This is a genomic window from Methylosinus sp. LW3 (genome assembly GCF_000527115.1).
In the GTDB taxonomy this organism is placed as follows: Bacteria; Pseudomonadota; Alphaproteobacteria; order Rhizobiales; family Beijerinckiaceae; genus Methylosinus.
Window position 1 is genome coordinate 2986448 of record NZ_AZUO01000001.1, and the last position, 225885, is coordinate 3212332.

Consider the following 225885-nt stretch of genomic DNA (forward strand, 5'->3'; position numbering starts at 1 on the left):
CAGCTTCTTGTCCTGCAGCGATTCGGGCACGTCGCCATTGACGATGCGCAGCGCCAGCCCCTCGATGATCGCCGTCTTGCCGACGCCGGGCTCGCCGATCAGCACGGGATTATTCTTGGTGCGGCGCGACAGCACCTGAATCGTGCGGCGAATTTCTTCGTCACGGCCGATCACCGGATCGAGCTTGCCTTCCCGCGCGGCCTCGGTGAGATCGCGCGCATATTTCTTCAGCGAATCATAAGCGCTCTCGGCCGAGGCGGAATCGGCGGTGCGGCCCTTGCGCAAATCTTCGATCGCCGAATTGAGCGTCTGCGGCGTCACGCCGGCCTCGCTCAAAATGCGCGCTGCGTCGGTTCCCTTCTCGAGCGCGATGGCGAGCAGCAATCGCTCGACGGTGACGTAGGAATCGCTGGCCTTTTGCGCGAGCTTCTCCGCATTGTCGAAGAGCCGCGCGGTGGCCTGATTGAGCGAGGGCTGTCCGGCGCCGCCGCCGGAGACTTTCGGCAGCTTGGCGAGCGCGGCTTCCGTCTTGGCGAGCGCCTCTCGCGAGCGACCGCCCGCGCGATCGATGAGTCCGGCGGACAGGCCCTGCTCATCGTCGAGCAGCACTTTCAAAACATGCTCGGGCGTGAGCTGCGGATTGCCCTCACGCGTGGCGAGCGACAGCGCGGCCTGCACGAAGCCCTGCGCGCGCGTCGTGTATTTGTCGAAATTCATGGAAACCCTCCGGTCTCGAGACGCCACGCAAAGCGGCGCGCCTCGTCCCTATATGGCGTGAAAACGGCCCCTTGCGGCGACCTTCACGGCCGATATGGGAAAGACCCTCGCGCTCGAAAAGAGGGTGCGACGACTGGAGCGCGAGGATTCCCGCTCGAACAGCGAGGGCGAAGCGGCGTTTTTGCGCTCACGCGATCGTTGCCGACCCGAAAGGGGGGACTCGCGGGACGGCGACGGCGCGGCTATGCTCGCATCTATGCCTTACTTGGAAATTGCCGTCGTCATCGCCTTGACCATGGTCAATGGCGCGCTCGCGATGGCGGAGCTCGCCGTCGTATCGGCGCGCCCTGCGCGCCTCAGAGCGTCGGCGGAGCGCGGGGTTCCCGGCGCGCGCGCCGCCCTCGACCTGGCTTCCGATCCTGGAAAATTTCTCTCCGCCGTTCAAATCGGCATCACGCTGATCGGCGTGCTGTCCGGCGCCTTCTCCGGCGCGACTCTCGGCGCGCGGCTCTCCGAATGGATCGCGTCACAAGGCCTGTCTCCGGCCATGTCGGAGACGCTCGGCGTCGGTGTCGTCGTCGCGGCGATCACCTATGTGTCGCTGATCGTCGGGGAGCTCGTGCCCAAGCAGATCGCCCTGCGCGACCCCGAACGGATCGCCGCAGCCGTCGCTCCGGTCATGAGCGTGCTGGCTCGGCTCGCCGCGCCGCTCGTCTTCCTTCTCGATCTCTCTGGACGCGCGCTTCTGCGCGCGCTCGGCCATGGCGCGGCGGGCGCGCATCTCGTTTCGGACGAGGAGATCAGGGCGCTCGTCGCCGAGGCCGAGACGGCCGGCGTTCTGGAGCCGGGCGAGCGCGCGATGATCGCCGGCGTCATGCGTCTCGGCGATCGTCCGGTTCGCGGCGTGATGACGCCGCGCGGCGAGGTCGACATGATCGATCTCGACGATTCGCCGGAGACGATCCGTGCGGCGATCATCGCCAGCGTCCATTCACGGTTGCCAGCCTATCGCGGCAAGACCGAGAACATGCTCGGCGTCCTACAGGCGAAGGACCTGCTCGACGCCTATCTGCGCGGCGAGAGCCCGCAGCCGAGCGAATTCGTGCGCCAGGCTCCGATCGTCCCGGCCTCCGCCGACGCGCTGGACGTGGTCGAGATGATCAAGCGCGCCTCCGTCCATGTCGCGCTGATCTTCGACGAATATGGCCATTTCCAGGGGATCGTGACCGACGCCGACATTCTGGAGGCGATCGCCGGCGGATTCGGGACGGCGGACGGCCCGCCCGAGCCTCACGCCGTGCAGCGCGACGACGGCTCATGGCTCATCTCCGGCGGCATGCCCGCCGATGAAATGCTGGAGCTTCTCTCTATGCCCGCGTCCGAGGACCGGAGCTATCAGACGGCCGCCGGCTTCGTTCTGGCGCATGCCGGCCATCTGCCGGAGATCGGCGAGAGCTTCGACGCGCATGGCTGGCGCTTCGAAGTTCTCGACAAGGACGGCCGGCGGATCGACAAAATTCTCGCCCAGCGAGCGCTGCGCGGGCAAAGACGCGCGGCGCTCTGACGAAGCGCCGCGGCGTCACGCTCAATCGGCGAGCGGCAGTTCGCCCGTCCGCGGCGTCTCGTCGGCGACATTGCCATTCGCCTCCTCGCCCTGCGCGCGAGTGCGGCGGCGGCGGCGCTGGTTCAGATGAAAGCCGGCGGCGGCTTCCTCATGCTCGCGAACGACAGCGCGCTCGGAACGTGCGAAAGCCTCGCCCTCCTCCGGGCCGGCGGCGCGAATCGGCGCGGTGATAAAGGACGGCAGAGCGGCGGCGGGCGCCTCCTCCTGCGCGGCGGGCTGCACGCGCGGCGGGAAGCGACGCTCGCGATTGCGGTCGAAATTCTGGCGATGCGGACGCTCGCCGCCGCCTTCGGCGCTCTGTTCGCCGCCATTGTTGCGGTCGCGACGATCGCGAAAGCCGCCGCGATCTTGCCCACCACGATCCTGCCCCCCGCGATCTTGACGCGGCTGGCGCTCATAGCGCGGCTCGTTGACCGGACGCTCGCCGATCGGACGCTCCTCATAGGGTTGCGGCTGCGGCTGCAACTGCGGCTGCGGCGCGAATTGCGGCTGCGCCACGGGCTGCGGCGCATAGGGCGCGGAAGCATAAGGCTGCGGCGGCGGCTGATAGCCGGCGGTCTGGGGCAAGCGCTCGGAGAGAGGCGCGAAACGATCCGAGATTCCGCTGAAATCATCATCGTCGTCGATGTCGGATTCGGTCGCCTCATAGGTGCGGCCATAGCCGCCCTGCGCCTGCTGCTGCGCCGTCTGAGCCGCGGCGATCAGGCGGAAATAATGCTCGGCGTGCTGGAGCAGGCTCTCGGCCATGATGGTGTCGCCGGAGGATTGCGCGTCTCGGGCGAGCTGAAGATATTTCTCGGCGACATGCTGAGCAGTGCCGCGGATTTTGACGTCGGGACCGTTCGACTCGTAGGAACGCGTGAGGGGATTGGGTCCTTTACGGCCGCCATTACGGCCGCGGATGCGTTTATTCTGTCCTGGTCTCATCGAATATCCCCAAGAAGGTCCTAACGCTTTGCCGGCTCGGCGTGTCGTGCTTCGGCAGAACACGCCGAAAGGGACGAACGCTCGAAACTGCGTCAGAGGCGGAAGCCGGGCGCGGCCATTGCCGCAAGAGCCCGATCCAACGGAGCGGCTCCGCTCGACCTCGAGCGGCGCATCTGTCCGTTCTGTCGCTTGCGCGATCCCGGCATGGATCGCGCGCCCGGCGCGGCGTTCTGGTGGAACGGCCTGCGCCGAATTCTCTATTTCACCCGAGCGCACTTCACCCGAGCGCCTCGCTCCGAGCCGATCCCGCATCACGCGGCCTCGAGAGGCGGCGTCGAAGCCGTTCGGCTCGCGGCGAGCGAGTTGCGTGTCTCACGCCGTCTTCGCGGTCATAGCCAGATCACGAAACCGTCGCTCACGCTCGATTGCTCGAACACATTAGTGTCGCGCCGAACACCCGACCATGCAGTCTTCTCGCATCGTCTTGTCTGGTTCGAACGGCGGCGCCGGACTCCGGCCTCTGCGGCGCGGGATGCGCGCCATCGGCTAAATTTCGGGGACCGGCCGTATTCCCCCTCATCCGCGCTCGGCGTCGCTCACGACGTTCAGCGTCTTTTCGCGAGCGACTATAGTCCACCGGGGAAGCCTCGCCAAGGGCGCGAACGTTCCATCGCTCACATAAATAGGGGGTGTAGCCAATTTGTCACGACTTGCGGATGCGTCAGCTGCGGCGACGCGCCGCGACGGCGCGCTCGCGTCCGCCAGCGTCCCTGCGAATTCCGGCGGCCTCGAGGCCTTTCTCCGCCATCAGCGCGGCGACGCTACGCGCCTGCCCGTCTCCCGCCTCGAGCACCGCGGCGCCCTGCGCCGCCAGCAGGCGCGGCAGATCGTCGATGATCTCGCGATAGCAGGCGAGGCCGTCGGCGCCGCCGTCGAGCGCGAGGCGCGGATCATAAAGACGCACCTCCGGCTCGAGCGCATCCAATTCGCCGCTTTCAATATAGGGCGGGTTGGAGACGATGAGATCGAAACGCGCGCCGAGCGCATCCGCCCAGCGGCCGCGCAGCAATGAGGCGCGATAAGCAAAGCCGCAGCGCGAGAGATTGAGCGCTGCGGCTTTGCAAGCCTCCGCGGAAAGATCGACGCCTATCGCCCGCGCTGCGGGAAATTCGGCGAGCAAAGCGCAGAGAATCGCGCCCGAGCCGACGCCGAGCTCGAGAATCAGCAATGGCTCGCGGCGCCGCTCGCGCATGAGCTCGAGCGAAAGCTCGATCAGCGTTTCCGTGTCCGGGCGCGGATCGAGCACATGCGGCGCGACGACGAGATCCTGCGTCCAAAAGCCGCGCATGCCCAGAATGCGCGACACGGGCTCGCGCGCCGCTCGGCGCCGCGCATGATCGCGCAAGGTCGCGAGCGCCGCTTCGCCCATCTTCGCCGTCGGCTCGAGCAGCAGTTCCGCCGCGCCGAAGCCGCCTGCGGCGAACAGCAGCGCGCGCGCATCGCGTCGCGCATCCTCGATTCCGCTGCGCTCGAGAAAGGCCGCGACCTCCTCGAGCGCTGCGGCGCGGCTCGCATCCTCGAGCGCGGGAGCGATCATGCGGCCGCGTCAGCCTTTCGCGAGCAGAGCGGCGACGCGCTTGGCGAAAGCGGCGGCGTCGATCGGCGCCTCGCCATCGGCGATGCGCGCCGTGTCGAGCAGCAGCCAGAGGCCATCCTCGGCGCCGACGCGATCGGCCTTGGCCTTTTGCGCCAGAGCCAGCACCGCCTCATGGCTGGGATTGATCTCGAGCACCGGCTTGCCGAAGGCGCCCTTATTGCCGCTCTCCTGCAGCATGCGCGCGAGTTGCAGATCGAAGCCGTGATCGGCGGCGATGAGACAGGCGGGACTTTCGCGCAGGCGCGTCGAGACTCGCACATCGTCGATATGCTCGGCGAGCGTCTCCTTCAGCACGGCGGTGAGCAGCGCGACATCGGCGCTCGCCTCGGCGGGCGGCGTCTCGGAGCCTTCCGGCGCCGGCACGGCGTCTATGTCGGCGGCGCCCTGCGTCACCGATTTGAAGGGCTTGCCATCATAGCCGACGGCGCTCGTCACCCAGAAGGCGTCGACCGGTTCGTCCAGCAGCAGAACGTCTATGCCCTTGGCGCGATAGCCCTCGAGCTGCGGGCTGGAGGCGAGCCGCTTTTTGTCGTCGCCGGTGATGTAATAGATCGCGGTCTGATTGGGCCGCAGATTTTCGACATAATCCTTCAGGCTGCGCGCGCCGTCCTGATGCTGCGACGTCGAAAATCGCGCAATGGCGAAAATCTCGTCGCGGCGCACCGGGTCGTCGTGCAGGCCCTCCTTGAGCACGGCTCCGAAATTCTTCCACACGGCGGCGAATTTCTCCGCGTCATTGGCGGCGAGATCGGCGAGCTCCTTGAGCACGCGCGTGCCGATCGCCTTGCGGATGGCGCCGATGATCGGATTGTTCTGCACCATCTCGCGCGAGACGTTGAGCGGCAGATCGGCGCTGTCGACGACAATGCGCATGAAACGCAGCCAGGACGGCAGAATATCGGCCTCGCGCGAGATCAGCACGCGGCGCACATAGAGCTTGGAGCGGCTCTTGCGCTGCGGATCGAAGAGATCATAGGGCCGCGAGCCGGGCGCGAAAGCGAGCACCGTATATTCGGTGCGTCCTTCCGCGCGCCAATGAATGGTGAGCGCCGGCTCGTCGAACTGGCCGGAGATCTGCTGATAGAAATCCTTATAGTCCTGCTCGCTGATTTCCGATTTCGGCCGCGTCCACAGCGCAACGCCGTCGGTGAGGCGACGCGGCTCCTTGCCCTTCTCCTCCACGAGATCGATCGGTATGGCGATGGCGCCCGAATGCTCGCGCAAAATCTGCTCGATGCGATAGGGCTCGAGGAACTCGTCCGATTCCGCATTGAGATGCAGCGTGACGCGCGTGCCGACGGCGGGCGCGTCCTCCGCGGCCAGCGGCGCGATCTGGAACGAGCCCTTGCCTTCCGACGTCCACAAAAATGCTTCCGCAGCGCCCGCGCGCCGCGTCGCCACTTCTATGCGATCGGCGACCATGAAGGCCGAATAGAAGCCGATGCCGAAGCGCCCGATCAGCGAGCCGCCTTTGTCGGCGACGCCCTTGGCCTCGAGATCGTCGAGAAAGGCGCGGGTGCCGGAGCTGGCGATGGTGCCGAGCGCGGCGACGAGATCCTCGCGCGACATGCCGACGCCATTGTCCGAGACGCTGAGCGTGCGCTCCTCCTTATCGAGCGCGATAGTGACGAGCGGCGCGCCGGCCTGCGCCGCCAGCCCCTCGTTCGCCACAGCCTCGAAGCGCAGCTTCTCGATCGCATCGGCCGAATTGGACACGAGCTCGCGCAAGAAAATGTCACGCTCCGAATAGACGGAATGCGTCATGAGCTCCAAGAGCCGCGCGACATCGGCCTGGAAGCCGTAGTCGCTGCGCTCGGCGGCGTCGATCGTCTGTGTTTCGGCGTGGTCGGTCACGGGCTCGTCTCCGCTTTTTTTGTCGGCTCCGCCGCGCGCGCCGCTTTCCGCAAATGGAAGCATGGCCGACGGCGCGCTGGCTCTGGCCGGGATATAGAGATCGTCATTGATCGGCAATGGCGTCCGTCGAGCCGCCTCGAGCGGAACGCGAGAGTGATATCGGAGATCGTCCACGAAGTTGCAAGACGGCCGCCATGGGTCGCGCGACTCGATCGCGCGAGATTTGCGAGAGCGTGGAGAGAAGAGGCGCGTGGGGGAGAAGCCCGAAACAAGACGGGCCGCCCGAGCGTCGCCCGGCCGGCCCGTCCATCGCCACGAACTCATGTGCTCGAAAAGCGCCCTTCCGGGGGGCTGGGGGGCTGACGAAATCCGGAAAAACGGCTTCCCGAGCGTGTCGAGGCAATGGGCTAGATATTGGTCGGCTCCTTTGGCGGACAAGGGGCTCGATATTGGCGAAAATGTGAAATCTCGGCTCGGCGCGCGCGGGCCATCGTCGTCTCATTGTCATCTTTGTCTTGCCCTCGCGCATTTGCCGCGCGATCATGCCCATGAAATGAGGAAAGCGGCATGAGCGAGACGGAGACGACCGATCCCAGCCGGCGGCGCGGCCTGCTCTCTGTGGTGGCAGGCCGCGCGACGAATGAAGCGGACCGGGCCAGGGCCGCGCCCGAGCGCAGCGCTCCGCTCGTGTCCTTCGATCGGCGTGAGCTGCGACTGCTGCTCGATCTCTATGGCGCCAAGGTCGCCGCCGGCGAATGGCGCGATTACGCCATCGATTTCTCGCCCGCCAAGGCGGTGTTCTCGGTCTTCCGCCGCGCCAGCGAGGCGCCCCTCTACCGCATCGAGAAAAATCCCGAGCTCGCGCGCCGTCAGGGCGCCTATTGCGTCGTCGCCGCGGGCGGCCTCGTCATGCGCCGCGGCCATGATCTCTCGCGCGTCGTCGCAGTGCTGCAAAAGAAGCTGGAATTGGTGCGCGACTGAGCGAATTGGCGCGCGCCCGGCAAAAGAAAAGGCCCCGCCGGAGCGGGGCCTTCCTTTATCCCGGATCGGATCGATCGTCCGATCAGTCGTTGCGCTCGCCGAAGAGATAGAGCAGCGACTGGAACATGTTGATGAAGTCGAGATAGAGCGACAGAGCGCCGAAGATGCTCTGCTTCTGCACCATCTCCTGGCCATAGCCGGCGTTCTGATAATAGCCGTCCTTGATCGACTGCGTGTCCCAGGCGGTGAGGCCCGCGAAGATGAACACCGACAGGATCGACAAGGCGAACTGCATCGCGCTGCTCTGGAAGAACAGATTGACGAGGCTCGCGAGCACGAGGCCCCACAGGCCCATCACCAGGAAGGAGCCGAAGGCAGAGAGATCGCGCTTCGTCATATAGCCATAGAGGCTGAGGCCGCCGAAGGCCGCCGCGGTGATGAAGAACACCTTGGCGATCGACGCGCCGGTGAAGACGATCATGATCGACGACAATGACAAGCCCATCACCGCCGAGAAGGCGAGAAACAGGTTGCGAGCCGTCGCCGCGGAGACGCGGTCGGCGCGATAGCCCAGGAAGAACACGAAGGCCAGCGGCGCCAGCATCACCACCCATTTCAGCGGGCTGGTGTAGAGCATCTGACCGAAAGGCGTGAGCGCGATCTGCCGCCCGCCTTCCTTGGCCACGGCGAGCATATGCGTGCCGAGCGCGACGACGCCGGTGACGCCGAGACCCAGGACCATATAATTATAGACGCCGAGCATATAGGCGCGCAGGCCCTGGTCGATCTCGGCCGTGCCGGCTCTGGAGACCCCGCCCCGGTAGCCGAAGCTCGTGTTGCGGTCGAAATTGGACATAGCATCCTCTCGAAAAAGGCCGCGCGGCCCGGTCTATCCGGCCAATCGGCGCGGTCCTCGCCGTCGAATATGGCGTGCGGCCCGCGGAAAAACAAGAGTCCGCGGGCGCAATGCGGCAAAGTTCACGCCATGCCGAGCAAAACGCAAGCAAAAGGCGCAGTATAGGACTCGCGACGGGCCGCAATTCTATGCCGGGAGGCGGACAAAAGCCGAGCCCGTTCACGCTCTTGCCGCTCCGTGAGAATGCGCTAACATGCCGCATTGTCGCAGGCGGCGAGCGACCGGGTCGGCCGAACCGGCTCTCGCTTCGTCGTCGGAGCGAAGGCGCCCACGGAACGAGGCCCGCAACACATGATCCATGGGGGAATCATCATGTCCGACAGCGGTCTTGCCCCGTTCTGGCGGTCGATCGATGGGTTTCTGCGTCCTGCGACTCGTTCCGCGCCGCCCGTTCTTCTCGTCCTTCTGCTGACGCTTCTCGGCGCCGCGGCCCCCGCCTCGGCCCATGGCCGGCTCGGCTCCGCGGAGGGGCGGTGCCGGCTGTTCATCGGGCCGGACATTATGAACTTCACCGGCTATCTGCCGGACGCCTCCAAGAATGAGTTCTGCGAGGATATTCCCGCGACCGGCCACACGATCATCGCGCTCGACGCCGAGCAGGACGAGCTGCGCGACATGGCGGTGGAGATCAGAATCGTCAGGGATATCGGCAGCGAGGAGAAAGAGAACGCCGACCTAGACGCTGTGACCGTCGCCTATCGCGGTCCGCGAACCTATCCGACCGGCACGATCAATTTCGAGCACGACTTTCCCGACGCGGGCTATTTCGTCGGCATAGTGACCGTGACCGGCGACCATGGCGAGCGCTGGGTGTCGCGCTTCCCCTTCTCCGTGGGCAAGAGCTTCATGCGCACCCTGCCCCTCTATCTGCTCATGGGCGTCGGCGTCATCGCCATGTTCTTCATCTATCTACGGCACCGGCCGATCCATTCGCTGAAGACGGCCGACGCCGAGCCGGCGGAGTAAGCCCTCCGCAGACCATGCCGAAAAGCGGCCGCCTCATCGCGGAGCATCTATTCCCGATGATCGCGGAGCGTCTATTCCTGATGAGCGCGTGTCGCTCGCGCCTTTGATCTTATCGGCGAGCAGGGCGATGGTCTTGGAATAGACTTTCGCCTTGTTCCACTCGAGCAGCGCCGGAAAATTCGGCTCGCCCTCGTCCCAGCCCGCGCCCGGCTTCCAGCCGTAGCCATGTAGAAAATTGGCGGTGGAGGCGAGCACATCCGCCGTGTTGTGAACGAGATCGCGCTTGCCGTCGCCGTCGAAATCCACTGCGAATTTCAGATAGGACGACGGCATGAACTGCGTCTGGCCGATCTCGCCCGCCCAGGCCCCGCGCATTTGCGCGGGATCGAGATCGCCGCGCTCCACGATGCGCAGCGCATCCAGCAGCTCGGCGCGGAACTTGTCGGCGCGGCGGCAATCATAGGCGAGCGTCGCCAGCGCGCGAATCGTCGAAAAGTCGCCGAGATAAGAGCCGAAATCCGTCTCCAGCCCCCAGATGGCGACAATGACCGGCCCCGGCACGCCATATTTCTGCTCGATGCGCTTGAACAGCGCCGCATGCTTCTGCAGCAGCGCGCGTCCCTTGCTCACGCGGAAGGAATTGGCCATGCGCGCCGAGAATTGCTCGAATGTCTGGCGGAACACTTTCTGCCCGCGATCATGCGAGATCACCGAGCGGTCGTAATAGACGTCGCGGAGCGACGAATCGATCGCCGCCTTGGAAATTCCGGCCGCGGCGGCTTCCTTCTCGAAGCTGCTGAGCCAGGCCTCGAATCCCTCGCCATTGCGTCCGCATTCGGCCGCTTGCGCCTTCGGCGCGCCGAAGCCGATCGCCAGCGCCAAAGCCGCGGCGCCGAGCGCCCTCGTCATCCGTTTGTTCTGAGACATATCGCCGACCCCATCTCTCGGGCGAAGCCCTTTGCGCTCTCGAGGGCGATATCCCCCGGCGCGAATTTCTGATCGATCGAACGGCCCCGTCCGATCGGAAAGCGCTCTTAGCTCACGAGAGCGCGGCCGCACGATGGCGACGCTTCCGCGAGAGCTGAAATTGCCGATCCTCAAAACCGGCCTCAGACTAGCTCTCGCCGGTTAGCGGCCGGTTGCCGAAGCATGGCCAATTTTCGTTCTCATATTGTTCTTGCGGAGGCGAAATCGCGCGTCTACTATGGCGGCGTTTGCGTCAGAGCGATATCGGGGTCTCGGAGCTTTCGTCATGGTGGTCAGAGTCGCGACGGTCGCCTTCGAGGGCATAGAGGCCAAGCCCGTCGACGTTCAGGTGCAGATCGCCAGCGGCAATGTCGTGTTCACCCTCGTCGGCCTCGCCGACAAGGCGGTCGCCGAATCGCGGGAGCGGGTGCGGGCGGCGCTCGTCGCCTCCGGCCTCGCCCTGCCGGCCAAGCGCATCACCGTCAATCTCGCGCCGGCCGACATGCCCAAGGAGGGCAGCCATTATGATCTGCCGATCGCGCTCGGCGTGATGGCGGCGATCGGCGCCATCCCCTCGGATGCGCTGGACGGCTTCACCGTGCTCGGCGAATTGGGGCTCGACGGGGCCATCGCGCCGGTCGCCGGCGTTCTGCCCGCGGCGGTCGCCGCCAACACGCGCGGCCATGGGCTCATCTGCCCGCGCCAATGCGGGCCGGAGGCGGCCTGGGCGTCGAGCGACATGGAGGTGATCGCGCCGCGCTCGCTGATCCAGCTCGTCAATCATCTCAAAGGCGTTCAGGCGCTCTCGCGGCCCGAGCCGGCCGTGCGCGCGGCGGCGACGGCGCTGCCGGACCTCTCCGACATAAAGGGCCAGGAGAGCGCCAAGCGGGCGCTGGAGATCGCGGCGGCCGGCGGCCATAATCTCCTGATGAACGGCCCGCCCGGCGCCGGCAAATCCATGCTGGCGGCGCGCCTTCCCTCCATTCTGCCGCCATTGTCGCCGCGCGAGCTTCTGGAAGTCTCGATGATCCATTCCGTCGCGGGCGAGATCGCCGGCGGCGAGCTCACCGATCGGCGCCCGTTTCGCGCGCCGCATCATTCCGCCTCCATGCCGGCGCTGGTCGGCGGCGGCTCCCATGCGCGTCCGGGCGAGATCTCGCTCGCCCATAATGGCGTGCTGTTCCTCGACGAGCTGCCGGAGTTCCAGGCGCAGGCGCTCGATGGCCTGCGCCAGCCACTGGAGACCGGCGAGGTCGCCGTGTCCCGCGCCAATCATCGCGCCGTCTATCCGGCCCGCTTCCAGCTCGTCGCGGCGATGAACCCCTGCCGCTGCGGCCATGCGCTGGAGCCGGGCTTCGCCTGCCGCCGCCAGCCCAATGAGCGCTGCATCGCCCAATATCAGGCGCGGCTCTCTGGCCCGCTGATCGACCGTTTCGACCTCAGGATCGAGGTTCCGGCGGTCTCGGCGGCCGATCTCGTGCTGCCGCCGCCGGCCGAAGGCTCGGCCGAGGTGGCGGCGCGCGTCGCCGCGGCGCGCGAACGCCAAAGCCGACGCTATGCGGCTCTCGGCCTTCCCGGCTCCACCACCAACGCCAGCGCGCCGGCCAGCGCGATCGAAAAAGCCGCCGCGCTCGACGCCTCCGGAACGGCGCTGATTCGCGAGGCGGCCGAGCGCCTCGGCCTCTCGGCGCGCGGCTTCCATCGCGCGCTGAAGCTCGCTCGCACCATCGCCGATCTCGACGGCTCGGACGCCATAGCGCGCCGCCATCTCGCCGAAGCTCTCGCCTATCGCGGCGGCTCCGCCGGAGCCCGCGTCGCCGCCTGAGCCCAATTCATACTTTTCTGTGGATTGCCGTGAAATAATTGCATCTTCGTCGAATGGCTCTGGACCATCCCGCATGCCCGCTGTTCCTCCTTGCGTTTTTGTCGTTCTCGCTTTTTTCGCCGCTCTCGCGCCGGGCGTCTGGCTATGGCTCGTGCGCGCGCGCCGGGCGCGCCGCCGCCGCGCGGTCGAGACAGAGCTAGAAGGATTGCGCGACGAAATCTGGGAGCTGCGCGCCGCCGCCGCCGCGCGCGACCGCGCCGAGGCGGCAAGCCAGGCCAAATCGCGCTTTCTCGCCACGGTGAGCCATGAGATTCGCACGCCGCTCAATGGCGTGCTCGGCCTCGCGCAATTGCTCGCGGCGACGCGGCTCGACGCCGAGCAGGCGAGCTATGTCGAGGCGATCGCCGCCTCCGGCCGCTCGCTCGCCCAGCTCATCGACGATATTCTGGACTTCTCGAAGATCGAGGCCGGCAAGATCGAGCTTTCGGTCGAGCCCTTCGCGCTTGCGCCGCTCGTCGAGGGCGTCGTCGAGCTGCTGGCGCCGCGCGCCCAGGCCAAGCATCTCGAGATCGCGAGCTATATCGCGCCGGACGCGCCGGAGATCGTCGCCGGCGACGCCGCGCGCGTGCGCCAGGTGCTGGTCAATCTCGCCGGCAATGCGGTGAACTTCACCGCGAGCGGCGGCGTCGGCCTGCGCGTCGAGCGCGACGCCAAAGGCGCGCTGCTGTTTCGCGTCGCCGACACGGGGCCGGGCGTCGCGCCGGCGGCCCGCGAGATCATCTTCGAGGAGTTCGAGCAAGGCGACGGCTCGTCGACGCGGCGCCATGGCGGCACCGGCCTCGGCCTCGCCATCTCGCGCCATCTCGCCGCGCTGATGGGCGGCCGGCTGGAGATAGAGGAGGCGGCGGGCGCCGGCGCGATCTTCGCCTTCACCCTGCCGCGCGGGCCGCATGCCCTCTTCGACGACCGCACGCGTGAGCGCAAGCGGCCGCTCGCCGGCTCGAGCGTTCTGATCGTCTCGCCGACGATCTTCGAAGGGCCGTTCATGGCCGAGATCCTGCGCGGGGCCGGCGCGCAGACCGAGATCGCGCGGGAGGAGACGCATGGCGCGCGCCGTCTGGACGGCGAGCCGGATGGCCGTTTCGACGCCGTCATCGTCGATTGCGCCTTCGGCGAGGAGGCGACCGAGCGTCTCGCCGACGAGGCGCGCCGCGCCGGCGCCGGCCGCGTGTTCCTGATGTTCTCGCCCATGGAGCGACGCGCCTTCGGCGAGGCGGCGCTGCGCCATTTCGACGGCTGGCTGGTGAAGCCGGTGCGCGCCGCCTCGCTGGTCGAGCGCCTGTCCGCCGCCCCGCCGCCGACGCGCAACGACGAGGATTTCGTCGCGCCCGAGCGCACGCTCGCCGGCCGGCGCGTGCTCGTCGTCGAGGACAATGACGTCAATGCGCTGATCGTCTGCCGCCATCTCGAGAAGCTCGGCGCGCTGGTGACGCGCGTCGAGGATGGCGCGCGCGCCGTCGAGCTGGCGCGCTCCTCCATCGGCGGGCGGCTGCGGCCCTTCGACGCCATTTTGATGGACGTCTTCATGCCCGAGCTCGACGGCCTCGAGGCGACGCGCCTCATTCGGGCGGAGGAGGCGCGCATGGGCGCGCGGCGGCTGCCGATCATCGCGCTGACCGCCAGCGCGCTCGAGGAGGACGAGCGCGCCGCGCGCGGAGCCGGGGTCGATTTCCTGCTGACCAAGCCCGTCGAGTTCGACGCCTTGTCGAGGACGATCCTCGAGGCGATCGACGCCGCGCGCCGCCGCGCGAATGGCGATCGCGAGGCGATCTGACGGCGCGCGCCGCCATAGCCACAAAAAAGAAAAAATTTCGCCCCGCGCGCAGGTCACAACGGCAGCGCGGGGATTGCGATGGCTCACGCCCTTGTCGGGAGAACACAATGTCGAGACGAAAAAATTTGCTGCTCGCGGGGCTGATGACGCCGTCGCTGGCGCTCGGCCCGCAAGCCGGAATTGCGCCGGCCGCGGCCAGCGAAGCCCTATTGCTGGCGCAGGCCGCGCCGCAAGGCTTTGATCCAAATCACGAAAAGCGCCCCCCGGCGCAGCGGCCGGCCCAACCGGCGCCAGCTCCCCACCCAGCCCCGGCGGCCCCGCCCGCGGCGCCTTTCCATCCGGCGCCCATTCAGCATGCGCCCTCCGCGCCGCCGCCCTCCCCCTATCCCGGAGCCGGCGCCCCGCCGTTTCCGCGCCCGCAGCTGCGCGCGGCGCCGCCGGCCCCGCCCGCCCCCGCCATAATCCATCCGCCGCAGCAGGCCGCGCCGATTCGGCAAGCTCCGCCGCCGCATCCTACGGCGGCGCCTGCGGCCATCCCCATTCCCCATCCGATCGCGCCCGCCAATCCGGCCGCCGCCCAGAGCCCCTCGCCGTCCATCCCGCATGAGAATCGCGCTCCCGCGGCCGGCCGGCCCCCTGTTCCCGCCCCGAGCGGCGACCATGGCCCCGGCGCCGGCGCGCCCGCCGCCCGCATCGCGCCGGCCGCTCCGATCGTCACGCCCGCTATTGGACAGCAGCCTCCCGCCTCGCCCGCCGTCCCCGCCCCGCCGGCGCATTCCGCGACCCCGCCAGCCGGCGGCGGCCAAAACCTTCCGCCCAATGGCTCGAATGGAGCGCCGGCGCATCTCGGCGGACCGCATCCCACACCAGCGGCCGGCGGCGCGCCCGAGGCGCCGGCGCCGCATGGACAGCCGCCCGCCGGGACGCCGGCGCAGGGCGGAAACTTCCTGCCGTCCACGGCCCAGCCCGGCGCCGCGCCGCGTCCCAATGGCCCGCCGCCCGGCGCTGCTCCGGCCGGAGATCATGCGGGCGCGCCGCCGGCCGCAGGTCCTGGGGGACGCTTTCTGCCGCCTGGACAGCAAGGCGCGATCCCGCCCGGCGCGCCTCCCGGCGCCGGCTCCGTCCCGCCCCATGTTCCACCGCAAGCCGGAGGCGCCGCCTATGGCGTCCCGCCGGCAGGTGGGCCGCCCCCCTCTGGAGCCGCCTATGGCGCCCCGCCGGCTCCGCCGCATGGCGCGCCACCGGCGGGCGGCGGACCGCGCGTGTCGCCGGCCGCAGCGGCGGCGATCGGCGCGGCGGCCGGCCTCGTCGGCGGCTTCGTGCTGAGCCAGCCGGGCGCGCATCGGCTCGACGATGTCCACGCACGTCGCCAGCAATTCGAGCGCGACGGCGTGACGGTCGTGCAGGAGCCCGGCCGCACCATCGTGCGCGAGAGCGGCGGCGCCTTCATCCGTCACGACGAGAACGAGCGCTTCCGCGAGCTCGGCGGCAATCTGCGCAGCGAGCGTCGCGGCGAGGAATATGTGAGCGTCTACGCCCGCCGCGACGGCGGCGAGGTGCTCACCTACACCGACGCCAATGGCGTGCTGCTGCGTCGCTTGCGCCGCTTCCCCGACGGCCGAGAGATCATTCTCATCGACAATGGCTTCCGCGGTCCGCCGCGCGGCTTTGCGGAGGAGGTGGTGGTGCTGCCGCCGCCGCCGATCGAGATCGCTCCGGAGGCTTATGTCGTCGATTACGGCGCCGCGGATGAGCGTCTGATCTATGAGACGCTGACGGCGCCGCCGCTCGCGCCCATGCAGCGCCGCTACACTCTGGACGAGATTCGCTACAGCCCGTCCGTGCGCGCCTATACGCGCAGCGTCGATATCGACACGATCAATTTCGACACGGGCTCCTGGGCGATCACGCCGGATCAAGCGCAACGTCTCGTAACGGTCGCAGAGGCGCTCAACGAAGCGATCAAGCGCAATCCCGCCGAAGTGTTCCTCATCGAAGGCCACACGGATGCGGTGGGCTCGGACGTCGACAATCTGTCGCTCTCCGATCGGCGCGCGCAGTCGGTGGCGACGATATTGTCGCGCGACTTCGGCGTGCCGCCGGAAAATCTGACGACGCAAGGCTATGGCGAGCAATATCTCAAAGTGCAGACGCAAGGTCCCTCGCGCGAGAATCGCCGCGTGACCGTGCGTCGAATAACGCCGCTGCTGAGCGGCCCACAGGCCGAGACGCATCGGCGCTGAGGAAAGACAAACGAGACGGCGCGCATCTTCGCGCGCCGTCTCCATGAGCTATTTGCGCACGATGCGAGCCTGAAGGCTCGCGATCCGGAACGCCGCAGGTCGTCACAAAAGCTTCGCCCGCCCGTGATCTAACGCTTCGATCGCAAGCGCTCGAAAAGCGCGAGCGCGACACGAGCGGAGACGATACGCGACATGTGGGCGATCCACGCCGACGCCGGCCGCAAGATCATCGCAGGCGCCTTTCCCCTGCTGAAGCCGCAAAATCTCCTGAAGCCGAAAAAGAAGAAGCATGGCGGGCTCGAAGGCCCGCTCGCGCTGCTCGGCTCGCTCGAGGTGCGGCTCGCCTGCAGCAAGAAGGAAATCCGCAAGGCGCAGCGGCTGCGCTTCAAGGTTTTTTTCCGCAAGGGCGGCGCAATTCCCGACGCCAAGGCCGCGATCACGCGGCGCGACGCCGATCGCTTCGACAAATTCTGCGATCATCTCATCGTAATCGATCATGCGGCGCGCAATCGCTTCGGCAAGATCAAGCCCAAGGTCGTCGGCGCCTATCGCCTGCTACGCCGCGATGTCGCGGAGAAGAAGGGCGGATTCTATTCGGCCGGAGAATATGACATTGCCCCGCTGCTCGCCCGTCACGATGGAACGCGCTTTCTCGAGCTCGGCCGCTCCTGCGTGCTCGAGCAATATCGCGGCAAGCGCACGATCGAGCTTTTGTGGCGCGGCATACTCGCTTATGTCCGGCATCATCGCATCGATGCAATGATCGGCTGCGCGAGTCTCGAGGGCGCCAATCCGCTCGCCCATGCGGCGGCGCTGAGCTTCCTCGCGCATCATGCGCGCGCCGACGAAGATTGGCGCGTGAGCGCACGGCGCGAAATGCATGTGCCGATGGAGATGCTGGCGAAAGAGGCCGTCGATCCGCGCAAGGCGATGAGCGCGCTGCCGCCGCTGATAAAGGGCTATCTGCGCTGCGGCGCCAAATTCGGCGACGGCGCCGTGGTCGATCGCAAGTTCAACACGACGGATGTGTTCGTCGTCTTGCGCGTCGCCGAAATCGATGCGCGCTATCTCGATTATTTCGGCCCCGCGGAAGCGCGCGACGCGGCCTGAGCGGTCGAGTTTCTTTGGTCACTCTCGACGCGCGCATTGCGCGCGATCGGGAGTCGGTCCACGCGCTCAGCCGAAGGCGAAGCCGGAGATCGCCTTGCCCACGGCCGCATCGTGAAAGACGCGGCGTCCCACATCCGCTCCAGCCGCGCCGGCGACCACCATCAACGGCAGAAGATGCTCCTCGCGCGGATGGCAAGCGCGCGCGAACGGCGCCTCGCTCCACTGCGCGAGCAGCGCATTGCGTTCCTCGGGGTTCGGCTTCGTCGCGGCATCTGTCAGCCAAGCGTCGAAACCGGCGGCGGCCTTCGCCTCGCCGTTGAAGAATGTGCGCAGATTATGGAAACTGTTGCCGCTGCCGAGGATGAGAACGCCGTCATCGCGCAGAGGCGCGAGCGCCGCGCCGACGCCGATGTGAAAGGCGGGATCGAGATCGTCACGCAAAGACAGAGTGAGAATCGGAATCGTCGCGCCGGGCTCGACGATCAGCATGGGCACGAAGACGCCGTGATCGAAGCCGCGCGCGGCGTCCAGCGCCGTCTCGACGCCGGTCGCAGCCAGCAGCGCGCGCGCCTGCTCGGCGAGATGCGGCGCACCGGGCGCGGGATAGCTCAGGCGATAGGTGTGCTCGGGGAAGCCGTAATAATCGAAGATCATGCCGGGCGCTTTCGCCGCGCCGAGAGTGACCCGCTTCTCCTCCCAATGCGCCGAGACGATGAGAATGGCGCGCGGACGTTCCGGCAGAGACGCGAGCAGGCCGCAGAGATAGGCCTTCAGCCCGTCGAAGGCGCGGGCCATCGGGCCATCCACCCAAAAGCAGGGGCCGCCGCCGTGAGAGATGAAAATCGCCGGCTGCCGCATCCAAGCCTCCGCTGCGTGTGATCTGCAGATAGGCCGAGCGGGGCGCGGCCGCAATGCGGCGCGCCCTTTTCCCCGCCGCGCGCGCTTTTATATGAGCGCACCGAGGATTTCTGGAGGACGAAACGATGGACTCCCAAATCACCGGATTGAAAGTGGCGGCGGTTATTTTCGGCCTTATGGCGCTCGGACAGGCGGGGCGGCTGGCGACGCAGCCGGACATTCAGGTCGGCGGCGCCTCCATGCCGCTATGGCCGAGCGCGGTGGCGCTGATCGTTCTGCTCGGCTTGTGCCTGTGGCTGTGGCGGCTGGCCAAGCCGCAGTGAAGGCGCGGATTCGGACGAAGGCCGGGTCGCGTCGCAACTTAGCAATACGAGGTCATCGCCCGGCGGCCTCGGCGGCCCACGCCTACGCCTTGGTGGCGAGACATGTTTCCATCGCCCGCGACGCATAGGCGCCGCGGCGGGTGGCCCGGCCATCACGACGGTCGCGCCAGAAGCACATTGCCGCCGGGATTCGGCTATTGACGGCGTCGGATATTCGAATCGACGATGCCGCCGATACGAAGTTGGACAAGAAATGAAAGAAACGCAGCACTTTTTAACGAGCGTCCATCTCGCGAACGAGCGCGCGATATGGGTGCGAGAGCCGGGGAATAAGGCCTCGAACGTGACGGTGTTTTTGGATGCGGAGCTCTACCGGGACCGTGTAGGGGCGACCTCGATCATCGACGCCCTCGAGTCCCAGGGCGACATCGATAGCTCACTTTTCGTCTTTGTCTCTGTGGAGAGCGCCGCATCCCGGTGGGTGGAATGCCCCTGCTATTCTCCTTTCGCTCGCTTCATCGAAGAAGAGCTGTTCCCATGGCTGGAGAGAGCCTATCCGAGCGCGCTCGAAGCCCAGGAGCGCGTGATCGCCGGTCTCAGCTATACTGGTCTGACCGCGGCTTATGTCTCTATGATGTGCCCGTCCCGATTCACCAAGGTGATCGCCCAGTCCGGCTCGTTCTGGTCGAACGACTGCTGGATTATCGATTACTTCGAGACGCTGGATCGCAAACCAAAAACAGAATTCTACCTGGATGTCGGCCTTAGAGAAACGCAGGAAAACGTTCTGCACAAAGAGGATGTTTTTCAGGCGGTCTCCCAGATCGAAGGGGTGAAGAGATTTCGAGACGCATTGCTACGACACGGCTACCAACCTCATTATGTCGAATTCGATGGAGGTCACGACTTCGCAGCCTGGAGCCTTACGCTGCCAGATGCGCTGCGATGGGCGCTGCCTTCTACGAGGACCGAGCCCGACCCCGCGAATGCGGCAGAGCCGCATCGCTGACCGCCGCGTCCGCCGGGCTTTGTCGCACGGGCTTGCCAACCTCCTGTCTTTCCGCTTATAAGCCGCGCTTCCGAACCGCCCGGCCAGTGATGGGCTGCCGTGGCGGTTCTTTTCGCTCGCGCGAATAAAGCGCCGGGAAACCGGCGCGCAGAACAGGGCCTTGCGCCCAGGAGAGCAAAATGCCCAAGCTGAAGACCAAATCGGGCGCCAAAAAGCGCTTCAAGATCACCGGCACCGGCAAGGTGGTCTATGCCCAGAAGGGCAAGCGCCACGGCATGATCAAGCGCACCAACAAGCAGATCCGAAATCTGCGCGGGACGTCCGTCCTGTTCAAGACGGACGGCGACAACGTCAAGAAGTATTTCCTGCCCAACGGCTGAGCTTCTCCCCTTCCCCCGATTTCGGATTTCCTGAAAGGATCATGTCATGGCTCGCGTCAAACGCGGCGTCACCTCGCACGCCAAGCACAAGAAGACCCTGGATGCCGCCAAAGGCTTCTACGGCCGTCGCAAGAACACCATCCGCGCCGCCAAGGCCGCGGTCGATCGCTCGATGCAATATGCGACGCGCGACCGCAAGGCCAAGAAGCGCGTCTTCCGCGCCCTGTGGATTCAGCGCCTCAACGCCGCCGTGCGTGAGCTGGGCCTGACCTACAGCCGCTTCATCGACGGCCTCGCCAAGGCCGGCGTCACGGTGGACCGCAAGGTTCTGTCCGAGCTCGCCATCACCCAGCCGGAGGCCTTCAAGGCCATCGTCGAGAAGGCCAAGGCCGCGCTGCCGCAGACGGCCTGATCCATCGGCGCCGACGCTTCGACGCGGGAATCCTTTCGGATGAAATGGTATTCCTGCCTGAATGCGTCGGCTCTCGACCGCTACGCCGAGCATTTGCGCGTCGCCGTCCGCACGGCGATCGACCTAGCGGGGCTCGAGCCGCATCTCGTCTTCGACGGCGAGGCGGACCGGCTCCGCGCCATTCTCGGCCATGACGCGCCCGTCCATATCCACAGCCGGCGCTCCGGCCTCATCGAGGCCATAGAGGCGACGCCGGAGACGCCGGACTGGAGCCGCTCCATCGCCGCCGGCGCCTTTCTGCGGCTCGAAATTCCCCTCATCGAGACGAAGGACGATTTCGTCCTCTACACTGATTGCGACGTGCTGTTCGCCCGGCGGGTCGAGCTTTCGCCGCTGCGGCCGCGCTATTTCGCCGCCGCGCCCCAGCACGAGCCGCATGAGTGGTCGCAATTCTGCTCGGGCGTGCTGCTCCTCAACGTCCCGGCCATGCGCGCCGAATATGAGCCGCTGATACGGAGCGCGCGCGCCGCGCTCGGCCTGCCGCATCATTACGATCAAGAGGCGCTCAACGCGCATTTCGCAGGGCGCTGGGACCATCTGCCGCTCGCCATGCATTGGAAGCCCTATTGGGGCGTCGAATGGGGCGCTTCCATCGTGCATTTCCATGGCCCCAAGGCCGAGGATGCGCGCCGCCTCGCGGCCGCGCCGGCGGGGACCGATCTGCTCTCGCAGCTCTACGCCCGCGATCCGCGGGGCTATGCGCATTTTCTGCGCTTCTACGACATCGCCGCCGAGGCCGATCGGCGCGGCGCGCGCATCGGCGCGGCGGAGCTGGCGCCGATGCGGCTGGAGGCGGCGGCGGAGTCCGGCGGCCGCGCCTTGCGCCGCGCCCTCGCCTTTTTGCGCGAGCTGCGCCCGCTGACCCCGCGCGAGGCTGCGCCTTCGCCCATTTTGCCGCCGGAGGCGAGCTTCGCGCAAATCGCGACGCTCGAGAATTTCGACGAGCGCGCCTATCTCTACGCCAATCCCGATGTCGCCGATAAGGTGCGCAGCGGGAGCATTCTCTCCGGCCGCGCGCATTTCGCGCGCTATGGCCGCTACGAGGGGCGCGTGCAGATGATCCCGCGCGACCGGCCCGCCACGCCGGAGGATTTCGACGCCGAGGCCTATGTCGCGCGCAATCCCGACGTCGCCTTTCTGATCGCGCGCGGCCGCTATCCTTCCGCCCGCGCGCATTTCGAGCGGCGCGGGCGCGCGGAACTGCGCCGGCAGCTGACGCGGCCCTGACGCCCCGCGCCTATGGCGCCCGGCGCGCGCATCGGCCACATATGAGAGCGCAGCGGCTCGAAGGGAATCATTCGAGCGGCGCCGGCGGTCGCGAGGGTTCCATGGCCAATTCTTATGATCTCATCGTCATCGGCGGCGGGCCGGGCGGCTATGTCGCCGCCATCCGCGCCGCGCAGCTCGGGCTGAAGACGGCCATTGTCGAGCGCGAGCATTTGGGCGGCATTTGCCTCAATTGGGGCTGCATTCCCACCAAGGCCCTGCTGCGCTCGGCCGATGTCTTTCGTCTCGCAAAACATGCGAAGGATTTCGGCCTGCGCATAGAGGGCGAGGTCTCCTTCGACGCCGAAGCGCTGGTGAAGCGCTCGCGCGCTGTCGCCGGGCGGCTCAACGCCGGCGTCGAGTTCCTGTGCAAGAAGAACAAGATCGATGTGATCTGGGGCGAGGCCGCGCTCACCGCGCCGGGCGAGATTCGCGTCGCCGCGCCCAAGGGTTTCGGCGCGCGGCCGCAACTCCCCAAGCCGAAGAACATCCTCGGCGAAGGCGTCTATTCGGCCAAGCACATCATCGTCGCGACCGGGGCGCGGCCGCGCGCTCTGCCGGGCCTCGAGCCGGACGGCGAGCGCGTCTGGACCTATTTCGAGGCGCTGCTGCCGCCTTCCATGCCGAAATCACTACTCGTCGTCGGCGGCGGCGCGATCGGCGTCGAATTCGCGTCCTTCTACTCGACCTTCGGGGCGCAGGTGACTCTGGTGGAGGCGCTGCCGCAAATCCTGCCGGCGGAAGACGCCGAGATCGCCGCGCTGGCGCGCAAATCCTTCGAGAAGCAAGGGATAAAAATCATCACCAGCGCCAAGCTCGCGAAGCTCGACAAGAGCGACAATGGCGTCGTCGCGACGATCGCGACCGAGAGCGGCGAGCAGAGCATAGAGGCCGAGCGCGTCATCTCCGCCGTCGGAGTCGTTCCCAATAGCGAGGGGCTGGGGCTGGAGGCTCTGGGCGTGAATACCGATCGCGGCGTCATTCTCACCGACGGCCTCGGCCGCACCAATGTCTCAGGTATTTATGCGATCGGCGATGTCGCCGGCCCGCCAATGCTCGCCCATAAGGCGGAGCATGAGGGTGTCGTCTGCGTCGAGGCGATCGCCGGCCTGTCGCCGCATCCGATCGAGCGCACGCGCATTCCCGCCTGCACCTATTGCCATCCGCAGATCGCCTCGGTCGGCCTCACGGAAGCGGCGGCGAAAGCGGCGGGACATGAGCTGAAGATCGGGCGCTTTCCCTATATCGCCAATGGCAAGGCCATCGCCATGGGCGAGACGGAGGGCCTGGTGAAGACCGTTTTCGACGCGAAGAGCGGACGCCTGCTCGGCGCGCATCTCATCGGCGCCGAGGTGACGGAGCTGATTCAAGGCTTCGTGATCGCGATGAATCTGGAGACGACCGAGGCGGAGCTGATGGAGACCATCTTCCCGCATCCGACGCTCTCCGAGACCATGCATGAGAGCGCGCTCGACGCCTTCGGGCGGGCGATTCATATTTGACGGAGGACGCCGAGCGAGCCTGACGGCTAGCGGCGTTTAGCCCGCTAGCCGTCAGGCTCGCATCAAATCAATGGCGCCCCTCCAGCGCCGCGCCTTCCCAATAGGGCGCCGCGCCGTAATGCTGGTGGATGCGCGTCTCCCAGTCGCGATCGGTCCAGCTCGCCTCGCTATATTCCGGCGCCTTCTCCAGCATCTGCTCCGTCACAGAAGTCGTATAACGACGCCTGTCCTGGTCGTAGCAGAGCGCCTTCCACGGCACGGCGTGATGGCCCTTGCGCAGGCACATGAAGCCGCAGAAATCGACGATGGCGTAGCGCGCCTGGCCGGTGATGGGATCGATCATCAGATGATCGATCTCGCCGATTTCCTTGCCGCTCTGATCGAAGATTTTCGCGCCGACGATATGCTCGCTCGAGATCATTTGGAGTTCAGGGATAGCGGTCGCCATTTCGACCTCCCGTGTGAGCCCCCGGCCCTCGGATGGATGGAAACGCCCGGCGCGGCGAAAAGTTGCCGAAGGTCACAGCCGCCATGCGCCGTAGGCGATGGTGATCAGCGTGAGCGGCGCGCCCACTTTGAAATAGGCCCAGAAGCCGATGGAGACGCCCGCGGCGCGAGCGCGCTCGGCGACGATGAGATTGGCGACGGAGCCGATGAGCGTCAGATTGCCGGCGAGCGTCGAGGCCATGGCGACGACGAGCCAGGCGCGCTGCGGATCGGCCGCGCCGGCGATGAAGGGCTTCAACGCCAGCACCGCCGGCACATTGCTGACGACATTGGAGAGCACCGCGGAAACCGCCGACAGAACGCCCGCATCGGACAGATCGAAATTGCCGATGGAGGCGACGGCCTGCGGCGTCAGCACCGTCGTCTCGAGCCCTTCGACGACGATGAACAGGCCGACGAACATCAAGAGAAGCGGCCAATCGATCTCGCGATAGACCTTCTCCGCCTTCACATGGCGGGTGACGAGCAGCAGCGCGCCGCCGACGATGGCCACTTTCGCGACCGGCTGGCCGGCGAAGAAAAGCGCCATCATGGCGAGCGTCACCAGCACCGATTTGACGACGAGAAATCCGCGCGCCCGCGCCGGCGCCGGCGCCGCCTCGGGCAGTCTCTCGCGCGTGAGAAACTCGCCGCGGTAGAACAGCGCCACCAGCACGAAAGTGGCGAGAAGGCCAAAGGCGGCGACCGGCCAAAGCGCCGCGGCGAAGGCGCCATAGGGAATATGCGACAGGCCGCCGATAATCATGTTCTGCGGATTGCCGGTGATCGTCGCCACGCTGCCGACATTGGAGGCCATGGGCACGGCGAGCAGATAGGGCAGAGGATCGCGCTTCAGGCGTCTGGTCAGCTCGAGGGTGAGCGGCGTCATCACGAGGCAGATGGCGTCATTGACGAGAAAGGCGGAAAAAGCGCCCGTCACCAGCACGATTGCGGCGAGCAGAGCGAGCGGCGTCTTCGCACGCGCGACGACGAAATTGCTCGCCAGCCGAAAAAAGCCGGAGAGACGCAAATTGGCGACGACGATCATCATGCCGAGCAGAAGAGTGATCGTATCGAAATCGATGGCGCGATAGGCCGCGTCCAGCGGCAGCACGCCGAGCCCGACCATAAGGCTGGCGCCGAGCAGCGCCGCGCCGGCGCGATCGAGCCGCAAGCCCGGCGCCTCGCCGAGCGCGATGACGACATAGGTCCCGGCGAAGACGATGATGGCGATAGCGTGCGTCCAGGCCGGCGACGCGCCGCCCGCGAGCAGCGCCGGAAGCGAGGCGAGAAGCGTCGCGCCGGCCCCAGCTGCGAGCGCGCCGACGAAGACGAGCGCGACCGCCAGCAGCGCCGCGACAAAGGGCGAGCGTTCTTTTTCAGCCATTCGGACTCACGCGTTCAAGCGGCGGATCGCTCTGGCTTAGCGCTTTCCGGCATGCCGAGCCAGAGCAGCAGAAAAGCGAGCGCCGCGACGGCGGAGAGAAACAGAAAAGCGGCATTGAAACCGGCGGTGTCGACGAGCGCGCCGGCGACGACATTGCTGAGCGCGGCGCCCGCGCCCCAGCAGGCGCCGGAGGCGCCGAGCGCGAGGCTGTAATGGCCCGTCCCCTCGGTGAGATCGTCGATCACGATGAAGAACAGAGCGCCGAAGAGGCCCGCGCCGACGCCATCGAGCAATTGGATGGAGACGAGATAGAGCGGATCGTCGAACAGCGTGTAGAGCAGCCCACGAATCGGCAGCACGGCGAAGCCGGCGAGCAGCAGCGGCTTGCGGCCCCAGCGATCGGCCTTGGCGCCGACGAGGGCCGCCATGGGGATCATGACCGCCTGCGCGGCGATGACGCAGGCGGCCATGAACAGCGAGCCGGTCTGATCGCGCCCCTCGCTCAGCCTTTCGCCAACCAGCGGCAGCATTGCGGCATTGGCGAAGTGAAATAGCGTGATCGCTGCGGTGAAGATCAGCAGAGGACGCGATTCGAAGATCACGCGCAGCCCGCTCGGGCGCTCGCCATCGGCGGGATCGTCGTCGCCATCTGAAAGACCGCGCGCGGCGCGATGGTCGATCTCGCGCGCGTCGATCATCACCAGCGCGAGGGCGCTGGCGCAGGCGAGCAGCACGACGAGCCACAACACGGCGACCGGCGCGATCAGCCAACCGGCGAGCCCCGCCGCGATCGCCGTCACCACATTGCCGGCATGGTTGAAGGCCTCATTGCGGCCGATGCGCTCGGCGAAAAGCGCGCGGCCGACGACGCCGAGGCTGATCGCCGCTATGGCCGGCGGAAACACCGCGTCGCAGGCGCCGATGATGGTCTGCGCCGCCGCCGCGGGCCAGAAAAACGGAAAAAGACCGAGCGCCGCAGAGCCCGCCGCGACGAGCAGCGCGCCCGCGGCGATGAGCCCGCGCTTGCCGCGCGTCCAATCGACCAGCGCGCCGGCGGGAGCGCGCGCGGCCACTGTCGCCGCGCCCGCGATGGTCATGATGACGCCGATATGGGTGGCGTCCCAATGCTGGCTCGACCACAGATAAATGGCCAGAAACGGCCCGACGCCGCTCTGCACATCGGCGAGCAGAAAGCTCACCCAGTCGAGCCCTCTCTCGCTACGCATGGCTCGCGGCGCGCTTCACCGCTCCGGGCGTCGCGCGAAAGGAGATGGCGATGCGATTATAGGCGTTCATCAGGCCGATCGCGATCGTCAGATCGGCGAGCTCCTTCTCGGAAAACTGCGTCGAGACCGCGGCGAACTCCTCATCGGGAACGCCGGTCTCGGCGACGCGCGTCACCGTCTCCGCCCAGGCGAGAGCGGCGCGCTCGCGCTCGCTGAACAGCGCCTCCGCCTCGCGCCACACGGAGACCAGCGCGAGCTTCTCCACGGTGAAGCCTTCACTGATGAGCGCGCGCGTGTGCAGATCGAGGCAATAGGCGCAGCCGTTGATCTGCGACACGCGCAAATAGGCGAGCTCGATGAGCGCTTTGCCGAGTCCGCTGGCGGCGACATAGGAATGCGCGACGCCGAGCGCTTTCATACCTTCGGGCGCGGCGTGAGCGTAATCGAGACGGCTGGTCATTCTCTCTCTCCTGCTGGGACGTCGGGAAGCGTCAGAAATGTCTCGCTCGAATCGTCGACGAATATAGTGAGCAAACGCGCCCGCTCTGTGTCGCCGGCGCTCTCGCTCACCGGATGGAGCGCGCCCGGCGGCTCGAACCAACTCTGCCCGGCGCGGAAAAGTTCCTTCGCCGATGCGCGGTCACGGCGTGGTCGCGACACAAACGAAACTCGACGATGCGCGCGGCACGAAGTCGAGCTCACGCGGTTTTTCGGCGCGAATTCTCGCGACGATCGCCCTCACGAATTCGATTTCGGCGTCGCCGATCGCGGCGCCGGCCAACGCCTCCCTTACCCAGTCGCGGCCCATTTCTTCTTCCAGAAAATCGATGTCGTAGGTCTCGATCGGATCGAGACGCACGCGATCATTCGACCATATGCGAATATTCTCGAGCCCCGCCCGCGCCAGCAGGGTCGGCAGACGCAGACCGATATCCTGGTCGCCTCTGCGGATTTTGACGAAATCAACGAACCTGACCCAGACGCCATAGAAGGCGGCGCGTTCAGACGGCGTCAGAAAATGCGTCAATTCGAACGTCTGCGCCCAATTCAAATGATTGACCGGCTCGACGCAGACGATCGTTCCGCCGCGCTTCGCCACGCGACGCATTTCCGCGACGATTTTTTCCGGCGCGAGGCTGTGCATCAGCAAAGTCTGCGCGGTGACGATGTCGAAAGAGCCGCCGGGCAGGCCGGTGTCGCTCACATCCGATTCGACAGCGCGATAGGCGATATGCGGCGCGCGCTCAGCATATTTTTTTGCGGAGCGCTCGCACCATTCGCGCTCCCGATCGACGCCCGTCACTTCCCGCAGATCGACGAAGGCGTCGAGAAGGCCGAGGCTCCAATGCCCTTCGCCGACGCCGAAATCGGCGAGGCTCGTCACGATCTCGTCGCCTATGGCGCGCGACTTCAGCAGGCGGAGAAAATCGCGGCTCCACCAATCGAAGCGATCGTCGTGAATGTAATCCGCCGAATGCGGCGCCTCCGACATGATCGCTCCTCCGCAATGACATGAGGCCCGCGCCAATCGAAGCGGCGCGGCTCTGCAATGAATTGGACGCGCCGTCGCGGCTCGCTCACAGCTTGCGCAGCGCGACTTCCTCTATGCGATGGTCCGCGCCTTTGGTCAGCACCAGGCTGGCGCGCGGACGCGTCGGCGAGATGTTGCGGCGCAGATTTTCGAGATTGATGCGCGTCCAAATATCTTTGGCGACGCGCATGGTCTCCGCATCGTCGAGATCGGCGTATTTCTTGAAATAGGAGAGCGGATCGCGGAAGGCCGTCTCGCGCAGGCGCTGGAAGCGCTCCACATACCATTGCTCGAGCACATTCTCCTCGGCGTGCAGATAGACCGAGAAGTCGAAGAAATCCGAGACGAAGGGAATCTCGCGCCCATCGCCGCGCGGACGGCTGGCGAGCAATACGTTCACGCCTTCTACGATGAGAATATCCGGCCGATCGACATAGAAGAACTCGTCCGGCACCACATCATAGATGAGATGCGAATAGACCGGCGCGGCGACATTGCGCTGGCCGGCCTTCACATCGGAGAGAAAGCGCAGCAGCGCGCGATTGTCGTAGCTCTCGGGAAAGCCCTTCTTGTCCATCAGCCCGTCGCGCTCGAGCACGGCGTTGGGATAGAGAAAGCCGTCGGTGGTGACGAGCTCGACCTTCGGCGTGTTGGGCCAGCGCGACAGCAGCGCCTTGAGAATGCGCGCCGTCGTGGACTTGCCCACGGCGACCGAGCCGGCGACGCCGATGATATAGGGCATCTTGCCGTCCTCGGCGCCCAGAAATCGCTGCGTCGCCTTGAACAGGCCTTGCGTCGCCGCGACATAGAGCGCGAGCAGGCGCGAGAGCGGCAGATAAATCTCGATGACCTCTTCCAGCGAGATCGGATCGTCGAGCGATTTGAGCCGCGTCAAATCGTCGATCGTGAGCGTGAGCGGCGTGTCGGCGCGCAGGCTCGCCCATTCGGCGCGGGTGAAGCGCCGATAGGGCGACAGCGCGACGCCGGCTCCCAGATAAGCCTCGGCGTTCATTTCCGCTCTCCGCGCGACGCTTTTTCCGCATGGCCGGATTGGACGGTGCGCGTCTCCAGCTCAGCGAGAACTTCCGCGAGCGAGACGCCGCCCGCCTCCAGCAGCACGAGCAGATGATAGAGCGTGTCTGCGGCCTCGCTCGTCAGATTCTTGCGGTCGCCCTCCATGGCGGCGATGACGGTCTCCACCGCCTCCTCGCCGAATTTCTTGGCGATGCGGGGCGTTCCGGCCTCGAACAAGCTCTTGGTGTAGGATTGCGCGGCGTCTGCGCCCCGCTTCGATGCGATGATCTTCGCGAGATCGGCGAGGGTGAAATCGCTCATGAGGACTCCAGGCCGTCGAGACGCATCGGAATGCCCGCTTTCGCCATATATCGCTTCGCCTGCGGGATGGTGAACTCGCCGAAGTGGAAAATAGACGCCGCGAGAACGGCGGAAGCATGGCCTTCGCGCACGCCTTCGACGAGATGATCCAGCGTTCCGACTCCGCCCGAGGCGATGACCGGCACATCGACCGCATCCGCAACGGCGCGCGTCAGCTCTATGTCGAAGCCGATTTTCGCGCCGTCACGGTCCATGGAGGTGAGCAATATTTCCCCCGCGCCGAGGCTCGTGACCTCCTTGGCGTATTCGACCGCATCTATGCCCGTCGGGCGGCGGCCGCCGTGGGTGAAGATTTCCCAGTGATCACCGACGCGCTTGGCGTCTATGGCGACGACGATGCATTGCGAGCCGAATTTCTCCGCCGCCTCGCGCACGAATTGCCGATCCGCCACGGCGGCGGAATTGATCGAGGCCTTGTCGGCGCCGGCGAGCAGGAGATTGCGAATATCATCCTCGACGCGCACGCCGCCGCCGACGGTGAGCGGCATGAAGCAGGCCTCCGCCGTGCGCCGCACGACGTCGAGCATGATGCCGCGATTCTCGTGGCTCGCGGTGATGTCGAGAAAGCAGAGCTCGTCGGCGCCGGCGGCGTCATAGGCGATGGCGCATTCGACCGGATCTCCGGCGTCGCGCAGATCGACGAAATTGACGCCTTTGACGACGCGGCCCTCTTTCACGTCGAGGCAGGGGATAACGCGGGATTTGAGCATCAGGCGGCCGAGGATTCCGGAGACTGCGGGCGATTGATGAAGTCCCAGATAATTCTCGGGAGCCAGCCGCCCTTCTTCTTCGTCTCGATTTCCGTAACGATGAATCGAACGTCAGGGATCACCTCTTCCCTGATCTGCGCTGCGAGCCACCGCGCGTCGCGCTCGGACGAGATGCAGAAAGTATTGTCGAAGACGGCGTACCAGTTCGTGATCTCCGCAATCTTGTCCAGGCGCCGGGACACGAGGTCGCGCGACGTCCTCGAACTATCGTAAACCAGGAGAAAAGCGTTCACGGTTGCTCTCCTTCGCTCGGATCCACCTCGATCACATTGGGAAGCTCCAAGCCTTCTCCTTCGATTTTCTGCGGAAGACCGCTCTTGCTTCGGGACTCGATCCAAAGCTCGTGCTGCCGCACCACAAACTCTTCGGACTGAAGGCGATCTGGGCTTTTCAACATAAAGTAGAAATGCGTGATGACAAAGACGACGCTCGGAACGGCGGCAAAGAAGACGAATACATACTTCAACACCGGGTCGGCTTGGAATTCGTAGGCCGCCGTCAGAAAGGCGAGCGTCCCCACCGTCATGAACCACAAGACATGGTTCATGACGTTTCTCACGCGCACCACCCCGGCGCGGGACGTCAAGCGGGCGATGACGTCTTCCGGCCTCATGCCGCCTCCGTCGCCGCCCGGATCAGCGCCAGCGCTTCCGCCGGATCGAGCCGTCCGTCATAGAGCGCGCGGCCGGTGATCGCGCCCGCGAGCTTCTTGCAGTCGGGCTGCAGCAGCCGCTCTATGTCGGCAAGCGAGGCGAGGCCGCCCGAGGCGATGACCGGAATGCTCAGCGCGTCAGCGAGCGCCAGCGTCGCCTCTATGTTGAGCCCCTTCAGCACGCCGTCGCGCGAAATATCAGTGTAGACGATGGCGGCGACGCCGGCGTCCTCGAAGCTGCGGCCGAGATCCTGCGCCGAGACATGGGTGCGGCGCGCCCAGCCCTCGACGGCGACAAAGCCGTCCTTGGCGTCTATGCCCACCGCTATGCGGCCTGGATAGAGCCGCGCCGCCTCGCGCACTAGCGTCGGATCCCGCACCGCCGCCGTGCCGATGATGACGCGCGAAATCCCCTTGTCGAGCCAGCGCGAGATGGTGCGCATCTCGCGAATGCCGCCGCCGAGCTGCACGGGGATTTTGATATTGGCGAGAATGCCCTCCACGGCGAGCGCATTCATCGGCGCGCCGGCGAAGGCGCCGTCGAGATCGACGACATGCAGATATTCGAAACCTTGGGCGGCGAAGGCCTGCGCCTGCGCGGTCGGATCGTCGTTGAACACGGTCGCCGAGGACATTTCGCCCTCGACGAGGCGCACGCATTGACCCTCTTTGAGATCGATCGCAGGAAACAGGATCACGGACGCCACCTCAGAAAATTCGCGATGAGAGCGAGGCCGAGCCTCTGGCTCTTCTCGGGATGGAATTGCGTGCCGACGAGATTGTCGCGCGCCACAGCCGCGGTCAGCGGGGCGCCGTAATCGGTCGTCGCCACGATATGGTCGGGCGAAGCGGGCAGGAATTGGTAGGAGTGCACGAAATAGGCGTGCAGCCCGTCCTTTCCGGTGGGGATGCCGGAAAAGAGCGCATGCGGGCGCGTCAGCTCCAGCGTGTTCCAGCCCATATGGGGGATTTTCAGGTTCTTGTCCGCGGGCTCGATGACCGCGACATCGCCGGCGATCCAGCCGAGGCCGGCCGCCTCGCCATGCTCGAGGCCGCGCGTCGCCATCAGCTGCATGCCGACGCATATGCCGAGGAACGGCCGGCCGCGCTCGATCACCGCCTCGCGCAGCGCCTCGTCCAGCCCGGCGAGCGCCGAAAGGCCGCTGCGGCAATCGCGAAAGGCGCCGACGCCCGGCAGGCAGATGCGCTCCGCACGGCGCACCACTTCGGGATCATTGGTGACGGTGATCTGCGCCCCCTCGCCTTCCCGCGCGGCGCGCTCGAAGGCCTTGGCGGCGGAGTGAAGATTGCCCGATCCGTAATCGATGATCGCCGTGGTCACGCGCGCGGCTCCTCGAACAGGCCGCCGATGACGGAGCGCATCGCCGCCCGGCCGCCGCGCGGCGCCTTCGCTGTCGTCGGGAGGACGCCGGAGGGGCGCCAATTGGCGAAAAACACGTCCTCGGCCTCATCGATCCTAGCCGCGACCATTACGGCGCTCTCCGTGTAACCCTTGCGCTCGAGCGACCAGGCGACGAGCCGCGGCCCCTCGAGGCCGAGCAGCAGGCCGAGCGCAAGCTGCAAGACCGAGGCCGCCGCGGGATTGATCCCGAGAGCCGCGCCGCCGCCGAGGATCAGCGCGAGCGCGGCTGTCCATAGGACGGCCGGCAGCCACGCACGCCGCCACAGCAGCCACAAAGGCCCGAAGAGAAAGGCCGGCGTCGAGAAGCCGTCGCGCAGAAAGACGATTCGCTCCGGCGGCGGAGCCTCGCCCGGCGCGGCCTTGGGTATAAGGACGGTGTAGACGGCCATAGGCCCGCCTCCCTTTCAGCCGGTGAGCGTGCCTTTGGTGGAGGGCACCACGCCGCCGCGGCGCGGATCGGGCGCTGTCGCCTTGCCCAAGGCGCGGGCGAAGCCCTTGAAGCAGCACTCCGCGATATGATGCGAATTGACGCCGCGCAGCGCCTCCACATGCAGGCCGATGCGCGCATTGGTGGCGAAAGCCTGGAAGAACTCGCGCACCAGCTCGGTGTCGAACTCGCCGATCTTGGCCGCGGGAAAGGCGACGTCGAAGACGAGGAAAGGCCGGCCGGAGACGTCCACCACGACGCGGGAGAGCGCCTCGTCCAGTGGCACATGGGCGTCGCCATAGCGGGCGATGCCCTTGCGGTCGCCGAGCGCCTGATCCACCGCCTTGCCGAGCGCAATGCCCACATCCTCGACCGTATGATGGCCGTCTATGTGCAGATCGCCCTTGGCCGCGACGGTGAGGTCGAGCGGCGCGTGGCGCGCGATCTGGTCGAGCATATGGTCGAAAAAGCCGATCCCGGTCGAAATGTCGGATGTGCCCTCGCCGTCGAGATCGACGGCGACGGCGATACGGGTCTCTTTCGTGTCGCGCTCGTATTTGGCGCTGCGCATGGCTCGACTGGCTCGCGGTGAATCTCGAGGGGCTGGAACGGAATATAGACCGCTCCCTGCGCGGCTTGTAGCAATTCGACGGGCGCATGGCCAGAAGCGTGGGCGATCGGCGTGAACCACCCTCTACTGCGGCCCGTCCAATTGTCCCAGCCCCCACAGCCCGGCGAGCCGGGAAACGCGCGCCGTCAGGCGGGGCGGGTCCAGCGCCTCGCACTCCCACAGGATCGCGACGCGAAACCCGAGCGCCCTCAGAGCCTTGGCCTTGCGGGCGTCGCGAGCGCGATTGGCGGCGAATTTCTCCAGCCAGAAGGCGTTGTTCTGTTTGGGGATCGTGCCGCGGCGGCAATTCTTATGGTGGTGCCAGTAGCAGCCATTGACGAAGAGCGCCCAGCGCCGGCTGCGATTGACGAAATCCGGCGCGCCGGGCAGGCCCTTGGCGTTGCGCCGGTAATGGAGCCCGGCAAGCCGCAGCGCCGCGGCGACCGCCTCCTCCGCCCCGGTGCGGGACTGCCGCACCCGCTTCATCAGCGCTGCGCGCGCCGGATCGCTGGCCGGCGGCGTCCTCATTGGGCGGCGGCGAGGCCGGGGCCGGCGCGCATCGCCTCGAGATGAGCGGCCACCGCCTCCCGAAATCCGGGCTCGAATCGCAGCTTCGCCCGCATGGTGCGGGCGAGAAACCCAGCGCTCGCGCGCTCGGACAGCGGCTTGCCCTTATGCTGCAGAAAAACATGCAGCGGCTCGCGCTCGCGCCAGACGGGAAAGGCCGAAATCTCGACGCCGAGGCGCCGCTCGCCGTCATAGCGCGCGGCGCGGGGCCAGCGGGCGCCCTCCTCCAGAACCGGGCCGTCGCGGGCCGGATCATAGCGCCCCGGCGCCTCGAGCCGGCCGCCGACCCATTCGGCCACCGGCGCGCTCACCGCATTGCCGACCAGCGACCAGCGCCAGCCGGGACGGCCCAGCGCCTCGGCCGGCGCGGTCCAGTCCGCAGGAAAACCCTGCAGCCGCTCGGCGTCACGAATATCGGGCGTCACCACCTCTCCTGAAGGCAGCAGAATCGCCGGCGGCGAGGCGATGCCGAGCGTCGAGCCGTTCTTCAATGTCGGCACGCAATCTTGCCCCCAGCCGAGGCCGCGCACGCCCTCCGTCCAATAAAAGCCATGGGCGTGCGTCGCCAGCGCCGTGGCGCGCGGGCGCGGCGTCGCCTCGTCCACGAGCAGAATATCGGCCGGATCGGCGAGGCGCGAGGCCAGAAACAGCACGCGCTCGCGCCGCTGCGGCAGAAAGGCCAGAGTGTTGACGACGCGATAGGCCCAGAGATAGCCGCGCTCCTCGAAAGCCGAGACGAGCCGCGCCATGGCGCGTCCGCGATCGAGGCTCAGCATGAAGGAGACATTCTCGAGCAACGCATGCGGCGAGCGCGTCTCGTCGAGCAGGCGGAACACATGCTCGACCAGAGAGGATTTGCGCCCGCCAATGCCCTGCGTGCGGCCGGCCTGGCTCAAATCCTGGCAAGGAAAGCCGGCCGTGACCAGTTCCGTCTCGCCCGGCAGCGCGCGCAGCGCAGCGACATCGCCCACATTGGGCGTCTGCGGAAAATGCGTCGCCAGCACCTTTGCGGCCAGCGGCCAGTTTTCGGAGAACATGAGACAATCATGTCCGGCGCGAGCGAGCCCGAGCTCGAGCCCGCCTATGCCGGCGAAGAGGCCGACGACTTTCATGGATACGGCCTCGCGGCCGAGGGCCGTCGTGCGATTCGTCTGCGCATGAGCGGAGTTGATCGCCACGGACGAAGGAGTGTCAAGCCGCGGCGCGAACGCGCATCGCCCGCCAAGACATGCTCGCATGTCGCGACGATGACGAAAGGCGCGAATTCCTTTGCCGAGAAAGCCGTCGCGCGGCTGGACTCGTCGGCCCGCTCTGCCTAGTCTCGCGACGCTTTTTTCCGCGTGTGAAACGCCCAGCCCTACGAGTCCGATGCGCGCCATTCTTCCGCTCAAAGCCTCGACCCTTTCGAAACGCCGCGCGCTTCGCTCCGCGCGCGCCGGCTACACGCTCGTCGAGATGCTGGTCGTGCTCGCGATCATCGGCTCGATCGTCGGCCTCGTCGGCCCGCGCGTGCTGAACTATCTCTCCGAGTCGAAGGTGAAGACCGCGCAGATTCAGATGGAGAATATTTCGAGCGCGCTCGATCTTTTCTATCTCGACGTCGGCCGCTATCCCGCGACGGAAGAAGGCCTCTCCGCGCTCGCGCGGCGGCCCGCCGGCGCCTCTGTGTGGAACGGCCCCTATCTGAAATCCGCCAATGTGCCGAAGGATCCTTGGGGACATGATTATCTCTATCGCGCTCCCGGACAGAACGGGCCTTATGACATAGGCTCGCTCGGCCCCGACGGCCGCGAGGGCGGCCCCGGATCGCTCACGCGCAGCCGCGACACGGCGGCGCGCTGACCATATTCGTCGCTCGCATGATGCATGGCCGAAAGATCGCCGAGAGAAAAGGCTTCGCGCTTCTCATCGTGATCTTCGGCCTCGGGGTCATAATTCTGCTGATGACCTCCTTCATGGCGACGGCGCGCTTGCGCCTGCGCAGCGCCGTCGATAATTCCGCATCGATCAAGACGCGGCTCATCGCCGAAGGCGCCGTCAATCTCGCGATTTTCGGATTGATCGCCGAGCAGCGGCCATCCAATGCGCAGCAGGCCGAGCCACCCGTTCACGATGGCGCGCCGCGCCTCTGCTCACTCGCCGGCGCCGCTGTCGCAATCTCGATCGAGGATGAGAGCGGCAAGCTCGATCTCAACGCCGCATCTCCCCAGCTTCTCGAAGCGGCGCTGCGCGGATTCGGCGCGGCCGACCCCAACGCCTTGTCCCGCGCGATCATCGCTTTTCGCGAGGCGCAAACTTCCGAATTCGCGCGGCTCGCAGCGCCGCCGCCCTCCTCCGACCGGCCATTCGCGCCAAAGCATGCGCCCTTCCAAACCGCGCTCGAGCTGGATCAGGTCGAGGGCATGGAGCCGCAGCTGCTGCGCGCGCTGCTGCCGGTCGTCACCATTCATTCGCATAGCGTCGGAGTCGATGCGCGCACGGCGCCGCCGGCATTGTTCGCAGCGCTGGCGCGCTATTCGGCGGCGGATGTTCTCGCTTTTTCCGCCAAGCCTTTTCCCAATGGCCTCGATCGCCGCGATCCGCGCTTTCCGCCGGAATATCGCCAGAACGGCGTCTTTAGCGGCGGAACCTATTCGATTCACGCGGAGGCCGCTCTGCTCAATGGCGCGATCGGCGTCGTGGAAATGGTCGTGACGCTGCGGCCGAACGAGCGTCTCCCCTTCACCGTGCTGGAGACGCGCCGCGCGCCGGCGCGCAATCAGAACCTGCTCGGCGCCGGCGGCGCAGCGGCGCCCTGCTGACGAAATTCATTTCTACTCGTCCAGCAGAATGCGCCGCGCCGTGCCTTCGATATTATGCGGACGCACCTTCGCGCGCGTCGATATATTCAGCAGCTTGCGCTTATATTCGTCGGTAATGTCGCGCGCCTCGCCGAGCGTGCGCACCACATGCGGCGTTATCATGATGAGCAGCTCGGTCTTGCCCGAGGAATCGGTCTTGTCCTTGAAGGCGTTGCCGATCAAAGGCACGTCGCCGAGCAGGGGCACCTGCGACGAGCCGCGTGTGCGCGAATCCTGAATGAGGCCGCCGAGCATCAGCGATTCCGCGTCATTGACGACGACCTGCGTCTTCACGCGGCGCTGCTGGATCGTCGGCGTCGTCGTCGTCGAGCTCGCGCCGGAGGCGACATTGGAAACCTCTTGCTCGAGCTCCAGCATCACGCGGCCGCTCTCGTTGATATGCGGCGTGATGGCGAGAATGACGCCGGTGTCGCGATAATTCACCGAATTGAATGTGGTGATGCCGCCTTGCGCCGTCGCGCCGGAGAGCGTCGTCACCGGCACCTGATCGCCGACCTGCAGAACCGCCTGACGATTGTCGAGCACGGTGAGCGAGGGCGTCGAGACGATGTTGACGTTGGTGATCTGATTGAGCGCGTTGAGCGTAACTTGCGCATTGGTGGCGCGCAATGCGTAGGCGAAGCCGGGCGACGCCGCGCCGACCGCAGTGCCGAGCAGATTATTGCCGAGCGTGTCATTGGCCGCCGGCGTGCCGGCGTCGCCGTTGGAAAAGCCGGAGAGCGAGGATTTTTTCTGCAAGAACCAGCGCACGCCGAAATGCAGATCGTCGTTGAGCGAAACTTCTGCGATCGTCGCCTCGATGAACACCTGATTGGGCAGCACGTCGAGCTTCTCGATGACGCGCAGCAGACGCTTGTAGTCCTCCGGAGTCGCCATCACCACAATGGCGTTCTTGGCCTCGTCCACGGCGATCTTGAAACGGCTGTCCTCGCCGAGCGCGGAAGCCGTCGATGACGACTGATCCTGCGCGCTATTGGAATTGGCGGCGCTATTCGCCGCGCCGCCGCCGAAGGCAGAGCCGCCGCCCGAGCCGCCCGAATTCAATGGCGCGATCGAGCCGAGCTGTCCCGAGGAGGAGCCGTTCGACGAGCCGAGACCGCCAGAAGAGCCGAGACCGCCTGAGGTTCCGAGGCTTGAAGAGCCGAAGCCGCCGCCGCCCGCGCCCGACGACAGGCCGCTCGAGGAAGTGGAGAGCGCCGAGGAGCCGAAACGCGGCGAGACCTCATTGCTCTTGGAGACGCCGGCGTCGCGCCCGAACATAGACGCGACGACCTGCACCATCTCCTTGGCCGGGCGATTCTGCACGCGATAGCTGAAGAACTGCTTCTGAACGCCTTCCGCCCGCGCGTCGAGACGCTCGATCCAGGCTCGCGCCCGCGCGAGATAGCCGGGCTGCGGCGTGATCGCCAATATGGCCGACAAATGCTTGTTGCCGATGAACTGGATCATGCCGTTCATCGGCCCTTCGCGCTCCGAGCCGAAAACCTTGCGCAAATTCTCGGCGAGCGCGTCTGGATCGGCGCTCGTCACCGGCACGACGGCGAAGGACATGCCGCGCATCGTGTCGACGTCGAAGAGCGCGATGGCGTCCTCCATCGCCGCGATCTCTTGCGCGCTGCCTGTCAAAGTCAACGTGCGGCGCTGATCGTCGGCGCGCACGACGGCGCCCTGGCGCGTGATCGGCTCCAGCACGCGCTTGAGCTCCGACGCCGAGACATAGCGCAGACGCACGATGCGCGCGCCGCTGCCGAGACGCTCCGACTCGAGCGGCTGCGGCGCGACGGAGAGCGTGGAGCCGGCCGCCGCCTGATCCAGCGGCACGATCTTGTAGATGCCGTCATTCTCGACAATGGCGGCGCCGGAGACGCGCAAGGCCGATTGGAACAAGTCGATCGCGACGGACTTCTTGACGGGCCGCGCCGTATGCACGGTCACTCTGCCGTCGATGCGCGGATCGACGACATAATCGACGCCGACGATATCGCCCAGCACCACTTTCGCCGCTTGCGCGATGGGCAGATTGGCGAGATTGAGGCTGACGCCTTCCTTCTCGTCGCGGGCGTCGTCCTTGCGGCGCGCCACGCTCTCGCCGACGAAACGCCCGCTGCCGACGATCGCCTCCGCGGGAAGGCGTCCGCGCGCGGCGGGGACGCCGCTTTTCGTCCCGCCCTTGGAAGCGGCGGCGACGTCGAGCGATTCTCGGCTCCATTCGGCGATGGGAGGGTCGCTCGCACTCTGACAACCAGAGACTGCGACGAGGGCGATCAGGCTCGAATGGAATAAAGGCAGACGCACATTCGCCTCTGGGACGCTACCGAATAGATAAGCTCACGCCACGTAACATGATTGTCGGTCACACGCCACACGCCTCCTCGCGCAAAGTGACGGAGAATCATTGCGATTGCTCTGGATAAAGTTGCAGGCGCGCCGATTGCGCGCCATTGACGAGCTTCAATTCCAGCTCGCCGACCTCGGCGACCGTCCAGCCCTGCACGGTTTCGCCGGGGATGAGCCAGCGGCCTTCGGGATCGTCGCTGGACACGACGAAAGCGCGCACAGACGCGCCGGAGCGCACGATCGCCGAGACCGCGAGGCCGGCGGGCGCGGTGGGAATTCCGGCAAAGCCGTCACGATCGGATTTGGCGACCGCCGGGCGCGGACGCCGCGATTTCCAGAAGATCGGGCGCGACAATGTCTGCGCGTCCTCGCGCGCGAGCGGCGCCGGCCCGGAGGCGGACGAGAGCACGCTGGGCGGGCGCCAATCCGATGTCGCCGGCGGCGCCGATTCGTCCAGGCCGATCCATGCGAGAAGCGCGAAAGCGAGAGCGGCGACGTCCAACGCCGCCAACGACGCGAGCAGCATCGCGGCGAGCGGCGACAAACGCAGCTCACGCATGAGCGTGCGAATGCGCGCGGCGAGCGCGCGCGTCATGAGCGCTCCTTCGGCGAGGCGCCGCCGAAGACGTCGAATTGCGCGGCGAGCATGCCGTCATTGGTGGATTGCGCGCCCCAGATCGGCATTTGACGACGCAGCGACGCCGTCAGCACCAGCAGCAGCGGCGTCTCATTCTCGAGCGAGCGGAGCAGCGCATGCAGCGATTCGATCGAGCCGCTCACATCGAGCCGCGCGCCGACCAGCGACGCGCCATTCACCGTCTTGGCGGGCAGCATGCGAATAGAGTTCACCGTGGCGCCGGACCGATCCGCCGCGGCCTTCAGCAGCGCTTGCAGATTGGCGTCGACGACGCCTTCCGTCGCGCCGGAGAGCAATTCACCCTGCGCATTGCTCTCCGCCACCTGCTGCGCATAGAGCCGCACCGCCTTCTCCTGCGTGGCGACGGCCGCATAGCGCGCGAGCGTGGCGCGCCGATCGACGATTCCCTCGGCGCGCTCGGCGAGCAAGGCGCGCAGCGGCTCGACGACGATGAAATAGATCAGCAGCGCCGCCAGCGCATTGGCGCCGAAGAACAACGCGCGCCGCGACCATTGCGGATGCGAGAGAGATGTCGGGCTCAGCGCCATCGGCGTGACCGGCTCATGGATTGCGTCTCACTTTGGCCTGCAGCGAGAATGTCTCGCGCTTCTCGATCGGATCGGGCGTGATCGGCGCCGTCAGCTTAGCGTCCACGAACAAAGCCGAGCGATCGAACAGCGCGGGAAGGCTGGCGGCGGAATCGGCGAGGCCGACGATCTCGATGGAACGCTCGCCCTCGCGCGCCTCGACGAGGCGCATGTCGGAAACGAAGGCGCCGTCCGGCAGAAGGCGCGAGACCTCCTCCCAGAGATCGGCGAAGGCCGGATATTTCGCGCGCTCCCCACGCAGCGTGGCGAGGAGGCGGCTCTCGGAGGCGGCCTGCTCGGCGATCTTGCGCGCATCTGCGGCGCGGCGCGACACTTCGGCGATCTCGACATCGAGCGCCGCGGCGTCGACGTCCTGCCGCCACAGCGTGACGCCGACGCCGAAGAGAAGAAAGGCGATGGCGACGACAGACAGGATCAGCGCCGCCGCGCGCTCCCGATGCGGCGCCTCCACCGCGCGGCCGAGCGCGAGAGCGGGAATGAGCGCAGCGCCCTCGAGCGCCGGCTGCACAATGTCGAGATCGTCGATGGACAGGCCGGAGCCGTCGAGAAGAGCCGGCAGCAGATCGCGGCGTAAAATCCATTGCTCGACGACGAGCTTGCTCGGCGATTGCGGATGCGGCTGGGCGATATGGCCATGCACGATATCGGCGAGCAGGAAGGGTGTCTTGCGCTCCACTTCCGCCGCGAGAAGACGCGGCAGATCGGACTGCGCGGCGAGCGGCGCGTCGAAGCGTCGAACGAAAAACGCCTCGCGCGGAATTTCCGCGACGATCTTCGTCGCAGCGCGCGTCGCGCCGCGACGCTCCAGCGCTTCGTCGATCGAGGAGCGCGACAGCTCATCCGCCGAAACGGGCTCGGCGAGCGCCTGTCCATCCGCGGACAGCAATTGCAGCGGCTCGCGCCCGCGCCCGACGCGAAGCAGCAGACGCCGCTCGCCGCGATCGAGCAGCCATGCGAGCGTCGCTGGAGAAAAGAGCGCGAAGAACTCGGCGCGATACCAGTTCCACGCGCGGCTGGCGGAACTCGCGAGCGAGCCTTCGAAGAGTTCTCTACGCCAGATGGACGATGACGACGACATCGAGGCTCCGACGCGCATGAACTCATCTACATGGAACGGGGAGCGGCGTCGCGCTCCCCGTCGAATTTCGTCAGCCAGCGTTCATTGGACCGCGGGCAGCGTGCTCAGAACCGGCGTTCCATTGCCCACGCCGACGCAGTTGGGATGCCCCCAGCCGCTGGCGCTGGCGCCGCCCGAAATGTCGAAGATGATGTTGTCGGGCCGCGTCGCGTCCGTGGCGTTCACGCCGCCGACGCCCGACAAATAATCCAGATTGAGGCTGTGGCGCGCTCGCCAGGCGACCATGTGATCGGTGCAAGATGTGTCGCCGCTCACTCCGATGCCGCCGATCTTGACGCCATTCGGCCCATAGAGAGCGAGGCCGCCGCCGAAGACGTTGACGCCGCCGATCGCATCGCCGACCATCGGATCGTTCGGCTGGCCGAAGGTCGCAGCATCTGCCGGTCGGCCGTTCCTCTGCTCATAAGCGGCGTCCGGATCGACTGGATTGCTGAACTGCAGGCCGAACAGGCTGCCGCCCGGCTGAACCGCCGAATAAAGGTTGGCGGTCGACAGCGCGAGACCGTTCGTTCCCACGGCGCTGCCGCTCGGCGTGACGCCCTTGCTCAGGCTGAGGCCGTTGGCGGCATTGGCTTTCTGCGCCGAGATGACGCGGCTCGCGAGCCATTGGCTGCGGTAGTCGGAGCCGGTGAAGGCGACGGCGCAGACGGTTCCGTCATTGGCGACGATCGTCGCCCACATGTGCAAGCCGAGGCCGTTGTTGCCGGCCACGCCGCGCGCTCCGATCAGCGCCGAACGCAATTGGGACCAGCTCGGCAGGTTCGAGCAAGAATTCTGTCGGCCATGGGCCGAAGCCGTCGCCGACGACAGCGCAATAAAAGCTCCGGCGAGCATCAGTTTCTTAGCGATTTTCATCTTGGCGATTTTCATGGCGTCTCCCCAAACAGTTCATTTTCAAGTGCAGAATGATATACGCCGCGGTCTTAGCACAGTCGCGCTCTAGTCGCCAATCCCAGCGACGCTCCGCTCGCCGGACGACAAAGTCAGTCGATGAAAGGCGCCGCGCGCAGGCGTTGGCGACGCGCCGCGGAAGATTCGCGCCGCGCCGGGCCGACATCGTCGCGCGGCGGCGACGCGTCGATATCGACCACCTCTTCGTCGATGTTCTGCGAGGCCTCCTCCGCCGCGCCCTTCGCTTTCGCATGAAAGCGTCCGGCTGGCAGAATGGGCGTGAAACCTACGGCGAAATGCGGCATGGGCTCGATCGCACGGGAGATCGGCTGCGCCGTGAATGTGCGCGGCGGCGTCTCGACGGCGAGGATCGGCGTGACCTTCGGCTCGCCGCCGGTCACGATCTCGACTCCGAGCAATGTCGGCCGATAGGCCTCCTCGGCGCCGGCGTCTTTTTCGCATAGACGATACTTCGCTTCGCATTTCCACCGCGCCTGGAAACGCGCGATGCGCTCGCGCAATTCGATCAGCGAATTGCCGAATGCATGCGCGCACCCCTGTCGCGAGAATCGCCCGGAAGCGATGCAGGCCTCCGCCGTAGCGAATAAATATGACGTTCCCGCCACAGCGCCCGGCGCAACGAGACAAACGGACGCGATCGCCGCGAAAAATAACAAAATATGAGACGCGCGCCGGCCCCTTCCGAGGGGGCGGCGCCTCGGCTCCACCGACGCCGACGACATTGACGCTCGCTCGTTCGCTGCTCGGCGCGATTGCGCCTGGAACGCTGCGAGGCTACCATCCGATCCCGCATAGCGCCAGAGCCTCGACAGCAGAGGGCGGCGGGGATATTCCGAGCTTTTCCCAACGAGTGGTCGCGATGATGGACGGCGCATATTCGCAAGGAACGTCTTCGCAAGCGACGTCGCCGCGGCCGAACGCGCAGAGCGGCGCGCTGCTGGAGGAATTCGGCGCCTATCTGCTGAGCGAGAAGGTCGTCGACGAGCTGGCGCTGCAACGCTCGCAGCGCGCCGCGCGGCAGAGCGGCGAGCGTTTCGACCATGTGCTGACCAAGCTTGGACTCGTGTCCGAGAATGATCTCTGCATTCATCTCGGCAGATTTCTGCGCATTCCCGTGATGTCGGCGGAGGAGACGCCCGGCGAGCCGGTGCTCGAGGCAAAAATCCCCAAGAAGTTCATTCGCGCCAATGGCATTCTCCCGCTCGCCGCGACGCATGAGCGGCTGACGCTCGCCGTCACCGATCCGCTGGAGAACGGCCCGATGGAGGCGCTCGCCTATTCCACGGGCCTCGCGCTCGAATTGCGCATCGCGACGCCGGCGCTGTTCGAGAAAGCCTGGGCCAGCCTCTATGGCGAGCGCTCCGAGGGATCGGCGCTCGTCGAGACCGATATACGTGCGGAAGACGCCAGCGATTTCGATCTGCAGCGCCTGCGCGACATCGCCAATGAGGCGCCGGTCATTCGGCGCGTCAATCAGATCGTCGGCGGCGCGATCGAGGCGCGCGCCTCGGATATTCACATCGAGCCCGGGCTCGACGCGGTGCAGGTGCGCTATCGCATCGACGGCGCGCTGCGCACGGTCGACACATTGCCGCCGGGACTCAAAGCGGCCATCACCTCGCGCATAAAAATCATGGCGCGGCTCGATATCGCCGAGCGGCGATTGCCGCAGGACGGGCGCATAAAGCTCGCCGTGCGCGGCGTCGATATCGATTTTCGCGTCTCCACCATTCCGACCGCGCATGGCGAGAGCATCGTGCTGCGCATTCTCGACCGCAGCCAAGTGGCGCTCGATTTCGAGGCTCTCGGCTTCGATCCCGGCGTCATCGCCTCGCTGCGCAAGGTGATGCGCAGCCCCAATGGAATCGCGCTCGTCACCGGCCCGACCGGCAGCGGCAAGACGACGACGCTGTACACGGCGCTCAAGGAGCTGGCCAATCCGGAAGTGAAGGTGTTCACCGTCGAGGACCCGATCGAATATCAGCTCGCCGGCGTCAATCAGGTGCAGGTGCAGCCGGCCATCGGCCTCGATTTTCCGAGCAGCCTGCGCGCCATGCTGCGCCAGGATCCGGATATCATCATGATCGGCGAGATACGCGACGCCGAGACGGCGAAGATCGCCATACAATCGTCATTGACCGGCCATCTCGTCTTCTCGACCCTGCACACCAATAGCGCGGTGGGCTCGATCACGCGCCTCATCGACATGGGCGTCGAGCCCTATCTCATCGCCTCGACAGTGAAGGCGATCATGGCGCAACGTCTGGTGCGGCGTCTCTGCCCATCCTGCAGCACCCCACTGCCGGAGCGCGCGAGCTGGCGCAGCCGCCTCGCCGGCGAAGGCTTCACGCGCGAGCCGGAGCGGCTCAGGCAGCCGGTCGGCTGTCCCGCCTGCCGCCACACGGGCTATGCCGGCCGCTCGACCATCGCGGAAATGCTCATCATGACCGAGCCCATGCGACGGCTCGTCTGCGAGGCGGCGCCCGAGGCGACGATGGCGGCGGCGGCGCGCGAAGCCGGCATGACGACGATGTATCAATGCGGCATGGGCAAGGCCTGGCGCGGCGAGACCAGCGTCGACGAAGTGCTGCGCGTGACGCAGGTCGATTGACATGTCCAATTTTCGCTATCGCGCCTATTCGTCGATCGGCGATCTGATCGAGGGCGACATAGAAGCGCGCTCGAGCGAGGACGCCGAGGACGCATTGTGGCGACGCGGGCTCACGCCGCTCTCGCTGCGCGAGACGCGCGCCGGCGCCAAGGGCTCGCTGCTGTCTCTGCAACTCGGCGCGCGCAAGCCCTCGCCCGCCGACATCGCCTCCTTCACGCGCGAGTTCGCGACGCTGGAGCAGGCCGATGTGCCGCTCGACCACAGCCTGCGCCTGCTGGCGACGCAGAGCGCGACGTCGGCCTTGCGGGCGCTGGCGGATGAGATATTGCGGCGCGTCGTCGATGGCGCGTCTCTCTCCGACGCTCTGGCGACGCGCGCCGATCTCTTCGGCCCCGATTACATCAACATCGTGCGCGCCGGCGAGACCATGGGCGCCGCCGCGCAGGCGCTCGGCGATATGGCCGATATATTGGAGCGCCGCCTCGAGATGCGCGCGCGCATTCAGAGCGGGCTCGTCTATCCGGCGCTGCTGATCGTGCTTGCCATCGTCTCCACGGCTGTGGTGCTGAGCGCGCTCGTCCCCAATATCGCGCCGATCTTCGTCGACAGCGGCCAGCCCATGCCGGCGGGCCTGCAATTCGTCATCGATGTCGCGGCGCATTGGCGATGGGCCGTCGGCGCGCTCGCGCTCCTCATCGCGCTCATCGTCTCGCTGCGCCGATATGCGGCGGCGAGCCCGGAGTTCGGCGTGCGTTTCGATCGCGCGCTGCTCGCTCTGCCCTATGCCGGGCCGCTGAGCGCCAAATTGCAGATGGCGCGCTTCGCCTACACGCTCGGCTCCTCGCTGAAGGCCGGCGTGCCGCTGCTGCAAGGCCTCGAAAGCGCGCGCGCCGTGCTGTCGGATCGCTATTTCTCGGCGGAGCTGGCCAAGGTGATCGAGGCGGTGCGCGGCGGCGGCGCGCTGAGCACCGCGCTGGAGCGGGTCGAGCGCCTGCCGCCGACGACGGCGACAATGGCGCGCATCGGCGAGGAGGCGGGGCGGCTCGACGACATGCTGCTGCGGCTCGCGGCGATGTTCGAGCGGCAGACGCAGCGCAGCCTGGAGCGCGCCGTCGGCCTCATCACGCCGACCCTCACCATCTTCATCGCCGCCGTCGTCGGCGGGCTGGTGATGACCGTGATGGACGCCGTTCTCGGCATCAATGATCTCGCTCTGCGATGAGGCCGCCTGTGACGCGCAGCGCGCGGCGCCGGCGCGGCTTCTCCTTGCTGGAGACGCTCGCCATTCTGCTAATCGTCGCGCTGCTCGCCGGAATGGCGGGCCAATTCGCGCGCCGGCCGTCGCCGCGTCTACGCGTCGAAAGCGCGACGCGCGCGCTCTGCGCCGGGCTGCGCGCGACGCGCATGCGCGCCATCTCCACCGCCAGCGAGCAGGCGTTGACGATCGATCTGCGGCGCAAAGCCTTCTTCTCCCCCGCCGTCGCCGAGACGGCGCTGCCGGAGGACGCCGCCATAGAGCTGGCCGTTTCGGCGCGGGAGCGGACGGAGCCCTCGCGCGGGGCCATCGCCTTTTTCCCCGATGGCGGCTCCTCGGGCGGCGGGCTGACGATCGGCGTCGCCGGCGCGCGCGCGGAGATCGACGTCAATTGGCTCACCGGAGCGACGCGATGCGCCTTCCATTAGCACGGCGCGGCTTCGCGCTGATCGAGGCGCTGGCAGCCTTTCTGATCCTCGCGCTGGTGCTGGGCGGTCTGCTGCAGGGCGTCGGCTTCGGCGCCCGCAATGAGAGCCGCGGCGATTTCCTGCTGCGCGCGACGCGGCAGGGACGCTCGCAGCTGGAGGCGCTGGGCGTCGCGGCGCCGCTCACCATGGGCGAAAGCGCCGGGCGCTATGCGGACGGACTCGTCTGGAGCCTTTCGGTCGGCCCGTGCCGCTCGTCCGCCGACCCCGGCGGTCTCGGCGAGATCGTCGCCTGCCCCGTGGCGCTCGCCATACGCCGACCGGGCGACGCCGCCCCCGGCGACGCGCTGACGCTGCGCACGGTCAAAATCGACGCAAATCGGCCGGCGCGATGAGAATTCCGCGCCGCGCCCGCGGCTTCACCCTGATCGAGGCGCTGCTCTCCATCGCGCTGATGTCGCTGATCGTCGGGACCATCGCCGGCGGCTTTCGGCTCGGCAAGCGCGTCTGGGAGACCGGCCGTGATTATGAAGGCGTGCAGGAGGTGGAGGAGGCCGCCGGCGCGCTGGAGGCGATCTTGTCCCGCGCCTTTCCCGTTCAGCTGGACAGGCGGGACGGCCGACCGACGGTCGCCTTCGAAGGCCGCGCGAACCGCATTCGCCTGGTGACGACGAGCGATGGCGGCGCGGATTGGGGCGGCCTGGCGCTGACCGAGATTTCCGCCTCCGGCGACGATCTGGACGTGCGCTCCGGGGTGCTGCGGCAGGAGGCCTGGTTCGGCGGCGGCGGCCGGTCGCGCTCCGCCACCGCGCTGCGCGGCCTCGCCACCTTCGAGCTTTCCTATTTCGGCGCGCCGGAGCCCAATGCTCCACCCGTCTGGACCCATGAGTGGGTGGGTCGCGACACGCCGCCGAAGCTCATCGCAGTGCGGCTGGCGGGAACACGCCGCGGCAAGCGCATCGACGCCTCCTTCACCGTGCGCATTCGTCAAAACCCGCTCTGAGCGGCCTCCAGCGGCCCGAGGCTCCAGCAGAGCCAAAAGCCGAGCGCGAGATGCGGACCGAAGGGGATGGGCTGCGCCATATGGCCGAGCGCGCCGTCACGCGCCGCAATCAGCGCCGAGAGGAAGGCCGAGACCACCGCTATGAGCAGGCAGCCGGGCAGAGCCGCCGGCCCCAGCCACAGGCCCGCGAGGCCCAGCAGATGCGCGTCCGCGAGGCCGAGCCCGGCGCGCCCCCGCAGCAGCCGATAGGACATATCGATCGCCCGCAGAGTCGCATAGCCGCCCGCCGCGCCCGCGAGACGCAGCGCCGCCTCTTCGCCATCGGACGGCAGCAGTGCGAGGCCGAGCAGCAGCAGGACGATCAGCGGCCCATCGGGAATGATGAGGAAGCGCGCGTCGAAGACAGAGGCGAAAGCCAGCGCGGCGAATAGAACCAGCGTCGGCGCCGCCCAATATCCGAGCTGCGCGAGATCGAGAAAGGCGAAGGCGAGAGCGGCGAGCGCGATCCAGACGACATGCGCCAGCGCGCGCCCCTCCCCGCGCGCAGTCGCCGCCCGGATGGCCGTCTCGACGAGCGCAGCGCGGCGGCGCGCCGGAACGTTCAAATATCGACGTAGATCTCGCAGCCGAAGGCCGAGACGGGAAGACGCGCTTCGTCGAGAATCTTGGTCCAGCATCGTCCAACGCCGCTGATCATTCGAAACAGATAGACGCCGGTCTCGTCCTCGAGACGCCGCTCCAGGACATGACGATGGCCGAGATAGTTGAAATAGGAGATGGCGACGTCGCCGTGACAGCGATAGAGGATCTGGCGCGACAGGACATAGACGAAGCTGCGGTCCTTCGCCTCGTTGACGCAATAGGAATAATGCGCGAGCGCCTCCGGCTCCACGCTGACGCCGGACGGCGCCGCAAAGCAGGGCGCGCCGAGCGTAAGGGCGCAGATCGATATGACGCTCGCGGCTCCGCGCATCGAAACGCCCCATTCCGCAAAGAGACCGCCAATGCGAAACGCGCTGACGTCCGGCAATTCTATTAGGTGAAAGCCGCCGGCGGATCAAGAAGCTCCGCGTTTCGCGGCGCCGGCCCGGCCAATCTTGCCGCGGCCCGAGGATTGCGATATCGAATCGATCTGCTGGAACGCCGGGCTCGATCGCGCTTCCGCGCCGCACGGGCGCCATATTCGAAACCTATTCGAGGCGATATCCTTCGCCCCTGATCCGCGCGCTCCGGCCGGGAGATCGCCAAACCCGAGTGGAGGCAGCCCATGTACGCCACGCAGAGCGCGACATCGGAGTTTCGGGACGCGTTTCGGCGCCAGCGCCTCGTGCTGTTCGCCTTGATGCTGCGCAATATTCGCACGCGCTTCTTCGGTCATGGCCTCGGCTATCTGGTCGCGATCGCTTGGCCGCTCGTGCATACGCTGGTTATCATCCTGCTCTTTGTTTTCAATTCCCGCATGGCTCCCGTTGGAGAGAGCACCCTGCTTTTCGTGGCGACCGGCGCTGTGCCTTTTCAAGTACAGGCCTATCTCTCCACCTTCATGATGATGTCAGTCCTTCAGAGCCGACCTCTCTTCGCCTTTCCAGAAGTCAAGGTGATGGACGCGCTGATCTCCAGCATTCTGCTCGAAATCCTCTCCTCCTGCACCGTCGTGCTGATCTTGCTCATCCTCGGATCGGCGTTCGGCGAGAATTTGGCGCCGCGCGACATAGAGCAGGCGGCGCTCGCCTATGCCGCCGCGATCATATTGGGCGTCGGCATTGGATTCTTCAACGGCACGCTGGCTCTCGCCATGCCGATGTGGGCGCTGATGTTCTCGCTGCTCCGCATTTTGCTCTGGTTCGCTTCGGGCACCGTTTTTCTGCCGGACAATCTGCCGGAGCCCTATCGCACGATGCAATCCTATAATCCGATCGCGCAATCGATCGAATGGATGCGCTACGCGTACTACGACGGCGTGGGCGCCGGGTTCCTGGACCGCGCCTATGTGCTCGAGTTCGGCGTCGGCATGATTTTCGTGAGCCTGCTGATCGAGCGCATGACCCGCGGCCATCTGCTGTCGCTACGCTGATCGTCATCAAACCGTATCGAAGCCGCGATAGGCGGGAAGTTTCGCGGCTTCACGGATGATGAGACGATGCGGACTTATATCGATCCGGCGCGCCGGGCGCGGATCGAGCTCACGGCGCTGATCGCGATCACCGTCGCATCAGGCTTCGCCGGTCTCGGCTATGAGATCGTCTGGACTCGCATGGCGAGCCTCGTCGTCGGCTCCGAGATGATGGCCGTGCTCGGCGTGATCGCCGGATTTTTCGCCGGCCTCGCCCTCGGCGCCTTCCTCCTCGACGGGTTCATCCGCAACACGCCTTCGCCCTTTCTCGCCTATGCGCTGCTGGAAGCGGCCATAGGACTCTGGGGCGCGGCGAGCGTCCTCGTCCTCGAGCAGGCGGCGCACCTAGCGCCAGCGCTGCTCGGCGTCGACCCCTCCCCCGCCGCGCTATGGGCCTTCGGCTTCGCCCTGCCGGCCTTGCTGCTGCTTCCCGCGACGACAGCGATGGGCGGAACGCTGACCGCGCTCGCGCGCATGACCAAGGCGCTGTCGGGCGATGCGCGCGTCTCCGCCGGCGTCTATGGCGCCAATACGGCGGGCGCGGTGCTCGGCGCGCTTGCTTCGGCCTTCGCGCTGATGCCGCAGCTCGGCCTGTCACGAACATTGCTCGTTCTCGCCTGCGTGAACGCCGCCTGCGCGATCGGCGCCGTCGCGCTGCAGAGAAGGGTGGAGCCGAGCCCCTCCCCCCGCATGCCGCGCGCGACCGCCACGCGCCTGCTCTGCGCTCTTTTCGCGACCGGCTTTCTCGGCATCGCCTTCGAGATGACGATCGTGCGACTCGCCGCGCAAGTCCTCGAGGACACCGTCTACACATTCGCCAGCCTGCTCGCCGCCTATCTTCTCGGCTCCGCCGTCGGCGGCTTGGCGTGGCAGAAATTCGGACGGCGCTTCGGCGACGCCAGCATAGGCTGGCTGCTCGCCGCCACAGCCGCCGCCTGCCTTTCGACGACGGCGCTCGCGCCGAGCGTGCTGCACGCCGCCGAAAGCGCCAGCGGATTCGGCGCCGCCGGCGAGCTCCTCGCCGCCTTCGCGCTTTTCGCCTTGCCCTCCATCGCCATGGGCGCGCTATTCGGCCATTTGGCGCAGAAGGCGCAGGATTTGCGCGGCTCTCTCGGTTTCGCGGTCGGCGTCAACAGTCTCGGCGCCGCGCTCGCGCCCTTTGTGACGGCGCAATTTCTCATACCGACATTCGGCGCATGGCGCGCGACCATACCGATCGCGCTCGGCTATCTGCTACTGCTGCGTCCCCGACTCACATCGCTCGCGCCCATGGCGGCGCCGATGCTCGCCGGCGCTCTGCTGTTCGCCCTCGCCGCGCCCAACTTCATCCGCGCGCCGCAAGGCGGACGCGTTCTGGCGACGCTCGACGGACCGACTGTCACCGCCAGCGTCGTCGTCGACGCCGCCAGCGTGCGCTATCTCGACGTCAACGGCCATTTTCGCATGGGCGGCACCAGTTCGGTGCGCTCCGACTTTCGGCAGGCCATGCTGCCGCTGCTGCTGCATCCGGAGCCGCGCAAAGCGCTCTTCCTCGGCGTCGGGACCGGAGCCACTCTCATCGGCGGCGCCATGACGCCCGGCGTCGAGGCGCAGGGCGTCGAGCTGTCGCCGGAGGTCGTGGCGCTCCTGCCATGGTTCGCCGATGAAACGCGCTCGCTAGAGCCGAAAGTGCATGTCGCCGACGCCCGCCGCTACATTCTCGCCGATCGCGCGAAATATGACGTGATCGTCGCCGATCTGTTTCATCCGGCGCTGGATGGAAGCGGCGCGCTCTACACGGTGGAGCATTTCGCGGCGACGCGCGAGCGGCTCGCGCCCGGCGGTCTCTTCTGCCAATGGCTGCCGCTCTATCAGCTCGATCTGCCGTCCCTGCGCGCGATCATTCGCAGCTTTCGCGCCGTCTATCCCGGCGCCTCCGCCTGGCTCAATCATTACAGCGTGCGCACGCCCATGCTCGCGCTCGTCGGACGCAGCGACGATGCGCCTCTCGACATAGACGCTCTTGCCGCGCGACTGAACGAGCCTGCGATGGCCGCAGTCGTGAGGCCGCTCGGCTTCGCCGCGCCGATCGATCTGCTCGGCCAATACGCCGGCGGCCCGCATGCGCTCGCGGCTTTCGCCGGCTCTGGACCGCTCAATGTCGATGATGCGCCTTTCGTGACCTTCGACGCGCGCCGCAATGTTCGCGCGCTGACGGCGCCGCCCTGGACAACTCTGCTCGCCGTCATGCGCGAGATGACGCCCGACGCCGCAGAGCTCGCGCGCGAGGACGACGCTCTCGCGCAGCGCCTCGCCGCCTATTGGCGCGCACGAAACCACTTCCTCGAGGTCGGCGCCGCTCTGCCCGGCGATCCGCGCGGCCGCGCGCTCGTCGACGCCGCCGCGCCGGGATTGCTGGAGACGCTTCGTATCAGCCCGGAATTCGATCCCGCCTATGCGCCGCTGATCTCCATGGCGCGATCGCTCGTGGCGTCGAGCGGCGAAGAGGCGGCGCGTCTACTGCAGGCGATCGACGAGGCCGCGCCGCAAAGACGCAAGGCGCGCGAAACAATGACGCGCGAGAACGGCGGCGAATGAACGCGCGCCATTCTCACGGAGCGAATTTGATCTGATAGCCCCAGCAGTCGAGACGATCGGGGATCGCGTTGAAGGCGACCGTCACGCGCACGCCGCCCTGATTCCGCGGCACCTCGTGATAGAGATAGCTCGGAAAGAGAATGAGATCGCCCGGCTCCGCCTCGGGAACCACATATTTTCCGGCATTGAACGGCCCCATCGCCGCAGAGCGCGTGTGATGCCGAAAATTGAACTCGAATCCGCCGGGCGGCCGCACGAAAGCGGTGCGGCTGCCGGGATGCGAGGGCGTGAGATAGAAGACGCCCGAGGCGAAGCTGTTGGCGTGCGAATGCAGCGCCTGACTGCCGCCGGGCTCGAGAACATTGGTCCACATTTCCTTGACCATCCATTCCAGCCGCTCTCCGAAGAGGAGCCCGCCGAAATCGACGAGCTTGGGAATGGCGAGATCCGACATGCGACGGAACAGCTCGTCGCTGCGTGGGTCGGCGATCTCCGTATGAAACAGCTGCTCCGAGCGAAGGTTTTTCTCTATGCGCGCATTGCCGATCGCTTCGACGGCGGCCTCGACGAGCGCCGCGTCCAAAAGGCCGGGACAGCGCATGAGCGGAATGGGAAAAAGCGGCTCGATCTGATCCATCTTCCATCCTCGGCCTATTTTCGCGCTTTGTCGCGCATGGGCTTCTTCTCCGCGCTCGGAACGGGCGCCGGCGCGGCGGGCGTCTCGTCCGGTCGCAGCACGCCGAGCGTTTCCCCCGGCTGCAGCTGATGCCGCAGCTCGCGCACCTCATCGAACGCCGCCGCCGCCCAATAGAGGCAGTCGTCGAACTCGCCATTGCCGGCCTCGGCCATCGACTGATGCAGATGGCGCTCCGCAAAGTAGCGCGAGGGATGCTCCTTCGGCAGAGCATTGGCGAGCGCCTGCGCCTTATCCACTGCGGCGACGCAATCCTCTCGGGTCGGCTCGGCGTCCTCCGACGCTGTCGTCTCGATGGCCGCAGCGGCGGGCGCGGCGGGCGCGCTCGGCGTCGCGGGCGGCTCCCGCCGCGCTGCGAGCAGCAAGGCCGCGCAAACGAAAATGTTCGCCATGAAAACAAGCAGAAGCCGCATCGTCGAACAACCCGCAAAACGAGAAAGCCGGCGACGATAAATCGCCGCCGGCGTTTAAGCTACGCTAAAAAAGCGCGATCAATGGCGCTCGGCGTGTTCCCGCTCGGCGTGCTCCTCACGCCAGCGATCGAAACCGTGCTGGAAAGCGAGACGCCGCGCGAGCTCGGCGTTCTGCTCGACGAGCAGCTTCGGCGAGCCGACGGGACGCAGGAAAATCGGGTTCCCATAGAACCAGAGATTCGACCAAGCCTGCACGTCATGGGTCACTTTCTTGACGCCATTGACGGATTCGAGATGCGCCGGGCAGGAGCTGTCCGTGCAGCTGACCGCCGCATTATTGGCGTCGAGCAGCGGATTGCCGGCGCTATCCGTCACATTGGGGGTCGCGACCGGAATATTGGTGCCGCGCGCGCGAATATAGCCCGGCTCCGATCCCATGGTGAATGTGGTCTCGAAGGAGAGGCGCGTCGAGCCGTCGCGCTGCTTCTTGACCTTCATGTTCCGCCAATTGATCTGCTTGGCGATCGCCGCGGTGGGATTATAGACGATCGACGCGCCGGCGACGCCAGCGGCGTTGGCCACGGCGTAATTGGGCGCGCTCGGCGACACGACGCCGGTGATCTTGCCGGTGATGAGATCGATGTGATCGATCGACGGCTTGTTCAGCGGCTGATGCTGGCCGATCTGCGCCAGCAGAGGATTGTCGAAGCTATAAGGGCTGTTGTTCGTCGCCGGAACGGTCAGCTCGACTTCGAGCACGATCTTCTCGCCGGGATGCGCGACGATCGTCTCGCCCATTGTCTTCCACTGGCCATGCGCGCTGGCGCGGAACTCGAAGTCCGGTCCGATGACATCGCCATTCACCGAATAGCTGTTGCCGGAGCGCATGCCGTCGATGATCGACTGATTGCGGAAGCCGCCCGTATGCGGGACATAGAGCTTCGTATATTCGCCCGGAATGAAGTCCGCCGTGGTGTAGCGATCACGCGCGCCGAAAGCGCCGCGGCTATGCCAGTCCGAGCTGATGAACATGAAGAAGTTGCGGCCTTCCGCGAGCAGGCCGTCCCAGAGTCCGCCGACCTTCGCCGTATAGACGCCGACCATGCCGTAAGTGCCGCCGCCGACCGCGCCGGAGCCATAGGAGCCCGAGCCGCCGGTCAAGCCGCCTTCCGCCATATGGCCGGGAGACTCGATGCCGAAAGCGACCGTCGGGGCCGCATTGTTGAAGTCGCGGAAATGCTCGATATTGTAACCTTTGCTGGCCGTCGCTGAGAACGGCCCCTGGCGCTCCGTATGCGTCGGGATGGCGTAGGACTGCAGCGGGTAGTTCGCCTGCAGCCATTTGACGCCTTCCAGCGCCTTTCCATGGCCGGCGGTTCCTGCATTGTTGACATTGTCCTTGCCGGGCCACAGCGGATTATTGCTGACGTCGACCGGGCCGATGCTGTCGGTGTCGGCGCGGTCGAAGCGAAACTCGAACTCCGCCATCTTGTCGGCGTCGCCGCCATGACGCGGATGCTGGCCGGCGATCACCGCCACATCCGTATGCTCATGGCCCGGAACGATCCATTCGAGACCTTCGACGAGCACCTTGTCATATTGCGCGGAACGATTGACGATGATCGGATATTCGACCTCGCCGATCGACTGCCAGCGCCACATGTTCGAGCCATTCGCCGAGCCTTTCAGGCCGGTGATGGTGATGCCCTGAATCGTCTGGCCGAGGGTTTGCGACCAAGTGGTGGTCGTCTCGCCCGGAATATTGGCGCTGGTGTCGGCGAAGCGGCAATCGCGATTGCCCGAGCCGCCATGATTGCCGAGCGTGAACCAATCGAGATCGAAATTGGTTCCGCCGGCGGCGGCCTGACCGGTTCCGACCGCGCGATCGATCGTGTAGCCCGCAGCGACAGACCCGTCGGTGCAGGTGTTGTGGTTGTGCATGTCGCCTGCGACATATGGATTATGCTTGCGCGACTCCTCGCCGAATCCCCCGGCGGACGCCGATTGACCCAAAGCGAGCGAGACAGACGCAGCAGTCAACAAAACGGCAGATTTCGAACGGTGCATGCCAATCCCCCGCAAAAACCTAGACGAGCCCCCCGGCGTCGAGCGACGCATCGGCGCGCGGAATATGGAAGAACGACAACGACAGTCTTGTGACTGTTTCATTACAAGGACGCGCTTTTATTCTTGCTGAAACACGCTTTTTTCATCATGGCGCAGATGACAAAAGGCATGCGCCGATGCATAAGGCTGCCCTTGTGACGCACTCGAAAAGCATATGGGCTCGATGGTGAAGTCCCTCTCCTTCGCTCTCCTTCGGAGTCGGCTCGGCGATGCGGCGTCGGCGGGCCGCGCTTCGGCGCAGCGCCTTCGAAGCGAGCCTCTCCTGCATTTTCTGGCGATCGGCGCGCTCGTCTTCGCCGCCGACGCCGCGCTGCATCCCCCGCCCAAGGACGAGCGCGTCATCACGGTGAGCAAGGCGCTGCGCCAATCCTTCATCGATAATTTCGACGAGGACAAAGCGCGCGCCCCCTCGGACGCGCAGCTGCAGACGATGATCGACAGCTGGGTGGCGAGCGAGATTCTCTATCGCGAAGGCAAGTCGCTCGGCGTCGATCGCGGCGACGACATGATCCGCGACCGCATCGCCTATAAGCTGCAACTGCTCATCTTCGATCAGATCAAGCTGCCGCAGCCGAGCGAGGAGCGATTGCGCGCCTGGTTCGAGCAAAATCACGAACGCTTCGACGAGCCGGAGCGTGTGGGATTCTATCTCACGCCCGCCGCCGATTCCGCCGAGGCCACACATTGGCTCGAGGACATCTCGGCCGGCCATGAATCGGAGGAGCTTCGCGAGCGCACGCGCGCCATTCTCGCGCGCCCCGTCACCAGCCTCGCGCCCGCCTTCGGCGAGAAATTTCGCGACGATCTGCTCGCGCTGCCGCAAGGAACTTGGGCCAAGCTCCAATCGAAAGAAGGCTGGCACATCGTCCGCCTCGACTCGCGCCGTCCCAGCGATCCCGCGCATTTCGAGGATGTACGGGACGAGGTCTTGCGGCAATGGCGCGTCGATGAGACGCGTTCGCGCGCATGGGAAGCGGTCAACCGGCTGAAGGCCTCCTACACCGTGCGGATGGAGCCGTGAGACGAGCGATGCGACTGCTCGCGGCATGGATCGTCGCGGCGACGCTGCTCGCGCCCGCCGCGCTGCTGGCGCATGAATCATCGCTCGGCGTTCTGGAATTGCGCGAGGTGCGGCAGGGCGCCTATGTCGGCCGCTGGACAATGGAGCCGACGATCGGCGCCGCGCGCGTCGATCTGCGCGCGCCGCCGCATTGCTTTCTGAGCATGCCGCAGCTCGAATGCGGCGCAAAGGGCCTCGTCGGCGCGATGACGATCGGCAATCTCGGCTCGCGCATGTCTGCAGCGCTGATCAAGATCATCCCGCTGCAAGGCGAGACGCGCAGCTACACCATCACATCCGCCAATCCGACCGTGTCGATTCTCGGCCCCGAGGCGCCGACGCTCGAGAGCTGGATAACGCTCGGCGCGACCTATCTGAATTACGGCGTCGACCATATATTGCTCGGCGCCGATCATCTTCTCTTCGTTTTCGGACTGATCTGGATCGTCGGCGTCGGCCGGCGGCTCGTTACGACGATCACCGCTTTCACCATCGGGCACAGCATATCGCTCGCGGCGGCGGCCTTCGGCGTGATCGGCGTGCCGGAGCGGCCGCTCAACGCCTGCATCGCGCTCAGCATCGTCTTTGTCGGCGTCGAGATCGTGAAGCAGCGGCGCGGCGAAGCGGGATTGACGGCCCGCTATCCTTGGGCGGTCGCGGGCGGCTTCGGCCTCGTTCACGGAATCGGCTTCGCGAGCGCGCTCGCCGGGCTCGGCATCGAAAAGCGATTGCTGCCGGCGGCGCTCGCTTTCTTCAATATCGGCGTCGAGATCGGACAGCTCGCCTTCGTGCTTCTCACTCTCGCGCTCATCTGGGCGCATCGCCGCCTCGGCGCCGTTCTCCCCGGCTCGCGCGATCTTCTTCCCGGCTATGCGATCGGCTCGGTCGCGGCCTTCTGGTTCATCGGTCGCCTTCTTCGCGTGCTTGCGATCGATTGAGGAGCGCTCTGCCCATGTCGTCTCGCCTCCGCCTCTTCGTTACCGCTGTTCTCGCCAGCGTCGCGCTCGCTTCGCCCGCTCTCGCGCATGACGGCGAAGGCGTGGCGGGCGGCCTCGCCAGCGGATTTCTGCATCCGTTGACGGGCGCAGATCATCTCGTCGCAATGATCGCCGTGGGTCTTTGGGGCGCGCAGCTCGGCGCGCCGGCGATCTTTCTGCTGCCCATCGCCTTTCCTCTCGTCTTGGCTTTGGGCGGCGTGCTCGGCGTTCTGCACATTGCCTTGCCGGCGCCTGAAATGATGATCGCGCTCTCGGCGCTTCTTCTCGGCGCCGCCGTCGCGATGCGCATCCGGCCGCCTGTCGTCGTCGCCGCGCTCATCGTCGCGCTCTTCGCAATATTCCACGGCCATGCGCATGGCGCCGAGCTGCCCGGCGCCGCCGACCCAATGGCCTATGGCGTCGGCTTCGTCACCGCCACAGGGCTCTTGCACGGATTTGGAATCCTCATCGGCGCCCTATCGCGATGGCCCCTCGGCGCACGCGTCATCCAGGGCCTCGGCGCGACGATCGCGATGCTCGGCGGCTATTTTCTGTTCATCGGCGCGGGCGTCGCAGGATGATCGGCCGCTCGCGACAGGCCGGCGTCGGCGCGCTCTTTCTGCTGCTCTCGGCGACGAGCGCGAAGGCGCATATCATCGGCGCGCGGCTCGGCGATTTCTATGCCGGCGCGGCGCATCCTCTCACCGATCTGAAGGATGTGACGCTTTGGGTCGCATTGGGCATGCTCGCCGGATCGCTCGGCGCATCGAAAGCGCGGCCGCTGCTGCTGCTTTTCCCCTTCGGCCTCGCCGCCGGAGTGACGAGCGCAATGACGCTGAATGCGACATCGGAGGGCGTGCTGATCGCCGCCGGCGCTCTGGTGCTGCTCGGCGCGCTGCTGGCGTCGGAACTGCGCATTCCCGCCGCCGCGCTGGGCGGGCTCGCATTGGTTCTCGCGGCGATGCGCGGCGCGGCCAACGCCGCCGCTATCGGGCCGGAGACCAATCGGCTGCTATTCGTCGCCGGCCTTTCCATCGCCGGCTATGTGGTCGTCACGCTGGTGTCGGCGGCGACGCTCGCATTTCGTGGCGAGCGCGCCGATGCGCGAGCTTGGCGCTCTATCGCCATTCGCGCGCTCGGCAGCTGGCTAGCCGCGCTCGGACTGATGATGGGCGGACTGGCCTTGGCGTCCTGACGCCTCATCGGCGACGATATTTTTCTATGAGATCCGCGGCGAGCAGGCGGTTTCCCTCGCCGTTGAAATGCACATCGGCCCAGAAATACAGATCGCGCACAAAATCTGCATTCCCGCCCTTATATTGGAAGAAGGCGGGAAAATGATCGAAGTAGCGCTTGCATTTTCCGGCGCACCAATCGCGCCAGATTTGCGCCTGACGCGAATTCTCGACATCGTAGAGAAGCTGATGCGGCCAGGGATAGACGCCGACCGAGAGCGCTATTCCGCGCGCCGCCAGCAGCTCGTGAACACGATCCATCTGCTGCAGCGCCTTGCGCACGCCGCCGGCCACGCCTGCATCGCCATAGCAGCTCGCCGCATCGTCGAAGGTCCAGGAGGCGCGGCTCCAATCGCGGCTATAGACGCGCCCCGGCCACATCAGCTCCGACAGGCTGGCGCTGGCGTTCGCCGCATTGGCTTTCTTGACGAATAGAAGATTGGAAACGAATTCGGCGACGAAGGATCGTTTCTCCAGCCACCCTGGCGGCGAGCGCGGCAGCAGCTGATAGGCGCTCGGCAGACATTTTTCTGGATTTGGCGTGAAGACGCCGAGCTCCAAGACGCCGTTATCGTCATAGCGATAGGAGATGGCCTCGTCTTGAATGTCGGAAATATCGATGTAGACGATCGCCTCGTCGAATTTCAGTCCCTTGTCGAGATAAAATTTCAGCTTCTCGTAATAGGCGGAGGGCGCATAGCTCGAGACGCCGGCGTTCAGCACGTCGATCTCGGGAAAAGCCTGCGCGAAGCGGCCGACGAAAGTCTGCTCATAAGGCAGACCGACTCCCTCGGTGAAGGAATCGCCGATGAAGACGATCCGCTGACGATCGGAGCTCGCGGGAACGCTGCGCGCCGCCGCATCCTTGAAGCCGAGCGAATTGGTGAATATGCGCGGCGTGTGCGGCCCCCACACGTCATAGCCGTCGAAATTGGGGCGCAGCGTATGGGTGAAGACGGGATCGCGCGACCGCAGCGCATTCTCGCCGTGATCGAGGAAAGGATTGGTCCAATTATAGACGCGATGGAGAATGAATTCCGTCGCCGCGAGCAGGCCGATCGCCAACGCCACATTGACGAGAACGACGCCTGAGAGACGCAATGCGCGCGCCCTTGTGGTCGAGACCGCCATCGCCTCCTCCGCTCGTCGCGGACGTCTTTCGACGTCGATGCGAGGAGGCTTAGGCGACGAGAGAGGCGCGCGTCAATTCGCGATGATTACGTGATGCGAGCGGCCGATCGCCGCCGCTCGCGTCGTCTCGTGCCTCACGCCGCGGCGTCGGCGATCGCCTCGCGCGCCGAGGCGCTCGCGGAAATCTCTATATCGATCTCGAGCAGCGACATGTCGTCGCCCTCACGCAGCTTGACCTCTACCTTGTCCGGGTCGATCTCTATGTGCTTGGAGACGGCGGCGAGCACCTCTCTGTGCAAGAGAGCGACGAGATTGGAGTTGGACACGGACGCGCGCTCATGCGCGAGGAGAATCTGCAGACGCTCGCGCGCGACCGGCGCAGATGCGCGGCGATTGAAAAAGTTGAACAGCTTCATGCCGCCCTCCGACCAAACAATCTGACGAGAAGTCCCTTTTTGTCGGACGGTATGTCCATCGGCACCTCGGCGCCGCAGAGGCGCCGCGCCGCATCGGCGTAGGCGCGCGACGGCGCGCTCGTGCCGCTGTGGAGCGTGACCGGAGACCCGACATTGGAGGCGCGCAGGACATCCTCGCTCTCGGGAATGATTCCGAGCAGCGGGATCGACAGAATTTCCAGCACGTCGTCGACATTCAGCATCTCGCCGCGCGCGGCGCGGCCGGCGTCGTAGCGCGTCAGCAGCAGATGCTTCTCCATGCGGCCGCCCTTTTCGGCGATCTCGGTCTTGGCGTCGAGCAGACCGATGATGCGATCCGAATCGCGCACCGAGGAGACTTCCGGATTGGCGACGACGACGGCCACATCGGCGAAGCGCATGGCGAGCGTCGCCCCGCGCTCTATGCCCGCCGGGCTGTCGCAGACGATCCAGTCGAAGCGCTCGCGCAATTCGTCGATGACGCGGCGCACGCCCTCCTCGGTGAGCGCGTCCTTGTCGCGGGTCTGGGAGGCCGGAAGCAGATAGAGATTGTCGAGCCGCTTGTCGCGAATGAGCGCCTGATGCAGCTTGGCGTCGCCCTGCGCGACATTGATGAGGTCATAGACGACCCGCCGCTCCGCGCCCATGACGAGATCGAGATTGCGCAGGCCGACGTCGAAATCGACGACCGCGACCTTCTGATTCGACTGAGCCAGCGCCGCGCCGAGCGCGGCGGTCGACGTCGTTTTGCCGACGCCCCCTTTGCCGGAAGTGACGACCAATATCTTGGGCATTTTTTACCGTCCCTCTCAGTCGAGCTTTGTGATCTTGATCGTTTCGTCCTCGAGCCTTGCGTGAACCGCGCGTCCACGCACATCGTCTCGAATTTCGTCGGCCGTCATATAGAAGCCCCCGACAGCGAGAAGCTCCGCCTCGAGGCGGCGGCAGAAAATGCGCGCGCGCGAATCGCCATAGGCGCCGGCCATGATTCGGCCGCGCACCGTTCCATAGACATGGACCGAGCCGCCCGCGACGATATCGGCGCCGGAGGAGACCGAGCCGATGACGATCACATCGCCATCGGGATGGAAGATCGACTGACCCGAGCGCACCGCCGTGTCGACGATGAGCGGCGCGGCGCTGCGCTCGGGCTCGTGCGTCTGCTCCTCGGCGCCGCCGGCGAGCGCCTGGGCGATCTCGTCGAAGGCGGCGCGCTCGCTCGGCGTCAGGCTCGGCGCATCCTCGCCACCCTCGGCGGGCGCCTCCTCGGCGACGATAGAGCGGCCATTGGTGAGAATCGGCGGCAGGTCGTCGCACGCCCAAGAGGGATCGACGCCGGTCAGCCCCATGATGCGGACGCCGCGGCCGGAAAGCTGCTCCACCAGCTCCCCGACGGTCTCGCGATCGAGTCCGAGCTTGGTGACGTCGATGACGATCGCCTTGCGGGAGAAGAAGGCAGGCGAATGCTCGAGGCAGGCGTCGAGCCGCTCGAACCATCCGGCGATCGGCGCATCCGGCTCCAGGGCCAGGACGGGAAAGGATCGGCCACGAAAACGAATGTGAGTCGAAGGTTGGGTCAACGGCGGACTCGGCTCCAGCTGCGCCGTCATCTCACGCCGTCATGGTTAACAATAGGTTAAATTACCTAAAGGTAAATTCGTGAGCCGTGTGGATCGGCCGAGCCAGCGCGCGTCGTCGACCAGATCGAATGGTCCGAAGCGTGCATGTCGCAAGGCGCGAGATCGACCATCGGCGCCCCCGCTGGTTGGTTATGACCTCGCCTCCGCGTAGTCCATCACGTCGTCGAGTCGAATTTCGGCGATCGGCTGCCTCGCGCATGGGCGCGCCGCAAACAAAGCGAGCGCCGCTCGCCCGTTCGCTAGGCGCCGTCGTCCTCGTCAGCGACACGAAATGTCGTCGTCGCTCGATTCGCGAGCCTCGATCTGCATCGGCGCACGTGGCGTGGAGGACATGTCATGTGCTTCGATAACAATGGAGGCTCATTGACATATCCACTGCTCACTTTATACATCTTGCACTGTGAGCTGGCAAAAATGGAAGGCTCTTATGAATAAAGTGATATCGGTGACGGAGAAGCGACGCCTTTCGGAATTCGCGCATGCGCTCGTCACTCGCGCGAGATCGCAACCACAGAGCGAAACATCGAGCGAGCTACCGCCTCTCACATTCACGAGCGGCGTTTCGACAATGGATTCTCTGCTGCTTCATTTGACCGAACAACGAAACTACCTTCTCAAATTCTCGGCGCAGATTTCCGCGCAGATCCTGACCCTCTCCTCCACCATCGATCGCCTGTCCACGGAAGTCGCCAAGGTCGCCGGCGAGGTGGATGGCTTGAGACGCGAGCGAGAGACGCTGCAGCAGGCTCTCGAGGACGCCAAGCAGGAGATGAACGACGTCGCCGAAGCCGTCGTCGCCGGCGTCACGCAGCAATTGGAGCAGCAGATGGAGGTGTTTGGACCTCTCGCGCGCGCTCCGTCGTCGACGGAGACGGAAGCCTCGGGGCTTTGATGCGTCGCTTCTCCGGAACGATGGAGAGCGGCTCGATCGCACGGACGGTATTTTCGAGCGGGCCGCTTCGCTCCCTGTCACGGGGGCTCGATTTCAAAACATCTGTCTGGTGAGGATGAATGTCACGTGTTGTTCAATATCATCCCTCGGTAATTAGCGCCGACGCGATCGGCGCCTCGATTTCCTCGCTGCATCAGATCCTACGGGAACGAGGCGTGGCGTCCTATGTGGCGTGCTCGGATTCCAATATCGCTATCAGCGATTATGCGACGCTGTCGGTCTCCATGCTGAAGCGCATGGCTTGGAGCGATACGGATCTGCTGCTGCTGCATTATTCGTTCTTCAACGAAGATCTCGAAGCTCTGCTGGACCTGCCCGTCCGCAAGATACTCATCTATCACAATGTCACGCCGGGCCATTTTTTCCGCGGCCAGGGCTCGATGAGCTGGCTCGGAGACATGTGCGATCATTCGCGCGCGCAGATGCGGCGCTTCGCCGGCGCATTCGAGAAAGGCGTCGGCGATTCGGACTTTAACACCGCCGAGCTGAGAGAGTTCGGCTTTCGGGATCCCGTGACGATCCCCGTGTTCTTCAACGACGCCTTTTTCTCGTCGCGCGAGCTCGACAATCAGCTCTACTTCGACATAAAGGCGGCCTCCGAGGTCAATATCGTCTTCGTCGGGCGCTTCGTTCCCAATAAGCGGCACGATCTTCTGATCGACACTCTGGCCGCCTATAAGAGGCTCTTCGGCCGTTCGGCCTCGCTGCATCTCGGCGGCAAGATTTGGGGCGACGAATATTTCCATGCGCTGCTCGGCCGGGCGGTGCAGGGCGGCGTCCTCGCCGACATCAAAATCTATCAGAATGCGACCGGCCTCGCGATCAAGACGCTGTTCGCCGCCGCCGACGCCTATATTTCCATGAGCGAGCACGAGGGCTTCATGGTGCCCGTGCTGGAGGCCTTCACGGTCGGCTGTCCGGTGCTGGCCTATGCCGGAACCGCAGTGGGCGAGACGATGGGGCCGGCCGGCATCAAATTCGACACGCTCGATCCATCGATTCCTGCAGGCTATCTGGAGCTCCTGCGCCGCGATAAGACGCTGCGCAACAATATCGTTCGCGAGCAGGCGGACCGTGCGACCGACTTCTACTCCGAAGCGACCGCGAGACGGTGGCTCTCATTCTTGGAGGGATTCGTCGACATCTCCGCGGGGTTGCACTCATGATCATCGCATATGACGCCGGCGCCTTTCAGCAATCGATCAGCGGTGGAATTTTCAATGTATCCGTCGGATTTCTGAACGCCGCCGCCAGGGTCGCCCCCGACACCGAATTCGTTTTCGTCGCCGACCCGTTTTTCGGCGAGGTGCGGCCCGACGCCATGGCGGCCCTGACCTTCACGCCGCGGGTGATCTATCGCAGCGTGCTGAAATCATCCGGCTCCTTCTCTCTGCGCACAAATCGGGAGCGCGCGCGCTTCGAGGTCGACGGCCGGATCATGCCGACGACGCAGACCGCGACGCCGGACGGCATGTGGTATTATTATGAAGGCGCGACGCCCCGGCATGCGATGTTTCTGCGCAGCCGAGCGGCCCGTCCTTGCGACACGATGAACTCGCCGGACAGACGCAGCCTCGGCGTCGCCGTCAGCAAGATCGTCATCGAATCGGAGAAGGGCTCGCAGGAATTCTCCTTCGACGACGCCCGCCTCACCAATGGCTATCACGATCCGGAGAGCGCTTGGCGCTGGACGAACGGCGCCGCCGAAATCCCGCTCGAATTTTTCCCGCGCGTCGAAAGAGCGCGCATCGGAGTGCACATCAGGCACAAGGTCGTCTATAGCCTCGCGGACGGCCGTTTCGATCGTCGCTACAATGGGGTCGTGCAAGCTGCGATCGAGCAGCGGCGCGCCTTCAATTTGCAGGAGCTGGGCCGTGAGCTGCGTGAAATGGGCGCGACCGTCTATTTCGCGAATCATTTCATTCCGATCGCCATCCCCGGCCTCGCTCTCGCGAGCTGGGCGCATGACGTGATCCCGATCCTGTTTCCGAACTTCTTCGGCAAGGACGCGATCGAAAATTTCGCCAATGTCATCGATGTGTTCAAGCGCGCCGATCATATTTTCTGCAACTCCGAGACGACCCGCAAGGACATTATCGAAAATGTCGGCGTCTCTCCCGAGCGTCTGACGACCTCATGGATCGGACCCGGCGCGATCGGGCCGCGCCCTGCTCCCGTGGTCGACGCCGCGATCGCCAAATTCGGCCTTCGTCGAGACTATATTCTCAACGTCGGGACGCTGGAGCCGCGTAAAAACCATGTTCGTCTGGTTCAGGCCTATGATGAATTTCGCCGCGGCGTCGAGCATCCGCCGCAGCTGGCCATCGTCGGCTCCCATGGGTGGGGATATGACGAATTGGTGAGGCTGATCGCCAACAGCGGACTCTCCGAGCATGTGAAAGTGCTGAGCGGCGTCGACAATGAGGATTTGTCGGCGCTCTACTCGGGCGCGATGTTCGTCGCCTATCCCAGCGTCTATGAAGGATTCGGCATGCCGGTGCTGGAGGCCATGGCCTGCGGCGTCCCGGTCTTGACCTCACAGGAAACCAGCATGCAGGACATAGCGAAGAACGCCGCCGTTCTCGTGGATCCTTTGTCGGTGAGCTCGATCGCTCAAGGGCTGAGCGAGCTCTCGCTCAATTCCGAGCTGCGCTCGCGCCTCGCCTCCAAGGCGAAGGAAGCCGCGTCGCGCTTCGACTGGGACCGCGTGGCCGCAACCATCGTCGATGTCTTGAAGGGAACGCGCCGATGAAGATCGTTGTCCTTTCCACATTCGACATCACCCCGGTCCGCGACGGTGGGCAGACGCGTTACGTCTCGGTCTACAAGAACATCGCGAAAGAGCATGACGTCACGCTCATCGCCTATGATTTCAAGCAGACCGATCACATCAGGCGCTATAAGCTCGCCGATCGTTTCGACGTGATCGTCTTCCCCGCGGCGCCCGGCGACCAGCATCACGTCTGGCACATAATGGAAAAGACGCGGCGCCTCGCGCATGATGTTCTCTGCATCAGAGAATATCATTTCTCGGACGAGTTGGTGCGCGATGCGCGGCAGATCATCGGCGTGGCGGATGTCGTCGTCGCCTCGCATCCCTATCTCGCGCTTCTGGGCTTCGGCTTCGCCAAGCGGAACGCCATCAAGATATATGAGGCGCACAATGTCGAATATGACATAAAGGAGCAGCATTTCCGCGGCGGCCTGGGCGCAGCGCAGCTCGATTCCTTCGTGGATACTGTGTACCACGGCGAGAGAATGGCCTGTCGCGAGGCGAATTTCGTGACGACAGTGAGCGCCCATGACGCCGACCGCATGGCGCAATTATACGACGTGCCGAGAAGCAACATCACTGTCGCGCCCAATGGCGTCGATTGCTCGCAATATCCGATCTGGGACAAGGCGAGCCGCGACGAGCTTCGCAGCAAGCTGCAGATCGGCGACAAGACGCTGGCCGTCTTTTTGGGCAGCGGCTATGGGCCGAATGTCGAATCCTATTTCAAGGCGCGGCAGCTGCTGGCGGAGGCCGGGTTCGACGGCGCCGTCGCCTTGATCGGCTCGATCGCGCAGGCCGACCGCACCGGCTGGCCCGATGTCCCCTTCGACGAGCTCTGGTTCGATTACGTCGAGGACGATCTCAAGATCGCGCTCTTGAGCTCGGCGGACATCGCTCTGCAGCTGCTGTTTTCCGGCGGCGGGACCAATTTGAAGCTCTTCGACTATATGGCCGCCGGATGTCTGGTCGTCGCCAATGACTTCGGCGCGCGCGGAGTCTCCGCGGACGGATGGCATGTAGCGGCTCAGAATGCGAGCGAGCTGCAGACCTTGCTGCGGGAGCGCGTTTGGGAAACTGAACGCGGCGAGGCGATCCGCGCCAAGGCGCGCGCCATCGCCAAGGAGCAATTCGACTGGTCGATCATCGCCAAGAAGATCACCTCGCTCTTCAGCCCGCGTCTCGACATGGCTGCCGCCGAAATTGCTGCCGCCGACATGGCTGCTCCCGCCATCATCGACGAGTCCGAGCAGACGCCGAATAGAGAGGCCCTATCGGCATAGACGGCGAGCGCCGCAAATGCGGGAAACATCGCCCGACCGCCAGCGGCGAGCGAGCGATGTTTTCCGAGCTCCGCCAAAAATTCGTCCCCGAATTCACGATCAGCGTGAAGGGCCGAACACAACGTCGATCGCCACATTCATCTCCCGCGGCGGAGGTCCGAAGGGCATGCTCGACCGCACCGTCTTCAACGCGCTGACGTCGAGACGCTCCTGACCGCTCGTCGCAACGATCTTGAGCGTTTCTTCGCGGATTTGTCCGCTCGCGAGAATGCCGAAGGAGACTTTTGCGACGCCTCGCAGCCCAGCGCGACGCCCCTCCTCCGGATAGACGAGCCGCGTGTGAATGCGCTTCGACAATTGCCGTATATAGACGCGAATGCGGTCCTCCTCGGTTTCCGCGCGGCGAGAGATGGTGCGCGCGACCTGCTGCTCCTGCGCGCCGGCCACATTGGCGGAACCGGCCGGATCGGGCTTCGACTGCGAAGGGGCCGCCGCGGCGACAGCGGCTGCATTGGCCTCGCCTTCATCCGCCTGCTCGCGCTGCTCGACAGGCTTCGCCACGGTCGCCTGCGTCGCGGTCTGGTGTGTCTCGCCGGCATTATCCTGCTGCAGCTTCTCATCGGTCTGCTCATCATCGACGAGACCATCGAGCTCGAAGACGAGAACCGAAGCCTCCTCTTCCGTCGTGTAGAGACGATGCAGGACGTAAGGCGCGCATAGCAGGGCGTGCAGCGCCAAGGAGAGCGCGAGACCGTGATAGAGCGAGAAGCGGCTCGCCGGTCTCGCAATTTTCGTGGGCGCGGACGCCGCCAGGAAAGCCATTTCGACGCCTCTCACTTCGGACTGTTCTTGGTCTGCACGGCGACTTTGGTGAAGCTCATGCGCTTGAGCAGCTCGGCGACGTCGATGAAGCTCTGCAAGGCCACAGCGCGATCGGCGCGAATGAGGAAGCCCGTTTCCGGCGGCAACCCTGTGAGCCGGCTCCGCAACTCATCCTTGGTTGCGACATGGCCGTCGAAATAGACGCTTCCATCGGCGGCGATCTCGATCGTCTTGTCCTTCTGGCGGTCGACCTGCGTCTGCGCAGCTTGCGGCAAGGCGACCGGTATGCGGCCTGTCGCGATGAAATTCGCCGTCGTCAGCACCATTGTGAGAAGCACCAGCATGACATCGACGAGAGGAATGACGTTGAGCGTCTCGAAAGGCTTCTCATCCATTGGCGATCTCCCACTTCAGCAGCAGCACCTTCGTCTTACGCAAAAGGACGTTGTAGGAGACCACCGACAATAGCGCGACGACGAGCCCGACCGCCGTCGCCTTGAGGGCGAGCGCGAGGCCGGCCATGATCTTGCTGGCGTCCGCCGAAGCGTCGAGACCCAAATTATAGAAGGTCAGCATGATGCCGAGCACGGTGCCGAGCAGGCCGATATAAGGCGCATTGGAGGCGACGGATGCGATGACGATGAGCCGCTTGCTCAGCTCGAGTTCCAGCGCCTTGATGCTGGTAAAAGTCGTAATGTCGATCGCCCGGTAGAAGAAATGCCGTTCCAGCGCCACAGCGACGACGATGACGCTGAGCGCGGCCAGCAGCCCGATGACGCCGAAATCGATCGCCGTCGACAACCATTCCATTTGCATTGCGCAATTCTCCAGCAGCGGCGATCGACGACGAATGTCGAGAGCCCGATGCGCGTCGCTCTCGACATTCGCCAGCCCATGATGAGCCCGCCTCGTCGCCGCGATATCTATATTCAATACATTGCGAATCCGCCGAGATCGCGTCAACGGGAAAATTCGGGCGCAGACAAAGACGCCGGAGACAGGCGCCTGATTTTCAGCCAGCCACTATAACGTGTCTCTGCGCTGGGCGACCGACGTAAGTCTAAAGTAATGAGGAAATAATCGCCGCGACGACAGAATGCAAAGCTCGATCGAAACGGCCGGCCGCGGCGATATTGTCAGTTTCTCGCACAGGTTGCATCTTTTTTGGTAATTTGCGGAAATTTCTTGCAATAGCCGATTGCGCCTTTCGGCGACCCGCTCCGAGCAGCGAAAGCCGAGTGAGACGGCTCAGGCCCGAACGCAAAAGAGAGAGCCGACGCGAAGGCCGGCCTTCTCCCAATGCTCGCGAATCGCCTGCTCGGGCGTCGCAAGGCCTCTATTCGAAATGATAGTTGACGCCGGCGCGCACGATATGGCCCGCGAGGCGCGTCGAGGAAATCACCGCCGACGCATAGAGCCCGGGATTGCCGGCCGCGGTGAGGTTGTAGCCCGCCATATCGCCGTAAGCGCCCTGATTGCCGAGGTCATAGCGGAGATATTCCAGCTTGGCGCTCCAATTCTGACGGAACATCCATTCGCCGCCCGCGCCCGCGCTCCACCCGATGCGGATCGACGAGGAGCCGATGGTTCCGCTATTCGGCGCGAAGGACGCCGAGGTGGAGACCTGCGTCAAGGAGGTCGAGAAACCGCCTTCGCCATAGGCGAGACCGGCGGTGAGATAGGGCAGCAGCGTCGGCGTCACGAGATAGCCGATGCGTCCGCGCGCCGTGCCGAGATAGGAGAGGCTCTTCGTCGCCTTGGTCGCCGTCACGACATTCGCGCCCGTGACCGGCTCGGTCGCCGAGCGCAACGCCGAGCCCGACGCGCTCGCCCCCGCCACTCCCTGCAGATCCGCCTCGAAGCCGCCGATCACATCGGGACGCAAGCGCCAATTATAGCCGAGCTGCGCGCCGCCGATTCCGCCGCCGATTCCCATCGGGATCGTGCTCGCCGCGCTCGAGGCGCTCGCGCGGCCGAAGAAGGTCGCCGGGCGACCGACCGCGCCCTTGTCGTCGCCGCCGTCGCCGAGAATGGTGGAGGTGCCGGGAACCGTGTTGACCCCATGGCCGTCGCCGAAGACGCCGCCGGCGTTGAGACCGGCGTAGAGCCCGCTCCAGGGCGACGGCGAGTCGTCGGCCGTCGCCAGCCACGCCATGCCCGGAAGCGGCGCGGGCGAGGAATGCTCGCCCCAGGAGAGCTTGAGCTCCGAGCCCCAGACGGCGCCCCAGGCCTTGTAGGTGTAGATCGTCTCATAGCGCTTATTGGTGATGTTGCGGCCGTAGAAGGTGAGCCGCGCGTCCCAATCCATGAGCTGGAAATTATAGGCGATGTTCGCGTCGAGCGTCGTGTAGTTGCCGACCTGGTGATAGGCGTTGTCGACGGCGAAGCCATTGGACCAGTACATGGAGACATGATTGAGCGCGACCGTGCCGGTGAACCTATCCCAGGCATGGGTGAGCGCGAAGTTGATCTGCGTCCTCGGCGTCTGGAAGCGATAGGGGTTCAGCCAGTCATAGGTTCCCAGCGAATTGCTGTAGACCTCGGTCAGCCGCGTGTAGCTGCCGCGATAGGTCGTCTTGCCGAGCAGTTCGTCCTGCAGCACGCCGGTCGCGACAGCCTCTATTCCCTTGCGCGACGTGTTGCCCTGAGTCCAGTAAGTGACGTTGTTGTTGTTCACCGTGACGGTGCGCGAGGGCTGCTTATTGTTCTGAATCTCGGTGTCGAAATAGGTCACTTCCGGCGTGAACCAGCGGAAGACCGGGATTTTGACTCCCGCCTCGTATTTGTCCTGCTTCTCCGGCAGCAGAGTGACGTTGGCGTCCGCGATGACGCCGGACATGTCGCTCTGCTCAGTGTGCGAATAGCGGCCGCTGAAGGCCACATTCGCGAGGCCCGCGAGCGGATTGAAATCGCCGAGGGAGGCGCCCAACTCGCCGATCCCCCATCCTTGCAGGGGCTTCACCGTGGCGCCACCCGCATAATTCACTGCGAGCGGGAAGCCGCGATTGTAGAAATATTTCGTCGTTCCGGCCGTATCGACTCCGATGTAATCGAAGTGATTGTCCAGGCGGAAGCTCGCGTCGAAGATCAGGCGATCGGAGAGCAGCTTCTGCTCGAAATTGCCATAGCCACTGAGCGTATCCTCCTTGCGCGCATAATTGGCGTAATTGGTCTGTCCGCTGGGGCTCGCCCAATTCACATATTGCAGGCCGAGCTGCGCCAATGTGCCGTCATAGGTGAAGCTGTGCCGCGCATTGATCTGGCCGGTGTAGCCCTGCTCATTGGCCACCGTCAGATTCGGACTATTGAAGGAGGCGAGGACGTTGTTGTCCTCCGTCCGCGTATAGGCGAGCGTGAGCAGGCTGACATTGTGCTCGTCCCAGCGGAACGTCGAATTCCAGGAGAGGAATGTCGATTCGATCGGCGAATAGCCCCACTTCTGCGCGAGCGTGCTCGCCGTTTGCTCCCCGAAGGTTCCCTGCTGAAAGCCGTAGCGCGTGCTCGACTGAAACAGGGTGAAGCTGGTGTCGAGCGGACCGACGGTGAATCCGCCTTTGAGCAGACCGGCGACCGTGTCGTTCCAATTGGAGCCGTTCGCCGGCCCGTCGTCGGAGCTCTTCTTAATGAAACCCGAGATAAAGGCCGGAATCTCGCCCGGCTTCTTCCCGAAGACATAGCCGCCATAGGCGCTGCCGAGCACGCCGCCATAGCTCTGCGCCGCTGTGCGCAGCTCCATTTCATTCTCTTGCGGCGTATGCGTGCGCACGACGACGAAGCCGCTGTTCAACGCGCCGGAGGAGGAGCCGAAGTCGACGAGCGGGCCGAGCGTCAGCGCCGAAGCGTCGCGCACGACATCGACCTGATCGAGCGCTGAAACGGGCAGCGACTGCATCATCAGGCCCGCGGTCTGCGCGCTCACATAGGCGCCGTCGACGATGAAGCCGAAATTGCCGTCGCCGCGGAATTTCAGATTGTTCGGGAATTTGCGACCCTGATAGGTGACGAGGATGCTGGTCGCATTGCGCAGCAGGCCGAACACGTCCTGCGGGTTCAGCTCCTGTATGTCCTGCCGCGTGAATGTCTGCGTATGGGAGCGGCTGCTGGTGGCGACGCGCGCGGCATTGGCGACATTGTCGGGCTGGAGATCCGGCCGGGCGAGTTGCGGCGCCAGCGGAGCTCCCGAGGCGGCGGCGTTGGAGCCGGCCGATGTCCCGCCGATCTCGATCGCCGGCAAAGCCTCCTGAGCCGATGCGGCGACAGTCAGGACGACCGACAGAGCGAGCGCGGAACTGGTGGAGTAAACCGCATCACGTGAATGCCGCGTCGCAGCGCTGCTCATTGTCATTGCACCCCTTGCTTGTGTTCCGCACAAAACGGTTGCGCCACGACGAGCAGAAGCAGCCCCGCCGAGCACGCGATATATTTGCAATATACGTAGTGACAGCAGACGCGCTTCCGCAAGCCGATAATCGAGGCAATTCGCCTAAATCGTGGACTTATCGAGGCTTTTTCGGGAATGACGAAGGCGTGGGTTCGGTATTCCATCTGACTGCCGAAGGCGACGATCGAGCCATCCAGCGATGATCGTTTCACGATGAGAAACTAACCTACATTATAGCCTATCAAAACTGGACGCTGCTCGAAACGCCATAGACGAGCATGTTACCTTTCGATGCTCAATTCTGTGCTCGAAATCGCGATTGCTGGAACGCCGCCGATCGAACGGCAGCGCCCGATTGCCATGAATGATGACGACTCGCGGCTTATTTCTCTCGCGCCTTGTGCGCGCGATACTGCGCGACCTTGTCACGATTTCCGCAGATCGCCATCGTGCACCAGCGGCGAATATTGTTCCGCCCGCGATCGTAGAACACCATCGAGCAGGCGGGATTGGCGCAACGCTTCATTCGAGCGGGCTCCGCCTCGCAAACGAATTGCGCGAAATCGCGCGCGACCGTCGTCGCCACCACATCCTTCTCGATACGCGCTTCCTCGGCGAGCGCCACATGACCGTCGCGTAGAATCAATCGCTCGCGAATCGCGACCGAGCCGAGCAGACGATCGATCGGCTCGAGGCGCCGGGCGGAGATCGCCTCTCCTGCGGAGATCTTGTCGAAGAGCTCGCGGAGCGCCGCGCGCGTTTCCCACGCCGACTTAAGCTCCACTTTCGTGGCTTGCTCGAACCATCGATCCCCGCCGCGCGCGCCCATTTCGCCAGCCCCTCGGCGTTAGAGAGAAAATCGATCGCCTCGCCGTTCATCACCGGCGTCGTGTTGAGAAAGTCGATCCACAGCGCGCCTCCGAAGGAGGGCATGCCATCTCGCCACTCGCTCGCCTCGATCGTTGTCGCCTCGCCCTCTCCCCATGCGCAACCGGCAAGCCTGCATAACCGTTATATGCACATTACATCGGTTACAGGAGATCCCATGTTCCTCGCCTCCAATCCCCTCCTCACGCTCGCGGCCGTGTCGGCGGCCACTATCGCGACCGCCATGCCCCTCCCGTCCATGCGAAGCAGCGGCTCGGTGGTTTTCATGTCGGAGAGTTCGGCGTTGACGCCGAAGGCGTCGCTCGCCGCAGTGGGAACGATTTCGCCGAGCGCGGCGTCGGGGATGGCGTGCAGGTGAACGCCGTGCTGCCCGGCCCGGTGATGACCGACCGCCGTCGCGCCATGCTCGCGCGCTACGGCGAGGCGAAAGGCCTATCGCTCGACGCTGCGATCGACGCCTTTGCTGCGGAGACCAGGATCGCGCGCTACGGAACGCCGGAAGACATCGCCGAGCTGATCGCCGTCGCCGTGTCGCCGGCGGCGCGTTGGATGACGGGCGTGACCCTGCGGATGGATGGCGGCGAGATCAAATCGCTATGACGGCGCCCTGCCCTGCGCTCGCGCGCAGCTCCTGCACTTGCGCTTCGAGCGCGGCGATGCGCGCGTCTCGCTCCGCGAGCGCAGCGGCGACATCGGACGCCTCGAAGCGTTGCGGAATGTGGCTGGGGCAATTCACGTCCAAGGCGAGGACAGAAAAAAGGATCGCGCGTTCGACACGCGCCGCATAATCCGCCGGCGTGAGCCGCGCGATCAGCTCGGCGTCGTCTTCCATCACGCGCGCCGTTCCCCAGATCTTCACGCGACGGCGGCGCGAATAGTCGATCAGAAAGAGATAGGCTTTCGGATTGTCGGCGAGATTGCCGATCGTCACATATTGGCGATTTCCCGAGAAATCAGCGAAGCCGATGGTCGTCTCATCGAGCGTCTTCAGAAAACCGGCGGGGCCGCCGCGGTGCTGAATATAGGGCTGCATCTCCCTATTCGCCGTCGCGAGAAAGACGCTCGTCTGCTGTGCGATGAACGCCACTATATCCGGCGTCAGGCTCGTTCGCCACGAATGTTCCTCCTCCATGCGCGCATAGGCGCGGCGCGAGCCCTCACGCGTCTGGATAGATTTGATAGTGGGCGTGAAGGCGATGTCGCTGGAATAGGTCATGTCGATTTCCTCCCGAGGCGCGAGAAGAGGATCATCGCCACGCGAGCGCAATGAACGCGCTCGCGTGGCGCCGATCAAAGACCGAGGTCGGTCAGACCCGGATGCTCGTCCGGTCGCCGGCCGAGCGGCCAATGGAACTTGCGATCTGCCTCGGCGATCGCGAGATCGTTGATCGAGGCGATGCGCAAGCGCATGAGGCCATGCTCGTCGAACTCCCAATTCTCATTGCCATAGGAACGGAACCAGGCGCCGCTGTCGTCGCGCCATTCATAAGCGAAACGCACGGCGATGCGGTTCTCGCGGAAGGCCCACAGCTCCTTGATGAGGCGATAGTCCAGTTCGCGCGACCATTTGCGCCCGAGAAAGGCTTCGATCTGGTCGCGGCCGACGATGAATTCGGCGCGATTGCGCCAGCGGCTCTCCGGCGTATAGGCCAGCGCGACCTTCTGCGGATCGCGGCTGTTCCAGCCGTCCTCGGCGAGGCGCACCTTTTGCGTCGCGGTTTCGAGCGTGAAGGGGGGAAGCGGCGGTCTCGACATGGCTCAGTCCTCAGATGAAAGCCGCGCCCGGATCGGCTCCGAGCGCGCAGCCCATTTACGCCACACGGCGCGTTTCGAGCACGGGAAAATCAACGAGCGTATCGGCGACTTCGTTGATGTAATTCGTCAGCGTGTTGAGCCCGACATGGAAGATGATTTCGATGATCTCGCCCTCGCCGAATCTGGCTGTTGATTTCCACTGAGAGCTGACCCAGGCAGCACGAGTTTTTCCACCGAGAACTGACCCCTGTTCGAACCTTTCCCCCTCGAGCGTCGCGGGGGACCTTGGAGTGATCGACATGGAGTTATTGAGCGTCATCCGACGCTGGCGATATCGGCAGGAGTTCTCGATCCGGGAGATTGCGCGACGCACGGGGCTGTCGCGCAATACGGTGCGCAAATACCTGCGTTCGGACAGCGTCGAGCCGCGGTTCGCCACGCCCGATCGACCGAGCCGGCTCGACCCGTTCGCCGATAAGCTGGCGCACATGCTGCGTCAGGAGGCCGCAAAATCGCGCAAGCAGAAGCGGACGGTCAAGCAGTTGCANGCGGATCTGGTCGCCCTCGGCTACGACGGTTCCTACAATCGCGTGGCGGCCTTCGCGCGCGAGTGGAAGGCGGCGCGGCATCGGGAGCAGCAGACCTGCGTGCGCGGCGCGTTCGTGCCGCTGACGTTTCTGCCCGGCGAGGCGTTCCAGTTCGACTGGTCGGAGGATTGGGCGATCATCGCGGGCGAACGGACGAAGTTGCAGGTCGCCCAGTTCAAGCTCTCCTACAGCCGCGCATTCTTCCTCCGCGCCTACCCGCAACAGACGCATGAGATGCTGTTCGACGCCCACAATCACGCCTTCCGCGTGCTGGGCAGCGCGCCCCGGCGAGGCGTCTACGACAACATGCGCACCGCGATCGACAAGGTCGGGCGCGGCAAAGAACGCCAGGTCAACGCCCGCTTCGCCGCCATGGTCGGCCATTTTCTGTTCGAGGCCGCATTCTGCAATCCGGCCTCTGGCTGGGAAAAGGGGCAAATCGAGAAGAACGTTCAGGATGCTCGTCATCGCCTCTGGCAGCCGATCCCGAGCTTTCCGTCGCTGGCGGCGCTCAACGACTGGCTGGAGGCGCGATGCCGCGAGCTGTGGACCGAGATTGGGCACAGCGCGCAGCCGGGGACGATCGCGGAGGCCAAATCCCGCGGAGGCTTGGCGCGAGGAGGTTCCGCAACTGATGCAGCCTCCGCGGCCATTCGACGGCTTCGTCGAACACACCAAGCGGGTCACGCCGACGTGCCTGATCCATCTGGACCGCAATCGCTACAGCGTGCCGGCCTCCTTCGCCAATCGCCCCGTCAGCGTGCGGGTCTACCCTGAGCGCGTCGTCGTCGCCGCCGAGGGGCAGATCGTGTGCGAGCACTCCCGCGTCTTCGCCCGGTCGCATAACGACAAGAGCGTGACGGTCTACGACTGGCGGCATTATCTCTCCGTCATCCAGCGCAAGCCGGGCGCGCTGCGCAACGGCGCGCCCTTCGCCGAACTGCCGGTCGCCTTTCGGACGCTGCAACAGCGCATGCTCGAGAAGCCGGGCGGCGACCGTGAGATGGTCGAGATTTTGGCTCTGGTCCTACAGCACGACGAGCAGGCCGTGCTGACCGCCGTCCAATTGGCGCTGGAGGCCGGCGCGCCGACCAAGACGCACATCTTGAACCTGTTGCATCGCTTGGTGGACGGCAAGCCGGTCGACGCGCCGCCCGTGAAGCCGCCCAACGCGCTGACGCTCCCCACCGAGCCGCAGGCCAATGTCGAGCGTTACGACGCGCTGCGCAAAGGTCGGGAGGCGCGCCATGCGTCATAATCCCGCCGCCGGCGCCATCGTCATCATGCTGCGCAGTCTCAAAATGCACGGCATGGCGCAAGCCGTCAGCGAGCTGACCGAGCAAGGCTCCCCGGCCTTCGAGGCCGCGCTGCCGATCCTGTCGCAACTCTTGAAGGCGGAGACCGCCGACCGGGAGGTGAGATCGATCGCCTACCAGCTCGAGGCCGCGCGGTTCCCGAACTATCGCGATCTCGCCGGCTTCGACTTCGCCAGCAGTGAGGTCAATGAGGCGCTCGCGCGCCAGCTTCATCGCTGCGAGTTCCTCGAGGATGCGCATAACGCCGTCCTGGTCGGGGGACCTGGTACGGGCAAGACGCATCTGGCGACAGCGATCGGCATCCAGGCGATCCAGCATCACAGAAAGCGCGTGCGGTTCTTCTCCACCGTCGAGCTCGTCAACGCGCTCGAAACCGAAAAGCACCAGGGCAAGTCGGGCCAAGTCGCGGCGCGGCTCGTTCATTCCGATCTCGTCATCCTCGATGAGCTCGGCTACCTGCCGTTCAGCGGCTCCGGCGGGGCGCTGCTGTTCCATCTGCTGAGCAAGCTCTACGAGCGGACCAGCGTCATCATCACGACAAATCTCAGCTTCGGCGAATGGGCCGCCGTCTTCGGGGACGCCAAGATGACGACGGCTCTGCTCGATCGCCTCACTCACCGCTGCCACATCCTCGAAACCGGGAACGACAGCTTCCGGTTCAAGGACAGCTCCGCGAAGGCGGACAAACCTGCAAAGGAGAAGACCAAAACTTGACGACTGACTGACCCGCAAGCCATCTTCAACCCGGGTCGGTTCTCAACGGAAATCCTGGGTCAAATCTCGACGGAAATCGACACGCTGGCCTATGAGTGGCGCCGCGCCAGGGCCGCCATCGCCCGACATGAGAGCAACCTCGGCCTCCCGCTGCGCTCTTGCCCTGCCGACGCGCCCGCCTTCCGCCCGCGCGTTCGTCCCGAGCCGGCGCAAACCCGCGTCCAGCACTTTGGCTCGCTTCATCTCTTTGCCGGCCCCGGCGCTCACGCCGCCGCGGTCGACGACGCCGCGAACCGCGTCGCCGGCAATTTCCAGCGCTCCCGCAACGGCGGGCGCCACGCCGCCCACGTCGCCTAAACGAAGAAAGGAAGCCCACATGACGACGCACATCGAATACGACATCTTCGAGCCGACCAAGATCCTACGGATGATAGAGTTTCCCGAAGGAGTCATCCCGTTCGTGCCGAACATCTTCGCGACACCCGCGCGCGCGTTGCGACGCGCCAAGCCGGCCATAATAATCCCCTTCCCCGCGCATCATGAACGAGAGGCGAGACATGCCGCGAAAGCCGAGAAGTGGACCGACACAAGCAGAGATCCTGCGCGCTATCAAGGCGGTTCAGGCCTGTGGCTTGACGGTGACGGGCGTCAAAATTGAAGGTTCGGAGCTTTCGATATTGACAGCCGCGCCAGAGCCGCCAAAGCCGAAAAGTGCGCTTCGAGAATGGCTAGCGAAGCAGGACGCAGCTACCAGGGCTGAACTTGGGGGAGACTGATTGGCGCAGCCGCCTACGTCGTCTTGCCTGTTTGCGCGGGCGAGAGGCGTTTTGCGCACTCGCCGATTAGAGGCACGAATTGAAGGGCGGCCTTGTCCGGCCCCCACATCGAAGAGGCGACATTGATTTCCACGCGTGTCGTTTTTTCCGTCGCCCGAGTGAAGCGGACTTCCCACCCTTTCAGATCGCTGAAGTACCACGCAAGTCAAGACTGCCCCCGGTCCGGGAGGTCGGCTTTCTGAATGTTGCCCGCGTGCTTCACGTCGCCTTCGAGGAAATCGGATTCGATCGCAGTGAAACTGCATGCGGCCAGGGGTGAAGTAAGCATTCGCCGTAGGCCGCAGGACGACGTATTCGACGCTGACGGCGGAGCGGCCAGCGCGGGCCATTTACGCTGCATTGGCGGCGGTATAAAATGCGCCTTCCCTGCTCCAGGACAGAAGTTCGTTAATGCGTTTTGCGGCAACTTCGCAAGGACGTCGCAAGCAAAGCTTCCCGGGGCGACAGTTCTCCAAGTCGTAAGTTAGCAGACTCGAACGGTTTTGAAGGGGTCAGCGCTCTTGAGCACGCTCGAGGAGATGAAGCGAGACGGTCGCTCAACGGCAGAGTTGATAGCGGCTTCATTGGCGCAGATCGATGATGAGGACGGGAAGAGTGCTACTTGTAATCCCTTAGCAGTGTTGGAAGCTCGGGGGACAAGAGAGGTCGTCGACGCCGCGATCGCACTGTCTGGCGCGCGGGATCCGAAGTCACGAAGGCTCGGGGTTACCATTCTAGGCCAGTTGGGCTCACCCGCGCGCACCTTTCCAGAGGAATGCTGCGACGCCCTCCTCGAGATTATTCACCGCGAACAGGACAGAGATGTCTTGATAGCGACTGTGTTCGCCTTTGGCCATCTCGGAAACCGTCGTTGCGAGGGTGCTCTGATCGGGCTGCGCAACCATTCTGACGACGACGTCCGCCACGGCGTGGCGTTCTCCCTCTGTGGTGCGACTTCGGATGCGGCGGTAGGCGCTCTGCTGGAGTTGATGGACGATCCATATGAAAGGGCGCGAGATTGGGCCGCCACAAGTATCGGCCAGACCGTTTCGATTGACGGCCCCGAGATTCGGGATGCGCTGCTGCGACGGGTAAATGACGCTGACGTCTTCGTAAGAGCCGAGGCGCTCCATGGCTTGGCTCGCAGGCGCGACGACCGCGTCGTGCCTTACTTGGTCGCCGAAATCTCGGCGGCGGGCGAGCACGAAGGACTCTTCGTGGACGCCGCCAAATCATATCTCGGCTTCAGCGTCGATCCCGACATGGATTCCGAGGCGCTCGCGAGATTGCTGCAATTGCCGAACAGGCAATCGTAAAGCAAGCGCTCATCGTGGACGCAGGATCCTCGCGTCAGCGCTCTCGGTGCGACTTCATCTCTTTGTGGATTTTGATGAGCTCGACGAGGTTCTCGACACCGAAGTCGGTGAAGGCCAGGATCTCGAGGTCGCCGAGGCCATAGACCCAGATCACGCCATCCTCGGGCTCCATTTCATTGGCGACGTCATGGAGGAAGTCGACACTTTCGCCGAGCTGCGCAGCGATGCGATCGATGGTCGTGACGTGAGAGACCTTGTTGACGTGCATGGTCAGGCCGCCAGCGCCGGCGCGGCTTTATCCTTCTGGCTCCAGTTCCACGGCAGCAATTCATCGAGCCGATGCGCCGGATGCGCGGCGATGCGCGCGAGGACGTCGGCGAGCCAGGCCTGCGGATCGAGGCCGTTCATCTTCGCTGTGACGATGAGCCCATACATGGCGGCGGCGCGCTCGCCTCCGCGATCAGACCCGCAGAACAGCCATGATTTTCGTCCCAGAGCAATTCCGCGCAGTCCACGCTCGGCGGCATTGTTCGACACGCAAACGCGCCCGTCGTCGAGGAACAGCGTGAAGGCCGGCCATCGCTTCAGCATATATTGCATCGCTTTGGCGAGGTCATGTCCACGCGAGAGCTTGGCGAGCTGTTCGCGCATATAGCTTTCCAGCGCGTCGACGAGAGGTCGGCTCGACGCCCGGCGAACGGCGAGGCGTTCTTGCGCGCTCTTGCTGTTGATCGACCTCTCGATCTCGAACAGCGCGTCGATGCGGCGCACGATCTCCATGGCGATCGGCGACAGTGGAATCTCCTTTTTTCCCGCCGCCTTACGACGAACGTTCGCATCGATATCGGCCATGACGAAGAACGGGCGCCGCGCGTGCGCCCAACACGCCGCTTCGAGAATCGGACCAGGCTTGCGCTCCGCTGCATACAGCTTGTTGTAGCCGTCATAGGCGTCCGCTTGCAGAATGCCGAAGTAGTTCGCCAAATGGGTCTGCGGATGTTCGCCTTTGCGATCACGCGAGTAATAGAAAATCGCAGCGGGCGGTCCGGCGCCGCCGAAGGGCGCATCGTCGCGCACATAGACCCAGCAGCGGCCGGTGTCGGTTTTGCCCTTCGCCAGCACGGGCACGATCGTATCGTCGCCATGCAGGCGCTCGGCAGAGAGAACATGCTCTTCTATGAGAAGGCGCAGAGGCTCGAGCGCGGCGCAAATGGAGCCGATCGCATCAGCCATGGTCGACAAAGCGATCGGCGCACCTTCGAGCGCATAACGCTCCGCCTGACGGTTCAAAGGCTGATGCTGGCCGAACTTCTCGAAAGCGATCATCGCCAAAAGGCTCGGCCCCGCCCAGCCGCGCGGAACGACATGGAATGGCGCGGGCGGCTGCGTGATCTTCTCGCAGTCCCGGCAGGAGAACTTCTCCCGCACGGTCTCGATCACTTTCCACTGACACGGCGTCGTTTCCAATGTCTGCGTCACGTCTTCGCCGAGCTTGCGCAGGCGCTGGCCGCCACAGCAGGCGCAGCTCGTCGGCGTCTCGATCATGACGCGCTCGCGCGGTAGATGTTCCGGGAATGTATTGCGATCCGGCCGTTTGCGCGTGAAGCCGGCGACCGCCGTCGTTTTCGCGACCGCCTGTTCCGCGGCGATCTCGTCTTCCGTCGCGCTCGCTTCCAGCTCTTCGAACATGAGCGCCAATTGCTCGAGAAGACGCGCCGACCGCTCCGATTTCTGCCCGTATATCTGGCGCTCCAGCTTGGCGATCTGAAGCTTTTGCGCGGCGATCAGCGCCATGTCTTCCGACGCCTTCGCGCGCGCGACGGCGAGCTCGGCTCTCAGTGCGGCGTTTTCGTCCAACAGGGCTTTGCCGACGGCGTCCATATAGCGAGTGAATCACAAATCTTTCGATTTGTGGCGCCCCAAAATGCGTCCGACCCCAGCTTTTTCGCTCATCCCGCGCTTGCTGGACGCCATGTCGATTGCGGATTTCGCCAATCAATTCCCTCGAGCATATAGGCCATCTGGGCGGCCGAAATCGACACGGCGCCCGCGCTCGCCGAGGGCCAGATGAACTTTCCGCGGTCGAGCCGCTTGGCGTAGAGCGACAGGCCGATCCCGTCATGCCAAAGGATTTTCGCGAGATCGCCTCGGCGTCCTCGGAAGATGTAGAGGTCGCCGGCGTGAGGGTCCCGTTGCAACTGCTCTTGAACCTGAAGCGCCAAGCCCTGCATGCCGCGTCGCATATCCGTATGGCCGGTCGCGATCCAGACCCGGCAACCAGCTGGCAATGGAATCATGAGCGTAGCGCCTTCAAAGTCGCGGCGATCACGGAAGACGGCGCCGTGGCGCTGATCTTCACACGCACGTCCTTCAGCTCGACCTCGACGACGCCGGCCGCGGCGTCTTGCGGCGGGTGTTCCTGTGACGCCGCCACTCGCGGCGCGGGCTCGATGATCACCGGCGAAAATCCGCATAAAGCGGCGCTTTGCTCCCGCTGCGCTGCGCGCCGCCATTTGTAGACGAGGCTCGTGCAAACGTCCTCACGGCGCGCCACATCGGCGACCACCGCGCCCGGCTCGGCGATCGCCGCCAATATCCGCGTCCGGTCCTCGTCTCTCCATCGGCGCCGCCGCTCGCGGCCCGTGATCAATGTCATCCGACCCATGCTGTGCAGCTTGCCTCGCTCATAAAGCCGACTTAGCTGCGCAGCTTCGCTCTATTCCCTCGATTTTGAAAAGGCGGCCCACGGCGTAGGGATACGGGGTGAATAGGCCGCATCGATGATCGCGACATAGACCGGCTCCAAACCGCCCGTCTCTCGCCCGCCCGTGTGACAGGCGACGAGGAAGCAAGCCGGCGCGGCAAACGCTGCAGCGCGGATGATTGCACAGATCGACATGCGCCCTCTCTGAAACACAACCATTAATCAACCTAAATGCTACAGTTACAGCTTATACGACGTCAATGAGGCCACAAGCGGTCATTCACGGCCGAGGTCACTCCATTTCGGCCTAGGAAGTGAGAGGCCTTCGTTTCACAGGCTGCTTTTCTTGAAGGATCGGAATCATGTGGAAGAGGATTGGAAAAGCCGCGCTATGGGCGGTACTTTTCGCTACGGCTTGGCACGCAGGTCATCGCCATGGCGTGCAGTGGGAGCGCGAGGTCTATGAGCAGGTCGAGCAGGACATGTTCCCGATGAACGTCAGGATAGCGGCGGGGCGCGCCTACCGCTGCGGCTATGACCAGGCCGAGTCCGATCGGGCGCGGATGCTGACCGGGAAAGGGACTTGGGTCGACTCTTGGTGCAGCGAGCTGAAGGGGCCGTAGCTAACCGAGAAACCTCGAGCACCTGAGCGAACACCGGCGAGAAGGCGCTTCGCTGGAAGCTGAAATATATCGAGGCGTTCAACCGCATAGAGACCGAGTTAGGTGCCGGAGCCGGCATGGCGTTGACGTCGAGAAGCCTTGTCCGCCTCCCCGACGCCGGATGCAGCGCCTGCGAGAAGTGGAAAAGAATTACATTTTGGTAGGATTCAGCTGTTCGGCGGAAGGCGCTAAGAGAACTCGCAGCGCTCCAGCCTTGACCAATCTTTCATTATGAACAATGCGAACTTTGATGTTTCCTTCCGCTCGTATTTCAAGTGGAGATAGAATGAAGTTACGCGTTACGAATGCAAGCCTCAACACATCTGGATCACTGTCGGGAACAAACGGCTCAAACGCATCCACTCCATCAGGAGGCAATGCAATATTCTCCGCTATGGACGGCTTGTCATCCGGATCCAAAGGCAAAAAGACTTTAATCTCGAACTGCCTTAGTTTTTCCATAGCTGAAATACAGGTAATTGAGAGACCGAATTTTGGAATTATTATTGGAAAATGACCACTAACCAGCATGACCCCACTATAGCAGCCAATTAACGAAATTTTTCCGCCCACTTCCGACCGAATGTCGTCACAAAAAATGGTATAACCAGTTGGTTCCATTTCTGACTTCCTAAAGCGCCGACTCTACAACACTCGTCGGTCCGGTTGACTGCACGTGAGTTACGGTGGTACGCGGCCAGTGAATTCCGACATGGCGCTTTTCGACAACGGGCTGCTCCGCACCGTGGTTCTGGCCTGGGACCGACTCAGGCTTTTCGAGTCGGAAGACAATTTCCCGGTCCAGAGCCCACGCCAGATCAGAGATCGTTCTCAGAGTCAGGTTTTCTTCGCCTTTTAAAATGCGATTCACTTGTGAGCGATGGATCCCGAGAGCCTGCGCAACTTGCTCTTGAGTCAAACCACGCGCTTGCTTTTCGCTCGTGAAAGCCTTGATTATTTCGTCTCGCACCCTGCCGATGAAGCGGCCAGCCTTCCGTTGGCGCGGGTCGAGCTTAAGAAGAAAGGACATCGAAAATCCCCCCGCTCAGAAACTTGGGCACATCGAGATCTAAGAGGTCCCTTCGTCGTCGAACCTGATCCCGGTAACCGTCGTAAAGGCCGCGTTCCTTGCAGAAAACAGCCGTGACCACGTCCGCCGCAATGAAGTTGTCCACTGCAGGAAACCAGCCGAAAAACCTTATATCCGCTGTCTTGATTTCGAAGACTCCGCATTCGCTAGGCACCATAATGTGAGCACGCTTATAATGGCAAAGGTCGGCTCCTCTGATGAAATCGTAGAGGAGGAAGTCGACCTGCTCAGCTGGGCTTTGCCTGCCTTCGTCTAGGACAGATTCAAGCGTCGGAAGCATTTTTTCGAGCCACTCGATGACATGCGGAAAGGCATAGAAGGCCCGGACGGGAATCTCCCGTCGACCGAGGTCGACGGTTACCTTCTGCAGCGCTCCTCGAAGGCATAAGGTAGGGATCGTTGCCATATAAGTCAACAAATGAGAGAGGCTTAGCCCGATGTGGTCACTTCGTATCGTAAGCGACCAATAAACACGTGCCAACCAGCGAACAAAGCCTCCGTTCCAAACGATGGACGCCGAATTCGCCCCGTAGGAAAAGTGAGGGTAGGTGGAAGCTCGACCAGCAGGTCCGCTACGGGTCCGGTATAATTTTCATCAACCACCTTCCGTCACACAAGTTATTGATTTAATTGGTGCGGTTGCAGGAGCCGAATTACGCCAATAAAGTGCTGATTTAATGCGTTATTTCTGAGAACGAAAAATATTTGTTCCAACAAATATACCAACTAAATTCTCGGCAGGGCCAAAGGCGCGCTCGCTGATTTGCCCCCTAAGCCGAAAAAATCTCCGCGTGCCACTTCCCCCGGCTATCGGCTCGCCGCTTCCGCGAGAGATTTACCCGCCCCCTGTCCCGCTCGACGTCCCGATTGACGCAGCCGGCGACTCCGCGTCTATCTTGGCCCCTGCTGCAAATCCAAAGGGTCCCGACCTTGAGTCAGCTTCTCATTAACCAATTCCTCGCCGAGCTGGACCGTCTCCGCGCCATTTCCGGCTCCAAACGCGAAAGCGTCGTGCGCGAGGCCTTCAAGGATTTGCTCAAGGCCTGGGCCAAGCAATATGATCTCGTCTTCATCCCCGAGTTCGAGTTCGAGACGCCCGCGAGGGAACGCCGATACGTCGATGGCGCCCTGCTCTACTCCCTTCGCGTGCCGTTCGGCTATTGGGAAGCCAAGGACGAAGACGACGACCTCGACAAGGAAATCGACAAGAAGAAGCGCAAGGGCTATCCGCAGGACAATATCATTTTCGAGGATTCGCGTCGCGCGGTCCTGATTCAGAACAAGCAGGAAGTCGCGCGCGTCGCCTATGACGACCCGCGTGGGCTCGAACGCCTGCTCGATCTGTTCTTCAGCTATGAGCGGCCGGAAGTCGCGGAGTTCCGCAAGGCGGTCGAGCAATTCAAGACCGACCTGCCCGCCGTGCTGACGGCGCTGCGCGAGAAAATCGAGCAGGCGAGCAAAAGCAACAAGGCCTTCGCCAAAGCGGAAAAGAAATTCCTCGACCACGCCCGCGACACGATCAATCCTATCGTCACGCCCGATGACGTGCGCGAGATGCTGATTCAGCACATTCTGACGGAAGACATTTTCGCGCGCGTTTTCGACGACGGCGATTTCCATCGCCAGAATAACATCGCCAAGGAGCTGTATGCGCTGGAGGAAAAATTCTTCACCGGCAGCGCGAAGAAGAACGCCTTGAAGCAGCTCGAGCCCTATTACGCCGCCATTCGCACGGCGGCGTCGCAGATTCCGAGCCATGCGGAGAAGCAGACCTTCCTGAAGGTCATCTATGAAAATTTCTACAAGGTCTACAATCCCAAAGCCGCCGATCGGCTTGGCGTGATTTATACGCCCAATGAAATCGTGCGCTTCATGATCGAAAGCGCCGACTGGCTATGCGAGAAGCATTTCGGCAAGAGCCTCGTCGACAAGGGCGTCGAGATTCTCGATCCGGCGACGGGAACCGGCACTTTCATCTGCGAATTGCTGGAGCATTTTCGCGGTCAGAAGCAAAAGCTCGCGCATAAATACAAGGAGGAATTGCACGCCAATGAGGTGGCGATCCTGCCCTATTACGTCGCCAATCTGAACATCGAGGCGACCTATGCGGCGATCACCGGCCAATATGCGGAGTTCCCCAATCTCTGCTTCGTCGACACGCTGGACAATGTCGCCGGGCTCGACAAATTTTCCGGCCATCAGGAAGAGCTTTTCGGCGCGATGAGCGAGGAGAATGTCGAGCGCATCAAGCGGCAGAACCAGCGTAAAATTTCCGTCATCATCGGCAATCCGCCCTATAACGCCAATCAGCAAAACGAAAACGACAACAACAAGAACCGCGCCTATCCGCGCATCGATCTACGCATCAAGGACACCTACATCAAGGAAAGCACAGCGCAGAAGACGAAGCTCTACGACATGTATGCGCGTTTTTTTCGCTGGGCGTCGGATCGGCTAAAGGACGAAGGAATTATTGCTTTCGTTACGAACAGAAGTTTCCTCGACGCGCGCACCTTTGACGGCTTTCGCAAGATCGTCGCGCGGGATTTTAGCGAGATTTGGGTTATTGATCTCGGCGGCGACGTGCGCGCCAATCCGAAATTGTCGGGAACGAAAAATAATGTTTTCGGAATTCAGACCGGGGTTGCGATATCGTTTTTGGTTAAGCGTAAACAAGCAGCGGAGCGCGCGAGACTTTCGTATGCCCGCCGGCCAGAGTTGGAGACGCGCGACGACAAGCTCAGCTTTCTGGCGACGACGAAACTCTCATCGCTCGAAATGACGGACATAAAGCCCGACGCCAAACAGACTTGGCTCAATCAGGCCGATAATGATTTCGACAATTTTACTCCAATCGCGTCGAAAGCGACGAAAGCGGCAAAGACGGAAAAAGATGAGCGCGCAATTTTCAAGATTTACTCCCTTGGGGTGGCCACCAATCGAGACGATTGGGTCTACGACTTTGATAGCCGCTCCTTGACTACAAAAATCCACTTCCTTATTGACACATACAATAGAGATTTATTTCACTTTAATACGCTTAAAACAACAGACAAGAATGCCGCATTAAAATATGTTGACAACTCAATAAAATGGACCCGCTCTGTGAAAAGAAATCTTATTGCAGGAATTAAGTATGAATTTTCAGAAAATAATATTGTCGTTGCAAATTATCGCCCTTTTATTTCAAAATTTATGTATAGAGAAAATCACCTCAATGAGATGCCAAATCTCACAGAACGGATTTTCGCTGATGGAAAAATTCATAATCAATGCATTACGATAATGGGCGATTCGTCGGGAAAACCATATTTCAGTTTCGCGATCGACCTCATCCCTGATTTGAATTTTGTCAGTCCAGCGTCCGGCGGTAGCCAAACATTCGCGATTAAACGGATCGGCTCTGACGGTGCCCGCCTCGACAATATCACCGACTGGGCGCTGGCCCAATTCACAACGCGTTACAAGAAGCTCAAACGCCCCATCACCAAGGACGCGATCTTCCATTACGTGTACGCCGTGTTGCATGACCCGGTCTATCGGGAAAAATATGCGCTCAATCTGACGCGCGAATTTCCGCGCATTCCCTTTTACGCGGATTTCTGGCGTTGGGCGGAATGGGGAGAAAAGCTCGTGGCTCTGCATATCCGCTATGAGAGCATCGAGCCTTGGCCACTGCAACGCATCGACGCCAAAGACGAGAAAGCCGCCCGCGCCCGCGTCGCGCCCATATGCGTGCTGCGCGCCGACAAGGAGCATGGGATCATCACTCTCGATAGCGAGACGCAACTCGGCGGCGTGCCCGTGAGCGCCTGGGATTACAGGCTCGGCAATCGCAGCGGGCTCGAATGGATTCTCGACCAATACAAAGAGAAGACGCCCAAAGACCCGACCATCCGCGAAAAGTTCAACACCTATCGTTTCGCGGACTACAAGGAGAAGGTCGTCGACCTTCTCCAGCGCGTGACGCGCGTGTCCGTCGAGACGATGGAAATCATCGACGCGATGAAGGCGCTGAAGCGCGATTGACGCGCCGCGTTCAGCGAGTTGCTGCTCGATGCTCCATTTGATCCGCGAGACGACGCAGCGCGTCCGCCGTGATCGCGTCGCCCTTCCGTACGCCGCCGCGCGCCAAGCCGCGAATAATCTCCGCCTGCCGATGCGGCGGAAGCGTCCCGTAGCTGCAAAAGGTCGTGAGGCAAGACTCATGTCCGAGGTTCTGCGACCATGCTTTGTACTCCTCGGCATTGAGCCCCAAATCATAGGCCATTTGGGCGAGCGTGTTGCGGAACAGGTGCGGGTGGAAATAGGGCAGTCCGGCCCGTGGGAAGGCGTCCTTCAAGATCGCCCGCACAGGGTCCGCATTGGCCCAATGGGCGCGGTCGAGTTCCCGCGCGCCGAATTCATGCTCCGCGCCCGGCGCGAGGCGTGTCTTCGGAAAGAGTGGGTCTTCCGGCCCAAAGCCTTTTTCGGTTCGCAGAAAGCCCACCCAATCGACGACGATTTGCCGAATGTCGTCGCCGACGGGGAAGAACCAGGTGGTGAAGGTCTTGGCGCGCTTGGTGCGCACGTCGCGCGCATCCTGCGCGAGCAAATCGTGCTCTATGTCTATGTGCTTCAACTTGAAGGAGACGATGGCGCGGTCGCGCGCGCCGGTCAGAATGGCGAAGGCGACGAGCGAGCGGTCGCGGCGTTCAGCCTCGGTCTCCGTCGGCATTGCGTCCAGAACGGCGCGAATTTGCGCCAGCGTCGGGCATGGCTTGTGCCGATGCGCCGTCGCGATGCGCGCCAGATTGTCGGGCGGGTTGAAATAATCCGCATCGGCAGATTTGAGTCGCGATCGATATTCCGGCTCGCCGGCGAGCCATTTGAAGAAGCCTTTGAGCGCCGCGAGCGTCGAGCAGACGGTCGAGGCCGACAAGGGCGCGCCGGTTCGCGCGTTGCGCTGCTCGGCGAGTTGCGCCTTGAATCCGCGCGCCTGCTCTATGTGGAATTTCTTGAAATCGCGCCGGCGATTATACTCGTCGAAGCGCTCGATGGCCTTGGCGACCGCATCGAGCGAAGCCTCGTCGCGGCCCCTGGTGTCCTTCAGAAAATGCAGATAGGCGCGCTTCACGCGCTCATTGGCGGGCGTTCGTTTGGGGGTCATTTTTCGTCCTTCGGAAAGTGAACATTCGAGAGGGCGGAGCGGCTGTCGCCTAGGCGTTGTTGCGGTGGCTGGCGCGTGACGTCCAAATTGCCGCTCGCGGCGGCGAGCGACGCCTGTCTCGTCACGCGATGCATGAGCGCATTGCACACCGGGCAAATGCCGCGGAGCAGGCCGCTCGTCGCTGATTTGGGGATATAATCGGCCATGTCGCCGGCCGGGCGCCGAGGCGTCCGGCAAGCTACGCAATAGATTTCGCCGGGACGGCATGGTTGCGGGGCTGGCCGGCTCGCCTTCAAGAAAGCGCGCAAGTCGCCTCCTTGAATGAGATACGGCCGCTTCTGCTCAATGAGGGGAAGACCGCGGGCTATCCATCGGTTGACCGTGAGCTTATGCACGCCCAGAAGCGTCGCCGCCTCTGAGATTGTGTAGCTCCGATGGATTTTGACGCGGCGGACGTCGTGCCGCCTCGCCATGCGTCACCGCGGATTGTCTATGAGGGCGTTTACGTCTTCTGCTCGCCACACGGTGATACGCGGGCCGAGCTTTACGGGCTTGGGAAAGCGTCCGTCCTTGACCCCCGCCCACCAAGTGGAGCGGCTGACGGGAATGGGTCCCGTCGGCGCGAGGATCGAAGAGAGACGGAGAAAGCCCGTTTGGGGGAATGAGGGGTTGGTCTTTTGGCGATTATCGCCCGAGAGGCTATGTTCGGTCATCCTATCCTTTTCACCGATTATACGGCGAACCGGAGGATCGAAGGCTTTACTGCCGTCGGCCCTCCGGGGTAGGCTCGGACCCGCTCCAAGCAGAGCGCGGGTTCAAACCCACCGAGCCGCATTGACCCTTGCAGGGGTTGGTGCGGCTTTTTGGTCTCGCCTTCGTCGGAACGCGACCCGCGCCACGCGATTCATCATCCGACAATGCACAATAGCATCCCATGCAATCGCGCTAAGACGCGACGCCCAGTTGTCCACAACCATCGGAAGTTTACGAATTGAATTTCTTTCTTCTACGTTGTTTCACGTAGCGTCCGATTCGGTATTCGCTCAGCCTCTCAAAGCAACAACGACGCCTCCGCGTCGCAGTTCTTCACATCGCTCCGCCCACCAATCCATCATGCGCACGCGCTCTTCCCAATAGTCGGCGCGCGCATAGGCGCGGCGGACAGCGTCCGTATCGACATGCGCCAATTGCCGTTCGATCGCGTCGACGTTCCACAGGCCGCTTTCATTCAACATAGAAGACGCCGCGGCGCGAAAGCCGTGGCCGCACATTTCCTCCTTTTCGAAGCCGAGCCGGCGCAACGCTGCATTGACCGTATTCTCGCTCATGCAACGGTCGGCCGAGCGGACCGAGGGGAAAAGGAAGCGGCCGTGTCCGGTAAGGGCTTTCAAATCGCGCAAGATCGCGACGGCGCGCGGCGAGAGCGGAACGCGATGCGGCCGGCGCATCTTCATCTTTTCGCCCGGTATCGCCCAAACCGCCTTGTCGAGGTCGAATTCCGCCCATTCGGCCGAGCGCAGCTCGCCCGGGCGGACGAAGGTCAAGGTCATGAGTTCGAGCGCGACGCAAGTCTCGGGCGCGCCCTCATAGCTCGCAATGGCGCGGAGAAGCCCGCCGAAAGCTTTGGGCTCTATGATGGCGGCGCGGTGCTGGACGATCGGCGTCGCGATGGCCCCTTTGAGCGCTCCCGTGGGGTCGCCCTCGGCGCGGCCCGTCGCGACGGCGAAGCGGAAGACTTCGCCGATCGTCCCGCGAAGGCGCGCCGCGGTTTCGAGCCGGCCCCGCGACTCGACCTTGCGCAAGACGGCGAGAATTTCCGGCGCAGTGATTTCGGCGATCGGCCGCGCGCCGATCATCGGGCGAGCGAGGCCGAGCAGCCATTCCAGCTTGGAGAGAGTTCGCTCGGCTTTCGCCTCACGGCGCTTCTTGTCGAGCAGCTCGCCCGCGAGCGCGTCGAAAGTATTGGCCGAGGCGGAGGCCTTCGCAGCCTTCGCCATCTTCTTGACGAGCGACGGGTCGCGTCCCTCGGCGAGCGAGCGCTTGGCCTGCTCCCGCGCCTCGCGCGCCTCTTTGAGGCCGACCGCGGGGTATACGCCGATCGCCAGCGCCTTTTGGGCTCCGGCGAAGCGATAGGCCATGCGCCAGCGCTTCGCGCCATCGGGGTAGACCCACAATTGCAGGCCGCCGCCATCGGACAGCTTGAACAGTGAGTCGCGGGGCTTGGCGGCGCGGAGTTCGAGGTCGGTGAGAGGCATGTTGGTATCCGCCGGAACGGGGTTTCGCAGAGACCAACAAAAATACCAACCTTTGCGAAGGATACCAACACGCCCCGCGAGACGTCCTCGGACGCCATTTCGCCGATAATTGCTTGTTTTTCAGGGTTTTTTGGACGTCATCGGACGATCTTGGACGGGGAGATGGTGCCGGTTGCAGGATTCGAACCCGCGACCTACTGATTACAAATCAGTTGCTCTACCAGCTGAGCTAAACCGGCCCCTCGACCGAACGGTTTGCGTTGCGGCGTCGGGCCTCTCTATACGCTGCCGTGTCGTTTCGGAAAAGAGCGCAGCCGCTGGCTCAGGCGGGCTTTCCGTTTCGAGTGAAATGCTCGAGCGCTCAAATTCACTCCGGGCGCCGGCGGCGTCTCACGGCCGTCGCGAGGGGGAAGCGGCGGCGTTGCGCGGCGCGGGTCGAGGTGCTATCTGAAACCGCAGCGCCGCCACGAATCGCAATTCGAGAACACGCTGTTTTTCGGGGCTATGCAGGGCGCTCGCATGGAAAGCCGCAGAATTCTCGTCACCGGTGGCGCTGGTTTTCTCGGGTCGCATCTTTGTGAGCGGCTGCTCGCCGCGGGACACGAGGTCCTCTGCGTCGATAATTTCTTCACCGGCCAGCGCAGAAACGTTCATCACCTGCTCGATCACAACAATTTCGAGCTGCTGCGCCACGATATAACCTTTCCGCTCTTCGTCGAGGTCGACGAGATCTATAATCTCGCCTGCCCCGCCTCGCCGATCCATTACCAATTCGATCCGGTGCAGACGACCAAGACCAGCGTGATCGGCGCGATCAACATGCTGGGCCTCGCCAAACGGCTGAAGGTCAAGGTGTTTCAGGCGTCCACATCGGAGGTCTACGGCGACCCTTCCGTGCATCCGCAGCCGGAATCCTATTGGGGCAATGTCAATCCGCTGGGACCGCGCGCTTGCTATGACGAAGGAAAGCGCTGCGCCGAGACCTTGTTCTTCGACTATCATCGGCAGCATAGGCTGAAGATCAAGGTCGTGCGCATCTTCAATACCTATGGGCCGCGCATGCACGCCCGCGACGGGCGCGTCGTCTCCAATTTCATCGTGCAGGCGCTCAAGGGCGAGCCCATCACCATCTATGGCGAAGGCCAGCAGACGCGCTCCTTCTGCTATGTCGACGATCTCATCGGCGGCTTCACCGCGCTCATGGATTCGCCCGACGATATCGTCGGCCCCATCAACATCGGCAATCCGAATGAATTCACCATTCGGCAGCTCGCCGAGCAGGTGATCGACCTCACCGGCTCCTCCTCCAAGCTCGTCTTCGAGCCGCTGCCGGCGGACGATCCCAAGCAGCGCCGGCCGGATATTTCTGCGGCGGAGCGCCTGCTCGGCTGGGGACCGACAATTCAATTGCGCGAGGGGCTGCTGCGCACCATTGCTTATTTCGACGAGCTGCTGGGCGAGGCCTGAGCCGCGTTCTGACGGCGAGGCCGGGCGAGTAGCGACGATTTTCGGCGCGCGCGCCGGCGTTATGAGAATGCGCGCGAGACCGTCTCATATTCAAAGCTGCGCGGCGGATATATTGCATCCATCGGTCGTTTCCGCCGCGGATTTTACCCATGCACAGATCAGCGCCGCCGCAATTCGAACGCCTGGCCGATCGCATTTACGAGGCCGCTGTCGTTCCAGAGCTGTGGCCGGAGGTGCTGGACGCCATCTCGACTCTCAGCGGCGCTTTCGGCGGTATTCTGTTCGCGGCCAATTCGCAATTCTCCGGCTGGACCGCCTCGCCGCGCATTGCGCCCATGTTCGCGGAATTCATCGAGCAGGGATGGGCGGCGCGCAATCCGCGACCGGCGCGCGGGCTCTCCTTCGGCGCCGCGGGCTTCCTCAGCGACCCTGAGATGTTCTCGCCCGAGGAAATGGACGCCGATCCGACCTACGCCTATCTGCGGAGCCTCGGGCTCGGCTGGTGCGCCGGCCGGATCGCCGCCCCGCCCTCGGGCGACATGCTGATCTTCAGCTGGGAAAAGCGCTTCGTCGACGGCCCCTTCGATCGCGCCATGCTCGATGCGCTGGACACGATCGGCGGCCATCTCGCCCGCGCCGCGCTGATCGCCGCCCGGCTCGGCCTCGAGCGCGCGCGCGCCGCTGCGGAGACGATGCGCGCGCTCGGCCTGCCGGCGGCCGTGCTGTCGCGCGCGCATCGGCTGCTGCTCGCTAATGATCTCTTCGCGCGCTTCGTGCCGTCGCTGGTGCAGGATCGGCGCGAGCGCGCCGTGATCGCCGATCCGCGCGCCGATGCGCTGTTCGCGCAGGCGCTCGCCCGGCTGCGCGTCGTCGGCGCGCCTGCCGGGGTGCAATCCCTGCCTGTGCCTGCTCGCGAGGGCGGGCCGCCGCTGGTCCTGCATCTCGCGCCGATCCGTGGCGCCGCTCAGGATGTGTTCGCGGCCGGCGAGCTGCTGCTGATCGTCACCGAGCTGACCATCTGCGCCCCGCCCAGCGCCGGCCTGCTGCAAGGGCTGTTCGACCTCACCCCCGCGGAGGCGCGCGTCGCCCGCGCCATTGCGGCAGGCCGCGCCGCATCCGAGATCGCGCGGGAGCACGGCGTCTCGGGCGAGACCATTCGCTCGCAGTTGCGCGCCATCTTCGCCAAGACCGGCGTGTCGCGTCAGGTGGAGCTGGTGCGCCTGCTGTCGGGCGCGACGCTGCCCTGATCGCTTCTCCTCCATTCGGGGGATACGCCGAAAGCGCGACCGCTATAGGAGAGAATGCAGCATTCTCGCAGAAAGCGCGCGCGACGCGCTTCAGCGCACGAGACGGCGTGCGGAGACCCTTGTGATCGACGGCCGACTGGACGATGGCGAATGGGCGCTCTGCGCGGGCTTCGTTATCGAAACGGGGACTAAGCGCGGGCGGCCGCCGCGCGACCACCGCCGCGTCATGGACGGCGTGCTGTGGATCGCGCGGACGGGAAGCGCCTGGCGCGATCTGCCGCCGCACTATGGCAATTGGAGCACGGTCTACCGGCAGTTTCTGCGCTGGTCGGACGCCGGCCAGTGGAGTCTGCTGCGCGAAGCTGCGAAAGCCGCCGGCAGCGCGGAGCTGGAGACCGCGCTCGCCGCCGTTTACGTTCTGCCCGGCCGCCGCAAGGCGCGCTGATCAGAAGCTCGGGTCTATGCCGCCCGTCGCCAGAAAATGCTCGAGCCAGTGGATGTCATAGACGCCATTCTGCACATCGGCGTTGCGCACCAGCGTGCGGAACAGCGGCAGCGTCGTATCCACGCCGTCGATGATGAACTCGTCCAGCGAGCGCCGCAGCCGCATCAGCGCCTCGGTGCGGTTGCGGCCGTGGACGATGAGCTTGCCGATCAGCGAATCATAATTGGGCGGGATCGTATAGCCCTGATAGGCGGAGGAATCGACGCGCACGCCGACGCCGCCCGGCGGATGGTAATAGGCGATGCGCCCGGGCGAGGGCCGAAAGCTCGACGGATGCTCGGCGTTCACGCGGCATTCGATCGCATGGCCCCAGAACCAGATATCCTCCTGCCGCAGCGACAAGGGCGAGCCGGCGGCGACGCGGATCTGCTCGCTGACGAGATCGACGCCGGTCACGGCCTCCGTCACCGGATGCTCGACCTGGATCCGCGTGTTCATCTCGATGAAATAGAAGGAGCCATTCTCGTAGAGGAACTCGACCGTGCCGGCGCCGGCGTATTGCATCTCGCGCATCGCCTTGGCGCAGATCTCGCCGATCTCGCCGCGCTGCTCGTCATTGAGCGCGGGCGAAGGGCTCTCCTCCCACACCTTTTGGTGCCGGCGCTGCAGCGAGCAATCGCGCTCGCCGAGATGGATCGCCTGCCCCTTGCCGTCGCCGAAAATCTGAATCTCGATATGGCGCGGCTTGTCGAGATATTTCTCGAGATAGACGGTGTCGTCGCCGAAGGCGGCCTTGGCCTCGGCGCGCGCGGTGGCGATGGCGGAATGCAGCTCGGCCTCGCTGCGGGCGACCTTCATGCCGCGGCCGCCGCCGCCGGAGGCCGCCTTCACCAGCACCGGATAGCCGATCTTCGCGGCGACCTTGGCGCCCTCTTTCCCATCGGTGATGGGGCCGTCGGAGCCCGGCACGCAGGGAATGCCGAGACGCCTCGCGGTCGCCTTGGCCTCGATCTTGTCGCCCATCAGGCGAATATGCTCGGCCTTGGGACCGATGAAGGTGAGGCCGTGCTCGGAAACGATCTCGGCGAAACGGGCGTTCTCCGAGAGAAAGCCATAGCCCGGATGCACCGCGTCGGCGCCGGTGATCTCGCAGGCGGAGAGCAGCGCCGGAATGTTGAGATAGGATTCGCGCGCCGCCGGCGGCCCGATGCAGACCGATTCGTCGGCGAGCTTCACATGCATGGCGTCGGCGTCCGCCGTCGAATGCACGGCCACTGTGGCGATGCCGAGCTCCTTGGCGGCGCGCAGAATGCGAAGCGCGATCTCGCCGCGATTGGCGATGAGGATTTTGTCGAACATGGGCACCCTACTCGATCACGAGGAGCGGTTCGCCATATTCGACCGGCTGTCCGTCTTCGACCAATATGGCCGTCACCACGCCGCCCTTGGGCGCGACAATGTCGTTGAAGGTCTTCATCGCCTCGATGAGCAGCAGCTTGTCGCCGGCGGTGACGCGGGCGCCCACCTCGATGAAAGGCTTGGCGTCCGGGCTCGGCCGCAGATAGGCGGTGCCGACCATGGGCGATTTCAGCGCATCGGCGTGCTCGGCCGGCGCGGGCGCAGCGGGCCGGGCTGCGGGCGCCGGAGCGGCGATCGGCGCCGGCGCATAGGCTGCGGCCGGCAGAGCGATGGTCGCATGGGCGGGCGCGGCCGGCGTGCGCGCGGCGCGAATGCGCAGATCGCCCTTCTCGACCTCGATCTCGGTCAGATCGCTCTCGGCGAGCAGGCGCGCGATCTCACGCAGCAGCTCGGTGTCGACGCCGGCGGCTCCGGCGGCGGCTTTGGGTTTTGCGGCAGGGGTGGAGGGGCGACGAGTTTGAACTTTGCGCGCCATGATTGCTCAGGTCTTTCTTTCTTCTCGATCGAACAATGCGTTCAACGCCAACACATAGGAATCGGCTCCGAAACCGGCGATGACGCCGCGAGCCACAGGCGCGATGTAGGAGTGCCGCCGAAAGCTCTCCCGTGCATGCACATTGGAGAGATGCACCTCGACGACGGTCGCTCCCGAGCCCTTTATGGCGTCGTGGAGCGCGATCGACGTATGGGTGAAGGCTCCGGCGTTCAGAATGACCGGCGCGCCGGCCTTGCCCGCCTCTTGTATCCAATCCACGAGGTCGCCCTCATGGTTGGACTGCCGGAACAAAAGCTCGATCCCGCGGGCGGCGCAAATCTCGGCCAGCCGCGTTTTTATATCGTCGAGCGTCGCGCGGCCGTAGACGTCGGGCTCGCGCGTCCCGAGCAGATTGAGATTTGGACCGTTTAGAACGTGGACGGCGGGCATAAAGGGTCCTGACGAAGGGCGCGCGCCGCGCCGGCGCGCCCCTTCTAGCGTCATTGCCGCCGCGAAGGAAGCCCCGCCTCCGTCAGCAGACGGTCTTGCCGCATTTGCGAGTATTTTCGATCTTGGCTTTGAGCGGCTGGAAGCCGACCGCGCCAATGATCACTTCCTTGCCCAGAACCCAGGAGGGCGTGCCGGTCAGATTGAGGCTGTCGGCCAGCTCCATCACCTCTTTGATCGAGGCCTTGACCTCGGGGCTCTTGGAATCTTTCTCGAGCTTGGCGGTGTCGACGCCCAGCTCCTTGGCGACGGCGATCGCCTGCGCCTTGCCGACGGCGCCGCGCGTATTGAGCAGCTTGCGGTGGAATTCGTAGAATTTCTCCGGCTTGAGCTGCAGGCGCGCCGCGGTCGCGATCTCCGCCGCCTCGACCGAGCCGGCGCCGAGCACCGGGAAATCCTTCAGCACGACGCGCAGCTTGGGGTCGCCCTCGATGAGCTTGGCGACATCGTCCAGCGCGCGTTTGCAATAGCCGCAGTTATAGTCGAAGAATTCGACCAGGGTGACGTCGCCGGACGGATTGCCGATCACCGCCTGGCTGGCGGAGTTGAACAATTTGTCCGCGCCTTGAGCCACCGCCTTCTGCCGCGAATCGGCTTCCGCGACCTTCTGGCGGCGGTCGAGCTCGTCTATGGCGTCCCGAATCACCTCCGGATTGGCGAGGAGATAGTCGTGGACGATCTTCTCGATCTCGGCCTTTTGCGGAACGGCGGTCTCGGCGCGCAGCGGCGCGGCGATGGCGGCGAGGCCGATGACCGCGGCGGCCGCGGCGCGGGCCAGAGCGCTCTGGTCGAAGATTTTGGCGAGCCGCAGCGGCATGGGAAATCTCCTCGAAGGGTTCGGAACGTCGTCACGACGTTCGCTCGTCAGGGCTGAGTGCGCACGCCGTCATTGAGCTGGAGCGAGCCGAGCCCGTAGTTGAACTTGGCGTCGCCCAGCGTGCGCAATTGCAGCGACACCATGATCGTCTGGTTCCGCGAGAGTCCGCTCGAGGTGTTCCCTTGGAAAACCGACGAATAATTGATGGAGAAGGTGGTGCACTCGTCCTTGTAGCCGCCCCCCAGGCCTAGCGCGGCGACCGAGAACAGCGGAGCCGATCCCGTGATGGTGCTGCCCGTCAGCGTGATATTCGTCGCCGGCGAGACGGTCAAGGAATTGTAGAGATAGCGGCTCATGTCGAAAGTGGCGGAGCCGGTGAGAAAATAATTCTTGGTGATATCGTAGCGGCCGTTCACCGACATGCCCTGCCGGCGCTGGTCGAAGCCGATGACCGCCTGCGACGCGTAATTGGCGTATTGCAGATTGACCGTGAGCGGATCGAGCTTGAACGAGGCGACGACATCTATGCGCCGGCCGCGCAATCCGTCCGGATCGAAGCGCCCTTTGCCGACGATGCTGAAGAATGAGGTGGGCGCGATGGCGAGGCGGCCGACCCAGTCCGATGTGCGCGTGTCGAGGCCGGAGGCGAGGCCCACATTGGCCGCATCCGCGGTGGAATAGCCGTTCTTGCCGGCGAGCTGCCGCGACTGGCCGGCGAGCGCGTTGACGAAGCCGCCATTGGCGAAAGTCATGGTCGCCTGGCCGCCGTAATTGATGCGCGTGCCGGTCTCGAAACGGTCGTAGCCGGAATATTTGCTCCATTCGAACAGGTTGGAATCGTCGAAGACGAGGCTCTGCGCGTCCATGTTGACGAGCGAGGGGATCGACGACTGATTCGGCCGCGCCACCACCTGGGCGATCGGCTCGACGACGAGATCGCCGAGACTGCTGCGCGCGAGAATGGGATAGCGCCATTCGACGCCGCCGCCCGGCGTCGCCTGACCGCGAAACACGCTGTCCGAGCCATTGACGAACAGCGACTGCGCCGAATTGGGAATCGGCTGCCAATAGCTGTTGTAGGCGGCGTAGGAATTACTGGTGTCGTAGTTGAGATAGGAGCCCGTCACGCGCGTGAAGGCGAAAGGCGTCCAGGAGCCGCCGAGCGGATCGATGATTCGGCGCTGCCAGGAGGCCATCGCCGTGGCGTGCTCGTAATTGCCGCCAACGCCGCGCAGCAGACAGCCACTCTTATAGGGGTCGGCCGAGGGCGAGTAGAGCTGGCAGACATTGTAGAGGCCATAGGCCGAATCGAGCGTGCGCGGCTGAATCGACTCGTAATTGGCGATGCTGGCCGAGGTGCTGGTGAAATTGGCGTCCAGCGTGATCTGCCCGCCAATGCCGAATGTCTTGGCCGGATCGACGTCGAAAGCGCGATTATAGTCGAGCAGCGGATGCACGACCGGCTGCTGCGCCTGCACGTCGGTCGCGGACAGTCCCTGGAAGTAATAGCCGCGCAGGTCGAAATAGCTGCGCGGCCCCTGCCCCGTCAGATAGACGGTGGAGGACGCCTCGCGGAAGAAGTAGTTCTGCAGGAAGCTGTTGTACTGCTTGTAGTCCTGCAGGAAATAGCGATCGCTGAGCGCGGTGACGTCCCAGCCGAAGCGCCAATTGTCATTGAGCGCGAATTCGCCATTCGAATAGATCGAGCCGCGCCAACGTTCGTTGCGCGCGCCATAGGGCGCGATGGTGAAGGCGCTGGGGTCGCTGACATGCGTGCCCTCGGCGCGGATAATATAGGAGCCGTTCTCCAGCCGCTGGCGGAACTCGGCCGAGAGGAAGGCCCCCTGCCGGGTGAAGCCGGTCGGCGTGATGGTGAGGTCGTAATCGGGCGCGATCGCCCAATAATAGGGCACGCCGACGCCGAAGCCGAGCTGCTGGCGATAGGTCAGCTGCGGGTTGAGAAAGCCGGACTTGCGCTTGACCGAGGGATCGGCCGACCAGAAATAGGGGAGATAGGCGATCGGCGTCCCGAACAATTCGAGCGAGGCGTCCTCGTAATAGATCACCTTCTCGTCATTGTCGTGGATGATGCGCTTAGCGTGCACCGTCCACAGCCGCGGCTTGGTCGGATCGTCCTGACAGGCGTCGCAGGCCGTGTAGGCGCCCTGGTCGAAGGTCGTGACATCGCCCGTGCGCTCGGCGTGGGGCGCGGTGAAATGGGTGCTTTCGGCGCTCTCGACCTGCAGGCTTTCGATGAAGCCGTTCTTGAAGTCGTCGGTGAAGTCGAAGCGCTCGGCATAGGCGACCGTTCCGTCCTTCTCCGTCAGCTTGGCGTGGCCCTCGGCGAAGACGCGCTGCGTATTGCGGTCATAGATGACGCGATCCGCCTCCAGCACCCGGCCCTTGTAGTAGATCTGCACGGAGCCGCGCGCGGTGACGACATTGCGGCGCTCGTCATAGGCGAGCTCCTTGGCCTCCACCACCATGCGCTGCGCGCTCTGCGGCGGCGGCGCGGCCAAAGGCTGCGCGCGCGCGGCGATGGGCGCGGCGGCGAGGAGCGCGGCCAGGGCCGGCAAAAGAATGGGGATGATGTTTGAGACGCGACGCGACGAGGCTTGCGCGGAGCGGATGCGCTCCGCGCTCGGCCTATGTTCGCGAGTGCGGCGACGACGGCGAAGGCCCATCAGCCGTCCTCCGAATGCAAGAGAGCGAGCGCACCCAACATGCTTCCGACGAGAGCAGGCGACCAAGCAGCGACGAGCGGGCTTATGACGCCTGCGCCACCCAGATCGGAAAAGATTTTCGTGCCGATATAAAGCACGAAGCCCGACGCGACGCCACCCGAAATGGTCCGCGCGATTCCGCCGAATCGAAAGAATCTTAATGAAAAGGAAGCGGCCACGAGAACCATGGCGACGAGCAGCAGCGGTCGCGCGAGAAGTGTCTGAAACTGCAGCGCATAGCCGGTCGGATCGAGACCGGCGTCGCGGCTGCTGTCGCCGAGTCGCGGCAGATCCCAGAAGGGCGCCCCCTGCGGCGGCGTGGCGGCGGAGGCGAGCTGCTCGGGCGTCAGATCGGTGGCCAGCAGATAGGAGCCGACGGCGCGCGATTCCTCCCCCGGCGCGCTGACGCGGGCGTCCTCGAGCACGAAGACCCCGGCCTGCAGCCGCGCCCGATGCGCCTCGACGCGCTCCAGGAAGACTCCGTCCTTCTGATAGACATTGACGCTGACGCCATCGAGCGCGAGCCCCCCTGCCCGCACATCGACCGCATGCATGATCGCCTGGCCGTCGACGCCATTGAGGCGGAACCATTTGCCGTGATCGATGCGCACGCTGCCCTCGACGCCGAAAAGATCCAGCTCCATCTGGTCGGAGCGCATCTTCATCATGGCGGAGACAGGATTATAGAGTGTGACCGAGACGATCCCGATCGTCGCCGCCACCAGCGCCGGCGGCAGCAGGAACTGCCAGACCGACATGCCGGAGGCGCGGGCCACCACCAGCTCGAGCTTGCGGGTGAGGTCGACGAAGGTCGCCATGGAGCCGAACAGGACAGCGAAGGGGAGAATCATCTCCGCCGTGGCCGGGACGCGCAGCAGCGTCATCAGCGCCACCGTGCCGGCTCCCGCCTGCGGAACGTCGCCGGCGCGCCGCAGCAGCTCCACGAAATAGACGACGAACATCAGGCAGAACATGGTGACGAAGATCGCCATGATCGTCTTGGTGAAGCGCGCGGCGAGATAGCGCGTGATGGTGACGCCGATCATGCGGCCCTCGCGCGGCGCGACGGCGCCGGCACATGTCGCGCAGAATCGATCGCCATCGCCTGTCGCCGCCCTCCCCCGATGCGCCCCGCCGTCGGCGCGCCTGTTCCGAGCCGCTTGGCTAGACGCTCCGCCGTCGCGGCGCAAGCCGAGGCCGGCGCCAGGGTCGATCGGCAGCCAAGGCAAGCTGCCCCCCGCTCGAGGCTTTTCCTGGGCAAAGCGCCCGCCCGCCGCCGCTACCCTCAGGAATATCGCCGCGCCCCTCCCCATCGCTTCGGCCGGATGTCGGCCTCCCCGGCTCGATGAGCTGTTCGGCGCCCTCCTGCCGCGTCGATTCCGCTTGCGGACGCCAATATCTCTCCGCATGCGAGCATGCCGCCGGTCAGCTCGACAATGACGAGAAATCCCGCCATCGCCGAGCCCACCCAGCGATGCGCCCGCGCCCGGAGGGCGCGAGAGACCGTCAGAACTCCATGCGGATGGAGCCCTTGAATGTTCGCGGCGTTCCGACGCCAATCTGGAACTGACCTCGGTTGCCGGTGGGGTAATAGCGCGTGTCGGCCAGATTTTCGACATTGAGCTGCGCGGTCAGCTTGGTCCCGTAGAGGTTCCAGCTATAGGACGCGAGCAGATTGAAGATGGCGTAGCCGGGAACATGATAGCTGTTCAGGCTATCGCCATAGGATTTGCTGCGGGCGTTGACGCCGCCGCCGAATTTCAGGCCCTTCCAATCGCCGTCCTGCAATTCGTAGGTCGTGAACAGATTGCCCATGTGGCGGGACACATCCGCCGGGATGAAGCCGGTGAAGCCCTTGAAGCTGACCGTATTGCCGAGCGGATCGCTGACGACGCCCTCGTCCTTGGCGACGATCGAGTCGATATAGGAATAGCCGCCGATCACCTTCCAACCGGGCAGAATCTCGCCTGCGACATCTAGCTCCACGCCTCTGTTGCGAATCTCGCCCGTCGCGACGCGGTAGCCGAGAGCGGCTCTGGTCGGATCGGGGTCCGACACGCCGACATGCTGCTTGATGAGATTGTAATAGGCCAAAGTCGCGGTGAGGCGCTTGTCGAACAGCTCGGTTTTGACGCCGACCTCCCATTGCTGGGCAGTCTCCGAAGGCAGAATTTGCTGTGTCGGCCCGGCGGGGCCGGAGACGCCGCCGGCGGAGCCGAAGTTTTCGAGATAGCTGCCATAGAGGCTCACTTCCTCGATCGGCCGCCACAGCAGGCCGAAGCGCGGCGTGACACGCTGAGAATTATTGCCGAGCTGCTCGCCGTTTCCGTCATAGGCGTTCGAATGCGTGATGGCGCGGTCGTAGCGAGCCCCGGCCAACACGAACAGATTATAGGGAAGCTTGAGCTGATCCTGAACATAGAATCCGTACCAGTCTTCTCGGTTGATCGAGGTCGAGCCGGGAAGGAAGCTATTGTATTGGCCGAGAGTGGTCGGCGTGACGCTATGGATCGGAAACAGATAGTCGATGTTCGACTGCCGAATTTTCGATGCGCCGAAAAACGGATTGAACGCCCGATTGGAGAGGTAATCGCCGCCGACCAGCACCGAATGCTCGACGCCATAGGTTTCGAATCTTCCCGTGAGATCGAGATTTAAATTCACGCTGTCTCGCACGCCGCTATTGGCGATCGCGACGCGGCTCAGTTGCGTCGGCGAATTGGCGGCGAATCCGACCGGAACCACCAAGTAATTATCCGAGTGATAGACAATGCCTTCGAAGCGATTGGTCAGCGTCCAATCCTCCGAGAATTTATGCGAGAAATTATAACCGTATTTCACGGTCTCGACATTCATCGAGGAGTTCGGATCGTTGAATGCGCGCTCGCGCGGCAGAAAGGCCGCCGGACCCACGCCGAACACCAATGAGAGCGGATCGTATTTGGTGAATCCGAACGTGCCGACATCGAAGGGAATGGCTTGACGGCCATATTGCAGATTGAATGTTATTTGTGTCGCGGCGTCGATATTCCACCGCACGACCGGCGAGACGAAGTAATTTCGTGAATAGTTCGTCTCGTGAAAGGAATGCTCGAGATCCGCCTCCGCCGTCAGCCGATAGAGCAGCGTATCGTCTTTCGTCAGAGGACCGGTGGCGTCCAGCGTCGTTCGGTAGGAATCATACGAACCGATTTGCTGCTGGATGACGTAATGCGGAACCGCCTCGGGCTGCTTGGTGACGACGTTGACGATGCCGCCCGGGTCCGCGCGGCCATAGAGGATGGAGGCCGGCCCCTTGAGAACCTCGACCTTCTCGACATTGATCAGTGACGACGTTCCGGGCAGGCCGCTCTGCAACCGCAGCCCATCGGTATAGACATAGGGGGTCGTGAAGCCGCGGATCTGAAATTGATCATTGCCGCCGATATAGCCGGAATCGAATGAGCGAACGCCGCTGACATTGTCCACCGCGCGCGCCAGCGTCGTCGCCTGTTGATCCAGCAGCACCTGCTGCGGCACGACTTGCACCGAGACCGGCGTCTCCATGATGGACGTATTGGTCTTGAGCGCCGTTGTTGCGCTTTTGGGGTGGTAGCTGGTCTTTTCCGCCTCGGCGCGCGCAGACTGCGCTGTGGGCCGCACTGGCCCCGCCGCAGCGCCAATGTCGATCGCCGGCAACGACTCCTGCGCCAGAGCGGGATGGATCGAGGACAAGGCCATGAGCGCGCCGGCGGATGCGCCGCGCAACAGGATGGAACGAAGCATAGAATATCTCCTTGCGCGGCGATCGACGCCCGCATGAACGGTGACGAGATGGTTGGACCCGAGGGTCTTCGTTCAGCCGGTCAGGAGAAAATCGGCGGCGCCTGTGACGACCAGGAGCTGGCCCAACCCGTGGGCGGGCGAACCCTTGTCTCACGCTGCCGAACCGCAGCGACGACGAGCGCCGGCCGAGGCGCGAACGCCTCGCTCTTCTGCGTCGCGCCAGCGAGCGTCGCGCCGTCGAAATCGCGCGCGCCGCAGAGGACGCAGCACTGGGAATGATCGCCAGTTTTTGCGGGAGGCGCATCACTCCTATGCCGGTCGGCCAGGCAAGGAGCGCCGCGAAAGGAGATGGCGAAACCGCCATCGCCGACCCGCGCGAGAGACGGGATCGAAGACGGCCCCGCGGCGAGGCTGAGGAATACGAAGGACAGAGCCAAAATGCCGAAGAGGAACGCAGAAAACGCCGGTCGTCGGCGCCTTTCCGCTTGCTGGCCCTCTCGCGCGATCATCATGACTGCCCATGTCTCAAAAGACCCGTTCGGCCAATGCCATAGCATGTTTGCCTCCGGCTTTGGCCAGGGCGACGCCTCGGGTCGTGAGCTCGAGCATTAAGAGCGAAGTGTCTCGGGAACCTCGCGGCCCTAAAAATACATCAAAAAGGCGGAAGCTGTGGCGCCGGCGCCACAGTCTCGAGGCCGACGTGTATGAGACTCGCTCCATAACGCATCTCGCCGAGCGCTTTTCCCGGCGGCTCTCCTTCGATATGAAAACGGAGGATGCGTATTTCGGACGCTCGTCGCTCGAGCCGCGCATCGATGACAGCTGGGAGCGGCGCCCATGCGAATTCTTTTGGTGGAAGATCATGCGGCCTTGGCGTCCGAAGTGACGGCCAGGATCGAGCGCGCCGGCTATGGCGTCGATCGAGTCGGCACGAAAGAGGATGCCGCCATCGCGCTCGAGGATCATGCTTATTCGCTCGCCTTGCTGGATAGGCGACTACCCGACGGAGACGGCATCTCTCTGATCGCCCTGCTGCGAAAGAAGCAGCCGGCGATCCGCATTCTGATGCTGACCGCGCTCGATGCGATCGACGATAAAATCGACGGACTGGAGGCCGGAGCCGACGATTATCTCACCAAGCCGTTCAACCTCGACGAAATGATCGCCCGCATTCGCGCGCATCTTCGAAGGCGCAGGGATCAGCCGAGTCCGCCGATCGAGCTCGGGACGCTGTCCCTCGATTTGGACGAGCGCACAGTGTCGATCGCCGGTCGACCCGCTCTGTTCCCACGCAGCGAGCTGATCCTATTGGAGACTTTGCTGCGTCGCGCCAATTGCGTCGTTTCGCGAGAAGCGCTCAACGCCCAGCTCTACGGAAACGAGATCGAGGCGCAGGACCACGCGCTGACGTCGCAGGTGTCGCGCCTGCGCGTTCGCCTGACCCAATTGAAAGCCGGCGTCGAAATTCATTCGGCTCGCTCCCTCGGCTACATCATTCGGGAATCGAAATCGAATGAGGACGAGGCGTGACCAACGCCCCGTCGCTCGCATTGCGCGTTACCGTTCTGCTGACGGCCGCGCAAATTCCCGCATTCGTGTTCGCCTGGATCGTGATGTTCGTTCTAGGACTGGCCAATGTCGGCGGGTTCAATGCGTCATTCGATGAAATGGCGTCTGTTCGCGTAACCGCTCTCGTGGACAACTCATTAGCGCGCGGAGAGGACGGCCTCGGAAAAATCGAGCCGACGCGCGGCCTGCAACTCGAAATGCAGCGCGTTCCCGGCCTGCTCTTCGCCGTGTTCGATCCGGTGCGGATGCGGCCTTTGGCGGGCTCGTCCCCGAAGCTCGTCTCCAAATTGGCGAGCTTGGCCGAGATCCGCGCCGATCATCTCCATTTCACCATGGGCGACGACCAATGGCCGGGCAGCTCCGGTCATATGATGTTTCGCAAGACGCCCATAGGCCTGATGCAAGTTGCGCTCTATGGACAAAAATTTCGGCCCGAAGACATATTTTTCTCCCTTAAGAACGATCTCGCCTGGGTCAGCGCCTATCTGATCGTCGGCATGCTGACGACAGTCGGAGTCGCTTGGATCGTCGTGCGGCGCGGCCTGACGCCCTTGCGAGCGATCGTCGGCGAAGTCGCGCGAATCGACATGAACTCATTGCGCCAGCGATTGCCGACGAGCGGAGTTCCCGTCGAAATCGCGCCTTTGGTGGAGGGAATGAACGAGGCGCTGATGCGCCTCGATGCGGGGGTGGAGCGACAGCGGCGCTTCACCGCCAATGCGGCGCATGAATTGCGCACGCCGCTCGCCATAATGCGCGCGCGCTTGGAGAATGCGAAAGCGTCCACGCTCAAGAGCGAATTGCTGGGCGAGGCGAGCCAGCTTCGGTCGATCGTCGAACAAATGCTGGTCGCCGCGCGGCTGACGGAAGGCCAGACGACGCTCGATCAAAGCATCGATCTCGAGCGATCGGTTCGGCAAATAGTGTCCAACTTTCTGCCGCTCGCGATGGATTGCAATCGATTCATCGATTTCGAGAGCAGCGGGGCGTCGATGCTCGTGCGTGGAAATCAGCGTGCGATCGACTGCGTCGTGACGAATCTCATCGACAATGCGCTTCGCGCCGAGCCGAAAGACGGAACGATTGTGGTTCGAGTCGATGATGACGGAATCGTCGCGATCATCGATCATGGAGAAGGCGTCGCGCCCGCCCTTCGCGAAATGGTCTTCGAAGCCTTCTGGCGAAAAACCGAAACGACGTCCGGCACGGGCCTCGGCCTCGCGATCGCCAAAGAAATTATGGACGCTCATGGCGGCCGCATCTGGGTCGAAGACACTCCCGGCGGCGGCGCGACGTTCAAAATCGCGCTGACGCTATCGCAGTGACAGAAATTCTGATCGGCTCAGCGCCATCTGACGAATGATGGGGAATAGCGCGATCGCGGCAGGCCGCGGGCGTGGCGGCACAGACGCCGAATCTGGACGCCGGTCCACGGACGCGCCACGGCCTCGGGCGCGAGACTAAATTCCAACCGCTTGATTTTATTGGCGCTCCCTACCGGACTCGAACCGGTGTTTTCGCCGTGAGAGGGCGACGTCCTGGGCCACTAGACGAAGGGAGCGGACGAGGGGGTCTATAGACTGCTCCGGTCGGTCGAGCAAGAGGTTATCCGAACCAAATTGCTCGTCATTCACCGCCCCGCCGAAGCCCGGCGGGGCGGCCGGTCTCGTCAGGCCTCGTAATAATCCTTCACCAAGCGGTCCAGCAGCCGCACGCCCCAGCCAGAAGCCCAGCTCTGGTTGATGTCGGAGGCCGGGGAGCCCATGCCCGTGCCGGCGATGTCGAGATGCGCCCAAGGGGTCTTGTCGACGAAGCGCTCCAGAAATTGCGCCGCCGTGATCGAGCCGGCGTGGCGGCCGCCCGTGTTTTTCATATCGGCGAATTTCGAATCGACGAGCTTGTCATAGGCCGGCCCCATCGGCAGCCGCCAGAGCTTCTCGCCGGTCGCCTTCCCCGCGTCGAGGATGCGGCCGGCGAGCTCGTCATTGTTGGAGAAGAGGCCGGCGTGCTCCTGGCCCAGCGCCACCAGAATGGCGCCCGTCAGCGTCGCCAGATCGATGATGAAGGCGGGCTTGTATTTGTCCTTCACGTGCCAGAGCGCGTCGGCGAGCACGAGGCGGCCTTCCGCATCGGTGTTGATGATCTCGATCGTCTGGCCGGAGAGCGAGGTGACGATGTCGCCCGGCCGCTGCGCCTCGCCCGAGGGCATGTTCTCGACGAGGCCGAGCACGCCGATGACATTGGCCTTGGCCTTGCGCGTGGCGAGCGCGTGGAGAAGGCCGGTCACGGCCGCGGCGCCGGCCATGTCGCCCTTCATATCCTCCATGCTGGCGGCGGGCTTGATGGAGATGCCGCCGGTGTCGAAGCAGACGCCCTTGCCGACGAAGGCGATGGGCTGCGCGCCGGGGGCGCCGCCGTTCCAGCGCAGCACCACCACGCGGCTCGGATGGACGGAGCCCTGGCCGACGCCCAGCAGCGCGCGGAAGCCCAGCGCCTGCAGCGCCGGAACGTCCAGAATCTCCACCTCGACGCCGAGAGCGGCGAGCTTGGCGGCGCGGCGCGCGAACTCTTCCGGGAAGAGGACGTTGGCCGGCTCATTGACGAGATCGCGGGCGATGACGACGCCCTCGGCGAGGCCGAGCGATTGCCCGACCGCGGCGCGCGCGGCGTCAGGATCGGCGATGGCGAGCGCTATGTCGCTCGCGCCGTCGCGCTCCGTATCGTCTTTCTTCTTCTTGGTGCGGTAGAGGTCGAACTTATAGGCGCGCAGCTCCGCGCCGAGCGCGAATTGGCCGGCCGCCGCGGCGGGATCGGCCGGGGCCTCCGGCGGATCGAAGACGACGAGCGCATTCTGGCCCTGGCCGAGCTTGGCGGCCAGCTGGCCGCCGAGGCCGAGGAAATCGTCGAAAACCTCGGCCTTGTCGGCCGAATCGCCCTCAGTGGCGGCGCCGACCCCGATGACGAGCAGACGGCCGACAGAGGGAAGCCCCTGCGGCGCGTAGAGATCGAGCGAGGTTCCGCGCTTGCCGGTGAATTTCGCCGCGGCGGCGGCGCGGCTCAGCTGCGGAAGCGCCTCTTTGAGAATGGTCTCGGATTCCGAGCCGAAGCGAAGCTTGGCGCCGGCGAGAGCGACGAGGACGAGAGGTTTGCCGCCGTCCTCCGGAGCCGCCGCAAGGCGTCGCTCCACCTCGCCGAAAGACACAGTCTCGATTTTCACATAGGCGGACATCTTCTAACCTCTCATAGGGAAAACAGGCGCTTGCCGCGGTTACGCGGAGTCGTTGCCGCACTATCGTCCCGACGGCGCCGAGGGTCAACGCTCGTCAGAATTCGACCGCGGTCTCCGCCGGCGACGCCCTCGTCCAGAGCGGGGCCGTAAATAAGTCGAAGGCGGCCGTCGCCGGCCGCCTTCGCGTCGAGGGGAAATCGTCTCGGTTCAGCGCGCCGCCGTCTTGGTCTTGGCCGCCTTGACCTCGGCATAGAGCCATTTGACGAAGCGCTCGGATGTCTGCTCCGCATTGGGAACCTTGGAGTCGAACTCGGCCGTCGGCTTTGCCACGATGGTCTCCTCGAGCGTCTTGCCCTGATCGATGAGCGCGGCGACCTTGTCGCGAACGGCGATGATGAGATCGCGCTGGGCGATGAGCGCATCGCGACCGACGATCGCGCCATGGCCCGGCACGACCTTGGTGTTGGGACCGGCGCGGCCGATGGTGGCGCCGAGCCCGTCTATGATGCCGGCGAGCGTGCCGCCATTGTTGAGATCGACGACCGGATAGCCCGTGCTGCGGAAATAATCGCCGACGGCGAGAATGTCGTGCTCGGGGAAGAAGACCAGCGTGTCGCCATCCGTATGCGCGTTGCGGATGGGAATGAGCCGCACATGCTCGCCGTCGATATGAATCGTGACCTGATTGTCATAGGTGACAACCGGCAGCGCCTCGGCGACCGCGGGCTTGCCGGGCGTTCCATCCGGCGCCGGATTGGGGTTCTGGAGGCGAGCGCGCAGCTGATCGCGCGCGAAGATCACCGCGCCGAGCTTGGCCAGATTCTCATTGCCGCCCACATGATCGCCATGCACATGCGTGTTGACGAGGAAGCGGATCGGCTTGTCGGAGATCTTCTTGATCGCCTCGACGATCTTGTCGGTCAGCGGCGCGAATTGCGAGTCGACGAGCAGCACGCCCTCGGGACCGCTCAAAACGCTGATCGCGCCGCCCTGCCCTTCCAGAACGTGGAAATTCGGCGCGAGCTGCGTCGTCTTGATTTCGACCTTGCTGAAGTCGGGGCGCTGCTGCGCCACGGCCGCGAGAGCGAAAACGCTCGCGGCGAGAACGAGGGAGGCGCGGGCGATCTTATGCATCGTCTGGAGGCTCCATTAGCTGACTAATATACTAGGAAATAGACATATGCGATCCACGCCGACAAGCGATTTTTTGGCGAGGCCGTTTATTCTCGCCGACAAAAGCAGGAGAGAATAATCGAGCGACGACGCGCGCGCGGCGCGGCGATTTTCCTCCCCTCGGCGACGACGCGCGCGTCTTCGGGTGGACGACGAAGGCTTTGCCTTTTATGAATCGCCGCCTCGGACGGCGTGCAGCCCCGAGTCGGAATTCCCTCCGTTCAGCCGCGTCCTCGCGCGCTCAGAGGGAGAAAGGCGTCACCCTTGAGCAGATCCGTCGCCGATCGGCCGGAGGCCGGCGCGCCCGCATTTCCCGTGCTGGGCGCGATCAGCTTCTCCCATTTTCTGAACGATATGATGCAATCGCTGCTGCCGGCGATCTATCCGCTGCTGAAAGGCGGGTTCGATCTCGACTTCGGACAGATCGGCCTGCTCAGCCTCGCCTATCAGATCACCGCCTCGCTGCTGCAGCCGCTGGTCGGCCTCTACACCGATCGCCGCCCGCAGCCTTTTTCGCTTGTCGTCGGCATGGGCTCGACCCTGTGCGGCCTGCTCGGCCTCGCCTTCGCGCCGAGCTATCCGGCGCTGCTCGCAGCGGCGATGCTGCTCGGCGTCGGCTCCTCCATCTTCCATCCCGAATCCTCGCGCATCGCCCGCATCGCCTCGGGCGGCGCGCATGGCCTCGCGCAATCGCTGTTTCAGGTCGGCGGCAATTTCGGCTCCTCGCTCGGACCATTGCTCGCGGCTTTCTTCATTCTGCCGCGCGGACAGAGCAGCCTCGCCTGGTTCGCGCTCGTCGCGCTCGGCGGCATTTGCGTGGTGACGCCGCTCGGACATTGGATTCGCAACAATGGCCATGCGCGCAACCGGTCCGGCGCGGCGACGCGCGCCAGCGTGGGGCTCTCACCGGCGCAGCGCCGCCGCACGCTCGCTGTTCTCATCGCGCTGATGTTCTCGAAATTCGTCTATCTCGCCGGGCTCAGCAATTATTATGTCTTCTATCTGATGAGCCGCTTCGACACGTCGCCGCAGGACTCGCAAATCTATCTGTTCGTCTTTCTCGCCACATCGGCGGGAGGCACGGTCATCGGCGGCGCCATGGGCGATCGGCTCGGCCGCAAGCGCGTGATCTGGGGCTCCATTCTCGGCGTCCTGCCCTTCACTCTCGCCCTGCCCTATGTCGGCCTGCCGGCGACGGTCGGCCTCAGCGCGGTGATCGGCTTCATGCTGTCCTCGGCGTTTCCGGCGATTCTCGTCTATGCGCAGGAGCTGACGCCCAATCGCATCGGCGCGGTCTCGGGCCTCTTCTTCGGCTTCGCATTCGGCATGAGCGGCCTCGGCGCAGCGGCGCTCGGCGCGCTCGCGGATCGGACGAGCATAGAATTCGTCTATCAGATCTGCTCCTTCCTGCCGCTGATCGGACTGCTCGCGATCTTCCTTCCGGCAGGCGACGCAAAGCCGCGCAATGATCGAGCGTGATCGCTCGCGCTCTCCTCGGCCTCTCGATCAGCCGATGGTTTCGATCGAGGCGCGTCGAATCTTGTCCGCTATGGCGCCGATATCGATGAAATCATCCGCCTGGCGTCGCAATTCCTCGGCGATGATCGGCGGATGCGTCTTGATCGTGGAAGCGACGGAGACTCGCACGCCCTTGCGCTGGACCGCGCCGATGAGCGATCGGTAGGCGCCATTGCCCGACACCAATGTCATCGCATCGACATGCTCGGCCATCGCCATGGCGGCGACGGCGAGATCGACGTCTATGCTGCCTTTGAATCGACGGCGGCCGAAGCCATCGACCGTTTCCGCGATCGGCTTCGCGACGACGATATATCCATTATAGGCGAGCCAGTCCGTCAGCCGATTTATGGCTCCATTGGATTGCGAGTCGCTCAACGCCACATAATAGAAAGCCTGGGCGGAGGACGCCTTTCCGCGAAGCGCGCGCAGAAGCCGGGCGTAGTCGAGATCTATGCCGAGACAGCTGACCGTCAGATGAAGATTCGCGCCGTCGATGAATATTGCGCTTCGATCGAAATATCGCATTTTCTGTCTCGTATTCGCATGCGCCGCTCGGACGGCGACGTCAAAAAAGCTCAAAGACGAGAGCTCCGAGAATCAGCAGAAAGCCGGCGAGATCGACGACGACGAGCCCATTGGCCAAGAGCTGGAGAATGCCGTCGGCTTTCTCGACCAGCGGCTGGATCATCATGATGATCGATAGATTCATGCAAGCTCCTCTTGCAGGATGTTTCAAAAAGCGCTCGGCTCATCGGCCATGCGCGGCGAAGCCGGGCGCGCTCGCCGCGCCGACGATTCGCGCCTGATAGGCGTCTCTCGTCACCAGCTCCAGCAGCGCGTCCGCGGCGTCGTCCCATGTGAGGTAAGAGGCTTCGCCGCGCATCGGCGCCTCGCGCGAGAGGCGCAGAATTTCGTGGGCGAGATCGACCGGATCGAGAAGATCGAAGTAGCGGACATCGGGTCCGGCGATTTCATGAAAGACCGGAATATCCGAGGCGATGACGGGAATACCACGCCGGCCGGCCTCGACGAGCGGCAGGCCGAATCCTTCGACCATGGACGGAAAGATCAAGCCGCGGGCATGCTCATAGCAATGTCGAAGATCGGCGTCGCTCGCATCGTTCAGCCAGAAGAGACGGCGGCCGAGCTCGGGATGATCTTTTATGTCGCGCTGAAGCGCCTCGCTCTGCCAGCCGGGACGGCCGATGATGACATAGCGCGCGTCGAGGACATTGGAGCGCCAAAGAATATCGAAGGCCTCGAGCGCGATCGGATAGGCTTTTCTGGGCTCGAGCGTGCCGACGCTCAAGAAGATGGGCGTGTCGTCCGCTGTTATCTCACGCGCCTCGGCGGAGACGGATTTTTCGGCCTGCTCGTCGAAATCCGCGCCGAGCCGCCACCAGCCGACGCGCAGATCCGGCTTCGTCCGCGCGCCCTCACGCGAGATATAGGCGACGACGTCATCGGCCACGCTTCGCGATATGCAGAGGATGCGATCGCTCTTCAGCACGATGGATTCGAACCATGTCTTGAATTGATCCGTCATCGGCGCGGCGACGCTGAGCGGCTGCGTCAGCGGGATGAGATCATAGACCAAAGTGACGAGCTGTCCGCCGGCGGCCGTCAGCTTTTCGATGATCGGAACATATTCGTCCGTCACCAGCCAGCTCGCGTCCAAGATCAGGAATTTGTCGCCCTTGCGAAACTCTATCGGCGGCAGCGGCGCGCGGCGCTCGAAATAAGGCGCGAGCCGTCCATTCTGGATCACCACGGGAAGCGCGCCTTCGCCGCGCATCGAACGCTTGGCGATCTCGCGAACGACGCGCTGAATCCCCTGATTGCCGCCATGTCGATAGGTCGGCGTCACATCGATGAAGAGCCGTGGCGATGTGGAGTCGAGAATGGCGCAAGTCGGATCGTCGCCGCCGAGCGGATTGCGCGGATGCGACGGAGCGGGAATGCGCTTGCGCGTGCCGTCATGCAGATGCGCCAAGCCGAGGAGGCGCGTCGCGGTCCAGATGAATTCCTTGATCTTCAGATAGCAATGCGCGGTGACGGGATCGATGGCGCCGGCGACGCGCTGGCGATGAAGCTCGAGATGCTCCTTCTGGATCTGCGCAGCGAGATAGAGCGCGATCCGCGTCGCATCGTCCTGCTGGCGCGCGATGTCGTCGGAGAGCCCCGCAGAGCCTGCGTTTTTCAGAAAATCCGGCATTGCATGCATGTTCATGGCTCGAAGTTTCCCGAATGCTCCGACGATCGCCGTCGTCTCGCGCCTCTCGACCCGAGCCATCGTCGGCAGTTCGTCGGGAACGCGCGTTTCAAGCGTGACATTCGCCCGCTTCGCCGGCCCTTCGCGCAGCGTGGGAAAATATCCCACGCACTCTGCGAACAAAAATCCACCCTGTCAAGAGCACGTGGGATTGTATCCCACGCGCCGCCGGGTTACCTTCGATCATGGCCGATAGCGAGGACAATGGGCTTACCGACGCCGCGCGTCTGCAACAGCCGATCGCCCGGCTGCTGCGTCCGCTCGTGCGGCTGCTCATTCGCTACGGCGCGACATTTCCCGCGCTCTGCGATCTGCTGCGCGAGCTCTATGTGAATGTCGCGGTTCACGACTTCGCTCTGCCGGACAAAGAGCAGACCGACAGCCGCATCAGCCTGCTCACCGGCATTCACCGCAAGGAGGTCCGGCGCCTCAGAGAGGCCGGCGCGCCGGTGCGGACCGTTCCCGCCAGCGTCTCGCGCACGTCGCAGATCGTCGCGCTATGGCTCGGCGATCGGCGCTTCACCGATAGGAAGGGCGCCCCGGCGCCGCTGCGGCGCGCGGGATCGCAAGGGCGCGGTCCGACCTTCGAATCGCTGGTCGAGGAAGTGACGCGCGACGTGCGCCCGCGCGCCGTGCTCGACGAATGGCTCGATCGCAAAATCGCATCGCTCGATGCGGATGGACGCGTCGTGCTCGGCGAGGCGGCGATCGCGCCCAACAAGGGCGACGAGCGTCAGCTCTACTATTTCGGCCGCAATCTCCACGATCACATAGCGGCGGCGGCCGCCAATATCATTCAGGAGCCGGCGCCCTTCATGGAGCGCGCCGTTCATTATGAAGGCCTCTCGGAGGATGGCGCACGGCGCCTCGAGGCGCTGTCGCGCGAGCTGGCGATGGAAGGGCTGATCGCGGCAAATCGCGAAGCGCAGACGCTCCAGCGCAGCGGCGAGGAGGGACGCTGGCGCTGGACCTTCGGCGTCTATGTGTATCGCGAGGATGAGCGGCCTTCGGGCGAGTCGGCGAGCGGAAAGAAGGGCGCGCGCTCGTGAGCCCGTTCCGCCATCCGACCCGACGGCAGTTGGCGACGCTGCTCGTCTCGCTTCTCTCTTCCGCCGTGACGCGCGTGCAGGCGGCCGGAGACAAGCCCAAGGACAATGGCATTGGCGGAACCGGCTATATCTCCGTCATACCCGACCGCGACAATGGCATTGGCGGAACCGGCGTCGTCGGAACCATTCGCGCTTTCGGCAGCATCATCGTCAACGGGCTTCGCGTCTCCTATCCTGCGGACGCCGAGGTGCGCATCGACGGCCGCGCGGCGAGCGTCGGCGATCTGCGCATCGGCCATGTCGTCTCGCTGGTGGCCTTCAACGACGGCGGACGATCGACCACGAATAAAATTCAGATTCTGCGCGAGGTCGTCGGGCCGGTGGAGCAAGTCTTCGACCATGGCTTGCGCGTTCTCGGGCAAAGAATCGAATTCGGACGTGGCGCCAGAATCGAGAAGCCGAGCGCCTTCGCCATCGGCCAGCAAGTGGCGGTGAGCGGTCTTCGCCTGCCGGATCAGACGATCGTCGCGAGCCTCGTGGAAAGAGTGGAGCCCGGCGCCGCCCAGCTCGTGGGCGTCGTCGCGCGCGCGTCGGATCGCCGGCTCGCGATCGGCGCGCAGACCTTGTCCGGCGTCGCGGAGGCCATGCTCGGCCAGCGCATATTGGTGCGCGGCGCGGCTGCGGATGGAACTCTGGATGTGACCTCGACATCCGCCGACGCCTGGCTCCCGCGCGGGCCGAGCAATTTTCTGGTGGAGACCTATCTCGAGCGGCGCGGCGCGACAGTGAAGACCGCGAGCGGCCTGACGCTCGGCGGCGGCCATGATCTTTCCTTCCAGGGCGTGGCGCGCGCGGTCGTCGACATAGATGCGACAGCGGCGGGCGGCTGGTCGATTCGCTCGCTCAGAACGAGCGAGACGCTCGGCAAGCGCGGCGCCGCCAAGGAGCAGCGCGAGAACCTCGAGCCGCCGAGCCCGACGCGCCGGCCCGCGGACGCATCCCCTGGCGTCGGCGTCCAATTTCCATCCGGCCTAGACTCTCCGGGCGCGCCGGGCGGCTACGGGACTCCTGCAATTCCGACGGGTCCGGTCGGTCACGGCTTTCCGTCTGGGCCGGGCGGCTTCGGCGGCGGCGGCGCGCCGAGCCCCGGCGTCGGACGGCCGGGGCGGTGATTTGCGCGTGTAAAATCGGAGGCGGCGGCGGAGGGTCGCGACGCAGCTAGAGCGCGTTGCGAGCGACTGACAAATTCACGCGCGGAGAGACAGCGCCGAACGGCGAGATTCGAGACCGCGCCAGCCACGTCACGGCTGCGCCCGCGGAAGCCAAGAGCCTCTATTTTTCAGCAGCTTGAATGGTACCGCCACCCCGACTTGAACGGGGGACCCCCAGATCCACAATCTGGTGCTCTAACCAACTGAGCTATGGCGGCACGTCGGCGGGGCGGAAACTAGAAGCATCGTCGCGCCAATGCAATGCAGAAATGCAGGAAGGGAAGCGAAAATTTCCGCGTTTCGCGATCGCCGCGCCGGTCTAGAATGTCGCCTCCCATGGCGGCGGCGCCGCCCCCTCCAGCCCGTGAGACGTGAAGCGATGAAAGTCACCCTGGTCCAGATGAATTCGGTCAGCGACAAAGCCGCCAATCTCGCCGCCGCCCGGGCGCTCATCGACCAGGCCGTTCGCGAGGAGCGGCCGGACTGGATCTGTCTGCCGGAGGTTTTCGACTTCATCGGCGGCAATCGCGCCGACAAGGCCGCCGCCGCCGAGGAGCTGCCCGGCGGCCCCGCCTATTCGCTCTGCAGCGCCCTCGCCCGCGAATATGGCGTCTTCATCCACGCCGGCTCCATTCTCGAGAAGGTCCCCGGCGAGGAGCGCCTCCACAACACCACGGTCGCCTTCGACCGCAGCGGCAAGGAAGTGGCCCGCTACCGCAAGATTCACATGTTCGACATCACCGCCCCGGACGGCGCGCAATATCGCGAGAGCGCCGCCTTCAAGCCCGGCGATGCGGTCGTCACCTATGATTGCGAGGGCCTCACCATCGGCTGCGCCATTTGCTACGATCTGCGCTTTCCCTATCTTTTCCAGGCGCTCGCCGACAAGGGCGCCGATATCGTCGCCCTCCCTTCCGCCTTCACCCTCGTCACCGGCAAGGATCATTGGGAGGTGCTGGCCCGCGCCCGGGCGATCGAGATCCAGGCCTATTTCTGCGCCCCGAATCAGACCGGCGCGCATAAGGCGGGACACGAGACCCGCGCGAGCTATGGCAATTCGTTGATCGCCGACCCCTGGGGCCATGTCGTCGCCCGCGCTTCGGAAGGCGTCGGCCTCGTCTCGACGCGAATCGACCGTGACCGCATCCGTAAGGTCCGCGCCATGATTCCCGTCGCGAGCCATAGGGTGAGCCTGCCCGTTTGAACGGGCGGGGGCGCTGCGTTTACGATCTAACCAGCGGAGCCTTCAGGGGAAATCCCAGGCGCTCTTGCGCGATTCGGCAAAGTGTGGCTACATTATTGTTTAGACTGCCGACAATCCGCAAAACAGGATCGGCGCGCCGCAAAAAAGGCGCCGGCAGAGGGGGGAGCAAAAAATAATGGCCTCGCGAACCAAAAGCCGCGAAGCGGGCAGGCTTGCGCCCGCATCCGTAGCATGACGAAGAAAATCGAGCCAGGGCGCACTTTGACGCGGGCGTCCCTGCGCGAGGCCGTGTACAGCTGTTGTCCAACGCTGTCGCGCGCCGAAGCCCGCCAGATCCTCGACGCCACCTTCGAGGAGATCAGCGAAGCCCTCGTGCGAGGGGAATCGGTCAAGCTGCGATCCTTCGGCAGCTTCAACGTTCGCGCCAAGCGCGAGCGTGTCGGCCGCAATCCCAAGACCGGCGTGGAGGCGCCGATCTGCTCGCGCAAGGTGTTGACCTTCAAGGCCTCGCCCGTGCTCATCGCGCAGGTGAACGGGCTGCCGATCGAGCATTTGGAAGAGGCGGACTGACCGCCGCTTCCACTCGATCGATCGGGGAGGAACGCAAATATGCGAGTGGGGCCGGTCGGCCCCCTCGCCTCTCAGCCCGACAGCTTGGCGACCAGAGCGTCCGACACCTCGAAATTGGCGTAGACGTTCTGCACGTCGTCATTGTCCTCGAGGGCGCCGATCAGCTTGAGGATTTTCTCGCCCGCCTCATCATCGACGGCGACGGAATTCTGCGGCCGCCAAACCAGCGCGGCCTTTTTCGGCTCGCCGAATTTGGCCTCCAGCGCCTTGGCGACGTCGCGCAGGCCCTCGACCGAGGTGATGATGTCATGCGTCTCCTCGCCGACGGCCACATCCTCGGCCCCGGCCTCGATCGCCGCCTCCATCATCGCGTCCTCGGAGGCCGCCTTGCGCGGAAACTCGATGAGGCCGACGCGATCGAACATGAAGGAGACGGCGCCGGTCTCCGCCAGCGCGCCGCCCGCCTTGGTGAAATAGGAGCGAATCTCGCCAGCGGTGCGATTGCGATTGTCGGTCAGCGCCTCGATGATGACGGCGACGCCGCCCGGCGCATAGCCCTCATAGCGCACCTCGTCGTAATTCTCGGCGTCGGCGCCCGAGGCCTTTTTGATGGCGCGCTCGATATTGTCCTTGGGCATATTCTCGGCGCGGGCCGCGAGCACGGCGGCGCGCAGGCGGGCGTTCATATTGGGGTCGGGCAGGCCCATTTTGGCGGCGACGGTGATTTCGCGGGCGAGCTTGGAGAAGAGCTTGGAGCGGATCGCGTCCTGCTTGCCCTTCTTATGCATTATGTTCTTGAACTGACTATGTCCCGCCATCGTCCCGGCCCTTGAAATTCCGCTTTCCTGCCCCGCAGGGCGTCGCCGCGTCATATACGCCGGCGCCGCGCGGAAATAAAGGAAGGCGAAGCAGCGTGAAAACGCGGCCTCGAGCTTTCGCCGTCACAGGCACCGCTCACGAGAGCAGCGGCGTCTCCCTTTCGAAAGTGGAGGAGCCGATCTGATAGAGCCAGAAGCCTTTCGACTCGCCCTCCGCGATGATCGCATGCGCCTCGGCGATATCGACCTTGTCTGGAATATCGACGCTCAGCAGCAGCTTGCGCCCGACGTTGAGGTCGATATGCATGCTCTCATAGGAGCAGCCCATCGCCTTGAGCAGCCGCCAGTCGGAGCCGGCCAGAACCTCCTCGCCGTCGATCAGCAGCATATAGGTCGAATGGCCGCCGCTCCGCACCAAGCCCTTGAAGTCGAAGACATGGCCGTCGGCCCTGGGGACGGCGATCACAATGTCGCGGAACGACACTCCGGTCACGAAATAAGGGGAGTTCAACAGCCGGAACCGCGTCCAGCCGCTTCCTTCCACCGGCTCGGCCCAGAGCGTTTCCGACGCATGGCCGTGCCAGTCCTCGGGGTCCAGCGGAAACAAGACTTTCGGCTTGCTTTCCACCCTCGCCCCTTCCCTGAAATGCAAGTCTCGGAAGATAAGGAGAAACCCTAGCCGAGCCGGGGGCTCGACGTCAATTCGTCGCCTGCCGCCGCGCCATTTTCGGCTCACAGGCTCCGCCCCAAGTCAGATCGACGTCTCGCGTCAACGGTCACGTCAAGGGCAATGCACTTTGACGGAGAATCCGCCTTTCTCAAGCAGTGCAGAGAAAACCCAGCTTCTCCCTAACTGCGAGTTTTCGCTAAATTCAGCACAGCTTCGCGAACCTCGCGCGCTTCGGTATCGTTCACCTCTGGTTGCAATAAAGCATAGGGCTCAGCGATTCTGTAGAAACTGGACACAGGTCCACGTGCCGATCGCGAAAAATTTGTCAACCGATTAGCATTTTCAAGAACTTCCTTGATCAAAGGCCATTTACTATCGGCCAGCAAACGCCCTCCCTGATCATTGGAGCCCTCTCGAATAAAATGGTTCATTGCAAAATATAGCATCAATTTATCGAAATACTTTATAATATCGTTGTTTTGCTCATTTTCCTCTTGTAAATTAATCGACACACGAGACAACCAATCTGATATTTTTTGTGGATCGCGCTCCACATGTAAAACATTTTCTGCTTTTTGGCGATGCAGCGCCATAACAGTTGGATATGTAACCCCAAATCTAGTGTAATCATCGACAACGAGAGCTACCGCATTAGTTTCCTCGAATATCACTGAACGCAGGTCACAAGACCTCACATCCAGCTGAGCTATGTCGCACCGTATTAGCTTGCGGGCAGGAATAACTCCTCCCCATCGAACATTATCCGCCTGAATATCTTCATAAACACTCGCCGAATCGCTCTCGATCGCAAAACTCCGCTGGGCTGACGCCAAAGCCAGCGTTCCGATATTTAACCCCAAGCGGGTTGAACTAGCCTCTCTTCTAAATATATTACGGATATTTAAGACAATTTTATTTGAGTCCACCTCGGAGCAATCATTCAATACTTTAGAAAAAGCCTCAAGCATATCGAGCCCTAAATGAATGCGTCTCAAAAACGGCGGCACACGTTCTTCGAGAATTCCCCTTAATATCGCCCGAGCGAGAAAATGATTGAATATCGCTTCATTAGGAAACGCCCGCGAGCCAGCTTCTTCATTGCCGTCGCTGGGGATGGACGGCGGCTCAAGAAGCGCTATCGAATCCAACCGATGTTGCAGCGCCCTAAGTTGTTCCGGTGGAGCAACATCTTCAAAAGCCACCTCGCAATAGAACGATAGCACATCAATACCAATACTATTACGCTCCCGCTCGGCCATATCTGCCGCAGCTTCAGAATAGAGTACATCTAGGCGCCTCTCAACCAAGTCTCGATCGACTGCCAATGCAGGCGCAATGATGTCCGCCTCTCGCTTCACAAAATTTTTGGCGATAAACAACCAGGGATCTTTGCCAACTTCGATCAGAGGATCGAAGCTTTTAAGAGGCGCTAGACTCTTCAAAAAAAATGGGCGGAGCAAAATTGACCCCTCCGCCAAGTAAGAACGCACTTCACTATTTCCAGAAATAGTCAACGACCATCCCTGATTGTTAAGCCACTCAACAGCTTGCGCTTGCGATGTCGACGAAAGCCGAACGGTCTCTATCTCTGGACGAGACCCGAACCGTTCTAGCGACGTTCGGAATTTCTGCGCATCAAAGAATGTGTCGCGTCCGGCGAGAATCAATGCTCCTGAATCGCCTATTTGCTCTAGGAACACGGACAAAGCATACCATGCGTTTTTGTAACCATCCGGATCGGCGAATTCATCAAATCCATCAATCGCAAGCTGGAGAAGCCCATGCCTGACCAATATCGGAACCTGTGCGTATCCGAAAGAAAAAATATTTAGCTTCTGGATCGATACAGCTATTGCATCGTCTATGGATACAAGCCGACGTCCACGAGATGTTACGTGCAAAATTGGCACTCGTGGCCCGCGGCCTGCAGCTCGATCAGCCACAAGCCGGCTGATCAGTGAGGTCTTACCGACTCCCGCCGGACCATCGACCATTACAAGTCGTTGACGGCACCCCTCGGACGGCTCTATGCGGGTCCGCAAATCGATGTAAGCAAGTCGACGGGGGATCGCTCCGCTAGTTTCTGCTATTAGGTAACCTTCTGGTTCGATATAATCATCAAAGCTATTTGCTGGATATACCCGCGCTTGCGTTACCAAAAGACGCTCGATATCAGCAAACTCGTCGGAGCCAAAGAGCGCTGCGACTGAGTTGAAAGTCCTATCATTTGCATGTCTTGCCGTGATTCTTCCAGATATCGGATCAATAAAATATATCCGCTGACCATTACGCTCCATTCTAACCTGAATAGCCTTGATATTCGGCGAATGAATCACCTCGACATTTGTCCCAATGTCAGCAAACCTAGAGAAGTCGACTCGTAGCCGGTCGGTGTCCAGCATTTCATTGTCCTCAGATCAAGACGAGTTCAGGAGTCGGATAGGGAGTAACCTCCGATAGCGACTTCACTTCCGATCGGAGCAATATGACATCGTGGCCAGCAGCTGTAGCCGTGAATACGGGCGGGAGTAAATCATCATCCCCGCCTATTATGACAGCAAGATCATAAATAGATGCATTTAGGCCGTAAAGTAAATCGCAGGCTATAGCAGTATCTACCATTTTCTGCCGATCCCCTCTGAATGTATACCAGAGCGGCTTGTGAGGCGTGTTACAAATCAATTCATCTCCAAATTCAATTTCATCCTGAAAAGAGACAGACCCAATTCGTCTTCCTATGCCCCTAAGATACTCTCGTCCATAAAACGCCCCTCTAAGGGGAACGGTTTCTTGTGTACTAAACAGCTTCCTCCATCCATGATATAACCTCAAGCGCACGATATACCGCACTGCTAAATTCAATTTTTGAATTTCTTTTGCTACTATTTCTTGAATTGCAAAAACCAATCCGGGTATCGCTTTTCGTTGAGCAGTCCCATATAAATCCACTTTGAACATTTTTGCAGCACTTTCCAAGTCGACCAATACGGCGCATCGGACGACTTTCTTTGCTTGCTCATGACGCATAGCACGAACTTTCTAACCAGCGTTACCAAGTTGAAACGCGACTGCTACATCTTGCAACCTTACCAATGGCCCGCGGATGACGCAATGATTAACAAGGTCAATTTGTCGTAGCGGAGCACTCATGCGGGCGTAACCGATCGGGACCGCAATGCTAGGACCATCGCGCGACATATTCAGTCACATGGTCGCGCCGCATCGACGCGGCAGCGCCGCGCCCTAAGTGAGCAGCGTCGCTATGGCCCCTCGGGATCATGGCGCCCCAGCTTCTGCCAAGGAGGATGAAAAATGGGTCTGCTGGACGGAATCATCGGCGGCGCGATCGGCGTCGAGCTCGCCACTCTGATCAACGGCTATATCGAGAAGCGCGGCGGCTTGCAGAACGTGCTCCAAGACTTCGAGAAGAGCGGCTATGGCGAGAAGGTCAAGTCCTGGGTCGGCACCGGCCCGAACATGCCCATCTCCGCCGAGCAGGTGCAGCAGACGCTGGGCTCCGATCGGGTGAAGGAGCTCGGCAATAAATTCGGCATTCCGCTGGACAAGGTCTCGGCGGCGCTGGCCGAGTATCTGCCCAAGGTCGTCGACAAGGCGACGCCGGAAGGCAAGCTGCCGCCCCAGCAGCACTAGAGTGTTTTCGAGCGAAGTGGGAACCGGTTCGCGTGAAGAAAACACGACAGAACAAGGAGATCGAAAGTGATTCCGGTTCAATATGAACCGGAATCACTCTGAAGGCTCGGAAGAACGCCGGGCGGGGCTAAAGCTCCGCTCGTGCTCGCTTCAGGCCCGCTTCGACTGGGCCGCTTCGCCGGGATCGGCGGCCGTGGCGGCGGCGATCTCCGCCATTCTGGCGCCGAGATCGACGATCGCCTGCCGCAGAACCAGCACCTCGCGGTCGCCGCCCGTCGCCGCCGCCTCGGCGGGCGCTGCGGCCGGGGCCGCCGCCATCGTCTCGCGCAGGCTCGCATGCTCCTTGCGCAGCGCGTCCATCGTCCCTTGCAGCAGCGCATTGTCGGAACGCGCCGTCTCCAACCGATCGGCGTGGTCGCGCTCCTCCGCGCGGGCGACGCGCAGAGCCGCCTCGAGATGCGCGATCTCGGCCGCGGAGCTGTGCTCCGACGCCGCCAACCGCGCGCGGGTCTCGTCGAGATCCTTCTTCAGATCGGCCGTCTCCAGCACGGCGGCGTCGAGCTCGCGCGTCGTGCGCGCCAGCACGCCATCGACGGCGGACAGACGCTCCGCCACGGCGGAGGCGGTTGCGAATTCCATCTGCAGCGCGTCCAGCCGCTGGCGCAGCTCGGCGTTCTGCACATGCAGGCTGGCGATGCTCGACTCATGGGTCACGACCTCGGCCCGGCTCTCCTCGCTGAGGCGGGCGAGCTGCTCCTTGTCCATCTCCACATTGCGCAGATTGTAGATCAACGTCTCGACGCGATCGGTCATGTCGTGCAGCGCGGTTTCCGTCGATTGCAGCAACGCTGTGCGCTCCTCGAGGAAGCCGCTGGTCTCGTTGAACTTGCGCTCGAACTCATCGCCGCGCGCGAGAGCCTGCGTCAGCTCGCCGTCGAGCTGCGCGACGCGCGCGGCGTTGCGGCCGATCTCGACCATATCCTGCGCCTTGGTCGATCGGACCGTCGCCATCTGCTGCTCGAGCCGGCGATAGCGCACGGCCAGCTCGCCGCGCAGCAGATCGCGCTCCGCCACCATTTTCTCGATCGAGAGGGGCGTCAGCATATTCAGCCGGCGCAGCGACAGACGCATGGCCCGCCGCCAGAAGGCGGGCAGGAACATCAATGTGAACAGCCCGGCCGCGAGGAACCCGAGCGCGAAAAACATCGCTTGTTCGATCAAGACGCGGCGTTCCTTCGCTCTGGCTCGGGCGCTGTCATTTCCCTTCGGGGCGCCGAATGTCGCGCCGCGACAATGCCACGTCGCCGACTTGAAATCAAAGCGCTCGGCCGCGCCCGGACTTAAGGGTTTTTCCGCGTCCCGCGCCGATCAGCCGCGGCCGAACAGCTTTTCTATGTCGGCGAGCTTCAACTCCACATAGGTCGGCCGGCCGTGATTGCACTGGCCGGCGCCCGGCGTTTTCTCCATCTCGCGCAGCAGCGCATTCATCTCCTCGGCCGTAAGCCGGCGGCCGGCGCGCACCGAATGGTGACAGGCGACGCGCGCCAAAAGCGCATCGAGCCGCCGCGTCAACCCACGCGCGTCGCCCTCCTCGGCGAGGAGATCGGCGATATCCTCGATGAGCCTTCCGACATCTATGTCGCCGAGCGCCGCCGGCGTCTCCCGCACCAGCGCGGCGCCCGGCCCGAAAGGCTCCAGCGCCAGGCCGAGGGCGGAAAGCTCCTCCTGCGCCGACAGCAGCGCGTCGAGCCGCGTCGCATCCAGCTCGACGACGCGCGGAACCAGCAGCAGCTGGCGGGCGACGCCCTCCGCCTCGCGCTGCGCCTTCAATTTCTCATAGACGAGCCGCTCATGGGCGGCGTGCTGATCGACGATGACGAGCCCGTCCTTGGTCTGCGCGACGATATAGGTCTCGTGCAGCTGCGCCCGCGCCGCGCCGAGCGGGTTCTCCACAGCGGCGGCCGCGGGCGGCGCGGCGGCGGGCCGCGCGTCGGCCGAAGGCGGCCCCACATCGAAAGCCGCTTGCGGCGGCTCCGCAAAGCCGGCCGGGGCGCTGGGCGAGCTGCGCAAATTCCAGTCGAGCGGCTGGCGGCGCGGCGGCCCGCCGAAGGAAGAGAAGCCCGCGCCGGAAGCGGCCGACCATTCCCGCCCGGGCGCCGTTCTGGCCCGCTCGGCCAGCACATCCAGCGCGGCGCGGGCCGGCGTGTCGGCGCTGCGATGGAGCGCCGAGGCCAGCGCCTCCTTCAGCGCGCCCACCACCAGGCCGCGCGCGCGGCCGGGATCGGAAAAGCGCACCTCCGCCTTGGCTGGATGGACGTTCACATCGACGACGCGCGGATCGCATTCGAGGAACAGCGCCAGCGCCGGATGGCGGTCATGCGAGAGAAAATCGAGATAGGCGGCCCGAATCGCGCCCGAGAACAGCTTGTCGCGCACCGGGCGGCCGTTCACATAGACATATTGCATCAGCGCATTGGCGCGATGAAAGGTCGGCAGGCCGGCGAGCCCCTCGAGGCGAAACGCCTCGCGCTCCGCATGCAGCGCGATCGCATTATCGGCGAATTCCGTCCCCAGCGCCTGGGCGATGCGCCGCGCCCGCCCCTCCTCGGAGGCACCGCAGGCGGGATAATCGAAGGAGGCGCCCATATCCGCCGCGAAGGAGAAGCGCACGGCCGGATTGGCCATGGCCAGCCGTTTGACCACATCGGCGACGGCCGCCGTCTCCGCCCGCTCGGTTTTCAAAAATTTGAGCCGCGCCGGCGTCGCCGCGAAGAGATCGCGCGCCTCCACCCGCGCGCCCTTGGGCCAATTGCTGGGTTTGAGCCCGCGCTTCTCGCCCGCCTCCACCCTTATCTGCGCGCCGACCTCGGCGCCGGCGGCGCGCGCGTCGATCGTCAGATCGGCGACGGCGGCGATGGAGGGCAGCGCCTCGCCGCGAAAGCCGAGCGTCGCTATGGCGGTCAGATCGCCATCGGGGATTTTCGAGGTGGCGTGACGCTCGACGGCGAGCGCCAAATCCTCGGCGCTCATGCCGCATCCATCGTCGATGACGCGAATGAGCCGCCGCCCGCCCGCCTCTATGGCGACGTCGATGCGCGCGGCGCCGGCGTCGAGCGCATTCTCGACCAGCTCCTTGACGGCGGAAGCCGGCCGCTCGATCACCTCGCCGGCGGCGATGCGATCGACGAGAATGGGATCGAGACGGCGAACGCGCATGAAGGGAGCCGGCGGTGAATGGAGCGCGGCAATCTATAGGAGGGGAGCGATTCGGTGAAATGGGGGCGGGACGCCGGCCTATCGTCGCCGTCTCTGCTCTCGGGCGATGGCCTGGTCCAAGGCCTGAAGGAACTGCGACCGGGCGGCCGAAGAAAACGGCGGCGGCCCGCCAGTGGCCTCGCCCGTCGAGCGTATATGCTCCATGAGCGAGCGCTGCGCGAGCGCCAGACCGATCGAATCCTTGGTGAAGGCGCGGCCATAGGGCGCGATGGCGTGCGCGTCCTTCGCCAATACACGTGCGGCCAAAGGAATATCGGCGGTGACGACCACATCTCCGGCGGCGACCTGCTCGGCGATCCAATTATCGGCCGCGTCGGCTCCGGCCTCGACGATGATCCGCGAGATCATCGGCGATCGCGGGATTTGCATGAAGCTGTTGGAGACGACGAAAGTCTGCAGCCCATAGCGAGAGGCGACCTTATACGTCTCATCCTTCACAGGGCATGCGTCGCCGTCGATGTAGATTTTGATCGTCATGACGCTTTCTAGCCGATCGGGCGGCGGTCGTCGCCCGATCGGGAGCGAGGTCCCGTTCATTCATTGCCGTACACGCCCGGCGATGTCGCGCCAATTTCGGTCATTGAAAGACGACTGCCGCGGAACTTCTGCTGAGCCGCGGCAGTTGAGCATTTTACGCCAAGTCTTGCAGTTGGGCCTCCCCACTATGCAAGAAACAAGCTTTTGTGAATAGCCCTAACTCAACCAGATTGGGCAGGCGGATGTCCCGGATATCCGGTAGTCGTTTACTCTCTGGATTAAACGAACGGTCAATCTGGGATATGAAACCCAGGACAACACCCGACTCTCTGGCGAAATTTCGAAGAGCAAGAACTTGCTCAGAAAGCACTGGCTTGCTACGCTGCTGATCTAATATTTGCAGATAGTCGATGACGGCAACCGTTCCGCGCTTCGATCCCGACAAATGGCGGATAATGTAATCCGCGCTGATTTCATCCGACGTGACAATCTCCAACCTGCCTCCAACGAGAGGCTCCTTTTCCAGAGACTGGATGTGTTTCCTCACCTGCTCCTCCGTGGACTCTAATGTGAAGAACACAGCCTTCCGGTTGTCGCTGGCGGAATTAAGCAATAGCTGAAGACCAAGGGTAGTTTTGCCGTGACCAGGACGACCGGCCAACAACAGCAAATCACCATCATCTAGCCGAGATAAAATCGTTTTCGACAGAGTTGCCGCTCCGACTTGCGACGAAAGCAGGCTCCAGCGCGCAAAACCCTCCTCATGCGCAACTTGATCCAAAGCTTTGTGCAAAGGGACATTGTTAGTCCGAGCCATCAACTTGGCTCGACGCTTCAATTGGAATATCGGGGCAGAAAGTTTCATCAAGACCCTCCATTCCGAGCTGAATGCGCAACCCCTCCTCATGCGACGCTCGAACGGATGGTTCGATGATGGTATTGCCCTGTATGTGCGATACTTCCCCAAAAGGAGGGGGGAGGCGCGGGTCGAGCCTGTGGACGTGAGATTAACGAGGCCCGTGATTCGCTGCAAGGATCGACCTCAGCTTCCTCGATCATGATCGGCAAAGTCGCGCCATAAGGAGACGTTCGTCGCGGACGGCCAGAGGGTCCGCTTTGCCTGGATTTCGCGGACGTTCGCCGCGCAGGATTGGTAGGTAATAGGCAAGTGTGTCCCGGCTGAAGTTCTCGGGATAGGCGGAGACGGCGCCGTACAAGATTCGGAAATTCCACGAATTTCGCTCTTGAACGGACGGGATTCGCTTCGCATCGCCGGCGATATGGTTCGTATCCAGCTCTTCGGATCGCGCTTCTTCTATCTTCGCGTTCGGCTCGAACATCTGCGGCAGAGTGATCGCGAATGTCGCTCCGCCTCCGTGATCGAAATCCACCGTGGTGCTCGACGATCTCCCTGCTGATCGCGAGCCCGAGGCCGGCTCCTGGCGATGCATTGCTCTTTCGCCAGAACGGCTAGAAAATCCCCTCGCGATCGTCGGCGGCGACGCACTCGCCATGGCCGACGATTTGTAAGCGTCGTTTTCAGGCCACGGCCTGTTCGGGCGCGTTCTTGATGTAGGCGAAGGGCAGGAGCTCGTCGATGCGGCTCATGGGATGGCGAGCGACGATCTTCGAGAGGACGTCGGTGAGATAGGCCTGCGGATCGATTTCATTTCTTTTGCACGTCTCGACGAGTGAAGCGAGAATGGCCCAATGCTCGGCTCCGCCGTCGGAGCCGGCAAAAAGATGATTTTTACGCGCATGGCGCGTTCGACGGCGTTGGAGTCGATGTCGACGCGGCCGTCGTCGAGGAAGCGAACGAGCCCGTCCCATCGCGACAAGGCATAGCGAATGGCGACGGCGAGCGTGGATTTGCCTGAGATCGTTGTGAGCTTGGCCTCCAGCCACGGCTTCATCGCCTCGACGATCGGCTTGGCGCGGGCCTGGCGGGCGCTCTTGCGAGTTTCGGCGCTCTTGCCGTGAATGTCGCGCTCGATATCATAGAGCGCGCCGATGCGTGTGAGCATCTCTGCGGCGATCGGCGCGGGCGTCGCCGCCTGGATCTCGAAGAAACGGCGGCGCACATGCGCCCAACAAAAGGCGAGCATGACATCGCCGCCTCTCGCCAAAGCCTCATAGGCGCCATAGCCGTCGACCTGCAACAGGCCTTCGAAGCCGGCGAGATGAGCGGCGGGCCGTTCGTGCTTGCGGTCCGGCGCATAGATGTAGGCGACGCCGGGCGGCTCGGGACCATTCCAAGGGCGATCGTCGCGGGCATAGGCCCAGAATTGGCCGATCTTGGTTCGTCCTCGACCAGGTTCGAGCACCGGCGCCGGCGTTTCGTCGGCGAAAAGCCGCGTCGAGCTCTTCAGTGTTTCGAGCAGGCGCTCATGAACGGGCCGTAGCTCATAGGCGGTGCGGCCGACCCAATCGGCGAGCGTCGAGCGATCGAGATCGACGCCCTGTCGCGCGTAAATCTGCGCCTGTCGATAGAGGGGCAGATGATCGGCGTATTTGGAGACGACGACATGCGCGACGAGCGCCTCGGTCGGAACGCCGCCCTCGATCAGCCGCTCTTGCGCCGGCGCCTGCGCGACCTCGCCCTCGCAGCTCCGGCAAGCGTATTTTGGACGGCGTGTGACGATGACCTTGAACCGCGCCGGCGTCACATCGAGCCGCTCGGACACGTCCTCGCCGATCACATGCCGCAATCCCTTGCAGCAGGGACAGCTCTTGTCGTCGATGTCGACGACGATCTCCTCACGGGGCAGATGGGCGGGAAGCGCGCCACGATTGATGCGGCGCTTGCGTCGCGCTTCCTTCTGCTCGCCGGTCAGCTTCTTCTCGGATTCCGCGGTCGCCGCAGCCAGAGTCTGCTCTGCGTCCTCGAGCATCAAGGCGAGCTGATCGGCGTCGATCTTCTCCGACCGAGCGCCGAAGCGATGGCGCTGCAACTCCTTGATGATGGTGGTCAGGCGCGCGATGTTCTGATCCGCCGCCGCGAGCTCCTCGGCATGCTTTTCCCGCTCCGCGAGAAGCAGAGCGCGCAAAGCGTCAGGATCTGTCGGAAGAGGATCGGCGAAGCTCACGAAGCGCATGGAAGCACATTCGCAAAAGCTTGTCGCGCGCGATCATTCGACATGCCGCGCATGAGTCGTTTTGTCGCGTTCACAGCACGGCTTTCGGAGCCGCCACGCGAACGGCGCGCACGCGCGTCCAATCGAGACCTTCGAGCAACGCCGAGAGCTGCCCCGGCGACAAACGCATCACGGCGTCCGAAATCGAGGGCCATCGAAAGGAGCAATGCTCCAAGCGCTTCGTGACAAGCACGAGACCCGTTCCGTCCCAATACAGCAGCTTCAATCTGTCGGCCCGCTTCGACCGAAACACATAGATCACGCCGCCGTGAGGATCGTGCGAAAGCGTTTCCTTCACGATCGCCGAAAGCCCGTCCATCCCCTTTCGGAAGTCAACGGGCTTCGTCGCGATCAAGACTTTCACATTGCTCGCTGGGACGATCATGACACGGCCTTCAAGATGCGCAAGGCCATCTTCAAGGTCGCGGCGTCCGCATTCGGCGGAACACGAACCAGCGCCGCGCCTATGACGATCTCGATCATCGCATGATCCGTCGCCGCGGCGCTCGTGTTCGCCGCATCGACGACGACGCGCACGAACGAGGAACCTTCAGGCACATCGGCGCCTGCTTGCTGCCGCGCTTCCCGCCGCCAGCCGAATAGCTGCTGCGGCGTCACTCCATGCCGGCGAGCGATATGCGAAACAATCGCGTCCGGCGCCAGCGTCTCTTCGACAATGCGCGCCTTCTCCTCGCGCGACCATGCTCGCCGCCGCCCGGTCCCCGTGATCAACTCGAGCCGCCGGACCGCTTTCGGTTCGAGCTTATCATCATGCGTATGCACAAGCCGATCTCCGTATCAGAGACCAAAGCCTCGCAAATCACGCGAAAAATTGGAATGTGGGATCAAAGCTACGCTTACGACGATTTCGATCGTCGCGCCAGAACGGACGCGAACGACCACGGTCCCTCCTTCGGGTTCTGCTCGACATGCGTTCTCGATGAGATTCACGACCACTCGCTCGATGGCGTGACGGTCGCAAGGCAGGATGATCGGCGTGGAGGGTCGATCGAGCTCGATGTCTTGCTCGTGTCGGCTTACCCGCCCGTTAATGTGACAACGCCCTTACGACGGCGGCATTTGGCGCAAGGTCGCGATCGTCTCCAGATCGAGCACCGCACGATATTCTACGGGCGTGCCGCAATGAATGATTTCGAATTTCTCTATGGGAGCGAAACGGATATCGTAACCTTCGGCGATCAGACAATTGTACAGTGGCGCAACATATCGCTCTCCGCCCTGCAACTCGGCGGGGTCGCGCGTTTCGATGCATCCGTACGCGCGTAGGAACAATTCGGTCGCCCGAAAATGGTATAGACCTGAGGAACAATAAGGCGATATGCGGCGCTTTTCGGCCACTTCGGCCACACGGCGCTCTGGATCTCCGTCCGCCAGAGGTTTCACAAACGACCAATGGTCTCCAAGCCCGACGAACGTTTCGAGATAACCGTCGATACGAGAGAGATCTAGATCATTAGGATAAGAAAACCCAGGTCGAAAAGTGTCGATATTGAAGATGGTGAGCGGCTCTTCCGCGCGAATGCCTCCGTGCAAAAGTCCAAGCATCACAGTTTCGGCTTGTCCGGTCGTCGTCGCATCGAGCTCGACAATCCGGACACGCTTTGGCGGTATCCCTATACGCTTACTTCGTGACCGGATAAATTCCCCAGCATCGTAGCAGCGTAATGTCACGAAGAGAAAGTCTTCGGTGCCGAAATATTTCGAGAAGCCGACGACCGAGTGCTCGAACATCGAAGCGCCATGCGCCTCAAGCGAAAATTTTGGCTTGTCGTACCCGGCGATACGAAACCGGTTGCTGAGACCAGCCATGGCGAAGAGAAACATATTCAACTCCGCTTTCGTGTCGGACGGGGCTTTAGGATGTCAGCTCACGATGAATGAGCAAACCATTGGAAAAAAACTTGTTCTGACGCAGAGGCGCTTCCGCGTGCATCGGCAACATTGAAAGGAACAGCAGTCCCTCGATCGCGCGAATCTCTGGACCGAGACAAGACAAGCCGCCCATGCTAAGAGCGCCAAAGTCCTCGCTCAGGGCTTTCAGGTCGTCTCGATCGCTGCGGCTGAATTCATATTCCATAGGCCCGAACTCTCTGAATTTTGTAGATCCCAAAAGGATATGGTCATATTGACCGTGCACTGAATGCGCTAACTTGGCGAGATCATATCTCCAATCGCCCCACAGCGTGGGCTTACCCGTATCGATATGGCCGCGGGGATCGACGACGCGCACGCGTTTGGCGCGGAAGTCATAAAACATATTACCGAAAAAGAGGTCCCCGTGCATGAGCGAGTAGGTTTCCGAACTCGTCGAGGGAATCATCGAAATCAAATCGTCCAGCACGTCCTCGAGACGAGGCGTGCGCACGCCGTTCAATGTGATGCGGTTCGAGAGCGCGATATTTCTCGTGGCCAGAAAGTCCTCGATACGTCTCCTCGACTTCTTCTTCACTAGAGAATCGAAGAGTTCGCGTCGCTCGCTGAACGCCTCGTCCGATTCGGGTCGAATCTGGCGGCAGGCTTCAATGAACTCCAGACATTTCGCGATGATCTGCCGCCAGACATACCGCGGCAGACGACCGAAAACGAAGAGCTCGGCAAGTGTTGGCTGGTAAAGATACTCCAAACGATAGCCGATCTCGAATTCGTCCGGCAAATTCTCCCTGACTACGCCCAGGAAATGCGGAGTAAATGCACGCATAGAAGACGGCAGCTGTTCATACCAGGCGATTTCCGCGGTAATCTTGTCTTTTTGCCGGCTTGTCTTGACGACGCTCACGCCGTCGCACGTGAGCGTATTGAATGCGCGGCTAACGAGAATTTCGCGTCTCGACCGCATCATGCGCGACAAACTGCCGAAATCGTACCATCTCTGCGCTTTGACCGCGCGCAGCGGAACCCGCCGGCCGTAACTGTCGACGGCCGAAATAAAATCGGGGCAAGCGTTCAACGCATCTCGAAAAGCGGAGGAGTTCGTGAAACTGAATAGCCCACTCGCGACCAGCCGTGAACGAGCGCCGTCGCCATAGCTCGTTTCCAGAGACAGACCCTGTTCTGGCTTCGCAGAGTTGACCACATCCGCCCAAGGGTAGAAATCATCCGTTTCATCCACGACGATGACGTCGTCGAGTGTCTCGCTCCCGATATCGACGAGCGTGTCGCCGTGTAGCAAGACCAAGGATCCTCGCACATCCAAAGCTTCCAAAATAAACTGGGTGGCGGTGGCCAAGGAGAGCGAGACCGGAGACCGGACGATCCGTACCCGCAGATCCTCGAGTCGCGTCTCGTCCGATCGTGTCATTTGGAAATCTGCCGGGATCGTGAGGAGAATGGTCGATGTTCGTTCGCGCGCAAATGCCACCTGCCGCACATAAAGCGGCTCCGACCCAATCGGCAAGAAAGCCGGTGGCAGACGTCCAAATTCAGCGGCAATGTCCGAAGTAACATAGGCGCCGGAGAGGATCACGAATATCGGTTCCTCTGGTACCGGGACCGATTGGGACTGTACGTCAGCGTTGCTGGGCAAAGCGCACCTCATCTGCCAACAAGTCCGTTATCTCTTCGAATGACAGACGGAGGAATTCGGAAGGACGGACGGCTCGATCGTCGATGTAAAATCCCTCGCGCCCGCACCAAGGCTTGCCGATCCAAATTTCATCGTAAGGCACGCCGTGCCGCTCCAGCCAATCGGTGACGATAGGCAAGGTCCTCGCGGCGATCTTTCCCATACTGTTCTCGTACGAACGCATGTTACGGCTTGTATGAATGGCGATCTCGAAACCCATTTTGCGGTAATCACGAAGACGCGCGATCATTTCTAGATTTGGCGTAGCCTGACGATAGTCGTCGGTCTCTCCGATCGTGAGTGTGTTGTCGAGATCGACGATCAGCCGCTTCATATTGTAATCTCACAATCGGCCTGGACGCATCACGAAGGGTTGTGGGGGTGTAACGCGTCTGCCTGGGCCGCGGCTAGCAGCGCCAAAACAGCCTTGCGTCGCGCATCACTGTTTTGATGCTGCAAATCTTCCATGATTGCGTCGACAATAAAATGAGGAGAAAGCGTCGACTGCTCGACCAATGGACCCCAGTCAATATCTGCCTTTTTGACATTGATATTTTGACCAGCGAGAATATTTGCTGCATTATAGTGAGGCCCCCATTCGTCGCTCAGCCCCCATGTTCTAATGCCCGACAACAACCCGACCTCCTCATATATATTTATGCTTCTTTGCACGCGAGCCGCGGCACCCATATAGAACTGATCCCCAACACAAAATCCTACACCGAAATGTAGAAAATATCCAATATCTGAATATACAACGTCATTAAATAAGCACTCATTAATATGTTCAAACATTCTGTCAATATCAACATGATGTATTACTTTATCTGGCCTCAATCGTATAATTATGTCATACGCTAGTCCCGTGTCTACAATGCTTTTAATTACAGACGATACCTTATAGTGCATCATTTTTGAGCCATTCCATCCCGTGAACGAGTTGTCAGTTTCATCTTCTATAACAATATTTTGCGTATTATATACTTCTGCCAATCTGCCTGCGTCTACAATGCTTCTATTGCTTATGCATCGAAACAATGTTCTAAGCATTTGCTTTATATCGGCAATCCCATACAGATCGATTGCTTCGAGATACTCATTGAGAAACCGGCCACTAAATATACGCGCAGCGTGGCCACCCTCAGGTTCACGACCGCCGATACCCTTCCACGTGTGAACAAAATAATCTATCTCCCCTAGTCTTTCTAAATCCTTCCAGCTCTTATGCGCGATTTCATACCCGCGCATCTGGCCGGAGACCCCGATTGCGATACGCAAAGGCCGTCGCCTTACCGACGGAGGCACGGACCGCCTAAGGGGTTCCCGCTGATTCAATTGCCGAAACACAGCTTCCTTGGAGAGTTTGTCGAAAACCCGAGACCTGCGATCAAATCTGTGGAAAATATAGTAGTAAAGCAAGTTCATTACGTCAGGTCTCGTGACCGACATATTGGCATCCGCTCGCGTGAGCGCGGCAACGCATAGTCCCTCCAGCGCGCCATGAATATTCTTATATCCACGACGAAAATCATCATTTATATAATCAATGCACTCAATTTGTAATATAAATAGCAGGCCATATAAACTATTTGCTAATATCCACGGCGTCTCATCGTTGCACGCCAGTAGCACGGAATCTGATGTAAATATAACATGATAGTCCTTGATAAATAGCTCGTCGGCGTGGGCCGCCAACAGCCTGTTCAATTCGTTTGGATCTAAATTTTCCGTATGAATTAAATAATTGACTGCGATATTCTTTTTTCTGCGCTCTCCGACGCCTGAGCGGTGCTGCTCTATAAACTGACGCATCCATCCGCTGATAATCGCCGAGTTTGCAGAGCCCATAGAATGCGGATGATAAAAAATTGAAGCAAATGAATATTGTCTGTAAATATGTTCATTGGCGGATTGCTCGACAATAGCATCGAACAACAACGGCCGAACGTCAGTACGAAGTTGGTTCTCAATCAAGTGCGACGCAAGGCGCCGTATGATTTTATCTGCCAAAAATAAATCGTCTATCGTAACACTGCGTCCTATCGAAAAGATGCTCTGCATAGCGACACATGCGGCGGCGACAGAGCCTCGCTCGAGAAAATTGGCGCTCAAGGACGCAAGTCGCCCGCCGGATAAGCCGCTACTCATGCAGCTCTTTATGAGATCGACGTCGTCACCGCTAAGCCTTAAACCTAGCAGCTCGTCGTCAACAATATCCGGCATCGATTCCATCTCGATCGCCCTAGGTCAAATTGTCGACACTGAAACACACAATACAAATATCCGCCCACAATCAAAATAAGCCAGACCGGCACCGTCAGCAAGCTATTAGTCAAGCTATTAGTTTTGAATTACCACGCCAGCATCTTATTACAATATAGTATAATTACGCTATAGACAGCCACTTTTGGAGTGCTTTATAAACGATTGGTTAGTTTGCCTTAGAGTCTGTCCGTTAACTTCATACTTGATTACAAAGCCTTCTGAGCATGAGGCGGATGGAGGCGAGGTGAAGAAACGCCAGCGCCTTGCGATTGAGGTTTTCGAAGTCCTTGGCCAGCCTTCGGCAGCGACCGAGCCAAGAAAAGGTTCTTTCGACGACCCATCGGCGAGGCAGCACTTTGAAACCTTTGGCCGCATCGGAGCGCTTGACGATCTCGGTGTCGACAAACGGCAAGGCCTTCTTCTGTGCGTCGCGGAACTGCGGGCCTTGATAGCCGCCGTCGGCAAACAGCTTTTGCAGAAACGGGAATTTTCCAAACATCGTGCGCAGGACCAGAACGCCGCCATCGCGATCCTGAATGTCGGCCGGATGAACGAGCGCGTGAAGCAGCAAGCCTATCGTATCGACGAGAATGTGCCGCTTCTTGCCCTTGATCTTTTTTCCTGCATCGTAGCCATGCGGATCGATGCGATGCCCCCTTTTTCTGCGCTCTTCACGCTCTGGCTGTCGATGACCGCGGCTGTTGGGCTGGCCTCGCGCCCTGCCGCTTCGCGACACTTCACGTAGAGAGCATGATGGATGCGATCGAGCGTTCCGTCGTATGTCCAAAGATCGAAATAGCCATGGACCGTGCTCTTGGGCGGCAAATCCTTGGGGATCGCGCGCCATTGGCAACCGGTCGAGAGCACATACATCAAGCCGTTCACGACCGCGCGCATCTCGACCGTGCGCTTCCCGCCGCCCCGTTTCGCCGGTGGGATCAGCGGTCCGACGAGCGCCCATTCCGCGTCCGTCACGTCGCTCGGGTAGCGCAATTTGCTACGATCGTAGCGCGTGCGATTTTCATTCGTCCACATCGGCGGTCTCCGCGAGAATCAGGCCGCCTCTATTGAATCACAAGCGATTCATCCGATTCAACTTGTCTTCGGACCGACACTTAAAGGCTTGCGCGATGACGCGCGCAAGCGGCACGCAATAGATTTTCGACGGGGATGCTCGCGGCGGGCTGCGAAAAGAATTCAATTTACGGATAAGTGTCGCGAGAACTCGACAAGCCGTCATGGTGGGCTCGCGGACGGACAGACGGCAAAGCCCAAGAACAGCGATGTAATGCGGCCCCGCCCGCCTCATGACCCAGCGTGGCTCGGTCCGCCCGCCTCGGCGGGATTTCGGACCGCAATTCAAAATTGCGACACCATTGCCGGGGGCTCGACCTCAATGTTCAAACTCGATCGATTATCAGTCGCGATCAGGCCAATCGGAGCGGCCACACATAAGCGATACTCAGTGAGTTTCGACTACGACTGGTACACGACAACATATCGAGACATTCTGGTTCGCGACATCGGGATCAACCGTCCCCTCGCGACTTGCAAGGAGGCATTGGCTCATTACCTACGGAGTGGATGGAGGTCGGGACTCAATCCGTCGCCTTATTTCGATCTTGCCTGGTACCTCGAGCACAATCCCAGCTTACGCGAGCGGAATATCGAGCCGCTCGGGCATTATTTGACCGAAGGGTGGCGAAAGGGTGCGTCTCCTAGCGTTTACTTCAATCCGCGCTGGTATTTGAGCCAGAATCCAGATGTCGCCCGGGCGGAGGTTGAACCGCTGCAACACTTTCTCGCCTTTGGCTGGCGCGAGGGACGATCCCCGAACGCATATTTCGACCCTCAATGGTATCTGGATCAAAATGCCGACGTTGCGCTCTCGAGAATGGATCCATTTCGGCACTATGTGATGTTCGGCTGGCGCGAAGGGCGAGCGCCGAGTATCTATTTCGATCCCGTCGCTTATTACGAGCGAAATGCAAACACCACTCGCGCGGAGCCTTTGCGAGATTATTTAACGCGCGGTTGGCTGGAGGGACGCGCAATTAGTAAATATTTCGACACGCAATGGTATCTCGACAGCTATCTGGTTGTCCGCGGTCTACAGACCGAGCCGCTGCTGCACTATCTCTCGGTCGGTTGGCGCGATGGTTTTTCGCCCAATCCTTGGTTCAGCCCCCGGGAGTATTGCCTTCGACATCCAGAATGTTTGGCACGCGGTTTCGAGCCCCTGAAGCATCACCTGACCCGGGAGACGCGCAATCAGGAGGTTACTGGTAAGGCGATCGCTGGAGGGAAGAGAGCTACAGCGCCGCTCCAGGCTCGTTACTTTTCCCTGTCGTTAGCCCCGCTCGTTTCTATCATAATTCCTAACTTCAATGGAGCTCGTCACCTACACGAACTTTTTGCGAGTCTTGCCATACAGACCTACAAGAATTTCGAAGTGATTTTCGTCGATGACAATTCATCGGACAACTCTGTCGAAATTGCGGCGCAATTCGGCGTGAAGCATATTGTGGAGAGCAAGAAGTCGCTCGGCTTCGCTGAGGCGAATAACGTTGCGTTACCTTTTTGCTCTGGCGAGCTGCTCGCTTTGCTCAACAATGATACCCGAGTCGACGCAAATTGGCTGGAGTCGATGGTGACGACAATCCGCGGGGATCCGCTGATCGCAGCCGTGGCGCCAAAAATTCGGTTTTGGACCAAATTCCAGCTATTGAGGTTCGAAAGCGCATATGCTTTCGAACTGGATCTTCCGAGACTGCTCGAATCCTTGGCCTATAAGAAATACTTTTCCGTCTGGGCTCATGCGCCCGCAGATTCGCTGCGCTCGAAAACTACTGGATCTAGCAATCGCGAAGAATTGATTCTCCACGTTTCGGTTCAGGACGAGCCGATCAATCTGCATCTTCGGGGTCTTGAGGGACAGGCTGTCGAATTACATGTCGGTATGAGAACGAAAAGCCTGGTTCTTGTCGCTGGCGCGATCGATATTGAATACAGTTTCACGGACGTTGACCGCAAAGCGTCGTATTATATAATTAACAACGCAGGATCTGCGCTAGACGCGACAGGCAATCCCTATGATCGCGGCTTTGGCTTCGTTGACGGAGGCGAATTCGATACGCCGGCGGACGTCGAGCTTTTCTGCGGCGGGGCCGTGCTGCTCCGTAGGGATGCGCTGCATGGACGAGAGCTATTCATTTCCGAATTCGAAGCATATTATGAAGACTCCGAGCTCTCTCGATGGCTCGGACAGAAAGGATACAGGATCGTCTATAATCCCATGGCCGTCGTCTACCATAAGCATGCTTCGACAACGAAGGAGAACTCACTCTTCTGGCTGAAGCATACCACACGCAATAAAATTCTCTACGATTATATTTATGCAGACAAACTCTCAAATGCGGCCATTTTGGAGCAGCACCGCCTTCATCTGAACCATCTCACCCACTGGGCGCAGTCAAGTCTCGACGCAAAAGAGCATGACCGGCAATACGCATTGATGATCCCGGAAATTCTGCGAGACATCGAACGTATCGTTCCGTTGATCGACAATAAGGAGACGCCACGGCGCTCTGGATTGCGCATCGGAGTCTACAACAGTTATTGGCGCACACTCGGCGGAGGAGAGGCGCATGCCCTCGATCTGACAGCGGCGCTCTGCCGCTTCGGACAGGTCGAACTCATCGCGGAGGGCGACTTCGATATGGCCTACATGATGGAGTATTTCGGCCATTCAAACCTCAATGTACGGAAGAGATTGATATCGGCATTTTCGCCTGACTTGACCCATGACTACGATATTTTTGTCAATTCTACCTATCTGAGCAGAGCGCCGTCTTTTGCTGCCAAGTCGTTTTACGTCGTGTCTTTTCCGTTTCGGGAGGCATCAGCGCAATTCCTCTCAAGCTACTACTTTCTGGCAAACTCTAGCTTCACGCTGGATTGGATGAAAACCTATTGGGGGGCTAACACTTTTTCTGGAACTGTATTGTATCCGACTATTCCAAAAGCCTATGCAGCCATAGGCTCAGATAAAATGCTCCTGAAGAACAAATCGATATTGTCAGTTGGCCGTTTTGTCGCCCGAGGGCATACGAAAAATCAGCTGGAGATCGTCGAAGGATTTCGAGCGTTCATCGAACGGTATCCTAGGATTGCAAGAGGCTGGACGCTTAAACTGATCGGCACGGTCAACGATCCTGAATATCTGGCGCAAGTCTTACGTGCGAGTGATGGGTTGGACATTAGCATCACCACGGACGTCGATTTTAACGCGGTGCGTGAGGCATATTTCGCGGCTAGGATATATGTGCATGCATCAGGCTTCGGGCGTGACGCACAAACAGAGCCAGAGCTTTGCGAGCACTTCGGAATTGCGGTAATTCAGGCGTTGAGCTGTGGTTGCATCCCTGTAGTCTTCGACTCGGCGGGGCCCAAGGAAATCGTCGAGAAAGTTGGCGTCGGCTGCACTTGGCGAACTGTGGACGAATTGGTCGAGACGCTGAGGGAAACCGCCGAAGCGTTCCACGACAATGGCGGCGATGACTTGGTCGGGAAGGCGATAGAGAGCGTTGCACCCTTCTGGCCCGATCAAATGAATGCGATGCTCGAACGCTTGATTGTGAATGGCGATGTCATGTCTGGACGGCGCCTTCCCGGCAAGGCGACACTGCGAGCTTACGATGGTTCGTGAGCACGTTGCGAAGATCGAATTCGAGTCCCGTGCGCCGGCAGCCGGTCGGGCTCGCTGACGCTCTTCTGTTCAAGAAGCCCGGCCGCTTGAGCGCGGCGGTGACGCTTCATTTGGCCTACAATTGCGTGGTCGCGGCCGGTTTCCGGTTTGCTCTGACCGATGAATGTTCTCCGCACCGAGGAAGGCCGCGCCGATCAAATCGAGCGCCGGAGTTGATGTCGAGAGCGAGAGAGAACGGCTACACTGCTCGGCCAAAGCGAATTCATATATCGCTCTCGCGCGGAGGGATTGATCGACCTTCGAAATCAAAAGAATGACGTAAGTTCCAGCGGATTCGACCGGGAATGCCAGTCTTCATTCTTTCGCACGTACCAACGGCCGGGTTACGCCTTCGCCATGACACCCGAATGTCCGCTACGGGCGGAACCTGCCGTTGGCGGTTCGGGGAGAATGGGGCCGTTGAGGGTCAAAGTTCCTCGTCGCCGTACGAGGAGGATGCGCCAAGAGCCGACGTTCCAACCGAGTCCCCGCCTTCACGATAATCGCCTCGCCGCGCCTAATTGGTGGCGCGAAATTTGGCGTTGATCCGCGTCACGAAACGATGGCCTACCGGAGACCAGAATTCGAGAAAAGCATCGAATGCCGCCGGCATCTTGTTTTTTCTTGCATTCATAACGCTGTCGAAGTCTGAGACGACGAGCTTTACTTCTCTCGTTTCTCCGCTCGTCAATGCGTTATCCGAGTCGATAGACGCGGCCGACGTGTAGACGAGTTGCAGGGGATAGTTTCTTACCGGCGCAGTATAGATCCTGGGATTTAGAAAGCGGCGTTCGTCGACGATCAGTTCCCCGAATTTGACCATTTCGTCGCCGACGTTGCGGGCCTGAAATTCGAGCGTGAGCGTTTTCGCCGCCGCGTCGTAAGCGGCGTCCTTGACGATGGCTTGAATGGCCGGCGGCGCATGAGCGGGGTCGAGCGCGTCGAGAAACTGGCGCTTGAGCTTTTGGTCTTGCGCAGTCTCCGCTGTCTCGGAGGCCGGCGTTTCGACGGCTTTATCGATGCGGACGGCGTAGCGGCGTCCCGCGGATGAAAAGAACGCGAGATATCCGTTTATCCTTATCGAGGAGCCTCGGCGGGAACGTGCGTTGCGTTTGCTCTGGAGGAGGCGATCGAACTCGCCGATCTTCAACGTCGCCTCCCGCGTGCCGTTCGGGTAAATCGGAACCTCGCTATCGAGGCTCGCCGACCGGACAACGAATTTTTCGGGATAGGGCACAGGGAGCTTGAAAAGCGCCGGGTCGAGAAAGCGGAAACCGTCCGCGACCAGTTCCCCGAAGCGCACCGCTTCCGCGCCGGCGTTGGTGACCGACAAGGCGATGACGAGTTCGTGTGTCGATGGAGAATATTTGGCGTCGCGAACGGCGACCTTTATCTTTCCCGCGGCGTCGCTGGACGTCAGGCTGGAAAGGAATTGCTTTACCTGTTGTTCGTCGGCCAATGCCGAGCCTTTCGACGTTTGCGCGTCGCCAGGCGTCGTCGGGACAATTCCGAAAAAGATGGTGAGAAGGAAAAACGTCTTTGCAACGAGTTCAGCGCGCATTGAATGTCTCGCATGTGTGTAGACTGACATCAAGACAGGAGGCGAGCAGAAGCACAAGTTTCGCGCGCGCTGGAAGCCCCGCCTTCGAAATTGAAACCTCGTCGAACTCGACAAAATTCGAAACGAGATAAGTCGTCGAGAGAGTGTCGCCACGACAGCGCTGCCGACCCTGGCGGATGCCTACCCCGAATGTCTCCTCGCGGTCGAGTTCCCCCTTCGCCGTCCCGAGCGGGGAGGCGGCGCTATGAGCCGACCTTCGCCCGATACCCGAAGGCGACTTTCAGCTCAGCTCGCACGGCGCCGACTATTGCGAAGATCAAAAATCAGGAAACATAAACAAAGGCCTATTATCGCTTCTCAGGCGTGGGCGCCAATCTGGAGGCAACTGTATTTCTATCCACGCCTGCTGAAAAACACGCCGATTGGATTGGAGCGCGCCCGGAGGAATGTGTGGCGTGTTTGCATCGAACACGATAACGTCCCATGGTTTCGGGCTTACGGCGTATCCATTCTTTTGCGATAGACTCAGCAGCTCGGTCTTGTAGATGCGACCATCGTCGATCCTGTGTGAATCGAGAATGGATTCTATATTTTCTTGGTCTGTCAAATCGATAAAAGTTGCTGCTGCGCTGGAAACGCAGAGCAATCGTAAACAAATAATTCTCTCTTCTCTAAGCTGCTCTGACGCCCCCCTCATATCCGAGTGCAGATTTGTATCGAGGCCGCCAAAGGTTGATTGACCAATTCCGATCTGTGACGAAATGACACCGATTCTGTTATTCTCGAGTATGGTCGCTCCCCAACGTATAAAACTGATCGCGGCGCCGCTAACAAATTTTGCAAATGGGCGGATTGGTTCTGGGACGCCGTTTTGCCACCAATCATTGTAAGATTCGCGCCGATCGCTGGAAGCGTAAGAAGCCACGACTTTCCGCTGTTCTTCAGTCAACGAGCCGAGAATACGGGGCGGGACGCCATTCAACGTTAGAAGTGAAGTCATATTGCATCATAACATGAATTTATCGGTCGCGCCCCTCCGGTGGAGTAGCAGTCCGGGCGTCCGACTTGATCTGAACTGTGACGATGGGGCTTCGGGTCGCAGCTCTTCCCTTCGCCGTCTGACCCTCGTCCGGCCCCGCTTTGCGGGAGGACCCGCGCATTCGATCGCCCGCGCGCGGGAGAAGGAGATGCGCTGGGGTCCACCTCGGCTCGAGAGCCGAATCGCCTCTATGTCGGCCCTTGACGTGTCCTGAAAATATTCCTATCTTCCTCTCGCTCCCGTCGACGAAAGGGCGCGTTCCTCGGGTCGTGGAACGCGGGCGGGGGCCGGCTCCATCCGGGACGGCGACCCCCGTCCCTGGACAGGCGGCGCGTCGCCGGACCGGCGTTTCTCTCCCGTCCATAGGGAGGGCGAGAGCCGTTCCGTGATCCCAGGCATTTGGAAGCGATCGGGTCCTGAATGTGAAAACCCAGGATTCGCGGGTCCGAAAACGCCTCGGGACGTCGACGAGAAGGCGAAGCCGCGTTTCGGGACGCTCCGAAACCACGCATATTTCCTCGCGCTGCGGCCGAAAGGGGTCGGAGCGTCCCGAACCGCCCCTCCTTCCCCGCCGCCGCGAGGCGCCGGGCGCTTCGGCGCGGACGGATGATAATCCTATCTTCGAGCCGTCGCGGATGAGAATGTTTTCGAGAAGTAGGGAAAAGGCTCGCGTGACGAAAACACGACCGAGCAAAGAGATGAGAGTCATTCCGGTTCGATCTGAACCGGAATGACTTCAGAGGGAGCGAGACGCCCCGCCTCACACGGTCGGCGTCGGCACCAGCATATGAACGATCATGCCGTGCAGAAAGGACGTCGCTATGCCGAGCACCAGGGCCGCCGCTGTGTAGACGTCCGAATATTCCTCCTTGCTGCGCATCATTCGCGAGACGCCGACATAGAAGAGATAGACCGCGAAGACTCCGAGCACGTCGAGCCAGCGCAGGCCCGGAATGAGGCCGAATATCTCGGCGAGCCAGATGGGCGTGTAGGAATAGGCGATGAGCTTCAGCGCGCGCAGATCGTCGCGCTTGCCCTCGAAGCTGGGCGCCAGCATCGAGATCACCAGAGCCACGCCATAGAGCAGCAGCAGGCCGAGCCCATATTGCAGCGCCGCGCGGATGAGGCCGGTGAAGAAGGAGTAATGCACGATATTGGAGCCGCGCGAAAAGCCGAACAGCCAGCCGCCGAGGAAATTGGCGATCGCCGGCACCGCCGCGAGATAGAGGATGTAATTGCGATAGAGATCGAGAGCGGTCGTCTGCTCCGCCTCGATCGCCGCCCACTCCGTCTTGGGCGACGATATGATGCGCTTGGCGCGCTCTAGAATGTCCCGGAGCCGCTCCTTGATGTCCATGCTTTTCTCCCCTGCCTCGCCCTGTTGCGCCGCGGCGGGAGACTGGCCCAAGGCGCGCGCCGAAACAAGCTCGCGCTTGCGCCATGGCGGGGGATCAGTCGACGCCGGTCCACTCCCGCGCCAGCTCCTCCGCCCCCATCAGCCGCGCGAAGCAGGAGAGGAGCGGCAGCGCCGCGGCGCTCTCCTCCTCTCCGTCGAGCGGAGAGGGCGAGGCGTCCTTCACCACTATGATCGGATGGCCGGCGAGAAATCCGTCGATCGCGGTCTCCAGAGCGAGATCGCCGAGCGCATCGCCGAGCAGAATCAGCAGCGGGCCGCCGAGGCCCTCGAACAGCCGCAGGAAGCCGGCGTCGCGCAGCAGCGAGGGCGCCTCGGCGCGCAGCAGCGACGGCTCGCCAGCCGCCGCGCCGACGGAATCCGCCCGCTCCAGAGCGAGATCGCGCTCGACGAAGACGGTCGGCAGGCCGGCCGCCTCCCATCGTCGCAGCAGTCTCGCGCCAGCCGTTTCGAGAGCGCCAGGCTTTCGCGTCGGCCGCGGCTCGCGCGGACGGCGCCTCTCGGCGATGCAAACCAATATGGCCCTTGGTCGCGGGTCGAGGATCGGCGATCGAAACACAGTCGGATCCGTTCCAAAATGCGGCCTTGGCCGTCCGGCGCCGTCGCCGGTCTTTCGAGGCCTGCGTGAAATCTCGTAATTTTCTACCTATACGTGAAGGATAGCAGAGCCTGCGCCTCGCCGCATCATCCATCGCCCCTCGCCTCGTCCCTCGCCTCGCTCTGGCCCTCAGCCTCGCGCTCGGCCCGCGGCGCCTGCACCAGCGACATGCGCACCAGCTCCGGCAGGCTGCCGGCCTGCATCTTGGCCATCACATTGGCGCGATGCACCTCCACCGTGCGCACGCTTATGCCGAGCTCATGGGCGATGATCTTATTGGGCTGGCCCCGCAGCAGAGCGGCCAGCACCTCGTTCTCGCGGCTCGTCAGCGTGGTGAGCCGGCGCTGAATCTCCTGCGCCTGCAAATCACGCGCACGCTTGCCGCTGTCATAGGCGAGCGCCTGGCGCACGGCGGAGAGGAGCGATTCATCGGTGAAGGGCTTTTCCAGAAGATCGAGCGCGCCTTCCTTCATCGCCTGCACGGCGAGCGGCACATCGGCATGGGCGGAGATCACCACCACCGGCAGCGACAACCCCATGTTCTTCACCTTCAGCAGCAGCTCAATGCCGGTCATCTCCGGCATGCGCACGTCGGTGACGATGCAGCCCGTGGCGGCGCGATCGACTCCGGCGAGAAAATCGACGGCCGATCCATGCGTCGTCACCTCATGGCCTTCGGTCCTCAATAGCAAGCGCAGCGCGTCGCGGACGGCGGCGTCGTCGTCGATGACATGCACGGTCGGCTCGCTCACTCTTGCTCCTCCATCGCGGCCAGCGGCAGCGTGAAGCTGAATGTCGCGCCGCCGTCGCTATTGGGACCGGCCCAGATTTTTCCGTAATGCGCCTCGACGATGGAGCGCGCGATGGTGAGGCCGACTCCGAGCCCGTTCGGCTTGGTCGTCGCGAAGGGCTCGAAGAGGCTCGCGCGCGCTTCCGCGGAGAGCCCCGCGCCCGTGTCGGCCACATCCACCCGCACCATCGATCGGCCGCAGAGCGCGGTCGAGATCGTCATCCGACGCGTGCGCGAAGCGCTCATCGCGTCGCGCGCATTGCGCATGAGATTGACCAGCACCTGCTTGATCTGCACGCGATCGGCGAGAATGCGATCGTCGGCGGCGTCGAGGCGAAAGACGACATTTATGCCCGACTGCTTGGCTTCGACGATGACGAGCTCTTGCGCCTCGTCGAGGATGTCGTGCAAATTCTGCAATGTCTTGTCCGGCTCGCCGCGCGAGATGAACTCGCGCAGATGCGCGATGATCTGGCCGGCGCGCACGATCTGCGTCGCGGCGTTGTCGAGCGCGTCCTCCACATTGGCGGGGCGCTGCTCGACCGGCATTTGCAGCAGGCGGCGCGCCGCCTTCAGATAGATGGCCGTGGCAGAGAGCGGCTGATTGAGCTCATGCGCGAGGCCGGCCGCGAGCTCGCCCACCGCGTCCAGCCGCTCAGCGTGCAGCTTCTGCATGCGCGCCTCGATCTTGCTCCGCTCGGTGAGGTCGCGGATGAAGGCGATATAGAGCCGGCGGCCATGATAGGAGGCTTCGCTGACCGCGAGATCGACGGGAAAGAGCCCGCCGTCCTTGCGACGACCCTGCGTCTCCACGACATTGCCGAGCGACTCCCGCTCTTCCATGAAGCAGGCGCCGGCGCCGGCCTTGCGGCCGCCGAAGAGGCGCACCGGCACCAGAGTCTCGACATGCGCGCCGATCGCCTCCGCCTTCGCATAGCCGAACATGCGCACGGCGGCGCAGTTGAGCGATTGGATCGCGCCTTTCTCATCGACGGTGAGGATGGCGTCATGCGCCCCCTCCACCGTGGCGTAGAGGCGCGCCTCCTTGTCCACCAGCGCCTGCTCTATGCGCTTGCGCTCGGTGACGTCCTGCAGATAGCCGTGCCACAGAGTCGCGCCATCGGGCTCGCGCGTCGGCTTCGATTGCGCATCCACCCATATCCAGCCCTTGCGCGGATGATTATAGCGATAGCTCTCGCGCCATACGCTCATCGAGCGCGCCGATTCGGCGATGCTGGCGAGCACGCGCGGCAGATCGTCGGCATGGACGCGCGCGAACTTGCCGTCGACGCCCTGCCGCAATGTCTCGGCGTCCATGCCGTAAATGTCTTCCACATTGGGTGAGGTATAAGGCATCGAGGCCCTGCCGTCGGGGCCGAGCCGATAAGAGGCGATGAGGCCCGGCACGGAGGCGGCGATGCCGGCGAGCTGATCGGCGAGCCGCGCCTTCTCGCGCAATTCGGACTCGATCGCCTTTTTCTCGGTGATGTCGCTGACGACGCCGATGAGCCGCACGGCGCGGCCGTTCTCCACCAAGGCCTGGGCGCGACATGCGATCCAGCGCAGAGCGCCGTCGCTCTTTCTGTGGATGCGGAACTCTGCCTGATAGCGCCCCTCGCCGTGCGGATCGACCGCCGAGCGCATCGATTGGCGCACCGACGCGACATCATCCTCATGCACGATGGCGAAGACCACCTCCGGCGAGAGCGGCTGATCGGCGGGAAAGCCATAGATCTCGCGATATTTCTGATCGGCCTCGGTGACGTCCGCTGCGATGTCGTATTCCCAGCTGCCGATCGCGCCGGCGGCGAGCGCGAGACGCAGGCGCTCATTGCTGCGCCGCAGAGAATCCTCGATCTCGCGGCGGTCGGTCACATCGATGGCGGCGCCGATCGCGCGCGTCGCGACGACGCCGCGCGCGGTGCGGCGGAACTCGAATTGTCCGGCGAGGGCGATCCAGCGCAAGGCGCCGTCCATGCGCCTGATGCGCATCTCATGGCTCCACTCGCCATTCTTGGCGCCCGCGCAGGCCTCGAGAAACTTGCGCTCGAAATCGCTCTTGTCGGCCTCCAGCAGCATGGCCCCCGCCTCGGCGAAGCAGAGCGTCTGATCCGGCGCCAATCCCAGAATCTCATGCATGGTGACGGAGAAGCGGCTCGTCCCGGTGACGAGATCGACGTCGAAAGTGCCGACGCCGCCAGCGGCCACGGCGAGCCGCGACCATTTCTCGCGCTCGCGCAACGCCTCATTGGCGGCGAAGGAGCGCTCCATCCATTTCGTCTGGGTGAGATCTGTGACGATGGCGAGGCGCGGCCGCGCATCCTCGGCCGGCGCGCCCAGCTCGACGCTCGCCGACAGCAGCGAGCCGTCGGCGCGGCGAATCTCGAACTCGCGGCTCGCCGCCTCCGGCGCCGCGAAGAAAGCGGCGAAGCGCTCGGCCTGATCCGGCGCGATATGATCGAGCATGTTGTCGCCGATGAGCTGCGCCGCCGGGCGGCCGATCATCTCGCGAAACTGGCGATTGCAATGCAGGATCACGCCCTCGGGCGAAAGCTCGATCGAGCCTTCGCGCATCTGCTCAAGCAGACGACGGCAGAAATGCTCGGCGCCCTCGCTCGACGATGGGGACGCAGCCGGCGCCGTTCGCGCTCCGAGACGCTCGCGGCTCTGCCCGGCCTCGAGAAGAAGCCGCCGCAGATCCTCGATATCCTGAAGCTGATCGCCCAGTTCGTCCACCGACTTCCTCTCCCCCTTCCGAGACGCGAGCGTCGTTGGACGCCCGAACCGGGAAGGTGTTCGCGCGACACCGCAGCCGCGGACCGCGCTTTTTGCGGACGTCGCGTTCGAGCCGTCGGCGACGCGCTTTAGAGGCGAGAGTTCGCGCCTCGCTTAGGGATTCGGTGGCTTGTAAGGCAGGCGCGGCCGACAGGCTTCCTGTGGAAACTACTTAGCGCGCTCTTTGCTCTATTATGCCGGAAGCGCGAAAAAATATGCGCCAGATCAATCATCTGGCGCATATTGTGAAAGAAGCGACCTATATTTCGTTCGCATTCGAACGATCAGAACTCTTCCCAGCTCTCATCCGCGGACGGAGCCGAGGCGCCGCGACCGCCGGCCGAAGCGACGCGCCGCCTCGCCGGCGCCGCCTCGACGCGCCGCTCGCTCGCGCGCGGAACGGCCGCCGGACGCGCGCTCTCGCCGCGCTCGATGCGGAAAACGGAGATGAGGCTCGAGAGCTCTTCCGCCTCATGGCTGAGGCTGTGGCTCGCCGCCGTCGTCTCCTCGACCATTGTGGCGTTCTGCTGCGTCATGCTGTCGAGCTGGCCGACCGCGCGATTGACCTCGGTGAGGCCGGTCGCCTGCTCGCGCGAGCCTGCGGCGATGTCCGTCACCACGCGGCTCACCTCGCCGACCTGCGAGACGATGCGCTCCAGCGCCGCGCCGGTCTCCGTCACCAGCACCACGCCATTCTCGACCTGCGAGGTCGAGGCGGCGATCAGCGCCTTGATCTCCTTGGCCGCCTCCGCCGAGCGCTGCGCCAGCGCGCGCACTTCCGAGGCGACGACGGCGAAGCCGCGTCCCGCCTCGCCGGCGCGCGCCGCCTCGACGCCGGCGTTGAGCGCCAGAAGATTGGTCTGGAAGGCGATCTCGTCGATGACGCCGATGATCTTGCCGATATCGCGCGTCGAATTCTCGATGCGCCGCATCGCCTCCACGGCGTCGCGCACGATGGCGCCGCCCTTCTCGGCGTCGGAGCGCGTCACCTCGAAGACCTCGCTCGCATGGCGCGTGCTGTCGGCGGTCTTGTTCACCGTCGCGGTGATCTCCTCGAGCGCGGCGGCCGTCTCCTCGAGATTGGCGGCCTGCGCCTCGGTGCGGCGCGCGAGATTGTCGGAGGCTTTGGCGATCTCGACGCTCGATGAACGGATGGCGCTCGCAGAATCGCCCACATCGGCGAAGGCCGTGGCGAGCTTGGCGGCCGCATTGTTGAAGTCTTCCTTGATCTTGTCGAAGCCGCCATCGAGCTTGTCGACGACGCGCCGCTGCAGATCGCCGCGGGCGAGCTCCTCGAGCGCATGGGCCATCACGTCGATCGCATGGCGCTGATGCGCCTCGGCCTCCGCGCGCTGCGCCTCGGCGGTGCGGCGCTCTTCGCGCAGCACGTCGAGATAGACCGACACGGAGAGATTCATGTCGAGGAACACCGCCTTGACAAGCGCTGCGACGCCGCGGGAGGTGCGATCGACGCGCGTCTTGCCGGCGAGCATGGAGCCCGAGAGATTGTCCTCGACAATGGCTTGGATCAGACGCTCGGTGATGAGGGCATAGGCGGAAATATAGAAGCTCGGCTCCAAGCCGATGCGGGCGTGCGCCTGGCCGACGGCCGTCACCATGCGCACATATTCCGCGCCGAACTCGGCCTCGGTGATCTGCGCCCAATGGCGCATCTGCGCGGATTTCGCCGCCGCCATATGGCGCTCGTCGGAGAAGAAGCCGCGCAGCTTCACGTCGCCGCGAACCTTCTCGTAAAAAGCGTCGAGAGCCGGGCCGAGGGCCTTCGAGATGACAGGCTTGACTTGGCGCAAGGCGCCGCGGGCCGCCTCGTTCATCTCCATGAACGCCAAACTGTCGTCCAGAGACGAGCTGCTCTTCGAAGACTCGGCCATCTTTTGCTCCCGCAATTCGTTAACCATCGGGCGCGCTGCCTCCGCGAATCAAATTCGCGCATTCCCGTGATGATGGATTAAGCGATATGGGAAGTTTCGGCATTACTAACACGTCACAATTCGTCATTGCATCGCACAGTCCTGCGGCGCTGAAATATTATCACATCAGTAAAATATTGGACGTCAGTTCGAGACAAGCTCGCCTCGCTAGTCGAAATCTTCGTCCCTCTGCGTCGAGGCTAGCTCGTTGAAATCGAAACAGCAGAAACGACATGTGGCCGCCGCGCCGCAGCCCGCCGATGCGAGCGAATTGCTCGCCGATCTCATGGCGAGCCTGCGAGCGGACGATCTCGCGACCGCATTGCGTAAAATCGACGCATCCCGCGCGCTCGTCGACCGACATGCGTTCGCGAGCTATCTCGCCGGCCTCGTCCGCGTCTCGCTCGGACAGGACGAAGCGGCGATCGATCATTTCGGCAAAGCGATCGCCATCGATCCCGATCATGCGCAAGCGCTCTACGGCCGCGCGGTGGCGTTGCAAAAATCCGGACGGCCGGAGGCGGCCGTAACCGACCACGCGCGATCGCTGCGGCTCGATCCCGGCAATGTCGAGGGATGGCTGAATTACGGCGTCGCTCTGCAAATGGCCGGACGCAGCGCCGAGGCCGTCGAGGCCTATGGGCAATTGCTGGCGCGCGCGCCCGACCATGCGCAGGGCTTCGCCAATCGCGGCCTCTCGCTGCATGCGATCGGCGAGGATGCGCGCGCGATCGAAGATTACGATCGCGCCGTCGCGCTTCTCCCCGCCGATCCCGTGCCGCTGCGCAACAAGGCCGTCTCGCTCGCGCGTCTCGCGCGGCATGAGGAAGCGCTCGATTGCTTCGCGCGCGCCTTCGCGCTCGATCCCTCCTGTCTCGACGCCGCCGATGGCGCGCTCGCGGCGCTCGTCGCCCTGCGCCTCTACGAGGACGCCGCCTCTTTCTGCGACACTGTGCTGAGCCTTTCGCCCGGCCATGTTCCGGCACTGCTGACCAAGGCCAATGCGCTGCACGAAACCAAGCGCTACGCCGCCGCGCTCGCAATATTCGACGAAGCGCTCGCGCGCGCGCCGCAGGACCCGAAGCTGCTGACCAATCGCGGCATGTGCCTGTTCGAGCTCGGCAGGCTCGAGGAGGCGCAGTCTTGCGCGCTCGCCGCCATCGCCGCCGATCCGACCTTCGCGCTCGCCTGGCGCTGTCGCGGCATGGTCGAGATGCGCCGCTCCGATCTCGACGACGCCCTCGCCTCCTTCGACGAGGCGCTGCGCCTCGCCGATGATGAGCCGGACGTGCATTGCGGCCGCGGCATCGTGCTGAAGGAGCTCGGCCGCTTCGACGAGGCGCGCGCGCAATTCGACCATGCGCTCGCGATCGATCCGCGCCATGCGGAGACGAAAGCCAATAAGGGCACTCTGCTGCTGCTGCGCGGCGAGTTCGAGCAAGGCCTAGAGCTGTTCGAGCATCGCTGGGTGCTGGACGATCGCCCCAAGACCGAGGTCGCCTATCGTTGGCCGGAATGGCGCGGCGAGCCGCTGGCCGGCAAGTCGCTCCTCATTCTCGACGAGGCGGGCCTCGGCGACGCGCTGCAATTCATCCGCTATGCGCCTTTGCTGGCGAAGGCGGGCGCCAAGGTCACCTATCATTGCCGCCCCGCGCTGCTGCGCCTGATGCGCGGCCTCGGCGAGAATGTCGAGATCATCGCCGCTCCGGCGCAGGATGCGGCCTATGATTATTGCGTCACTCTGTGCAGCCTGCCGCGCGCCTTCGGCACGCGCGCGGAGACGATACCGGGCGAATCCTATCTTCATGCGGAGCCGGAACGCGCCGCTTTGTGGCGCGAGCGTCTCGCCGGCGAAGGGCTGAAGGTCGGAATCGCCTGGCAGGGCAGCGCGCATTCGCGCTCCGACCATGCGCGCGCCGCGCCGCTCGCGGCCTTCGCGCCGCTCGGCGCCATTGCGGGCGTGCGGCTCTATAGCCTGCAGAAGAATTTCGGCGCCGATCAATTGCGCGGCGCACCCATGCGCGTCATGTCCTTCGGCGCGGATTTCGACGCCGGCGCGGATGCTTTCGTCGATACGGCGGCGGTCATCGAAAATCTCGATCTCGTCGTGACGATCGACACATCCATCGCCCATCTCGCCGGGGCGCTCGGCAAGCCGGTGTGGATCGCGATCAAGCATGCGCCGGAATGGCGCTGGCAATTGGAGCGCGAGGACAGTCCCTGGTATCACAGCGCGCGCCTGTTCCGTCAGGAGAAGCGCGGCGATTGGAGCGACGTCTTCGCGCGCATGGCGCGTGAGCTGGAAGCGCTCGCGGCGCCGCATGCGCGGCCGGCCGAGGCGGACGCCATTCTCATTCCCGGCTCGGTGGGCGATCTCATCGACCGCATCACGATTCTCGAGATAAAGGCGCGCAAGATCGCCGACGCCGAAAAGCTCGCCAATGTGGCGCGCGAGCTGGCCTTGCTGAAGGGACTGCGCGACGAGCGCGGCTTCGTCGGCGGCGCGCTGGACGCGCTGGCGCGCGAGCTGGAGGAGACCAATCTCGCGCTGTGGAATATCGAGGACGATATTCGCAATTGCGAGAAGCGGGGCGATTTCGGCGATGAGTTCATCGCGCTGGCGCGCAGCGTCTATCAGCGCAACGACCATCGCGCGGCGCTGAAGAAGTGCATCAACCTCGCCTGCGGCTCATTGATCGTGGAAGAGAAATCCTACGACGAGACGCCGCGCGCCTCGTGAGCTTTCGCTGACCGTGGCTCGCACGGCCTTCGCCGCCTTCCTTCTCCCCGCATGCGGGGAGAAGGTGAGGATGAGGGGCTCGGGGCGTTAGCCGCCGACGGAAAACGTCATCAGCGGCGCGCTCAAATTCCGCTCGATTTCGACGAGAACTCGAAACCTTCGATCAGCATGGGCGGGGCCGAGATCGCCGCGCCGCCCATCTCGGTCTTCACGCGCTCGCTCGCGCCGATCGCCGCTATGCGGGAGAAGGCCCCGTGGAGATTCTCGTTGAAGCGCATGTTGCGCACGGGCGCGACAATCTCGCCATTCTCGATGAGGAAATTGCCGTCGCGCGTCAGCCCGGTGAGCAGCAGCCCGCGCGGCTCGACCATATTCGTGTACCAGAAGCGCGTCACCAATATGCCGCGCCGCACGCCGCGGATCATCTCCTCGAGGGGAGTCGTCCCGCCGGCGACGGTGAAATTATGCGCCGCGGGAATGGCCTCGGCGCCGGTCTTTTGCGCCCAATAGCGCGGGCGCGCGAGCGTCTTCAGCACGCCCTTGTCCACCCACAGCCGCGCCTCTTGCGCGAGACCTTCCTCGCCGAAGGGCGCCTCTGGCGCGATCGCGTCGCGCGGATCGGAGCGCATCGAGAAATCGGCGCTGAACAGAGCGTCGCCGAGCTTGGTTCCTCCGCCGGCGCGCGAGAAGAAGCTGCGGCCCTCGTCGGCCGGGCGCGCGCGCAGCATCCACATCAGCCATTGCGCGAGCTCGCCCACCGCCGTCGGCTCCAGTATCACCGTATAGCGTCCGGGCTCGAGATCGAGCGGCTCCTCGTCGCGCGCGGCCTTCAGCGCGGCGCGGCGGCCGATGTCGGCGGGATCGAGCTGCGCGACCGAAAAATGGCGGGCGCCGGCCCAGCCGGACCAGCCGTCGCTCTTATGGCGCGCCGTGGTCGAGAGATCGACGAAGCTCTCGCGATCATAGGCGAAGAGGCTGGCGCTCGAGGCCAGCGCCGAAAAGCGGCGGCCGGCCGCCGCGCAGCCGAACATATTCACGCCTCGCGCCGTCCCCTCGGCGACGACGCGCGCGGTCGCCTCGGCGAGAAAGCGAAGATCGAGCGCTCCGGTCGCCTCGTCATAGCGGGCGCTCTCGGGATAGGCCTGCGCGCCGAGCGGCGGCAGAAATTCTGGGTCCGTCGGCAGGAGACGCGCGATCTCCTCCGAGCGCGCCACGGCGCGGGCGAGCTCCTCCCATTCGAGCCCGCCGACCGAGACCGAGCCGACCCGCCCGCCGACATGCGACTCTATGCGCGTGTTCACGCGCGCCGTCGCGACATTGGTGGTGACGCCGCCGCCGGCGAAGCGCAGGCTCTGCGCCTCCTCGCCCTCGATACGGATCACGCAGGACTCCGCCGCGGACAGGGACCGCAGACGATCGGCGAGGGCGAGGGCGTCGTCTCGCGTCAGGAACATGGCCGGCCTTTCTCATTCGACGGGTCCGGCGGCGGCCGGCAGTCGCATGATAAGATGGTTGTCCGCCGTTCGAAAGCGTCTGGCGCGGCCGCGACTGTGGCCGCCGCGCAACAGCGGCTCGGATATTCGGCCGCAGCGGCCCCGGATCATTGACCCGGGAATTCCAGCGGACCTATTTTTGCGCCCGATGAGGACATTCTCCTCCATGCGCCGCCCGGCGCGCCGGCTCCTCGCCTGCGCAACGGTGATTCTCGCCCTATTGCAGGCCGTCGCCCTCTTCGGCTCGATAGCGCGCGCGCATGGCGATGTCGGCTTCTCCTCCGCTCTCTCGGCCAGCGCGCTCTGCGCCGCCGCCCGCGACAGCGACGGAACGCCACTCGCCCATCACGCCGGCGAGCATCATTGCGTCCTGTGCTCGGATCGCGGCGCCGAGCCGCCCGCCCTCGCGCCCATCGCCGCGCCGCTTTCGCTGCGGCCGGACGGCGTCGCCAGCATAGGCGCGCGGGCGCTGTCGCCGCGCGCGCCGCCGCTCGGCTGGGCGAGCTCCTGGTCCTCACGCGCGCCGCCATCGGCCTGAAAATCGAATGCCGCCGCCCCTCGGGCGAGCGGCCGGTCTCGACTTTTCGGTTCCATCGCGCTCGCGCGCCAGCCAGGGCGTTTCCTTTGTCTCGATCGATCTCGTCGCGCGGCGATCGGCCTGCGGACGCCAAACCTTGGCGGTTTCGCGAGCTGTTCCTCGCCCATAAGCGCGATCTCTTCGGCTTTCTCGTGCGCAAGGTCGGCGCCGTCGATGCGCCGGATCTGCTGCAGGAGACGTTCCTGCGCATGGTCCGCCACGACCGGCCCGAGACCATCGAGGACCCGCCCGCCTTTCTGAAGCAGATCGCGGTCAATCTCGCCCGCGATTTCGCCCGCCGCCGCAAGACCGAGGAGAGCCGTCTCCAATTCGGCGACTATGTGATCGACCCGCCGGCGCCGGAAACGCCGATCGAGGAGCGGCTCGACTATGAGCGGCGCTCGGCGCTGCTGAAGACGGCCATAGAGACATTGCCGCCGCGCTGCCGCGAGGCCTTCGAGCTGCATATCTATAATGACGTCCCGCTCGCCGAGGTGGCGCGACGGATGGAAATATCCGACCGCATGGCGCGCAAGCATGTGAGCCTCGCGCTGCGCGCCTGCCGCGCCGCGCTGCGGAGCGACGCCGAGTGATTTTTTCCCGCTTCGAGGTTCCGCCTCGCGCCGGGGCCGCGTCATCTATACTGTCGCGCGCGACGCCTCGAGGACGGATGGAGAGATGACCGGGGAACAGGCGAGAGAACCCGCGCCGGACGAAGCCGGGGACGCCGCGATCGAATGGTTCGTGCGCATGCGCGAGGGGAAGCTCTCGGCCGAGGAGACGGCCGCCTTCGAGGCCTGGCGCGCCGAGCCGACGCATGCCGCCGCCTTCGACGACGTGCTGCATATGTACGGCCACCTCGCCGGCATGAGCCCTGCCCACCGCATGCGGCCGGCGCCGCGCGCCGCGCGCGAGATGCGGGCGGCGGCCCTCGCCTTCGCCGCGGCGGCGGCTGTCGCGGTCTTCGCCTCTTATGATGAAATCGTCCTGCGGCTCGAGGCGGACCACTTCACCGGCGTCGGCGAGAAGCGGCTGGTGACGCTGGACGACGGCTCGCATGCGCTGCTCGACTCGCGCTCCGCAATCGCTTTGCGCTATTCGGCGGGCGAGCGGCGGCTCCGCCTCCTCTCGGGCGAGGCCTGGTTCGACGTCGCGCCCGACGCTTCGCGCCCCTTTGTCGTCGAGGCGGGCGACGGCCGCGTCACCGCGCTCGGCACCGCCTTCGATGTGGCGCTGGAAAAGAGCGGCGCGCGCGTCACTGTGACGGAGCACCGCGTCGGCGTCGCCAGCGGCGGCAAGACCACGATCGTCGAAGAGGGCCAGCAGACCGCCTTCGAGCGCGACGCGCCGGCGCGCGCGCCCGAGACGATCGATATCGACACGGCGACCGCCTGGCGGCGCGGCAAGCTCATCGTCAATCGGCAGCCGCTCGGCGATGTGCTCGCCGCGCTCGGCCGCTATCATCGCGGCTATATTTATTGCGTCGATCGCGCGATCTGCGCGCGGCGCATCTCCGGCGTCTTCGGCGCGCAGGAGGACGCGCTGCAATCCTTGGCGGAAATAGAGGCCTCGCTCGGCCTGCGCGCCATCCATGTCACCAGCTATCTGATCCTGCTGTATTGAATTCGAACGCTTCATCGGCGCGCGAATTTTTTCGAGCGAGGGAGGTTCCGCTTTTTCCGCCTGCTGCGTCCTGTTCCCGAGAGCCCGAACTCTATGGCGGGCGTTGCGACGGCGGGACGAAATGGCCATGGCGAGGAAGAAGTCGGTAGGCGAGGGCGTGAATATGAGTTCGACGGCGATCGCCTTGGCGCTGAGCGCGATGACGCTCGGGGCCGAGGCTCCGGTGACGAGCGCGCAGGCCTCCATCTCGCCGCAGGAGCGCGACGGGGCGCTGCGCGACTATCGCATTCCTGCCGGCGCCATGGAGACGGCGCTCAACGCTTTCGCCGACCGCAGCGGCCTGCATATCGTCTTCGACGTCGGCCTCACAGAGGCGATGAGAACGCGCGGCGTCGTCGGCGCCTATTCGGTGCGCGACGGGCTCGACCGGCTGCTCTCGGGAACCGGCCTCTCCTATCGGCTGTCGGAGAATGGGCGCTCCGTCTCCATCATTCTCGCGCAGGCTGCGCGCGGAACCATGACCGACGCCAACGGAGCCGAGCTGCCGCCCATCGACATAGGCGCGGAGCAAAAGCGCGCGAGCGGCGTCTCCACCGCGCCGGGCTTCGACGCCGAACGCGCCAAGCTGCCGATCTATCGCGACCCGCCGGGGCAGACGGTCACGACAGTCGATCACAAATTCCTCGAAACGACGCCGATGCAGACTGTGCAGGACATGCTGCAATACAGTCCCGGCGTCTCCATCTCGCAAGGCACGATGCCGCGCGAGCTGCTGCCGTCGATCCGCGGCTCCGGCAATCGGCTCGGCATGACCTATCCCTTCTCCGTCCGCAATATCATGCTCTATGAGGACGGATTCCCCATCGTCACCGCGGACGGCAATGGCCGCACCGACATGCTGGACCCGCACTCCTTCTCGGGAGTCGACGTCTATCGCGGCCCCTCCTCCGCAATGTTCGGCAATTACGCCTATGGCGGCGCGATCAATTTCCGCAGCCTGACGGGCAAGGAGATCGACGGCGTCGAGACCGGCTCGGAATTTGGCAGCTTCGGCTATTTCAACAATTATCTGCGCGTCGGAAAGAAATTCACCGACCGCGATCTCGGCGATCTCGACATTGCGATCTTCGGCTCCGACACACGCGGCGACGGCTATCTCGCGCGCGGCGCGCATGAGTTCGACCAGGGCAAGGTCCTGGCCACTTGGACGCCGGTTCCGACCGATCGGCTGACGTTCAAATTTCTCGCCAGCAGCTCCTTCGCGGAATTCATGAACCGCAGCTCGCTGACGCAATTCTACACCAACCCTTATGGCAAGAATGTCAATTGCCGCATAGCGACGCCCGCCAATCTTCCCTTCTGCAACAATCTCAATGTGCCGGCGAATGGCTCCTTCACCAGCGCGACGTCCGGACTTTCCAATCAGAGCGTCTGGCAGCTCGGCACGCATTGGCATGTGATGCGCGATATCGTCGGCTTGCGCTATGAGCACGACTTCGACAACGCCACCACATGGCGCACGCAATTTTCCTATGATTATCTCGATTACATCAACAGCACCTGGCCGCCGCCGAAGGTCGGCCCCGCCGTTTTCGGCGGCCTCGGCGGGCCGGTCGCGATCCGCGGTCCGTCCTATGGCCTCAGCGCCTCGACCGACATCACCAATCATGGCGCGATCTTCGGCCTACCGGCGACGCATTATCTCGGCTTCTTCTACGACGGTCTCAAAAGCGTCAATCCGCTGTATTCGCAAGTTCCCAATGTGTGGGGTTACGGCGCGATCGGCGGCGCGGTCGGCAATATCGAATCCAATCACTCCAATCTGAGCATTCGCGCGCGCGAAGAGATTGCGCTGACGCCGCAGCTCACCGCGGCGATCGGCTTCAGCTCCAATTGGAACAGAATCTCCGGCGTCTACACCGTCTATAATTACGCGAGCAATGGAACCATGACGCGGCCGACGCAGGTCGGCGTCGACAATGAGTATTGGAACACGGCGCCGGAGGCTTCGCTCACCTATCGCTACAGCCCGGAATGGCAATTCCGCGCGCGCTATGCGACGGGCTATGGAACGCCGAATTTCATGTATCTCACCAATACGCCGACGGGCGCAGGCAACAACACCTCGCTGAAGGCGCAGACCAATATGGGCGTCGATCTCGGCGTCGATTGGACTCCCGCGAAAAATCTAACGGCGAGCGTCACGCTCTATCACGAATGGTTCCGCAACGAGATACTCACTCAATCGAATGGTCTCGTCAGCTATCAGCTCAACGCGCCCTCCTCGATCCATCGCGGCGTCGAGGCGAGCGTCGATTGGCGGCCTTTCGATGGTTGGCGTTTCATCGCGGCCTATGCCTATAACGACCAGTATTTCACCAATTTCTGGGACAATCTCTCATCGACCGTCTCCTATAATCGCGCAGGAAATCGCATCCCCAATGTGCCGACGCATACTCTGACGAGCCGCGCCGGCTATGACATTGCGGACGGCGATTTCAAAGGGCTCGGCGCTTTCGTCGAATATGTGTTCAAGAGCTCTTACACGATCGACAACGCCAATCTGACGTCGATCCCGGGCTATGGACTCGTCAATCTCAATGTGCATTACAGCCGCGCCATCGCGGACAGCTATGTGAAGAACATAGAGGTCTATTTCGATGTGAAGAATCTCTTCGACCGCACCTATGTGGCCGGCGCCAATGTGCTGACCAACACGCTGATGACGGGAACCGCCGTGCAGACGCCGGCGATATTGCTCGCCAATTCGACCGGCGCATCGATCATCGCCGGCTCGCCGCGGGCTTTCATCGGAGGGGTGAAGTTCAAATTCTAAGTGTCGGTCCGAAGACAAGTTGAATCGGATGAATCGCTTGTGATTCAATAGAGGCGGCCTGATTCTCGCGGAGACCGCCGATGTGGACGAATGAAAATCGCACGCGCTACGATCGTAGCAAATTGCGCTACCCGAGCGACGTGACGGACGCGGAATGGGCGCTCGTCGGACCGCTGATCCCACCGGCGAAACGGGGCGGCGGGAAGCGCACGGTCGAGATGCGCGCGGTCGTGAACGGCTTGATGTATGTGCTCTCGACCGGCTGCCAATGGCGCGCGATCCCCAAGGATTTGCCGCCCAAGAGCACGGTCCATGGCTATTTCGATCTTTGGACATACGACGGAACGCTCGATCGCATCCATCATGCTCTCTACGTGAAGTGTCGCGAAGCGGCAGGGCGCGAGGCCAGCCCAACAGCCGCGGTCATCGACAGCCAGAGCGTGAAGAGCGCAGAAAAAGGGGGCATCGCATCGATCCGCATGGCTACGATGCAGGAAAAAAGATCAAGGGCAAGAAGCGGCACATTCTCGTCGATACGATAGGCTTGCTGCTTCACGCGCTCGTTCATCCGGCCGACATTCAGGATCGCGATGGCGGCGTTCTGGTCCTGCGCACGATGTTTGGAAAATTCCCGTTTCTGCAAAAGCTGTTTGCCGACGGCGGCTATCAAGGCCCGCAGTTCCGCGACGCACAGAAGAAGGCCTTGCCGTTTGTCGACACCGAGATCGTCAAGCGCTCCGATGCGGCCAAAGGTTTCAAAGTGCTGCCTCGCCGATGGGTCGTCGAAAGAACCTTTTCTTGGCTCGGTCGCTGCCGAAGGCTGGCCAAGGACTTCGAAAACCTCAATCGCAAGGCGCTGGCGTTTCTTCACCTCGCCTCCATCCGCCTCATGCTCAGAAGGCTTTGTAATCAAGTATGAAGTTAACGGACAGACTCTAAAGGCGCACAACGTCATTGCGAGCCACATGCGAAGCAATCGAGTGGCTTCGCGCGATGATAGCGAATGTGCTCGAGCCCCCTCCCCAGCCCTCCCCCGCTTCGCGGGAGAGGGGGCAGATTGCGCGCTTCATGGAGATTTCGTGTAGCGTTTGCCGCCTCCCTCTCCCGCGCAGCGGCGGAGGGTGAGGGAGGGGGCCTTCGCCGTGAAGGATTTCAGTCGCGCGCGGTGTTCAGCACCGTCACGCCGCGGAAACGCGCCGCCGGCGCGCCATGCGAGACCGGCGCGAGCTGCATCGGCTCGGCCTTGCCGCAAGTGAAGGTGCCGCACAGCCGGTAGGTGGAGGCGTCGCCGAGTCCGTCGAGCGAATTCCAAAACGGAATGGTGCGGCCCTGATAGGCCGCGTCGCGCACCGGCTCGCCGAGCTTGCCGTCGCGGATCTCGTAGAACATCTGGCCGCCGAATTGGAAATTGTCGCGCTGCTGATCGATGCTCCAGCTTCCCGCGCCGACGATATAGAGCCCCTTCTCGACGCCGCCGATCAGCTCCTCGAGCTTGCAGGCATCAGGATTGGGCGCCAGCGAGATATTGGGCATGCGCTGAATGGGAAAGGCGGTCGGATCATCCGCATAGGCGCAGCCGTTGGAGCGCTCGGCGCCGATGAGATGCGCCTGACCGAGCGCCATTTGGAAATTGCGGAACACGCCATTGGAGACGATCTCGAATTCCGCGCGCTCGCGCGGCGCGCCATCGTCGTCGAAGGCGATGCTGGCGAGGCCGCCCTCCTGCGAGCGATCCGCCTTGATCGTCATCAGCTCGCTGCCGAAGCGCAGATTGTCGAGCATATGCGGCTTGACGAAAGAGGTGCCGGCGAAATTCGCCTCCCAGCCGAGCGCGCGATCGAGCTCGGTGGAATGGCCGACCGTCTCGTGAATGGTGAGCCAGAGATTGGTGGGGTCGATGACGACATCGGTCACGCCCGCCTCGACGGGCTTGGCGCCCAGCTTTTGCCGCGCGTCCTCGACGGCCTGCCGCGCCTCGCCGAGGAGATCGCAGGAGAGCGCATGCTCCCAGCCGGCGGCGCGCGCCGGAGCGAGACTCTCGCGCGTCGCGAAACGGCCGGAGGCCTTGTCGATCAGCGTGACCTCGAAAGAGGGCTGCGTGCGCGTGCGCGACTGGAAGATGCGGCTGCCGCGGCTGTCGGCGAAGAGTCGCTCCTCCGTGGCGAAGGCGAAGGAGGAAACGCAATAATCCGCGCCCGCCGCCAGCGCCGCGGCGTTGATCGCCACGAGGCGCTCGACCTTGGCGGGCGCATCGACGGCGAAAGGATCGACGCCGAGCGGCATGATCCATTCGGCGACATGCGGCTCGGTCTCCTCGATCTGCACGGGCGCGACGCGGATGGGCGCGACGGCGCGCGCGTTGTGAATCGCGCGCTCCACCGCCGCGGCTATGGCGCCTCGCTCCAGCGAGCCCGCGCCATAAAAGCCCCAGCAGCCATCGACGAGCACGCGCAGGCCGAAGCCGGGGCTGACGCTCTCGAAAAATTCGTCGAGCCGATCTTCCTTCGCCTGGACGAATTGGCGGCGCGTCTCGCCGAGGCGAATATCGGCGTAGCTCGCTCCGGCGCGGCGCGCGGTGGCGAGCGCTGTCTCCGCCAGCTCGGCGAGACGGGCGCGGTCGAGGCGAAACGGCGCGGCCGTCCGCGAAAGGTCTTTGGGATTATGCGCTACGGTCATGGTTCCCTCGCCGCCGAAGGATAGACTGGGAGCGGCGGCGAGGGAAAGCCGTTTCAGTGCAGAACGGCGAAGCCCTGCTTCTTGTAGAAGCCGGCGGCCTCCGGACCCTTCAGAAAGGCGAAGAATTTCGCCGCCGAGTCACTCGTCGAGGAGGCGGTCAGCGCGAAGGGATAGACGATCGGCGGGTGCGACGAGGCCGGGAAGGTCGCGACGACCGAGACCTTGGGATCCGAATGCGCGTCGGTCAGATAGACGATGCCGAGCGGCGCCTCGTCACGCGCGACGAAGAGGAGCGCGGCGCGCACATTTTCGGCGAAGGCGAAGCGCGATTCCAAATCCTCCCACAGGCCGAGCTTCTGCAGCGCCGCCTTGGCGTATTTGCCGACAGGGACGGAGGCCGGATCGCCGGTGGCGATGCGTCCGCTGTCGCCGAGCGCGCCCAGCAGCGAGGCCTTATCCAGCGTGAGCTTCTTCGTGCTGGCGATCTTGGGCGCGATGAGCACGAGGCTATTGCCGAGCAGATCGGTGCGCGAGCCCTCCTTCAGCAGCCCGCGCGAGGAGAGATAATCGGCGGAGGCGGTGTCGGCCGAAATGAAGATGTCGGCCGGCGCGCCCGATTCGATCTGCTTGGCCAGCGGCAGGGAGGCCGCATAGCTGATGGAGACCTCGACGCCGGTCTTCTTCTTGAAGGCCGCAGCGGCGTCATCCAATGCATTCTTGAGGCTCGCCGCCGCGAACACAGTCACCGTCTTGGCGCCGGTAGCCTTATCGGCCGCGGGAGCCTCTGCAGAGGCCGGGGTGAAATTCAGCGACAGAAAAGCGGCGACGAGCGCCAGACTTGCCAGTTTGACCATGAGAACCACTCCGATGATCGGCTCGGATGGATGAGCCTTGTCTTACTTATGCATATATTTTGCCTATTTGTGAGTCTTTCACATAATTTCGCATAGGAATAGCAAATTGCGACTGGCTCTGGATCGCGCGCCTTTGTTGGTGGTGCGGGATAATTGGGAGATTGTCGCCGAAGGCTGGCTATGTTAATTTTCCGCATCTCGGAAAAAACACACAATGTCTGAATTTCTCACCACGCGCGAGCTCGCCGCGCTGCTGCGCGTCAAGGAGCGCAAGGTCTATGACCTCGCCGCGGAAGGCGCCTTGCCTGTACGCCGCGTCACCGGCAAGCTGCTGTTTCCCCGCATCGAGATCGAGGAGTGGCTGGCCGCGGGCGCGAGCGGCCGGGCTCCGCGCGGCGAAGGCTCGGCGACGCGTCCGCTCGTCGTCGCCGGCGGCCATGATCCGCTGCTCGAATGGGCGTTGCGCGAATCGCGCTGCGGCGTCGCGGCGCTGCTCGACGGCGCGCTGGACGGGCTCGAGCGCGCCGCCGCGGGCGGCTGCATCGCCGCCGGACTGCATATTCCAGAGCCGGACGACGGCTGGAATGTCGAGACGGTGGAGAGACGGCTCGCGGGCGAGCCGATCGTCGTCGTGGAATGGGCCAAGCGCCGCCGCGGGCTGATGTTTCGCAAGGGCCTCGCCCGGCGCATCGACGGGCTCGCCGATGTGCGCGACCTCGCCTTCCAATCACGCCAGCCGGAGGCGGGCAGCGAGCTCGTCCTCACCCAGCTGCTCGCGCAGGCGGGGATGAAGCGCGAGCATCTGCGCCTTGTTCCCGCCGTGGAGCGCTCGGAAACCGATCTCGCCTCCGCCATCGCCGCCGGCGGCGCCGACGTCGGCCTCGGCCTCGAGGCTTGCGCGCGCCAGTTCGGCCTCGATTTCGCGCCGCAGATCGTCGAGCGCTTCGATCTCGTGGTCTGGCGCAAGGCCTATTTCGATCCGCCCTGGCAGACGCTCATGCGCTTTTGCGCGAGCGAGGCGTTTCAGGAGCGCGCCGCGCGGCTCGGCGGCTATGACATCTCGCAATTGGGCGCCGTGCGCTTCAACGCGGATTAGAGCGTTTCCAGCCGAAGTGGACACCGGTTCGGCGTTGGAAGCACGTCAAAACAAAGACTCTGGCTGAGCGCGCGCTGGCGCCCGCCGCTGTATCGCTGAAGGAATAGGAGGAGAGACAATGTCAGCTTCCACCGAAGCGACCGCCGAGCCGACGACGCTCGAGGCCGCGATCACGACCTGCGTGCGCGCCTTCTACGACAAAGGCTTGGCCGATCCCCTGCTGGGGCCGATTTTCAGCGCGATCCCGGAGCTCGACCAGCATCTCGATATCATCGCAAATTTCTGGTCCAAATCGCTGCTGGGCACGGATCGCTATCAGGGCCATCCTTTCGCCGTTCACATAAACCTGCCCGTCGAGCCGGAGCATTTCGCCCGCTGGGTGGAGCTGTTCACGCAATCGGCGCGCGAGAACCTTCCCGCGGCGCAGGCCGAGGAGGCCATCGCCAAGGCGACACATATGTCACAATGTTTCCAAGGCGGGCTGTTTCCCTTCACCGGCGCAGATGGCAAGCCCTCGCGCCTCCCCCCGCACTGAAGTTGTAGGGCGGCCGCTCAGATCGAGAGGCCGCCGCCGCCTTCCAGAAACGCGTCCCAGGAGAAGGGCGTCCAGCCTTCCGCCTGCATCTCGATCGCAAAGGAGACGCCGCGCGCGATGAGTCGGTTGCGCGCCGTCATGCCGGCGACCTGAGCGCCGGCCGAGGCGGCGATATCGGCGAGCGGCGTGCCTTTGGCGACCGCCCTGCCCTGCTTGATGATGCCACGAATGCGGCCGCCATAGGGGGCCGGCACGGGAGCGCCGTCGATCTCCCCGAAAGCCTCTCCCGCCTCGACGATATTGCCTATTTCCTTGTGCATTTTGAAGAGTCCGGAGACGGGAGCGCGCACCGGCTCGGCCTCCGGCGGGTCCGCCTCGTAGCTCGGGCCGGGGCCTTCGCCGGGGCGCCGTATCGCGCCCGGATCCTTGCCATAAGCGTCTATGGCGAGATCGCAATTCTCGCCCGGGATCGAGCCCGGCGCGACGCCGATGGTGAGGCCGGCGAGATTTTTGACGGAGAACGGGTCCTTGCGCGGATTCATCTCCGCATCGACGACGACTTCCCAAGGCCAACGCTCGAGAATTTCGTTGAGCGGATGCGTCAGCACCGGCACGAACATGCGGCTGCGCAGGCCGAGCATGAATTCGGCGACGAGATCGGCGCGGCGCGCCTCCACGCCCTCGAGAACGCTGGAGCCGTCGAACCAGGCGTCCGAAAACGTCATCTTACGGCGGAGATCGGGCGGCGGCGCCGCCTCGTGGACGGCGACGATATGATCGGCGAGGAACAGCTCACGCGCTATCGCGGACGCGGTTTCGCCGATGCCGAGAACGAGAACGCAGGAATGTCTTTCTGACATGACGGGCTCACTTCGGCTGAGGTGATACGGATTAGGGGCCTTAGCAAGAATCTGGCCTTTGTCGCGAAAACGGCGCCACTCGGACCCGCGCGCCTCGCCTCCGGGCGCCGCGCCAGAGTGACCTAATGCCGCAGGCGCGGACCGCCAGTCTGGAACTTTTGCAATATAGTTTGGTATACGGCTCGCATAGAACGAAACGTCTCGGGCGGAGACGCCGGCTCGGCCGGCCCGTCGATGGCCCGACAATTCGGAGAGCGCCGCGAGCCGGCGATATGGAGGACGATGTGCAACCGAATGTTTCTTCAGAGGTCTCGACCGAAGCCGGCCATGTTGTCACGAATATTCCTGCGGCTGTCGAGCCGGTGGAAAAGGACGCCAGCGTCGCGACCGCGGTGGGCGACGGCGTCATCATCATGGTGCGCTTCCGCCCTGATACGACCGTCTGGGAAATCAATGGCCTTCCCGCCCATCTCGACAAGCAGGCATGGTACAAGCTGCTGTGCCAGCGCGCCGGCGACAAATACGAGACGCGCGCGGGCGGCCGCGGCTATTTCCGCCTGACCCGCGAGCAATATGAGGCGATCGCCGCTCGCAATCCGAACTGAGCATTTCGAAGCGGGCGCCGCCGAGCGGCGTCCGTGTTCCGAGCGAAAAACCGCCGAACGACGCCTTTTCAGCGTCAAAACGGGCGTTTTTCCCAGTAAAATGTGAGATTGGCGTATTTCTCGCTAGTTCGGCGATCATGCTGGACAAGACAACGCCGCTCTTTGCGCAGACCCACCATTACGTATCGATTTTCCCGGCGCGCGTGCTGCGGCACGAGCCGGAGGCCGGCCTCTCCACGCTGTTTTTCGCCGGCGGGGAATTGCGCGTGCCTATGGTCGACGCCATCGTCGGAACCGCCATAGAGGTGGAGATCGACGCGCGCGACGTCTCCATCGCCCTCTCGCGGCCGATGGATGTCTCCATACTCAATCGCCTTCCCGGCACCATCCTCGAGCTGGATTTTCTGCCGCCGCCCTTCACGCGCGCGCGCCTTTCGCTCGGCGGCGCCCGCGTGGACGCGCTGATCACGCATGAATCGGTCGAACGGCTCGCCCTGGTCGAGGGACTCTCGGCCTGGGCGATGATCAAGACGGTCGCCGTCAGCGGCCGGACGCTCGATCCCGACGCGGCTCCGTTTCCGCGTCAGTGGCCGACTTCTGGTAGGACCAGTCGAGCGCCCCGATGATCTCGTCCAGCGTTCGCTTGGCCGAATTGGCCGCGTGACGCTCGATCGATCGATAGACGCCCACCAGCCGCTCGCCGAAAGGCGTGATCTCCGCCCCGCCCTCGCGCCGGCCGGGGAAGGTCGCCACCACCGGACTTTCGAAAGTCCGATTGAGCGCATCCACCGAAAGCCAGCATTTGCGATAGGATAGGCCGAGCGCCCGGCTCGCGCCGATGATCGAGCGTTCCTTGCGCAGCGCGTCGATCAGCTCGAGATCCGCGGGAGCGAGAACCCCGCCATTGGGCAGCTTCAAAATAACGCCGACCTGCGGCGCATCCACTTCTGTTCGCATCGTTCCGCGCCTCCTACGACGCCGCGATCTGTATCGAACAAAATATAGCTGAAAGACGACGATCCTGTCACATTGGCGACAGGATTGTCAGTGGGCGACGAAAGGCCCTGCGATCGGCGTCGCCTCGCGCTTGGCGAGCTCGATGCGGATCGCCCGGCCGACGGCGCTCGCGACCAGCCCCGATCGCTCGTCTATGCCGGTCCATTTGGCGGAGCGGCCGCGCGGATCGATCTCCAGCAGCTTGACCCCGGCCGGGATGTGGAGGCCGTCGCGGATGACCCCGCGCAGCACGCCGTCCAGCGGCGCCATCACCGGCTCGCCGTCCAAATGGCCGACGACGAAATCCTTGAACACACGGACGCCGATATCGATCGCCGAATGCCACAGGCCGGGCTTGCTGGAATAGGCGAAACGCTCCTCGCCGACATCGCCGAGGCGGTTCGGCACATGGTCGGCCGGCTCGGTCTCGCCCTCCTGGACGATGAGGCCCGCCTGCGAAGGCTTGGTCTCGATCGCGATGTCGCAATTGCGGCCGACGGCGAAATTCGGCCCGAGGCCCACCGCGACCTTGGCGAGATGCCGCAAATCCGGCGTCGCGCGATATTTCTGCATGCGCGCGTCGACGAGCGCATGGGCCGTGCGAACCGCCGCGAGATCGTGGAACTGCAGCGGCGTCACCGCGACCTTGGTCGTGAAGTCGAGGATTTCGACCAGTTCCATGGTCGAATCGGCGCGCTCGGCCTCGACCTCCTCGAGCGTGATGCGCTCGCCATAGAGGCAATCGTGAAAGGCCATCTGGCGGCGGATGACGGGTGGGAAGGCGTCATGGCTCAGCACGCAGGCCCAGCCGATCCGGTTCATATGCACGGCGACCGCCGAGGCGATCTCGTTCGTTCCCAATATGACGGCCAGCGGTCGCTTCCGCCGCGGCGTCTCAAATTCGTGTCGAGGGCGCATCGCTCACTCCTGATCTGTACAGGAGGTAGCAAGCGGCGCGCCACCGCTCATGCAATGATTTTCTATTTTAATTTCAGATATCTATGAAATTATGCGACACCACGGCGGGAAGCGCACCTATATTGTCACGTATATAACAGTGACGGTTTTCGACCGTTTGTCGCTGCATCAGGCTCCCTCGGCGCGAAAATGGACAGCGAGCCAGACCGTCGGCAGCGTCTCATCCGTCCATTCGACGCGATGACGCCGATGCGCGGCGATCTCGAGATAGTCGCCCGGGGCGAGCGTCAGCACCTCGTCATGGCCCTCGAAACGCAGTCCGGCCGATCCGGCGAGCAGGATCACCCATTCCGCCTCCTCCTGATCGTGCCAAAATCCGGGCGGGCTCGCCTGGCCGAAGGAGACGATGCGCTCGACGCGCATGTTCGAGCCGGCGAGCAGCGGCAGAAACTGCTCCTGCTCCGCTTTTTCCGGCAGATCGGCGAAAATATTTTCCAGTCGCATGCGTCTTCCCGCGGCTCGCGCCGCGCCGCGGGGCGTCGCTCTCGCGACTATTCCGCGGCGTCGCGCAGACGCGCGCGGGCGACCGCGCGCAAATCGTCGATCGGCGCGAGGCCCTCGCCCGATTCGAAATGCCAGAAAGTCCAGCCATTGCAAGCGGGCAGGCCCTGCACCAAGGCGCCCGTCTTGTGAATCGAGCCGACGATGGCGCCGATCGACAGCGCGCCATCCGCGCGAACGACCGCTTTGTGGCGGCCCTTTGCGTCGGTGAGCGTCGCGCCGGGAGCGACGAGGCCCGCCTCAACGACGCTGGCGAAAGCGATTCGCGGCTCATTGCGCTTGGAGGGCGCCGGCGCCACCGCCTCGGCCGGCAGCGGCGAGATCGCCGCAATGCGCGCGCGCGCCGCAGCGGCGTAGATCTGCTCGCGCTCTATGCCGAGATAATCGCGGCCGAGCAGCCGGGCCGCCGCGCCCGTGGTGCCGGAGCCGAAGAAAGGATCGAGCACCAGATCGCCGGGATTGGTGGCGGCGAGCATGATGCGGGCGAGCAGAGCCTCTGGCTTTTGCGTCGGATGCGTCTTGCGGCCGCTCGAATCCTTCAGGCGTTCGCCGCCCGAGCAAATCGGCAGCAGCCAGTCCGAGCGCATCTGGCAATCCTCATTGCCGGCCTTCAACGCCTCGTAATGGAAAGTGTAATTTCGCGCCGAAGCGTCGCGCGCCGCCCAGATCAGCGTCTCATGCGCATTGGTGAAGCGACGGCCGCGAAAATTCGGCATGGGATTGTTTTTCCGCCACACAATGTCGTTCAGGATCCAGAACCCGAGGTCCTGCATGATCGCGCCGACGCGGAATATATTGTGATAGGAGCCGATGACGAAAATAGTGGCGTTGGGCTTCATGGCCCGCCGCGCAGCCGCCAGCCAGTCGCGGGTGAAGGCGTCATAGGCGGCGAAATCGGCGAATTTGTCCCAATCATCATCGACCGCGTCGACGACGCTCTGATCCGGCCGGGTGAGCCGGTTGGCCAGCTGCAGATTATAAGGTGGATCGGCGAAAACGAGATCGACGCTCGCCTCCGGCAGGCCGAGCATGACCTCGACGCTGTCTCCGACGACGACCTCGTTACGCGACATCGCGCGAGGCGACCCGAAATTCGACGTCCCAGTACGCGAGACCTTTATCTGGGACTTGGGGCGGGCCGCCCCGACGCGCGCGCTACTCATGAACAATCACCGGCTACGCAACCAACGATGCGAACAATGCCCGATCGCGGTAAAAGCCGGGTTTAGAAAGCCCGTGCGCGGCTGTCCCTTTTCCGCACGCCTTCGTTAAGAAATTCCATTTTCACCAGATGTTTACGAACGCTCATGGGAGGTGCGAGCGCTTGGGCGCGCGCTCACGGGGCGAGCTCTGGGCGCGCTTCGCTCAGCTCCCGCAGCGGCGCGAAGCTCATGCGGTGAAAGGGCGTCGGCCCATGGGTTTCGAGAGCGGCGAGATGCTCGCGCGTGCCATAGCCGGCGTTGGTCTCGAATCCGTAATGGGGATAGAGCCGGGCGAGGCGGCGCATCTGGCGATCACGCGCAACCTTGGCGACAATCGACGCGGCGGCGATGGAAAGAGAAAGCGCGTCGCCTTTCACGATCGCCTCGCCCGGGCAGGCGAGTTCCGGCAGGTCGCGGCCGTCGACCAGCACGAAGCCCGGCGCGACATGGAGCGCGGCGACGGCGCGCGCCATGGCCAGCAGCGCCGCGCGGCGAATGTTCAGCCGGTCGATTTCCTCGACGCTGGCGAAGGCGACGCCGATGGCCAGCGCGCTGGAGACGATTCGCTCGAAGGCGGCGTCCCGCGCCTTGGCCGACAGAGCTTTCGAATCATCGACGCCGTCCGGCAGCCGGTTCGGGTCGAGAATCACGGCCGCGGCCGCAACCGGCCCGGCGAGCGGCCCGCGCCCGACCTCGTCGACGCCGGCGATGGGCCGAGCGCCGCCGCGCAGAACGCGCGTCTCGGTGAGAAAATGGGGGGGCATGCTCGCTCGGCTCGTCGAAAAGGGGCGACTGAAAAAAACACAGCGGCGGGATCGGAGCAATCGATCCCTACGCGCCTTTTTAAAAAAGGCTCAGCTGCTCGGCGTCGCTGCGGGGCGGCCGGAACAGATCGGCGCGCAGCCGCGTGCGCGAAAAGCCGAGACGCTGCGCGGCAAGCTCGAAGCGGCGTCCGATCATCCAGGCGTAGGGGCCGTCGCCGGTCATGCGCTTATCGAAGGACGGGTCATAGAGCTTGCCGTCGCGCGCCGAGCGCACCAGCGAGAGCACATGCCGGGCCTTGGCCGGAAAATGGGTGACGAGCCATTCGCTGAACAATTCGCGCAGCTCGAGCGGCAGCCGCAGCATCACATAGCCGGCCTCGCGCGCGCCGGCGGCATGGGCGCGCGTCAATATGGTCTCGATCTCGGCGTCATTGACCGCCGGAATGATCGGCGCGACCAGAACAGCGACCGGAATTCCCGCCTCGGCCAGCCGCTCGATCGTTGCGAGCCGTCGCTCGGGCGATGCGGCGCGCGGCTCCATCGCCCGCGCCAAGGCCGGATCGAGCGTCGTCAGCGAGATCGCGACCTTGACCAGGCCCTTGCGCGCCATGGGCGCGAGAATGTCGATGTCGCGAACGACCAGCGAGGATTTCGTCACTATGCCGATCGGATGATCGGCGCGGCTCGCCACCTCGAGCAGGCCGCGGGTGACGCGATAGCGCTTTTCGAGCGGCTGATAGGGGTCGGTATTGGCGCCGATGGCGATGGTCTTGGGCGAATAATTGCGCGCCGACAATTCGCGCTCGAGCAATTGCGCCGCGCCTTCCTTGACGAAAATCTCCGTCTCGAAATCGAGCCCCGGCGAGAGGCCCATATAGGCGTGGCTAGGCCGCGCATAGCAATAGACACAGCCATGCTCGCAGCCGCGATAGGGATTGATGGAGCGGTCGAAGGAAATATCCGGCGAGTCGTTGCGCGTGATGATCGTCTTCGCCCGCTCGACATGGACATTGGTGCGGAACTCGCCGAGCTCCTCCAGCCCATTCCAGCCGTCATCGGCCTCGACGCGCCGCTCGCGCTCGAAACGGCCGCTCTCATTGGAGAGCGCGCCACGCCCGCGCCGCCGCGCCGGATCGACGATCGGACGCTCCTCGCTGGAAAAATTCACGACCGCGCCGATCGCCTCACGGCTCAGCTGCGCCGCCCGGCGCCAGTCGCTCTTCTCCGATTTCTCGATCAGACGTTTCGCCGAGCTCGCCATGGCGATGATCTCCTTGCCGGCCCTGCGGCCGGCGTCTCGCCGGGCGCCGGCCTCGCTTCGGCTCCCGGCGCGAGACGCCCATGCGCGACACTGGGGCGCCTCGCGACCGCGAGCCTCGATGCGACGCTTACAACGGCTACTTACAACTCTAGGGGACTTGTTTACGCACGCTCGGAACATTTGACGAACAAGAGAACGTATACGGAACAAACGAGGCCGAGTCAAGCGGCGGCGGCGCAGCCGATCACAAAGAGAATGGAACGGAGAAAAGGCGCCCGGAGCACGCCGCCGACAGCGCGCGCTTGTCCACAGGCTGCGCGACGCAGTTGAACGCGCGGCGCGAATCGATATGACTCCGCGCCATGATCTTTCCCCCCTTCACGGCCGGAGGGGCGCCGCGATGACGGCGCCCGCCAAGGTTTCCATCGATCTCGGGACCCGCGCCGATGGCGGCGTCGCAACGCTCGATCTCGAGGAGCTGCTGGCGACGCGCCTTCTGGTGCAGGGCAATTCCGGCTCCGGCAAATCGCATCTGCTGCGCCGCCTGCTGGAGCAGAGCGCGCCCTGGGTGCAGCAGGCGATCATCGATCCGGAGGGCGATTTCGTCACGCTGGCGGAGCGTTACGGCCATGTGGTGGTGGACGCCCGCTGCGGCATCGCCGATCTCACGCGCATCGCCGCGCGGGCGCGCCAGCACCGCGTCTCCGTGGTGCTCGATCTCGAAGGGCTGGACGCCGAGCAGCAGATGCACGCCGCCGCCGCCTTTCTCGGCGGGCTTTTCGACGCCGAGCGCGACCAATGGTATCCGCTGCTCGTCGTGGTGGACGAGGCGCAGCTCTTCGCGCCCGCCGTCGCCGGCGAAGTGTCGGACGAGGCGCGCAAAGCCTCGCTCGGCGCCATGACCAATCTCATGTGTCGCGGCCGCAAGCGAGGTCTCGCCGGCGTCATCGCCACGCAGCGCCTCGCCAAGCTCGCCAAGAATGTCGCGGCGGAGGCGTCCAATTTTCTCATGGGCCGCACCTTTCTCGACATAGACATGGCGCGCGCCGCCGATCTGCTCGGCATGGAGCGGCGGCAGGCGGAAATGTTCCGCGATTTGCAGAGCGGCAATTTCGTCGCCCTCGGCCCGGCCATGGCGCGCCGGCCGCTGCCCGTGCGCATCGGCCCGGTGGAGACTTCCGCGCGCAATGTCAGCCCCAGGCTGCTGCCGCTGCCGGAGGCCGGCGCCGACGACGCGCATCTCATTTTCACGCCCGGCGCCAATGAAGCGCGCTTCGAGGCCCCGCGCCGGCCGCCGCCGCCCGCGCCGACCGCCGATGTGCTGGCGCGGCTCGCCCGCAGCGCGCCGCCGGCGCCGCCCGCCGCCGAGTCGCCGCCGAGCATTTCGCCCGAGCAGCGTCAGGCTGCGATCGATTCGGCGCTGCGCGAGATTTTGAGCGACAGCGACGCCAACTTCCGCACCATCGCCGTGCTCTATCAGGATTTTCTGGTGCGCTGCCGGATTCGCCGCATCGGCGGCGAGCCCTTGAGCCTGCCCGCCTTCCGCCGCCGCCTCGCCGTGGCCCATGCCGGCATTGAGCTCGCGGAAGCCGAGTCCGCGGATTCGCCCTGGGCCGAGGTGCTCGCAATGGCCGGCGCTCTGCCGGAGGATATGCAGGGCGTTTTTCTATCGCTGGCGCGCGCGGCCTTCGACCATCGCCCCTGCCCTTCCGACGCCGATGTCGCCAGCGCCTATGGCACGCGCTCGCCCGGACGGGCGCGGCGGCTGCTCGCCTATATGGAGGAACAGCAGGCGATCGTCTGCCGTCTCGACCAGCGCGGCTGGCGGATCGTCGCCATTCCCGGCGTCGCTTGGGAGACAGAGCCTGGCGATCCGGGCGCCGCAGCGACGACGACCGAGGCGAGTTCCGCCTGACGATTTCTGAGGATTGCTGTCGCCCGGCCTATGCCGCCTTCCTTCTCCCCGCATGCGGGGAGAAGGTGCGGATGAGGGGCCGGGGGCGTTTTCCGTCGGTGGCTGACGCCCCGAGCCCCTCACCCCGGCCCTCTCCCCGCGAACGGGCAGAGGAGGAAATTTCCCTTACTGCCGAATCGTCTCCCGCTGCGCATAGCCGAGACGGACGTTCAGCTCTTGCAGCACTTTCTCGGCGGCTTCCGGAATATTGGTGCCGGGCGGGAAGATCGCCGCGGCGCCGGCGTCATAGAGCGCTTGGAAATCCTGCTCGGGAATGACGCCGCCGACGACCATCATCACCTCCTCGCGCCCGGCCGCCTTCAGCGCGTCGCGCAATTCCGGCGTCAGAGCGAGATGGCCGGCGGTCATCGTGTTCACGCCGACGATATGCACTTGTTCTTCCGCGGCGCGCTTGGCCACTTCTTCCGGCGTCGCGAAGAGATCGCCGATGACGACCTCGAAACCCAAATCCGTGAAGGCGGAGGCGATGACCTTCTGGCCGCGGTCATGGCCGTCCTGGCCGAGCTTGGCGACGAGAATCTTCGGCTTGCGCTTGTCATTCTCGGCGAAGGCCGCCGTCATGCTGCGCACGCGCGCGACCTTGTCGCAATCGGCGCCAGCCTCGCGCGCATAGACGCCGGAAATGACATTGGCCTTGGGCTTATGGCGGTCGAAGACTTTTTCAAGCGCATAGGAGATTTCGCCGACGCTCGCCTTGGCGCGCGCGGCCTCGATGGCGAGCGCGAGAAGATTGCCGTCGCCCTTCGCGCCCTCGGTCAGCGCATCGAGCGCTGCTTGCGTCTTCGCCTCGTCACGCTCGGCGCGCAGGCGTTGGAGCTTGGCGATCTGCGCGGCGCGCACGGCGGAATTATCGACCTTCAGCACATCCGGCGCGACGTCGCTGTCCGGGCGGAACTTGTTCACGCCGACGACGACCTGCTGTCCCGTGTCGATGCGCGCCTGCGTCTTCGCCGCGACCTCCTCGATGCGCTGCTTGGGCAGGCCCGCGGCGATCGCCTTGGCCATGCCGCCGAGGCTCTCGATCTCCTCTATGTGCTTCCACGCCGCCTCGGCGAGCTCGGCGGTCAGCCTCTCCACATAGAAGGAGCCGCCCCAAGGATCGATGATGCGCGTCGTGCCGCTCTCCTCCTGCAACACGATTTGCGTGTTGCGGGCGATGCGGGCGGAAAAGTCGGTCGGCAGCGCCAGCGCCTCGTCCAGCGCATTGGTGTGCAGCGATTGCGTATGGCCCTGCGTCGCCGCCATCGCCTCGACGCTGGTGCGGATGGCGTTGACGTAAACATCTTGCGCGGTGAGCGACCAGCCCGACGTCTGGCAATGGGTGCGCAGAGTCATGCTCTTCTCGGTCTTGGCGCCGAGGTCTTTCATCAGCCGCGCCCACAGCAGGCGCGCGGCGCGGAGCTTCGCCACTTCCATGAAGAAATTCATGCCGATGGCGAAGAAGAAGGAGAGCCGCGGCGCGAAAGCGTCGATATCGAGCCCCGCGGCGACGCCGGCGCGCACATATTCGACGCCATCGGCGAGCGTGTAGCCCAATTCCAGATCGGCCGAGGCGCCCGCCTCCTGCATGTGATAGCCGGAGATGGAGATGGAGTTGAACTTCGGCATATTCTTGCTGGTGTAGGCGAATATGTCCGAGACGATGCGCATCGATGGAAACGGCGGGTAGATATAGGTGTTGCGCACCATGAATTCTTTGAGGATGTCGTTCTGAATCGTGCCGGTGAGCTGCGCCGGCGGCACGCCCTGCTCCTCGCCCGCCACGATGAACAGCGCGAGCACCGGAAGAACGGCGCCGTTCATCGTCATCGACACGCTCATCTGATCGAGCGGAATGCCGTCGAACAAAGTGCGCATGTCATAGATGGAATCGATGGCGACGCCCGCCATGCCGACATCGCCGGAAACGCGCGGATGATCGCTGTCATAGCCGCGATGGGTGGCGAGATCGAAGGCGATGGAGAGGCCCTTCTGCCCGGCGGCGAGATTGCGGCGGTAGAAGGCGTTGCTATCCTCGGCCGTGGAGAAGCCCGCATATTGGCGGATGGTCCAGGGCTGAGCGACATACATGGTCGGATACGGCCCGCGCACATAGGGCGCGACGCCGGGGAAGCCGTCGATGAAGGAGAGGCCGTCTATGTCCTGCGGGCCGTAGGAATTCTTGACTTCTATGCCCTCGGGCGTTCTCCAGCGGCGCGGCTCGGCGGCCTCGGCCGGGGTCGCGGCGACGGGAGCGAAGGCGATTTTGCTGAAGTCGGGAATTTGGGACATTTCTTTCCTCTGACGGCTCCGTCAGTCTATTAGCGAAAAGCGGCGGCCGGCGCAAAGGCCGGCCACGGCGCGAGGACCGCGGCGGGACGAACCCTCAACCGAGCGCTCTGGCGATCAGCGCGTCGAACGCCCTCTGAGGCAGGATTTTCTTCAAAACCAGCACGATGCGCTGGAAGAACGGCCCCACGAAATAATAGCCTTTCGGATGATCGCTGGTCAGGATCTTTTCGATCAGCGCGGCGACGGGCTCCGGCGTCGACATGTTCTTCATGAACTTGTCTTTGCCTTTCAGAAACTTGGCGAAATCTCCGGCATAGGCGCCATGCAGCGTCCCCTCCGAGATGACGACATTCTCCGTCATCCGCGTCTTGAACAGGCCCGGCGACACATCGACCACCCGGACGCCCAAGGGGGCCAGCTCCCGACGCAGGCTTTCCGTCAAGCCGCGAACAGCGAATTTGGAGGCGGCGTAATGGCCGCCGAACTGCGTGCCGATCGATCCGCCGAAAGAGCTGATGTTGACGATGACGCCCTTGCTCGCGCGAATGGCGGGCAAGGTCGCCTGGCACACCCTCAGCACGCCGAATAGGTTGGTCTCCATGATTTGGCGAGCTTCCGCCATCGGAACATCCTCGACCGATCCGCGCGTGCTGACGCCCCCACTATTGACGACAGCGTCGATGCGACCGCTTTTCTCGAGAATGAGCGCCACGCCGTCGCGGACGGAGTCGTCGTCCTCTATGTCGATCCGCAGCGTTTCATAAGCCTCCGCCGGCGGCGCCGACCTCGATGCGCCGAAAACGCGCCAGCCCGAAGCCGCCAGCCGTTCCGCGCAGCATTTTCCGATTCCCGAGGAAGCGCCAATGATCAAAACGGTTTTTCGATCCGAACTCGAAACGCTCATCGACTATCTCTTTTTTGAAGTCGCCGTCGAAATATTTGAAAAATGCATCGACGACACGGCCGAGAAACGCTCTTGCGAGCGACATATTTCAGAAACAATACAAAATTTACGTGAGAATGCAACTATCTACGCCGCCCGACGCGGCGCTTTGCTATCCAGATGCGGCATTTCATACGGGAAAGTCGAGCGAAGAAAAGCGCTCTCGAAGAAAGACGCTACCTCCCCACCGCCTTCCATCGCGGCCCCTCCGCCCCGAAATCCAGCTCCCAACGAAACCGGCTCAAAACATCGAAGCCGAGTATGATCGGCGCCTCGCCGCCGAGCGCCTCGCGCAAAGGCCCAAAATCATAGGAGACGAAGACGACGTCCTTCAGCACGCGTCCCGCGCCTATGTCTATCTCCTTGGCCTTATAGACTTTCGTGTCGATCTTCTTGCCGGAGGCCTCGCTCACCTTGGCCTTTTTCTTCACCGGGACGAAGAGCGCTCTGTGCCGCTCCAGAAAGCGGCGGTCGACAGCGGAGATTTCCGCCCCCGTGTCGAAGAGCCCGACCGCCTCCGTCTTGCCGATGCGCGCCTCGAGGCCGACGAGCTTTTGATCCGGCCAGAGCTTGCGGAAGGACCGCCAACCCGCGCCATCACTCTGCGGGAAGAAGACCATCTCGCCGCTCTCGAGATCGAGCGAGAAGCGCGCGCCTTGGAAGAAATCGAGCCCGAGCAGATCATCCCCATCCGAGGTCGCGCAGCGGGTGACGCGATATTTGGCCCGGCCGATATTATTGCCCTGCGCCGCCTTCAGCTCGACATTGGCCGCCTCCACATCCTCGCAGCGGGAAGCGACGCCCAGAGCGCTGGTGGACACGCTGGCGCCCAACGCCGGAAAGCCGGCGTTCCAGGGCGCGAGCTTGATGCGGCTGGTGGAGGCGGCTGTGTCGAGCCGCATCGGCCCCATCACATTGCCGAAACGCATTGTGACATAGGCGCGGCCGCCGCCATCGGCGCCATGGACCACATCGAGAGGAACGATGGAGCGTTCCGTGGCGCGCTCCTGCGCGCGCGCCGGAACGGCGCAGACGAGAGCGAGCAAAGGAAAAAGCAGAAAGCGCGGAAGAGTTTTCGGCATGACGCGGCGGCTCCGTTCCGGCGGGGAAGGCGTCTATAGCGCGGCGCGGCTCTCTCGTCTGCCGCGGAAAACCGCGCCGTCCGCGCAAAGGCCGTGCTATTGCAGAGCTGCCGGTCCTCGCCGCGGGCGAGACGGCGGCAGGCTCTGGAGGTCATCTCATGCGACATGCGGCGATCCGGCTCGCGACGGTCGGACTATTGGCCTTGGTTTCGAGCGCGACGCTCGCGCAGCAGCATCGCCCGCGTGGCGTTCCCGGGGATGCGCCCCGCGCGGGCGGAGGCGGCGGCGGCCCGGATGATGTGCTCGCCACATCGAGCGAATGGGGCGGCGCCGGCGGCGTCTATACTTGCGAGCAGTGGAAGCAATATCTCGAGCGCATGTTCCGCCTCGCCGACAAGCGCAAGCGTGGATTCATCGACGCGCAGGATTTCGAGGTTATTCCGCGCCTCAGCCCGGTGTTTCACGCAGCGACCTTCGATTATTTCGACATGGCCGGCAAAGGCCGCGTCACCCGCGCGGAATTCCTGTCCTTTCCGAGCCCTTTCTTCGCACGCTACGACCGGAAGAAGAGCTGCCGCGTCTTCCAGGAAGAGCTGGCGCGGGCGCAGACGCCGAGCGCTGCGCCGCAATCGCCGGCGCCGAACGAGGGCGGCGGCTTCCCCGGCAGGGGCGGCGGCAGTTTCGGCGGCGGCTATGGCGGGGGCGGCTTCGGCGGCGGCGCGGGCGGCGGCGGCTTCGGGCGCTGAGCCGGGGGTGATGTGAAGCCCCGTCCCCCGCTATACGGGAGAGGGGGCAGATTCCGCGTGTGATGAAGGTTTCGTGACGGGAGGGGGCCTCAGAACTCGGCCCACTCTTCCTCCTGCGGCGCCTCCTTGCGCACGGCGGAGCCGGAACGCGAGCTCGCGACGCGCTTCAGCATGGGCCGCGACGGCGCGCGCGTCTCGACCTCGCCGATCTTGAAGCGCGCGACGAGCTGCACCAGCTCGGCGCTGTCCTCGGCGAGCGAGCGGGTCGCCGCATTGGTCTCCTCGGACATTGCGGCGTTCTTCTGCGTGACCTGATCGATCTCCTGCACCGCCGTGTTCACCTCGCGCAGGCCGGTCGATTGCGTCTCCGCGCTCGACGCTATGCCGGTGACGACCACATCGATGCGATTGACCTGCTCGACGATGCGATGAAGCGAGGCGCCGGTCTCGGCCACCAGCGCGACGCCATCCTGCACGCGCGTGTTGGAGGCGGCGATGAGATCCTTGATCTCCTTGGCGGCCTCGGCCGAGCGCTGGGCGAGCGAGCGCACTTCCGTCGCCACCACGGCGAAGCCGCGGCCGGCCTCGCCCGCGCGCGCCGCCTCGACGCCGGCGTTGAGCGCGAGGAGATTGGTCTGGAAGGCGATCTCGTCGATGACGCCGATGATCTGGCCGATCTGCTCGGATGATTTCTCTATGCCGCTCATCGCCTCTATCGCGTCGCCGACGATCTTCTCGCCCTTGACCGCATCCGATTTGGCGTCGCCGACGATCACGCGCGCATGGACGACGCTCTCGGCCGCTTTGCGCACCGTGTCGGTGATCTGTCCGACGGCCGCGGCCGTCTCCGCCAGCGTCGCCGCCTGCTGCTCATTGCGCTGCGACAAATCCTCGGCCGCGCGGGCGATCTCGCGCGTGCTGGAGCCGATCGCGCCGCTCGTCGTCACAATGCCGCGCAGCGTGTGCTGCATGCGCTCCACGGCGGTGTTGAAGCGCGCGCGCAGCTTCTCGTAATCCTTGATGAACTCCTTCTCGAGCCGCACCTCGAGATCGCCCTCTGCGAGGCGCTCCATGGCGGCGGTATATTCGGAGAAGAAGAAATCGCGGTTCTCGATATACCATTTCGCGCCGGCGGCTTTTTCTTCCAGCTTGGCGGCGGCGGCGGCGTTCTGCTCGGCGGAGCGCGTCTCGGCGAGACGCACCTCCTCGAGCTTGTCGCGGAATATGGCGACAGCGTCCCGCATTTCGCCGATCTCGTCGCTGCGGCTCATCACGGGCGGCTTGTCCAATGTCTGGCCGCGCGCGAGCCTGGACGTGTAATTGGCGAGCGTGACGATCGGCCTCACGACATGGCGATGCGCGATCAGGCCCGCGCCGGCGAGAAGGCACAAAATAGCGATCGTGGCCGCGAGGCTCGCAATGTCGGAGCGATCGCCGAGCAGAGCGGCGTCCTTCTCCGTCGAAGCGGCGAAAGCATTCGCCGCTTCGAGCTGGCGCGTCTCGAATGCGCGATAGGCGATGAAGCTGGCGTCGAGACGATCCATGGAGGCGGCCACGCCGGCGCCGTCGCCGCGCTCGAGCGCCGGAAGAAACGCGTCGATCTCACGCCAAAAGGCGTCGGCCGCGTCGGTCGCCGGCCCTTTGGCGAGCGTCATCAGCTCGGCCGGCAGCAGCTTCGACTTGGACCAGAAGGCGCGACGCTCCTCATATTGCTTGCGCAAGGAAGCGAGGCGCGTCTTCGCCTCACGTGCGTCGATCCTGTAGGTAGCGGCGAGCTCGACGTCGAGATAGGCTTCCAAAAGGGAGAATGGAGGCGGCAGCGCATCCGCGACGAGATCCTTGCCCGCGGCAATCTTCTGATAGGCGTGTCCGCCGATGCGCAGCTCGTCGAGAATATAGCGCCCGGCGCCGGCGGTTGCGAGGAAAGCGAGAAAAGCGACGGCGGCGAGCAGGCTCGCGGCGCGAGAAATCGACAGGCGCATGAAGTGCCTCCGGGAGAAGAGCCGCTCGGAGACGATGAAAGTCCTGGCGGCGGAATGTCGGATGGGAGAGAGACGGCTCGCGGAGATCTTCCGCGATCGAGCACAGCCGGATCGGCGCCGGAATGAAGAAGCGGCGTCATGCCTTCGAGCGCACGCCCGCCGCATGCGCTCGATCCTCCATGCGACGAAATTACGCAGCAGGCATTAAGAAATTATGCAAAGCGCTGGCGTCGGCGTCACTTGCGCTGGATCGACGCAATGTAGTCGAGCAGCGCCTCTATTTGCGCCGGCGAGAATTCGAAGCGCGGCATATCGAGCCCGCCATGGCCGACGACTATGCCTTCGGCCAGCGCCTCCTCGAGATTTTCGAGCGGATATTTCTTGGTCAGCGTGCGGAAGGGCGGCGAGGCGGGATTGGGGCTTTTTCCCTGCGCCCCAGTCGCATGACAGCGGCTGCAATTGGCATTGGCGATCGCGCGGCCGCGCTCGATCTGCTTATCCTGCGGCTTATCCAGCGCGAAAGCCGCGCTCGCCGCGAGGACGGCGGCGATCACCACCAGAGCGTAACGCATTGAAGCCCTCCCCTCGCTGCGGCGGTCGCGCGCGTCAGCCGCGCGCCTGCAACGGCACGACATTGTGCAGAGTCGTCTCCGCGCCCTCGAAGAAGCGGCGCAGATTGCGCGCCGCCTGGCGAATGCGCTGCTCATTCTCGACCAGCGCGAGACGAAGATAGCCCTCGCCATGCTCGCCGAAGCCGACGCCCGGCGCGACGGCGACATCCGCCTTCTCGATGAGGAGCTTGGAAAATTCGAGGCTGGTCATGCCGGAAAAGCGCTCCGGGATCGGCGCCCAGACGAACATGGAGGCGGAAGGCGCAGGGATCGGCCAGCCGGCCTGAGCGAAGCTCTCCACCATCACGTCGCGGCGCTTCTTGTAGATAGCGCGCATTTCCTTGATGCAATCGTCCGGCCCATTCAGCGCGGCGGTCGCCGCCACCTGCACCGGCGTGAAGGCGCCATAGTCGAGATAGCTCTTCACCCGCGCCAGCGCCGCGCAGAGGCGCTCATTGCCGACCGCGAAGCCGATGCGCCAGCCGGCCATGGAGAAGGTCTTCGACAAAGACGAGAACTCGACGGCTATGTCCATCGCGCCATTGACCTGAAGGATCGACGGCGGCGGATTATCGTCGAAATAGACCTCCGCATAGGCGATGTCGGAGAGCACGAAGATATCGTGCCGCTTCGCGAAGGCGACGAGATCCTTGTAGAAATCGAGCGAGGCGACCGTCGCCGTCGGATTGGCCGGATAGCAGACGACGATGGCGATGGGCTTTGGAATCGAATGCGCGACCGCCTTCTCCAGCGCATGGAAGAGCTGCGGCGTCGGATCGGCCGGCACGGAGCGGATGACGCCGCCGGCCATCAGAAAGCCGAAGGCGTGAATGGGATAAGACGGGTTGGGGGCGAGGATCACATCGCCGGGCGCGGTGATCGCCTGCGCCATATTGGCGAAGCCTTCCTTGGAGCCGAGCGTCGCCACCACCTGCGTCTCGGGATCGAGCTTCACGCCGAAGCGGCGCTCGTAATAGCCAGCCTGGGCGCGACGCAGCCCGGCGATGCCCTTGGAGGCCGAATAGCGATCGGTGCGCGGTCGGCCGGCCGTCTCGACGAGCTTCTCGATCACATGGCGCGGCGCGGGCAGATCGGGATTGCCCATGCCGAGATCGATGATATCGGCGCCGCCGGCGCGCGCCTTGGCCTTGAGCCGATTGACCTGCTCGAAAACATAAGGGGGAAGCCGCTTGATGCGATAGAAGTCCGACATCGCCTATTTCCGTTGAAAGCTCCGCCCGCCCCTATTTCGAGGCGCGACGGACGATTGTGACGCGAAACCCTTTCGAAAGAGCTAGAGCGCTGTCCGCTCGAACGGGATGTTCGAAACGATCAGAATTCGCGTCCAACGAAAGAATCTAGCGCTCTAGCGCTGTTTCGTCTCGGCGCGCCGTTCTTTCGGCGCGTCGGGAATTTTGACGCGGGCGCCGCGGGCGCGATTGGAGGCCGCGGCGGCGACGAGCTCCTTCTCGACCGCAGCGGCGCGGGCGGCGCTCTTCTTGGCGTCCGCCTTGACGTCGGCCGCCGGCGTGGGCGCGGCGAAGGGCGTGTAGCCGGTCGCGCCCGTCCGCGAGCGCTCGACGAAATCGGCCGGCGCCGGCGGCGGACGCCGCATTTCCATTCCCTCGAAGAATTTGCCGATCGACTCGCCCGCGGTCTCCGACCCGGCCTCCTGCGCGCGCGCGCCGCCCGTGGCGACGGCGAACAGGACTAGGCAGATCGCGAGGCGACAAATCATCGGCTTCTCCGGATTCTGGCGTTCGTCATAGAGCGACAATGCGGCTTTGATAAGGGGGCGCCGATAAGGAGGCTCCCGCCCTTCCGCGACGCATCGCCGCGCTTAAGTATTGGAGGAAGCGCTTTTCTCCGCGAGAGATGGTTTCCGAACCTTCGCGGGATATGCTCTAAGGAAGTGACGAGGCCGGCGGCGCCGAGCCGCCGAGGACAGGACCGCCGATGACCGCACAAAGACGTTCGCCAGCCGGAGCCAAACGGCGGCCGCAGCTTCACGCCGCGGCCGAGCCTCAGGCCGAGCTCCGAGCCGCGCCCCAAGCCGCGCCCGAGGCGCCGAAGGGGCGCGCCGCGGCAGGCGAGCGAACGTCGACGCTCACGCTGCAGGGCGGCGCGCCCAAAGGCGGCGGCGCGGTGAAAAAGCCTGTGGTCGCGGCGCCGGCGAAACCGGCGGCGAAAGCAAAACCGAAAAAGCCAACCCCGGCCGCAGCCGCGCCGGCGCCCCGCCCCGCCGTCGCAAAGGACGCGGAGAACGATCGTCACGCCGCGCTCGAGGCCGCGGCCGCGCTGCTGGCCGGCGCCGTCGAGGAATTGTCCGAGGAGCAGCGCCGCCGGCTCGTCGACCGGCTCGCGCCCCGAGCGCCGGAGCCGGAGCCCACGCCGGCCGCCGCGCGGCTAAAGCCGCCGACGCTGAACGCGGCGGCGCCCAACGCTCATGATTTCGAGATTTTCGCGGAGAATCTGGCTCGCCTCGTCGATCAGGGCCGCAAGGCGCTGGCCGCCGCCATAGGCGGCATGGAGCCGGGCGACACGCGCAGCGAATTGGCCAGCAATGTCGCCGACGCCGTCAAGACGCTGGGCGTCGTCGCCGAGCGCTGGATGGCCAAGCCGGATCAGGCCTACGCCGCCCAGGCGACGCTCGTCTCCGGCCTCACCGATATTTGGAGCCAGACGCTGCGCCGCTTCTCCGGCGAGGACACGCCGCCGATCGTGCCGCCGGACCCCAATGACAAGCGCTTCGCTGCGCCGGAGTGGAACGACAATCCCTTCTTCGACTGGCTGCGCCAATCCTATGCGCTGACGACGCGCTGGGCCGGCGAGACAGTGGAGAGCACCGAAGGGCTCGACCCGCAGGTGAAGGCAAAGGCCGGCTTCTATACGCGGCTCATCGCCAGCGCGTTGTCGCCCTCCAATTTCGTCGCCACAAATCCCGAGCTGCTGCGCGCCACGCTGGACGCGCGCGGCGAAAATCTCGTGCGCGGCATGAAGATGCTGACCGAAGACCTCTCCGCCGGCCATGGCATGTTGAAGCTGCGTCAGAGCGACGAGAGCAAGTTCGAGCTCGGCGTCGACATGGCCACGACGCCCGGCAAGGTCGTCTATCGCACGCAGGTGATGGAGCTCATCCAATATGCGCCCTCGACGTCGACGGTCTATGAGCGCCCGCTGCTGATCGTGCCGCCGTGGATCAATAAATTCTATGTGCTCGATCTCAATCGCGAGAAGAGCTTCGTGCGCTGGGCGACGGCGCAGGGCCTCACCGTCTTCGTCATCTCCTGGGTCAATCCCGACGAGAGCCAGGCGGAGAAGGGCTTCGACGCTTATATGAAGGAAGGCGTGCTCGCCGCGCTGGACGCGGTGCAGCAGGCGACCGGCGCGCGACATGTGGCGGCGGCCGGCTATTGCGTCGGCGGCACAATGCTCGCCGCCACGCTCGCCTATATGGCCGAGAAGGGCGACGATCGCATCGACAGCGTGACCTTTTTGGCGACTCAGGTGGATTTCACCGACGCCGGCGACATGCAGGTGTTCATCGACGAGGCGCGCCTCGCCGCGCTCGACGAAGCCATGTCCCGCACCGGCTATCTCGAAGGCGTCAAAATGGCGACGACCTTCAATATGCTGCGTCCGAACGAATTGTTCTGGACCTATTTCGTCAACAATTACATGAAGGGCGTCGAGCCCGCGGCTTTCGATCTCCTCACCTGGAACTCGGACTGCACGCGCATTCCGCGCGCGAACCATCTCTTCTATCTGCGCTATTGCTACATAGAGAATGCGCTGTCACAGGGCCGCATGGTGATCGACGGCGTCACGCTCAATCTGCGCAAGGTGAAGATCCCGATCTATGAGCTGGCGGCGAAGGAAGACCATATCGCGCCGGCGCGTTCCGTCTTCACGGGGGCGAAATATTTCGGCGGCGAGGTGCGCTATGTGCTCGCCGGCGCCGGCCACATAGCGGGCGTCGTCAATCCGCCGGCCAAGAACAAATATCAATATTGGACCGGCGGCCCGCCCGTGGGCGTCTATGAGGATTGGGCGAAGACCGCCCATGAAAACAAGGGCTCCTGGTGGGGCGACTGGCTCGCCTGGATCACCGCGCAAGCGCCGCAGCGCGTGCCGGCGCGCATCCCCGGCGGCGGGAGGCTGAAGCCGCTGTGCGACGCACCGGGGGAATATGTGCGGGTGCGGGGGTGAAGGAGTTCATGCCTTCACAATGTCAGAGCGCGCTCCCTCCCCTTTCGGGGTCCGCGCTCACAATTCCTCCGGCCATTTTTGAGCCGCATGCATGACAGTCAAAATTTCGACATCGCTCAATGTGACGCGATACGGGATGATGTAGGGAATATCGGCCAACGCCAGCTCGCGCGTGCCGTTGAGACGTCCCGTGCGGCCGATCGCCCCCAACGGATCGAGCGGCGCCTCATGCCGTGCGGGCGGGCTTCACATATTTCTGGATTATCTTGGCCAGTTCCGCCTCAGAGGCGAAATCTCCGCGCTCGGCGTCGGCCAATCCGGCGTCGATCTCGGCGAGCCGCCACGCCTCGCGCTCCACAAAATCCTCGATCGCCTGCGCCGCGACGAATGAGCGGGAACGGTCGAGCTTCTTGGCCAGCTTCTCGAGCTTGGCGGCAGTGGCGTCCGTCACACGGACGGTAAAGGCGGTCATAGGCGATGCCTTCATTGGGCCGTACAGATTATTATGTGAATCAGATTGGTTCGATCAACGGCTTCCGCGCCGCCCGCGACCTTCCTCCCCCTACCCAAAACCGCGCGGCTCCAATATAGCTGCGCGCAGCCAACCGACCGCTCGAGGGACTCCCCGCCATGTCGCACGATTCCACACCGCACTTCCACAATCAGCCGGGCGTCGCCAAGATCAAGGTCGGCTCCAAGGAATTCATGTGCATCGGCGCGCTGCCGCCCTTCGACCATCCGCATGTCTTCATCGACATGGGCGCGGCGGACGAGGCGGTCTGCCCCTATTGCTCGACGCATTATGTGTTCGACGCCGCCCTCGGCCATGGCGCGGCCGATCCGGCCGAATGCGTCTACCATTCCGAGACCGTTCTCGACCCGACCGCCTGACGCCGCGCGAATGGGCGCTCCCTTCATCGTCGTCGGCGCCGGCATAGGCGGGCTCGCCGCGGCGATCGCTCTGGCGCGCGCCGGCAAAAGAACGCTCGTCCTCGAGCAGGCCGAGCGCATAGAGGAAGTGGGCGCCGGCCTGCAAATCTCGCCCAACGCCGGGCGAATTCTGCAGGGTTTCGGCATGCGCCCGGCGCTGGACGCCGTCGCCCTCGAGCCCCGCGCCCTCAATATTCGCCGCGCCGCCGACGGCGCCGTTCTGGCGCGCCTGCCGCTCGCCGAGGCGCGCGACCGCTGGGGCGCGCCCTTTCGCGTCTTCCACCGCGCCGATTTGCAGAAGGCGCTGCTCGACGAGGCGCTGCGTCTCGGCGTCGAGACGCGCACCGCCGCGCGCTGCGAGGGCTTCACGCAGGACGAGGGCTGCGTGCGGCCGGTGATCGGCGAGGCGACTCTGGAGGCTGAGGCGCTGATCGGCGCCGATGGGCTGCGCTCGACGATTCGCGATGCGCTCGGCCTCGTCGCAGACGACGCGCCCCGCCCGGCGCGGCTCACCGCCTGGCGGACGCTGATGCCGATCGATTCGGCGCCCGCCGCCCTGCGCGAGCGCGAGACTCATATTTGGCTCGGACCGGGCGGCCATATCGTCCATTATCCGCTGCGCGATGCGAGCATCGTCAGCGCCGTCGCCATTATCGAGGATCGCGCCGATCGCGGCCCCGCCGCCGAGACGCGCACCGGCGAGGAGCTGGTCCGCGCCATGGGCTTTGGACGCTGGAGCCGCGATCTGCGCGCTCTGCTGGAGGCCGGCGGCGCTTGGCGACGCTGGCCGCTCTACGCCCGGCCGGAGATCACGCGCTGGGGCCGCGGCCGCGTGGCGCTGCTCGGCGACGCCGCGCATCCCATGGTTCCCTTCCTCGCCCAAGGCGCGGCGCAGGCGATAGAGGACGCCGCAGCGCTCGGCCATGCCTTCACGGATGCGCGCGCGGAAGTGGAGACGGCGCTCCACGCCTATCAATCGGCGCGAATCGAGCGGGCGATCCGCATTCAGCGCGCCTCGCTGCGCCAGGGCGCCAATTGCCATTTCTCGGGGCCGATGGCGCTCGCGCGCGACGTCGCCGTGCGGCTGATGGGCGGCGAGGGCGTGCTGTCCCGCAACGCCTGGATCTATCGCTGATTCTGTATCTATCGCGGACCGGCGACGACCTTCTCTATGCGCGGGTCGGGCGTGAACCACATGATCGCGACGCCCACATAGATGGCGAGCGCCAGCAGCGGAGAAACGAAATATCCCCCGGCGATGGCGCAAAAATACAGCGCGATCGACGCTTTGGTCTTCACATCGCGGCCGAGCGCGCCGGCGAGCGGCGAGGCCGGGCCGTCCGCCCGCAATATCGCCAATGTCAGCAGATAATAGGCGATCGCCGGCAGCAGCAGCGCGAGGCCATAGAGAATGGTGGGCGCGCGGGCGAAGTCATTGTCCGCCATCCAGGCGGTGGCGAAGGGGATGAGCGACAGCCAGAATAGAAGATGCGTGTTGGCCCATAGCACGCGACCATCCACCCGCGAGACCGCGTAGAGCAGATGATGGTGATTGTTCCAATAGATGGCGACATAGACGAAGCTCAGCGCATAGCTGGCGAAAGTCGGCGCCAGAGGAAGGAGCGCGGACCATTCTGCGCTGTGCGGCGCCTTCAGCTCCAACACCATTATGGTGACGATGATCGCGACGACTCCGTCGCTGAAAGCCGCCAGCCTGTCCTTTTCCATCGCTCCGCTCCGATCGCGCCCGGTGGACGCATGACGGCGAAAAAGTGGCCGCGCCTCCACGGACTTGGCAGCTTCGCCCGCCGGCTGATAATAATGATGACGAATTGGTTACGCTGCAACGAGGGTCCCGCCATGCCTCGCGCCCACGCCGCGATGATCGGCCTTCTCGCCTGTGTCGGCCTTGCCGGCACAGCCCCTTTTGCGCATGCGGAAGAGCAGCGCGCGCAAGGCCTGAGCGCACAAGACATACAGGCGCAAGACCTGCGCATGCCGGAGCCCCCTGCTCGGACGCCCATATTCGCCGCGGCGGACCAGGGTTGGATCGTGACGGTGGGCGTCATGGGCGCCCTGACCCCGAGCTTCCCGGGCTCGAGCACGCTGCGTCCCTATCCGTTTCCCTCGATCAGCTTCCGACGCATCGGCGAGCCGGAGCTGTTCTCGACGCCCGATGACGGATTCGGCTTCGCCATTCTCGACTCCAACGGCTTTCGCGCCGGTCCCGTGGCCAATTTCGTGTTCAAGCGCGGCCACCGCGACGGGCTCACCGGCGTGCACACCGTCGAGCTCACTCATGAGATCGGCGGCTTCGCCGAATATCAGGGCGAGCATTTCCGCACGCGCGCCGAGCTGCGTCAGGGCATAGACGGGCACAAGGGCTTCGTCGCCTCGCTGGGGGCCGATCTCTATGGCGGCGACGGCCGCGCGACGCTCTCCTTCGGACCGCGCCTCAGCCTCGGCGACAATCGATACGCCAACGCCTATTTCTCGGTGACGCCTTTCGAATCTCTGGCCAATGGCCGCATCGAGCCCTATGAGGCCAATGGCGGATTCACCGCCGCCGGCGGGCTCGCCACCTTCCGCTATGATTTCACCAAGGACACCAACGCCACCATTTACGGCGGCCTGCAGCGGCTGACCGGCAGCGTCGGCGCGAGCCCGATTCCCAATGAGATCGGCTCCCGCAATCAATTCACCGCTGGCCTCTCCATCGCCCGCTCCTTCGAGCTGCGCGGCTTTTCTTGGTGAAGCGCCGCTCGCGCTCTCCTTGACTCTTACAACGATGAATGCAAGTCTCTTTCACCATGGCCGATAGATTACGCTCGACCTTTTTCCAGCGACTGGCGCTGGGGCTCTATACGCTGACGATCATCGTCGGCGCGCTGGGCTTCGCGTCGCATCGCGGCCATGGTGGAGCAGGCGTCAGCATTTTCGAGGATCGCGCCGCTTTCTGCCAGGACTTCCAAAAGGCCCATGGCGCGCCCGAGACGCCCTTCGTCGTCTGCTGCGACGCATGCGTCTCCAGCGCGCCGCCGACTCTGCCGGCGACCATCACGCATATCGTTTATCGTTTCGAGATTTCCACACGCTTCGATTTTGCCTCTCGCCTCGGTCGGGACCTCGATGAGAGCCCGGACAATCTCCGCTCGCGAGCGCCGCCTGCCTTCGTCTGATGTCGATGCGGCCCTCCCGGACGCTATGCGTCCGGCTTGTCTCCTAAGATTCGTTCCTCGTTTCTCTCGCGTCTGAACGCGCGGGCGTCACGTAGGCCACAGGAACAAGAAACACGAATTGTCGCGCTCTTCTCCCGAGAGTCGTGACGATTCGAGCGGACTTCCGCGAGCGCTCGCCGTCTCAGATGGCGGACCCCGCAATTGCGTCACCCATGTCTCATCCTCGACGCGCCTTTCCCCGAGGCGCGGAATCTCCCCCCGATGCGAGGCGGGCCATGGCGACGGAAAAGCGGTTCAGGGCCGGCGAGGCTCGCGGAATCTGTCGACCGACTTGAAAGGCGAAGATCGGACCTCCCTCCGATCAGCTGCGCCTCTCGAGCGAGCGCCGAGCGGACCACTCCGGTCCATGCCGCCTCGCTCCTCTCGTCGGCCGCCACTGCGCGGCGCTCCCTTCTCCCCCCGGAGGGAGCGCCGCCCTTGGGCGGCCTCACGGTGAAAAAGATATTGTCCCCTCACTCCTAAATCTCGCTCGCTGCGACCACCTCCTGCTCGATCGCGCCAAAGATCGAATGGCCGGCGGAATCGCGCATCTCGATGCGGATGCGGTCGCCCGGCAGCAAAAATCGCGTGCGCGCCGCGCCGCCGAGCAGGCTCTCGACGACGCGCTGCTCGGCGAGGCAGGAATAGCCCACCCCGCCATCGGCGATCGGCCGGCCCGGCCCGCCATCGGCGGCGCGATTCGACACAGTGCCGGAGCCGATGATGGCGCCGGCGCACAGCGCGCGCGTGCGCGCCGCATGGGCGATGAGGCGGCCGAAATCAAAAGTCATGTCGACGCCGGCGTCGGGCCGGCCGAGCGGCGCGCCATTGATGAAGGAGAGCAGCGGCGCGGAGAGCGTCGCGCCATCCCATGCGGCGCCGAGCTCGTCCGGCGTCACGGCGACGGGGGAAAAGGCCGAGGCGGGCTTGGATTGAAAAAAGCCGAAGCCCTTGGCCAGCTCGCTGGCGGTGAGGCCGCGCAAGGTCACATCATTGGCCAGCATGACGAGCGCGATGTGGGCGCGCGCCGCCTCGGCGCCGAGGCCGAGCGGAACATCGTCGGTGACGACGGCGACCTCCGCCTCGAGATCGAGGCCGAATTTCTCGTCGAGAAAAGGGATGGGATCGCGCGGGCCGAGAAACCCGTCCGAGCCGCCCTGATAGATCAGCGGATCGCTCCAAAAGGAGGGCGGCATCTCCACGCCGCGCGCCTTTCGCACCAGAGCGACGTGATTCACATAGGCCGAGCCGTCGGCCCATTGATAGGCGCGCGGCAGCGGCGAAGCGCACTCATGCTCGCGAAAGCGAAAGGAGGGGAGCAGCCCCGCCTCCAGCCGCGCGGCGATCTCGGCGAGCTGCGGCGCGATGCGCGGCCAATCATCCAGCGCCGCCTGCAGAGTGGACGCGACCTCCGTCGCCTCTGTGGCGCACGTCAAATCCCGCGAGACGACGACGAGCCTGCCATCGCGTCCGGCTTTCAAAGATGCGAGCTTCATCGCTTGTCCTCACGGCGTCCCGTCGAAGCGGCGCGCGAGCCCCGCCCAGCAATCGGCATAGTCTTTCTGCAATGTCGCGAGCGTCGCGGCGTAGCGCGTCACATGCTGCGGCAGCCGCGTCTCCAGCATGAAGGCGAGCGTCCCCTCGAGCTTTTGCGGGGCCAGCGCCTCCGCGCTCGCCTGCGCGAAGCTCTGCGCATCCGGCCCATGCGGCAGCATGCTGTTGTGCAGAGAGACGCCGCCGGGCGAGAACCCCTCCTGCTTGGCGTCATAGCGCCCATAGATCAGCCCCATGAATTCGCTCATCACATTGATATGGAACCAGGGCGGACGAAACGTATGCTCGGCGACGAGCCAACGCTCGGGGAAAATCAGAAAATCGATATTGGCCGTTCCCTCCCGCTCCGAGGGCGCCGTCAGCACGCAGAAGATCGACGGATCGGGATGGTCGAAGAGCAGCGCGCCGACCGGCGCAAAGCGCCGAAGATCATATTTGTAGGGCGCGTAATTGCCGTGCCAGGCGACGACGTCGAGCGGCGAATGATCGAGCCCGCAGATAAAGAATTTGCCGCCCCATTTCACCGTGAGCCGGCACGGCCGCTCGACGTCCTCGAAAGCGGCGACGGGCGTCTCGAGATCGCGGGCGTTGGCGAGGCAATTGGCGCCGATCGGCCCGCGATTCGGTAGAGTGAAAGGCGCGCCGTAATTTTCGCACAGATAGCCGCGCGCCGGCCCGGCGACCAGCTCCGCTTTGAATTTCACGCCGCGCGGCACGACGCCGATTTCGCCGGGCGCGATTTCCATCACGCCGAATTCGGTGACGAGACGCAACGCGCCTTCCTGCGGCAGCAGCAGCAATTCGCCGTCGGCGTCGTAGAAATAATCGTCCGTCATCGAGCGCGTGACGAAATAGAGCCCCGCCGCCATGCCGCTCTGCGCATCGGCGTCGCCGGCCGTCGTCATCATGCGCACGCCAGCGAGAAAAGTGAGCGCGCCATCGGGCATGGGCGGCGGCCCCCAGCGATAGCGGCCGAGCGGAAGATCATGCTCCTCGCGCAAAGGCGCGCTTTTCCAGAAGGGAAGCTCGAGCCGCTCGAAACGCCCGACATGCCGCACGGAAGGGCGAATGCGATAGAGCCAGCTGCGCGTATTGGCGCCGCGCGGCGCGGTGAAGGGCGAGCCCGACAATTGCTCTGCATAGAGCTTATAGGGGCAATGCTGCGGCGAGTTCTGCCCGACAGGCAGAGCGCCGGGAAGCGCCTCGCTGGCGAACTCATTGCCGAAGCCGGACATGTAGCGGAGAGTCATGGCTCAATCTCCGAATGACGGCGAGTCTTTGCTGCGTCACCCCCTCCCCGGCCCTCCCCCGCTTTGCGGGAGAGGGAGCAGACGCCGCGCTTCATCGAAACTCGCGTAACGCCGGCCGCCTTCCCTCTCCCGCAAAGCGGGGGAGGGTGAGGGAGGGGGCGTCGCACGAACGACACGCATCCACCCCTCACCCTCCCGCGCGCAGCACGCCGCGCTTCACCTGATCGTCCTCGATCGACTGGAACAAAGCGCGGAAATTGCCCTCGCCGAATCCCTCGTCGCCCTTGCGCTCGATGAACTCGAAGAAGATCGGCCCGATCACCGTCTTCGAGAAAATCTGCAGCAGCAGCTTGCGCCCCTCGCCGTCGATGAGAATTCCCAGCTCGCGCAATCGGTCCAGCCGCTCGCCATGGCCGGGAAGCCGCTCCTCGACGCGCGCGTAATAAGACTCCGGCGGCGCCGGCATGAATTGCAGCCCGCGCGCCCGCAGCGCCGTCACCGTGCGATAAATGTCGTCGCAAGCGCAGGCGACATGCTGAATGCCCTCTCCCCTATAAGCGACGAGATATTCCTCGATCTGACTCTTGTCGTCGACGCTCTCGTTGATCGGAATTCGTATCTTCCCGCAAGGACTGGTCATGGCGCGCGAATGCAGGCCGGTGAGTTTTCCCTCTATGTCGAAATAGCGAATCTGCCGAAAGGAGAAGAAGCGCTCGTACCAGCCGGCCCATTCGTCCATATGGCCGCGATAGACATTATGGGTGAGGTGGTCGACGACCGTGAGGCCGACTCCTTCTGGATGCGGATCGCGCGCCCCAGTCCAGCGAAAATCGACGTCGAAGATCGAGCCGCGCTCGCCATAGCGATCGACGAGATAGATCAATGCGCCGCCGACGCCGATGAGCGCCGGGATCTTCAATTCCATCGGCCCGATCTTGGTCTCCGCCGCGCTCGCGCCCAAGGCGAGCGCGCGCTCATAGGCGACGCGCGCATCCGCCACGCGAAAGCCCATGGCGCAGGCGCAAGGCCCGTGCGCGCGCGCGAAATCCGCAGCGAAACTGTCCGGCTCGGCGTTGAGCACATAATTCACATCGCCCTGACGATAGAGCGTCACATGCTTGGAGCGATGACGCGCGACGGCGACGAAGCCCATTTGCTCGAGCAGAGCCGCGAGCTTCGCCGGCTCAGGATGGGCGAACTCGACGAATTCGAAACCATCCGTCCCCATCGGATTTTCCGGCGAAGGCGACATTGCGGCCTCCTTGCGAATGACGCTCTCCTTCAACATATTGCGCGCGGCCAGCGAATCCAGAGCGGGCGGCGGCGGAGGCGACGGCGATGAAGCTCTATGACTACTTCCGTTCCTCGGCCGCCTATCGCGTGCGCATCGCGATCGAGCTGAAAGGCTTGGACGTCGAGCGCATCCCCGTGCATCTCGCACGCGGCGAGCAGCGCCGAGCGGATTATCTCGCGAAGAATCCGCAAGGCCTCGCGCCGGCGCTCGAGCTCGACGACGGGACCATCGTCACCCAATCATTGGCGATCATCGATTATCTCGACACGCTCGCGCCGCAGCCGCTGCTGACGCCAAAAGACCCGCTGCTCGCGGCCAAGGTGCGCGGAGTCGCTCTCGCCATCGCCTGCGACATTCATCCGCTCAACAATCGCCGCGTGCTGGACTATTTGCGCGAGCGGCTCGGGCAGGACGATTCCGGCGTCGACGCCTGGATCCATCATTGGGTCCTGCAGGGCGGGCTCGATGCGGTGGAGCGGCTCGTCCAGCCCGGTCCCTTCTGCTTCGGCGCGCAGCCGACGCTCGCCGATGTCTGCCTCATCCCGCAGCTCTTCGCCGCGCGGCGCTTCTCGACGCCGCTCGATACGCTGCCGAAGCTTCTCGCCATAGAGGCGCATTGCCTCGCCCATCCCGCCTTCGCCGCAGCGGAGCCGTCGCGACAGGCGGACGCCGAATAAATCCGACGAGACCTTGGCTTTTCGCCGCCGGCTCTGCGATGATCGACGACGAGTCGGCCGAGCCTGTCACGCCCGCGCCGCCGCTCCATATGGCTTAGTGGCGAGGATGCGCCGTCGCTGGCGGCGCCGTTCCGCTTTTCGCCTTTTTCGTCGTCGACAAAGACCGTCGGAATCGATCGGATACACGTCATGTCGCTTCGTCTGCGTCTCGTCCTCGGCGTCGCCGCTCTGCTCGCCAATGCGGGCTCTGCGACCGCGCAATATTATTTCTGGCCGGAGTCGACCCAGAACGGCGCGGCGGCCGATCCCGACGCCGAGGCGCAGCCGCGCCGCCAGCGCGCGCGCGCCAATTGGCCGTTCGACGAGGAGCGCCGCGAAGCTCCGCGAGCGCGCGGCAGGGAAAATCGCGAGCGTGACGATCGCGACCGGGACCGCCTCGCCGCCCTGCCGCCCGACGCCGACCCGAATTACTCGACGCCGATCGACTATGACGACGACGTCGACATGCGGCAGACGCGGCGCCGTTTCATAGGCGACCCCACCGCAGAGGACCCCGGCACGCTGACGATCGACACGCGCGCACGGCGTCTCTATCTCTCGCTCGAGGACGGCAAGGCGGTGGAATATGCGATCGGCGTCGGCCGTACGGGCTTCGCCTGGAAGGGCGAGGCGAAGATCGGCCGCAAAGCCTTCTGGCCGGGCTGGACGCCGCCGCCGGAAATGCTGGAGCGCCGCCCCGATCTGCCCGAGCATATGGACGGCGGGCTGAAAAATCCGCTCGGCGCGCGGGCGCTGTATCTGTTCCAGGGGCAGAAGGACACTTTGTTCCGCATTCACGGAACCAATGAGCCGGAGAGCATCGGACGCGCGGTGTCTTCCGGCTGCATCCGCATGCTCAATGCGGATGTGATCGATCTCTATAAGCGCGTCGCCAAAGGCGCCCGCGTCGTGGTGCGATGATCACGCCGCCCGCGGGCGCGCCTCGGCCTGGAGCAGATCGCCGATGAGCGCGGCGATCGTCCCCATGGTCGCCATGCTGCGACGCTGCAGCATGGACTTGGGAAACTCCACATCGAGCGTGGCCTCGAGCCACAGCATCACCTGAATGGCGCAGAAGGGCGAGAGCCCGGCGGCGTAGAGATCGGCCTCGGCGGAAAGGCTCGCCGCGGCGACCGGCAGACTGCCCTTGGCGTCCATGGCGCGGCGGATGATCTCGATCGACGTTTCGCTGTTCTTGATTTCGGTCTTCACGGCCCCGTCCCCTCGCTTCGCGCTCTCGTCTCGTCGAGCGTGAGAGAAGCATAGGACGCGCCATCCAGAGCGGCTGTGCGCCTGCGCACGAGCCTTGCCGCGAGCCTTGCCGCGAGCGAGGCTGTCGCCGATTGCCGACGCACCGGCGCGGCCTATATGGCCGGCTGTTCGACGGCGCCGAAAAAGGCGCGACCTTTGCCCCAGGATGAGAGCCGATGGCGACGCGGCCGATGGCGCGACCGGATTTGGCTTCGCCTCCACATGGCGACCCTCCCCTCGAGACGTCTCCCGTCGAGACTTGCCGCGCCCGGCTCGCGGCGACGCGCGCGCGCACTCTGGCGCTCGCCGAGCCGCTCGGCCCCGAGGATATGGCGGCGCAGGCGATCGAGGAGGCGAGCCCCACAAAATGGCATCTCGCCCATACGAGCTGGTTCTTCGAGACTTTCGTGCTGGCGCGCTTTCTGCCCGGCTATCGCCTCTTCGATCCCGCCTTCGGCTATTGCTTCAACTCCTATTACGAGGGAGCCGGAGCCAGGCAGCCGCGGCCGCGACGCGGCCTGCTGAGCCAGCCTTCGATCGAGCGCGTCATGGCCTATCGCCGCCATGTCGAGGAGGCGCTGGAGCGGCTCTTCGACTCCGGCCTCGCGCCGCAGAGCGAGGCGGCGAGGCTGCTGGAGCTCGGCCTGCAGCATGAGCAGCAGCATCAGGAGCTGATCCTCAGCGATATTCTCGCGCTCTTCGCCGCCAATCCGCTGCGGCCGGCCTATCGCGCCGCGCCGCCGCGCGCCCTTTGCAGCGCGCCGGAGCCGCTGCGCTGGATCGGCTACGCGGGCGGAATCGTGCGCATCGGAAGCGACGCCAACACGGATTTCGCCTTCGACAATGAGGCGCCGCGCCATGACGCGCTGATTCATCCTTTCGAGATCGCCGATCGGCCGGTGACCAACGCCGAATGGCTGGAGTTCATCGAGGACGGCGGCTATGGCGATCCCGCCTTCTGGCTCTTCGACGGCTGGGAGACCATCCAGCGCGAGGGCTGGGAGGCGCCGGCCTATTGGGAGCGGCGCGGCGGCCTCTGGCTCGCCATGACGCTGGAAGGATTGCGGCCGCTGGAGCCCGCCGCCCCTGTCGTCCATGTGAGCTTCTATGAGGCAGACGCTTTCGCCCGCTGGGCCGGCGCACGCCTGCCCACCGAATTCGAATGGGAGGCGGTGGCGCAGCAGGAGGCGGTCACCGGCAATCTGCTCGAGGACGGTGCGCTACGTCCGCTGCCGCCGGCGGAGACATTCCAGGGCCATGCGCGCCAGCTCTTCGGCGACGTGTGGGAGTGGACGTGCAGCGCCTATCTCCCCTACCCCGCCTATCGCCGGCCGGCCGGCGCCATAGGCGAATACAACGCCAAATTCATGTGCGACCAGCATGTGCTGCGTGGCGGCTGCTGCGCGACGCCGCAGAGCCATATTCGCGCGAGCTATCGCAACTTCCTCTATGCGCGCCAACGCTGGCTCTTCGCCGGCCTGCGCCTCGCCAGGGATGTCGGCCGATGACCAATGATATCGATCGCGCGGAGCCAGCCGCGCCGAAGGGCCACGGCTTCGCCGCAGATGTGCTCGACGGTCTCTCACGGGCCGAGAAGCGCCTTTCCTGCCTCTATTTCTACGATGCGGTGGGCAGCGAATTATTCGACGAGATCACGCGTCTGCCGGATTATTATCCGACGCGCGTCGAGACGGACATACTCGCCACGCATGGCGAGGAGATGCTCGACGGCGCCGGAGAGGACGCAGCGCTGGTCGAGTTCGGCTCCGGCTCCAGCCGCAAGACCGAAATTCTGCTCGAGAGCGCGCCGCGCCTCGCGGTCTATGCGCCGATCGACGTCTGCGCCAGCGCGCTGGAGAAAGCGCGCGCACGTCTTTCCGCACGTTTCCCGCATTTGCGCGTCTGCCCCATCGTCGCCGATTTCTCGCGGCCGGCGCCGCTCCCCGCCGCGCTCGCCGATCGACGCCGCATCGGCTTCTTCCCCGGCTCGACGATCGGCAATTTCACGCCGGACGAAGCGCGCGCATTGCTGCTGGCCATGCGCGTATTGCTCGGGCCGGGCGGCCGGCTCATCGTCGGCGTCGATCTGAAGAAGGACCCGTCGCGGCTCATCGCCGCCTATAATGACGCGCATGGCGTGACGGCGGCCTTCAATCTCAATCTCCTCGCGCGCATAAATCGCGAGCTCGGCGGCGGCTTCGATCTCTCGGGCTTCGGCCATCAGGCGATCTATGACGCGCGCGCCGGCCGCATAGAGATGCGCCTCGTCAGCCGCCGCCGCCAGACGGCGAAGATCGGCGGCCGCGACTTCGCCTTCTCGCGCGGCGAGGCGATCCATACGGAAGATTGCTACAAATATGGCGTGGACGAGTTTCGCGTCACGGCGAGCGACGCCGGCTGGGCGCCCGGCCGCGTATGGACGGATGCGGAGGCGCTGTTCAGCGTGCATGAGCTGCGGGCGCCGTAGGGGGAGATAGCCGCGGCCGCGCGGCTCTGCTAAGCTCCGAGCTTCGGAGAATCCACCATGGCCGCCAAGCAGCAATTCAGCGTCACCTTGCCGCCCGACATGGCCGAGGTCGTGGAAGAAAAGCTGCGCCGCGGCGAATACGATTCGGCGAGCGCATTGATGAGCGAGGGCGTGCAGGCTCTGCTGGACCGTGATGCTTCGCTCGAGACATGGCTACGCGATGTCGTCGTCCCCGGCCATGCGGAATATCTCGCCGACCCCTCCAGGGCCGTTCCGGCCGAAGAATTGCTCGCACGGATAAAGGCGCGGCGCGCAGCGGGGCGATAGCTCGCGTGACGAAGGTCGTCTTCACGCCCGCGGCGGAGCGCGAGGTCGATCGTCTGCACGCCTGGATTTCTGACCGGGCGGGCGAAAGCGTCGCCGACGCCTTCATCCTGCGAATCGTCGCCTATTGCCAGGGATTCTCCACCTTCCCCGAGCGAGGGCGAAGGCGTGACGATCTCTTGCCCGGCTTGCGGACGATCGGCTTCGAACGCCGCGTCACCATCGCATTCATCATAGATCGGGACGTCGTCTCGATCGAAGGCGGTTTCTATCGGGGACGCGACATAGAGACGAGATTTGCCCGCGAGCAATGACAGAATGCGGCTTCGACGCCGTTTCCCTAAGCGCGGCAGATCGCGCATGGCGCATCCCCGACTCGCGGTATAAATTTCCACGGTCTCTGCGGGACGCCGCGCGCGGTCATTAGCATTTCATGAAATAGGCGACATAAGCCCTCACCTCCACAGGAGCGACCGCGGATGAACATCGTCTCCCCCACCGTCATTTCGCCGCCGCTCGCAGAAGCGACGCCGCGGGAGATCGACCGTAGCGGCGAAATCCCCTCCTTCGACACGCTGGATCGCGCCGCCCGCGCCTTCACGGCGCGCATCACGCATGGCGTCTCGCCGCTGGCGCAAATGTCGGCCTGGCTCGATTGGGCAACGCATCTGACACGCGCGCCAGGACGGCAGATCGAATTATCGCTCGCCGCCATGCAGGACGCCGCCAGATACGCGCACTTCGTCGCTCATGCGGCGCGCGGCGAGACCGTCGCGGCGCCCTTCGCGCCCGCGCCTTTCGACAAGCGTTTCGACGATCCCGCCTGGGACGCGCCGCCTTTCGCCTTTTGGAAGCAGGGTTTTCTCGCGAGCGAGCATTGGTGGCGGCAGGCGACGCGCGAGGCGCGCGGCATGACGCCCAATGACGCCGCGCGCGTCGCCTTCATGGCGCAGCAATGGCTGGCGCTGTTCTCGCCCTCCAACGCCTTCTGGCTCAATCCCACGGTCATCGACCGCACGATGAAGGAAGGCGGCGCCAATCTCCTGCGCGGCGCGGAAAATTTCATCGAGGACTATACACGCGCGCTTCTGAACACGCCCAATGGCGGCAATGGCTTTCGCGTCGGAATCGATGTGGCGGCGACGCCGGGCGAGGTGATCTTCCGCAATGAGCTGATCGAGCTCATCCAATACGGCCCCTCGACCGAGACCGTCCACGCCGAGCCGATATTGATCGTCCCGGCCTGGATCATGAAATATTACGTGCTCGATCTGCGGCCGCAGAATTCGCTGGCGCGTTATCTCGTCTCGCAGGGCTTTACCGTCTTCATGATCTCCTGGCGCAATCCGACGCCGGAAGATCGCGATCTCTCCTTCGACGATTATCGCGTCTCCGGCGTGCTCGCCGCGCTGAATGCGATCGACGCCGTGCTGCCCGGCCGCAAGGTCCACGGCTGCGGCTATTGCCTCGGCGGCACGCTGCTCTCCATCGCCGCGGCGGCGATGGCGCGCGATCACGACGAGCGTCTCGCCAGCCTCACTCTGCTCGCCGCGCAGACCGATTTCAGCGAGCCCGGCGAGCTGATGCTGTTCGTCGATGCGGCGCAAGTGGCGTTTTTGGAAGACATGATGTGGGACCAGGGCGTGCTCGACACGCGGCAGATGGCGGGCGCCTTCGCTGCGCTGCGCTCCAATGAGCTGGTCTGGGCCAAGGCGGTGCGCGAATATCTGCTCGGCGAGCGGCAGAAGCCCAATGATCTGATGGCCTGGAGCGCCGATCAGACGCGAATGCCCTATCGCATGCATTCGCAATATTTGCGCGGCCTGTTCCTCGAGAACCGCCTCACCGCCGGCCGCTACGCCGTGGAGGGCGAGGTGGTGGCGCTGAAGGATATTTCCGCGCCAATGTTCGTCATCGGCACGGAAACCGACCATATCGCGCCCTGGCGCTCCGTGTATAAGGTCCATCTCTTCACCGACAATGAGCTGACCTTCGCGCTCACCACCGGCGGCCATAACGCCGGAGTGGTCTCGGAGCCCGGCCGTCGCGGCCGCTCCTATCATGTCGGCCTGCGCCCGGCGGGCGGCCACTATGTCTCCGCCGACAAATGGCTGGCCGCGGCGCGGCGGGAGGAAGGCTCCTGGTGGCCGCTCTGGGCGGAATGGCTCGCCGCGCGCGGCTCGGCGGGGCGCGTTTCGCCGCCGCCCATGGGAGCGGCGATGCAGGGTTTCGCGCCGCTCTGCGCCGCGCCTGGAAACTATGTCCACGAACAGTGAGCGCTTTCCCCTCGACGCGCGGCGAAATACTCGTCAAAGTGCGATTGTGGCTCTGGGCGGGGCGATACCGTGTCGAATTCTTTGTTACGCATTGCTTATTTCGAGGGGCTCGACCCCGCCGAGGCGGAGCGGATCGCCCGCAAATGCATTTGGCGGCGCGTCGATGAGCGCGAGCTCGTCGTCGATTACGACGACCGCTCGACCGACGTCTATTTCATCGTCTCCGGCGATCTGCGCGTGCTCATCCGCACGCCGGCGGGCAAGGAGGTCATTCTCTGCGACCTCCATCCCGGCCAGATTTTCGGGGAGATGGCGGCGATCGACGGCGCGGAGCGCTCGGCCAATGTCTCGGCTCTGACAAAATCCGAGCTGTGCATCATGCCGTCGAGTGTGTTCAAAACCGTGCTGTTCAGCCAGCCGGCGGTCTGCGAGAAGGTGCTGCGCCTGCTGACGAAGCGCATTCGCGATCTCAACTCGCGTCTGTTCGAGCGCTCCGTGCTCGATCTGCGCCACCGGCTCTATGCCGAGCTGCTGCGTCTCGCTCTGCCGCGCAAGGGCCATGAGGGCCAGTCGATCATCTCGCCGCCGCCGTTGCAGCACGATCTCGCCGCCCGCATCGGCTGCCGGCGCGAGCAGGTCAATCGCGAGGTGCAGGCGATGATCCACGAGGGCCTCGCCGAGAAGATTCGCGGCGGGCTGGTGCTGCTGCGCCCCTCGACGCTGGAGCAGCGTCTGACCGCCTGCCTCGAGCAGGCCGGCTGAACCCGCCTCTGTGCGCTCTCGCACAGAGGCACGGCGGCGCGCCGCTTAGTGTGGCGAGGCTCGCCCCATGCGAGCATTCGACCCGCTAGACGAGCCCGCAATGTCCTTCGCCCTCATTCCGCTTTCCCGATGCGCCGCGCTCTGCGGGCTCGGCCCCCATGAGATGATCGACGGCGCGACGCCCTCGCCTTTTCATCAGTCACTCTATGAGAGCTATCTGATGCTCTGCGATCGCGGCGCGGATTTCGTCCGTGATCTCATCGTTTCCGACATGCGCAGGGCGCTCGACATCGGCGCGACCCGGCTCGCCGCGGAATTGCTGCTGGTGCTCCGGCGCTTCCTCGCGGTTCCGCGCGGCGCTCCGCGCTTCCGGGCGACGCCGCCGGACGCGATGGCGCTCGACGCGGCCCTCGGCGTCATCGAGAGGCTCGCGGCGATGCGTCCCGCGTCCAGCTCGTCGCGTCTCTCCCGATCCGGTCTCGCGCAGGGCGGCCAGCGACAACCGAGAGGTTATTCCGTGGCGCGCCGAGGCGTGGCTTGCGCCCGGCTGCGATTCGAGTCAGCTTGACCGCGCCTTCGGCGAAATTTCTTTTTCTTTCCGCGCCATTGCCGGCGCCGACGAATTTCGCGAGGGGCGGGGCCGTGGTGGATTTGTTTCGACAGACGACTTTGACGGCCGTCCTGCTGTGCGGGGCCATCGTCGCAGGGCCGGCGGCGGCGGAGCCAGAAGAGCGCGCGGAACAGACGCGCCTGTCCGACCATTTGCGGCGGCATCCGACCGACTATGCCGCGACCTATCGTTACGCGCTGATCTCGCGCGATCTCGGCGACCATGAGGCGGCCATTGGCGCGCTGGAGCGCCTCCTCGCCTTCGATCCGTCGCTGGCGCGAGCGCGCAAGGAGCTGGGCCTGCTCTACGCCCGCCTCGGCGCCTATCAGACCGCCGCGCTGCATTTGCGCGCCGCGCTCGAGGCGCCCGATCTCGATCCCGCGCAAAAGGCGCAGATCGAGGGCGTGCTGCCGGATGTCGAGCGGCAGACCGAATCGAGCCGCTGGTCGGCGCGGCTGCAGACGGGGCTGCGCTCGCAGTCCAACGCCTCTTTCTTTCCGACCGATGGGCTGTTCATGGTCAGCGGCGTCGGTGTGCTGTCGCCTGCGCCGCGCCGCGCCGATTTCAACGCATTCGAGCGCGTCGACATCGCCAATGACACGGATCTCGACGCCGCGCGCTCGGCGCAGCTGGAGACACGCTTCAAGGGCTACGCCACGCAGCAATTCCATCTGGCGAGCTATAATGTCGGGGTCTTTGGCCTCTCCGCCGGGCCGCGCTTCGCGCTCGAGGAGAATTTTCTCCCCGGCGCCAGCGTCAAGCCCTATGTCACCGGCCTCACCTCTTATGTCGGCGGCGGCAATTTCCTCAATTCCGGCGGCGCCGGCGTCGTCGCGCGGCTGCCACTCGCCGGCGCGGCGCTCACCCTCGAGCCCGGCGTCGAATATCGCTATCTCGGCGTCTCCATCGGCGGCCCCTTCGCCTCGCTGAGCGCCATCTCCACCGGCAGCGCCATCACCGCCTCGATCGGGACGATCTGGCGTCATTCCGACGCGCTGCGGCTGGAGACGCGCGCCGCCTTCACGCGCCACAGCGCCGATCTGCGCTCGCAATCCTTCGACGAGATCGACGCGCAGGCGCTGGCGCGGATCGATTTCGATCCGCCTTTCGCCGCGCTCGGCCTCAAATGGTCGATCGCGCCCTATGGCCGCATTTTCCAGCTCGCCTTCGGCGCCGTCGATCCGATGGTCGATCCCTGGCGGCCGCGCCGCGATGTCGGCTGGGCGGCGGGCGTGCTGGTGGAGGCGCCGGTCACGCGCGAGATCGGCCTCTCGGCCGCTTTCGAATACGCCCGCAACGAGTCCAACCTGCCGAATTTCCGCACGGATAATCTTTCCGTATGGTTCGGCCCGGTGGCGCGATTCTGAAGGAGGAGGCCCGATGTCCAGAATGGCGCAGAGAATCGCTATAGCGGCTCTGCTCGCGGCGACCGCCTCCGGCGCCCTGGCCGAGGCGGTCGGCAATGTCGGCGCGGTCAATCAGAGCGCGAAGAGCGCGCCTCCCGGAGCGCCGGCCCGACCGCTGACGCTGGGCGCCGATATCGTCGATCGCGAGCGCGTCGAGACCGGCGCCGAAGGCGGCGCGCAAATCGTCTTTCGCGATTCCTCCACTTTGTCGATCGGCCGTAGCAGCCAGGTGACGATCGACCGTTTCGTCTATTCGGGCGGCGGCGGCGAGCAGGCCGTGTCCATGGCCAAGGGCGCGCTGCGCTTCGTCGGCGGCGGCGTCAGCCATGGCGGCGGCGCCGAGCTGCGCATCCCTTCGGCGACGATCGGCGTGCGCGGCGGCGCGGCGCTGATCGCGCTCGACGAGCCGGGCTGCGGCGCGCTCGTCATCAATCAGTACGGCGTGCTGACCATCGCCGCGCGAGGCGCGGCCCGCAGTCTGTCGCGCCCAGGCGTCGGCCTGTGCGTCTCCGCCGAGGGCGAGCTGGGCGAGCCCGCCCTCTTCGGCATCGAGACGATCCGCCGGCTGACCGCCCGGCTGGCGAGCGGCCCCGGCCAGCACGCCGGGGCGAAGCGCGCGCCATCGGCGCAGGAGGCCGAGCTCGGATTGGACGACGCCCGCCCGCCGCTCGGCCTCGCCGCCATCGATCAGCAGCCGGGGCTCGAGACTCTGAGCCCGTTCTGGACGGGGCAGGCGCTGGCGCGCAGCAAGGCGAGCGTCCATCATCAGCCCCTGCCGCCGACCGAGCCGAGCGAGGACTACTATTATTACGCCCCGCCCGATCCCGGCGGCCCGGTTCTATAAGCGATCTGACGAAGACTCGTTCCGAGAAGGGAGGCGCGATTGAAACGGTCGCGGCGACGCAGGCCGGCCTATCTCCTCGCGACGGCCGCAGCGGCGCTCGGCATCGTTGCGATCGGCCGGCTGCAGCCGCCGGCGCTGGACGATCTGCGCAATTTCGTCTTCGACTCGTTTCAGCGCCTCGCTCCGCGCCCTTATGATCCCGGCCTTCCCGTGCGCGTGATCGCGGTGGACGAGGAGAGCCTCGCCGCCTTCGGCCAATGGCCGTGGCCGCGCACGCGGCTCGCCGCGCTCGTCGATAAGCTCGCCGAAGCGGGCGCGGCGGCCGTCGCCTTCGATATCGTCTTCGCCGAGACGGATCAGACGAGCCTCGATCATTATGCGCAACGCCTGCCGGACGGTCCCGCCAAGACGCAGATCGCCGCCATCGCCGCCGACGCCATTCCCAATGACCAGATTTTCGCGCGATCCATCGCCGCCGCGCCGGCGGCGCTCGGCCTCACCCTCTCCGGCGCCGGGCAAAAGCGAGCGCCGCCGCAAAAGGCGGGCGTCGCCATCGCCGGCGACGATCCTTCCGCCTTCCTCGCCGAATTCCCCGCCGCCGTCGCGCCGATCGCGGAGCTGGCGGCGGCGGCGCGCGGCCTCGGCGCGACCAATTGGGCGCCCGATCGCGACGGCGTCGTGCGCCGCATTCCGCTGCTCGCCATAGGACCCGGCGGCGGCGTCACGCCCTCCCTCGCTCTAGAGGCGCTGCGCGTCGCCCAGGGCGCCTCGACGATCATCGTCCGCTCCTCCAACGCCAGCGGCGAGACGGCCTTCGGAAAGCAGACCGGCGTCAATGCGGTCAAGGTCGGCGCCTTCGAGATCGCCGTCGGCGCCGCAGCGGACATTCGCCCGCGCTATGGCGCCGAGGCGCCTCGGCGTCTCGTCTCGGCGGCCGCCATTCTCGAGGATCGCGCCCCGCGCGACGAGATCGACGGGCGCATCCTCTTCATCGGCACCACCGCCGTCGGCCTCGGCGATATTCGCGCGACGCCGTTGCAGCCGACCATTCCCGGCGTCGAAATTCATGCGCAGATTCTCGAATCGCTGCTCTCGGGCGCGCTGCTGTCGCGGCCCGATTGGGCCAATGGCCTCGAGCTCGTCGTCGCCGGCGCCGCTTTCATCCTCATCGCTGCGCTGCTGCCGCTGGTCGCGCCTTTGATTTCGGCGCTCGCCGCGACCGGCTTGATCGGCGCGCTCTTCGCAGCGTCTTTCCTTGCTTTCGATCGCTACGGCCTGCTCATCGATGCCGCCTTCTCCAGCCTCTCGGTCGCGCTCGCCTATGGCGTCGGCGCTGTGGCGCTATGGCGCCAGGATCAAGCCGCGCGGCGCCATGTGCATATGGCCTTCGGCAAATTCATCGCGCCCGCCGTCGTCGAAGGCCTCGTCGAGCATCCCGAGCGGCTGGTGCTCGGCGGCGAGACGCGCGAGCTCACCGTGCTGTTCTCCGATCTGCGCGATTTTTCGACCATCTCCGAGGGACTGAGCGCGCAAGAGCTCACACATTTCATGAACGCCTATCTGACGCCGATGACCGACGCCATTCTCGATCGCGAAGGCACGGTCGACAAATATATCGGCGACGCCATCATGGCGTTCTGGAACGCGCCGCTCGATATCGCCGATCATCCGCGCAAGGCCATTCGCGCCGCGCTCGAGATGCGCGCGGCGATGACGCGCTTCAACGGCGAGCGCGCGGCCGAGGCCGGGCGCGAAGGACGCGCCTATCGGAAGGCGGCGATGGGCATAGGACTCAATCTGGGGCCGTGCAGCGTCGGCAATATGGGCTCGACGCGACGCTTCGACTATTCGATCCTCGGCGACGTGGTGAACCTCACATCGCGGCTCGAAGGACTGTGTAAATGGTTTCGCGTGGATATTCTCGTTTCCGGCGATTTGCGTGACGCCGCCGCTGATTTCGCCTGGCTCGATCTCGGCGCGGCGCAAGTCGTCGGACGCTCGACGCCGACGCGCATCTACGCGCTCGCCGGCGACGAGAACTTTGCGGCGAGCGAAGCCTTCGTGGCGTGGCGTGACGATCATGTGACGATGATGCGCTATCATGCCGAATGGGACTTCGCCCGCGCCCGCGTCGCGGCGGCGGATTTGAAGGCGTCGGTCGAACCGCATTGGAGTGGTTGCTATATGGCTATGGAACAGCGGCTCGCGGCTCTCGAGGCGGCTCCGCCGGCGAGGACTGGAGGCGCGCCCTTTTGGAAGATGGACAGCAAATGACGGGCGCGACAGTGGAAAACGCGGATGAGACGCGCAGGCTGCGCTATTGGCGGCAAATCGCGGAGGCGCATGAGCCGGGCGCCTATCAGGCGCTCGACGAAGCCTATCGCCAGCCGCATCGCGCCTATCACAGCTGGGCGCATATAGACGAGCTGCTGACAGGGCTCGAGCGTTTCGATTCGCTCGCCACGCGGCCCGATCTCATCGCCGCCGCCATCTTCTGGCACGACGCCGTGCATCTGGCGCGCGACCCGGATGGAAAGACGCGGCTCGACCGGCAGAATGTGCGCGACAGCGTCTCGGCCTTCCGCCGCCACACGGTTCTCACGGGCGGCGAGGCGCAGGCCGTCGAAGATCTGGTGATGGCGACCTCCGATCACGCGCGCGCGCGCGCGACGACGGAGCATTACGCCGGCTTCTCCGGCGATCTCGATCTCTTCGTCGATCTCGATCTCAGCCCGCTCGCCGCGCCTTGGGAAATCTTCGCCGCCAACACGCAGAAGATTCGCTCGGAATCCATCGGCGTCGAGGAGGCCGAATTCGCCGCCAATCAAGCGAAGATGCTGGAGGGGCTGGCGCAGGGCGACAGGCCGGTGTTTCGCCGCGCGGAGACGCGCGCGGCATGGGACGCGACCGCGCGCGTCAATCTCGCGCGCTGCATCGCCGGGCTGCGCGCCGCGGGACGCTGACGCAAAAAGCCCCATCGAGAGGCGCGAAAAAAGAAAGCCCGGCTCGCGCCGGGCTTTTTTGCTTTCGAGGAAATCCGATCAGACCGGATGCGGCTCCAGCCCATCGGCGTCCGGCTCCGGCGAGGGGCGCGCGCCGGCCGTCGGCACGGGCGAAGGACGCGCGGGCGGCGCGGCCGGCGGCACATCCTCGCGCACCGGTATCCTGCCTTGCAGCAGGCCGATCAGCTCCTCGCCGGTCAGCGTCTCGAACTCCAGCAGGCCATTGGCCAGCACGTCGAGGTCGGCGCGCTTCTCGGTGAGGATGCGCTTGGCGTCGTCATAGCCTTCCTGCACCAGACGCCGCACCTCCGAGTCGATCGTCTGCTGCGTCGCCTCGGAGAGCGTCTGCGTGCGGCCCATCGAATAGCCGAGGAACTGCTCCTGCTGCGGCTCGGCATAGGCCACTGTGCCGAGCTTGTCGGAGAATCCGAGCTGCGTCACCATCGCCCGCGCGATGCGCGTGCATTGCTGAATGTCGCTCGCCGCGCCCGACGTCACCTTGTCGTGGCCGAACACCAGCTCTTCCGCCACGCGCCCGCCCATCGCCAATGCGAGCATGGCGATGAGCTGCTCATAGCTCTGCGAGATCTGGTCGCGCTCCGGCAGGCCCTGCACCATGCCCAGCGCGCGGCCGCGCGGGATGATCGTCGCCTTATGGATCGGGATAGAGCCCGGCATGTTGAGCTGCACCAGCGCATGGCCGCCCTCGTGGAAGGCGGTGAGGCGCTTCTCCTCCTCCGTCATCACCAGAGTGCGACGCTCGGCGCCCATCATGATCTTGTCGCGCGAGTCCTCGAACTCCTGTCGCGTGACGATGCGCTTGCTGCGTCTTGCAGCCAGCAGCGCCGCCTCATTGACGAGGTTCATCAGATCGGCGCCCGAGAAGCCCGGCGTGCCGCGCGCGACGACCTTCAGATCCACATCCGGCGCCAGCGGCACCTTGCGGGCGTGAACCTTGAGGATCTTCTCGCGGCCGATGAAGTCGGGGTTCGGCACATTGATCTGACGATCGAAGCGGCCCGGACGCATCAAGGCCGGATCGAGCACGTCGGGGCGGTTGGTCGCGGCGATGAGGATGATGCCCTCATTGGCTTCAAAACCGTCCATCTCGACGAGCAGCTGATTGAGCGTCTGCTCGCGCTCGTCATTGCCGCCGCCGAGGCCGGCGCCGCGGTGACGACCAACCGCGTCGATCTCATCGACGAAGATGATGCAGGGCGCATTTTTCTTGGCCTGCTCGAACATGTCGCGCACGCGGGAAGCGCCGACGCCGACGAACATTTCGACGAAGTCCGAGCCCGAGATGGTGAAGAAGGGCACATTGGCCTCGCCGGCGATGGCGCGGGCGAGCAGCGTCTTACCCGTGCCGGGTGGTCCGACGAGCAGCACGCCGCGCGGAATGCGTCCGCCGAGGCGCTGGAATTTCTGCGGATCGCGCAGAAACTCGACGATCTCCTGAAGGTCTTCCTTGGCCTCGTCGACGCCGGCGACATCCTCGAAGGTGACGCGGCCTTGCGTTTCCGTCAGCAGCTTCGCCTTGGACTTGCCGAAGCCGAGCGCGCGGCCGCCGGCGCCGCCCTGCATCTGGCGGGCGAGAAAAATCCACACGCCGAGGAAGGCGATGAGCGGCAGCGCATTCAAGAACAAGGTCATCCACCAGCTGCCGCCGTCGCTCGCTGGACGCGCGCTGATGGCGACATTCTTCGCGGTCAGCCGCTGCACCAGCGACGGATCATTGGGCGCGTAAGTGGTGAAGGAGCGATTATCCGCGAAATGCCCGCTGATCTCGCTGCCGGCGATGGTCACATCATGGACGCGGCCGAGATCGATCTGCGCCAGCAATTCGCTGAAGTTGATGTCGCGTCCGGCCGTGCGCTGGTTGCGCTGATCGAACAGCATGGCCAAAGCGACAGCGAGCAGCGCGACTATCGCGAATATCATGAAGGGCTTGTAATTCACTTTCATCGACGACCTCCGACGGACCGTCAGCCGGCCGCGGGAGACACATTTCCCGCGTCGACGGCGCGTGTCGCTTTTATGACCTTACGACAGCATTCCCAAGTCGCCAAATTAAATGCAGTCATGAGCCATGACGAGAAATCATGAGCCGGGCCGCTGATCCGAGCGTCATCTTCGCCGCAGCCGCGCTCCGCCGCGCGGCCGAGACAAAAGGTCGCAGCGCCGCGGCGTCGCGGACGCCTTTTCCCGAGCCTGCGCTCGAACAGATATGATCTGTAAAGGAGAGCGGCGAATGGACGACCGGCTCACGAGCGTCGGCTCTGCGACGCTCGGCTTCCGCGCGCGCGGGATGCATTGCCACGGCTGCGAGCGCGCCATAGAGCGCGCCGTCGTCGAGCTCCCCGGCATTATGAGCGTGAAAGCCGATTATCCGACCGAGCGCGTGAGCGTGGCCTATGACCCCGCCGCCGTCACGCCAGAGGCGATCCGCGCCACGGTCGAGCGCCAGGGCTATCGCGCCGTCTCGACGGAGGAGCCCGGCGGCGGCCGCCTCGCCAAGATTCTCGGCGTCCTCCTCGGCCTCGCGGGCGTCGCTCTGCTGATCTTCATCGACACGCATTGGATCGGCGAGGCCGGCGCGCCCGATATTGGCCGCCATATGAGCCTCGAGCTGATTTTCCTGCTCGGCCTGCTCACCGGCTTTCATTGCATCGGAATGTGCGGCGGCTTCGTGCTGAGCTATACGGCGGATGACGCGCGGCTCGGGCGTCCATCCTATCGCTCGCATCTGCTCTATGGCGCGGGCAAGACGATCTCCTACACGGCGATCGGCGCCTTGTTCGGCCTCGTCGGCGCCTTCATCGCCTTCACGCCCATGCTGCGCGGCGTCGCCGGCGTCATGGCCGGCGCGTTTCTGATCGTCTTCGGCCTCAACATGCTCGGCCTGTTCGAGCCGCTGCGGCGCTTTCGCTTCGCCCTGCCCGCGCCCCTTCAGCGCTATGTCGATCGGCGCGCGTCGGGCTCGCATCGGCCCTTCGTCATCGGCCTCTTCAACGGGCTGATGATCGCCTGCGGGCCTCTGCAGGCGATGTATGTGATGGCGGCGGGAACCGGCAGCGCGCTCGAGGGCGCGAAAATGCTGCTCGCCTTCGGGCTCGGCACGCTGCCCGTCATGCTGAGCTTCGGCGCGCTGTCGACGCTGGTCTCCGCCTCGCTGACGCATCGCCTGCTGATGGCCTCCGGCGCGATCGTCGTGGCGCTCGGCGCGGTGATGATCAATCGTGGCATGATCCTCACCGGCTGGGGCTATGATTTGCAATCCATGATCGGAACATTGCGCGGCGCGGAGGAACGCCCGATCCTTTCACCCTCGCCTGCGCCCGCAGCCCCGCCGAGCGCGCCCGCCGCGGCGGAGCCGCAAGCTTCGGTGCAGCATCCGCGCGCCGCCTATCAGACGATCGAGATGGATGTCGTCGCCACGGGCTTCTCGCCCAATCGCTTCGCGCTCATTGCGGGCGTCCCCGTGCATTGGGTGATCGACGGCAAGGAGATCACCAATTGCAACAAGCGCATCGTCGTTCCGAGCCTCGCCCTCGAATTCGACGTGAAGCCCGGCGCGCAGACGATCGAGTTCACGCCGCGCGAGGCCGGCGTCATTCACTGGAGCTGCTGGATGGGCATGCTGCGCGGCGAGTTCGACGTGCAGGACGCGCCCGCCCCGGCCATCGCCGCGACGACGACGCCGCTACAAAAGCCTGCGGATGAGAGGCCGAGCGCGCGCTCAATGGCGCATGACGTCTATCGGGCGCATGACGACGTCTATCGCATCGCCGCCGGCGACACGCTGCGCGGCATCGCCGTGAAGCTCTATGGCGACGGCGCGCGCTGGAAGGAGATTCTCGCCGCCAATCCGAGGCTCGATCCGCGACGGCTGAAGCCGGGCGAGACGATCCACGCTCCAGGACGGTGAGACGCGACCGCTCACACCAGATATTTCGGCAGCTCGCGCTCGAATTCCGGAAAATACAGCGAAATCACGCTCACATCGAATTGCCCGAGGATCTGCTCCTTGGGCTCGCGCTCGAGCAGAAAGCGAAAGGCGGCGTCGAGACATTGCTCGGCGCTGGAGACGCCGCCGCCCAATCGCTCGGCGAGCACGTGCGACATGGTCACGCGATGGCGCGACTTGCTCGCCGCATCGCGCACCACGACATCGAAGGTGAGGGTCTTGGGAGCGCCATTTTCGCGGCGCGCAATATCGATCGCGATGGTCATGCAGCCTCCGCCAGAAGCGTCTCTATATCCGCCGCGATCGCCTGCGGCCTGTCGGTCGGCGCATAGCGCTTCACGACGCAGCCCTGTCGATCGACGAGAAATTTGGTGAAATTCCATTTGATCGCCTGCGTGCCGAAAATTCCGGGCGCCTGCGCCTTCAAGAAACGATAGAGCGGATGCGCCTTCTCGCCATTCACGTCGATCTTGGCGAAGAGCGGAAAGGTGACGTCATAGCTCGCCGAGCAAAAGGCGCCGATGGCGGCTTCGTCACCGAGCTCCTGATGGCCGAATTGGTTGCAGGGAAAGCCGAGCACGGCGAAGCCGCGGTCGCGATAGGCGCGCCACAGCGCCTCGAGCCCCTGATATTGCGGGGTGAAGCCGCATTTGCTCGCGACGTTGACGATCAGCAGCGCCTGGCCGGCCCAATCGGCGAGGCTCGCGCTTTCGCCGTTCAGGCGACGCGCTTCGAAATCATGGACGCGATTCTCGCGGACAGGGCTCATGGCCGAGGCGACCTCTCGACATATCGCCTCGATCGCGGCGCGCGAGGGGCTCCCCGAACCGGCCGCTGAACGGCGGATCGGCGGAGCCCACTCGACCAATATGGCGCAGACTCGCGATTTCGTCACTCCGCCCGTCGGCTTCACCCATTGGGGGGAGCCGATGGCGGGCGCTTTCCGCCTCTCACGCCTCGGCGAGCAGAGCGTGAATGTCGGGCTCCATCTGGCGCGGCGTGTTGGTCGCCTGGAAGCGCTTCACCACATTGCCCTTGCGGTCGATGAGGAATTTGGTGAAGTTCCACTTCACGTCTTCGGCCGGACCCGGGTCCTTCTCCTTCAGCAGCTTGTAGAGCGGGTGCTGATTTTCGCCATTCACCTCGATCTTGCTGAACAGCGGGAAGGTCACGATGAAGCGGGTCGAGCAGAAGGTCTTGATCTCCTCGTCCGTTCCCGGCTCCTGATTGCTGAACTGGTTGCAAGGGAAGCCCAGAATGACGAACCCCTTGTCGCGGTTCTCGTTCCAGATCGCCTCGAGGCCATTGTATTGCAGCGTGAAGCCGCATCTGCTCGCCACATTGACGATCAGGATCACCTTGCCGGCGTAGTCGCCGATCTTGACGGTTTCGCCGTCGATCGTGCGCGCTTCGATATCATAGAGCTCGGACATGACTGAGAAGGTCTCCGTTCTGCGCGCCGGCGCCCGAGAGCGCGCGGCGCATTCTGGGCGCAGAATGGCCGCGAGCGGTTCCTTGGGCAAGCCGGGAAACGCCTAAATTCGCGGCGCCTTCGCCTCTTCAGGCGGCGTCCACATTCTCGTCCATCTCCTCGCCGAGCCCGTACTCCTTCATTTTGCGGTAGAGCGTCGAGCGGCCTATGCCCAGACGACGCGCAATCTCGGACATCTGGCCGCGATAATGGACGAGGGCGAATTTGATGACCTCGGCCTCCAGCTCCTCGAGACGGCGCATGTCGCCATGCGGTCCGAGCAGCGCCATCACATTTGGATCGCGAATCTCGACGCGGACGATCTCCCGCTCCGGCGTGGGGCCGGCCGAGACGGGCGCGGGCGCCGGCGGCACGCGGGCGGAAAAGCCGTCCACATGGGCGGCGATCTGCGGGAACTCGTTGACCGTCAGCTCGTCGCCATCGGCCAGCACCACGGCGCGGAACACGGCGTTCTCGAGCTGGCGGACATTGCCCGGCCAGTCATAGCTGGCGAGCAGCGTCGTCGCCTCATGCGATATGCCGCGCAGGCGCTTGTTCTCCTCCGCCGCGAAGCGGATGGCGAAGCGGCGCGCCAGATCGCCGATATCGTCGCGGCGCGCGCGCAGCGGCGGAATGGTGATGGGGAAGACATTGAGGCGGTAGAACAGATCCTCGCGGAACTGGCCGCGCTTCACCTGCTCGATCAAATTTTGATTGGTCGCCGAGATGAGGCGAATGTCGACGCGCACCGGACGCTTGGCGCCGACGGGGTCGATCTCCCCCTCCTGCAAGGCGCGCAGCAGCTTCACCTGCGTCTCGAGCGGCAATTCGCCGATCTCGTCGAGGAAGAGCGTGCCGCCATTGGCCTCGAGGAATTTGCCCGAATGCTTCTCGGTCGCGCCGGTGAAGGCGCCCTTCTCATGGCCGAAGAGGATGGATTCCACCAGATTGGCCGGCAGCGCCCCGCAATTGACCGTGACGAAGGCCTTGCCGCGGCGATCCGAGCCGCCCTGAATGGCGCGCGCGACGATCTCCTTGCCGACGCCCGACTCGCCCTCGATGAGCACCGGAATATTGGAATGGGCGGCGCGCTCGCCGAGGCGAATGACGCGCGCCATCTCCTCGCTGCGCGAGACGAGATCGCGGAAGGTCAGCGCGCCGTCCCTGCGGCGATTGACGCGGCGCAGCTCGCCGGCGAGGGCGTCTGCGGACAGCGCATTCTTGATGGAGACCTGCAAGCGCTCGGCGCCGACCGGCTTCACGACGAAATCATGCGCGCCGGCGCGCATCGCCGAGATCACCGTCTCTATGGAGCCATTGGCGGTCTGCACGATGACGGGCACGTCGATCTTGAGGTCGCGCATGCGAGTGAGCACGCCCATGCCGTCGAGATCGGGCATGACGAGATCGAGAATCAGCAGATCGACCGGCGTCGCGCCATTCTGCGTCAGCCGCGCCAGCGCCTGCTCGCCGCCCTCGACAGTCTCCACCTCATAGCCGAAGCGCCGCGCCGAAGCCTCGAGCAAGCGGCGCTGGACCGGATCGTCGTCGGCGATCAGAATCGTAGAAGTCATTGATCCTCTTGAAATCTCTTAGGCCTGCGCGGCGTGGGCTCGGGCGGATCGCGACGATCCGCAGCGTGCAATAGAGGACGTGGACGACGCCACCTTCCGGCCATGCTCGGAGATCAGGGTAAAGGCGCCGTTAACGTGAGCCTCGCCGTCGGGACGAATCCGAAGGCCGGGGACGGGAAAAGCTCCTGTGCGGCCTGCGACCAGGCGGCCTGCGACTTGCATTTTTTCCGTTCCGTGCCCGATATTCGGCGAAGCGCCCTTCATCCTCAACTCCCGGTTCGAACCATGCCGCATCTTCACGCCTGCGTCCAAGCCCCTCTTCGCGACGCCGCCTCCGAGGCTCAGGCCGGCGGCTCCGGCCCCGCGCTCCCCGAATGGAATCTCGCCGATCTCTATGCCGCGCCCGATTCGCCGGCGCTGGCCGCCGACATTGCGGCGGCGGAGAAGGAAGCCTTAGCCTTCGCAGCCGAGCTTCGCGGCCGCCTGAGCGAACTGGCGAGCGGCGCGGCGGCGAGCGAGACGCTCGGCGAGGCCGTGCGGCGTTATGAGGCGCTACAGGACCTGTTGGGCCGAATCATGTCCTATGCGGGACTGATCTACGCCGGCGACACCACCGATCCGGCCCGCGCCAAATTCTATGGCGACATTCAGGACAAGATCACCGAAATCTCCACGCAGCTGCTGTTCTTCCAGCTCGAGCTCAATCGCATCGACGACGCTGTTCTCGACGCCGCCGCGGCGACGGCGCCGCTCGCGCATTGGAAGCCCTGGCTCGAAGATATTCGCATGGAGAAGCCCTATGAGCTCTCCGACGAGCTGGAGCGTCTCTTCCACGAAAAATCCGTCACCGGCCGCGCCGCCTGGAACCGTCTCTTCGACGAGACCATCGCCTCGCTGCGCTTTTCGATCGGCGGCAAGGAGCTGACGATCGAGCCTGCGCTCAATCTAATGCAGGATTCGCGCGAGGAGGTGCGGCGCGAAGCCGCGCTCGCCGTCGGCGCGACGCTGAAAGCCAATCTGCGCACATTCGCGCTCGTCACCAACACGCTCGCCAAGGACAAGGAGATCGGCGATCGTTGGCGCGGCTTCAAAGACGTCGCCGACTCGCGCCATCTCTCCAACCGCGTCGAGCCGGAGGTGGTGGAGGCGCTGGTCGCGAGCGTCACAGCCGCGCATCCGCGGCTCTCGCATCGCTATTACAAGCTCAAGGCCAAATGGTTCGGCAAGGAGGCGCTGGACTATTGGGACCGCAACGCGCCGCTGCCCTCCGTGCCTTCGCATAATTACAGCTGGGACGAGGCGCGCGACATCGTTCTCACCGCCTATTCGAGCTTCGCGCCGCAAATGGCGGAGATCGCCTCGCGCTTCTTCGATAAGAGCTGGATCGACGCGCCGGTGCGGCCCGGCAAGGCGCCGGGCGCTTTCGCGCATCCGACCGTGCCTTCCGCGCATCCTTATGTGCTGGTCAATTTCCAGGGCAAGACGCGCGATGTGATGACGCTCGCCCATGAGCTCGGCCATGGCGTGCATCAGGTGCTGGCCTCGCGCCAAGGCGCTCTGATGGCGCCGACGCCGCTGACGCTCGCCGAGACGGCCTCCGTCTTCGGCGAGATGCTGACCTTCCGCTCGCTATTGGCGCAAACGACCGACGTCGAGAAGAAACGCGCTTTGCTCGCCGCCAAAGTGGAGGACATGCTCAACACTGTGGTGCGGCAGATCGCCTTCTATTCCTTCGAGCGCAAGGTCCACACCGAGCGCAAGAATGGCGAGCTCACCGCCGATAAGCTCTGCGAGCTGTGGATGAGCGTGCAGAGCGACAGCCTCGGCCCGGCCATTCGGCTCGGCGAAGGATATGAATCCTTCTGGGCCTATATTCCGCACTTCGTGCATTCGCCCTTCTATGTCTACGCCTACGCCTTCGGCGATTGTCTCGTGAACTCGCTCTATGGCGTCTATCAAAAGGCGGAGACGGGTTTCGCCGAGCGCTATTTCGGCCTGCTCGAGGCCGGCGGCGCCAAGCCCTATAACGAGTTGCTCGCGCCCTTCGGCCTGGATGCGCGCGATCCCGCCTTTTGGGGCATAGGCCTCGAGATGATCGAAGGGCTCATCGCGGAGCTGGAGGCGATGGAGGGGTAATTGGTGGACCCATCGCGAGGAGTGGAGCGACGAAGCAGACTGCAAACGAGGCAATGTCCAGGCGATCGCTTTACAGCAGGGCGATCGGGTGAAGGTTTCCTCATCCTGAGGAGCCCGCGCAGCGGGCGTCTCGAAGGACGAGAAAACCTTCATGCGCCGCCTTCTGGAGCTTGCCCTCGTGCTTCGAGACGGCTCCTGCGGAGCCTCCTCAGCATGAGGGCGAGGGTGCTTGCTCTTCACCCGATTGCCTTGCTTCGGACAGGCGTTCTTCTTGACGCCTTGTTTCGTTGCAGGAATCGAGTCGCAAGTTAAACGCTATTCCAAAGCGGACTGGTCCTCATCATTTGACCATATACCGTCTAATTCCCCGATGAACGTTGGCATGATATCCGAGATGCGGTTGTATGCGTACTCGAACACCCCGAGAGAACCCAGCACACTGTTTATTAGCATTTTTTTCGTTTGTTCCGCGCCCCTCATTCCCCGACCAAACGTCGTGACCATTTTCGTGTAATCGGTATCCGAATACAGTCCAAAGACCCCTCGCCAGTTCGGATGCGCAAATTCGCAGAGGCTATCATAGCTAGCTCGGATGCCCGGTATTTGCTTGTCCACTCGATCTATACACGTCAAGACATTGAACGCCTCTGGGAAATCCTCCCACAGTCGTGAACCCATCAACAGGCGCATCAAGATTGCGTCAAATTCCGATGCCGAGTGCTTCTCCCGATCGTCCAGCGCTTCCATGAGCCTCCAAGCAAGCGCACTACTTTCGGTTATTGCGCGGCAAAGGATGGCCGCCACCGCAAAGTCATTGCGTTCGATAGCATCACAAGCATTTCTCGACAGTTCCTCAGTCCGCCAGATCAGGGCTTCTCGTGCACAAAGCAGCTTCATTGGAGCCTTTGATCTTACACCCAACGCGGCCACGTCAACCGAAGTGGGCAGACTGTCTCGCAACCTATCAGCGAACTCTCTCACTTCGGACAAGTCGTCTCGTTGCATTGGTCCAAATCTCCTCCGAGTAATCAATCAAGTGGCAAGTATGTCGGATGATTCACGATCACCAACGCTGCAGGGAGTGAGGTTCACAGCAAAGATCGCGACGAAGGCCGCCAATTTGAAGGTCGATATTCTCCACTGGCCAATCATGACGCAGTTCGCTCTCGGCAGCTTCCTGTTAGCCGCGATGAAAATTCACGCGCTGAAGCGCGAGCCGCATTCACTCCACATTCTGCGCGATGCGCCACAGCACGCCCGATGGATCGTGCAGCGTGAAATCTCGCATACGCCAAGGTTGGAGCCGCACCTCTGAAACCGCGACGCCATAGCGCGCGGCGATTCCCACCTCCTCGACTTTCGCCCGCCACGCGTCGACATCCTCGACGAGCAGATGCAGCATCAAATTCTCGGCGAATTCCTTCACGTAGAAATTCTGCAGCAGGAAGCTCACAGTCTCGTGATGGAAATAGGCGACGCCGTCGCCGTCGGAGGCGAGCGTGAAGCCCAAATCCTGATAGAAGCGCTTGGAGAGCTCATAATCCTTCGCAGGAACGAATGCCTTCAATTCGATCGTTCGCAAATTGGACATGAACAGCCCCCGAGAAACGGAACGCCGCTCATCCTATCAGGAAAAGCGCATCAGCTCCCGCGATCCGGCCCGCCCCACAGCCAAGCCGCGCCGCGCACGCCGCCCGAGTCGCCATGGACATTGCGCAATATGCGCGTGTCGATGGCGTCCGAGAACGCCTGCTTCTCGACCAGATCGCGCAGACCCTCATAGATGAAATCGATATTGGATACGCCGCCGCCGAGCACGATGACATCCGGATCGAGCAGATTGACGATGCCCGCCAGCGCGCGCGACAGGCGGTCGCGATAGACTTCTAGCGCATGGCGCGCCGCCGCCTCGCCCGCTGCGGCGCGCGCGGCGATCTCCTCGCCATTCGCCTGCGCGCCGCTGCGCTGGCCATAATCGAAGGCGAGCGCCGGGCCGGAGAGAAAGGTCTCCACACAGCCGTAATGGCCGCAATAGCAGAGGCGCCCGGGAAATTCGTCCGGCGTCATCCAGGGCAGCGGCGTATGGCCCCATTCGCCCGCCACCTTGTTGACGCCCTGCAGAACCTCGCCATCGACGACGATGCCGCCGCCGACGCCGGTCCCCAATATCACGCCGAAAACACTGCGCGCCCCCGCCCCGGCGCCGTCGACTGCCTCCGACAGGGCGAAGCAATTGGCGTCATTCTCGAGCCGCACCGGGCGCTCGAGCAGCGCCTCGAGATCCTTGTCGAGCGGCCTGCCGTTGAGCCCTGTGGTGTTGGAGTTCTTCACGAGGCCGGTGCGCGGCGAGATCACGCCCGGCGTGCCGACGCCGACGCTGCCGCGCCCGCCGATCTCGCGCTCGAGGTCGAGCACGAGGCCGCCGATGGTCGCCAGAACGGCGGCGTAATCATGAGCGGGCGTCGGGGCGCGCCGACGCGCCAGCGTCTCGCCCGTGGGACCCATGGCGATCGCCTCGGTCTTGGTGCCGCCGAGATCGACGCCGATGCGGAAGGGTTCTCTTGTCATCGCCCTTCGTTCATCTATGGCGGCGGCGCGATCGGGCAGCCCCCGCCCCTATAGTCTTTCGCCTCGGCGCGTTTCCAAAGCTATTGCAGATAGGCGCGATCGAGATCGACCGCGCCCTTCAGCGTCGCGGCTACGCCTCTGTCGATCCTCACGGAATCGAGCGACAGGCCCTCGGCCTTGGTTCCCTCGAAGCGGGCGCCGGTGAAATCCGCGCCGGCGGCGTCGACATCCTTCAGCGAGGCCTTGTCGAAGATCGCGCCCGGCGCCCGCGCATAGCGCATGTCGGCGCGGGAGAGATCGGCGTCGTCGAAATGCGCGCCGTCGAGCTGGGCGGAGCGCAGAACGGCGCGCATCAGCCCCATGGATTGGTTCTTCATATCGGCGGACATATCCGCGCCGCGGAAGGAGGCGCCGCGCAGATCGGCGCCCGAGAGATTGGCGGCCACGCGGCTCTTGGAAAAATCCGCCCCCTCGGCGCGGGCGCGCTGCAGCTGCGTCGCGAAGACATGCGCGCCGCGCAGGCTGGCGCCGGAGAGATCGGCCTCGAGCAGCCAGGCCTGATCGAGGATAGCGCCGTCGAGCTTGGCCCCGGCGAGCCGCGCCTTCACCAGCCGCGCGGCGCGCAGATTGACGCCGGAGAGATCGAGGCCGGAGAGATCGAGCCCGTTGAGGCTGCGCATGGAGAGATCGAGCGTCTCGCCCGGCTTCGTCGCCGCGAGGCGCGCCTCTATGTCGGCGCGCGTGAATTCGGACTGCGAATAGGCGGGCTGGGCGAGATCGACATTGCGCAGCATGTCCTGCGCCGGCGCCTCCGCAGCGACGACGCAGAGCAGCAGCGACGCTCCGAGAAGATGCCCGCCTCTCATTGCGCCTGCGCCCGCTCTGCGGCCGGGGCGCTCCTGGCGGCGGCGAGCTCCTTGGCCTGCGCCACCCAGCGGCCGCGCTCGGGACGACCGGGAACCGCGAGCGTCGCGCCGATCCAGGCGACATTCTCGGAGGACCAGCCGGCGATCTGATCGAAATGATAGACGCCGAGCCCGTGCAGCTTCTCGACGCTTTTCGGCCCGAGGCCCTTGATCTTGGCGAGATCGTCCGCCCGGCCGCCGCGCGGTCCCGGCAGGCCTTCCGGCCGCTGGCCCGGCGCCTTGCGCTCGTTCTCAGCGGGACGCGGCGATCCGGCGCGACGCCGCGGCTCGGCGACCGGAGCCGGAGCCTCGGTGAGCGCGGTTTCGGGCGCGGGCGGCTCGGCTGCGGCGATCGGGTCCACGGCGACGGGAGCAGGACCCGGCGCATTCTCGACCAGCGTCGCCGCGGCGCCGCGAAGCGCCACATGGGAGACATCCGCATGCGGCTTTCGCTTCGCCGGCGCGGCGGGAGCGGCGGCCCCGAACAGCAGCCTGACGCCGCCGCCGAAGGGCAGGCCGATCAGATAGGCCGTGGCGAGCAGCAGCCCCAATTCGAAGAGGAGGCCGTTGCGGCCGGGAATGGTCTGCAGATTGGCGAGCAAAAAGCCGCCGGCGAGCGCGAAGGCCGAGGCCACCACGACGCCATGGCCGGCGAATATCGCGCCGGCCTCTTTTTTCGTCGTCCAAAAGCCGATGACGAGCCCCAGCGCGAGCGCGGCGGCGAGCCATTGCGTGGAGGCGGCGAGCAGATAGAACATGGGTGTTCTCCCTCGAAAGCCCCGGATCACCGGATCGAGAATTCGATGCGACGGCCGCTCTCGTCGACCGCCGCAGCGCCCGAGGCGGAGAGTCGCGCCGCTTCGACGCCCGCCTCGATGAGATAAGCGCGAACCGCCTCGGCGCGATGGAGGCCGATGGCCTCATTCTCCGCATTCGAGCCGGCGCCCGCGAAAAGTCCGACGATATCGACGGCCGCGCCCGGGCTGCGCAGCAGCACGAAAGCGAGAGCGTCGACGACTGGGAAGGATGTTTCCGCAATCGTGTTGTCCGCGCCGAAGGAGAGCCCTTTGGCCGCGGTCTCCGACAGAGCGGCGTAGAGCTGTGTCGGCGGAATCTCGTCCTTCGTCGCGAGGCCGAGCCGCGCGGCGTGCTCATAGCCCTCCGGCAGCTCGCGGAAGAGGCGCGCGCGAATGTCATATTGCGCCTTGGCGTTATAGGCCGCGCCTTCCACCGCCAGCTTGCGGTCGGAGAGCGCCGCGACGCCGGAGTCGAGCCGCGCCAGCGCCCGCAGAGCCGCGCTCGCCGCCTCGGCGAAGCCCTTGGGCGCGCCATCGGCTATTGCGAGATCGACCTCCACCGCATCGCCGAAATCACGCTTGGCCTGCTCGGCGATGCGCGCGCGCGTCGCCGCGTCCGGCGCGAAGCCGGCGAGCGAGAGCCCGCTCTCCTGCTTGCGCGCGGTGAGCACGAAAGGCGAGACCGCGCCCGCCGCCACGCTCACCTTGCCGAGGCCAAAGCTCTTCGGCAGCGCCGAGCGCAGGCTCGCCTCGACGGCAGAGGCGCCGACATTGGTCTTGCCCGAGCCTTCGATGGAGACGACGCCATCGGCGATGGAGGCCTTGCCGCTCGACAGCTTCGCGAGCTCGTGCAGAGCCGCGCTCGCCGCTGCGGCGAAATCGCCGGGCGCGCCGCCGGCGACGCGCGTCTGATCGCTCGCCTTGCCGAGACTGGCCGCCTCGGCGATGAGAGTCTCGCGCGTCGTCTCGCTCGGCGCATAGCCGAACAGCGAGACGATCTCGCCGGCCTTGGCGGCGCTCCAGACGAAAGGCGAGACGCGCGGCGGCGCGATCTCCGCCTTTACCACAACGCCCTCGGGCGGGGCTTTCAGCGCCGCCTCGGCGCGATCATAGCCCTCGAAGCTGGCGGCGGCGCCGGTGACGGAAAGCGAAGCGTCGCTGACCGACACTCTGCCGTCGCCGATGGCGTCCAGCAGAGCGACGCCATAGGATGTGAGCGCAGCGTAATTCTTGGGCGCGCCCAGCGCCGAGATGGACGTGTCGGAAAGCTCGAGGCCCTTGCCCGCCGCCGCGTCGCGAACGGCCGCGCGCTCGCCGGGGACGGGCGCATTGCCGGAGAGAGCGAGCGTCTTGCCCTTGCGCTCCAACGCGAAGACGAAAGGCTTGGCGAGAGGCGGGGGCGTGGTGGCGTCTAAGATGGAGCGCACGCCCTCCTGCAATTCGACGGTCCGGACGGCTTCGGCGACGGCGGCCGGCGAGAGGACGACGCCGGACAGGCGAATGTCGCGCCCGTCCACGGCGACGCTTGCGCCTTCGATCGCGCCGGGGGATTTGTCGAGCGCCGCGCGGACGCGATCGCCCAAATCTTTTTCGATCTTCTCGACGTCCGACGTCGCGACGATCGTGAACAAAGCGGCCAGCACGGGCAGGCCGATCCACCATTTCGTCGGCTGGATCATGGCTTCCGTCGCTCCCTGGGGCGAGAATCATTACGTAACCGGCACAGTTCTACCAGTCGAGAGGCCGCAGACCAACTCGAGGGAAGCGCGTTGCCGCGTCGCAGGAAGCCGATTCAGCCCTTTTTCTTGGACGGCTGCTCGCCCGGCTGGGGCGGCGGCGCGGGGTAGAGATCGATCGCCCGATCGATCGTCCAGAAGCAATCCAGCGCGCCGGAGGGGCGCACGCACCACAGCGGGCCGTCGCGCTGATCGACGTCAACCTTCTGATCGCGCATGAGCTGCACGCATTGGCCGGCCTGGAGCTTGCCGCGGAAATAGGCGGGGTCGTCCTTGGCCGCCTTGTCCGCGGCCGGACGAAAGGCGCGTTTTATGTCCGCCTGATCGCGGCAGGCGAGAACTGCGCCGCGCGCGGCCGCCGCCTGCGCCGCCGAGGCGAGGCCGAGCGTGGCGAGAATGGTGACGGCGACGACGGCGCAACGGGCGTACATGCCGCGAATCTAACGCATTGGCGCGGGCATTTCCAGCCGTGTCCGCGCTTGGAAATTCGGTGATTTTCGGCGCCGATCACGATTTTGCGGGGCCGGTCCGCCGCTCGATCTCGGTTTTCACCCTTTTCCACAGATCGATCGCGCGCGGCTTGGCCCATTCATAGCCCTCGATGGCGCGCGGACGCCCCCAATCATAGAGCGCGACGCTCCATTCGCCGAGCAGCCGGCCCGTCGCCTTGGCGAAATCGACGCCCTTGTCGAACCAGGGCAGGAATTGGCTGTCCGCCGGAATCTTGGCCCGCGCCCAGGCGACGGCGTCCGCGACGATCTGCGAGATCGCGCGCCAGAGCTGGTTCCAGGGCTCGTCCACCGGCGTGCTCGTCACCTTGTCGCGGTAACGCGCGAACTCTCCCGCGAGCGTCGACTTGGCGCGGCGCTCGTCGTCGAGCTGGCGCTGCAAAGCGGCGGCGCGCTTTTCCGCCTCCTGCGCCTGGCGCAGGCCGCCCTCGGCCTTTTGCGCGTTGCGCTTGGCCTCGAGCTGAGCGTCGTCGATCTCGCGGGTCGATTCGTCGACCTGCAGCGCCATCGACTCATATTTGGAGAGCACGTCGTCGCGCTGCTCGATGACGCTGCGCAGTAGCGAGACGAGCGCGTCGCGCCCGAGCTTGTCGTAATCCTCGCCGGCGGTCGGGGTCGCGGCCGCCACAGCGGCGCTTCTATTGCGATTGTCGGACAGTTCGGCCTCCATCGACTTTTTCGCGCCGCGGCCTATGCGCCGGCGCTTCGCCGATGTGGTTAGATAAGGAGGCGGCTGCCGCCGACCAGCCGTGCCTTCCCGTCACGACGGCGCGAGGAGAAACGCCTCACGGCGCGCGCTGGAACAGGCCGAAGGTCAAGAGCGCGCCAATGACGACCACGATGATGCGCAGCCATTTGTCTGGAATGTGATGCAACATGCGCGCGCCGGCCACGCCGCCGATCGTGGCGCCGAGCGAGGTGACGAGCGCCTGGAGAAGGTGCAGATCCGGCGAGAACAGAAATATCGCCACGGCCGAGGCGTTCATCACCGCGGCGAGCACATTTTTGGTCGCGGCGGCGATGCGCACATTCTGCCCCGCCATGGTCAGCGCCGCGACCATCAGAAAGCCGATGCCGCCGCCGAAATAGCCGCCATAGACGGAGATGAGGAATTGCGCCACGCCGGCGCCGCGCGTCGAAAGATGCGCATTGGCCTCGCCGGGCTTGCGCAGAAAGCTGCCATAAGCGAACACCACGGTCGCGAACAGAACCAGCCAGGGCACAAGCTTGGCGAAGAAGGCGGGCGGCGTCAGCAGCAAGATCACCGCGCCGACCGCCCCGCCGACGATGCTGATGATGAACAGCGTGCGCAGGCCGAGGCCCGCCGCGCCGCGCGAGAGATCGCGGCCCGTCCAGCCGGTGGCGACCTGCGCGGGAAACAGCGCGACGCAGGATGTGACATTGGCGGCGCGGGCGTCCATGCCGGTGAGCATGAGCATCGGCAAAGTGAGAAAGGAGCCGCCGCCGGCCAGCGCATTTTGCGCGCCCGCCCACATTGCGACGAAAAAGAGCAGAAACAGCAGCATGGATCGGGGCGCCTTTTAAACTTCCCAAACCCGATATTTCAGGTCGGGCTCTGGAAGGCAAGCCATAGCTCGAAATCAGTCTTTTCGGGACGCTTCGCCGCAGGGCCGCGCGGTCGATCCAGCCGCGAAGGCGCGCACCAGCCGCTCGAGCTCGCCCTCCAGCGCCGCCTCGGACATTGGCGCGAGCTTCTCCTCGAGGCCCAGCGAGACGACGCCATGCACGGCGGAAAACAGGGTGCGCGCGAGCAGGACGCGCGAGGCCGCGGGCTCCTCCGGCAGCAGTCGCGCCAACGGCGCCTCGACCAAAGCGAAAAGCCGACCTTGATCCTCGAGATACCAGGCCGGCGCGGCGCGGCCGCCGGCGAGCCTATGCTCGAACAGCGCCCGCCACAGCGCCTTATTGGCGCGGGCGAAGGAGAGATAGAAGCGC

At 64.2% G+C, this 225885-nt stretch carries 212 protein-coding genes, 3 tRNA genes and 4 pseudogenes (2 of these 219 only partly in view); 85 read left to right on the top strand and 134 right to left on the bottom strand.

Features of this window, described 5'->3' with window-relative positions:
- Nucleotides 1–717: the 5' portion of an ATP-dependent chaperone ClpB gene (gene clpB, locus METLW3_RS0114900; RefSeq protein ID WP_024880685.1), read on the bottom strand. 1899 nt of this gene lie to the left of the window's left edge; only the first 717 of its 2616 coding nucleotides appear in the window; the start codon lies at nt 715–717; its stop codon lies off the left edge, out of view.
- Between the two features lie 256 nt (nt 718–973).
- On the opposite strand from clpB, the gene METLW3_RS0114905 reads away from it, so the two are divergent.
- Entirely contained in the window at nt 974–2281 is a 1308-nt protein-coding gene (locus METLW3_RS0114905; protein ID WP_024880686.1) for a hemolysin family protein, read from the top strand.
- Nucleotides 2282–2302: 21 nt separating this feature from the next.
- Here METLW3_RS0114905 and METLW3_RS0114910 read toward each other — a convergent pair whose 3' ends face one another.
- The 3 genes from METLW3_RS0114910 to htpG all read right to left on the bottom strand — a co-directional run bounded on the left by METLW3_RS0114910 (nt 2303) and on the right by htpG (nt 6842).
- Nucleotides 2303–3268 carry a DUF4167 domain-containing protein gene (locus METLW3_RS0114910; RefSeq protein WP_024880687.1) on the bottom strand — a complete coding sequence of 322 codons (966 nt, stop codon included), beginning with the start codon at nt 3266–3268 and terminating at the stop codon, nt 2303–2305.
- Nucleotides 3269–3989: 721 nt separating this feature from the next.
- Nucleotides 3990–4865, bottom strand: coding sequence for a peptide chain release factor N(5)-glutamine methyltransferase (gene prmC, locus METLW3_RS0114915; RefSeq protein ID WP_024881617.1), 876 nt, complete (start codon nt 4863–4865; stop codon nt 3990–3992).
- A gap of 9 nt (nt 4866–4874) precedes the next feature.
- Nucleotides 4875–6842, bottom strand: coding sequence for a molecular chaperone HtpG (gene htpG, locus METLW3_RS25630; protein WP_084484893.1), 1968 nt, complete (start codon nt 6840–6842; stop codon nt 4875–4877).
- Nucleotides 6843–7346: 504 nt separating this feature from the next.
- On the opposite strand from htpG, the gene METLW3_RS0114930 reads away from it, so the two are divergent.
- Nucleotides 7347–7760 (top strand): DUF2794 domain-containing protein, encoded by a 414-nt coding sequence (locus tag METLW3_RS0114930; RefSeq protein ID WP_024880688.1) that lies wholly within the window; start codon nt 7347–7349, stop codon nt 7758–7760.
- Nucleotides 7761–7842: 82 nt separating this feature from the next.
- Here METLW3_RS0114930 and METLW3_RS0114935 read toward each other — a convergent pair whose 3' ends face one another.
- The gene (locus METLW3_RS0114935; RefSeq protein WP_024880689.1) at nt 7843–8616 is read right to left on the bottom strand and encodes a Bax inhibitor-1/YccA family protein; all 774 of its coding nucleotides are present in this window, start codon (nt 8614–8616) and stop codon (nt 7843–7845) included.
- A gap of 372 nt (nt 8617–8988) precedes the next feature.
- Between METLW3_RS0114935 and METLW3_RS0114940 the strand changes: the two genes are divergently transcribed.
- Nucleotides 8989–9642: a hypothetical protein gene (locus METLW3_RS0114940; RefSeq protein ID WP_245267357.1), complete on the top strand. Its 654-nt coding sequence runs from the start codon at nt 8989–8991 to the stop codon at nt 9640–9642.
- Between the two features lie 33 nt (nt 9643–9675).
- On the opposite strand, the gene METLW3_RS0114945 is transcribed toward METLW3_RS0114940, so the two are convergent.
- Nucleotides 9676–10569, bottom strand: a complete 894-nt coding sequence (locus tag METLW3_RS0114945) for a lytic murein transglycosylase (protein WP_024880691.1) — start codon at nt 10567–10569, stop codon at nt 9676–9678.
- Nucleotides 10570–10894: 325 nt separating this feature from the next.
- On the opposite strand from METLW3_RS0114945, the gene METLW3_RS0114950 reads away from it, so the two are divergent.
- The 4 genes from METLW3_RS0114950 to METLW3_RS0114965 all read left to right on the top strand — a co-directional run bounded on the left by METLW3_RS0114950 (nt 10895) and on the right by METLW3_RS0114965 (nt 17620).
- A complete protein-coding gene (locus METLW3_RS0114950) occupies nt 10895–12433 on the top strand; it encodes a YifB family Mg chelatase-like AAA ATPase (protein WP_024880692.1) in 1539 nt (512 codons plus the stop codon).
- Nucleotides 12434–12506: 73 nt separating this feature from the next.
- A complete protein-coding gene (locus METLW3_RS0114955; RefSeq protein ID WP_024880693.1) occupies nt 12507–14267 on the top strand; it encodes an ATP-binding protein in 1761 nt (586 codons plus the stop codon).
- 107 nt (nt 14268–14374) lie between these two features.
- Nucleotides 14375–16510, top strand: coding sequence for an OmpA family protein (locus METLW3_RS0114960; RefSeq protein WP_024880694.1), 2136 nt, complete (start codon nt 14375–14377; stop codon nt 16508–16510).
- Between the two features lie 192 nt (nt 16511–16702).
- On the top strand, nt 16703–17620 hold the full coding sequence (locus tag METLW3_RS0114965) for a GNAT family N-acyltransferase (RefSeq protein WP_024880695.1): 918 nt from the start codon (nt 16703–16705) through the stop codon (nt 17618–17620).
- 66 nt (nt 17621–17686) lie between these two features.
- On the opposite strand, the gene METLW3_RS0114970 is transcribed toward METLW3_RS0114965, so the two are convergent.
- Nucleotides 17687–18478, bottom strand: coding sequence for a class III extradiol ring-cleavage dioxygenase (locus METLW3_RS0114970; RefSeq protein ID WP_024880696.1), 792 nt, complete (start codon nt 18476–18478; stop codon nt 17687–17689).
- A gap of 125 nt (nt 18479–18603) precedes the next feature.
- Between METLW3_RS0114970 and METLW3_RS0114975 the strand changes: the two genes are divergently transcribed.
- The 6 genes from METLW3_RS0114975 (at nt 18604) to lpdA (ending at nt 23430) form a co-directional block, all read left to right on the top strand.
- A complete protein-coding gene (locus METLW3_RS0114975; protein ID WP_024880697.1) occupies nt 18604–18801 on the top strand; it encodes a hypothetical protein in 198 nt (65 codons plus the stop codon).
- A 253-nt stretch (nt 18802–19054) separates the two neighbouring features.
- Nucleotides 19055–19810, top strand: a complete 756-nt coding sequence (locus METLW3_RS0114980) for an alpha/beta hydrolase-fold protein (RefSeq protein ID WP_024880698.1) — start codon at nt 19055–19057, stop codon at nt 19808–19810.
- 179 nt (nt 19811–19989) lie between these two features.
- Nucleotides 19990–20190 carry a 50S ribosomal protein L35 gene (rpmI, locus tag METLW3_RS0114985; protein ID WP_018264712.1) on the top strand — a complete coding sequence of 67 codons (201 nt, stop codon included), beginning with the start codon at nt 19990–19992 and terminating at the stop codon, nt 20188–20190.
- A 46-nt stretch (nt 20191–20236) separates the two neighbouring features.
- Nucleotides 20237–20602, top strand: coding sequence for a 50S ribosomal protein L20 (gene rplT / locus METLW3_RS0114990; RefSeq protein WP_018264711.1), 366 nt, complete (start codon nt 20237–20239; stop codon nt 20600–20602).
- 39 nt (nt 20603–20641) lie between these two features.
- The gene (locus tag METLW3_RS0114995; protein WP_024880699.1) at nt 20642–21889 is read left to right on the top strand and encodes a hypothetical protein; all 1248 of its coding nucleotides are present in this window, start codon (nt 20642–20644) and stop codon (nt 21887–21889) included.
- A 101-nt stretch (nt 21890–21990) separates the two neighbouring features.
- Complete coding sequence (lpdA, locus tag METLW3_RS0115000) at nt 21991–23430, top strand: dihydrolipoyl dehydrogenase (protein WP_024880700.1); 1440 nt, start codon at nt 21991–21993, stop codon at nt 23428–23430.
- Nucleotides 23431–23497: 67 nt separating this feature from the next.
- Here the strand turns inward: lpdA and METLW3_RS0115005 are convergent, their stop codons facing one another.
- From METLW3_RS0115005 to dcm, 16 genes are all read right to left on the bottom strand, one after another.
- Nucleotides 23498–23878, bottom strand: coding sequence for a PRC-barrel domain-containing protein (locus tag METLW3_RS0115005; protein ID WP_024880701.1), 381 nt, complete (start codon nt 23876–23878; stop codon nt 23498–23500).
- Nucleotides 23879–23950: 72 nt separating this feature from the next.
- Nucleotides 23951–25303: an anion transporter gene (locus tag METLW3_RS0115010; protein WP_024880702.1), complete on the bottom strand. Its 1353-nt coding sequence runs from the start codon at nt 25301–25303 to the stop codon at nt 23951–23953.
- Nucleotides 25304–25317: 14 nt separating this feature from the next.
- Nucleotides 25318–26529, bottom strand: a complete 1212-nt coding sequence (locus tag METLW3_RS0115015; protein ID WP_024880703.1) for an MFS transporter — start codon at nt 26527–26529, stop codon at nt 25318–25320.
- The gene (locus METLW3_RS0115020) at nt 26522–26989 is read right to left on the bottom strand and encodes a carboxymuconolactone decarboxylase family protein (protein WP_024880704.1); all 468 of its coding nucleotides are present in this window, start codon (nt 26987–26989) and stop codon (nt 26522–26524) included. The genes METLW3_RS0115015 and METLW3_RS0115020 overlap by 8 nt, the downstream gene beginning before the upstream one ends.
- A 180-nt stretch (nt 26990–27169) precedes the next feature.
- Entirely contained in the window at nt 27170–28021 is an 852-nt protein-coding gene (locus METLW3_RS26915; protein ID WP_024880705.1) for a class I SAM-dependent methyltransferase, read from the bottom strand.
- 85 nt (nt 28022–28106) lie between these two features.
- Nucleotides 28107–29072 (bottom strand): type I pantothenate kinase, encoded by a 966-nt coding sequence (gene coaA, locus METLW3_RS0115035; protein ID WP_024880706.1) that lies wholly within the window; start codon nt 29070–29072, stop codon nt 28107–28109.
- Nucleotides 29069–29395: a phosphoribosyl-ATP diphosphatase gene (locus METLW3_RS0115040; protein WP_024880707.1), complete on the bottom strand. Its 327-nt coding sequence runs from the start codon at nt 29393–29395 to the stop codon at nt 29069–29071. The genes coaA and METLW3_RS0115040 overlap by 4 nt, the downstream gene beginning before the upstream one ends.
- Nucleotides 29392–30165 carry an imidazole glycerol phosphate synthase subunit HisF gene (gene hisF, locus METLW3_RS0115045; RefSeq protein ID WP_024880708.1) on the bottom strand — a complete coding sequence of 258 codons (774 nt, stop codon included), beginning with the start codon at nt 30163–30165 and terminating at the stop codon, nt 29392–29394. Before hisF ends, METLW3_RS0115040 begins: the two co-directional genes overlap by 4 nt.
- A complete protein-coding gene (locus tag METLW3_RS0115050; protein WP_024880709.1) occupies nt 30165–30458 on the bottom strand; it encodes a hypothetical protein in 294 nt (97 codons plus the stop codon). Before METLW3_RS0115050 ends, hisF begins: the two co-directional genes overlap by 1 nt.
- Nucleotides 30455–30838: a hypothetical protein gene (locus METLW3_RS0115055; protein ID WP_024880710.1), complete on the bottom strand. Its 384-nt coding sequence runs from the start codon at nt 30836–30838 to the stop codon at nt 30455–30457. The genes METLW3_RS0115050 and METLW3_RS0115055 overlap by 4 nt, the downstream gene beginning before the upstream one ends.
- The gene (hisA, locus tag METLW3_RS0115060) at nt 30835–31584 is read right to left on the bottom strand and encodes a 1-(5-phosphoribosyl)-5-[(5-phosphoribosylamino)methylideneamino]imidazole-4-carboxamide isomerase (RefSeq protein ID WP_024880711.1); all 750 of its coding nucleotides are present in this window, start codon (nt 31582–31584) and stop codon (nt 30835–30837) included. Before hisA ends, METLW3_RS0115055 begins: the two co-directional genes overlap by 4 nt.
- The gene (gene hisH / locus METLW3_RS0115065; protein ID WP_024880712.1) at nt 31572–32219 is read right to left on the bottom strand and encodes an imidazole glycerol phosphate synthase subunit HisH; all 648 of its coding nucleotides are present in this window, start codon (nt 32217–32219) and stop codon (nt 31572–31574) included. Before hisH ends, hisA begins: the two co-directional genes overlap by 13 nt.
- Nucleotides 32216–32689 carry a DUF2628 domain-containing protein gene (locus tag METLW3_RS0115070; RefSeq protein WP_024880713.1) on the bottom strand — a complete coding sequence of 158 codons (474 nt, stop codon included), beginning with the start codon at nt 32687–32689 and terminating at the stop codon, nt 32216–32218. Before METLW3_RS0115070 ends, hisH begins: the two co-directional genes overlap by 4 nt.
- 15 nt (nt 32690–32704) lie before the next feature.
- Complete coding sequence (hisB, locus tag METLW3_RS0115075) at nt 32705–33298, bottom strand: imidazoleglycerol-phosphate dehydratase HisB (protein WP_024880714.1); 594 nt, start codon at nt 33296–33298, stop codon at nt 32705–32707.
- Nucleotides 33299–33421: 123 nt separating this feature from the next.
- Nucleotides 33422–33865, bottom strand: a complete 444-nt coding sequence (locus METLW3_RS0115080; protein ID WP_024880715.1) for a very short patch repair endonuclease — start codon at nt 33863–33865, stop codon at nt 33422–33424.
- Nucleotides 33862–35016 carry a DNA (cytosine-5-)-methyltransferase gene (gene dcm, locus METLW3_RS0115085; protein ID WP_024880716.1) on the bottom strand — a complete coding sequence of 385 codons (1155 nt, stop codon included), beginning with the start codon at nt 35014–35016 and terminating at the stop codon, nt 33862–33864. Before dcm ends, METLW3_RS0115080 begins: the two co-directional genes overlap by 4 nt.
- Between dcm and METLW3_RS28835 the strand changes: the two genes are divergently transcribed.
- The 3 genes from METLW3_RS28835 to METLW3_RS0115095 are packed head-to-tail and all read left to right on the top strand — an operon-like array spanning nt 34951 to nt 36705.
- Nucleotides 34951–35223 carry a hypothetical protein gene (locus tag METLW3_RS28835; protein ID WP_198022804.1) on the top strand — a complete coding sequence of 91 codons (273 nt, stop codon included), beginning with the start codon at nt 34951–34953 and terminating at the stop codon, nt 35221–35223. The genes dcm and METLW3_RS28835 overlap by 66 nt on opposite strands.
- A 49-nt stretch (nt 35224–35272) precedes the next feature.
- Complete coding sequence (gene gspG, locus METLW3_RS0115090; protein WP_024880717.1) at nt 35273–35746, top strand: type II secretion system major pseudopilin GspG; 474 nt, start codon at nt 35273–35275, stop codon at nt 35744–35746.
- 17 nt (nt 35747–35763) lie between these two features.
- Nucleotides 35764–36705, top strand: a complete 942-nt coding sequence (locus METLW3_RS0115095; RefSeq protein ID WP_024880718.1) for a type II secretion system protein GspK — start codon at nt 35764–35766, stop codon at nt 36703–36705.
- Nucleotides 36706–36717: 12 nt separating this feature from the next.
- On the opposite strand, the gene gspD is transcribed toward METLW3_RS0115095, so the two are convergent.
- The 6 genes from gspD to METLW3_RS26920 all read right to left on the bottom strand — a co-directional run bounded on the left by gspD (nt 36718) and on the right by METLW3_RS26920 (nt 42897).
- Entirely contained in the window at nt 36718–39060 is a 2343-nt protein-coding gene (gspD, locus tag METLW3_RS0115100; protein WP_024880719.1) for a type II secretion system secretin GspD, read from the bottom strand.
- Nucleotides 39061–39157: 97 nt separating this feature from the next.
- Nucleotides 39158–39697, bottom strand: coding sequence for a hypothetical protein (locus METLW3_RS0115105; RefSeq protein WP_024880720.1), 540 nt, complete (start codon nt 39695–39697; stop codon nt 39158–39160).
- Nucleotides 39694–40287: a type II secretion system protein GspM gene (gene gspM / locus METLW3_RS0115110; RefSeq protein ID WP_024880721.1), complete on the bottom strand. Its 594-nt coding sequence runs from the start codon at nt 40285–40287 to the stop codon at nt 39694–39696. Before gspM ends, METLW3_RS0115105 begins: the two co-directional genes overlap by 4 nt.
- Nucleotides 40288–40300: 13 nt before the next feature.
- Nucleotides 40301–41425, bottom strand: coding sequence for a PilN domain-containing protein (locus tag METLW3_RS0115115; RefSeq protein ID WP_036309664.1), 1125 nt, complete (start codon nt 41423–41425; stop codon nt 40301–40303).
- 81 nt (nt 41426–41506) lie between these two features.
- On the bottom strand, nt 41507–42355 hold the full coding sequence (locus METLW3_RS0115120; protein ID WP_245267358.1) for a heme-binding protein: 849 nt from the start codon (nt 42353–42355) through the stop codon (nt 41507–41509).
- A gap of 113 nt (nt 42356–42468) precedes the next feature.
- Nucleotides 42469–42897 (bottom strand): hypothetical protein, encoded by a 429-nt coding sequence (locus tag METLW3_RS26920; protein WP_157516569.1) that lies wholly within the window; start codon nt 42895–42897, stop codon nt 42469–42471.
- 359 nt (nt 42898–43256) lie between these two features.
- Here METLW3_RS26920 and METLW3_RS0115130 point away from each other — a divergent pair, with 359 nt between their 5' ends.
- Genes METLW3_RS0115130 through METLW3_RS0115150 form a run of 5 tightly spaced genes read left to right on the top strand, consistent with a single transcriptional unit; the run spans nt 43257 to nt 47691 of the window.
- A complete protein-coding gene (locus METLW3_RS0115130; RefSeq protein ID WP_084484844.1) occupies nt 43257–45008 on the top strand; it encodes a GspE/PulE family protein in 1752 nt (583 codons plus the stop codon).
- A gap of 1 nt (nt 45009) precedes the next feature.
- Nucleotides 45010–46230 carry a type II secretion system F family protein gene (locus tag METLW3_RS0115135; RefSeq protein WP_024880726.1) on the top strand — a complete coding sequence of 407 codons (1221 nt, stop codon included), beginning with the start codon at nt 45010–45012 and terminating at the stop codon, nt 46228–46230.
- 8 nt (nt 46231–46238) lie between these two features.
- Nucleotides 46239–46691, top strand: coding sequence for a prepilin-type N-terminal cleavage/methylation domain-containing protein (locus METLW3_RS0115140; protein ID WP_245267360.1), 453 nt, complete (start codon nt 46239–46241; stop codon nt 46689–46691).
- Nucleotides 46676–47083: a hypothetical protein gene (locus tag METLW3_RS0115145; protein WP_024880728.1), complete on the top strand. Its 408-nt coding sequence runs from the start codon at nt 46676–46678 to the stop codon at nt 47081–47083. The genes METLW3_RS0115140 and METLW3_RS0115145 overlap by 16 nt, the downstream gene beginning before the upstream one ends.
- On the top strand, nt 47080–47691 hold the full coding sequence (locus METLW3_RS0115150; RefSeq protein WP_024880729.1) for a type II secretion system protein: 612 nt from the start codon (nt 47080–47082) through the stop codon (nt 47689–47691). Before METLW3_RS0115145 ends, METLW3_RS0115150 begins: the two co-directional genes overlap by 4 nt.
- Here the strand turns inward: METLW3_RS0115150 and METLW3_RS0115155 are convergent.
- Both METLW3_RS0115155 and METLW3_RS0115160 read right to left on the bottom strand, forming a co-directional pair.
- Nucleotides 47676–48296, bottom strand: a complete 621-nt coding sequence (locus METLW3_RS0115155) for a prepilin peptidase (RefSeq protein ID WP_024880730.1) — start codon at nt 48294–48296, stop codon at nt 47676–47678. The two genes, METLW3_RS0115150 and METLW3_RS0115155, sit on opposite strands and share 16 nt — an antisense overlap.
- Nucleotides 48293–48664 carry a hypothetical protein gene (locus METLW3_RS0115160; RefSeq protein ID WP_024880731.1) on the bottom strand — a complete coding sequence of 124 codons (372 nt, stop codon included), beginning with the start codon at nt 48662–48664 and terminating at the stop codon, nt 48293–48295. The genes METLW3_RS0115155 and METLW3_RS0115160 overlap by 4 nt, the downstream gene beginning before the upstream one ends.
- Nucleotides 48665–48958: 294 nt before the next feature.
- On the opposite strand from METLW3_RS0115160, the gene METLW3_RS0115165 reads away from it, so the two are divergent.
- Nucleotides 48959–49765: an ABC transporter permease gene (locus METLW3_RS0115165; protein ID WP_024880732.1), complete on the top strand. Its 807-nt coding sequence runs from the start codon at nt 48959–48961 to the stop codon at nt 49763–49765.
- 66 nt (nt 49766–49831) lie between these two features.
- Nucleotides 49832–52381, top strand: coding sequence for a spermidine synthase (locus METLW3_RS0115170; RefSeq protein WP_024880733.1), 2550 nt, complete (start codon nt 49832–49834; stop codon nt 52379–52381).
- Between the two features lie 13 nt (nt 52382–52394).
- Here METLW3_RS0115170 and METLW3_RS0115175 read toward each other — a convergent pair whose 3' ends face one another.
- From METLW3_RS0115175 to METLW3_RS0115185, 3 genes are all read right to left on the bottom strand, one after another.
- Nucleotides 52395–53018 (bottom strand): 2OG-Fe(II) oxygenase family protein, encoded by a 624-nt coding sequence (locus METLW3_RS0115175; RefSeq protein WP_024880734.1) that lies wholly within the window; start codon nt 53016–53018, stop codon nt 52395–52397.
- Between the two features lie 14 nt (nt 53019–53032).
- Nucleotides 53033–53467, bottom strand: a complete 435-nt coding sequence (locus tag METLW3_RS25650; RefSeq protein WP_348625818.1) for a hypothetical protein — start codon at nt 53465–53467, stop codon at nt 53033–53035.
- Between the two features lie 99 nt (nt 53468–53566).
- Nucleotides 53567–55555, bottom strand: coding sequence for a hypothetical protein (locus tag METLW3_RS0115185; RefSeq protein WP_024880736.1), 1989 nt, complete (start codon nt 55553–55555; stop codon nt 53567–53569).
- Nucleotides 55556–55778: 223 nt separating this feature from the next.
- Between METLW3_RS0115185 and METLW3_RS0115195 the strand changes: the two genes are divergently transcribed.
- The 4 genes from METLW3_RS0115195 to METLW3_RS0115210 are packed head-to-tail and all read left to right on the top strand — an operon-like array spanning nt 55779 to nt 58847.
- Nucleotides 55779–56636: a peptidylprolyl isomerase gene (locus METLW3_RS0115195; protein ID WP_245267362.1), complete on the top strand. Its 858-nt coding sequence runs from the start codon at nt 55779–55781 to the stop codon at nt 56634–56636.
- A gap of 8 nt (nt 56637–56644) precedes the next feature.
- Complete coding sequence (locus METLW3_RS0115200) at nt 56645–57613, top strand: HupE/UreJ family protein (protein ID WP_024880738.1); 969 nt, start codon at nt 56645–56647, stop codon at nt 57611–57613.
- A 14-nt stretch (nt 57614–57627) separates the two neighbouring features.
- Nucleotides 57628–58233, top strand: a complete 606-nt coding sequence (locus METLW3_RS0115205) for a HupE/UreJ family protein (RefSeq protein WP_024880739.1) — start codon at nt 57628–57630, stop codon at nt 58231–58233.
- A complete protein-coding gene (locus METLW3_RS0115210) occupies nt 58230–58847 on the top strand; it encodes a HupE/UreJ family protein (RefSeq protein ID WP_024880740.1) in 618 nt (205 codons plus the stop codon). Before METLW3_RS0115205 ends, METLW3_RS0115210 begins: the two co-directional genes overlap by 4 nt.
- Nucleotides 58848–58851: 4 nt before the next feature.
- Here METLW3_RS0115210 and METLW3_RS0115215 read toward each other — a convergent pair whose 3' ends face one another.
- The 4 genes from METLW3_RS0115215 to minC form a co-directional block, all read right to left on the bottom strand.
- A complete protein-coding gene (locus tag METLW3_RS0115215) occupies nt 58852–60018 on the bottom strand; it encodes a hypothetical protein (RefSeq protein ID WP_024880741.1) in 1167 nt (388 codons plus the stop codon).
- Between the two features lie 134 nt (nt 60019–60152).
- Nucleotides 60153–60434, bottom strand: coding sequence for a cell division topological specificity factor MinE (minE, locus tag METLW3_RS0115220; RefSeq protein WP_024880742.1), 282 nt, complete (start codon nt 60432–60434; stop codon nt 60153–60155).
- A complete protein-coding gene (gene minD, locus METLW3_RS0115225; RefSeq protein WP_024880743.1) occupies nt 60431–61246 on the bottom strand; it encodes a septum site-determining protein MinD in 816 nt (271 codons plus the stop codon). The genes minE and minD overlap by 4 nt, the downstream gene beginning before the upstream one ends.
- 15 nt (nt 61247–61261) lie before the next feature.
- Nucleotides 61262–62032, bottom strand: a complete 771-nt coding sequence (gene minC / locus METLW3_RS0115230; protein ID WP_024880744.1) for a septum site-determining protein MinC — start codon at nt 62030–62032, stop codon at nt 61262–61264.
- A gap of 628 nt (nt 62033–62660) precedes the next feature.
- On the opposite strand from minC, the gene METLW3_RS0115235 reads away from it, so the two are divergent.
- The 4 genes from METLW3_RS0115235 to METLW3_RS0115250 all read left to right on the top strand — a co-directional run bounded on the left by METLW3_RS0115235 (nt 62661) and on the right by METLW3_RS0115250 (nt 67100).
- Nucleotides 62661–62984, top strand: coding sequence for a hypothetical protein (locus METLW3_RS0115235; protein ID WP_156967886.1), 324 nt, complete (start codon nt 62661–62663; stop codon nt 62982–62984).
- A gap of 119 nt (nt 62985–63103) precedes the next feature.
- Nucleotides 63104–64210: a glycosyltransferase gene (locus tag METLW3_RS0115240; protein WP_024880746.1), complete on the top strand. Its 1107-nt coding sequence runs from the start codon at nt 63104–63106 to the stop codon at nt 64208–64210.
- Nucleotides 64207–65796 (top strand): glycosyltransferase family 1 protein, encoded by a 1590-nt coding sequence (locus METLW3_RS26925; RefSeq protein ID WP_024880747.1) that lies wholly within the window; start codon nt 64207–64209, stop codon nt 65794–65796. Before METLW3_RS0115240 ends, METLW3_RS26925 begins: the two co-directional genes overlap by 4 nt.
- Nucleotides 65793–67100 carry a glycosyltransferase gene (locus METLW3_RS0115250; protein ID WP_024880748.1) on the top strand — a complete coding sequence of 436 codons (1308 nt, stop codon included), beginning with the start codon at nt 65793–65795 and terminating at the stop codon, nt 67098–67100. Before METLW3_RS26925 ends, METLW3_RS0115250 begins: the two co-directional genes overlap by 4 nt.
- Before the next feature lie 99 nt (nt 67101–67199).
- Here the strand turns inward: METLW3_RS0115250 and METLW3_RS0115255 are convergent, their stop codons facing one another.
- From METLW3_RS0115255 to METLW3_RS26935, 5 genes are all read right to left on the bottom strand, one after another.
- Nucleotides 67200–67922 carry a TonB family protein gene (locus tag METLW3_RS0115255; protein WP_024880749.1) on the bottom strand — a complete coding sequence of 241 codons (723 nt, stop codon included), beginning with the start codon at nt 67920–67922 and terminating at the stop codon, nt 67200–67202.
- Nucleotides 67923–67933: 11 nt separating this feature from the next.
- On the bottom strand, nt 67934–68317 hold the full coding sequence (locus METLW3_RS0115260; RefSeq protein ID WP_018264657.1) for a biopolymer transporter ExbD: 384 nt from the start codon (nt 68315–68317) through the stop codon (nt 67934–67936).
- Nucleotides 68310–68738 (bottom strand): TonB-system energizer ExbB, encoded by a 429-nt coding sequence (gene exbB, locus METLW3_RS0115265; protein ID WP_024880750.1) that lies wholly within the window; start codon nt 68736–68738, stop codon nt 68310–68312. Before exbB ends, METLW3_RS0115260 begins: the two co-directional genes overlap by 8 nt.
- 520 nt (nt 68739–69258) lie before the next feature.
- Nucleotides 69259–72261: a TonB-dependent receptor plug domain-containing protein gene (locus tag METLW3_RS26930; protein ID WP_051465439.1), complete on the bottom strand. Its 3003-nt coding sequence runs from the start codon at nt 72259–72261 to the stop codon at nt 69259–69261.
- Between the two features lie 424 nt (nt 72262–72685).
- Nucleotides 72686–73087 (bottom strand): CGNR zinc finger domain-containing protein, encoded by a 402-nt coding sequence (locus tag METLW3_RS26935; RefSeq protein WP_245267363.1) that lies wholly within the window; start codon nt 73085–73087, stop codon nt 72686–72688.
- Between the two features lie 9 nt (nt 73088–73096).
- On the opposite strand from METLW3_RS26935, the gene METLW3_RS29085 reads away from it, so the two are divergent.
- Together METLW3_RS29085 and METLW3_RS28265 are read left to right on the top strand one after the other, a co-directional pair.
- Nucleotides 73097–73549: a hypothetical protein gene (locus METLW3_RS29085; protein WP_245267364.1), complete on the top strand. Its 453-nt coding sequence runs from the start codon at nt 73097–73099 to the stop codon at nt 73547–73549.
- On the top strand, nt 73540–73791 hold the full coding sequence (locus METLW3_RS28265; RefSeq protein ID WP_024880754.1) for an SDR family oxidoreductase: 252 nt from the start codon (nt 73540–73542) through the stop codon (nt 73789–73791). The genes METLW3_RS29085 and METLW3_RS28265 overlap by 10 nt, the downstream gene beginning before the upstream one ends.
- On the opposite strand, the gene METLW3_RS0115290 is transcribed toward METLW3_RS28265, so the two are convergent.
- Both METLW3_RS0115290 and METLW3_RS0115295 read right to left on the bottom strand, forming a co-directional pair.
- Nucleotides 73778–74407 (bottom strand): pyridoxamine 5'-phosphate oxidase family protein, encoded by a 630-nt coding sequence (locus METLW3_RS0115290; RefSeq protein WP_024880755.1) that lies wholly within the window; start codon nt 74405–74407, stop codon nt 73778–73780. The two genes, METLW3_RS28265 and METLW3_RS0115290, sit on opposite strands and share 14 nt — an antisense overlap.
- Nucleotides 74408–74481: 74 nt before the next feature.
- Nucleotides 74482–74946, bottom strand: a complete 465-nt coding sequence (locus METLW3_RS0115295) for a nuclear transport factor 2 family protein (RefSeq protein ID WP_024880756.1) — start codon at nt 74944–74946, stop codon at nt 74482–74484.
- Between METLW3_RS0115295 and METLW3_RS28270 the strand changes: the two genes are divergently transcribed.
- From METLW3_RS28270 to istB, 3 genes and pseudogenes are all read left to right on the top strand, one after another.
- Complete coding sequence (locus METLW3_RS28270; RefSeq protein WP_157096357.1) at nt 74945–75139, top strand: hypothetical protein; 195 nt, start codon at nt 74945–74947, stop codon at nt 75137–75139. The genes METLW3_RS0115295 and METLW3_RS28270 overlap by 2 nt on opposite strands.
- Nucleotides 75140–75245: 106 nt before the next feature.
- Nucleotides 75246–76791: pseudogene (gene istA, locus METLW3_RS25680) on the top strand (IS21 family transposase).
- The gene (istB, locus tag METLW3_RS0115310) at nt 76781–77563 is read left to right on the top strand and encodes an IS21-like element helper ATPase IstB (RefSeq protein ID WP_024880758.1); all 783 of its coding nucleotides are present in this window, start codon (nt 76781–76783) and stop codon (nt 77561–77563) included. The pseudogene istA and the gene istB overlap by 11 nt, the downstream one beginning before the upstream one ends.
- A gap of 42 nt (nt 77564–77605) precedes the next feature.
- Here istB and METLW3_RS0115315 read toward each other — a convergent pair whose 3' ends face one another.
- Nucleotides 77606–77953 carry a hypothetical protein gene (locus METLW3_RS0115315; protein ID WP_157096039.1) on the bottom strand — a complete coding sequence of 116 codons (348 nt, stop codon included), beginning with the start codon at nt 77951–77953 and terminating at the stop codon, nt 77606–77608.
- Between METLW3_RS0115315 and METLW3_RS28275 the strand changes: the two genes are divergently transcribed.
- Nucleotides 77940–78221: a hypothetical protein gene (locus METLW3_RS28275; protein WP_157096040.1), complete on the top strand. Its 282-nt coding sequence runs from the start codon at nt 77940–77942 to the stop codon at nt 78219–78221. The genes METLW3_RS0115315 and METLW3_RS28275 overlap by 14 nt on opposite strands.
- A gap of 678 nt (nt 78222–78899) precedes the next feature.
- Nucleotides 78900–79694, top strand: a complete 795-nt coding sequence (locus METLW3_RS25685; protein WP_051465440.1) for a HEAT repeat domain-containing protein — start codon at nt 78900–78902, stop codon at nt 79692–79694.
- Nucleotides 79695–79728: 34 nt separating this feature from the next.
- Here METLW3_RS25685 and METLW3_RS0115335 read toward each other — a convergent pair whose 3' ends face one another.
- From METLW3_RS0115335 to METLW3_RS0115350, 4 genes are all read right to left on the bottom strand, one after another.
- A complete protein-coding gene (locus METLW3_RS0115335) occupies nt 79729–79962 on the bottom strand; it encodes a hypothetical protein (RefSeq protein ID WP_024878660.1) in 234 nt (77 codons plus the stop codon).
- 2 nt (nt 79963–79964) lie between these two features.
- Nucleotides 79965–81575: an IS66 family transposase gene (locus METLW3_RS0115340; protein ID WP_024878661.1), complete on the bottom strand. Its 1611-nt coding sequence runs from the start codon at nt 81573–81575 to the stop codon at nt 79965–79967.
- Between the two features lie 68 nt (nt 81576–81643).
- Nucleotides 81644–81991, bottom strand: coding sequence for an IS66 family insertion sequence element accessory protein TnpB (gene tnpB, locus METLW3_RS0115345; RefSeq protein WP_024878662.1), 348 nt, complete (start codon nt 81989–81991; stop codon nt 81644–81646).
- A complete protein-coding gene (locus tag METLW3_RS0115350) occupies nt 81988–82350 on the bottom strand; it encodes a transposase (protein WP_051465372.1) in 363 nt (120 codons plus the stop codon). Before METLW3_RS0115350 ends, tnpB (METLW3_RS0115345) begins: the two co-directional genes overlap by 4 nt.
- 410 nt (nt 82351–82760) lie before the next feature.
- Here METLW3_RS0115350 and METLW3_RS0115355 point away from each other — a divergent pair, with 410 nt between their 5' ends.
- A complete protein-coding gene (locus METLW3_RS0115355; protein ID WP_064034065.1) occupies nt 82761–83021 on the top strand; it encodes a hypothetical protein in 261 nt (86 codons plus the stop codon).
- A 189-nt stretch (nt 83022–83210) separates the two neighbouring features.
- Here the strand turns inward: METLW3_RS0115355 and METLW3_RS28280 are convergent, their stop codons facing one another.
- The 3 genes from METLW3_RS28280 to METLW3_RS29090 all read right to left on the bottom strand — a co-directional run bounded on the left by METLW3_RS28280 (nt 83211) and on the right by METLW3_RS29090 (nt 85770).
- On the bottom strand, nt 83211–83681 hold the full coding sequence (locus tag METLW3_RS28280) for a hypothetical protein (RefSeq protein WP_134188295.1): 471 nt from the start codon (nt 83679–83681) through the stop codon (nt 83211–83213).
- 10 nt (nt 83682–83691) lie between these two features.
- Nucleotides 83692–84090, bottom strand: a complete 399-nt coding sequence (locus tag METLW3_RS27560) for a helix-turn-helix transcriptional regulator (RefSeq protein ID WP_083967480.1) — start codon at nt 84088–84090, stop codon at nt 83692–83694.
- 951 nt (nt 84091–85041) lie between these two features.
- Complete coding sequence (locus METLW3_RS29090; RefSeq protein WP_245267366.1) at nt 85042–85770, bottom strand: hypothetical protein; 729 nt, start codon at nt 85768–85770, stop codon at nt 85042–85044.
- Here METLW3_RS29090 and METLW3_RS0115370 point away from each other — a divergent pair.
- Nucleotides 85705–88179 (top strand): type ISP restriction/modification enzyme, encoded by a 2475-nt coding sequence (locus tag METLW3_RS0115370; protein ID WP_245267370.1) that lies wholly within the window; start codon nt 85705–85707, stop codon nt 88177–88179. The two genes, METLW3_RS29090 and METLW3_RS0115370, sit on opposite strands and share 66 nt — an antisense overlap.
- Nucleotides 88180–88189: 10 nt before the next feature.
- Here the strand turns inward: METLW3_RS0115370 and METLW3_RS0115375 are convergent, their stop codons facing one another.
- From METLW3_RS0115375 to METLW3_RS0115395, 4 genes are all read right to left on the bottom strand, one after another.
- Nucleotides 88190–89299 (bottom strand): tyrosine-type recombinase/integrase, encoded by a 1110-nt coding sequence (locus METLW3_RS0115375; RefSeq protein ID WP_024880763.1) that lies wholly within the window; start codon nt 89297–89299, stop codon nt 88190–88192.
- Between the two features lie 476 nt (nt 89300–89775).
- The gene (locus METLW3_RS27565) at nt 89776–90012 is read right to left on the bottom strand and encodes an AlpA family phage regulatory protein (protein ID WP_024880765.1); all 237 of its coding nucleotides are present in this window, start codon (nt 90010–90012) and stop codon (nt 89776–89778) included.
- Between the two features lie 330 nt (nt 90013–90342).
- Entirely contained in the window at nt 90343–91554 is a 1212-nt protein-coding gene (locus tag METLW3_RS0115390) for an integrase arm-type DNA-binding domain-containing protein (protein ID WP_024880766.1), read from the bottom strand.
- Nucleotides 91555–91717: 163 nt separating this feature from the next.
- Nucleotides 91718–91793 (bottom strand) — tRNA-Thr (locus METLW3_RS0115395).
- 280 nt (nt 91794–92073) lie between these two features.
- On the opposite strand from METLW3_RS0115395, the gene METLW3_RS0115400 reads away from it, so the two are divergent.
- The 3 genes and pseudogenes from METLW3_RS0115400 to METLW3_RS29095 form a co-directional block, all read left to right on the top strand.
- Nucleotides 92074–93021: a UDP-glucuronic acid decarboxylase family protein gene (locus METLW3_RS0115400; RefSeq protein ID WP_024880767.1), complete on the top strand. Its 948-nt coding sequence runs from the start codon at nt 92074–92076 to the stop codon at nt 93019–93021.
- A gap of 149 nt (nt 93022–93170) precedes the next feature.
- Nucleotides 93171–94268: a helix-turn-helix transcriptional regulator gene (locus METLW3_RS0115405; RefSeq protein WP_024880768.1), complete on the top strand. Its 1098-nt coding sequence runs from the start codon at nt 93171–93173 to the stop codon at nt 94266–94268.
- Nucleotides 94269–94404: 136 nt separating this feature from the next.
- Nucleotides 94405–94614: pseudogene (locus METLW3_RS29095) on the top strand (transposase); the annotation flags it as partial.
- Nucleotides 94615–94713: 99 nt separating this feature from the next.
- On the opposite strand, the gene accC reads toward METLW3_RS29095, so the two are convergent.
- From accC to METLW3_RS0115445, 7 genes are all read right to left on the bottom strand, one after another.
- Nucleotides 94714–96072, bottom strand: a complete 1359-nt coding sequence (gene accC / locus METLW3_RS0115415) for an acetyl-CoA carboxylase biotin carboxylase subunit (RefSeq protein WP_024880770.1) — start codon at nt 96070–96072, stop codon at nt 94714–94716.
- A gap of 7 nt (nt 96073–96079) precedes the next feature.
- On the bottom strand, nt 96080–96607 hold the full coding sequence (accB, locus tag METLW3_RS0115420) for an acetyl-CoA carboxylase biotin carboxyl carrier protein (protein ID WP_024880771.1): 528 nt from the start codon (nt 96605–96607) through the stop codon (nt 96080–96082).
- 6 nt (nt 96608–96613) lie between these two features.
- A complete protein-coding gene (gene aroQ, locus METLW3_RS0115425) occupies nt 96614–97057 on the bottom strand; it encodes a type II 3-dehydroquinate dehydratase (protein WP_024880772.1) in 444 nt (147 codons plus the stop codon).
- An 82-nt stretch (nt 97058–97139) separates the two neighbouring features.
- Nucleotides 97140–97931 carry a DsbA family protein gene (locus METLW3_RS0115430; RefSeq protein ID WP_024880773.1) on the bottom strand — a complete coding sequence of 264 codons (792 nt, stop codon included), beginning with the start codon at nt 97929–97931 and terminating at the stop codon, nt 97140–97142.
- Nucleotides 97932–97978: 47 nt separating this feature from the next.
- Nucleotides 97979–100615, bottom strand: coding sequence for an LPS-assembly protein LptD (locus METLW3_RS0115435; protein ID WP_024880774.1), 2637 nt, complete (start codon nt 100613–100615; stop codon nt 97979–97981).
- On the bottom strand, nt 100615–101700 hold the full coding sequence (lptG, locus tag METLW3_RS0115440) for an LPS export ABC transporter permease LptG (RefSeq protein ID WP_024880775.1): 1086 nt from the start codon (nt 101698–101700) through the stop codon (nt 100615–100617). Before lptG ends, METLW3_RS0115435 begins: the two co-directional genes overlap by 1 nt.
- 460 nt (nt 101701–102160) lie before the next feature.
- A complete protein-coding gene (locus METLW3_RS0115445) occupies nt 102161–104419 on the bottom strand; it encodes a TonB-dependent siderophore receptor (RefSeq protein ID WP_024880776.1) in 2259 nt (752 codons plus the stop codon).
- A gap of 837 nt (nt 104420–105256) precedes the next feature.
- On the opposite strand from METLW3_RS0115445, the gene METLW3_RS0115460 reads away from it, so the two are divergent.
- Entirely contained in the window at nt 105257–105949 is a 693-nt protein-coding gene (locus tag METLW3_RS0115460) for a response regulator transcription factor (RefSeq protein WP_024880779.1), read from the top strand.
- Nucleotides 105946–107313: a HAMP domain-containing sensor histidine kinase gene (locus METLW3_RS0115465; protein ID WP_024880780.1), complete on the top strand. Its 1368-nt coding sequence runs from the start codon at nt 105946–105948 to the stop codon at nt 107311–107313. The genes METLW3_RS0115460 and METLW3_RS0115465 overlap by 4 nt, the downstream gene beginning before the upstream one ends.
- Before the next feature lie 160 nt (nt 107314–107473).
- Here the strand turns inward: METLW3_RS0115465 and METLW3_RS0115470 are convergent.
- The 3 genes from METLW3_RS0115470 to METLW3_RS0115480 all read right to left on the bottom strand — a co-directional run bounded on the left by METLW3_RS0115470 (nt 107474) and on the right by METLW3_RS0115480 (nt 110351).
- Nucleotides 107474–107549, bottom strand: a tRNA-Glu gene (locus METLW3_RS0115470).
- Between the two features lie 108 nt (nt 107550–107657).
- On the bottom strand, nt 107658–109217 hold the full coding sequence (locus tag METLW3_RS0115475) for a leucyl aminopeptidase (RefSeq protein ID WP_024880781.1): 1560 nt from the start codon (nt 109215–109217) through the stop codon (nt 107658–107660).
- Nucleotides 109218–109424: 207 nt separating this feature from the next.
- Nucleotides 109425–110351 carry an MBL fold metallo-hydrolase gene (locus tag METLW3_RS0115480; protein ID WP_024880782.1) on the bottom strand — a complete coding sequence of 309 codons (927 nt, stop codon included), beginning with the start codon at nt 110349–110351 and terminating at the stop codon, nt 109425–109427.
- A gap of 303 nt (nt 110352–110654) precedes the next feature.
- Here METLW3_RS0115480 and METLW3_RS0115485 point away from each other — a divergent pair, with 303 nt between their 5' ends.
- Nucleotides 110655–111869 carry an MFS transporter gene (locus tag METLW3_RS0115485; protein WP_024880783.1) on the top strand — a complete coding sequence of 405 codons (1215 nt, stop codon included), beginning with the start codon at nt 110655–110657 and terminating at the stop codon, nt 111867–111869.
- Nucleotides 111870–111896: 27 nt separating this feature from the next.
- Here the strand turns inward: METLW3_RS0115485 and METLW3_RS0115490 are convergent, their stop codons facing one another.
- From METLW3_RS0115490 to METLW3_RS0115500, 3 genes are read right to left on the bottom strand one after another with little or no spacing between them, the layout of a single operon-like run.
- Nucleotides 111897–112436: an NYN domain-containing protein gene (locus tag METLW3_RS0115490; RefSeq protein WP_024880784.1), complete on the bottom strand. Its 540-nt coding sequence runs from the start codon at nt 112434–112436 to the stop codon at nt 111897–111899.
- Between the two features lie 40 nt (nt 112437–112476).
- A complete protein-coding gene (locus METLW3_RS28290; protein ID WP_157096124.1) occupies nt 112477–112620 on the bottom strand; it encodes a hypothetical protein in 144 nt (47 codons plus the stop codon).
- A 39-nt stretch (nt 112621–112659) separates the two neighbouring features.
- The gene (locus METLW3_RS0115500) at nt 112660–114141 is read right to left on the bottom strand and encodes a glycosyltransferase family 1 protein (protein WP_245267371.1); all 1482 of its coding nucleotides are present in this window, start codon (nt 114139–114141) and stop codon (nt 112660–112662) included.
- 227 nt (nt 114142–114368) lie between these two features.
- Between METLW3_RS0115500 and METLW3_RS0115505 the strand changes: the two genes are divergently transcribed.
- Together METLW3_RS0115505 and METLW3_RS0115510 are read left to right on the top strand one after the other, a co-directional pair.
- Nucleotides 114369–115232, top strand: coding sequence for a DUF6502 family protein (locus METLW3_RS0115505; protein ID WP_024880786.1), 864 nt, complete (start codon nt 114369–114371; stop codon nt 115230–115232).
- Nucleotides 115229–116404, top strand: coding sequence for a DUF5666 domain-containing protein (locus METLW3_RS0115510; RefSeq protein WP_157516570.1), 1176 nt, complete (start codon nt 115229–115231; stop codon nt 116402–116404). Before METLW3_RS0115505 ends, METLW3_RS0115510 begins: the two co-directional genes overlap by 4 nt.
- Nucleotides 116405–116584: 180 nt before the next feature.
- Here METLW3_RS0115510 and METLW3_RS0115515 read toward each other — a convergent pair.
- Nucleotides 116585–116661, bottom strand: a tRNA-His gene (locus METLW3_RS0115515).
- A gap of 161 nt (nt 116662–116822) precedes the next feature.
- On the opposite strand from METLW3_RS0115515, the gene METLW3_RS0115520 reads away from it, so the two are divergent.
- Both METLW3_RS0115520 and METLW3_RS0115525 read left to right on the top strand, forming a co-directional pair.
- Entirely contained in the window at nt 116823–117647 is an 825-nt protein-coding gene (locus METLW3_RS0115520; RefSeq protein ID WP_024880788.1) for a carbon-nitrogen hydrolase family protein, read from the top strand.
- A 231-nt stretch (nt 117648–117878) separates the two neighbouring features.
- On the top strand, nt 117879–118217 hold the full coding sequence (locus tag METLW3_RS0115525; RefSeq protein WP_024880789.1) for an integration host factor subunit alpha: 339 nt from the start codon (nt 117879–117881) through the stop codon (nt 118215–118217).
- 71 nt (nt 118218–118288) lie between these two features.
- On the opposite strand, the gene METLW3_RS0115530 is transcribed toward METLW3_RS0115525, so the two are convergent.
- The 4 genes from METLW3_RS0115530 to METLW3_RS28300 all read right to left on the bottom strand — a co-directional run bounded on the left by METLW3_RS0115530 (nt 118289) and on the right by METLW3_RS28300 (nt 122732).
- On the bottom strand, nt 118289–119035 hold the full coding sequence (locus METLW3_RS0115530; RefSeq protein WP_024880790.1) for a YebC/PmpR family DNA-binding transcriptional regulator: 747 nt from the start codon (nt 119033–119035) through the stop codon (nt 118289–118291).
- Nucleotides 119036–119171: 136 nt separating this feature from the next.
- Entirely contained in the window at nt 119172–119663 is a 492-nt protein-coding gene (locus tag METLW3_RS26950) for a DUF4265 domain-containing protein (protein WP_024880791.1), read from the bottom strand.
- A gap of 221 nt (nt 119664–119884) precedes the next feature.
- Entirely contained in the window at nt 119885–122107 is a 2223-nt protein-coding gene (locus METLW3_RS28295) for a hypothetical protein (RefSeq protein ID WP_157516571.1), read from the bottom strand.
- 10 nt (nt 122108–122117) lie between these two features.
- On the bottom strand, nt 122118–122732 hold the full coding sequence (locus tag METLW3_RS28300) for a hypothetical protein (RefSeq protein ID WP_157516572.1): 615 nt from the start codon (nt 122730–122732) through the stop codon (nt 122118–122120).
- Between the two features lie 285 nt (nt 122733–123017).
- On the opposite strand from METLW3_RS28300, the gene METLW3_RS0115550 reads away from it, so the two are divergent.
- Entirely contained in the window at nt 123018–123356 is a 339-nt protein-coding gene (locus METLW3_RS0115550; RefSeq protein ID WP_024880792.1) for a YidB family protein, read from the top strand.
- Between the two features lie 150 nt (nt 123357–123506).
- On the opposite strand, the gene METLW3_RS0115555 is transcribed toward METLW3_RS0115550, so the two are convergent.
- The 5 genes from METLW3_RS0115555 to METLW3_RS0115575 form a co-directional block, all read right to left on the bottom strand.
- Complete coding sequence (locus tag METLW3_RS0115555; protein ID WP_245267372.1) at nt 123507–124577, bottom strand: hypothetical protein; 1071 nt, start codon at nt 124575–124577, stop codon at nt 123507–123509.
- Between the two features lie 147 nt (nt 124578–124724).
- Nucleotides 124725–126572, bottom strand: coding sequence for a DNA mismatch repair endonuclease MutL (gene mutL / locus METLW3_RS0115560; protein ID WP_024880794.1), 1848 nt, complete (start codon nt 126570–126572; stop codon nt 124725–124727).
- 78 nt (nt 126573–126650) lie between these two features.
- Nucleotides 126651–127109 (bottom strand): YaiI/YqxD family protein, encoded by a 459-nt coding sequence (locus tag METLW3_RS0115565; protein WP_024880795.1) that lies wholly within the window; start codon nt 127107–127109, stop codon nt 126651–126653.
- A 154-nt stretch (nt 127110–127263) separates the two neighbouring features.
- Entirely contained in the window at nt 127264–127974 is a 711-nt protein-coding gene (locus METLW3_RS0115570; RefSeq protein WP_024880796.1) for a DNA helicase, read from the bottom strand.
- Between the two features lie 190 nt (nt 127975–128164).
- Nucleotides 128165–128500: a hypothetical protein gene (locus tag METLW3_RS0115575; protein WP_024880797.1), complete on the bottom strand. Its 336-nt coding sequence runs from the start codon at nt 128498–128500 to the stop codon at nt 128165–128167.
- Between the two features lies 1 nt (nt 128501).
- Between METLW3_RS0115575 and METLW3_RS28305 the strand changes: the two genes are divergently transcribed.
- Nucleotides 128502–128639, top strand: coding sequence for a hypothetical protein (locus tag METLW3_RS28305; RefSeq protein WP_157516573.1), 138 nt, complete (start codon nt 128502–128504; stop codon nt 128637–128639).
- Between the two features lie 9 nt (nt 128640–128648).
- On the opposite strand, the pseudogene METLW3_RS25710 reads toward METLW3_RS28305, so the two are convergent.
- The 8 genes and pseudogenes from METLW3_RS25710 to METLW3_RS27580 all read right to left on the bottom strand — a co-directional run bounded on the left by METLW3_RS25710 (nt 128649) and on the right by METLW3_RS27580 (nt 137126).
- Nucleotides 128649–130204, bottom strand: a pseudogene (locus METLW3_RS25710) (IS66 family transposase).
- Between the two features lie 70 nt (nt 130205–130274).
- Nucleotides 130275–130628: an IS66 family insertion sequence element accessory protein TnpB gene (gene tnpB / locus METLW3_RS0115590; RefSeq protein ID WP_024880798.1), complete on the bottom strand. Its 354-nt coding sequence runs from the start codon at nt 130626–130628 to the stop codon at nt 130275–130277.
- Nucleotides 130625–130975, bottom strand: a complete 351-nt coding sequence (locus tag METLW3_RS0115595; protein WP_245267374.1) for a transposase — start codon at nt 130973–130975, stop codon at nt 130625–130627. The genes tnpB (METLW3_RS0115590) and METLW3_RS0115595 overlap by 4 nt, the downstream gene beginning before the upstream one ends.
- Before the next feature lie 333 nt (nt 130976–131308).
- A complete protein-coding gene (locus METLW3_RS27575; protein ID WP_084484847.1) occupies nt 131309–132088 on the bottom strand; it encodes a hypothetical protein in 780 nt (259 codons plus the stop codon).
- 31 nt (nt 132089–132119) lie between these two features.
- Nucleotides 132120–133727, bottom strand: a complete 1608-nt coding sequence (locus METLW3_RS0115605; protein ID WP_157516574.1) for a hypothetical protein — start codon at nt 133725–133727, stop codon at nt 132120–132122.
- A gap of 43 nt (nt 133728–133770) precedes the next feature.
- Nucleotides 133771–134160 carry a capsular biosynthesis protein gene (locus METLW3_RS0115610; RefSeq protein ID WP_024880802.1) on the bottom strand — a complete coding sequence of 130 codons (390 nt, stop codon included), beginning with the start codon at nt 134158–134160 and terminating at the stop codon, nt 133771–133773.
- Nucleotides 134161–134189: 29 nt separating this feature from the next.
- Nucleotides 134190–136058: a hypothetical protein gene (locus METLW3_RS28310; protein ID WP_157516575.1), complete on the bottom strand. Its 1869-nt coding sequence runs from the start codon at nt 136056–136058 to the stop codon at nt 134190–134192.
- A gap of 229 nt (nt 136059–136287) precedes the next feature.
- Nucleotides 136288–137126, bottom strand: a protein-coding gene (locus METLW3_RS27580; RefSeq protein ID WP_157516576.1) for an IS5 family transposase whose coding sequence is annotated in 2 segments (ribosomal slippage) — nt 136288–136742 and nt 136742–137126 — 840 coding nt in all. Because the reading frame shifts where the segments join, the coding sequence is not laid out codon by codon here.
- A gap of 430 nt (nt 137127–137556) precedes the next feature.
- Here METLW3_RS27580 and METLW3_RS0115630 point away from each other — a divergent pair.
- Nucleotides 137557–140799: a glycosyltransferase gene (locus METLW3_RS0115630; protein ID WP_198022775.1), complete on the top strand. Its 3243-nt coding sequence runs from the start codon at nt 137557–137559 to the stop codon at nt 140797–140799.
- 556 nt (nt 140800–141355) lie between these two features.
- Here METLW3_RS0115630 and METLW3_RS0115635 read toward each other — a convergent pair.
- The 7 genes from METLW3_RS0115635 to METLW3_RS0115660 form a co-directional block, all read right to left on the bottom strand.
- A complete protein-coding gene (locus METLW3_RS0115635) occupies nt 141356–142399 on the bottom strand; it encodes a methane monooxygenase/ammonia monooxygenase subunit B (protein WP_024880806.1) in 1044 nt (347 codons plus the stop codon).
- A gap of 316 nt (nt 142400–142715) precedes the next feature.
- The gene (locus METLW3_RS28315; RefSeq protein ID WP_157096056.1) at nt 142716–143399 is read right to left on the bottom strand and encodes a hypothetical protein; all 684 of its coding nucleotides are present in this window, start codon (nt 143397–143399) and stop codon (nt 142716–142718) included.
- Between the two features lie 799 nt (nt 143400–144198).
- A complete protein-coding gene (locus METLW3_RS0115640) occupies nt 144199–144795 on the bottom strand; it encodes a YIP1 family protein (protein ID WP_024880807.1) in 597 nt (198 codons plus the stop codon).
- Nucleotides 144796–144889: 94 nt separating this feature from the next.
- Nucleotides 144890–145411 (bottom strand): hypothetical protein, encoded by a 522-nt coding sequence (locus tag METLW3_RS0115645; protein ID WP_157516579.1) that lies wholly within the window; start codon nt 145409–145411, stop codon nt 144890–144892.
- Nucleotides 145412–145536: 125 nt separating this feature from the next.
- The gene (gene fixJ, locus METLW3_RS0115650; protein WP_024880809.1) at nt 145537–146202 is read right to left on the bottom strand and encodes a response regulator FixJ; all 666 of its coding nucleotides are present in this window, start codon (nt 146200–146202) and stop codon (nt 145537–145539) included.
- On the bottom strand, nt 146199–148976 hold the full coding sequence (locus METLW3_RS26955) for a PAS domain S-box protein (protein WP_024880810.1): 2778 nt from the start codon (nt 148974–148976) through the stop codon (nt 146199–146201). The genes fixJ and METLW3_RS26955 overlap by 4 nt, the downstream gene beginning before the upstream one ends.
- Before the next feature lie 323 nt (nt 148977–149299).
- Nucleotides 149300–150907 carry a globin-coupled sensor protein gene (locus METLW3_RS0115660; RefSeq protein WP_024880811.1) on the bottom strand — a complete coding sequence of 536 codons (1608 nt, stop codon included), beginning with the start codon at nt 150905–150907 and terminating at the stop codon, nt 149300–149302.
- A 247-nt stretch (nt 150908–151154) separates the two neighbouring features.
- On the opposite strand from METLW3_RS0115660, the gene METLW3_RS0115665 reads away from it, so the two are divergent.
- Nucleotides 151155–153686: a DUF6165 family protein gene (locus METLW3_RS0115665; protein ID WP_024880812.1), complete on the top strand. Its 2532-nt coding sequence runs from the start codon at nt 151155–151157 to the stop codon at nt 153684–153686.
- Nucleotides 153687–153808: 122 nt separating this feature from the next.
- On the opposite strand, the gene METLW3_RS0115670 is transcribed toward METLW3_RS0115665, so the two are convergent.
- Nucleotides 153809–155140 carry a metallopeptidase TldD-related protein gene (locus tag METLW3_RS0115670; protein WP_024880813.1) on the bottom strand — a complete coding sequence of 444 codons (1332 nt, stop codon included), beginning with the start codon at nt 155138–155140 and terminating at the stop codon, nt 153809–153811.
- 205 nt (nt 155141–155345) lie between these two features.
- On the opposite strand from METLW3_RS0115670, the gene METLW3_RS0115680 reads away from it, so the two are divergent.
- From METLW3_RS0115680 to METLW3_RS27585, 5 genes and pseudogenes are all read left to right on the top strand, one after another.
- On the top strand, nt 155346–155717 hold the full coding sequence (locus tag METLW3_RS0115680; protein WP_024880815.1) for a DUF2946 family protein: 372 nt from the start codon (nt 155346–155348) through the stop codon (nt 155715–155717).
- An 86-nt stretch (nt 155718–155803) separates the two neighbouring features.
- On the top strand, nt 155804–156349 hold the full coding sequence (locus METLW3_RS0115685) for an RNA polymerase sigma factor (RefSeq protein WP_024880816.1): 546 nt from the start codon (nt 155804–155806) through the stop codon (nt 156347–156349).
- Between the two features lie 85 nt (nt 156350–156434).
- On the top strand, nt 156435–157379 hold the full coding sequence (locus METLW3_RS0115690; protein ID WP_024880817.1) for a FecR domain-containing protein: 945 nt from the start codon (nt 156435–156437) through the stop codon (nt 157377–157379).
- 127 nt (nt 157380–157506) lie between these two features.
- Complete coding sequence (locus tag METLW3_RS0115695) at nt 157507–160215, top strand: TonB-dependent receptor (protein WP_245267376.1); 2709 nt, start codon at nt 157507–157509, stop codon at nt 160213–160215.
- Nucleotides 160216–160295: 80 nt separating this feature from the next.
- A pseudogene (locus METLW3_RS27585) lies at nt 160296–161134 on the top strand (IS5 family transposase).
- A 233-nt stretch (nt 161135–161367) separates the two neighbouring features.
- Here METLW3_RS27585 and METLW3_RS0115710 read toward each other — a convergent pair.
- Both METLW3_RS0115710 and modA read right to left on the bottom strand, forming a co-directional pair.
- On the bottom strand, nt 161368–162891 hold the full coding sequence (locus METLW3_RS0115710; protein ID WP_024880819.1) for a TldD/PmbA family protein: 1524 nt from the start codon (nt 162889–162891) through the stop codon (nt 161368–161370).
- A 53-nt stretch (nt 162892–162944) separates the two neighbouring features.
- Nucleotides 162945–163745: a molybdate ABC transporter substrate-binding protein gene (gene modA / locus METLW3_RS0115715; protein ID WP_024880820.1), complete on the bottom strand. Its 801-nt coding sequence runs from the start codon at nt 163743–163745 to the stop codon at nt 162945–162947.
- Nucleotides 163746–163959: 214 nt separating this feature from the next.
- Here modA and METLW3_RS0115720 point away from each other — a divergent pair, with 214 nt between their 5' ends.
- On the top strand, nt 163960–164841 hold the full coding sequence (locus METLW3_RS0115720; RefSeq protein WP_024880821.1) for a helix-turn-helix transcriptional regulator: 882 nt from the start codon (nt 163960–163962) through the stop codon (nt 164839–164841).
- 118 nt (nt 164842–164959) lie between these two features.
- Nucleotides 164960–165376: a group III truncated hemoglobin gene (locus tag METLW3_RS0115725; protein ID WP_024880822.1), complete on the top strand. Its 417-nt coding sequence runs from the start codon at nt 164960–164962 to the stop codon at nt 165374–165376.
- A 17-nt stretch (nt 165377–165393) separates the two neighbouring features.
- On the opposite strand, the gene METLW3_RS0115730 is transcribed toward METLW3_RS0115725, so the two are convergent.
- The gene (locus METLW3_RS0115730) at nt 165394–166236 is read right to left on the bottom strand and encodes a hypothetical protein (protein ID WP_024880823.1); all 843 of its coding nucleotides are present in this window, start codon (nt 166234–166236) and stop codon (nt 165394–165396) included.
- 284 nt (nt 166237–166520) lie between these two features.
- Between METLW3_RS0115730 and METLW3_RS29100 the strand changes: the two genes are divergently transcribed.
- Together METLW3_RS29100 and METLW3_RS0115740 are read left to right on the top strand one after the other, a co-directional pair.
- On the top strand, nt 166521–166841 hold the full coding sequence (locus METLW3_RS29100) for a hypothetical protein (RefSeq protein ID WP_245267377.1): 321 nt from the start codon (nt 166521–166523) through the stop codon (nt 166839–166841).
- Between the two features lie 137 nt (nt 166842–166978).
- Nucleotides 166979–167467, top strand: coding sequence for a TOBE domain-containing protein (locus tag METLW3_RS0115740; protein ID WP_024880825.1), 489 nt, complete (start codon nt 166979–166981; stop codon nt 167465–167467).
- On the opposite strand, the gene METLW3_RS0115745 is transcribed toward METLW3_RS0115740, so the two are convergent.
- The 6 genes from METLW3_RS0115745 to METLW3_RS0115770 form a co-directional block, all read right to left on the bottom strand.
- Nucleotides 167382–167798 carry a LysR family transcriptional regulator gene (locus tag METLW3_RS0115745; RefSeq protein ID WP_024880826.1) on the bottom strand — a complete coding sequence of 139 codons (417 nt, stop codon included), beginning with the start codon at nt 167796–167798 and terminating at the stop codon, nt 167382–167384. The two genes, METLW3_RS0115740 and METLW3_RS0115745, sit on opposite strands and share 86 nt — an antisense overlap.
- A gap of 87 nt (nt 167799–167885) precedes the next feature.
- Nucleotides 167886–168755 carry a xanthine dehydrogenase gene (locus METLW3_RS0115750; RefSeq protein WP_024880827.1) on the bottom strand — a complete coding sequence of 290 codons (870 nt, stop codon included), beginning with the start codon at nt 168753–168755 and terminating at the stop codon, nt 167886–167888.
- 168 nt (nt 168756–168923) lie between these two features.
- The gene (locus METLW3_RS0115755; RefSeq protein WP_024880828.1) at nt 168924–169259 is read right to left on the bottom strand and encodes a cupin domain-containing protein; all 336 of its coding nucleotides are present in this window, start codon (nt 169257–169259) and stop codon (nt 168924–168926) included.
- Nucleotides 169260–169306: 47 nt separating this feature from the next.
- Nucleotides 169307–170479: a DNA methyltransferase gene (locus tag METLW3_RS0115760; protein ID WP_024880829.1), complete on the bottom strand. Its 1173-nt coding sequence runs from the start codon at nt 170477–170479 to the stop codon at nt 169307–169309.
- A 173-nt stretch (nt 170480–170652) separates the two neighbouring features.
- On the bottom strand, nt 170653–171282 hold the full coding sequence (locus tag METLW3_RS0115765) for a ribonuclease HII (RefSeq protein ID WP_024880830.1): 630 nt from the start codon (nt 171280–171282) through the stop codon (nt 170653–170655).
- 79 nt (nt 171283–171361) lie between these two features.
- Nucleotides 171362–172543 carry a PA0069 family radical SAM protein gene (locus METLW3_RS0115770; protein WP_024880831.1) on the bottom strand — a complete coding sequence of 394 codons (1182 nt, stop codon included), beginning with the start codon at nt 172541–172543 and terminating at the stop codon, nt 171362–171364.
- Between the two features lie 400 nt (nt 172544–172943).
- On the opposite strand from METLW3_RS0115770, the gene METLW3_RS0115780 reads away from it, so the two are divergent.
- Complete coding sequence (locus METLW3_RS0115780; protein WP_024880832.1) at nt 172944–174458, top strand: ATP-binding protein; 1515 nt, start codon at nt 172944–172946, stop codon at nt 174456–174458.
- A 165-nt stretch (nt 174459–174623) separates the two neighbouring features.
- On the opposite strand, the gene scpA is transcribed toward METLW3_RS0115780, so the two are convergent.
- The 3 genes from scpA to METLW3_RS0115795 all read right to left on the bottom strand — a co-directional run bounded on the left by scpA (nt 174624) and on the right by METLW3_RS0115795 (nt 178814).
- Nucleotides 174624–176789, bottom strand: a complete 2166-nt coding sequence (gene scpA, locus METLW3_RS0115785) for a methylmalonyl-CoA mutase (protein ID WP_024880833.1) — start codon at nt 176787–176789, stop codon at nt 174624–174626.
- 94 nt (nt 176790–176883) lie between these two features.
- Nucleotides 176884–177693 carry an SDR family oxidoreductase gene (locus tag METLW3_RS0115790; protein ID WP_024880834.1) on the bottom strand — a complete coding sequence of 270 codons (810 nt, stop codon included), beginning with the start codon at nt 177691–177693 and terminating at the stop codon, nt 176884–176886.
- 215 nt (nt 177694–177908) lie between these two features.
- The gene (locus METLW3_RS0115795; protein WP_024880835.1) at nt 177909–178814 is read right to left on the bottom strand and encodes a retropepsin-like aspartic protease; all 906 of its coding nucleotides are present in this window, start codon (nt 178812–178814) and stop codon (nt 177909–177911) included.
- Between the two features lie 158 nt (nt 178815–178972).
- Between METLW3_RS0115795 and METLW3_RS0115800 the strand changes: the two genes are divergently transcribed.
- Entirely contained in the window at nt 178973–179560 is a 588-nt protein-coding gene (locus METLW3_RS0115800; protein WP_024880836.1) for an EF-hand domain-containing protein, read from the top strand.
- Nucleotides 179561–179649: 89 nt separating this feature from the next.
- Here the strand turns inward: METLW3_RS0115800 and METLW3_RS0115805 are convergent, their stop codons facing one another.
- The 4 genes from METLW3_RS0115805 to METLW3_RS0115820 all read right to left on the bottom strand — a co-directional run bounded on the left by METLW3_RS0115805 (nt 179650) and on the right by METLW3_RS0115820 (nt 183891).
- The gene (locus tag METLW3_RS0115805) at nt 179650–181542 is read right to left on the bottom strand and encodes a methyl-accepting chemotaxis protein (RefSeq protein ID WP_024880837.1); all 1893 of its coding nucleotides are present in this window, start codon (nt 181540–181542) and stop codon (nt 179650–179652) included.
- 236 nt (nt 181543–181778) lie between these two features.
- Nucleotides 181779–182114, bottom strand: a complete 336-nt coding sequence (locus METLW3_RS0115810) for a cytochrome c (protein WP_024880838.1) — start codon at nt 182112–182114, stop codon at nt 181779–181781.
- Between the two features lie 34 nt (nt 182115–182148).
- Nucleotides 182149–183366, bottom strand: coding sequence for an LL-diaminopimelate aminotransferase (locus tag METLW3_RS0115815; protein WP_024880839.1), 1218 nt, complete (start codon nt 183364–183366; stop codon nt 182149–182151).
- 153 nt (nt 183367–183519) lie between these two features.
- On the bottom strand, nt 183520–183891 hold the full coding sequence (locus METLW3_RS0115820; RefSeq protein ID WP_036309703.1) for a hypothetical protein: 372 nt from the start codon (nt 183889–183891) through the stop codon (nt 183520–183522).
- 218 nt (nt 183892–184109) lie between these two features.
- Between METLW3_RS0115820 and phaC the strand changes: the two genes are divergently transcribed.
- Nucleotides 184110–186362 carry a class I poly(R)-hydroxyalkanoic acid synthase gene (gene phaC, locus METLW3_RS25725; RefSeq protein ID WP_024880841.1) on the top strand — a complete coding sequence of 751 codons (2253 nt, stop codon included), beginning with the start codon at nt 184110–184112 and terminating at the stop codon, nt 186360–186362.
- Nucleotides 186363–186419: 57 nt separating this feature from the next.
- Here phaC and METLW3_RS25730 read toward each other — a convergent pair whose 3' ends face one another.
- Nucleotides 186420–186572, bottom strand: coding sequence for a hypothetical protein (locus tag METLW3_RS25730; protein ID WP_348625820.1), 153 nt, complete (start codon nt 186570–186572; stop codon nt 186420–186422).
- 16 nt (nt 186573–186588) lie between these two features.
- A complete protein-coding gene (locus tag METLW3_RS0115835) occupies nt 186589–186834 on the bottom strand; it encodes a CopG family ribbon-helix-helix protein (protein ID WP_024880842.1) in 246 nt (81 codons plus the stop codon).
- A 158-nt stretch (nt 186835–186992) separates the two neighbouring features.
- Between METLW3_RS0115835 and METLW3_RS0115840 the strand changes: the two genes are divergently transcribed.
- Nucleotides 186993–187253, top strand: a complete 261-nt coding sequence (locus METLW3_RS0115840) for a zinc-finger domain-containing protein (protein WP_024880843.1) — start codon at nt 186993–186995, stop codon at nt 187251–187253.
- Nucleotides 187254–187263: 10 nt separating this feature from the next.
- The gene (locus METLW3_RS0115845; protein WP_024880844.1) at nt 187264–188427 is read left to right on the top strand and encodes an FAD-dependent monooxygenase; all 1164 of its coding nucleotides are present in this window, start codon (nt 187264–187266) and stop codon (nt 188425–188427) included.
- A gap of 8 nt (nt 188428–188435) precedes the next feature.
- Here METLW3_RS0115845 and METLW3_RS0115850 read toward each other — a convergent pair whose 3' ends face one another.
- Nucleotides 188436–189020 (bottom strand): TMEM175 family protein, encoded by a 585-nt coding sequence (locus METLW3_RS0115850; RefSeq protein ID WP_024880845.1) that lies wholly within the window; start codon nt 189018–189020, stop codon nt 188436–188438.
- Between the two features lie 132 nt (nt 189021–189152).
- Between METLW3_RS0115850 and METLW3_RS0115855 the strand changes: the two genes are divergently transcribed.
- Both METLW3_RS0115855 and METLW3_RS25735 read left to right on the top strand, forming a co-directional pair.
- Nucleotides 189153–190046: a MipA/OmpV family protein gene (locus tag METLW3_RS0115855; RefSeq protein ID WP_245267379.1), complete on the top strand. Its 894-nt coding sequence runs from the start codon at nt 189153–189155 to the stop codon at nt 190044–190046.
- Between the two features lie 38 nt (nt 190047–190084).
- Entirely contained in the window at nt 190085–190471 is a 387-nt protein-coding gene (locus METLW3_RS25735; RefSeq protein ID WP_026599231.1) for a hypothetical protein, read from the top strand.
- Nucleotides 190472–190989: 518 nt separating this feature from the next.
- Here METLW3_RS25735 and METLW3_RS0115865 read toward each other — a convergent pair.
- The 3 genes from METLW3_RS0115865 to hppD all read right to left on the bottom strand — a co-directional run bounded on the left by METLW3_RS0115865 (nt 190990) and on the right by hppD (nt 194602).
- Nucleotides 190990–192006 carry a fumarylacetoacetate hydrolase family protein gene (locus METLW3_RS0115865; protein ID WP_024880847.1) on the bottom strand — a complete coding sequence of 339 codons (1017 nt, stop codon included), beginning with the start codon at nt 192004–192006 and terminating at the stop codon, nt 190990–190992.
- Between the two features lie 9 nt (nt 192007–192015).
- Nucleotides 192016–193314, bottom strand: coding sequence for a homogentisate 1,2-dioxygenase (gene hmgA / locus METLW3_RS0115870; RefSeq protein ID WP_024880848.1), 1299 nt, complete (start codon nt 193312–193314; stop codon nt 192016–192018).
- Between the two features lie 187 nt (nt 193315–193501).
- Nucleotides 193502–194602 carry a 4-hydroxyphenylpyruvate dioxygenase gene (hppD, locus tag METLW3_RS0115875; protein ID WP_051465445.1) on the bottom strand — a complete coding sequence of 367 codons (1101 nt, stop codon included), beginning with the start codon at nt 194600–194602 and terminating at the stop codon, nt 193502–193504.
- Between the two features lie 50 nt (nt 194603–194652).
- Between hppD and maiA the strand changes: the two genes are divergently transcribed.
- The gene (gene maiA, locus METLW3_RS0115880) at nt 194653–195285 is read left to right on the top strand and encodes a maleylacetoacetate isomerase (protein WP_024880850.1); all 633 of its coding nucleotides are present in this window, start codon (nt 194653–194655) and stop codon (nt 195283–195285) included.
- A gap of 189 nt (nt 195286–195474) precedes the next feature.
- Nucleotides 195475–196245, top strand: coding sequence for a L,D-transpeptidase (locus METLW3_RS0115885; protein WP_024880851.1), 771 nt, complete (start codon nt 195475–195477; stop codon nt 196243–196245).
- On the opposite strand, the gene METLW3_RS0115890 is transcribed toward METLW3_RS0115885, so the two are convergent.
- The gene (locus METLW3_RS0115890; RefSeq protein WP_051465446.1) at nt 196246–196536 is read right to left on the bottom strand and encodes a phosphopantetheine-binding protein; all 291 of its coding nucleotides are present in this window, start codon (nt 196534–196536) and stop codon (nt 196246–196248) included. It abuts the gene before it with no gap.
- Between the two features lie 215 nt (nt 196537–196751).
- Between METLW3_RS0115890 and egtB the strand changes: the two genes are divergently transcribed.
- The 11 genes from egtB (at nt 196752) to METLW3_RS0115945 (ending at nt 208227) form a co-directional block, all read left to right on the top strand.
- Nucleotides 196752–198083: an ergothioneine biosynthesis protein EgtB gene (egtB, locus tag METLW3_RS0115895; RefSeq protein WP_084484850.1), complete on the top strand. Its 1332-nt coding sequence runs from the start codon at nt 196752–196754 to the stop codon at nt 198081–198083.
- Nucleotides 198080–199042 carry an L-histidine N(alpha)-methyltransferase gene (egtD, locus tag METLW3_RS0115900; RefSeq protein ID WP_024880854.1) on the top strand — a complete coding sequence of 321 codons (963 nt, stop codon included), beginning with the start codon at nt 198080–198082 and terminating at the stop codon, nt 199040–199042. Before egtB ends, egtD begins: the two co-directional genes overlap by 4 nt.
- A gap of 57 nt (nt 199043–199099) precedes the next feature.
- Nucleotides 199100–199369: a type II toxin-antitoxin system ParD family antitoxin gene (locus tag METLW3_RS0115905; protein ID WP_024880855.1), complete on the top strand. Its 270-nt coding sequence runs from the start codon at nt 199100–199102 to the stop codon at nt 199367–199369.
- Between the two features lie 5 nt (nt 199370–199374).
- Entirely contained in the window at nt 199375–199680 is a 306-nt protein-coding gene (locus METLW3_RS0115910) for a type II toxin-antitoxin system RelE/ParE family toxin (RefSeq protein WP_024880856.1), read from the top strand.
- 165 nt (nt 199681–199845) lie between these two features.
- The gene (locus METLW3_RS0115915; protein ID WP_024880857.1) at nt 199846–201642 is read left to right on the top strand and encodes an alpha/beta fold hydrolase; all 1797 of its coding nucleotides are present in this window, start codon (nt 199846–199848) and stop codon (nt 201640–201642) included.
- A 69-nt stretch (nt 201643–201711) separates the two neighbouring features.
- Complete coding sequence (locus METLW3_RS0115920) at nt 201712–202404, top strand: Crp/Fnr family transcriptional regulator (RefSeq protein ID WP_051465447.1); 693 nt, start codon at nt 201712–201714, stop codon at nt 202402–202404.
- A 100-nt stretch (nt 202405–202504) separates the two neighbouring features.
- Nucleotides 202505–202972, top strand: a complete 468-nt coding sequence (locus METLW3_RS28845; protein ID WP_024880859.1) for a hypothetical protein — start codon at nt 202505–202507, stop codon at nt 202970–202972.
- Between the two features lie 77 nt (nt 202973–203049).
- Nucleotides 203050–204381 carry a tetratricopeptide repeat protein gene (locus METLW3_RS28850; protein WP_198022776.1) on the top strand — a complete coding sequence of 444 codons (1332 nt, stop codon included), beginning with the start codon at nt 203050–203052 and terminating at the stop codon, nt 204379–204381.
- Between the two features lie 22 nt (nt 204382–204403).
- A complete protein-coding gene (locus METLW3_RS26970) occupies nt 204404–205264 on the top strand; it encodes a FecR family protein (RefSeq protein ID WP_051465448.1) in 861 nt (286 codons plus the stop codon).
- A gap of 39 nt (nt 205265–205303) precedes the next feature.
- Nucleotides 205304–207538: an adenylate/guanylate cyclase domain-containing protein gene (locus METLW3_RS0115940; RefSeq protein WP_024880862.1), complete on the top strand. Its 2235-nt coding sequence runs from the start codon at nt 205304–205306 to the stop codon at nt 207536–207538.
- The gene (locus tag METLW3_RS0115945) at nt 207535–208227 is read left to right on the top strand and encodes a hypothetical protein (RefSeq protein WP_024880863.1); all 693 of its coding nucleotides are present in this window, start codon (nt 207535–207537) and stop codon (nt 208225–208227) included. The genes METLW3_RS0115940 and METLW3_RS0115945 overlap by 4 nt, the downstream gene beginning before the upstream one ends.
- A gap of 78 nt (nt 208228–208305) precedes the next feature.
- Here METLW3_RS0115945 and ftsH read toward each other — a convergent pair whose 3' ends face one another.
- Nucleotides 208306–210231 (bottom strand): ATP-dependent zinc metalloprotease FtsH, encoded by a 1926-nt coding sequence (gene ftsH, locus METLW3_RS0115950; protein ID WP_024880864.1) that lies wholly within the window; start codon nt 210229–210231, stop codon nt 208306–208308.
- 286 nt (nt 210232–210517) lie between these two features.
- Between ftsH and METLW3_RS0115960 the strand changes: the two genes are divergently transcribed.
- Complete coding sequence (locus tag METLW3_RS0115960) at nt 210518–212194, top strand: sulfite exporter TauE/SafE family protein (RefSeq protein ID WP_024880865.1); 1677 nt, start codon at nt 210518–210520, stop codon at nt 212192–212194.
- A gap of 11 nt (nt 212195–212205) precedes the next feature.
- Here METLW3_RS0115960 and METLW3_RS0115965 read toward each other — a convergent pair whose 3' ends face one another.
- The 4 genes from METLW3_RS0115965 to METLW3_RS0115980 all read right to left on the bottom strand — a co-directional run bounded on the left by METLW3_RS0115965 (nt 212206) and on the right by METLW3_RS0115980 (nt 215278).
- Nucleotides 212206–212499: a hypothetical protein gene (locus METLW3_RS0115965; protein WP_024880866.1), complete on the bottom strand. Its 294-nt coding sequence runs from the start codon at nt 212497–212499 to the stop codon at nt 212206–212208.
- Entirely contained in the window at nt 212496–213002 is a 507-nt protein-coding gene (locus METLW3_RS0115970) for a glutathione peroxidase (protein ID WP_024880867.1), read from the bottom strand. The genes METLW3_RS0115965 and METLW3_RS0115970 overlap by 4 nt, the downstream gene beginning before the upstream one ends.
- 181 nt (nt 213003–213183) lie before the next feature.
- The gene (locus METLW3_RS0115975) at nt 213184–213666 is read right to left on the bottom strand and encodes a glutathione peroxidase (protein ID WP_018266439.1); all 483 of its coding nucleotides are present in this window, start codon (nt 213664–213666) and stop codon (nt 213184–213186) included.
- Between the two features lie 127 nt (nt 213667–213793).
- Nucleotides 213794–215278 carry a sigma-54 dependent transcriptional regulator gene (locus tag METLW3_RS0115980; RefSeq protein WP_024880868.1) on the bottom strand — a complete coding sequence of 495 codons (1485 nt, stop codon included), beginning with the start codon at nt 215276–215278 and terminating at the stop codon, nt 213794–213796.
- Between the two features lie 285 nt (nt 215279–215563).
- On the opposite strand from METLW3_RS0115980, the gene METLW3_RS0115985 reads away from it, so the two are divergent.
- Nucleotides 215564–217414: a M3 family oligoendopeptidase gene (locus tag METLW3_RS0115985; protein WP_024880869.1), complete on the top strand. Its 1851-nt coding sequence runs from the start codon at nt 215564–215566 to the stop codon at nt 217412–217414.
- Nucleotides 217415–217729: 315 nt separating this feature from the next.
- Here the strand turns inward: METLW3_RS0115985 and METLW3_RS25750 are convergent, their stop codons facing one another.
- From METLW3_RS25750 to METLW3_RS0116035, 10 genes are all read right to left on the bottom strand, one after another.
- Nucleotides 217730–218419, bottom strand: a complete 690-nt coding sequence (locus METLW3_RS25750; protein WP_036308957.1) for a hypothetical protein — start codon at nt 218417–218419, stop codon at nt 217730–217732.
- 217 nt (nt 218420–218636) lie between these two features.
- A complete protein-coding gene (locus tag METLW3_RS0115995) occupies nt 218637–219005 on the bottom strand; it encodes a VOC family protein (RefSeq protein WP_024880871.1) in 369 nt (122 codons plus the stop codon).
- Between the two features lie 50 nt (nt 219006–219055).
- Entirely contained in the window at nt 219056–219982 is a 927-nt protein-coding gene (locus METLW3_RS0116000) for an ROK family protein (RefSeq protein ID WP_024880872.1), read from the bottom strand.
- Nucleotides 219983–220062: 80 nt separating this feature from the next.
- Entirely contained in the window at nt 220063–220848 is a 786-nt protein-coding gene (locus METLW3_RS0116005; protein ID WP_024880873.1) for a pentapeptide repeat-containing protein, read from the bottom strand.
- A complete protein-coding gene (locus tag METLW3_RS0116010) occupies nt 220845–221645 on the bottom strand; it encodes a hypothetical protein (protein WP_024880874.1) in 801 nt (266 codons plus the stop codon). The genes METLW3_RS0116005 and METLW3_RS0116010 overlap by 4 nt, the downstream gene beginning before the upstream one ends.
- A gap of 26 nt (nt 221646–221671) precedes the next feature.
- Entirely contained in the window at nt 221672–223363 is a 1692-nt protein-coding gene (locus tag METLW3_RS0116015; RefSeq protein WP_024880875.1) for an OmpA family protein, read from the bottom strand.
- A 113-nt stretch (nt 223364–223476) separates the two neighbouring features.
- Nucleotides 223477–223851 carry a hypothetical protein gene (locus METLW3_RS0116020; protein ID WP_024880876.1) on the bottom strand — a complete coding sequence of 125 codons (375 nt, stop codon included), beginning with the start codon at nt 223849–223851 and terminating at the stop codon, nt 223477–223479.
- Between the two features lie 76 nt (nt 223852–223927).
- Nucleotides 223928–224599, bottom strand: coding sequence for a hypothetical protein (locus METLW3_RS0116025; protein WP_024880877.1), 672 nt, complete (start codon nt 224597–224599; stop codon nt 223928–223930).
- Between the two features lie 115 nt (nt 224600–224714).
- Nucleotides 224715–225455: a sulfite exporter TauE/SafE family protein gene (locus tag METLW3_RS0116030; protein ID WP_157096363.1), complete on the bottom strand. Its 741-nt coding sequence runs from the start codon at nt 225453–225455 to the stop codon at nt 224715–224717.
- A 75-nt stretch (nt 225456–225530) separates the two neighbouring features.
- Nucleotides 225531–225885: the 3' portion of a TetR-like C-terminal domain-containing protein gene (locus METLW3_RS0116035; RefSeq protein WP_024880879.1), read on the bottom strand. The gene runs 317 nt beyond the window's last position; the window shows 355 of its 672 coding nt (coding positions 318–672); its start codon lies beyond the right edge, outside the window — the gene reads right to left on this strand; it ends in the stop codon at nt 225531–225533.

What these genes read in the sequence shown, in the direction of transcription:
- METLW3_RS28310 (WP_157516575.1), bottom strand. Translation starts at nt 136,058, where the DNA reads ATGGAATCGATGCCGGATATTGTTGACGACGAGCTGCTAGGTTTAAGG.
- METLW3_RS0115835 (WP_024880842.1), bottom strand. Translation starts at nt 186,834, where the DNA reads ATGACCGCCTTTACCGTCCGTGTGACGGACGCCACTGCCGCCAAGCTC.
- METLW3_RS25735 (WP_026599231.1), top strand. Translation starts at nt 190,085, where the DNA reads ATGCAAGTCTCTTTCACCATGGCCGATAGATTACGCTCGACCTTTTTC.
- METLW3_RS0115885 (WP_024880851.1), top strand. Translation starts at nt 195,475, where the DNA reads ATGTCGCTTCGTCTGCGTCTCGTCCTCGGCGTCGCCGCTCTGCTCGCC.
- METLW3_RS0115390 (WP_024880766.1), bottom strand. Translation starts at nt 91,554, where the DNA reads ATGCCTCTCACCGACCTCGAACTCCGCGCCGCCAAGCCCCGCGACTCA.
- METLW3_RS0115905 (WP_024880855.1), top strand. Translation starts at nt 199,100, where the DNA reads ATGGCCGCCAAGCAGCAATTCAGCGTCACCTTGCCGCCCGACATGGCC.
- coaA (WP_024880706.1), bottom strand. Translation starts at nt 29,072, where the DNA reads ATGAACGCCGAGGCTTATCTGGGAGCCGGCGTCGCGCTGTCGCCCTAT.
- METLW3_RS0114980 (WP_024880698.1), top strand. Translation starts at nt 19,055, where the DNA reads ATGAAAGAAACGCAGCACTTTTTAACGAGCGTCCATCTCGCGAACGAG.
- egtB (WP_084484850.1), top strand. Translation starts at nt 196,752, where the DNA reads ATGGCGACGCGGCCGATGGCGCGACCGGATTTGGCTTCGCCTCCACAT.
- METLW3_RS0115210 (WP_024880740.1), top strand. Translation starts at nt 58,230, where the DNA reads ATGATCGGCCGCTCGCGACAGGCCGGCGTCGGCGCGCTCTTTCTGCTG.
- METLW3_RS26925 (WP_024880747.1), top strand. Translation starts at nt 64,207, where the DNA reads ATGATCATCGCATATGACGCCGGCGCCTTTCAGCAATCGATCAGCGGT.
- METLW3_RS0115215 (WP_024880741.1), bottom strand. Translation starts at nt 60,018, where the DNA reads ATGGCGGTCTCGACCACAAGGGCGCGCGCATTGCGTCTCTCAGGCGTC.
- minE (WP_024880742.1), bottom strand. Translation starts at nt 60,434, where the DNA reads ATGAAGCTGTTCAACTTTTTCAATCGCCGCGCATCTGCGCCGGTCGCG.
- METLW3_RS0114940 (WP_245267357.1), top strand. Translation starts at nt 8,989, where the DNA reads ATGTCCGACAGCGGTCTTGCCCCGTTCTGGCGGTCGATCGATGGGTTT.
- METLW3_RS0116000 (WP_024880872.1), bottom strand. Translation starts at nt 219,982, where the DNA reads ATGACAAGAGAACCCTTCCGCATCGGCGTCGATCTCGGCGGCACCAAG.
- METLW3_RS28845 (WP_024880859.1), top strand. Translation starts at nt 202,505, where the DNA reads ATGTCCTTCGCCCTCATTCCGCTTTCCCGATGCGCCGCGCTCTGCGGG.
- METLW3_RS0116020 (WP_024880876.1), bottom strand. Translation starts at nt 223,851, where the DNA reads ATGTACGCCCGTTGCGCCGTCGTCGCCGTCACCATTCTCGCCACGCTC.
- METLW3_RS0115350 (WP_051465372.1), bottom strand. Translation starts at nt 82,350, where the DNA reads ATGACATTGATCACGGGCCGCGAGCGGCGGCGCCGATGGAGAGACGAG.
- METLW3_RS0115745 (WP_024880826.1), bottom strand. Translation starts at nt 167,798, where the DNA reads ATGCGAACAGAAGTGGATGCGCCGCAGGTCGGCGTTATTTTGAAGCTG.
- lpdA (WP_024880700.1), top strand. Translation starts at nt 21,991, where the DNA reads ATGGCCAATTCTTATGATCTCATCGTCATCGGCGGCGGGCCGGGCGGC.
- METLW3_RS0115020 (WP_024880704.1), bottom strand. Translation starts at nt 26,989, where the DNA reads ATGACCAGCCGTCTCGATTACGCTCACGCCGCGCCCGAAGGTATGAAA.
- METLW3_RS0115740 (WP_024880825.1), top strand. Translation starts at nt 166,979, where the DNA reads ATGCTGGACAAGACAACGCCGCTCTTTGCGCAGACCCACCATTACGTA.
- METLW3_RS0115565 (WP_024880795.1), bottom strand. Translation starts at nt 127,109, where the DNA reads ATGACGATCAAAATCTACATCGACGGCGACGCATGCCCTGTGAAGGAT.
- METLW3_RS28315 (WP_157096056.1), bottom strand. Translation starts at nt 143,399, where the DNA reads ATGACTTCACTTCTAACGTTGAATGGCGTCCCGCCCCGTATTCTCGGC.
- METLW3_RS0115945 (WP_024880863.1), top strand. Translation starts at nt 207,535, where the DNA reads ATGACGGGCGCGACAGTGGAAAACGCGGATGAGACGCGCAGGCTGCGC.
- METLW3_RS27575 (WP_084484847.1), bottom strand. Translation starts at nt 132,088, where the DNA reads ATGTTTCTCTTCGCCATGGCTGGTCTCAGCAACCGGTTTCGTATCGCC.
- METLW3_RS0115040 (WP_024880707.1), bottom strand. Translation starts at nt 29,395, where the DNA reads ATGAGCGATTTCACCCTCGCCGATCTCGCGAAGATCATCGCATCGAAG.
- METLW3_RS0115845 (WP_024880844.1), top strand. Translation starts at nt 187,264, where the DNA reads ATGGGCGCTCCCTTCATCGTCGTCGGCGCCGGCATAGGCGGGCTCGCC.
- egtD (WP_024880854.1), top strand. Translation starts at nt 198,080, where the DNA reads ATGACCAATGATATCGATCGCGCGGAGCCAGCCGCGCCGAAGGGCCAC.
- METLW3_RS0115915 (WP_024880857.1), top strand. Translation starts at nt 199,846, where the DNA reads ATGAACATCGTCTCCCCCACCGTCATTTCGCCGCCGCTCGCAGAAGCG.
- METLW3_RS0115770 (WP_024880831.1), bottom strand. Translation starts at nt 172,543, where the DNA reads ATGGCGAGCTCGGCGAAACGTCTGATCGAGAAATCGGAGAAGAGCGAC.
- METLW3_RS0115290 (WP_024880755.1), bottom strand. Translation starts at nt 74,407, where the DNA reads ATGACCTATTCCAGCGACATCGCCTTCACGCCCACTATCAAATCTATC.
- METLW3_RS0115160 (WP_024880731.1), bottom strand. Translation starts at nt 48,664, where the DNA reads ATGCGCGGAGCCGCGAGCGTCATATCGATCTGCGCCCTTACGCTCGGC.
- METLW3_RS0115295 (WP_024880756.1), bottom strand. Translation starts at nt 74,946, where the DNA reads ATGTCGAGACCGCCGCTTCCCCCCTTCACGCTCGAAACCGCGACGCAA.
- METLW3_RS0115135 (WP_024880726.1), top strand. Translation starts at nt 45,010, where the DNA reads ATGTCCAATTTTCGCTATCGCGCCTATTCGTCGATCGGCGATCTGATC.
- METLW3_RS0115970 (WP_024880867.1), bottom strand. Translation starts at nt 213,002, where the DNA reads ATGAGCCCTGTCCGCGAGAATCGCGTCCATGATTTCGAAGCGCGTCGC.
- METLW3_RS0114960 (WP_024880694.1), top strand. Translation starts at nt 14,375, where the DNA reads ATGTCGAGACGAAAAAATTTGCTGCTCGCGGGGCTGATGACGCCGTCG.
- METLW3_RS0115815 (WP_024880839.1), bottom strand. Translation starts at nt 183,366, where the DNA reads ATGTCGGACTTCTATCGCATCAAGCGGCTTCCCCCTTATGTTTTCGAG.
- METLW3_RS0115805 (WP_024880837.1), bottom strand. Translation starts at nt 181,542, where the DNA reads ATGCGCCTGTCGATTTCTCGCGCCGCGAGCCTGCTCGCCGCCGTCGCT.
- METLW3_RS0115635 (WP_024880806.1), bottom strand. Translation starts at nt 142,399, where the DNA reads ATGCGCGCTGAACTCGTTGCAAAGACGTTTTTCCTTCTCACCATCTTT.
- METLW3_RS0115765 (WP_024880830.1), bottom strand. Translation starts at nt 171,282, where the DNA reads ATGCCCCCCCATTTTCTCACCGAGACGCGCGTTCTGCGCGGCGGCGCT.
- gspM (WP_024880721.1), bottom strand. Translation starts at nt 40,287, where the DNA reads ATGGCGCTGAGCCCGACATCTCTCTCGCATCCGCAATGGTCGCGGCGC.
- METLW3_RS0115855 (WP_245267379.1), top strand. Translation starts at nt 189,153, where the DNA reads ATGCCTCGCGCCCACGCCGCGATGATCGGCCTTCTCGCCTGTGTCGGC.
- METLW3_RS0115520 (WP_024880788.1), top strand. Translation starts at nt 116,823, where the DNA reads ATGAAAGTCACCCTGGTCCAGATGAATTCGGTCAGCGACAAAGCCGCC.
- METLW3_RS0115340 (WP_024878661.1), bottom strand. Translation starts at nt 81,575, where the DNA reads ATGGACGCCGTCGGCAAAGCCCTGTTGGACGAAAACGCCGCACTGAGA.
- METLW3_RS0115335 (WP_024878660.1), bottom strand. Translation starts at nt 79,962, where the DNA reads ATGCACGTCAACAAGGTCTCTCACGTCACGACCATCGATCGCATCGCT.
- METLW3_RS0115865 (WP_024880847.1), bottom strand. Translation starts at nt 192,006, where the DNA reads ATGAAGCTCGCATCTTTGAAAGCCGGACGCGATGGCAGGCTCGTCGTC.
- hisF (WP_024880708.1), bottom strand. Translation starts at nt 30,165, where the DNA reads ATGCTCAAATCCCGCGTTATCCCCTGCCTCGACGTGAAAGAGGGCCGC.
- METLW3_RS0115005 (WP_024880701.1), bottom strand. Translation starts at nt 23,878, where the DNA reads ATGGCGACCGCTATCCCTGAACTCCAAATGATCTCGAGCGAGCATATC.
- METLW3_RS0115375 (WP_024880763.1), bottom strand. Translation starts at nt 89,299, where the DNA reads ATGACCCCCAAACGAACGCCCGCCAATGAGCGCGTGAAGCGCGCCTAT.
- METLW3_RS0114950 (WP_024880692.1), top strand. Translation starts at nt 10,895, where the DNA reads ATGGTGGTCAGAGTCGCGACGGTCGCCTTCGAGGGCATAGAGGCCAAG.
- METLW3_RS0115010 (WP_024880702.1), bottom strand. Translation starts at nt 25,303, where the DNA reads ATGGCTGAAAAAGAACGCTCGCCCTTTGTCGCGGCGCTGCTGGCGGTC.
- scpA (WP_024880833.1), bottom strand. Translation starts at nt 176,789, where the DNA reads ATGTCCCAAATTCCCGACTTCAGCAAAATCGCCTTCGCTCCCGTCGCC.
- METLW3_RS0115055 (WP_024880710.1), bottom strand. Translation starts at nt 30,838, where the DNA reads ATGAGGCCGGAAGACGTCATCGCCCGCTTGACGTCCCGCGCCGGGGTG.
- METLW3_RS0114930 (WP_024880688.1), top strand. Translation starts at nt 7,347, where the DNA reads ATGAGCGAGACGGAGACGACCGATCCCAGCCGGCGGCGCGGCCTGCTC.
- METLW3_RS28280 (WP_134188295.1), bottom strand. Translation starts at nt 83,681, where the DNA reads ATGGAACCAACTGGTTATACCATTTTTTGTGACGACATTCGGTCGGAA.
- METLW3_RS0115170 (WP_024880733.1), top strand. Translation starts at nt 49,832, where the DNA reads ATGCGGACTTATATCGATCCGGCGCGCCGGGCGCGGATCGAGCTCACG.
- METLW3_RS0115405 (WP_024880768.1), top strand. Translation starts at nt 93,171, where the DNA reads ATGCACAGATCAGCGCCGCCGCAATTCGAACGCCTGGCCGATCGCATT.
- METLW3_RS0115260 (WP_018264657.1), bottom strand. Translation starts at nt 68,317, where the DNA reads ATGGATGAGAAGCCTTTCGAGACGCTCAACGTCATTCCTCTCGTCGAT.
- METLW3_RS0115790 (WP_024880834.1), bottom strand. Translation starts at nt 177,693, where the DNA reads ATGAGCGTTTCGAGTTCGGATCGAAAAACCGTTTTGATCATTGGCGCT.
- METLW3_RS0115480 (WP_024880782.1), bottom strand. Translation starts at nt 110,351, where the DNA reads ATGCATAAGATCGCCCGCGCCTCCCTCGTTCTCGCCGCGAGCGTTTTC.
- aroQ (WP_024880772.1), bottom strand. Translation starts at nt 97,057, where the DNA reads ATGCCCGCCGTCCACGTTCTAAACGGTCCAAATCTCAATCTGCTCGGG.
- METLW3_RS0115185 (WP_024880736.1), bottom strand. Translation starts at nt 55,555, where the DNA reads ATGCACCGTTCGAAATCTGCCGTTTTGTTGACTGCTGCGTCTGTCTCG.
- modA (WP_024880820.1), bottom strand. Translation starts at nt 163,745, where the DNA reads ATGGTCAAACTGGCAAGTCTGGCGCTCGTCGCCGCTTTTCTGTCGCTG.
- prmC (WP_024881617.1), bottom strand. Translation starts at nt 4,865, where the DNA reads ATGATCGCTCCCGCGCTCGAGGATGCGAGCCGCGCCGCAGCGCTCGAG.
- METLW3_RS0115500 (WP_245267371.1), bottom strand. Translation starts at nt 114,141, where the DNA reads ATGAACATGCATGCAATGCCGGATTTTCTGAAAAACGCAGGCTCTGCG.
- METLW3_RS26930 (WP_051465439.1), bottom strand. Translation starts at nt 72,261, where the DNA reads ATGAGCAGCGCTGCGACGCGGCATTCACGTGATGCGGTTTACTCCACC.
- METLW3_RS0115840 (WP_024880843.1), top strand. Translation starts at nt 186,993, where the DNA reads ATGTCGCACGATTCCACACCGCACTTCCACAATCAGCCGGGCGTCGCC.
- METLW3_RS0115965 (WP_024880866.1), bottom strand. Translation starts at nt 212,499, where the DNA reads ATGACCATCGCGATCGATATTGCGCGCCGCGAAAATGGCGCTCCCAAG.
- METLW3_RS0115525 (WP_024880789.1), top strand. Translation starts at nt 117,879, where the DNA reads ATGACGAAGAAAATCGAGCCAGGGCGCACTTTGACGCGGGCGTCCCTG.
- METLW3_RS0115820 (WP_036309703.1), bottom strand. Translation starts at nt 183,891, where the DNA reads ATGATTTGTCGCCTCGCGATCTGCCTAGTCCTGTTCGCCGTCGCCACG.
- METLW3_RS0114975 (WP_024880697.1), top strand. Translation starts at nt 18,604, where the DNA reads ATGGACTCCCAAATCACCGGATTGAAAGTGGCGGCGGTTATTTTCGGC.
- METLW3_RS0115680 (WP_024880815.1), top strand. Translation starts at nt 155,346, where the DNA reads ATGCGCCGCCCGGCGCGCCGGCTCCTCGCCTGCGCAACGGTGATTCTC.
- METLW3_RS0115435 (WP_024880774.1), bottom strand. Translation starts at nt 100,615, where the DNA reads ATGGGCCTTCGCCGTCGTCGCCGCACTCGCGAACATAGGCCGAGCGCG.
- METLW3_RS0115195 (WP_245267362.1), top strand. Translation starts at nt 55,779, where the DNA reads ATGGTGAAGTCCCTCTCCTTCGCTCTCCTTCGGAGTCGGCTCGGCGAT.
- mutL (WP_024880794.1), bottom strand. Translation starts at nt 126,572, where the DNA reads ATGCGCGTTCGCCGTCTCGATCCCATTCTCGTCGATCGCATCGCCGCC.
- METLW3_RS0115550 (WP_024880792.1), top strand. Translation starts at nt 123,018, where the DNA reads ATGGGTCTGCTGGACGGAATCATCGGCGGCGCGATCGGCGTCGAGCTC.
- METLW3_RS0115200 (WP_024880738.1), top strand. Translation starts at nt 56,645, where the DNA reads ATGCGACTGCTCGCGGCATGGATCGTCGCGGCGACGCTGCTCGCGCCC.
- METLW3_RS0115710 (WP_024880819.1), bottom strand. Translation starts at nt 162,891, where the DNA reads ATGACCGTAGCGCATAATCCCAAAGACCTTTCGCGGACGGCCGCGCCG.
- METLW3_RS28300 (WP_157516572.1), bottom strand. Translation starts at nt 122,732, where the DNA reads ATGCGTCATGAGCAAGCAAAGAAAGTCGTCCGATGCGCCGTATTGGTC.
- METLW3_RS0115610 (WP_024880802.1), bottom strand. Translation starts at nt 134,160, where the DNA reads ATGAAGCGGCTGATCGTCGATCTCGACAACACACTCACGATCGGAGAG.
- METLW3_RS0115355 (WP_064034065.1), top strand. Translation starts at nt 82,761, where the DNA reads ATGTGGAAGAGGATTGGAAAAGCCGCGCTATGGGCGGTACTTTTCGCT.
- htpG (WP_084484893.1), bottom strand. Translation starts at nt 6,842, where the DNA reads ATGCTTCCATTTGCGGAAAGCGGCGCGCGCGGCGGAGCCGACAAAAAA.
- METLW3_RS0115810 (WP_024880838.1), bottom strand. Translation starts at nt 182,114, where the DNA reads ATGCGTTACGCTCTGGTGGTGATCGCCGCCGTCCTCGCGGCGAGCGCG.
- exbB (WP_024880750.1), bottom strand. Translation starts at nt 68,738, where the DNA reads ATGCAAATGGAATGGTTGTCGACGGCGATCGATTTCGGCGTCATCGGG.
- METLW3_RS0115640 (WP_024880807.1), bottom strand. Translation starts at nt 144,795, where the DNA reads ATGGACATCAAGGAGCGGCTCCGGGACATTCTAGAGCGCGCCAAGCGC.
- minD (WP_024880743.1), bottom strand. Translation starts at nt 61,246, where the DNA reads ATGCCCAAGATATTGGTCGTCACTTCCGGCAAAGGGGGCGTCGGCAAA.
- METLW3_RS0115960 (WP_024880865.1), top strand. Translation starts at nt 210,518, where the DNA reads ATGGACGACCGGCTCACGAGCGTCGGCTCTGCGACGCTCGGCTTCCGC.
- METLW3_RS0116005 (WP_024880873.1), bottom strand. Translation starts at nt 220,848, where the DNA reads ATGAGAGGCGGGCATCTTCTCGGAGCGTCGCTGCTGCTCTGCGTCGTC.
- dcm (WP_024880716.1), bottom strand. Translation starts at nt 35,016, where the DNA reads ATGAAAGTCGTCGGCCTCTTCGCCGGCATAGGCGGGCTCGAGCTCGGG.
- METLW3_RS0115130 (WP_084484844.1), top strand. Translation starts at nt 43,257, where the DNA reads ATGATGGACGGCGCATATTCGCAAGGAACGTCTTCGCAAGCGACGTCG.
- hisB (WP_024880714.1), bottom strand. Translation starts at nt 33,298, where the DNA reads ATGCGCAGCGCCAAATACGAGCGCGACACGAAAGAGACCCGTATCGCC.
- METLW3_RS0115670 (WP_024880813.1), bottom strand. Translation starts at nt 155,140, where the DNA reads ATGTTCCTGACGCGAGACGACGCCCTCGCCCTCGCCGATCGTCTGCGG.
- METLW3_RS0114905 (WP_024880686.1), top strand. Translation starts at nt 974, where the DNA reads ATGCCTTACTTGGAAATTGCCGTCGTCATCGCCTTGACCATGGTCAAT.
- METLW3_RS0115780 (WP_024880832.1), top strand. Translation starts at nt 172,944, where the DNA reads ATGACGGCGCCCGCCAAGGTTTCCATCGATCTCGGGACCCGCGCCGAT.
- METLW3_RS0115095 (WP_024880718.1), top strand. Translation starts at nt 35,764, where the DNA reads ATGATGCATGGCCGAAAGATCGCCGAGAGAAAAGGCTTCGCGCTTCTC.
- METLW3_RS0115460 (WP_024880779.1), top strand. Translation starts at nt 105,257, where the DNA reads ATGCGAATTCTTTTGGTGGAAGATCATGCGGCCTTGGCGTCCGAAGTG.
- METLW3_RS0114945 (WP_024880691.1), bottom strand. Translation starts at nt 10,569, where the DNA reads ATGTCTCAGAACAAACGGATGACGAGGGCGCTCGGCGCCGCGGCTTTG.
- METLW3_RS0115070 (WP_024880713.1), bottom strand. Translation starts at nt 32,689, where the DNA reads ATGGCCGTCTACACCGTCCTTATACCCAAGGCCGCGCCGGGCGAGGCT.
- METLW3_RS0115505 (WP_024880786.1), top strand. Translation starts at nt 114,369, where the DNA reads ATGGCCGATAGCGAGGACAATGGGCTTACCGACGCCGCGCGTCTGCAA.
- METLW3_RS0115690 (WP_024880817.1), top strand. Translation starts at nt 156,435, where the DNA reads ATGACCGGGGAACAGGCGAGAGAACCCGCGCCGGACGAAGCCGGGGAC.
- tnpB (WP_024878662.1), bottom strand. Translation starts at nt 81,991, where the DNA reads ATGATTCCATTGCCAGCTGGTTGCCGGGTCTGGATCGCGACCGGCCAT.
- METLW3_RS0115695 (WP_245267376.1), top strand. Translation starts at nt 157,507, where the DNA reads ATGGCGAGGAAGAAGTCGGTAGGCGAGGGCGTGAATATGAGTTCGACG.
- rpmI (WP_018264712.1), top strand. Translation starts at nt 19,990, where the DNA reads ATGCCCAAGCTGAAGACCAAATCGGGCGCCAAAAAGCGCTTCAAGATC.
- phaC (WP_024880841.1), top strand. Translation starts at nt 184,110, where the DNA reads ATGACCGCACAAAGACGTTCGCCAGCCGGAGCCAAACGGCGGCCGCAG.
- METLW3_RS0114995 (WP_024880699.1), top strand. Translation starts at nt 20,642, where the DNA reads ATGAAATGGTATTCCTGCCTGAATGCGTCGGCTCTCGACCGCTACGCC.
- METLW3_RS0115430 (WP_024880773.1), bottom strand. Translation starts at nt 97,931, where the DNA reads ATGCCGCTGCGGCTCGCCAAAATCTTCGACCAGAGCGCTCTGGCCCGC.
- METLW3_RS0115975 (WP_018266439.1), bottom strand. Translation starts at nt 213,666, where the DNA reads ATGTCCGAGCTCTATGATATCGAAGCGCGCACGATCGACGGCGAAACC.
- METLW3_RS0115105 (WP_024880720.1), bottom strand. Translation starts at nt 39,697, where the DNA reads ATGACGCGCGCGCTCGCCGCGCGCATTCGCACGCTCATGCGTGAGCTG.
- METLW3_RS0115205 (WP_024880739.1), top strand. Translation starts at nt 57,628, where the DNA reads ATGTCGTCTCGCCTCCGCCTCTTCGTTACCGCTGTTCTCGCCAGCGTC.
- METLW3_RS0114970 (WP_024880696.1), bottom strand. Translation starts at nt 18,478, where the DNA reads ATGCGGCAGCCGGCGATTTTCATCTCTCACGGCGGCGGCCCCTGCTTT.
- ftsH (WP_024880864.1), bottom strand. Translation starts at nt 210,231, where the DNA reads ATGAAAGTGAATTACAAGCCCTTCATGATATTCGCGATAGTCGCGCTG.
- METLW3_RS25650 (WP_348625818.1), bottom strand. Translation starts at nt 53,467, where the DNA reads ATGGCGAACATTTTCGTTTGCGCGGCCTTGCTGCTCGCAGCGCGGCGG.
- METLW3_RS0116025 (WP_024880877.1), bottom strand. Translation starts at nt 224,599, where the DNA reads ATGGAGGCCGAACTGTCCGACAATCGCAATAGAAGCGCCGCTGTGGCG.
- hppD (WP_051465445.1), bottom strand. Translation starts at nt 194,602, where the DNA reads ATGTTGAAGGAGAGCGTCATTCGCAAGGAGGCCGCAATGTCGCCTTCG.
- METLW3_RS0115115 (WP_036309664.1), bottom strand. Translation starts at nt 41,425, where the DNA reads ATGTCGTCGTCATCGTCCATCTGGCGTAGAGAACTCTTCGAAGGCTCG.
- METLW3_RS0116010 (WP_024880874.1), bottom strand. Translation starts at nt 221,645, where the DNA reads ATGTTCTATCTGCTCGCCGCCTCCACGCAATGGCTCGCCGCCGCGCTC.
- METLW3_RS0115760 (WP_024880829.1), bottom strand. Translation starts at nt 170,479, where the DNA reads ATGAGTAGCGCGCGCGTCGGGGCGGCCCGCCCCAAGTCCCAGATAAAG.
- METLW3_RS0115250 (WP_024880748.1), top strand. Translation starts at nt 65,793, where the DNA reads ATGAAGATCGTTGTCCTTTCCACATTCGACATCACCCCGGTCCGCGAC.
- METLW3_RS25750 (WP_036308957.1), bottom strand. Translation starts at nt 218,419, where the DNA reads ATGCAACGAGACGACTTGTCCGAAGTGAGAGAGTTCGCTGATAGGTTG.
- accC (WP_024880770.1), bottom strand. Translation starts at nt 96,072, where the DNA reads ATGTTCGACAAAATCCTCATCGCCAATCGCGGCGAGATCGCGCTTCGC.
- METLW3_RS0116015 (WP_024880875.1), bottom strand. Translation starts at nt 223,363, where the DNA reads ATGATCCAGCCGACGAAATGGTGGATCGGCCTGCCCGTGCTGGCCGCT.
- METLW3_RS0115530 (WP_024880790.1), bottom strand. Translation starts at nt 119,035, where the DNA reads ATGGCGGGACATAGTCAGTTCAAGAACATAATGCATAAGAAGGGCAAG.
- METLW3_RS0115315 (WP_157096039.1), bottom strand. Translation starts at nt 77,953, where the DNA reads ATGTGCGTCGTCATGTGGGCTTCCTTTCTTCGTTTAGGCGACGTGGGC.
- METLW3_RS0115730 (WP_024880823.1), bottom strand. Translation starts at nt 166,236, where the DNA reads ATGTCAGAAAGACATTCCTGCGTTCTCGTTCTCGGCATCGGCGAAACC.
- METLW3_RS0115800 (WP_024880836.1), top strand. Translation starts at nt 178,973, where the DNA reads ATGCGACATGCGGCGATCCGGCTCGCGACGGTCGGACTATTGGCCTTG.
- METLW3_RS0115445 (WP_024880776.1), bottom strand. Translation starts at nt 104,419, where the DNA reads ATGCTTCGTTCCATCCTGTTGCGCGGCGCATCCGCCGGCGCGCTCATG.
- METLW3_RS0115750 (WP_024880827.1), bottom strand. Translation starts at nt 168,755, where the DNA reads ATGCGCCCTCGACACGAATTTGAGACGCCGCGGCGGAAGCGACCGCTG.
- METLW3_RS0115370 (WP_245267370.1), top strand. Translation starts at nt 85,705, where the DNA reads ATGCTGATTCAGCACATTCTGACGGAAGACATTTTCGCGCGCGTTTTC.
- METLW3_RS26970 (WP_051465448.1), top strand. Translation starts at nt 204,404, where the DNA reads ATGGCGCAGAGAATCGCTATAGCGGCTCTGCTCGCGGCGACCGCCTCC.
- METLW3_RS0114910 (WP_024880687.1), bottom strand. Translation starts at nt 3,268, where the DNA reads ATGAGACCAGGACAGAATAAACGCATCCGCGGCCGTAATGGCGGCCGT.
- METLW3_RS0115850 (WP_024880845.1), bottom strand. Translation starts at nt 189,020, where the DNA reads ATGGAAAAGGACAGGCTGGCGGCTTTCAGCGACGGAGTCGTCGCGATC.
- METLW3_RS28290 (WP_157096124.1), bottom strand. Translation starts at nt 112,620, where the DNA reads ATGAATCTATCGATCATCATGATGATCCAGCCGCTGGTCGAGAAAGCC.
- gspG (WP_024880717.1), top strand. Translation starts at nt 35,273, where the DNA reads ATGCGCGCCATTCTTCCGCTCAAAGCCTCGACCCTTTCGAAACGCCGC.
- METLW3_RS26915 (WP_024880705.1), bottom strand. Translation starts at nt 28,021, where the DNA reads ATGTCGGAGGCGCCGCATTCGGCGGATTACATTCACGACGATCGCTTC.
- METLW3_RS0115120 (WP_245267358.1), bottom strand. Translation starts at nt 42,355, where the DNA reads ATGAAAATCGCCAAGATGAAAATCGCTAAGAAACTGATGCTCGCCGGA.
- METLW3_RS0115255 (WP_024880749.1), bottom strand. Translation starts at nt 67,922, where the DNA reads ATGGCTTTCCTGGCGGCGTCCGCGCCCACGAAAATTGCGAGACCGGCG.
- METLW3_RS0115235 (WP_156967886.1), top strand. Translation starts at nt 62,661, where the DNA reads ATGGATTCTCTGCTGCTTCATTTGACCGAACAACGAAACTACCTTCTC.
- lptG (WP_024880775.1), bottom strand. Translation starts at nt 101,700, where the DNA reads ATGATCGGCGTCACCATCACGCGCTATCTCGCCGCGCGCTTCACCAAG.
- METLW3_RS0116030 (WP_157096363.1), bottom strand. Translation starts at nt 225,455, where the DNA reads ATGCTGCTGTTTCTGCTCTTTTTCGTCGCAATGTGGGCGGGCGCGCAA.
- METLW3_RS0115755 (WP_024880828.1), bottom strand. Translation starts at nt 169,259, where the DNA reads ATGCGACTGGAAAATATTTTCGCCGATCTGCCGGAAAAAGCGGAGCAG.
- METLW3_RS0115475 (WP_024880781.1), bottom strand. Translation starts at nt 109,217, where the DNA reads ATGTCCGCCTATGTGAAAATCGAGACTGTGTCTTTCGGCGAGGTGGAG.
- tnpB (WP_024880798.1), bottom strand. Translation starts at nt 130,628, where the DNA reads ATGATCGTCCCAGCGAGCAATGTGAAAGTCTTGATCGCGACGAAGCCC.
- METLW3_RS0115240 (WP_024880746.1), top strand. Translation starts at nt 63,104, where the DNA reads ATGTCACGTGTTGTTCAATATCATCCCTCGGTAATTAGCGCCGACGCG.
- METLW3_RS0115400 (WP_024880767.1), top strand. Translation starts at nt 92,074, where the DNA reads ATGGAAAGCCGCAGAATTCTCGTCACCGGTGGCGCTGGTTTTCTCGGG.
- METLW3_RS0115720 (WP_024880821.1), top strand. Translation starts at nt 163,960, where the DNA reads ATGTCTGAATTTCTCACCACGCGCGAGCTCGCCGCGCTGCTGCGCGTC.
- METLW3_RS0114955 (WP_024880693.1), top strand. Translation starts at nt 12,507, where the DNA reads ATGCCCGCTGTTCCTCCTTGCGTTTTTGTCGTTCTCGCTTTTTTCGCC.
- METLW3_RS0115995 (WP_024880871.1), bottom strand. Translation starts at nt 219,005, where the DNA reads ATGTCCAATTTGCGAACGATCGAATTGAAGGCATTCGTTCCTGCGAAG.
- METLW3_RS0115570 (WP_024880796.1), bottom strand. Translation starts at nt 127,974, where the DNA reads ATGAAACTTTCTGCCCCGATATTCCAATTGAAGCGTCGAGCCAAGTTG.
- accB (WP_024880771.1), bottom strand. Translation starts at nt 96,607, where the DNA reads ATGGCGCGCAAAGTTCAAACTCGTCGCCCCTCCACCCCTGCCGCAAAA.
- METLW3_RS27565 (WP_024880765.1), bottom strand. Translation starts at nt 90,012, where the DNA reads ATGACCGAACATAGCCTCTCGGGCGATAATCGCCAAAAGACCAACCCC.
- rplT (WP_018264711.1), top strand. Translation starts at nt 20,237, where the DNA reads ATGGCTCGCGTCAAACGCGGCGTCACCTCGCACGCCAAGCACAAGAAG.
- METLW3_RS0115080 (WP_024880715.1), bottom strand. Translation starts at nt 33,865, where the DNA reads ATGAGGACGCCGCCGGCCAGCGATCCGGCGCGCGCAGCGCTGATGAAG.
- maiA (WP_024880850.1), top strand. Translation starts at nt 194,653, where the DNA reads ATGAAGCTCTATGACTACTTCCGTTCCTCGGCCGCCTATCGCGTGCGC.
- METLW3_RS0115015 (WP_024880703.1), bottom strand. Translation starts at nt 26,529, where the DNA reads ATGCGTAGCGAGAGAGGGCTCGACTGGGTGAGCTTTCTGCTCGCCGAT.
- METLW3_RS0115175 (WP_024880734.1), bottom strand. Translation starts at nt 53,018, where the DNA reads ATGGATCAGATCGAGCCGCTTTTTCCCATTCCGCTCATGCGCTGTCCC.
- METLW3_RS0115150 (WP_024880729.1), top strand. Translation starts at nt 47,080, where the DNA reads ATGAGAATTCCGCGCCGCGCCCGCGGCTTCACCCTGATCGAGGCGCTG.
- METLW3_RS0114965 (WP_024880695.1), top strand. Translation starts at nt 16,703, where the DNA reads ATGTGGGCGATCCACGCCGACGCCGGCCGCAAGATCATCGCAGGCGCC.
- METLW3_RS29090 (WP_245267366.1), bottom strand. Translation starts at nt 85,770, where the DNA reads ATGGAAATCGCCGTCGTCGAAAACGCGCGCGAAAATGTCTTCCGTCAG.
- METLW3_RS28835 (WP_198022804.1), top strand. Translation starts at nt 34,951, where the DNA reads ATGTCCGGCGCGAGCGAGCCCGAGCTCGAGCCCGCCTATGCCGGCGAA.
- METLW3_RS0115985 (WP_024880869.1), top strand. Translation starts at nt 215,564, where the DNA reads ATGCCGCATCTTCACGCCTGCGTCCAAGCCCCTCTTCGCGACGCCGCC.
- METLW3_RS28270 (WP_157096357.1), top strand. Translation starts at nt 74,945, where the DNA reads ATGGCTCAGTCCTCAGATGAAAGCCGCGCCCGGATCGGCTCCGAGCGC.
- METLW3_RS0115660 (WP_024880811.1), bottom strand. Translation starts at nt 150,907, where the DNA reads ATGGCCGAGTCTTCGAAGAGCAGCTCGTCTCTGGACGACAGTTTGGCG.
- METLW3_RS0115795 (WP_024880835.1), bottom strand. Translation starts at nt 178,814, where the DNA reads ATGCCGAAAACTCTTCCGCGCTTTCTGCTTTTTCCTTTGCTCGCTCTC.
- METLW3_RS0115725 (WP_024880822.1), top strand. Translation starts at nt 164,960, where the DNA reads ATGTCAGCTTCCACCGAAGCGACCGCCGAGCCGACGACGCTCGAGGCC.
- METLW3_RS0115165 (WP_024880732.1), top strand. Translation starts at nt 48,959, where the DNA reads ATGTACGCCACGCAGAGCGCGACATCGGAGTTTCGGGACGCGTTTCGG.
- METLW3_RS28275 (WP_157096040.1), top strand. Translation starts at nt 77,940, where the DNA reads ATGACGACGCACATCGAATACGACATCTTCGAGCCGACCAAGATCCTA.
- METLW3_RS0114935 (WP_024880689.1), bottom strand. Translation starts at nt 8,616, where the DNA reads ATGTCCAATTTCGACCGCAACACGAGCTTCGGCTACCGGGGCGGGGTC.
- istB (WP_024880758.1), top strand. Translation starts at nt 76,781, where the DNA reads ATGCGTCATAATCCCGCCGCCGGCGCCATCGTCATCATGCTGCGCAGT.
- METLW3_RS28295 (WP_157516571.1), bottom strand. Translation starts at nt 122,107, where the DNA reads ATGCTGGACACCGACCGGCTACGAGTCGACTTCTCTAGGTTTGCTGAC.
- METLW3_RS0115980 (WP_024880868.1), bottom strand. Translation starts at nt 215,278, where the DNA reads ATGACTTCTACGATTCTGATCGCCGACGACGATCCGGTCCAGCGCCGC.
- hmgA (WP_024880848.1), bottom strand. Translation starts at nt 193,314, where the DNA reads ATGACTCTCCGCTACATGTCCGGCTTCGGCAATGAGTTCGCCAGCGAG.
- METLW3_RS27560 (WP_083967480.1), bottom strand. Translation starts at nt 84,090, where the DNA reads ATGTCCTTTCTTCTTAAGCTCGACCCGCGCCAACGGAAGGCTGGCCGC.
- METLW3_RS0115490 (WP_024880784.1), bottom strand. Translation starts at nt 112,436, where the DNA reads ATGCGATATTTCGATCGAAGCGCAATATTCATCGACGGCGCGAATCTT.
- METLW3_RS0115145 (WP_024880728.1), top strand. Translation starts at nt 46,676, where the DNA reads ATGCGCCTTCCATTAGCACGGCGCGGCTTCGCGCTGATCGAGGCGCTG.